This is a genomic window from Nonomuraea sp. CA-141351, from assembly GCF_050944675.1.
Taxonomy (GTDB): domain Bacteria; phylum Actinomycetota; class Actinomycetes; order Streptosporangiales; family Streptosporangiaceae; genus Nonomuraea.
The window spans coordinates 2,181,205-2,407,275 of sequence record NZ_CP191982.1 but is presented as its reverse complement, the minus strand read 5'-3'; the positions used below and the strand labels follow the sequence as shown (position 1 = coordinate 2,407,275).

The 226,071-nt window shown below is 69.6% G+C and carries 216 protein-coding genes, 1 tRNA gene and 1 riboswitch (2 of these 218 cut by a window edge); of the genes, 99 read left to right on the top strand and 118 right to left on the bottom strand.

Annotated features, from left to right (window positions below; translation table 11 throughout):
• Positions 1-2,211, bottom strand: partial view of a BTAD domain-containing putative transcriptional regulator gene (locus ACQPWU_RS11865; RefSeq protein WP_433439126.1) — the 5' portion only. It extends 855 nt beyond the left edge of the window; 2,211 of the gene's 3,066 nt are visible here — the first part of the coding sequence; it begins with the start codon at positions 2,209-2,211; its stop codon lies off the left edge, out of view.
• Between the two features lie 351 nt (positions 2,212-2,562).
• Between ACQPWU_RS11865 and leuE the strand changes: the two genes are divergently transcribed.
• Positions 2,563-3,213, top strand: coding sequence for a leucine efflux protein LeuE (gene leuE, locus ACQPWU_RS11860; RefSeq protein ID WP_433439124.1), 651 nt, complete (start codon positions 2,563-2,565; stop codon positions 3,211-3,213).
• Between the two features lie 214 nt (positions 3,214-3,427).
• Positions 3,428-4,069: a VC0807 family protein gene (locus ACQPWU_RS11855; RefSeq protein ID WP_360710502.1), complete on the top strand. Its 642-nt coding sequence runs from the start codon at positions 3,428-3,430 to the stop codon at positions 4,067-4,069.
• Here ACQPWU_RS11855 and ACQPWU_RS11850 read toward each other — a convergent pair.
• Together ACQPWU_RS11850 and ACQPWU_RS11845 are read right to left on the bottom strand one after the other, a co-directional pair.
• Positions 3,977-4,930: a hypothetical protein gene (locus ACQPWU_RS11850; protein ID WP_433439121.1), complete on the bottom strand. Its 954-nt coding sequence runs from the start codon at positions 4,928-4,930 to the stop codon at positions 3,977-3,979. The two genes, ACQPWU_RS11855 and ACQPWU_RS11850, sit on opposite strands and share 93 nt — an antisense overlap.
• On the bottom strand, positions 4,923-6,122 hold the full coding sequence (locus ACQPWU_RS11845; protein ID WP_433439119.1) for a sensor histidine kinase: 1,200 nt from the start codon (positions 6,120-6,122) through the stop codon (positions 4,923-4,925). Before ACQPWU_RS11845 ends, ACQPWU_RS11850 begins: the two co-directional genes overlap by 8 nt.
• Before the next feature lie 390 nt (positions 6,123-6,512).
• Here ACQPWU_RS11845 and ACQPWU_RS11840 point away from each other — a divergent pair, with 390 nt between their 5' ends.
• Genes ACQPWU_RS11840 through ACQPWU_RS11805 form a run of 8 tightly spaced genes read left to right on the top strand, consistent with a single transcriptional unit; the run spans position 6,513 to position 15,762 of the window.
• Positions 6,513-7,130 carry a DedA family protein gene (locus tag ACQPWU_RS11840; RefSeq protein ID WP_433439116.1) on the top strand — a complete coding sequence of 206 codons (618 nt, stop codon included), beginning with the start codon at positions 6,513-6,515 and terminating at the stop codon, positions 7,128-7,130.
• 36 nt (positions 7,131-7,166) lie between these two features.
• Positions 7,167-7,988, top strand: a complete 822-nt coding sequence (locus ACQPWU_RS11835; protein ID WP_433439114.1) for a DMT family transporter — start codon at positions 7,167-7,169, stop codon at positions 7,986-7,988.
• A gap of 18 nt (positions 7,989-8,006) precedes the next feature.
• Positions 8,007-9,209, top strand: coding sequence for a glycosyltransferase (locus tag ACQPWU_RS11830; protein ID WP_433439111.1), 1,203 nt, complete (start codon positions 8,007-8,009; stop codon positions 9,207-9,209).
• Positions 9,206-9,871, top strand: coding sequence for a DUF998 domain-containing protein (locus ACQPWU_RS11825; RefSeq protein WP_433439108.1), 666 nt, complete (start codon positions 9,206-9,208; stop codon positions 9,869-9,871). The genes ACQPWU_RS11830 and ACQPWU_RS11825 overlap by 4 nt, the downstream gene beginning before the upstream one ends.
• 51 nt (positions 9,872-9,922) lie before the next feature.
• Positions 9,923-10,654, top strand: coding sequence for a hypothetical protein (locus ACQPWU_RS11820; RefSeq protein WP_433439106.1), 732 nt, complete (start codon positions 9,923-9,925; stop codon positions 10,652-10,654).
• On the top strand, positions 10,651-11,400 hold the full coding sequence (locus ACQPWU_RS11815; RefSeq protein ID WP_433439103.1) for an isocitrate lyase/PEP mutase family protein: 750 nt from the start codon (positions 10,651-10,653) through the stop codon (positions 11,398-11,400). The genes ACQPWU_RS11820 and ACQPWU_RS11815 overlap by 4 nt, the downstream gene beginning before the upstream one ends.
• Before the next feature lie 7 nt (positions 11,401-11,407).
• On the top strand, positions 11,408-14,227 hold the full coding sequence (locus ACQPWU_RS11810) for a BTAD domain-containing putative transcriptional regulator (RefSeq protein ID WP_433439101.1): 2,820 nt from the start codon (positions 11,408-11,410) through the stop codon (positions 14,225-14,227).
• 35 nt (positions 14,228-14,262) lie between these two features.
• Entirely contained in the window at positions 14,263-15,762 is a 1,500-nt protein-coding gene (locus ACQPWU_RS11805) for an MFS transporter (RefSeq protein WP_433439099.1), read from the top strand.
• A 12-nt stretch (positions 15,763-15,774) separates the two neighbouring features.
• Here ACQPWU_RS11805 and ACQPWU_RS11800 read toward each other — a convergent pair whose 3' ends face one another.
• The 7 genes from ACQPWU_RS11800 to ACQPWU_RS11770 are packed head-to-tail and all read right to left on the bottom strand — an operon-like array spanning position 15,775 to position 23,448.
• A complete protein-coding gene (locus ACQPWU_RS11800) occupies positions 15,775-16,659 on the bottom strand; it encodes an alpha/beta hydrolase (RefSeq protein ID WP_433439096.1) in 885 nt (294 codons plus the stop codon).
• Positions 16,656-18,050, bottom strand: coding sequence for an NAD(P)/FAD-dependent oxidoreductase (locus ACQPWU_RS11795; protein ID WP_433439094.1), 1,395 nt, complete (start codon positions 18,048-18,050; stop codon positions 16,656-16,658). Before ACQPWU_RS11795 ends, ACQPWU_RS11800 begins: the two co-directional genes overlap by 4 nt.
• A 36-nt stretch (positions 18,051-18,086) precedes the next feature.
• Positions 18,087-18,872, bottom strand: a complete 786-nt coding sequence (locus tag ACQPWU_RS11790) for an ABC transporter permease (protein ID WP_433439091.1) — start codon at positions 18,870-18,872, stop codon at positions 18,087-18,089.
• Positions 18,869-19,720, bottom strand: coding sequence for an ABC transporter permease (locus ACQPWU_RS11785; protein ID WP_360693283.1), 852 nt, complete (start codon positions 19,718-19,720; stop codon positions 18,869-18,871). The genes ACQPWU_RS11790 and ACQPWU_RS11785 overlap by 4 nt, the downstream gene beginning before the upstream one ends.
• Before the next feature lie 3 nt (positions 19,721-19,723).
• Positions 19,724-20,911, bottom strand: coding sequence for a polyamine ABC transporter substrate-binding protein (locus ACQPWU_RS11780; RefSeq protein WP_433439088.1), 1,188 nt, complete (start codon positions 20,909-20,911; stop codon positions 19,724-19,726).
• A 21-nt stretch (positions 20,912-20,932) separates the two neighbouring features.
• Complete coding sequence (locus ACQPWU_RS11775) at positions 20,933-22,000, bottom strand: ABC transporter ATP-binding protein (RefSeq protein ID WP_433439086.1); 1,068 nt, start codon at positions 21,998-22,000, stop codon at positions 20,933-20,935.
• Positions 22,001-22,014: 14 nt separating this feature from the next.
• Complete coding sequence (locus ACQPWU_RS11770) at positions 22,015-23,448, bottom strand: gamma-aminobutyraldehyde dehydrogenase (RefSeq protein WP_433439084.1); 1,434 nt, start codon at positions 23,446-23,448, stop codon at positions 22,015-22,017.
• Positions 23,449-23,642: 194 nt separating this feature from the next.
• Here ACQPWU_RS11770 and ACQPWU_RS11765 point away from each other — a divergent pair, with 194 nt between their 5' ends.
• On the top strand, positions 23,643-24,134 hold the full coding sequence (locus ACQPWU_RS11765) for an Lrp/AsnC family transcriptional regulator (protein WP_433439081.1): 492 nt from the start codon (positions 23,643-23,645) through the stop codon (positions 24,132-24,134).
• Here the strand turns inward: ACQPWU_RS11765 and ACQPWU_RS11760 are convergent.
• Genes ACQPWU_RS11760 through speB form a run of 3 tightly spaced genes read right to left on the bottom strand, consistent with a single transcriptional unit; the run spans position 24,131 to position 27,212 of the window.
• Positions 24,131-24,769 (bottom strand): cyclase family protein, encoded by a 639-nt coding sequence (locus ACQPWU_RS11760; protein WP_433439078.1) that lies wholly within the window; start codon positions 24,767-24,769, stop codon positions 24,131-24,133. The genes ACQPWU_RS11765 and ACQPWU_RS11760 overlap by 4 nt on opposite strands.
• Positions 24,769-26,280 carry a purine-cytosine permease family protein gene (locus tag ACQPWU_RS11755; protein WP_433439075.1) on the bottom strand — a complete coding sequence of 504 codons (1,512 nt, stop codon included), beginning with the start codon at positions 26,278-26,280 and terminating at the stop codon, positions 24,769-24,771. The genes ACQPWU_RS11760 and ACQPWU_RS11755 overlap by 1 nt, the downstream gene beginning before the upstream one ends.
• Positions 26,277-27,212 (bottom strand): agmatinase, encoded by a 936-nt coding sequence (gene speB, locus ACQPWU_RS11750; protein ID WP_433439073.1) that lies wholly within the window; start codon positions 27,210-27,212, stop codon positions 26,277-26,279. Before speB ends, ACQPWU_RS11755 begins: the two co-directional genes overlap by 4 nt.
• Positions 27,213-27,282: 70 nt before the next feature.
• Between speB and ACQPWU_RS11745 the strand changes: the two genes are divergently transcribed.
• A complete protein-coding gene (locus ACQPWU_RS11745; protein WP_433439071.1) occupies positions 27,283-28,749 on the top strand; it encodes a PucR family transcriptional regulator in 1,467 nt (488 codons plus the stop codon).
• Here ACQPWU_RS11745 and ACQPWU_RS11740 read toward each other — a convergent pair.
• The 10 genes from ACQPWU_RS11740 to ACQPWU_RS11695 all read right to left on the bottom strand — a co-directional run bounded on the left by ACQPWU_RS11740 (position 28,699) and on the right by ACQPWU_RS11695 (position 40,165).
• Positions 28,699-29,028 (bottom strand): hypothetical protein, encoded by a 330-nt coding sequence (locus tag ACQPWU_RS11740; RefSeq protein ID WP_433439069.1) that lies wholly within the window; start codon positions 29,026-29,028, stop codon positions 28,699-28,701. The two genes, ACQPWU_RS11745 and ACQPWU_RS11740, sit on opposite strands and share 51 nt — an antisense overlap.
• Complete coding sequence (locus ACQPWU_RS11735; protein WP_433439067.1) at positions 29,021-29,887, bottom strand: hypothetical protein; 867 nt, start codon at positions 29,885-29,887, stop codon at positions 29,021-29,023. The genes ACQPWU_RS11740 and ACQPWU_RS11735 overlap by 8 nt, the downstream gene beginning before the upstream one ends.
• 34 nt (positions 29,888-29,921) lie before the next feature.
• On the bottom strand, positions 29,922-32,654 hold the full coding sequence (locus ACQPWU_RS11730) for a glycoside hydrolase family 38 C-terminal domain-containing protein (protein ID WP_433439065.1): 2,733 nt from the start codon (positions 32,652-32,654) through the stop codon (positions 29,922-29,924).
• On the bottom strand, positions 32,651-33,730 hold the full coding sequence (locus ACQPWU_RS11725) for a Gfo/Idh/MocA family protein (protein ID WP_433439062.1): 1,080 nt from the start codon (positions 33,728-33,730) through the stop codon (positions 32,651-32,653). The genes ACQPWU_RS11730 and ACQPWU_RS11725 overlap by 4 nt, the downstream gene beginning before the upstream one ends.
• The gene (locus tag ACQPWU_RS11720) at positions 33,727-34,629 is read right to left on the bottom strand and encodes a TIM barrel protein (protein WP_433439060.1); all 903 of its coding nucleotides are present in this window, start codon (positions 34,627-34,629) and stop codon (positions 33,727-33,729) included. Before ACQPWU_RS11720 ends, ACQPWU_RS11725 begins: the two co-directional genes overlap by 4 nt.
• Positions 34,630-34,729: 100 nt before the next feature.
• Entirely contained in the window at positions 34,730-35,926 is a 1,197-nt protein-coding gene (locus tag ACQPWU_RS11715; protein WP_433439058.1) for a CehA/McbA family metallohydrolase, read from the bottom strand.
• Between the two features lie 70 nt (positions 35,927-35,996).
• On the bottom strand, positions 35,997-37,061 hold the full coding sequence (locus ACQPWU_RS11710) for an ABC transporter ATP-binding protein (protein ID WP_433439056.1): 1,065 nt from the start codon (positions 37,059-37,061) through the stop codon (positions 35,997-35,999).
• A complete protein-coding gene (locus ACQPWU_RS11705) occupies positions 37,061-37,879 on the bottom strand; it encodes a carbohydrate ABC transporter permease (protein WP_433439053.1) in 819 nt (272 codons plus the stop codon). Before ACQPWU_RS11705 ends, ACQPWU_RS11710 begins: the two co-directional genes overlap by 1 nt.
• Complete coding sequence (locus ACQPWU_RS11700) at positions 37,876-38,802, bottom strand: carbohydrate ABC transporter permease (RefSeq protein ID WP_433439051.1); 927 nt, start codon at positions 38,800-38,802, stop codon at positions 37,876-37,878. Before ACQPWU_RS11700 ends, ACQPWU_RS11705 begins: the two co-directional genes overlap by 4 nt.
• Entirely contained in the window at positions 38,777-40,165 is a 1,389-nt protein-coding gene (locus tag ACQPWU_RS11695) for an extracellular solute-binding protein (RefSeq protein WP_433439049.1), read from the bottom strand. The genes ACQPWU_RS11700 and ACQPWU_RS11695 overlap by 26 nt, the downstream gene beginning before the upstream one ends.
• Before the next feature lie 266 nt (positions 40,166-40,431).
• Between ACQPWU_RS11695 and iolC the strand changes: the two genes are divergently transcribed.
• The 5 genes from iolC (at position 40,432) to ACQPWU_RS11670 (ending at position 46,114) form a co-directional block, all read left to right on the top strand.
• Positions 40,432-41,415, top strand: a complete 984-nt coding sequence (gene iolC / locus ACQPWU_RS11690; RefSeq protein ID WP_433439047.1) for a 5-dehydro-2-deoxygluconokinase — start codon at positions 40,432-40,434, stop codon at positions 41,413-41,415.
• Positions 41,412-42,317, top strand: coding sequence for a Cgl0159 family (beta/alpha)8-fold protein (locus ACQPWU_RS11685; protein WP_433439045.1), 906 nt, complete (start codon positions 41,412-41,414; stop codon positions 42,315-42,317). Before iolC ends, ACQPWU_RS11685 begins: the two co-directional genes overlap by 4 nt.
• Complete coding sequence (iolB, locus tag ACQPWU_RS11680) at positions 42,314-43,153, top strand: 5-deoxy-glucuronate isomerase (RefSeq protein WP_433439043.1); 840 nt, start codon at positions 42,314-42,316, stop codon at positions 43,151-43,153. Before ACQPWU_RS11685 ends, iolB begins: the two co-directional genes overlap by 4 nt.
• Positions 43,150-45,000, top strand: a complete 1,851-nt coding sequence (iolD, locus tag ACQPWU_RS11675) for a 3D-(3,5/4)-trihydroxycyclohexane-1,2-dione acylhydrolase (decyclizing) (protein ID WP_433439041.1) — start codon at positions 43,150-43,152, stop codon at positions 44,998-45,000. The genes iolB and iolD overlap by 4 nt, the downstream gene beginning before the upstream one ends.
• 61 nt (positions 45,001-45,061) lie before the next feature.
• Entirely contained in the window at positions 45,062-46,114 is a 1,053-nt protein-coding gene (locus tag ACQPWU_RS11670) for an AI-2E family transporter (RefSeq protein ID WP_433439039.1), read from the top strand.
• Here the strand turns inward: ACQPWU_RS11670 and ACQPWU_RS11665 are convergent.
• Positions 46,059-46,661 (bottom strand): PadR family transcriptional regulator, encoded by a 603-nt coding sequence (locus ACQPWU_RS11665; RefSeq protein ID WP_433439037.1) that lies wholly within the window; start codon positions 46,659-46,661, stop codon positions 46,059-46,061. The genes ACQPWU_RS11670 and ACQPWU_RS11665 overlap by 56 nt on opposite strands.
• Before the next feature lie 64 nt (positions 46,662-46,725).
• Here ACQPWU_RS11665 and ACQPWU_RS11660 point away from each other — a divergent pair, with 64 nt between their 5' ends.
• The gene (locus ACQPWU_RS11660) at positions 46,726-47,202 is read left to right on the top strand and encodes a hypothetical protein (RefSeq protein ID WP_433439034.1); all 477 of its coding nucleotides are present in this window, start codon (positions 46,726-46,728) and stop codon (positions 47,200-47,202) included.
• Positions 47,181-48,725: an FAD-dependent monooxygenase gene (locus ACQPWU_RS11655; protein ID WP_433439032.1), complete on the top strand. Its 1,545-nt coding sequence runs from the start codon at positions 47,181-47,183 to the stop codon at positions 48,723-48,725. The genes ACQPWU_RS11660 and ACQPWU_RS11655 overlap by 22 nt, the downstream gene beginning before the upstream one ends.
• A gap of 63 nt (positions 48,726-48,788) precedes the next feature.
• On the opposite strand, the gene ACQPWU_RS11650 is transcribed toward ACQPWU_RS11655, so the two are convergent.
• Positions 48,789-49,271 (bottom strand): GNAT family N-acetyltransferase, encoded by a 483-nt coding sequence (locus ACQPWU_RS11650; protein WP_433439030.1) that lies wholly within the window; start codon positions 49,269-49,271, stop codon positions 48,789-48,791.
• Positions 49,272-49,290: 19 nt separating this feature from the next.
• Between ACQPWU_RS11650 and ACQPWU_RS11645 the strand changes: the two genes are divergently transcribed.
• Entirely contained in the window at positions 49,291-49,938 is a 648-nt protein-coding gene (locus ACQPWU_RS11645; RefSeq protein ID WP_433439028.1) for an HAD-IA family hydrolase, read from the top strand.
• A gap of 40 nt (positions 49,939-49,978) precedes the next feature.
• On the opposite strand, the gene ACQPWU_RS11640 is transcribed toward ACQPWU_RS11645, so the two are convergent.
• The 4 genes from ACQPWU_RS11640 to ACQPWU_RS11625 form a co-directional block, all read right to left on the bottom strand.
• Entirely contained in the window at positions 49,979-50,521 is a 543-nt protein-coding gene (locus ACQPWU_RS11640; protein ID WP_433439026.1) for a MerR family transcriptional regulator, read from the bottom strand.
• A 10-nt stretch (positions 50,522-50,531) separates the two neighbouring features.
• Positions 50,532-51,392: an SDR family NAD(P)-dependent oxidoreductase gene (locus tag ACQPWU_RS11635; protein WP_433439024.1), complete on the bottom strand. Its 861-nt coding sequence runs from the start codon at positions 51,390-51,392 to the stop codon at positions 50,532-50,534.
• Between the two features lie 76 nt (positions 51,393-51,468).
• Positions 51,469-52,749, bottom strand: a complete 1,281-nt coding sequence (locus ACQPWU_RS11630; protein ID WP_433439022.1) for a flavin-dependent oxidoreductase — start codon at positions 52,747-52,749, stop codon at positions 51,469-51,471.
• 183 nt (positions 52,750-52,932) lie between these two features.
• Positions 52,933-53,481 carry a DivIVA domain-containing protein gene (locus tag ACQPWU_RS11625; protein WP_433439020.1) on the bottom strand — a complete coding sequence of 183 codons (549 nt, stop codon included), beginning with the start codon at positions 53,479-53,481 and terminating at the stop codon, positions 52,933-52,935.
• An 89-nt stretch (positions 53,482-53,570) separates the two neighbouring features.
• Between ACQPWU_RS11625 and ACQPWU_RS11620 the strand changes: the two genes are divergently transcribed.
• From ACQPWU_RS11620 to ACQPWU_RS11610, 3 genes are read left to right on the top strand one after another with little or no spacing between them, the layout of a single operon-like run.
• Positions 53,571-54,326: an ABC transporter ATP-binding protein gene (locus ACQPWU_RS11620; RefSeq protein WP_433439017.1), complete on the top strand. Its 756-nt coding sequence runs from the start codon at positions 53,571-53,573 to the stop codon at positions 54,324-54,326.
• Positions 54,323-54,994, top strand: a complete 672-nt coding sequence (locus ACQPWU_RS11615; protein ID WP_433439015.1) for a hypothetical protein — start codon at positions 54,323-54,325, stop codon at positions 54,992-54,994. Before ACQPWU_RS11620 ends, ACQPWU_RS11615 begins: the two co-directional genes overlap by 4 nt.
• A 46-nt stretch (positions 54,995-55,040) precedes the next feature.
• On the top strand, positions 55,041-55,739 hold the full coding sequence (locus ACQPWU_RS11610; RefSeq protein WP_433439012.1) for an SGNH/GDSL hydrolase family protein: 699 nt from the start codon (positions 55,041-55,043) through the stop codon (positions 55,737-55,739).
• A gap of 236 nt (positions 55,740-55,975) precedes the next feature.
• Here the strand turns inward: ACQPWU_RS11610 and rlmN are convergent, their stop codons facing one another.
• Entirely contained in the window at positions 55,976-57,076 is a 1,101-nt protein-coding gene (gene rlmN, locus ACQPWU_RS11605; protein WP_433439010.1) for a 23S rRNA (adenine(2503)-C(2))-methyltransferase RlmN, read from the bottom strand.
• Between the two features lie 107 nt (positions 57,077-57,183).
• Between rlmN and ACQPWU_RS11600 the strand changes: the two genes are divergently transcribed.
• Positions 57,184-58,206: a suppressor of fused domain protein gene (locus tag ACQPWU_RS11600; protein WP_433439007.1), complete on the top strand. Its 1,023-nt coding sequence runs from the start codon at positions 57,184-57,186 to the stop codon at positions 58,204-58,206.
• On the opposite strand, the gene ACQPWU_RS11595 is transcribed toward ACQPWU_RS11600, so the two are convergent.
• From ACQPWU_RS11595 to ACQPWU_RS11570, 6 genes are all read right to left on the bottom strand, one after another.
• On the bottom strand, positions 58,207-59,046 hold the full coding sequence (locus ACQPWU_RS11595) for a phosphatidate cytidylyltransferase (protein ID WP_433439005.1): 840 nt from the start codon (positions 59,044-59,046) through the stop codon (positions 58,207-58,209).
• A gap of 204 nt (positions 59,047-59,250) precedes the next feature.
• On the bottom strand, positions 59,251-59,808 hold the full coding sequence (gene frr / locus ACQPWU_RS11590; protein ID WP_360693974.1) for a ribosome recycling factor: 558 nt from the start codon (positions 59,806-59,808) through the stop codon (positions 59,251-59,253).
• A 43-nt stretch (positions 59,809-59,851) separates the two neighbouring features.
• Complete coding sequence (pyrH, locus tag ACQPWU_RS11585) at positions 59,852-60,550, bottom strand: UMP kinase (RefSeq protein WP_360693998.1); 699 nt, start codon at positions 60,548-60,550, stop codon at positions 59,852-59,854.
• A 224-nt stretch (positions 60,551-60,774) separates the two neighbouring features.
• Positions 60,775-61,608, bottom strand: a complete 834-nt coding sequence (tsf, locus tag ACQPWU_RS11580) for a translation elongation factor Ts (RefSeq protein WP_433439003.1) — start codon at positions 61,606-61,608, stop codon at positions 60,775-60,777.
• A gap of 665 nt (positions 61,609-62,273) precedes the next feature.
• On the bottom strand, positions 62,274-63,194 hold the full coding sequence (gene rpsB, locus ACQPWU_RS11575) for a 30S ribosomal protein S2 (RefSeq protein ID WP_433439001.1): 921 nt from the start codon (positions 63,192-63,194) through the stop codon (positions 62,274-62,276).
• An 884-nt stretch (positions 63,195-64,078) separates the two neighbouring features.
• Positions 64,079-64,687, bottom strand: a complete 609-nt coding sequence (locus ACQPWU_RS11570; RefSeq protein ID WP_433438999.1) for an ArsR/SmtB family transcription factor — start codon at positions 64,685-64,687, stop codon at positions 64,079-64,081.
• A 71-nt stretch (positions 64,688-64,758) separates the two neighbouring features.
• On the opposite strand from ACQPWU_RS11570, the gene ACQPWU_RS11565 reads away from it, so the two are divergent.
• Positions 64,759-66,318: an MFS transporter gene (locus tag ACQPWU_RS11565; protein WP_433438996.1), complete on the top strand. Its 1,560-nt coding sequence runs from the start codon at positions 64,759-64,761 to the stop codon at positions 66,316-66,318.
• Between the two features lie 217 nt (positions 66,319-66,535).
• Positions 66,536-67,849 carry a peptidoglycan DD-metalloendopeptidase family protein gene (locus ACQPWU_RS11560; RefSeq protein WP_433438993.1) on the top strand — a complete coding sequence of 438 codons (1,314 nt, stop codon included), beginning with the start codon at positions 66,536-66,538 and terminating at the stop codon, positions 67,847-67,849.
• 261 nt (positions 67,850-68,110) lie between these two features.
• Here ACQPWU_RS11560 and ACQPWU_RS11555 read toward each other — a convergent pair whose 3' ends face one another.
• From ACQPWU_RS11555 to ACQPWU_RS11540, 4 genes are all read right to left on the bottom strand, one after another.
• Positions 68,111-68,977, bottom strand: coding sequence for a tyrosine recombinase XerC (locus tag ACQPWU_RS11555; protein WP_433445190.1), 867 nt, complete (start codon positions 68,975-68,977; stop codon positions 68,111-68,113).
• 914 nt (positions 68,978-69,891) lie between these two features.
• Positions 69,892-71,796 (bottom strand): DNA-processing protein DprA, encoded by a 1,905-nt coding sequence (gene dprA, locus ACQPWU_RS11550; protein WP_433438990.1) that lies wholly within the window; start codon positions 71,794-71,796, stop codon positions 69,892-69,894.
• A gap of 420 nt (positions 71,797-72,216) precedes the next feature.
• The gene (locus ACQPWU_RS11545) at positions 72,217-73,752 is read right to left on the bottom strand and encodes a YifB family Mg chelatase-like AAA ATPase (protein ID WP_433438988.1); all 1,536 of its coding nucleotides are present in this window, start codon (positions 73,750-73,752) and stop codon (positions 72,217-72,219) included.
• Positions 73,753-74,112: a YraN family protein gene (locus tag ACQPWU_RS11540; RefSeq protein ID WP_433438985.1), complete on the bottom strand. Its 360-nt coding sequence runs from the start codon at positions 74,110-74,112 to the stop codon at positions 73,753-73,755.
• Positions 74,113-74,631: 519 nt separating this feature from the next.
• Here ACQPWU_RS11540 and ACQPWU_RS11535 point away from each other — a divergent pair.
• On the top strand, positions 74,632-74,916 hold the full coding sequence (locus tag ACQPWU_RS11535) for a hypothetical protein (protein ID WP_433438982.1): 285 nt from the start codon (positions 74,632-74,634) through the stop codon (positions 74,914-74,916).
• Between the two features lie 108 nt (positions 74,917-75,024).
• Here ACQPWU_RS11535 and ACQPWU_RS11530 read toward each other — a convergent pair whose 3' ends face one another.
• From ACQPWU_RS11530 to ACQPWU_RS11465, 14 genes are all read right to left on the bottom strand, one after another.
• Positions 75,025-75,348 carry a DUF2469 domain-containing protein gene (locus tag ACQPWU_RS11530; RefSeq protein WP_026215037.1) on the bottom strand — a complete coding sequence of 108 codons (324 nt, stop codon included), beginning with the start codon at positions 75,346-75,348 and terminating at the stop codon, positions 75,025-75,027.
• Between the two features lie 39 nt (positions 75,349-75,387).
• Positions 75,388-76,056, bottom strand: a complete 669-nt coding sequence (locus ACQPWU_RS11525; protein WP_433438979.1) for a ribonuclease HII — start codon at positions 76,054-76,056, stop codon at positions 75,388-75,390.
• Between the two features lie 52 nt (positions 76,057-76,108).
• On the bottom strand, positions 76,109-76,705 hold the full coding sequence (gene lepB, locus ACQPWU_RS11520; protein WP_360693942.1) for a signal peptidase I: 597 nt from the start codon (positions 76,703-76,705) through the stop codon (positions 76,109-76,111).
• Positions 76,705-77,565 (bottom strand): signal peptidase I, encoded by an 861-nt coding sequence (gene lepB, locus ACQPWU_RS11515; protein WP_433438977.1) that lies wholly within the window; start codon positions 77,563-77,565, stop codon positions 76,705-76,707. The genes lepB (ACQPWU_RS11520) and lepB (ACQPWU_RS11515) overlap by 1 nt, the downstream gene beginning before the upstream one ends.
• A gap of 139 nt (positions 77,566-77,704) precedes the next feature.
• The gene (rplS, locus tag ACQPWU_RS11510) at positions 77,705-78,067 is read right to left on the bottom strand and encodes a 50S ribosomal protein L19 (protein ID WP_360693937.1); all 363 of its coding nucleotides are present in this window, start codon (positions 78,065-78,067) and stop codon (positions 77,705-77,707) included.
• Between the two features lie 137 nt (positions 78,068-78,204).
• Complete coding sequence (gene trmD / locus ACQPWU_RS11505) at positions 78,205-78,984, bottom strand: tRNA (guanosine(37)-N1)-methyltransferase TrmD (protein ID WP_433438974.1); 780 nt, start codon at positions 78,982-78,984, stop codon at positions 78,205-78,207.
• Positions 78,984-79,484, bottom strand: coding sequence for a ribosome maturation factor RimM (gene rimM, locus ACQPWU_RS11500; RefSeq protein ID WP_433445188.1), 501 nt, complete (start codon positions 79,482-79,484; stop codon positions 78,984-78,986). Before rimM ends, trmD begins: the two co-directional genes overlap by 1 nt.
• A gap of 65 nt (positions 79,485-79,549) precedes the next feature.
• The gene (locus ACQPWU_RS11495) at positions 79,550-79,795 is read right to left on the bottom strand and encodes an RNA-binding protein (RefSeq protein ID WP_113699978.1); all 246 of its coding nucleotides are present in this window, start codon (positions 79,793-79,795) and stop codon (positions 79,550-79,552) included.
• 1 nt (position 79,796) lies between these two features.
• A complete protein-coding gene (gene rpsP / locus ACQPWU_RS11490; RefSeq protein ID WP_433438971.1) occupies positions 79,797-80,237 on the bottom strand; it encodes a 30S ribosomal protein S16 in 441 nt (146 codons plus the stop codon).
• Positions 80,238-81,240: 1,003 nt separating this feature from the next.
• Positions 81,241-82,794, bottom strand: a complete 1,554-nt coding sequence (gene ffh, locus ACQPWU_RS11485; RefSeq protein WP_433438969.1) for a signal recognition particle protein — start codon at positions 82,792-82,794, stop codon at positions 81,241-81,243.
• Positions 82,795-82,851: 57 nt separating this feature from the next.
• A complete protein-coding gene (locus tag ACQPWU_RS11480) occupies positions 82,852-83,412 on the bottom strand; it encodes a GTP-binding protein (protein WP_357622311.1) in 561 nt (186 codons plus the stop codon).
• A 7-nt stretch (positions 83,413-83,419) separates the two neighbouring features.
• Positions 83,420-83,890, bottom strand: a complete 471-nt coding sequence (locus ACQPWU_RS11475) for a DUF742 domain-containing protein (protein ID WP_433438967.1) — start codon at positions 83,888-83,890, stop codon at positions 83,420-83,422.
• A gap of 5 nt (positions 83,891-83,895) precedes the next feature.
• On the bottom strand, positions 83,896-84,318 hold the full coding sequence (locus tag ACQPWU_RS11470; protein WP_020546542.1) for a roadblock/LC7 domain-containing protein: 423 nt from the start codon (positions 84,316-84,318) through the stop codon (positions 83,896-83,898).
• Positions 84,315-87,056 (bottom strand): nitrate- and nitrite sensing domain-containing protein, encoded by a 2,742-nt coding sequence (locus ACQPWU_RS11465; protein ID WP_433438965.1) that lies wholly within the window; start codon positions 87,054-87,056, stop codon positions 84,315-84,317. Before ACQPWU_RS11465 ends, ACQPWU_RS11470 begins: the two co-directional genes overlap by 4 nt.
• A 471-nt stretch (positions 87,057-87,527) precedes the next feature.
• Here ACQPWU_RS11465 and ACQPWU_RS11460 point away from each other — a divergent pair, with 471 nt between their 5' ends.
• The 7 genes from ACQPWU_RS11460 to ACQPWU_RS11430 all read left to right on the top strand — a co-directional run bounded on the left by ACQPWU_RS11460 (position 87,528) and on the right by ACQPWU_RS11430 (position 93,895).
• The gene (locus ACQPWU_RS11460; protein ID WP_433438963.1) at positions 87,528-88,514 is read left to right on the top strand and encodes an ABC transporter substrate-binding protein; all 987 of its coding nucleotides are present in this window, start codon (positions 87,528-87,530) and stop codon (positions 88,512-88,514) included.
• The gene (locus ACQPWU_RS11455) at positions 88,514-89,287 is read left to right on the top strand and encodes an ABC transporter permease (RefSeq protein WP_433438961.1); all 774 of its coding nucleotides are present in this window, start codon (positions 88,514-88,516) and stop codon (positions 89,285-89,287) included. Before ACQPWU_RS11460 ends, ACQPWU_RS11455 begins: the two co-directional genes overlap by 1 nt.
• On the top strand, positions 89,284-90,063 hold the full coding sequence (locus ACQPWU_RS11450) for an ABC transporter permease (protein WP_433438959.1): 780 nt from the start codon (positions 89,284-89,286) through the stop codon (positions 90,061-90,063). Before ACQPWU_RS11455 ends, ACQPWU_RS11450 begins: the two co-directional genes overlap by 4 nt.
• A 15-nt stretch (positions 90,064-90,078) precedes the next feature.
• Positions 90,079-91,083, top strand: a complete 1,005-nt coding sequence (locus tag ACQPWU_RS11445; RefSeq protein WP_433438957.1) for a methyltransferase — start codon at positions 90,079-90,081, stop codon at positions 91,081-91,083.
• A 49-nt stretch (positions 91,084-91,132) separates the two neighbouring features.
• Positions 91,133-92,116 carry an ABC transporter substrate-binding protein gene (locus ACQPWU_RS11440; RefSeq protein WP_433438954.1) on the top strand — a complete coding sequence of 328 codons (984 nt, stop codon included), beginning with the start codon at positions 91,133-91,135 and terminating at the stop codon, positions 92,114-92,116.
• Positions 92,113-92,892, top strand: a complete 780-nt coding sequence (locus ACQPWU_RS11435) for an ABC transporter permease (protein ID WP_433438952.1) — start codon at positions 92,113-92,115, stop codon at positions 92,890-92,892. The genes ACQPWU_RS11440 and ACQPWU_RS11435 overlap by 4 nt, the downstream gene beginning before the upstream one ends.
• A gap of 133 nt (positions 92,893-93,025) precedes the next feature.
• Positions 93,026-93,895 (top strand): ABC transporter permease, encoded by an 870-nt coding sequence (locus ACQPWU_RS11430; RefSeq protein ID WP_433438951.1) that lies wholly within the window; start codon positions 93,026-93,028, stop codon positions 93,893-93,895.
• 1 nt (position 93,896) lies between these two features.
• Here the strand turns inward: ACQPWU_RS11430 and ACQPWU_RS11425 are convergent, their stop codons facing one another.
• The 6 genes from ACQPWU_RS11425 to ACQPWU_RS11400 form a co-directional block, all read right to left on the bottom strand.
• Complete coding sequence (locus ACQPWU_RS11425) at positions 93,897-94,340, bottom strand: DUF3598 family protein (RefSeq protein ID WP_433438949.1); 444 nt, start codon at positions 94,338-94,340, stop codon at positions 93,897-93,899.
• 6 nt (positions 94,341-94,346) lie between these two features.
• Positions 94,347-95,711: an aldehyde dehydrogenase family protein gene (locus ACQPWU_RS11420; RefSeq protein WP_433438947.1), complete on the bottom strand. Its 1,365-nt coding sequence runs from the start codon at positions 95,709-95,711 to the stop codon at positions 94,347-94,349.
• A gap of 104 nt (positions 95,712-95,815) precedes the next feature.
• Entirely contained in the window at positions 95,816-96,403 is a 588-nt protein-coding gene (locus ACQPWU_RS11415) for a GTP-binding protein (RefSeq protein WP_360694655.1), read from the bottom strand.
• On the bottom strand, positions 96,384-96,797 hold the full coding sequence (locus ACQPWU_RS11410; RefSeq protein WP_433438945.1) for a DUF742 domain-containing protein: 414 nt from the start codon (positions 96,795-96,797) through the stop codon (positions 96,384-96,386). The genes ACQPWU_RS11415 and ACQPWU_RS11410 overlap by 20 nt, the downstream gene beginning before the upstream one ends.
• A 5-nt stretch (positions 96,798-96,802) precedes the next feature.
• Entirely contained in the window at positions 96,803-97,225 is a 423-nt protein-coding gene (locus ACQPWU_RS11405; RefSeq protein WP_360694652.1) for a roadblock/LC7 domain-containing protein, read from the bottom strand.
• Positions 97,222-99,972: a sensor histidine kinase gene (locus ACQPWU_RS11400; RefSeq protein WP_433438943.1), complete on the bottom strand. Its 2,751-nt coding sequence runs from the start codon at positions 99,970-99,972 to the stop codon at positions 97,222-97,224. The genes ACQPWU_RS11405 and ACQPWU_RS11400 overlap by 4 nt, the downstream gene beginning before the upstream one ends.
• 623 nt (positions 99,973-100,595) lie before the next feature.
• Here ACQPWU_RS11400 and ACQPWU_RS11395 point away from each other — a divergent pair.
• The 5 genes from ACQPWU_RS11395 (at position 100,596) to ACQPWU_RS11375 (ending at position 105,465) form a co-directional block, all read left to right on the top strand.
• Positions 100,596-101,594: an ABC transporter substrate-binding protein gene (locus ACQPWU_RS11395; RefSeq protein WP_360694647.1), complete on the top strand. Its 999-nt coding sequence runs from the start codon at positions 100,596-100,598 to the stop codon at positions 101,592-101,594.
• On the top strand, positions 101,591-102,406 hold the full coding sequence (locus ACQPWU_RS11390; RefSeq protein WP_433438940.1) for an ABC transporter permease: 816 nt from the start codon (positions 101,591-101,593) through the stop codon (positions 102,404-102,406). The genes ACQPWU_RS11395 and ACQPWU_RS11390 overlap by 4 nt, the downstream gene beginning before the upstream one ends.
• Complete coding sequence (locus ACQPWU_RS11385) at positions 102,403-103,209, top strand: ABC transporter permease (protein WP_433438938.1); 807 nt, start codon at positions 102,403-102,405, stop codon at positions 103,207-103,209. The genes ACQPWU_RS11390 and ACQPWU_RS11385 overlap by 4 nt, the downstream gene beginning before the upstream one ends.
• Before the next feature lie 100 nt (positions 103,210-103,309).
• A complete protein-coding gene (locus ACQPWU_RS11380) occupies positions 103,310-104,080 on the top strand; it encodes an ABC transporter ATP-binding protein (protein ID WP_433438936.1) in 771 nt (256 codons plus the stop codon).
• A 320-nt stretch (positions 104,081-104,400) separates the two neighbouring features.
• Entirely contained in the window at positions 104,401-105,465 is a 1,065-nt protein-coding gene (locus ACQPWU_RS11375) for an IS110 family transposase (RefSeq protein ID WP_433445178.1), read from the top strand.
• Between the two features lie 434 nt (positions 105,466-105,899).
• On the opposite strand, the gene ACQPWU_RS11370 is transcribed toward ACQPWU_RS11375, so the two are convergent.
• The 3 genes from ACQPWU_RS11370 to ACQPWU_RS11360 all read right to left on the bottom strand — a co-directional run bounded on the left by ACQPWU_RS11370 (position 105,900) and on the right by ACQPWU_RS11360 (position 108,356).
• Positions 105,900-106,478 (bottom strand): TetR/AcrR family transcriptional regulator, encoded by a 579-nt coding sequence (locus ACQPWU_RS11370; RefSeq protein ID WP_433438934.1) that lies wholly within the window; start codon positions 106,476-106,478, stop codon positions 105,900-105,902.
• A gap of 132 nt (positions 106,479-106,610) precedes the next feature.
• A complete protein-coding gene (locus tag ACQPWU_RS11365) occupies positions 106,611-107,675 on the bottom strand; it encodes an IS110 family transposase (RefSeq protein ID WP_433445178.1) in 1,065 nt (354 codons plus the stop codon).
• Between the two features lie 237 nt (positions 107,676-107,912).
• Positions 107,913-108,356: a MarR family winged helix-turn-helix transcriptional regulator gene (locus ACQPWU_RS11360; protein ID WP_433438932.1), complete on the bottom strand. Its 444-nt coding sequence runs from the start codon at positions 108,354-108,356 to the stop codon at positions 107,913-107,915.
• A gap of 146 nt (positions 108,357-108,502) precedes the next feature.
• Between ACQPWU_RS11360 and ACQPWU_RS11355 the strand changes: the two genes are divergently transcribed.
• Together ACQPWU_RS11355 and ACQPWU_RS11350 are read left to right on the top strand one after the other, a co-directional pair.
• A complete protein-coding gene (locus ACQPWU_RS11355) occupies positions 108,503-108,952 on the top strand; it encodes a MarR family winged helix-turn-helix transcriptional regulator (protein ID WP_433438930.1) in 450 nt (149 codons plus the stop codon).
• 99 nt (positions 108,953-109,051) lie between these two features.
• Positions 109,052-109,972, top strand: coding sequence for a hypothetical protein (locus ACQPWU_RS11350; protein ID WP_433438929.1), 921 nt, complete (start codon positions 109,052-109,054; stop codon positions 109,970-109,972).
• Between the two features lie 268 nt (positions 109,973-110,240).
• Here the strand turns inward: ACQPWU_RS11350 and ACQPWU_RS11345 are convergent, their stop codons facing one another.
• Positions 110,241-111,155: an NADP-dependent oxidoreductase gene (locus tag ACQPWU_RS11345; protein ID WP_433438927.1), complete on the bottom strand. Its 915-nt coding sequence runs from the start codon at positions 111,153-111,155 to the stop codon at positions 110,241-110,243.
• 193 nt (positions 111,156-111,348) lie between these two features.
• On the opposite strand from ACQPWU_RS11345, the gene ACQPWU_RS11340 reads away from it, so the two are divergent.
• Both ACQPWU_RS11340 and ACQPWU_RS11335 read left to right on the top strand, forming a co-directional pair.
• Complete coding sequence (locus tag ACQPWU_RS11340; RefSeq protein ID WP_433438925.1) at positions 111,349-111,732, top strand: winged helix-turn-helix transcriptional regulator; 384 nt, start codon at positions 111,349-111,351, stop codon at positions 111,730-111,732.
• A gap of 126 nt (positions 111,733-111,858) precedes the next feature.
• Positions 111,859-113,274 carry a glycoside hydrolase family 6 protein gene (locus ACQPWU_RS11335; protein ID WP_433438923.1) on the top strand — a complete coding sequence of 472 codons (1,416 nt, stop codon included), beginning with the start codon at positions 111,859-111,861 and terminating at the stop codon, positions 113,272-113,274.
• 46 nt (positions 113,275-113,320) lie between these two features.
• Here ACQPWU_RS11335 and ACQPWU_RS11330 read toward each other — a convergent pair whose 3' ends face one another.
• The 4 genes from ACQPWU_RS11330 to ACQPWU_RS11315 all read right to left on the bottom strand — a co-directional run bounded on the left by ACQPWU_RS11330 (position 113,321) and on the right by ACQPWU_RS11315 (position 117,311).
• Entirely contained in the window at positions 113,321-114,049 is a 729-nt protein-coding gene (locus tag ACQPWU_RS11330; protein ID WP_433438922.1) for an SAM-dependent methyltransferase, read from the bottom strand.
• Positions 114,012-114,959: an HpcH/HpaI aldolase/citrate lyase family protein gene (locus ACQPWU_RS11325; RefSeq protein ID WP_433438920.1), complete on the bottom strand. Its 948-nt coding sequence runs from the start codon at positions 114,957-114,959 to the stop codon at positions 114,012-114,014. Before ACQPWU_RS11325 ends, ACQPWU_RS11330 begins: the two co-directional genes overlap by 38 nt.
• Entirely contained in the window at positions 114,949-116,172 is a 1,224-nt protein-coding gene (locus ACQPWU_RS11320) for a CaiB/BaiF CoA transferase family protein (RefSeq protein ID WP_433438918.1), read from the bottom strand. Before ACQPWU_RS11320 ends, ACQPWU_RS11325 begins: the two co-directional genes overlap by 11 nt.
• 209 nt (positions 116,173-116,381) lie before the next feature.
• The gene (locus ACQPWU_RS11315) at positions 116,382-117,311 is read right to left on the bottom strand and encodes a LysR family transcriptional regulator (protein WP_433438916.1); all 930 of its coding nucleotides are present in this window, start codon (positions 117,309-117,311) and stop codon (positions 116,382-116,384) included.
• Positions 117,312-117,460: 149 nt separating this feature from the next.
• Between ACQPWU_RS11315 and ACQPWU_RS11310 the strand changes: the two genes are divergently transcribed.
• The 4 genes from ACQPWU_RS11310 (at position 117,461) to ACQPWU_RS11295 (ending at position 122,229) form a co-directional block, all read left to right on the top strand.
• The gene (locus ACQPWU_RS11310; protein ID WP_433438914.1) at positions 117,461-118,765 is read left to right on the top strand and encodes a CitMHS family transporter; all 1,305 of its coding nucleotides are present in this window, start codon (positions 117,461-117,463) and stop codon (positions 118,763-118,765) included.
• Positions 118,766-118,808: 43 nt separating this feature from the next.
• On the top strand, positions 118,809-120,320 hold the full coding sequence (locus tag ACQPWU_RS11305; protein ID WP_433438912.1) for a CocE/NonD family hydrolase: 1,512 nt from the start codon (positions 118,809-118,811) through the stop codon (positions 120,318-120,320).
• Between the two features lie 246 nt (positions 120,321-120,566).
• Positions 120,567-121,286 carry an SDR family oxidoreductase gene (locus ACQPWU_RS11300; protein ID WP_433438910.1) on the top strand — a complete coding sequence of 240 codons (720 nt, stop codon included), beginning with the start codon at positions 120,567-120,569 and terminating at the stop codon, positions 121,284-121,286.
• A gap of 160 nt (positions 121,287-121,446) precedes the next feature.
• Positions 121,447-122,229 (top strand): oxidoreductase, encoded by a 783-nt coding sequence (locus tag ACQPWU_RS11295; protein ID WP_433438908.1) that lies wholly within the window; start codon positions 121,447-121,449, stop codon positions 122,227-122,229.
• Positions 122,230-122,289: 60 nt separating this feature from the next.
• Here ACQPWU_RS11295 and ACQPWU_RS11290 read toward each other — a convergent pair whose 3' ends face one another.
• From ACQPWU_RS11290 to ACQPWU_RS11265, 6 genes are all read right to left on the bottom strand, one after another.
• Positions 122,290-122,868 (bottom strand): GTP-binding protein, encoded by a 579-nt coding sequence (locus tag ACQPWU_RS11290; protein WP_433438906.1) that lies wholly within the window; start codon positions 122,866-122,868, stop codon positions 122,290-122,292.
• Positions 122,849-123,253, bottom strand: a complete 405-nt coding sequence (locus ACQPWU_RS11285; RefSeq protein ID WP_055507219.1) for a DUF742 domain-containing protein — start codon at positions 123,251-123,253, stop codon at positions 122,849-122,851. The genes ACQPWU_RS11290 and ACQPWU_RS11285 overlap by 20 nt, the downstream gene beginning before the upstream one ends.
• Positions 123,254-123,273: 20 nt before the next feature.
• On the bottom strand, positions 123,274-123,696 hold the full coding sequence (locus ACQPWU_RS11280) for a roadblock/LC7 domain-containing protein (RefSeq protein WP_090935862.1): 423 nt from the start codon (positions 123,694-123,696) through the stop codon (positions 123,274-123,276).
• Entirely contained in the window at positions 123,693-126,899 is a 3,207-nt protein-coding gene (locus ACQPWU_RS11275) for a nitrate- and nitrite sensing domain-containing protein (protein WP_433438903.1), read from the bottom strand. The genes ACQPWU_RS11280 and ACQPWU_RS11275 overlap by 4 nt, the downstream gene beginning before the upstream one ends.
• A gap of 249 nt (positions 126,900-127,148) precedes the next feature.
• Positions 127,149-128,546 (bottom strand): aminobutyraldehyde dehydrogenase, encoded by a 1,398-nt coding sequence (locus ACQPWU_RS11270; RefSeq protein ID WP_433438901.1) that lies wholly within the window; start codon positions 128,544-128,546, stop codon positions 127,149-127,151.
• A 1-nt stretch (position 128,547) separates the two neighbouring features.
• Positions 128,548-129,819, bottom strand: coding sequence for a glycosyltransferase (locus ACQPWU_RS11265; protein ID WP_433438899.1), 1,272 nt, complete (start codon positions 129,817-129,819; stop codon positions 128,548-128,550).
• Positions 129,820-129,944: 125 nt separating this feature from the next.
• Between ACQPWU_RS11265 and ACQPWU_RS11260 the strand changes: the two genes are divergently transcribed.
• A complete protein-coding gene (locus tag ACQPWU_RS11260; RefSeq protein ID WP_433438897.1) occupies positions 129,945-130,550 on the top strand; it encodes a TetR/AcrR family transcriptional regulator in 606 nt (201 codons plus the stop codon).
• Positions 130,551-130,552: 2 nt separating this feature from the next.
• Here the strand turns inward: ACQPWU_RS11260 and ACQPWU_RS11255 are convergent, their stop codons facing one another.
• The 4 genes from ACQPWU_RS11255 to ACQPWU_RS11240 are packed head-to-tail and all read right to left on the bottom strand — an operon-like array spanning position 130,553 to position 134,345.
• Entirely contained in the window at positions 130,553-131,602 is a 1,050-nt protein-coding gene (locus ACQPWU_RS11255; RefSeq protein ID WP_433438895.1) for an ABC transporter ATP-binding protein, read from the bottom strand.
• A complete protein-coding gene (locus ACQPWU_RS11250; protein ID WP_433438893.1) occupies positions 131,589-132,368 on the bottom strand; it encodes an ABC transporter permease in 780 nt (259 codons plus the stop codon). The genes ACQPWU_RS11255 and ACQPWU_RS11250 overlap by 14 nt, the downstream gene beginning before the upstream one ends.
• The gene (locus ACQPWU_RS11245; RefSeq protein ID WP_433438891.1) at positions 132,361-133,215 is read right to left on the bottom strand and encodes an ABC transporter permease; all 855 of its coding nucleotides are present in this window, start codon (positions 133,213-133,215) and stop codon (positions 132,361-132,363) included. Before ACQPWU_RS11245 ends, ACQPWU_RS11250 begins: the two co-directional genes overlap by 8 nt.
• A 5-nt stretch (positions 133,216-133,220) precedes the next feature.
• Positions 133,221-134,345: a polyamine ABC transporter substrate-binding protein gene (locus ACQPWU_RS11240; protein WP_433438889.1), complete on the bottom strand. Its 1,125-nt coding sequence runs from the start codon at positions 134,343-134,345 to the stop codon at positions 133,221-133,223.
• A gap of 361 nt (positions 134,346-134,706) precedes the next feature.
• On the opposite strand from ACQPWU_RS11240, the gene ACQPWU_RS11235 reads away from it, so the two are divergent.
• Both ACQPWU_RS11235 and ACQPWU_RS11230 read left to right on the top strand, forming a co-directional pair.
• Entirely contained in the window at positions 134,707-135,621 is a 915-nt protein-coding gene (locus ACQPWU_RS11235) for a hypothetical protein (protein WP_433438887.1), read from the top strand.
• Positions 135,618-136,577: an SIS domain-containing protein gene (locus ACQPWU_RS11230; RefSeq protein ID WP_433438885.1), complete on the top strand. Its 960-nt coding sequence runs from the start codon at positions 135,618-135,620 to the stop codon at positions 136,575-136,577. Before ACQPWU_RS11235 ends, ACQPWU_RS11230 begins: the two co-directional genes overlap by 4 nt.
• On the opposite strand, the gene ACQPWU_RS11225 is transcribed toward ACQPWU_RS11230, so the two are convergent.
• The 3 genes from ACQPWU_RS11225 to ACQPWU_RS11215 form a co-directional block, all read right to left on the bottom strand.
• Entirely contained in the window at positions 136,574-137,137 is a 564-nt protein-coding gene (locus tag ACQPWU_RS11225; RefSeq protein WP_360689213.1) for a GTP-binding protein, read from the bottom strand. The two genes, ACQPWU_RS11230 and ACQPWU_RS11225, sit on opposite strands and share 4 nt — an antisense overlap.
• Positions 137,118-137,432 carry a DUF742 domain-containing protein gene (locus ACQPWU_RS11220; RefSeq protein WP_433445186.1) on the bottom strand — a complete coding sequence of 105 codons (315 nt, stop codon included), beginning with the start codon at positions 137,430-137,432 and terminating at the stop codon, positions 137,118-137,120. Before ACQPWU_RS11220 ends, ACQPWU_RS11225 begins: the two co-directional genes overlap by 20 nt.
• A 170-nt stretch (positions 137,433-137,602) precedes the next feature.
• Positions 137,603-140,215 (bottom strand): nitrate- and nitrite sensing domain-containing protein, encoded by a 2,613-nt coding sequence (locus ACQPWU_RS11215; RefSeq protein WP_433438883.1) that lies wholly within the window; start codon positions 140,213-140,215, stop codon positions 137,603-137,605.
• Between the two features lie 334 nt (positions 140,216-140,549).
• Between ACQPWU_RS11215 and ACQPWU_RS11210 the strand changes: the two genes are divergently transcribed.
• From ACQPWU_RS11210 to ACQPWU_RS11185, 6 genes are all read left to right on the top strand, one after another.
• The gene (locus ACQPWU_RS11210; protein WP_433445185.1) at positions 140,550-141,608 is read left to right on the top strand and encodes a quaternary amine ABC transporter ATP-binding protein; all 1,059 of its coding nucleotides are present in this window, start codon (positions 140,550-140,552) and stop codon (positions 141,606-141,608) included.
• Between the two features lie 64 nt (positions 141,609-141,672).
• A complete protein-coding gene (locus tag ACQPWU_RS11205) occupies positions 141,673-143,586 on the top strand; it encodes an ABC transporter permease (protein ID WP_433438881.1) in 1,914 nt (637 codons plus the stop codon).
• The gene (locus tag ACQPWU_RS11200; RefSeq protein WP_433438879.1) at positions 143,583-144,554 is read left to right on the top strand and encodes an ABC transporter substrate-binding protein; all 972 of its coding nucleotides are present in this window, start codon (positions 143,583-143,585) and stop codon (positions 144,552-144,554) included. Before ACQPWU_RS11205 ends, ACQPWU_RS11200 begins: the two co-directional genes overlap by 4 nt.
• Positions 144,555-144,607: 53 nt before the next feature.
• Positions 144,608-145,549: an ABC transporter substrate-binding protein gene (locus tag ACQPWU_RS11195; RefSeq protein ID WP_433438877.1), complete on the top strand. Its 942-nt coding sequence runs from the start codon at positions 144,608-144,610 to the stop codon at positions 145,547-145,549.
• Positions 145,525-147,171, top strand: a complete 1,647-nt coding sequence (betA, locus tag ACQPWU_RS11190) for a choline dehydrogenase (RefSeq protein ID WP_433438875.1) — start codon at positions 145,525-145,527, stop codon at positions 147,169-147,171. Before ACQPWU_RS11195 ends, betA begins: the two co-directional genes overlap by 25 nt.
• Before the next feature lie 27 nt (positions 147,172-147,198).
• A complete protein-coding gene (locus tag ACQPWU_RS11185; RefSeq protein ID WP_433438873.1) occupies positions 147,199-147,648 on the top strand; it encodes a GbsR/MarR family transcriptional regulator in 450 nt (149 codons plus the stop codon).
• Positions 147,649-147,651: 3 nt separating this feature from the next.
• Here ACQPWU_RS11185 and ACQPWU_RS11180 read toward each other — a convergent pair whose 3' ends face one another.
• Positions 147,652-148,416, bottom strand: coding sequence for a TetR/AcrR family transcriptional regulator (locus ACQPWU_RS11180; protein WP_433438871.1), 765 nt, complete (start codon positions 148,414-148,416; stop codon positions 147,652-147,654).
• 83 nt (positions 148,417-148,499) lie between these two features.
• On the opposite strand from ACQPWU_RS11180, the gene ACQPWU_RS11175 reads away from it, so the two are divergent.
• A complete protein-coding gene (locus ACQPWU_RS11175; RefSeq protein ID WP_433438869.1) occupies positions 148,500-149,438 on the top strand; it encodes an ATP-binding cassette domain-containing protein in 939 nt (312 codons plus the stop codon).
• A complete protein-coding gene (locus ACQPWU_RS11170; RefSeq protein WP_433438867.1) occupies positions 149,435-150,214 on the top strand; it encodes an ABC transporter permease in 780 nt (259 codons plus the stop codon). The genes ACQPWU_RS11175 and ACQPWU_RS11170 overlap by 4 nt, the downstream gene beginning before the upstream one ends.
• Before the next feature lie 147 nt (positions 150,215-150,361).
• On the opposite strand, the gene ACQPWU_RS11165 is transcribed toward ACQPWU_RS11170, so the two are convergent.
• Positions 150,362-150,814, bottom strand: coding sequence for a MarR family transcriptional regulator (locus tag ACQPWU_RS11165; protein WP_433438865.1), 453 nt, complete (start codon positions 150,812-150,814; stop codon positions 150,362-150,364).
• A 71-nt stretch (positions 150,815-150,885) separates the two neighbouring features.
• Here ACQPWU_RS11165 and ACQPWU_RS11160 point away from each other — a divergent pair, with 71 nt between their 5' ends.
• Positions 150,886-151,680, top strand: coding sequence for a nitroreductase/quinone reductase family protein (locus ACQPWU_RS11160; protein WP_433438863.1), 795 nt, complete (start codon positions 150,886-150,888; stop codon positions 151,678-151,680).
• On the opposite strand, the gene ACQPWU_RS11155 is transcribed toward ACQPWU_RS11160, so the two are convergent.
• The 7 genes from ACQPWU_RS11155 to ACQPWU_RS11125 form a co-directional block, all read right to left on the bottom strand.
• On the bottom strand, positions 151,677-152,255 hold the full coding sequence (locus ACQPWU_RS11155) for a GTP-binding protein (RefSeq protein ID WP_360689239.1): 579 nt from the start codon (positions 152,253-152,255) through the stop codon (positions 151,677-151,679). The genes ACQPWU_RS11160 and ACQPWU_RS11155 overlap by 4 nt on opposite strands.
• Positions 152,236-152,598, bottom strand: coding sequence for a DUF742 domain-containing protein (locus ACQPWU_RS11150; RefSeq protein ID WP_360689240.1), 363 nt, complete (start codon positions 152,596-152,598; stop codon positions 152,236-152,238). The genes ACQPWU_RS11155 and ACQPWU_RS11150 overlap by 20 nt, the downstream gene beginning before the upstream one ends.
• A gap of 26 nt (positions 152,599-152,624) precedes the next feature.
• Positions 152,625-153,047, bottom strand: coding sequence for a roadblock/LC7 domain-containing protein (locus ACQPWU_RS11145; protein ID WP_344986924.1), 423 nt, complete (start codon positions 153,045-153,047; stop codon positions 152,625-152,627).
• A gap of 21 nt (positions 153,048-153,068) precedes the next feature.
• Positions 153,069-155,828 carry a nitrate- and nitrite sensing domain-containing protein gene (locus tag ACQPWU_RS11140; RefSeq protein ID WP_433438860.1) on the bottom strand — a complete coding sequence of 920 codons (2,760 nt, stop codon included), beginning with the start codon at positions 155,826-155,828 and terminating at the stop codon, positions 153,069-153,071.
• Positions 155,829-156,052: 224 nt separating this feature from the next.
• Complete coding sequence (locus ACQPWU_RS11135) at positions 156,053-158,278, bottom strand: [protein-PII] uridylyltransferase (protein WP_433438858.1); 2,226 nt, start codon at positions 158,276-158,278, stop codon at positions 156,053-156,055.
• Positions 158,279-158,399: 121 nt separating this feature from the next.
• Entirely contained in the window at positions 158,400-158,738 is a 339-nt protein-coding gene (locus tag ACQPWU_RS11130) for a P-II family nitrogen regulator (protein ID WP_043616024.1), read from the bottom strand.
• Positions 158,735-160,042 (bottom strand): ammonium transporter, encoded by a 1,308-nt coding sequence (locus ACQPWU_RS11125; RefSeq protein WP_433438855.1) that lies wholly within the window; start codon positions 160,040-160,042, stop codon positions 158,735-158,737. Before ACQPWU_RS11125 ends, ACQPWU_RS11130 begins: the two co-directional genes overlap by 4 nt.
• Positions 160,043-160,248: 206 nt before the next feature.
• Here ACQPWU_RS11125 and ACQPWU_RS11120 point away from each other — a divergent pair, with 206 nt between their 5' ends.
• Positions 160,249-161,175, top strand: a complete 927-nt coding sequence (locus ACQPWU_RS11120; protein WP_433438854.1) for an ABC transporter substrate-binding protein — start codon at positions 160,249-160,251, stop codon at positions 161,173-161,175.
• Positions 161,176-161,179: 4 nt separating this feature from the next.
• Here the strand turns inward: ACQPWU_RS11120 and ACQPWU_RS11115 are convergent, their stop codons facing one another.
• On the bottom strand, positions 161,180-161,956 hold the full coding sequence (locus ACQPWU_RS11115; protein WP_433438852.1) for an MOSC domain-containing protein: 777 nt from the start codon (positions 161,954-161,956) through the stop codon (positions 161,180-161,182).
• A gap of 29 nt (positions 161,957-161,985) precedes the next feature.
• Positions 161,986-162,789: an alpha/beta fold hydrolase gene (locus ACQPWU_RS11110; protein WP_433438850.1), complete on the bottom strand. Its 804-nt coding sequence runs from the start codon at positions 162,787-162,789 to the stop codon at positions 161,986-161,988.
• A gap of 79 nt (positions 162,790-162,868) precedes the next feature.
• On the opposite strand from ACQPWU_RS11110, the gene ACQPWU_RS11105 reads away from it, so the two are divergent.
• Positions 162,869-163,435 carry a TetR/AcrR family transcriptional regulator gene (locus ACQPWU_RS11105; RefSeq protein ID WP_433438848.1) on the top strand — a complete coding sequence of 189 codons (567 nt, stop codon included), beginning with the start codon at positions 162,869-162,871 and terminating at the stop codon, positions 163,433-163,435.
• Between the two features lie 20 nt (positions 163,436-163,455).
• Here ACQPWU_RS11105 and ACQPWU_RS11100 read toward each other — a convergent pair whose 3' ends face one another.
• The 3 genes from ACQPWU_RS11100 to ACQPWU_RS11090 form a co-directional block, all read right to left on the bottom strand.
• Positions 163,456-164,352, bottom strand: coding sequence for a transposase (locus ACQPWU_RS11100; protein WP_433429273.1), 897 nt, complete (start codon positions 164,350-164,352; stop codon positions 163,456-163,458).
• Positions 164,353-164,441: 89 nt separating this feature from the next.
• A complete protein-coding gene (locus ACQPWU_RS11095) occupies positions 164,442-165,503 on the bottom strand; it encodes a glycosyltransferase family 2 protein (protein WP_433438846.1) in 1,062 nt (353 codons plus the stop codon).
• 25 nt (positions 165,504-165,528) lie between these two features.
• Complete coding sequence (locus tag ACQPWU_RS11090) at positions 165,529-166,248, bottom strand: CPBP family intramembrane glutamic endopeptidase (RefSeq protein ID WP_433438844.1); 720 nt, start codon at positions 166,246-166,248, stop codon at positions 165,529-165,531.
• A gap of 384 nt (positions 166,249-166,632) precedes the next feature.
• Here ACQPWU_RS11090 and ACQPWU_RS11085 point away from each other — a divergent pair, with 384 nt between their 5' ends.
• From ACQPWU_RS11085 to ACQPWU_RS11025, 13 genes are all read left to right on the top strand, one after another.
• Positions 166,633-167,526, top strand: a complete 894-nt coding sequence (locus ACQPWU_RS11085) for an LLM class flavin-dependent oxidoreductase (protein WP_433438842.1) — start codon at positions 166,633-166,635, stop codon at positions 167,524-167,526.
• Between the two features lie 10 nt (positions 167,527-167,536).
• The gene (gene mpaB / locus ACQPWU_RS11080) at positions 167,537-168,577 is read left to right on the top strand and encodes a daptide biosynthesis RiPP recognition protein (protein WP_433438840.1); all 1,041 of its coding nucleotides are present in this window, start codon (positions 167,537-167,539) and stop codon (positions 168,575-168,577) included.
• A complete protein-coding gene (gene mpaM / locus ACQPWU_RS11075) occupies positions 168,574-169,377 on the top strand; it encodes a daptide-type RiPP biosynthesis methyltransferase (protein ID WP_433438838.1) in 804 nt (267 codons plus the stop codon). The genes mpaB and mpaM overlap by 4 nt, the downstream gene beginning before the upstream one ends.
• Positions 169,374-170,642 (top strand): daptide-type RiPP biosynthesis aminotransferase, encoded by a 1,269-nt coding sequence (gene mpaD / locus ACQPWU_RS11070; RefSeq protein WP_433438836.1) that lies wholly within the window; start codon positions 169,374-169,376, stop codon positions 170,640-170,642. The genes mpaM and mpaD overlap by 4 nt, the downstream gene beginning before the upstream one ends.
• A complete protein-coding gene (gene mpaC, locus ACQPWU_RS11065) occupies positions 170,639-171,847 on the top strand; it encodes a daptide-type RiPP biosynthesis dehydogenase (protein ID WP_433438834.1) in 1,209 nt (402 codons plus the stop codon). The genes mpaD and mpaC overlap by 4 nt, the downstream gene beginning before the upstream one ends.
• Before the next feature lie 16 nt (positions 171,848-171,863).
• Positions 171,864-172,064: a daptide-type RiPP gene (locus ACQPWU_RS11060; protein ID WP_433438832.1), complete on the top strand. Its 201-nt coding sequence runs from the start codon at positions 171,864-171,866 to the stop codon at positions 172,062-172,064.
• 49 nt (positions 172,065-172,113) lie between these two features.
• Positions 172,114-172,281, top strand: coding sequence for a daptide-type RiPP (locus tag ACQPWU_RS11055; protein WP_433438830.1), 168 nt, complete (start codon positions 172,114-172,116; stop codon positions 172,279-172,281).
• Positions 172,282-172,390: 109 nt separating this feature from the next.
• Positions 172,391-172,576, top strand: a complete 186-nt coding sequence (locus ACQPWU_RS11050; RefSeq protein ID WP_433438828.1) for a hypothetical protein — start codon at positions 172,391-172,393, stop codon at positions 172,574-172,576.
• 7 nt (positions 172,577-172,583) lie between these two features.
• A complete protein-coding gene (gene mpaP, locus ACQPWU_RS11045; protein WP_433438826.1) occupies positions 172,584-174,218 on the top strand; it encodes a daptide biosynthesis intramembrane metalloprotease in 1,635 nt (544 codons plus the stop codon).
• An 18-nt stretch (positions 174,219-174,236) separates the two neighbouring features.
• Positions 174,237-176,771: a class III lanthionine synthetase LanKC gene (lanKC, locus tag ACQPWU_RS11040; protein WP_433438824.1), complete on the top strand. Its 2,535-nt coding sequence runs from the start codon at positions 174,237-174,239 to the stop codon at positions 176,769-176,771.
• A gap of 14 nt (positions 176,772-176,785) precedes the next feature.
• Positions 176,786-177,703 (top strand): ABC transporter ATP-binding protein, encoded by a 918-nt coding sequence (locus ACQPWU_RS11035; RefSeq protein WP_433438822.1) that lies wholly within the window; start codon positions 176,786-176,788, stop codon positions 177,701-177,703.
• Positions 177,704-177,706: 3 nt separating this feature from the next.
• Complete coding sequence (locus tag ACQPWU_RS11030; RefSeq protein WP_433438820.1) at positions 177,707-178,441, top strand: hypothetical protein; 735 nt, start codon at positions 177,707-177,709, stop codon at positions 178,439-178,441.
• Positions 178,442-178,464: 23 nt separating this feature from the next.
• The gene (locus ACQPWU_RS11025; RefSeq protein WP_433438818.1) at positions 178,465-179,559 is read left to right on the top strand and encodes a DegT/DnrJ/EryC1/StrS family aminotransferase; all 1,095 of its coding nucleotides are present in this window, start codon (positions 178,465-178,467) and stop codon (positions 179,557-179,559) included.
• On the opposite strand, the gene ACQPWU_RS11020 is transcribed toward ACQPWU_RS11025, so the two are convergent.
• Positions 179,554-180,132 carry a dTDP-4-dehydrorhamnose 3,5-epimerase family protein gene (locus ACQPWU_RS11020; RefSeq protein ID WP_433438816.1) on the bottom strand — a complete coding sequence of 193 codons (579 nt, stop codon included), beginning with the start codon at positions 180,130-180,132 and terminating at the stop codon, positions 179,554-179,556. The genes ACQPWU_RS11025 and ACQPWU_RS11020 overlap by 6 nt on opposite strands.
• A gap of 13 nt (positions 180,133-180,145) precedes the next feature.
• Positions 180,146-181,351: a methyltransferase domain-containing protein gene (locus ACQPWU_RS11015; protein WP_433445184.1), complete on the bottom strand. Its 1,206-nt coding sequence runs from the start codon at positions 181,349-181,351 to the stop codon at positions 180,146-180,148.
• 93 nt (positions 181,352-181,444) lie between these two features.
• Between ACQPWU_RS11015 and ACQPWU_RS11010 the strand changes: the two genes are divergently transcribed.
• Entirely contained in the window at positions 181,445-182,683 is a 1,239-nt protein-coding gene (locus tag ACQPWU_RS11010; protein ID WP_433438814.1) for an NDP-hexose 2,3-dehydratase family protein, read from the top strand.
• Here the strand turns inward: ACQPWU_RS11010 and ACQPWU_RS11005 are convergent.
• The 8 genes from ACQPWU_RS11005 to ACQPWU_RS10970 all read right to left on the bottom strand — a co-directional run bounded on the left by ACQPWU_RS11005 (position 182,634) and on the right by ACQPWU_RS10970 (position 191,524).
• Positions 182,634-183,620 (bottom strand): NAD-dependent epimerase/dehydratase family protein, encoded by a 987-nt coding sequence (locus tag ACQPWU_RS11005; protein WP_433438812.1) that lies wholly within the window; start codon positions 183,618-183,620, stop codon positions 182,634-182,636. The genes ACQPWU_RS11010 and ACQPWU_RS11005 overlap by 50 nt on opposite strands.
• Positions 183,617-184,426 carry a DivIVA domain-containing protein gene (locus ACQPWU_RS11000; protein WP_433438810.1) on the bottom strand — a complete coding sequence of 270 codons (810 nt, stop codon included), beginning with the start codon at positions 184,424-184,426 and terminating at the stop codon, positions 183,617-183,619. The genes ACQPWU_RS11005 and ACQPWU_RS11000 overlap by 4 nt, the downstream gene beginning before the upstream one ends.
• Before the next feature lie 8 nt (positions 184,427-184,434).
• A complete protein-coding gene (locus ACQPWU_RS10995) occupies positions 184,435-185,553 on the bottom strand; it encodes a globin domain-containing protein (RefSeq protein WP_433438808.1) in 1,119 nt (372 codons plus the stop codon).
• Between the two features lie 585 nt (positions 185,554-186,138).
• On the bottom strand, positions 186,139-187,080 hold the full coding sequence (locus ACQPWU_RS10990; RefSeq protein WP_360711623.1) for a sigma-70 family RNA polymerase sigma factor: 942 nt from the start codon (positions 187,078-187,080) through the stop codon (positions 186,139-186,141).
• A gap of 103 nt (positions 187,081-187,183) precedes the next feature.
• Complete coding sequence (gene hutI, locus ACQPWU_RS10985) at positions 187,184-188,332, bottom strand: imidazolonepropionase (protein ID WP_433438805.1); 1,149 nt, start codon at positions 188,330-188,332, stop codon at positions 187,184-187,186.
• Positions 188,329-189,651 carry a formimidoylglutamate deiminase gene (locus ACQPWU_RS10980; protein WP_433438803.1) on the bottom strand — a complete coding sequence of 441 codons (1,323 nt, stop codon included), beginning with the start codon at positions 189,649-189,651 and terminating at the stop codon, positions 188,329-188,331. The genes hutI and ACQPWU_RS10980 overlap by 4 nt, the downstream gene beginning before the upstream one ends.
• Complete coding sequence (locus ACQPWU_RS10975) at positions 189,642-190,811, bottom strand: allantoate amidohydrolase (protein ID WP_433438801.1); 1,170 nt, start codon at positions 190,809-190,811, stop codon at positions 189,642-189,644. The genes ACQPWU_RS10980 and ACQPWU_RS10975 overlap by 10 nt, the downstream gene beginning before the upstream one ends.
• Before the next feature lie 26 nt (positions 190,812-190,837).
• The gene (locus tag ACQPWU_RS10970; protein WP_433438800.1) at positions 190,838-191,524 is read right to left on the bottom strand and encodes an SDR family oxidoreductase; all 687 of its coding nucleotides are present in this window, start codon (positions 191,522-191,524) and stop codon (positions 190,838-190,840) included.
• 56 nt (positions 191,525-191,580) lie between these two features.
• On the opposite strand from ACQPWU_RS10970, the gene ACQPWU_RS10965 reads away from it, so the two are divergent.
• Genes ACQPWU_RS10965 through ACQPWU_RS10955 form a run of 3 tightly spaced genes read left to right on the top strand, consistent with a single transcriptional unit; the run spans position 191,581 to position 193,827 of the window.
• On the top strand, positions 191,581-192,111 hold the full coding sequence (locus ACQPWU_RS10965; protein WP_433438798.1) for a PadR family transcriptional regulator: 531 nt from the start codon (positions 191,581-191,583) through the stop codon (positions 192,109-192,111).
• Between the two features lie 16 nt (positions 192,112-192,127).
• Entirely contained in the window at positions 192,128-193,081 is a 954-nt protein-coding gene (locus tag ACQPWU_RS10960; protein WP_433438796.1) for an ATP-binding cassette domain-containing protein, read from the top strand.
• Entirely contained in the window at positions 193,078-193,827 is a 750-nt protein-coding gene (locus tag ACQPWU_RS10955) for an ABC transporter permease (RefSeq protein WP_433438794.1), read from the top strand. Before ACQPWU_RS10960 ends, ACQPWU_RS10955 begins: the two co-directional genes overlap by 4 nt.
• Here ACQPWU_RS10955 and ACQPWU_RS10950 read toward each other — a convergent pair.
• From ACQPWU_RS10950 to ACQPWU_RS10940, 3 genes are all read right to left on the bottom strand, one after another.
• On the bottom strand, positions 193,807-194,583 hold the full coding sequence (locus ACQPWU_RS10950; RefSeq protein ID WP_433438792.1) for a MurR/RpiR family transcriptional regulator: 777 nt from the start codon (positions 194,581-194,583) through the stop codon (positions 193,807-193,809). The two genes, ACQPWU_RS10955 and ACQPWU_RS10950, sit on opposite strands and share 21 nt — an antisense overlap.
• A 565-nt stretch (positions 194,584-195,148) precedes the next feature.
• Positions 195,149-196,798 (bottom strand): urocanate hydratase, encoded by a 1,650-nt coding sequence (gene hutU, locus ACQPWU_RS10945; RefSeq protein WP_433438790.1) that lies wholly within the window; start codon positions 196,796-196,798, stop codon positions 195,149-195,151.
• 59 nt (positions 196,799-196,857) lie between these two features.
• A complete protein-coding gene (locus ACQPWU_RS10940; RefSeq protein WP_433438788.1) occupies positions 196,858-198,468 on the bottom strand; it encodes an ABC transporter ATP-binding protein in 1,611 nt (536 codons plus the stop codon).
• A 323-nt stretch (positions 198,469-198,791) separates the two neighbouring features.
• On the opposite strand from ACQPWU_RS10940, the gene ACQPWU_RS10935 reads away from it, so the two are divergent.
• The 5 genes from ACQPWU_RS10935 to ACQPWU_RS10915 all read left to right on the top strand — a co-directional run bounded on the left by ACQPWU_RS10935 (position 198,792) and on the right by ACQPWU_RS10915 (position 204,463).
• Positions 198,792-200,168: a DUF4331 domain-containing protein gene (locus tag ACQPWU_RS10935; protein ID WP_433438786.1), complete on the top strand. Its 1,377-nt coding sequence runs from the start codon at positions 198,792-198,794 to the stop codon at positions 200,166-200,168.
• A 164-nt stretch (positions 200,169-200,332) separates the two neighbouring features.
• Positions 200,333-201,535, top strand: coding sequence for a tetratricopeptide repeat protein (locus ACQPWU_RS10930; protein WP_433438784.1), 1,203 nt, complete (start codon positions 200,333-200,335; stop codon positions 201,533-201,535).
• Positions 201,532-203,028: a nickel/cobalt transporter gene (locus ACQPWU_RS10925; protein WP_433438782.1), complete on the top strand. Its 1,497-nt coding sequence runs from the start codon at positions 201,532-201,534 to the stop codon at positions 203,026-203,028. Before ACQPWU_RS10930 ends, ACQPWU_RS10925 begins: the two co-directional genes overlap by 4 nt.
• A 59-nt stretch (positions 203,029-203,087) precedes the next feature.
• The gene (locus ACQPWU_RS10920; RefSeq protein WP_433438780.1) at positions 203,088-203,663 is read left to right on the top strand and encodes a PadR family transcriptional regulator; all 576 of its coding nucleotides are present in this window, start codon (positions 203,088-203,090) and stop codon (positions 203,661-203,663) included.
• Complete coding sequence (locus ACQPWU_RS10915; protein ID WP_433438778.1) at positions 203,660-204,463, top strand: SGNH/GDSL hydrolase family protein; 804 nt, start codon at positions 203,660-203,662, stop codon at positions 204,461-204,463. The genes ACQPWU_RS10920 and ACQPWU_RS10915 overlap by 4 nt, the downstream gene beginning before the upstream one ends.
• On the opposite strand, the gene ACQPWU_RS10910 is transcribed toward ACQPWU_RS10915, so the two are convergent.
• Genes ACQPWU_RS10910 through ACQPWU_RS10900 form a run of 3 tightly spaced genes read right to left on the bottom strand, consistent with a single transcriptional unit; the run spans position 204,430 to position 206,106 of the window.
• A complete protein-coding gene (locus ACQPWU_RS10910) occupies positions 204,430-204,594 on the bottom strand; it encodes a hypothetical protein (protein WP_433438776.1) in 165 nt (54 codons plus the stop codon). The two genes, ACQPWU_RS10915 and ACQPWU_RS10910, sit on opposite strands and share 34 nt — an antisense overlap.
• A 7-nt stretch (positions 204,595-204,601) precedes the next feature.
• On the bottom strand, positions 204,602-205,357 hold the full coding sequence (locus ACQPWU_RS10905; protein ID WP_433438774.1) for a hypothetical protein: 756 nt from the start codon (positions 205,355-205,357) through the stop codon (positions 204,602-204,604).
• 44 nt (positions 205,358-205,401) lie between these two features.
• Positions 205,402-206,106 carry a FadR/GntR family transcriptional regulator gene (locus ACQPWU_RS10900; protein ID WP_433438772.1) on the bottom strand — a complete coding sequence of 235 codons (705 nt, stop codon included), beginning with the start codon at positions 206,104-206,106 and terminating at the stop codon, positions 205,402-205,404.
• A 124-nt stretch (positions 206,107-206,230) separates the two neighbouring features.
• Between ACQPWU_RS10900 and ACQPWU_RS10895 the strand changes: the two genes are divergently transcribed.
• The 9 genes from ACQPWU_RS10895 (at position 206,231) to ACQPWU_RS10855 (ending at position 214,841) form a co-directional block, all read left to right on the top strand.
• Positions 206,231-207,601 carry a glutamine synthetase family protein gene (locus ACQPWU_RS10895; protein WP_433438770.1) on the top strand — a complete coding sequence of 457 codons (1,371 nt, stop codon included), beginning with the start codon at positions 206,231-206,233 and terminating at the stop codon, positions 207,599-207,601.
• Between the two features lie 9 nt (positions 207,602-207,610).
• On the top strand, positions 207,611-208,954 hold the full coding sequence (locus ACQPWU_RS10890; RefSeq protein ID WP_433438768.1) for an aldehyde dehydrogenase family protein: 1,344 nt from the start codon (positions 207,611-207,613) through the stop codon (positions 208,952-208,954).
• Between the two features lie 5 nt (positions 208,955-208,959).
• Positions 208,960-209,724, top strand: coding sequence for a 3-oxoacyl-ACP reductase (locus tag ACQPWU_RS10885; protein ID WP_433438766.1), 765 nt, complete (start codon positions 208,960-208,962; stop codon positions 209,722-209,724).
• Between the two features lie 14 nt (positions 209,725-209,738).
• Positions 209,739-210,431 carry a gamma-glutamyl-gamma-aminobutyrate hydrolase family protein gene (locus ACQPWU_RS10880; protein WP_433438764.1) on the top strand — a complete coding sequence of 231 codons (693 nt, stop codon included), beginning with the start codon at positions 209,739-209,741 and terminating at the stop codon, positions 210,429-210,431.
• A 187-nt stretch (positions 210,432-210,618) separates the two neighbouring features.
• A riboswitch (glycine riboswitch) is annotated at positions 210,619-210,716 on the top strand.
• 132 nt (positions 210,717-210,848) lie between these two features.
• Positions 210,849-211,934, top strand: a complete 1,086-nt coding sequence (gene gcvT, locus ACQPWU_RS10875) for a glycine cleavage system aminomethyltransferase GcvT (protein WP_433438762.1) — start codon at positions 210,849-210,851, stop codon at positions 211,932-211,934.
• Complete coding sequence (gene gcvH, locus ACQPWU_RS10870) at positions 211,931-212,320, top strand: glycine cleavage system protein GcvH (protein ID WP_433438760.1); 390 nt, start codon at positions 211,931-211,933, stop codon at positions 212,318-212,320. The genes gcvT and gcvH overlap by 4 nt, the downstream gene beginning before the upstream one ends.
• Positions 212,321-212,374: 54 nt before the next feature.
• Entirely contained in the window at positions 212,375-213,751 is a 1,377-nt protein-coding gene (locus tag ACQPWU_RS10865; RefSeq protein WP_433438758.1) for an L-serine ammonia-lyase, read from the top strand.
• A 90-nt stretch (positions 213,752-213,841) separates the two neighbouring features.
• A complete protein-coding gene (locus tag ACQPWU_RS10860; protein ID WP_433438756.1) occupies positions 213,842-214,159 on the top strand; it encodes a hypothetical protein in 318 nt (105 codons plus the stop codon).
• Complete coding sequence (locus ACQPWU_RS10855; RefSeq protein ID WP_433438754.1) at positions 214,110-214,841, top strand: HNH endonuclease signature motif containing protein; 732 nt, start codon at positions 214,110-214,112, stop codon at positions 214,839-214,841. The genes ACQPWU_RS10860 and ACQPWU_RS10855 overlap by 50 nt, the downstream gene beginning before the upstream one ends.
• Positions 214,842-214,844: 3 nt before the next feature.
• Here ACQPWU_RS10855 and ACQPWU_RS10850 read toward each other — a convergent pair.
• Positions 214,845-214,927, bottom strand: a tRNA-Leu gene (locus tag ACQPWU_RS10850).
• 120 nt (positions 214,928-215,047) lie between these two features.
• On the bottom strand, positions 215,048-215,521 hold the full coding sequence (gene bcp, locus ACQPWU_RS10845) for a thioredoxin-dependent thiol peroxidase (protein WP_433438752.1): 474 nt from the start codon (positions 215,519-215,521) through the stop codon (positions 215,048-215,050).
• Positions 215,522-215,672: 151 nt separating this feature from the next.
• On the opposite strand from bcp, the gene ACQPWU_RS10840 reads away from it, so the two are divergent.
• A complete protein-coding gene (locus ACQPWU_RS10840; protein WP_433438750.1) occupies positions 215,673-216,002 on the top strand; it encodes a DUF3618 domain-containing protein in 330 nt (109 codons plus the stop codon).
• Positions 216,003-216,021: 19 nt separating this feature from the next.
• Here the strand turns inward: ACQPWU_RS10840 and ACQPWU_RS10835 are convergent, their stop codons facing one another.
• Positions 216,022-217,215 carry an amino acid deaminase/aldolase gene (locus tag ACQPWU_RS10835; protein WP_433438748.1) on the bottom strand — a complete coding sequence of 398 codons (1,194 nt, stop codon included), beginning with the start codon at positions 217,213-217,215 and terminating at the stop codon, positions 216,022-216,024.
• A gap of 137 nt (positions 217,216-217,352) precedes the next feature.
• On the opposite strand from ACQPWU_RS10835, the gene ACQPWU_RS10830 reads away from it, so the two are divergent.
• Positions 217,353-217,952: a DUF6286 domain-containing protein gene (locus ACQPWU_RS10830; RefSeq protein WP_433438746.1), complete on the top strand. Its 600-nt coding sequence runs from the start codon at positions 217,353-217,355 to the stop codon at positions 217,950-217,952.
• Entirely contained in the window at positions 217,953-218,444 is a 492-nt protein-coding gene (locus ACQPWU_RS10825) for a hypothetical protein (protein WP_433438744.1), read from the top strand.
• Between the two features lie 5 nt (positions 218,445-218,449).
• Here ACQPWU_RS10825 and ACQPWU_RS10820 read toward each other — a convergent pair whose 3' ends face one another.
• Complete coding sequence (locus tag ACQPWU_RS10820; RefSeq protein WP_433438742.1) at positions 218,450-218,968, bottom strand: hypothetical protein; 519 nt, start codon at positions 218,966-218,968, stop codon at positions 218,450-218,452.
• A gap of 176 nt (positions 218,969-219,144) precedes the next feature.
• Between ACQPWU_RS10820 and ACQPWU_RS10815 the strand changes: the two genes are divergently transcribed.
• The 4 genes from ACQPWU_RS10815 to ACQPWU_RS10800 all read left to right on the top strand — a co-directional run bounded on the left by ACQPWU_RS10815 (position 219,145) and on the right by ACQPWU_RS10800 (position 224,284).
• Entirely contained in the window at positions 219,145-220,314 is a 1,170-nt protein-coding gene (locus tag ACQPWU_RS10815; protein WP_433438741.1) for a sensor histidine kinase, read from the top strand.
• Positions 220,315-220,327: 13 nt separating this feature from the next.
• Positions 220,328-220,978 (top strand): response regulator transcription factor, encoded by a 651-nt coding sequence (locus ACQPWU_RS10810; RefSeq protein WP_433438739.1) that lies wholly within the window; start codon positions 220,328-220,330, stop codon positions 220,976-220,978.
• Positions 220,979-221,058: 80 nt separating this feature from the next.
• The gene (locus tag ACQPWU_RS10805) at positions 221,059-221,805 is read left to right on the top strand and encodes an ABC transporter ATP-binding protein (RefSeq protein WP_433438737.1); all 747 of its coding nucleotides are present in this window, start codon (positions 221,059-221,061) and stop codon (positions 221,803-221,805) included.
• 1 nt (position 221,806) lies between these two features.
• Positions 221,807-224,284: an ABC transporter permease gene (locus ACQPWU_RS10800; RefSeq protein WP_433438735.1), complete on the top strand. Its 2,478-nt coding sequence runs from the start codon at positions 221,807-221,809 to the stop codon at positions 224,282-224,284.
• Positions 224,285-224,443: 159 nt separating this feature from the next.
• Here ACQPWU_RS10800 and ACQPWU_RS10795 read toward each other — a convergent pair whose 3' ends face one another.
• The 3 genes from ACQPWU_RS10795 to ACQPWU_RS10785 form a co-directional block, all read right to left on the bottom strand.
• Positions 224,444-224,713 carry a hypothetical protein gene (locus ACQPWU_RS10795; RefSeq protein WP_433438733.1) on the bottom strand — a complete coding sequence of 90 codons (270 nt, stop codon included), beginning with the start codon at positions 224,711-224,713 and terminating at the stop codon, positions 224,444-224,446.
• The gene (locus ACQPWU_RS10790; protein WP_433438731.1) at positions 224,710-225,549 is read right to left on the bottom strand and encodes a toxin glutamine deamidase domain-containing protein; all 840 of its coding nucleotides are present in this window, start codon (positions 225,547-225,549) and stop codon (positions 224,710-224,712) included. The genes ACQPWU_RS10795 and ACQPWU_RS10790 overlap by 4 nt, the downstream gene beginning before the upstream one ends.
• 123 nt (positions 225,550-225,672) lie before the next feature.
• Positions 225,673-226,071, bottom strand: the 3' portion of a protein-coding gene (locus ACQPWU_RS10785; protein WP_433438729.1) for a molybdopterin-dependent oxidoreductase. It continues 1,224 nt past the right edge of the window; only the last 399 of its 1,623 coding nucleotides appear in the window; the start codon falls outside the window, past its right edge; its stop codon occupies positions 225,673-225,675.

The window sequence follows — 226,071 nt, the reverse complement described above, 5'->3', positions numbered from 1 at the left end:
TTCGACGGCGTATTCGTCGCGTCCCGCGGCGGCGGCCATGACGGCCCTGCTGATCTTGAGCATCGGGTGCAGCGGCCCCTCCCGCTCGGCCACATCGGATATCCGGTCCATCCGGTGCGAGAGCGCCAGCATGGCGGGCCGGTCGTTGATGATCGTGCCGAACAAGTTCACGCCGTACGCGAACATGCAGGCCATGTACGGCCTGGTCAGCCCGGGAGGCGGCTCGTCGCCCGCCAGCTCGATCGCCTGCGTGGCCCAGGCCGCGCTCTCCTGCCGATAGCCGCACATCCACCAGTACCAGTTCAGCGCCCCGCACAACCGCAGCGCCGACTCGACGTCCCGCTCGTCGATCACCCAGCGCAGCGCGGCGGCGAAGTCGTCGCGCTCGGAAGACAGGCGCTCGAGCCAGACCGTCTGCGCGGCCGTCCGCAGCTGCGGCTCCGCCCGTTCGGCCAGATCCAGCAGGTACGCCGCGTGCCGCCGCCGGTACTCGCCGACCTCCCCCGCCTCCGCCAGCCGTTCGAGCGCGTAGGCTCGGATGGTCTCCAGCATCGAGTAGCGGCCCTCGGGCGAGACCTGGACCAGCGACTTGTCGGCCAGCGCGCCCAGCACGTCCACCGCTCCCCCGCAGACCGCCTCGACCGTCTCGAGCCTCGCGCCGCCCGCGAACACGCCGAGCCTCCTGGCCAGCACCCGCTCCTCCTCGCCCAGCAGGTCCCAGCTCCACTCCACCACCGCTCTGAGCGTCTGCTGGCGCGGCAGCGCGGTCCTGCTGCCGCCGGTGAGCAGCTTGAACCGGTCGTCGATGCGGTCGACGAGTTGCTGCGGCGTCATCGTGCGCAGGCGGGCCGCGGCCAGCTCGATGGCCAGCGGCATGCCGTCCAGCCTGCGGCAGAGCGCCACGACGGCGGCCACGTTCTCGTCGTCGATCGCGAACCCGGGCCGGGCGGCGGTGGCCCGGTCCAGCAGCAGCCGGACCGACGGGTACGCCTCCGCCTGCTCGGGGCCCGCGCCGACGGGCGGCGGCGCGAGTGGCGGGATGGGCGCCAGGTGCTCGCCCGGCACGTTGAGCGGCTCCCGGCTCGTGGCCAGCATCCTCAGCTCGGGGCATTCGGTGAGCAGCCGCTCGGCCAGCTCGGCGGCCACGTCGATGAGGTGCTCGCAGTTGTCCAGGACGAGCAGCGCGGGCCGGCCGGCGACGGCCTCGGCCACCTGCGCCACCGGGTCGCCCCCTTCCGCGGGCATGCGGTACGGCGGGCGGTCCTGGCGCAGCCCCAGTGCGTCCAGCACGGTGCCCAGGACCTCTTTCGGGTCGCTGACCGGGGCCAGCTCGACCATCCAGGACGATTCGGCGGAGCGCAGCGCCACCTCGGTGGCCAGCCTGGTCTTGCCCGCGCCGCCGGGGCCGACGAGCGTGACGATCCTGGCCTGGCCGAGCAGGGCGGCGAGCTGGTCCAGCTCGGCCTCGCGCCCGATGAAGCTGGTTCTCGGTGCCCGTACGTTGCCCCTCTGCCGGGCCTGGACCTGTGGCGCCGGCGGACGTACCTCTCCCGAGACGACCGCCAGATGGGCGGCACGCAGCTCGGGCCCGGGATCGACGCCGAGCTCGTCGGCGAGCGTACGGCGGGTGCGCTCGAACAGCTCCAGCGCCTCGGCCTGCCGCCCCTCGGCGGCGAGCGCCCGCATGGCCAGGGCGGCCAGCCGCTCCCGCAGCGGGTGCGCGACCACCTCCGCGGTCAGGTCGACCGGCACCCCGGTCTCCAGCCGCGCCTCGGCGCGGGCCTCGACCGCGGCGAGGCGCTCCTGTTCGAGGGCGGCGGCCGCGTTCGCCAGGAGCGGCACCGAGGTGAGATCGGCCAGCGCGGGGCCCCGCCAGAGCTCCAGTCCCTCCCCGTTCCTGGCCGTTCGCCTGAACCGCAGGGCGTCCACGTCGTCGGGCTCCACGGTGAGCGCGTAGCCGCCCGGCCTGCTCTCCACCACCTCGTACGGGCGCAGCGCCACCCGCAGCCGCTTGACCAGCGTCTGGAGAGCGTTGGCCGCGTTGGCGGGCGGCTCGTCCGGCCACAGGGCGTCGATCAGCCGCTCGGCCGTGACGGTACGGCCGGCTTCCAGCGCCAGCACGGCGAGCAGCGCCCGCAGCCTGAACCCGCCGACCGCTACCGGTCCCCCGTCGCCCTCGACCTCCAACGGCCCAAGGATCGATATCCGCACATCTCATATCCTGCCCTGCCCCTCCCCGCCGGCGAGCACCCCAACCGGCCCGCCCGGCTTGCGGCGCGAAGGGCGTCACTCGTTCATTAGGAAACCCGACAGTCAAAGGGCGCGATCCACGCGACCACCCCTAGCCGCGCGGACCGCGCCCATCTCGAACGGCGAACCCACAGGACAGCAGCGCCGCCAGCCACAGCGCCACAGCGAGCCCGCTGCGGATTCTATGGTAAACAAATAGGTATTACAGGTAAAGCTCCAATTCGCGGCAAGGCGTGGCGGGTACGGCGGGATACGGGCCGCGCCGGGCGAGATATCGTGATGTGCAGTCAAGCCTTCCCCTGGAGCAGACGCATGTTCTTCGGCATCACGAATTTCTGGACCTACGTCATCGGCGCCTTCCTGATCATTCTTCTCCCCGGCCCGAACTCCCTGTACGTGCTGAGCTTCGCCGCCCAGCACGGCGTCCGCCAGGGCTACCGGGCCGCGGCGGGCGTCTTCCTCGGCGACACCGTGCTGATGTTCCTGGCCGCCGCCGGCGCCGCCTCCCTGCTCCGCTCCAACCCGCTGCTCTTCACGATCGTCAAGTACGCGGGCGCCGGCTATCTGGCGTGGATCGGCTTCCAGATGATCAGGGGTGCGTGGAGATCCAGGAAGGCCGCGCAGACCGAGGAGAAGCCGCAGGTCAAGGCGGAGCGCCAGCCGCGCCCGTTCCGGAAGGCCCTGATGATCAGCCTGCTGAACCCGAAGGCCATCCTCTTCTTCATCTCGTTCTTCATCCAGTTCGTGGACCCGTCGTACGCCACGCCCGGGCTGTCGTTCCTGATCCTGGGCGCGGTCATCCAGGTGTTCAGCTTTCTCTACCTGACAGCGCTGATCTTCGGCGGCACCTTCCTGGCCGGCCAGTTCCGCCGGCACAGGAAGCTCAGCGCCGGTCTGACCTCGGGCGTCGGCGCGCTCTTCCTCGGTTTTGGGGCGAAGCTCGCCACCACGTCACTCAGCTGAAAGTCCGCCGAAAGGCCCTGCTGTTTTCGTGGGAACCAGATGGAACGAGTCAAAAGAGGCAGTCGCACCACCGCTCCTCGGGTACGGTAAGCCACCGGCGTGCTTCCCGGGACGCGGGTGATGCCGTTCTGGTTATGGCGAGCGGTCCATCTGGCAAGCCTTGTCCCCCGAAACCCGGGTAGACGCTGATCGTCGGCCTATCTGCGGAGCAGCCTTGAACCATCCCCCAGTCACCCTTCCACGCCTCACCGCACTCGCCCGGCAGGCGGCTCCGAAGCTGCTCGAAGGGGTTGTGGCGCCGCTGGCGGTGTTCTACCTGGCCATGATGGTCCTCGGATTCAAGTGGGCGCTCGTCGCCACCGTCGCCTGGGTCTATTTCGGAGTGGCCTGGCGGCTGGTGAGGCGGGTGAGGGTCCCCGCGACGATGTTCCTGGCCGCGATCGCGATCACGGTCCGAGCCCTCGTCGCGTTCTGGACCGGCACGTGGATGTGGTTCTTCATCCAGCCGGAGATGGGCACGATCTGCATCAGCATGGCCTTCCTCGCCTCCGTCCGGCTCAACAAGCCGCTCGTGCAGAAGCTCACGCTCGACTACATCCACCTGCCCTCGGCGGTGCTCAAGCACGAGCGGGTACGCAGGTTCTTCGCCAGGATCACGCTGCTGTGGGCCTTCGTGCTGCTGATGAACTCGACGTTGAGCATCGTCCTCGCGGTCTATGAGTCGCTGGCGGGCTCGCTCGGCGCGTTCATGGTGCTGAGGACGTCAGCGGTGGCCGTCATCAGCGGCCTGGCGATCGCGTTCTCGCTCTACGCCTTCAAGCGCGTGCTCCACCGGCTGCACGTCGCGCACACCTGAGCCCGCAGCCCACCGCTCGGCGAGCAGGAACGCCCCGCACATCCCCATGACCAGCCCGGTCAGCATGCCGAACAGCTCGGCCAGGTCGGACCCGGGTGTGCCGAGCGGCGCTCGTACGGAGGCGATGATCATCGCGTAGAGCCCGCCGCTGAACAGCGAGCCCGAGCCGAGCCAGGCCACCACCAGCGGCAGCCAGAACGGGCCGCGCCCGCGGCGCCTGACCATCAGCACGAGCGCGACGGCCCCGGCGATGGCGAGCATGCCCTCGACGCACTCCTGGATGCCCCCGGGCAGCTTGACCACGCCGATCGGCACGGCCACCAGCAGCGCGCCCCAGGCCACGACGGTCTGGAACTCCCTGGTCGGGCCGGCGAACGCGTGGTCGATCCGGGTGGTGAAGACGGCCGGCCACCGGTCGCGCGAGTAGAGGACGAAGGCCGTCATGAGCCCGGCACCCTGCACGATGAACCCGCTGTAGACCATCATGTAGATCCACGGTTCGATGGGCCCACCGGTCTCGAACACCGACAGCCCGCCGGCCAGCAGCATGATCGGCACCGTGACGATCACCACCGAGAGCAGACCGGTGCCCACCCACAGCGGGAGCAGCACGAGCCAGGCGGGCAGCCGCAGCCCCCACCGCGTGGTGAAGGCCAGCGCCAGCATCAGCCCGACGGCTTCCATGCCGAACGTCATCGCGTTGAGCCCGATCATCGCCGAGTCGTTCAGGAGGCGGGGATCGGTGGTCCCGATCGAGCTTCCCGTCAGCCAGAGCACCTTCAGCGTGAGGTACGGCAGCATCGCGGCGACCGCGACGATCGCGGCAGTGACACGCCCTATGCTCGCTCTCTGTTCACTCATGCTCCGAGCGTCGCCCGCCGGGCCGCGGATTCCCTCCCGAGCCGCGGGGAACCTCATCCCCCTCGTGGGGGATGGTCACGTCCAGCTCGAAGCCGTCGCCCGCCGGTCCGGCGGACAGCGTGCCGCCCGCGAGCCGTACGCGCTCGCGCAGGCCGGCCAGCCCCAGCCCGCCCGGCAGCGCGGTCGGACGGGCCCGCGGCCGGGTGTTGCGTACGGTGACGCGGTCCGGCGCGACCCGGACCGCGACGGCGGCTCCCGGCGCGTGCTTGGCCACGTTCGTGAGCCCCTCCTGCACCACCGCGTGCGCCAGGCCGGGCACCGGCCCGGGCACCAGGTCCAGGGTGATCGGCATGCCGGAGTCCCTGGCCCGCCGCACCAGCTCGGCCACGTCCTCGTCCACGGGTGAGAGCGGCGCCACCTCGGAGTCCTCACGCAGCAGCCCGATGATCTGACGCAGCCGCTCCGTGGCGTCCGCCGCCGCCAGGCGCAGCTCCCCCGCCGCCCTGACGTGCGCCTGGTCCAGCCCTGCGGCCAGCTCGAGGCCCGCGGCCCTGACCGCGATCAGTGCCAGGTCGTGGCCGAGCGAGTCGTGCATGTCCCGCGCGATCCTGGCCCGCTCGCGCAGCCTCGCCTGCGCCTCCGCCGACAGCCTGGCCTGCGTGCGCTGCTGCAGCAGCCTCCGCCTGAGCAGCCCCAGCAGGTACGGCACCACGTACGTGCCGAGCAGCCCCGTCACCATGGACACCCACAGGGCCAGATCGCCGCCCCTGGCCAGCACCACGCCCACGCCGACGACCGAGATCAGGAAGAAGGCCACCAACGCCGGCCAGATCGCGGCCAGGCGCCGCCCGGTGAGGTAGGCGTACCACATGATGAACGGCGACGTCGCCAGCAGCGGGAGGATCTTCACGTCGCGCCTGGGCAGCAGCCAGCTCAGGTCCACGGTCGCGAACCCCTCGCTGAACCGCCACGGCCCCAGCGGCAGCAGCAGCACCAGCGCGGCCAGCGGCCAGCGGCGGCCGACCAGCACAGCGACGGAGGCGAGCCCGATCCTGGGCACGGTCACCATGGCGAACCCGGCCGGGTCCTTGAACGGGTCAGGTCCCATGGCCGCGACGAAGATGCCGAGCACGGCCCAGAGCAGCAGGTCGTAGACCACCTGGCGGCGGCTCTCCCGGCGAAGACGTCTCACCGCTCCGACGTTATCCGCCTCCCGGACGCGGGGGACCTGCCCGAAGTCGGCAGGCGACCCTGACGAAAGTCAGGGTGGGGCCTCGTCCCCTGTCGCGGTAGGGCTAACCCCACCCCGAAAGCGCCTACCTCCACTCCTGTTTCCGCCTGTGGAAACCGGTTTGATCGAAAGTGCCCGCCGGAGGTCGGAACGGGGCCCCTGACGAAAGTAGGGGGTGGCGCGTGCCGATCGTCCGATGTGCCGTGACCTGCGGAGTTTCTACCTTCATGGGGTACCGGCCCTGAACTGCATAAGGGATGGGTCCGCGTTCGACCCGGGGCATCCCCGATGTCCCCGGCAGTCCCACGCCGACACGCTGTGTGGGTGCCCTAACGATCGGAGTACACGCTCATGTCGCACGCCATCCTCGACCTGGTCCAGCAGGCGATGTCATCGCCCTGGTTGTACGCGGCGCTGTTCGCCCTGGCACTGCTCGACGGGTTCTTCCCCATCGTGCCGGCCGAGACCTCAGTGATCACCGCCGCGGTGTTCGCCGCCTCCGGCGAGACGAACCTGGCCCTGGTCATCGTGGCGGCGGCGCTGGGCGCGTTCGCCGGTGACCACATCTCGTACCTGATCGGCAACAAGTCGGCGCGCAGACTGCGGGAGAAGAAGGCGTTCGTCTGGGCACGCGACACGCTGGCCGAGCGGGGCGGTCTCGTCCTGGTCGTGGCCAGGTACATCCCCGGCGGGCGCACCGCGACCACGCTGACCATGGGCGCCGTACGGCATCCGCTGCGCTCGTTCACGTTCTTCGACGCGATCGCGGCGAGCTCGTGGGCGGTGTACTCGGGGCTGATCGGCTTCTTCGGCGGGATGGCGTTCGAGAACGACCCGATCAAGGGCCTGCTCCTCGGCCTGGGCATCGCGGTGTCCATCACCGCGGTCGTCGAGGCCGTGAGATGGCTCAAGAAGCGACGCGCCATCCAGCCTTCCCCGGAACGACTTCCTGCGGACACGTCCGTTTGACCCTACCTGGCAACTATCCGTCTGAGAGGAGTGCGCATGACTGTGCTGGCCGCGGCGATCGCCCTGGTCGGTTCGCTGTTCTTCGCGCTCGGAGCCGCGCTTCAGCAGTTCGAGGCAGTGGAGTCGGCGAAGCCAGGCCTCCTGACCCTGCTACGCAGGCCACGCTGGCTGTTCGGCGGCGTCTCCATCCTGGCGGGTGGTGGCCTGCACATCGTCGCGCTCGGCCTCGGCCCGTTGACAATCGTCCAGCCCATGGGGGTGGCCAGCCTGCTGTTCGCCCTGCCCATCGCCGCCGCGCTGCACGGCCGCAAGCCCTCACACAAGGAGCTGGCGGCCGCGGGCGTGGTGGCGGCCGGGCTGATCGGGCTCGTGCTCCTGGTCCCCGAGTCCGACGGTCCCACCCACCTCAGCCCCAGCGGGGTGCTCACGCTGCTCGGCGTGGCCGGCGTCGCGGCGGTCCTGCTGTGGGCCGGCTCGAGGGCGGTCTCGCCCGCGGGCCGGGCCGCGCTGCTGGCCACCAGCTCCGGCGTGCTGTACGGCGCCACCGCCACGCTCATGCGCGTGCTGGTGGACGGCGCCTGGAACTGGTGGTACCTGCTCGCGCTGCCGGTGCCCCTGCTGCTGGCGCTGATGATGCTCCAGCGGGCCTACGCCGTCGGGCACTTCGGCGTCTCGTTCGCCTCACTCCAGATCGCCGACCCCCTGACGGCGGTGGCGTTCGGCGCGCTGCTGCTCGGCGAGCCACTGCCGACCGGGATCGCGCCGGTCCTGGCCGCGGCCCTCACCGCGGCCGGCACCATCGCGCTGGCCCGGACCAGCCCACTGGAAGCACACAACAATCCCCCCACCCCTGCGTGAAAACGGAGTCTCACTGACATGGCCATGCCCCTGCGTTCACTCCCCGAGCCCGTCCCCGCCCCCGAGCGCCCCCGCCGCATCCTGATCTCGACCGACACCTACCCGCCGGACGTGAACGGCGCCGCCTACTTCACCCACCGCCTGGCCACCGGCCTGGCCGAGCGCGGCAACGAGGTGCACGTGGTCTGCCAGTCGGACGCGGGCCCGCCCACCGCGGACGTGGTGGACGGCGTGATCGTGCACCGGCTGCGCTCCGCCCCGATACCGGTCCACCCCACCATGCGCTTCACCGTGCCGACCAGGCTCGACCGGCTGATCGCGGGTATCAAGCCCGACGTCCTGCACACCCAGGGCCACTTCGTGGTCGGCAGGGCGGCCATCGCCGCCGCCCGCCGCGCCGGGGTGCCCGTCGTGGCCACCAACCACTTCATGCCCGACAACCTCTTCCAGTTCTGCCACATCCCCGACCGGCTGCGGGCCAAGGCCGGCCGGCTGGCCTGGCGCGACTTCAGCCGGATCTTCAACCGGGCCGACCACATCACCACCCCGACGCCGCTCGCCGCCAAGCTGCTGGCCGACCAGGGCTTCACCCGCGAGGTGGAGTCGGTCTCCTGCGGGATCGACCTGACCAGGTTCTACCCGCGTGCCGAGCCCAAGGCGTGGGCGCGCAAGCTGTACGACCTGCCCGACCGGCCCACCATCCTGTTCGTCGGCCGGCTGGACGAGGAGAAGCGCCTGGACGAGCTCGTACGCGCGCTGCCGCTCGTGCTGAACGAGACCGACGCGCAGCTGGTCCTCGTCGGCCGGGGCAACCAGCGGGCGGAGCTGGAGAGGCTGGCCAAGCGCATCGGCGTGGGCGAGCGGGTGTCCTTCCTGGGCTTCGTGCCCGACGAGATCATGCCCCAGGCGTTCGCCGCCGCCGACGTGTTCGCCATGCCGGGCATCGCCGAGCTGCAGAGCATCGCCACGCTGGAGGCGATGGCCACCGGACTGCCCGTGGTGGCCGCCGACGCGATGGCGCTGCCGCACCTGGTGGACGACAACGGGTTCCTGTTCCAGCCGGGCGACGTGGTCGGGCTGGCCAAGCACCTCACGGCCGTCCTCACGGACGACGGCCTGCGGGCCAGGTTCGGCAAGACCAGCAGGGAGCTGGCGCTCACCCACGACCACCAGTCGTCGCTCGCCCGGTTTGAGCAAATCTACGATGAGGTGACCCGATGATCCCACGCCAGAGCGCCTGGGGCGCCATCGCCGGCACGGCGGTCTCCGCGGGCGCGCTGGCGTACGCGCAGATCGCCCTGCCCACGCAGACGTTGCTCAGCGACTACGCGCTGGTCTCCGGCGGGCTCGTGCCCGTGCTGATCGGGATGCTGGCGTTGGCGGGGGCATGCCTGTCTCTCGCGTACGGGCTGGCGGCCGGGGACCCGCGACGTACCGCGGCCACCAGGGTGCTGCTGCTGGCCGGGGCGGCGGGGCTGATGATGAGCGCGATCTTCCCCACGGACCCCACGCCGATCGGGTCGATGACCGGCGAGATCCACCGGTGGGCGGCGGCCGTCGTGTTCACCTCGCTGCCGGTCGCCGGCTGGGTCCTGGCCAGGGGCCGGGCCGCGGCGCCCCGATGGAACGCGGTCCGGGCCATGAGCGTGACCTCCGCGGCCACGCTGGCCGTCTACCTGGCGGCGCACCCCGCCTCCATCACCTCGACGCTGATCAGCGGCTCGGCCTACTACGGGCTGCTGGAGCGGGGCGTGGTCCTGGCCGAGATGGTGCTGCTGGCGGCCATGGCTCTGGCGCCCATCGAGCGGCGGCCCACCGTCCAGACCTCGGCACCCCCGGTCGAGCCCCAGCACTCCGAGCGCTCCGAACGGCTGGCGGCCTGACGCTTCCACACTTCGACGAACGACGAAACTATGCCGTCCTAGCGTGGAGCCATGCTCATCACACGCCAAGCGGAGGCCGAGGCGGTCCTCTCCGACACGAGGTACGTGCCGCCTCCCGTACGCCAGGACGCCGAGGAGGGGACGCTGGCCTGGCTGCGCGCGCAGGTGTCGCGCTTCAGCACAGGCCGGACGCATGCCGAGCGGCGCCGGCTGCTGGTCGAGCGGCTCAACGCCGTCGACCCCACCGAGCTGAGACCGGCGGCCAAGGCCATGACATTGGAGCGGGACGGGGACTGGCGAGGCGTGCCCACGGCCGTGCTCGGCGCCGCCCTGGGCGTCAAGGACACGAGCGCCGTGGCGGCCGCCGCGACCGGCTACCTGTCCGGCGAGGAGAGCCCGGAGGCCGACGCCGCCGTTGCCGAACTGCTCGAGCTGGCCGGCATCCCCGAGATCACGCTGCTGCTGCAGGGCCACGCCGCCACGGAGGCGCTCATCGAGAACGCGTTCAGGCATGCCCACCCCGGAGACGACATCGAGACGCTGCTGAACGAGACGCTCAAGCAGGACCCGCCGCTCAAGGCCACCCGCAGGCTCGACACGCGAACCGGTGAAGAGGTGACGATCGACCTGGTGACGGCCAACCGCGACCCCTCAGGGGGCCGGGTACCCCACCTGACCTTCGGCTACGGCGTACGCCCCTGTCCCGCGCCCGCCCACGCGATCGCGCTCGCCTCGGGCGTGCTCGAAGCCCTGCTCCACGGGAATGCCAGGAGGCCCGAATGAACTTCCGCGACCTGCACCGCCCAGGCGACCCGCTGCTGCTGCCGAACGCCTGGGACTACGGCTCCGCCGCCGTCCTGGCGGCGCACGGCTTCGCGGCGATCGGGACGACCAGCCTCGGCGTGGCCGCCGCGTACGGCAAGCCCGACGGGGCCGGCGCGACCAAGGCGGAGACGATCGAGCTGGTCGAAGCCGTCAAGGACCTGGGCATCATGGTCACCGTGGACATCGAGGGCGGGTTCAGCGACGACCCCGCCGAGGTCTCCGACCTGGTCGCGAGCCTGGCCGCGCTCGGAGCCGTCGGCGTCAATCTGGAGGACGGCCGCCCCGACGGCACGCTGCGCCCGATCGAGCTGCACCAGCGGATCATCGAGGCGGCCAAGGGGCACGGCGTGTTCGTCAACGCCCGCACGGACACGTACTGGCTGAAGACCGGGGACGACACGCTGGAAAGGGTGGCCGCCTACGGCAACGCCGACGGGATCTTCGTGCCCGGCATGAGCGACCTGAAGGAGATCGCCGAGGTGGCAGCCGGCACGCCGCTGCCGCTCAACGTCCTCTACCAGCGCGGCGGCCCCACGCTGGACCAGCTCGCCGAGGCCGGCGTGGCGAGGGTGAGCACCGGGTCGCTGCTGTACCGGGCCGCGCTCGGCGAGGCGGTCGCGACGGCGCTCGCCGCCCAGGGGGAGCAGGCGCCGCCGATGCCGACATACGCGGAGATCTCCGCTCTGCTGCCGCGGCCCCGATAATCGAGGCATGCGCTTCCAGATCCTCGGGCCCACGACCGCGCTGGGCGAGGACGGCGAGCCGGTCGCGCTCGGCGGTCCCCGGGTGCGGGCGCTGCTGACCCTGCTCGCCCTGCACGCCGGCCGCATCGTCGGCGCCGAGCAGCTCGTGGACGGCATGTACGGCCCCAAACCTCCGGAGGGCGTGGCCAACGCGCTGCAGTCGCAGGTGTCCAGGCTGCGCAGGGCGCTGGGCAGGGACCTGGTGGAGTTCCACCCGGCGGGATACCGGCTGGTGGCCGACCCGCAGGAGGTGGACGCACGCAGGTTCGAGCTGCTCGCGCAGGCGGGCAGGCAGGCCATCGCCGGCGGCGACCCGGGCCGGGCGGCCACGCTCCTGCGGGAGGCGCTCGACCTGTGGCGGGGGGCTCCGCTCGCCGACGCCCCGCACGCCGGGGCCGCCGCGGCGGCGCTGGAGGAGCTGCGGCTGGCCGCCACGGAAGACCGCGTGCAGGCGGACCTGGACCTGGGCAGGCACCGCGAGCTGGTCGCCGAGCTGCGCCAGCTCACCGCCGCCCAGCCGCTGCGCGAGCGGCTGCGGGCCCAGCTCATGCGGGCGCTCTACGGCAGCGGACGCCAGGCGGAGGCGCTGACCGTCTACGACGAGGCCAGGAAGATCCTGGACGAGGAGCTGGGCGTCGAGCCGGGAGCCGAGCTGGCCGCCGCCCACCTGGCCGTGCTGAGGGCCGACCCGGCGCTCGGCGCCCCCGCGGCTCAGGCGCCCAGGCGGCGGCGGGGGCTGCGCGCCCAGCTCACCAGCTTCGTCGGCAGGGACGAGGAGATCGAGCAGGTGGGCGCCAGGCTTCGGGCGAACCGGCTGGTCACGCTGATCGGCCCGGGCGGCGCGGGCAAGACGCGGCTCGCGACCGAGGCGGCGGAACGGGCCGCCGGCGATGTGTGCTTCGTGCCGCTCGCGCCGGTCTCCGACGGCGGCGACGTGCCGAGAGCCGTGCTGGCCGCGCTCGACATCCGCGACACCCTGATGCACGGTCCCGAGCGGCCCGCCGTGGACCCGGTCACGAGGCTGGTCACCGCGCTGGCCGGCCGCACGCTGCTGCTGATCCTGGACAACTGCGAGCACCTCGTCGCGGCCACGGCCGAGCTGGCGGACGCGCTGCTGGCCTCCTGCCCCGGGCTGCGCGTGCTGGTGACCGGGCGCGAGGCGCTCGGCATCATCGGCGAGTCGATCCTGCCCGTGGCGCCGCTGCGGCTGCCGCCGCCGGAGGCGGGCAACCCCTTGGACTATCCGGCGGTCCGGCTGTTCGCCGACCGCGCCGCCGCCGTACGGCCGGGCTTCGCCGTGGACACGGGCAACGCCGCCCAGGTCGTGCGCATCTGCCGGGCGCTCGACGGGCTGCCGCTGGCCATCGAGCTGGCCGCGGCGCGGCTGCGTACCCTGCCGGTGTCCGACGTGGCGGCGCGGCTCGACGACCGGTTCAGGCTGCTGACCCGCGGCAGCCGTACGGCACTGCCCCGGCACCAGACGCTGCACGCGGTGGTCGCGTGGAGCTGGGACCTGCTCGACGAGAGCGAGCAGCGGCTGGCGAGGAGGCTCTCGGTCTTCGTTCGCGGTGCGCGGCCCGAGGCGGCCGAGCGGGTGTGCGGGCTGCCGGAGGAGGTGCTGTTCTCGCTGGCGGAGAAGTCGCTGGTGGAGTTCGTGGACGGGCGTTTCCGGATGCTGGAGACGATCAGGGCGTTCTGCGCGGAACGGCTGGCGGAGTCGGGCGAGGTCGATCCGGTCTGCGAGGCGCACGCCGGCTACTACCTCGACCTGGTCATGAAGGCCGACCCGTTGCTGCGCACCGGCGAGCAGCTGGAGTGGCTGGCCCTGCTCGACGAGGAGAGCGACGACCTCAACGCCGCGGCGCGCTGGGCGACCGAGTCGGGACGGCTGGAGACGGGGCTGCGGCTGCTGGCCCACAGCGCCTGCTACTGGTGGATGCGCGGCCACCGCGTGACCAGCGGAAGCCTGGCGGCCGCGCTGCTGGCCGAGCTCCGCCCCGGTTGCCCGCCGGGCTTGGAGGAGGAGTACATCATGTGTGTGCTCATCACGGCCTGGACGGGCGGCGTCGACGAGGGGGTGCGCCCGCGGCTGGCGGAGGCGCGGCAGCTGATGCCGGTGGAGTTCCTGCCGTCGCGGGTGGAGTTCCTGATGATGCTGCTGTCGGCGTTCACCGGGCCTCCTGGCGACTTCGATGAGATCTACCCGCTGCTCATGGAGGGCATCGACCTGCTCCCGCCCTGGCAGCGGGCCCTGTCCTACGGTGGCGCGGCGTTCGTGCTGCAGACGGTCGGCCGCATCGAGGAGGCGCTGGCCCACTTCGAGCTGGCCCTGGCCGCGTTCAAGGCGATCGGGGAGCGGTGGGGCACCGTGCTGGTGCTGTCCGGGCTGTGCGCCCTGTACCAGGAGCAGCGCGACTTCACGACCGCGTACGCGCTGGCCGACGAGGCGCTGGCGGTGGCCACGGAGCTGGACGCCAGGTCGGAGATCGCCGAGGGCCTGTGCCGGCGGGGCGACGTCCTGCTCGGCCTGGCAGACGCGGCGGGCGCACGGGCCGACTACACGCGCGCGGCCGAGATGGCACGCAGGAACGGCTCGATGGAGAACCTCGCGTGGGCGCACCTCGGCCTGGGTGAGGTGGCGCTGTTCCAAGGAGACCTGGAAGAGGCCCGCGCCCTCCTCACCCAGGCGCGCGACGAGGTCCCGGCCGACTGGTACAGCGCCGAGGACACCCGCGCCCGCATCGCCGCCGCGCTGGCGAAAGTCAGCCGGCCGGTCAGCGAGCGGTAGGCGGACCGTCAGCCGCCCTCCCGACAGTGGGCGACATGAACAACAAATGGTCCTGCCTGGCCATCGCCTGCCTGGCCACCCTGCTGCTCTCGCTCGACTTCACGGTCCTGCACCTGGCCCTGCCCCGGCTGGTGACCGACCTCGGCGCGAACTCCACGCAACTGCTCTGGATCGGCGACATGTACGGCTTCGCGCTGGCCGGCCTGCTCGTCACCATGGGCAACCTCGGCGACCGCATCGGCCGCAAGCGCCTGCTGCTGATCGGCGCGGCCGCGTTCGGCGTCGCCTCGGCGGTGACCGCGTACGCGCCCAACGCCGAGCTGCTGATCGCGGCCAGGGCGCTGCTCGGCGTGGCCGGGGCGACGATCATGCCGTCCACCCTGTCGATCGTCCGGAACGTGTTCACCGAGCCGGGCGAGCGGACCGCGGCCATCGGCATCTGGAGCGGGATGAGCGCCGCCGGCTTCGCCGTCGGCCCGGTCGTCGGCGGGCTGCTGCTCGACCACTTCTGGTGGGGCTCGGTCTTCCTGATCAACGTGCCGATCATGCTGCTGGTGCTGGCCGGCGGGATCCTGGTGCTGCCCGAGTCGCGCAACCCCCATGCGGGCAGGATCGACCTGGTCAGCGTCGCGCTGTCGTTCGCCGGTGTGGTGACGGCCGTCTACGCTCTCAAGGAGGGGGCGCACAAGGGCGCGGGGCACGCCGATGTGCTGGTGGCGGGCGTGGCCGGGGTGCTGCTGCTGGGCCTGTTCGTGTGGCGGCAGGCACGGCTGGCCGAGCCGCTGATCGACGTGCGGCTCTTCACGCGCCGGGCGTTCAGCGCGTCCATCGTCACTAACCTGCTGGCGATCTTCACGATGTCGGCCATGATGCTGATGTTCGGCTGGTATCTGCAGCTCGTGCTGGGCTGGACGCCGCTCCAGGCGGGGCTCGCGCAGCTGCCCGGCGGGCTCAGCGGCGCCGTGGGCGGCATCCTGGCCGCCAGGCTCATCGGCCGCCTCGGCAGGAACGGCGTGGTCGCGCTGGGGCTGGCCATGAACGCGGGCGCGTTCCTGTACTACTCCACGCTCGGCCTTTCGCTGAACTACCTCGCGCTGCTGCCCGTCATGGTCGTCGGCGGTCTCGGGGTCGGGTTCGCGCTCACCGTCAACAACGACAACGTGCTGGCCACCGCGCCCAGGGAAAGGGCCGGGGCGGCGGCCGCGGTGTCGGAGACGGCGTTCGAGCTGGGCGGGGCGCTCGGCATCGCGATCCTGGGCACGGTGCTGAACACCGCGTACCGGGCCGGCCTGGACGGCACCGTGGTGCAGGGCGCGGCGCGGGAGTCGATCGCCGGGGCGATGCGCGCGGCCGAGGCGCTGCCCGCCGAGGAGGCGGGCAGGCTCGTCCGCGCGGCGCAGGCGGCCTTCATCGAGGGGCTGCACGTGACCTCGCTGGTCACGTCGGGACTGCTGGTCGTGGTGGCGCTGCTGGCGTTCGTCGGGCTCCGTGGCGTGCCGAAAGTCATCCCGGAGGAGGTGCTCAGCCGGGCGTGAGCCTCCACGGCCTCAGAGGTGCTCGCCGAGGAAGCCGTCCGTCGCGTCGACGGCCTGGGTGACGTACGGCTCGCGGTCGTAGAGGTCGATGTGCTGCTTGGCGTCCACCCAGACGAGCTTCTTCGGCTGGTCGAGCCGCCTGAACACCTCCTCGGCCCCCTCGGGCGGGCAGAAGCGGTCGACGACCCCGTGCACGATCAGCGCCGGCTTCGGCGACAGGAAGTCCGCTCCCATCATGTTGTCCATCGTCACCAGCTCCCGGACGCTGGCCCTGGTCACCGAGTTGGACCAGTGCGGCGAGGCGCCCCGCGACGTGCCGTAGTACGCGTACGGCTCGTCGCCCGGCATGGCGGCTTCCCCCTCCTCGGCGACCGCGGGCATGTACTCGGCGGCGCCGCCCAGGTCCTGCCGCTCCAGGACGTCCGTGAGTCCCGCCAGCGTCGGCTGGTAGTCCATCCCGGCCCGCATGGAGTAGGGGTTGTTGTACGCACCCGCAATACCGGTAAATGTCCGAACGCGAGGATCAAAAGCAGCAAATTTCAGGGCATATCCTCCGCCAAGGCATACCCCCACCACTCCGATCCGGTCCCGGTCCACCTCGTCCCGCGACCGCAGGAACGACACGGCGGCCCGCAGGTCGCGCAGCTTGCCCTGGGGATCCTCGTCCCGGCGCGGAAGCCCCTCGGACTCGCCCCAGTTCCGATGGTCGAAGGCCAGCGTCACGTACCCCCGCTCGGCCAGCCGCTCCGCGTACAGCCCCGTGACCTGGGAGCGCACCCCGGTGAGCGGCCCCGTGAACACCAGCCCCGGCCGCGGCCCCACGCCGCCGGGCACCCGCAGGTCCCCGACCAGCGTGAGGCCGTCCACGACAAACTCGACTCTCGTGGTCAGAGTCACGAGTCGAACCCCAGTCCCATCCGGTCGAGCGCGCGCAGCCACAGGTTGCGCTTGCCCTCGTGCTGGTCGGCCTGCGCGATCGACCACCGGGTGACCTGGATCACGCCGGACCGCACCGGCTCGGGCGGGAACGGGATCGGCTTCTCCTTGACCATCCGCAGCTCGGTCCGCTCGGTAGGCTCACCCGACAGCAGGTCGAGCATGACGTTCGCCCCGAACCGGGTGGCCCCCACGCCCATCCCGGTGTAGCCGGTCGCGTAGGCCAGCCGCCCGCCGTGCGCCTGCCCGTAGAAGGCGCTGAACCGGCTGCAGGTGTCGATCACCCCGCCCCACCTGTGCGTGAACCGCACGTGGTCGAGCTGCGGGAACGTTTCGTAGAAGTGCTCGGCGAGCTTGACGAACGTCTCGTCGCGCTGCTCGTACTCGGGCCTGACCAGGCCCCCGTTGTAGTAGACGGCGTCGTAGCCGCCCCACAGGATCCGGTTGTCATCGGTCAGCCGGTAGTAGTGGAACTGGTTGCCGGAGTCGCCGACGCCCTGCCGGTTGCGCCAGCCCACCTCGGCGAGCTGGGCGTCGGACAGCGGCTCGGTCATCACCGCATAGTCGTACACGGGGACCACGAAGTGCTTGAGCCGTCGCAGCAGCGGCGGGAACACCCCGGTGCCCAGCGCCACCTGGCGCGCGCCGACCGTGCCGTGCGGCGTGCGCAGCGTGATGGTCGTGCCGTCGTCACGCAGCGAGCGGACCGGGCTGCGCTCATAGACCCGCACGCCGAGGCTCAGGCACGCGTCCCGCAGCCCCCACGCCAGCCGCGCCGGGTCGAGCATGGCGCACCCGCCGCGGTCCCAGAGCCCGCCCAGGTAGGTGGGCGAGTTCACCTCGGCCCGCACCTGCTCCTGGTCGAGTGGCAGGTAGTCGAACCCGTGCTCCGAGATCAGGTCCAGGTGCTCGTGGAGGTCGTCGAGCTGCCACTGCTCGGTGGCCACGTAGAGCTCTCCGGTGCGCTCGAACGAGCAGTCGACGCCGTAGCGCTCCAGCGTGCGCTCGATCTCGTCGAGGTTGGCCACCCCCATGCGCTCGAGGCGGTCTATCTCGTCCGGCCACCGCTCCAGGCCGTTGGCCAGGCCATGGGTGAGGGTCGCCAGGCAGAACCCGCCGTTGCGGCCGGTGGCCGCCCATCCGATCCTGCGCCCTTCGAGCAGGACGACGTCCAGCGAGGGGTCTCGTTCCTTGGCCATCAGGGCTGTCCACAGCCCCGAGAAGCCTCCGCCGACGACGACCAGGTCGGCACTCGTGTTCTCGTCGAGCCGCGGTCGCGGCTCGGGTCTGGCCGGACTGTCCAGCCAGTACGGCTTGCGCTCCGCATCAGCAAGCGCCTTCAGCGGATCCACAAATCCCACTTCCCTACGAAGTTCGTGGAGGTCTGTTTAGGTACGGCGCCGTGCTGCCACCGCGTTCCCGATCGCGATCAGCACCCCGATGCCGAAGATCAGCGTACCCATGACGTTGACCTGCGGTGGGATACCCGTCTTAACCGCACCCACGATCCACAGGGGGAAGGTGACGGTCGAGCCGTTGACGAAGCTGGTGACCACGTAGTCGTCGATGGACAGCGCGAACGACAACATCGCGCCGGCCATCACGCCCGGCATGATCGACGGCAGCGTCACCTGCCTGAACGTCCCCCACGCCGTCGCCCCCAGGTCCCTGGCCGCCTCCTCCAGCGAGGGGTCGAGCGTGACCACCCGCGCGCGCACCGTCACCACCACGAAGGACACCGAGAACAGCACGTGGGAGACGATGATCGTGTTCGCGTCGCGCGGCACGTTCCCCGAGACGAACAGCGACAGCAGTGACGCGCCCATGACCAGTTCGGGCGTGGAGATGGCGGCGAAGACCAGGAAGTTCGTGAGCCCCTTGCCGCGGAAGCGGTGCCGCCCGAGCGCCAGCCCCAGCATGGTGCCGATCAGGACCGTGATGACGGTGCTGACCGCGGCGATCACCAGCGAGTTGCGCAGCGCCACGGTCAGGTCGGAGATGTCGAACAGCTCGGTGTACCAGCGGAGCGTGAAGCCCTGCCAGGAGGTGTTCGACTTGCTCTTCTTGTCGTTGAAGCCGAAGAGGATCATCACGGCGATCGGCGACGACAACCAGACGATGATGATCCAGGTGTAGATGTGGAGGAGGCGGTCCCCGAGCCGCGTGCCCCTCATCGGGCCGCCGCCTCGAGGACGTTCTCGGTCCCGAGCGCCCTGGCGTAGACGAAGATCCCCACGAGCAGCACCGCCATCAGCGTGAACGACAGCGCCGAGGCGGTCGGGTAGTTCAGGTTCGTCAGGTACTCGGTCTGGATGATGTTGCCGATCATCGTGTTGGACGTGCCGCCGAGGATCTGCGCGTTGATCGGGTCGGCCGTGGCGGGCACGAACGTCATCAGCACCCCGGCGAACACCCCCGGTAGCGACAGCGGCAGCACCACCCGCCGGAAGGCCGCCGTCCGCGTCGCGTACAGGTCCTGAGCCGCCTCGATCACCCGCGGGTCCACCCGCTCCAGCGACACGTAGATCGGCAGGATCATGAACGGCAGGAAGTTGTAGGTCAGCCCGCCCACCACGGCGACCGTCGTGGCCAGCACGTGGAAGTCCTCGGGCAGCAGCCCCCAGCCCTTCAGCGTGCCGAACAGGATGCCGTTGTCCGACAGCAGGAAGTTCCACGAGATCGTCCGCAGCACGAACGACACGAAGAACGGCAGCAACAGCAGGAACAGGTACACGGACTTGCGCGCGCCGCCCTTGAACGCGATCCAGTACGCCACCGGATAGCCGATCACCAGCATGGCCACCGTGGCGAGCCCGCCGTAGGCCAGCGACCGCACCAGCTGGGTGCTGTACCTGCCGAGCGCGTCGCTGTAGTTGGAGAAGCTGAACGTCATCGCGAAGCCGTCGATGGCGTTTCCGGTCTGCAGGGAGACCGACGCCATCGCGGCCATGGGCACGACCAGGAAGATCGCCAGCCACATCCAGCTCGGCAGCGCCAGCAGGTAGGGGGTGAGCCGCCTCATCTGCTAGGCCTGGGTGATGGACTGGAAGATCGGGTTGAAGACCTGCTCCTGCTGGGTGGTCAGCGGGGTGTAGCTGTGCAGCTTGGCGTAGTCGGCTTCGCTCGGGAACATGAGCGGGCTGTTCACCATGTCCTCAAGGGACTTCTTGTCCTTGCCCTTGGCCGTCTTGGCCTTCTCCCTGAGCAGGTCCTGTACGGCCGGGACCGGCGTGACGTACTGGATGAACTCGTCCAGCTCGGCGGCCACGGGCGGCTGGTAGAGGTAGTCCATGAGCATGAGCGCGTCCACCGGGTTGGCCGCGCCCTTGGGGATGAGCATGTTGTCGGTCCAGATCGTGCCGCCCTCCTCGGGCACCACGAACTTGACGGGCTCGCCGGCGAGCTGGCGCTGGAAGATGTCACCCGACCAGGCCATGCTCAGCCAGACGTCGCCCTTGGACACGGCGTCAATGTAGCTCTGGTCGTAATATTTCCGGACAATTCCGGCGTCGCGCTGCGCCTTGAGCTTCTCCCCGGCCTTCTTCCAGTCGGCCTCGGTCGACTTCTCGGGGTCGATCCCCAGCGCGAACATGCCGAAGTTCCCGATCTCCTGGGCGTCGGCCATCATGCCGACCCGGCCCTTGTACTTGGGATCGAAGAGCGACTCGATGCTGGTGATGTCCTCGTTGACGTACTTGGTGTTGTACGCGATCCCGGTCACACCCGACGTGTACGGCACCGTGTACTTGTTGCCGGGATCGTAGGCCCGCTCCTTGTACTTCTGACCGGCGTTGGCCTCGAAGTTCGGCAGCTGGGAGTGGTCGAGCGGCGTGGCGTACCCCAGGTCGATCATGTGCTGGAGCTGCACGCCGTTGGTCATGACGACGATGTCGTAGCCCAGGGGCTGCCCGGCGCGCAGCACCGGGTCGGCCTTGCCGAAGAACTCGGCGTTCTCCTGGATGACCTCTTTGTACTCGTACGAGATGCCGGTGGCCTGCTTGAACTTCTCCAGCGGGGCCTTGTCCTCCGGCATGTACTCAGGCCAGTTGGCGAAGACGACCTTGCCGTGCTTGGTCTGCTTGGCCCAGAAGTCCTTGACCGCGTCGGCCTTCGGGGGCGCGGCCTTCTGTCCTTGAACGCCGCAGGCGGCCAGAGCGAGCCCTGCGGCGGAGTACCCGGCGATCCGGAAGAGGTCGCGACGGGAGCGGGGCATGGGGTGGTTCATGAGGTGCTATCAACTTCCAATCACATACGAGTGCTGCGCCTGCCACGACAGCCACACGGAGTCGCCCCGCTCCGCCGTGGCCGTGGCGTCATTCGCGTTCTGCTGGAACACGGTGATCTCGGCCCCGTCAGCGAGGCTCACCGCGTAACTGTTGTAGGTGCCCAGGTAGACCACCTCGGCGACGGTCCCGCGCACGGCGCTCAGCCCTTGGGCGGGCTCGTCGGTGCCGACGGTGATCTTCTCGGGCCGCACGGTCACCGTCACGTCGCCGTCGTGCCCGGGCACCAGCACCCGGCCGCCGCCGATCTTCAGCACGCCGCCGTTCGCCGCGCCGGCGAGCAGGTTGGAGGTGCCGATGAAGCCCGCCACGAACGCGGTCGCGGGCCGCTCGTAGATCTCACGCGGCCCGGCCAGCTGCTCGACCAGGCCGTCGTTCATGACCGCGATGCGGTCGCTCATGGTCAGTGCCTCGTTCTGGTCGTGCGTCACGTACACGAACGTGATGCCGACCTCGCGCTGGATGCGCTTGAGCTCGATCTGCATCGCCTGACGCAGCTTGAGGTCGAGCGCGCCGAGCGGCTCGTCGAGCAGGAGCGCCCGCGGCCGGTTGACCAGTGCGCGGGCCAGCGCCACGCGCTGCTGCTGGCCCCCGGACATCTCGCGCGGCCTGCGCTTCTCCCTGCCGGTGAGGTCGACGATCTCCAGCATCTCGCCGACCCGCCGCTTGATCTCCTCCTGCGGCGTCTTGCGCTGCTTCAGCCCGAACGCCACGTTGTCCCAGACGCTCATGTGCGGGAAGAGCGCGTAGGACTGGAAGACCATGTTGATGTCGCGCTTGTTGGGCGGGACGTTCGTCACGTCCTTGCCGTGCAGCCTCACCAAGCCCTTCGAGGGCGGCTCGAACCCGGCGACCATTCTCATGGTCGTGGTCTTGCCGCACCCGGACGGGCCGAGGAGGGAGAAGAACTCCCCCTCGGCGATGCCCAGCGTGACGCCCTTGACCGCCTGGACGACCTCGCCATGCGAAAGGTATTCCTTGACGACGTCCTCAAGCTCTATCGCATTCAGCTCAGCCATCCCAGGTACTGTCCCTATTCGCCGATGTAGTGCATGACGTGCTTGACCCGGGTGTAGTCGTGCAGGCCGAACACCGACAGGTCCTTGCCGTACCCGGAGTGCTTGAAGCCGCCGTGCGGCATCTCCGAGACGAACGGGATGTGCGTGTTGACCCAGACCACGCCGAAGTCGAGGCGGTTGGACATCCGCATGGCACGGCCGTGGTCGGAGGTCCAGACCGAGCCGCTCAGGCCGTACCTCACGTCGTTGGCCTTGGCCAGCGCGTCGGCCTCGTCGGCGAACGTCTGGACGGTGATCACGGGGCCGAAGACCTCGTTCTGCACCATCTCATCGTCCTGCTTGAGACCGTCGACGATCGTCGGCGCGAAGAAGTAGCCCTTCTCGCCGACCCTGGCGCCGCCGGTGAGGACCTTGGCGTGCGCCGGGGCCCGGTCGATGAAGCCCTGGACCCTGGCGAGCTGGTTCTCGTTGTTGAGCGGCCCGTAGAGGGCGTCCTCGTTGTCCAGGTCGCCGGTCACGGTGCCGGCGGCGGCCTCGGTCAGCGCGGCCACGAACTCGTCGTGCACGCTCTCCTGCACCAGCACCCGGCAGGCGGCGGTGCAGTCCTGGCCGGCGTTGTAGAGGCCGGCGACGGCGATGTCCGCGGCGGCCTTGCGCAGGTCCTTGACGTCCTCGAACACCACGACCGGGGCCTTGCCGCCGAGCTCGAGGTGCACGCGCTTGAGGTCGTCGGCGGCGCTCTTGGCGACCGACATGCCCGCGCCGACCGAGCCCGTGATGGCGACCATGGAGGCCGTCGGGTGGCCGACGACGAGCGCGCCGGTCTCGCGGTCGCCGGTGACGACGTTGAAGACTCCGGCGGGCAGCACCTCGCCGAGGATCTCGGCCAGCTTGAGCGTGGAGGCCGGGGTGGTGTCGGACGGCTTGAGCACGACCGTGTTGCCGGCCGCCAGGGCCGGGGCGATCTTCCAGACCGCCATCATCATCGGGTAGTTCCACGGCGTGACCTGGCCGATCACGCCGATCGGCTCGTGCCTGATGACGCTGGTGTGCTCGGCGAGGAACTCACCGGCCGTGGGACCCTCCAGCGTGCGCGCCGCGCCCGCGAAGAACCGGAAGTGGTCGCCGGCGACCGGGGTCTCGTCCTCGGCCATGCGGGCGCGCGGCTTGCCGGTGTTGAGGCACTCCGCCTCGTTGATCTCGTCGGCTCGCGCGTCGATCGCGTCGGCGACCTTGAGCAGCAGATTGGCCCGCTCACCCGGGGTGGTCCTGCCCCAAGACTCGAAGGCGGCGGCCGCGGCGGCGAAGGCGGCGTCGACGTCCTCGGCACCCGAGACGGGGGCCTGCAGGTAGGCCTCACCCGTGCACGGGTCGATGATGTCGGAGAATCGGCCGCTCTTCGCGTCAACGAACTCACCGTTGATGAAGTTCTGGAGACGGGTGGTCAAGGTGCCTCCTCGTGGCTGAGATGCCGCGACTCTTACAGAGCACGTTGCATCTGGACAAGGGATTTCGTGGTGAAGATACCAAATTGCTACGAATTCGCTTGACAGACCGCTAGGAACTGACAACATGTCGCACCGGGACGGCAACTGGACGGGAACGCGCCCGTAACGCCGGACCGCTAGGAGGATTGCTGTCGATGACGACGCCGCCGCGCGTACGCCGCACCAACGCCAATGCCGGGACGGTGGTGCTCGACGACCTGTCCAAGCAGATCATCGAACAGCTCCAGGCCGACGGGCGCATGCCGTACGCGGCGATCGGTAAAGCGGTGGGCCTGTCTGAGGCCGCCGTGCGCCAGCGCGTCCAGCGGCTCCAGGACGCCGGCGTGATGCAGATCGTCGCTGTCACCGACCCTCTGACGCTCGGGTTCCCGCGCCAGGCGATGATCGGCATCAACTGCGAGGGCGACCTGGAGGCGGTGGCCGACGAGCTGGCGGCCATCGACGAGATCGACTACGTGGTGCTCACGGCGGGCTCCTTCGATGTGATCGTCGAGGTGGTCTGCGAGGGCGACGGGCACCTATTGGAAATTCTCAGCAAAATTCGCGCCATCCCCGCCGTGCGGGCCACGGAATCGTTCGTGTACCTGAAGCTGCGCAAGCAGACCTACTCCTGGGGCACCCGCTAACCGACCCTCGCGACCGCGCGCACAGGCGCGCCGTCCGCTCCCGGGAGCCGGATCGGGAACAGGGACACCTCGATCGGCCTGCCCCGCGCCTGGGCGTCCAGGAGCCGGTCGAGGCCGGTCAGGTTCTCGGCGATGACGGCGTGCGCGCCGCACAACACCCGGTGTGCCGGGAAGTCCTCAGTCGGCGTGGGGTCCACGCTCAGCGCGTCGATCCCGACCGTCCGCACTCCGCGCTCCACGAGCAGCGCCGCGGCCTCCTCGGTCAGGTACGGGTGCGCCTGATAGGCATCCGTTTCCCAGTTCGCCGACCATCCAGTGGCGAGGAGCACGATTGGAGCGGTGACGTCCTGGAAGGGCGCCGCCGCGATCGGCGAGCGCGGCGCCAGACCCCGGACGTCCACCACGACGGCGGGCCCGCAGAAGCGGGACAGCGGCAGCTCGTCCAGCGTCGGCAGCGAGTCGTCGATGTGGAACGGCGCGTCCACGTGGGTGCCCGACTGGGAGCCGAGGTGCAGCCCCAGCACGTTGACGCCGTCCCGCGCCACGGTGAGCGCCGGGCCGACCGAGACCTCGGGATCGCCCGGATACACCGGCATCCCGGTCTCGATCGGCACCGACAGGTCGACGAGCTCCATCACGTGACCGGCTCGGCCGCCGCGTCCACGATGGGCAGCACCGGGGTGTCGGCGGCTCGGGCCAGTCGCGGCCCCTCGGGTCCGTAGACCTCGCGCGGCTCCGGGAAGGCGGCCAGCAGCGCCAGGTAGAGCAGCCCGGCCACGGCCAGCCCGACCGGCAGCGAGATGTCCACGCCGCCGGCGAGATCTCCGAGCGGCCCGACGAACTGCCCCGGCAGGTTGACGAACATCAGCGCCAGTCCCCCCGCCACCAGCCAGGCGCTCAGTCCACGCCAGTTCCAACCGTGCGTGAACCAGTAGCGCCCGCCGCGCTGGCGCCGGTTGAAGACCTGCAGGGCCTCCGGGTCGTACCAGCCGCGCCGGGTCACGTAACCCAGCATCATGATCACCATCCACGGCGCCGTGCACGTGATGATCAGCGTGGCGAACGTGGAGATGCTCTGCGTGAGGTTCGCGGCGAAGCGGCCGATGAAGATGAACACGATCGACAAAGTGCCGATGAAGACCGTGGCCTGCACGCGGGAGAAGCGGGTGAAGACGCTGGAGAAGTCGAGCCCGGTGCCGTAGAGCGAGGTCGTGCCCGTGGACATGCCGCCGATGAGGGCGATCAGGCAGACGGGCACGAAGTACCAGCCCGGCGAGATCGCCAGCAGCCCGCCGACGTAGTTGGGCGCGGCCGGGTCGACGTATTCGGCGGCCTTGGCCGCGATGATCGACGCGGTGGCCAGGCCGAAGCAGAACGGCAGGATGGTGGCGATCTGCGACAGGAACGCGGCGGCCATCACGCGCGAGCGCGGCGTGCTCGCCGGGATGTAGCGGGACCAGTCCCCGAGGAACGCTCCGAAAGACACCGGGTTCGACAGCACGATCAGTGCCGCGCCGATGAACGAAGGCCAGAACAGCGGGTCACCCGCCTGCAGCGTGCCCGGGTAGGAGGGGTCGAAGTCGCCGGCGAAGGCGAACACCCCCAGCACGAACAGCAGCGACGCCGCCGCCACCGCGATCTTGTTGACGAACAGCATGAACCGGAAGCCGTAGACGCACACGACCAGCACGAGCACCGCGAAGATCCCGTACGCGACGCCGTAGGACAGGTTGGTGTCCGGCAACCCCACCAACCGGTGCGCGCCGCCGACCAACGCGTCCCCCGACGACCACACCGAGATCGAGAAGAACGCGATCGCGGTGAGCAGCGACAGGAACGACCCCACGACCCGGCCGTGCACGCCCAGGTGGGCCGACGACGAGACGGCGTTGTTGGTGCCGTTGAGCGGTCCGAACAACGACAGCGGCGCCAGGATCAGTGCCCCGACCACCAGCCCGAGCACGGTGGCGGCCAGCCCCTGCCAGAACGACAGGCCGAACAGGATGGGGAAGGCGCCGAGCACGCAGGTGGCGAAGGTGTTCGCACCTCCGAACGCCACCCTGAACAAGTCGGCCGGACGCGCGGTGCGGTCGGCGTCGGGGATGCGCTCGACCCCGTAAGTCTCGATCTCGGTGATGCCGCTCATGTCTGCTTCTCCTGCATCGCCAGCAAGCTGACCAGGTCGTACGCCACGTGGGAGGCGGCGATCGAGGTGATCTCCGCGTGGTCGTAGGCCGGGGCCACCTCGACCACGTCGGCCCCGATCAGGTCGCAACCGGCCAGGCCGCGCAGGATCTCCAGCAGCTCCCGGCTGGTGAGCCCGCCCGCTTCCGGCGTCCCGGTGCCGGGCGCGTGCGCGGGGTCGAGCACGTCGATGTCGACGGACACGTAGAGCGGCCGGTCGCCGATGCGCTGACGCAGCACGTCGATCACCTCGTCGAGGCCGCGCCGCAGGACATCCGCCGCGGTCAGGATGCCGAATCCGAGCCGCCGGTCGTCCTCGAGGTCCTTCTTGCCGTACAGCGGTCCCCGGATCCCGACGTGGCTGACGGCCTCGGTGTCGAGCAGGCCCTCCTCGACCGCCCGCCGGAACGGGGTGCCGTGCGTGTACTCGGCGCCGAAGTACGTGTCCCAGGTGTCGAGGTGCGCGTCGAAGTGCAGCAGCGCCACGGGACCGTGCTTCCTGGCCACGGACCTCAGCAGCGGCAGCGCGATGGTGTGGTCGCCCCCGATCGCGACGAGCTTGGCGTCGATCGAGTCCGCCGCGCCCTCGATGCTCTCGATGGCCGCGCCGATGTCGAACGGGTTAGCCGCGATGTCGCCGGCGTCCACCACCTGCGCCCGCTCGAACGGGGAGACGTCCAGCCCCGGATGGTACGGCCGCAGCAGCCGGGAGGCCTCCCTGACCGCGGCCGGGCCGAACCTGGCGCCCGGCCGGTAGGACACCCCGGTGTCGAACGGCACGCCCACGACGGCGACGTCGGCCCGCTCGACCTGGTCGAGGCGGGGCAGGCGGGCAAAGGTGGCGAGCCCGGCGAAGCGCGGGACCTGGCTGGAGTCGACAGGGCCTTGGTTCATGCGGCCCAGTGTTCGTCATGCGTCTGACCTGCGGCAATTGTAGGTTTCACGAAGTATTACGGTATGTGTTGTGGCCGACCACAAGCTCAGCGTCGAAGACCTCCTCCGCTCCCCCGCCCTCCAGCTCCGCCTGCTGGCGGGCGAGGCCGGGCTGTCGCGTTCGGTGTCGTGGGCCCATGTGAGCGAGCTCGACGACCCGACGCCGTGGCTGCTCGGGGCCGAGCTCATCATGACGACGGGCCTCGGCGTCCCGCGTACGGCCGCCCGCCAGCGCGCCTACCTCGAGCGCCTGGACGACGCCGGGGTCTCCGCCCTAGCGCTCTCGGCCCAGCTCCACGTGCCGCCGCTGCACCCGGCGTTCTTCGAGGCCGCGGAGTCGCGTGGCATGCCGGTGCTGGAGGTGCCCCTGGCGGTGCCGTTCATCGCGATAGCGCAGGAGGTGGCGGCGGCTCTCCAGGAGGACGCGAGCCACCGCCTCGGCGCCCAGCTCCAGGTGTTCGGCGCGCTGCGCTGGATGGCCGCGGAGGGGCTGGACACCGCGACCCTGTTCAAACGCCTGGAGCGTCTGTCCGGATACGACGTCTACATGTGCACGCCTCAGGGCCGCGCCCTGCTGCCCGGCGTGCCCGTGCCCGCGCTCGACGTCCTGCCCACGGAGCCGGACGCGCCTCCGACGATCCCCGGCGGCTTCGTCCTGCCGGTGTCCGCGCCCGGCGGCCCCGCGGGCTTCCTGGTCGCCTTCGAACGCGAGGGCGCCCGCCCTGCGGGCCTGGCCGTGGTCCAGCACATAGCGACGGTGGCCGCGCTCCAGGTGGCGATGGCCAGGCACGAGCACGAGACCCTGCGCAGGGAGGGCGCCGAGACGCTGGCCGAGCTCCTCCAGGACGTGCTCGACCCTCCGGCCGCCCGCCGCCGGCTCGCCAGGCTGGGCCTGCCGCTGGAGGAGGACTCGGTCCTGCTGGTGGTCCGCGGCGCTCCCGACGACGCCCTGCGCCGGGCCCTGGACGAGCTCCCCCACCTCATGCTGCGCAGAGGAGACGACCACTACCTCCTGGGCCCACCGGAGCTCGGCTCCGCCATCACTGCCATACCGGGGGTGCGCGCGGGCATGAGCCGCCCGTTCCCGCCCGGCGAGTCGATGCGGCTGGTCCAGCGCGAGGCGCTCTGGGCGGTCGCGCACGCGGCGGAGTCGGGCAGGCCGCTGGCGCACTACGGCGACGACACGACGGGCCGCTGGCTGCCCGACGACCCGGCCACGCTGGCGGCCCTGGTGGACCACATGCTGGGCGAGGTGCTGGCCTACGACAAGGCCCACGACTCGCGTCTGCTGGCGTCCGTACGTGTGTGGATGGAGCGCAACCGCCACACCGACGACGCGGCAGCGGCGCTCCACATCCACCCCAACACCCTGGCCTACCGGCTGCGGCGCTTCGCCGCCCTCACGGGGCGGGATCTGTCATCGAGCTCGGCGTTCGCGGAGGTCTGGCTAGCTATCCGCGCCGCTCGTCAACTCGGCCTTCTGGGGTTTGGGCCGTGACGGACAGTCTTTCAGCCGGCAGGTCATGATGGGCTGGAAGAACTGCTCCTCGCACTCAGCCCAGGCAGCCCGCTCGAACCAGATGTCCAGGACATCGAGATGCCCCATGTTCCTGATGGCACGGTCCATCTTGTCCGAAAGCTTAATTCCCCGAACTTCGATGAGCATCAGGAGCGCTCTGATCATGCCTTCTTTCCGGCCGAAGACTTGAGGAAAGACCACATTGCTCTGATAATCACCGAATTCCGCTGCGGTGGGGATGCCGTCCCAGTCAGGCAAAGAGATCCTCCGCCGACTCGGCGGTGAACGCCCGCTGGAACCAGACTTCGAGAGTGGCCGTGTCCTCACAGCCCGCGATCCGCGCACGAACCTTCTCGGACACCGCGATGCCACGCATCTCCAGCAGCTTCAGCAGAAGCCTGGCTTCGCCTTCCGCCCTGCCTTCCGCCCGGCCCTCAGCCAGCAGGCTCTCGGCGTACTCGCCCTGGTAGGGATAGGTCTGCATAGCCATGAGTCTCCCCCATTCTTCCTGTGCCACGCCAGTGAGCGATGTGTTTATGTAGTACCCGTACCATCCGGCAAGCTTGGGATCGATCCTGCTCAGAGCCTGTTCCAAGGTGCCCAGGATGTCCTTGAACAGCGGGTCGCCACTCCTCGTGATGGCTGAGACGACGGCCAGCCCGATGTTGGCCTCAGCCTCGTCCACGTCGGTGATGACCGGGGTGTTGTCGGGGCCGATGACCAACGGGGTCAGGGTCAACCCAGGATGGCCGGTTTCTATGGGCTTGGCCGCCCAGCGGGCGATCTTTCGGTCAGGGCAGATGACCACCAGGCAGACCGGGCATCTCTCACGGGCCCGGAAGTTGGCGATGTACTCCAGCCACGAATAGAGCTTGTCCTTGTCCTCTCCGCGTTGCGTCTCCGTGATGACCCCGAACTTCTCCTTTCCCTTGCCGTAGAGCAGCGCGCCGTCAGCTCGGCACACAGCCGGCTTGGCGTCCGACAGATCCGGCGAGCCGAGCCGAGCGTCGCCTGATTCCGGTATCGGCAGGTCGAACAGTGACCGCAGCATCTGCGCGGTATGTCCGAAATCGAGGGTGGCGATTTTGGTGACCCCCTCGTGTTGCGACGTGACCATGCCGCAACATTACAACTGGCGTTCGACCCATTACTCAGAGTTGACGAATTTGGATGGTCGCGATTTCCCACGGCCCCATGGGCAGCCGCACCACACCATCGGTGACCTGCAGAGACTCACCGGGACGCCCTCGGAGGTCGGCGCGCCTGACCTGCCCAAAAGTGCCGGAAATGGTGGCTTCCGTGGCGTTGGCGGTCAGCGCCACCACCCGCAGCTCCTGCCAGTCGTCACGCATCCTGAGCGAGGTCATCACCACCCCGTCGCCCGTCACCGACAGCCCGGACGCGGGAGAAGGCAGCGGGAGCGCCCGGTCGCCCTGGCCAGGGACCACGAGGAGGTCGTGGCGGAAGGTCTCCGCCTGAGGGACCACCTCCTGCCAGGACTCCTGGTACGGCATCAGCGCCAGGCTCACCGAGCGGAGCCCCCGCGACTGGGCGGCCGGGGTCGGGAGCTGGGGACCGGCAGGTTCGGGGCGGAGGGCGTTGCGGTTGCGGGAAAGGTAGCCGACCGAGCGCAGCAGGGTGAGGGCCAGTTCGCCGTCCACCAGCTCGTACTCCGTCACGTGCTCCAGCAGCGCCGCCACGCCCCCGGCGGCCACCCACGATGAGGCGGGGAAGGTGGGCAGCGGGGTCTCGCCGCAGCCGCCCTCCGAGGTCAGCCCGCGCGTGACGACCGCGAACTGGCCCTCGGCGTGTGACTGCGACGCGGGAGCGGGCAGCGGCACGTGCAGCCGTACGCGATGGTCCTCGCACCGGTTGTCGAACTCGACGTGCAGACGCACATAAGGCTCGCCGGCCCGCAGCTCGACGCGGGTGGTGACGACGATCTCCTCAGTACGGAGGCTCCGCGAGGGGGCGGGGAGCTCGGGAGCGCCGTCGAGGCCGTCACCGGACGCCGGCCACCGGTACGTGCGCCGTATGTCCACCTGGGCCACCACCGGGCCCGAGCACATCAGCTCCGTCTCCACGGACATCGGCTGGGAGACGATCAGGTCCGTGAGCGGGGGCGCGTGGTTGTAGGTGTCGCCGACGTCGCCGCCGTCCACGATGCGGCCCGCGCCCGTGACCGTGGTGCCGTCCCGGCCCAGCAGCGTCAATGTGCCGTCGCCGGCGATCGTGACCCGCAGCAGGCCGTTGTCCAGCACCTGCTCGTCGCCGCGCACCGGCAGGGTCGCCGAGTCGGAGCCGAGCCAGCAGGACGGGTCGTGCTCCATGGGCCGGCGGTCGGGTGCGGACGTGCCGTACACCTGATCGTGCGGAGCGGGCCGCAGGCTCGTGTGGCCCAGCGGCGGGACCTCGACCAGGGCCGCGACCTTGCGTCTCGGCTCGGCGAGAATGCGGACGCGGGTCACCGCGTCCAGCGCCCCGCGCAGGTCCTCCGCGTCGAAGGCCAGCGACGTCTCCCGCGCCACCGTGAACGTCAGCGTCTCGCCCTCGATCGACCAGCCCGTGATCTGCTGTCCGTAGAGCTCGGTGCCGTGGATGAAGGTCAGAGCGAGTGCCGGGTCCATCTCCTCGTCGAGCAGCAGCGTCCCCGCGTACTCCAGCGTCTGCGACGGTACGGGCGCACCGGAGGCGTCCACGAGCGGGTCCGTCCCGGCCAGGTCCACGATGACCACGCCGCTGCGCACCTGGGGCGTCGGGTTGACGACGAGCGCCCCGTCGGAGGGCACCGACTCGGCCAGGCGGGCGGTCACCATGTCGCGTACGGCCTGCCCGAGGTGCTCGGCCTCCGCGATGCGCGCGGCCACCTGCTGGGCGGTGTCATCCACGCCGCAGCCGGTCACCGAGTCGTGCCCGCTGGCGTCCACCAGCCGCCACCACGCCATGTCGAGGAAGCGGCCGGGCCACTCCCCGCCCCAGAGGGTGGCGAGGGGCTCGGCGTAGCGCTCGACCATGCGCTCGGCGCGGCCCATGGCCTGCTTGACGTGGGCGCGGACCGAGATGACGCCGGGCAGGATGTTGGCCCTGGCGTGGGAGCGCAGCTCGCCGGCCATGCGCGGCAGCCCGTCCACATCGCCGGGATATTCACTGATGTATCCGGACAAGGTGTCCATCCGGGCGCCGATCGCGGCCACCATCTGCGGGAGCCCGCGCACGGGCGCCGAGTGGTCGGTGCCGTACATGGCCAGCAGCGGCCCCTTGGGCCCGTGCCACTCCCGCATGGTCGTCACGAACGCGTCCGCCCGCTCGGCCAGGCCGGACGGGTCCGAGAACAGGTGCGCCCCGTTGCCGTACCCGCCCGCGGGCAGGTACTGGGTGCGCAGCGCCGTCCCGTCGGGCGCGACCCAGGCGAAGGCGTCGGTGGTGACCGAGGACGGCACCCCGCGATAGACGCAGGCGTGCAGCAGCCCGGCCTTGCGCAGGATCTGCGGCATCTGCGCCGTGTGCCCGAACATGTCGGGCAGGTAACCGACCGGCATCGCCCCGCCGAGCTTGTCCGCCCGGGCCATGCCCAGCTCGAGGTTGCGCACGATGTTCTCGCCCGAGCACAGGAACTCGTCGAGCAGGATCTGCCACGGGCCCACCGCCAGCCGCCCCGACTCGACGAGCGCGGCGATGCGGTCGCGGTTCTCCGGCCGCACCTCCAGGTAGTCGTCCACGCAGGCCAGCTGCCCGTCGAGGGTGAAGTGGTAGGCGGGCTCGCGCTCCATCTGGTCGAGCACCTCGTCGAGCAGCGCCACCAGCCGCAGCCGGAAGCGCTGGAACGGCTCGTACCACTCCCTGTCCCAGTGCGTGTGCGGGACGACGACGATCTCAGCGCTCACGCTGCTTCCCCTCCAATGGGCAGATCATGCTGTACGGCGTAGCGGGCGGCGATCCGCTGGGCCGTCACGATGTCCTCCAGCCCGCCGCTCGCGTCGGTGAGCGGCGGCTTGCCATCGTTCACGAAAGCATGGAAGGCGGCCAGTTGTACTTCGAATGCCTCGGTGACATCGCGGTACTCCGTACGGCTCTCGGCGCCGGACACCATGGTGAGGGTCGTGGGGGCGTTCATCAGGTAGGGCGAGGGGAAGACCAGCTCCAGCGAGCCCTTGTCGTGGTGGATGGCCACGGTCTCGCGATAGGCCGGGTAGTCCTCCAGGTAGTGCCAGCGGATCGCGAACCGCCCCCCGACCGGCAGGGGGCCGCTGATCTCGATGGATCCGGGCGCGGGCCCCCACGTCTCAACGTACGAAATTTCCTTAGGAGAGCCGGTAAAGCGCCTCAAGAGCGACAAATCATGGCATATCGAGCCGAGCGCCACCCCGTACAATCCCCGCACCGACTCCGGCGCCGACTCCCCCAGCGCCTGCGAGACCAACCCGCGCTCGGCGGCACGCAGTGAGCCGAGCAGCCCGGGATCCACGTCCCGCGCCTGCGTCAGGTTGGCGAAGGCCAGCTGCGACTCCCCGCTGGGATGCAGCACTGTCACCTCGACCGACCTGATCACCTCGGGCCCGCCCAGCTCGGCCAGCAGCTCCTCGGCCCTGCGCACGGCCGGGTCGTACTGCTTCATGTAGCCCACCATCAGCCGCCCCTCGGGCAGCGCCGCCACCTCGGCCCTGGTCAGCGCGAGCGGCTTCTCGCACAGCACGGCGTACCCGGCGGCCAGCGCCCGGCCCACCGTCTCCCCGTGCGAGCCGGACGCGAGGACGAGCACGGCGTCGAAGCCCCCGGCGGAGAGCATCTCCTCCACCGCCGTGTAGCGCCCGGCCGCGCCCAGCCGGTCGCCGACGGCGTCGGCCAGCGTCCGCGACAGGTCGCAGACCGCGGCCACCTCGAACAGGTCGCGCCGCCTCGACAGCAGCGGCACGTACACCGCCTGCGTGACGGCGCCGCATCCCACCAGCGCGATTCTCAAATTCCCAAGTCCTTCAGCTTCTGGCGGTTGGCCGCCTGGTCGGCGATGTTCTGGGCGACGGTGCGGCGTCCGGGCAGGGTGTCCTGCTCGATGACGATCCACCCCGCGTAGTCGATCTCGTCGAGGGTGCGCAGGACGGCAGGCAGGTCCAGCTCGCCCTCGCCCAGCGGGGCGAACCCGCCGCGTCCCATGAGCTCGCGCAGGTCGGCGCCGTCGGCCAGGGTCTGGGCGAGGATCTTCGTGTCGCCGTCCTTGATGTGCACGTGCCCGACCCGGCTCGCCCAGTCGCGCAGCGCCGTCACCGGGTCGCCACCGGCCAGCAGCAGGTGGCCGGTGTCGAGGCAGAGCTGCACGTCGGTCAGCTCCAGCAGCCGCTCCACGTCGCCCGGGGTCTCGACGTAGGTGCCGAGGTGGTGGTGGAACGCGGGCTCCAACCCGCGCTCGCGGCATCGATCGGTCGCCTCCTGCACGCGGGCGGCGTACGCCGCCCACTCCGACGACGGCAATCCTGGAACGCTCCCGCCGGGGCGCGCGAACCGCTCCGGCGACCCCGAGCAGGCCAGCGTGGGCCGCGGCCCGAACCCCTCCGGCGCCGGCGGCGCGGCGGCGAACACGTCGAGCGCGGCCTCCAGCGCGGGCAGCCCGGCCTCGTACGCCTCCGCGTCGCTGTAGCGCAGGTCCACCCAGCCGCCCGCGAGCAGCAGCCCGTTGCCGGCCAGCCGGTCGGCGAGCTCGGATCCGGTGCCCAGGTAACCGATCGGCCCGGAGTCGATGCCCTCGTAGCCGGCCGCGGACAGCGCGCGGACCATCTCATCGGCGCTCAACGGCGGCGGCGCGGTGGCCAGCTCGAACACGCCGAAACTCACAGGCGCGTTGGCGACTTTCACTCTCGTTCTCATGGCCTCACTCCGTGAGGCGGCTCGCTCGCTCAAAGCCGCCGCCTTCCCTCGTCGCTCTGGTCGCTTCGCTCCCGCCGCTCCTCAGTCCAGGCGGCGGCGCTCACTCGCACAGTGCGATCACCTCGTTCTCGTAAGTTTCCAGGCGGTGTCGTCCGTCAGTGGCCTGCAGCAGCGCGCGGTCGCCGCGTACGACCTGGCGGGTGCCGTCGGGGCGTACCAGCACCAGGCCGTCGGCGTCCAGGGCGAGCAGCTCGTCGCCCAGCCTGAGCAGCAGCGGCCCGTCGGGGCCCGTGGAGACGGCGGTGCGGCCGGCGCGCACGCCGTCCAGCACCGTGCTCGTGTCCTCGGCCAGCACCCACGTCGTCGGCGCGCCCGGCAGGCCGTCGGAGCCGTCCCGGTGGAAGTCGCTGCCGCCGATCGCGATCACGTCGTCGCGCCAGGCGTCCGCCCAGGCCAGCGGCGCGCCCCAGCGGCGGTCCCACCAGCCGGAGCTCCAGACCTCGGCGACCCGGGGGCGGCGGGCGATGGGCAGCAGCCAGGCGCAGTCGCCGCCGAGCGGGTGGTTGATCGAGATCAGCCCGCCCTCGCGCTCGGCGTGCTCGACCCAGGAGTCGGCCGGCTGCCTGAAGTCGACCCAGCCGACGTCGCCGAACACGTTCGCGTGGCCCCGGTCGGTGGTGACCTCCTGGCCCGGGATGAGCGTGATGTCACGGTCGATCTTGGCCAGCCAGGGGTGGTGGCTGACGGTGTTGTGGTCGGTGACGGCCAGGAAGTCGAGGCCGCGGCCGTGAGCCGTCTCGGCCAGCTCGGCGATGGTCAGGCTGCCGTCGCTGTGCAGGGTGTGGGCGTGGAAGTCACCGGCGAACCACCGCAAGCCGTCGACGGAAGGGAGGTCCCGCCGTGGCGGACGCTCCCCGTGCGGCGGCTCCTCGGCGACCGGCTCGGCCGGGGCGACGGCCGAGGTGGTGATCTCCAGCGTGTAGTCGAGCCCCTGCGGCGGGATCCGGTGCAGCCGCAGCCACACGTGCCACGTCCCGGACTCCGGCTCGCCCGGCAGGTAGCCGGGAGTGGCCCAGTCGCGGGTGATCGTGTACGAGTCACGTGCGCCCCCGGACCAGCCGCGAAAGCCGTCCGGCGCGCCGCATCCGAGGTCGATCACCCCTTGCGACCTGTCGTACGACAGCTGTACGGAAACGGCGGCGGTCCCGGCGGGCACCTCGAACGGCACCTCCCGCAGGATCCGCTCCAGCCGGTCGTCCAGGCTCCAGTGACCCCGGCCAACAGAAGAACCGCCCATCAAACTGCCGCCCTCCGGCTCGTCCCGGTCAAGACCGCAGCGGCAGTCCGCTTCGCACCTTTTCTCTTGGTCAAATCAGCTCTCCGTCCCGGTAGACCAGGGCGCGGTCGCGCCGGGGCACCGCGTGGCCGTCGTCGCCGATGGCGGGCTCGCTGCCCTCGGGCACGACGGCCTGCACGGTCGCGTCGTTGACGTCGAGGGTCACCAGGTGGGACGCGCCGAGGTTCTCCACGATGGCCACTTTGCCGCCCAGCGCGCCCTCCGCGGGCTCGGGCGAGTAGGCCAGGTATTCGGGCCGCACGCCGTACACGATCTTCTCCCCGTCGGACAGCCGTCCTTCGGCCGAGGCCGGGACCGCCACCTTGCACCCTGCCACGTCCAGCGTGTCACCTCGTACGGTGCCGTCCAGCAGGTTCATGGGTGTCGAGCCGATGAATCCGGCCACGAACGTGTTGGCGGGCCGCTGGAACACCTCGGCCGGGGTGCCGATCTGCCGGATGTGCCCGGCCTCCATGACGGCCATCCTGTCGGCCATGGCCAGGGCCTCCGCCTGGTCGTGGGTGACGAAGACGGTGGTGACGCCCAGCTCGCGCTGGAGCTTCTTCAGGAACGTACGGGCCTCGAGCCGCAGCCGTGCGTCCAGGTTGGAGAGCGGCTCGTCGAAGAGGAACGCCTGCGCCTGCGTGGCCATCACCCTGGCCAGCGCCACGCGCTGCTGCTGCCCGCCGGAGAGCTGGCCCGGACGCCGGTCCATGAGATGGTCGAGGCCGAGCCGCGCCCCCACTTCGGCGGCCTTGTCGCGGCGCGCGGACCTGGCGACCTTCTTGATGCGCAGCGGGTAGGCGATGTTGTCCGTGACGTCCATGTGCGGGAAGAGCGCGTAGTCCTGGAAGACCATGGCGACGTCCCGGGCGCCCGGCTGCACGCTCGTCACGTCCCTGTCGCCGATGACGACGGCCCCGCCGGTCGCGGTCTCCAGCCCGGCGATCGTGCGCAGCAGCGTGGTCTTGCCGCAGCCGGAGGGCCCGAGCAGGGCGAAGAACTCGCCGTCGGGGATGGCCAGGTCGAGTGAGTCGAGCGCCTTCACCCCGCCGGGGTAGACCTTGGTCAGCCCGCGTAGTTCGATTCCGGCCATTAACGCTTGATCCCTCCGTGGAAGCGGAAGCCGTACTTCTTGCTGACGAACAGGTACATGAGGACCACGGGGATCGAGTAGAGCAGGCCGAACGTGGACAACATGCTGAGGTTGGCCTGGCCGCCCTCGGTGTACAGCGTGTACGTGATCACGGCGGCCGGCTGCTTCTCGACGTCGCTCAGCAACAGGTACGGCATCAGGAAATTTCCCCACACGTTGGCCACGGCCCAGACCGCGATCGTCGCCAGCCCAGGGCGTACGAGTGGCACCACCACGTGCCGCACGATCTGCAACGGCGTGGCCCCGAACACCCGCGCCGACTCCTCATACGACTTCGGCGTCGAGTCCATGAAGTCCTTGAGCATGAAGATCGCGGCCGGCAGCAGCCCGCCGGTCAAGATGAGGATCAGCCCGAGCTGCGAGTCGATGAGGTTCAGCTCCACCGCGAGCTGGAACAGCGGCACCATGGCCGCCGTCCCCGTGATGATCGACGACAGCAGCAGCAGGGCGTAGAGCAGCGCGTCCCGGCCAGGCAGCCGCACCCGGCTCAGCGCGTACGCGGCCAGCGCGGCCAGGATGACCACCAGGACGGCCGTGCCGACGGACAGCACCAGCGAGTTGTAGAGGGACGGCAGCGCGTACGGATGCTCGACGACCGCCTTGAAGTTGTCCAAGGTGAAGTCGGGCACCTTGACCTCGTACGTCGGGTCCGACGTGAAGGGCGCCGTCACCAGCCACAGCAGCGGGATCGTGAAGAAGGCCAGCAGCACCGCGATCAGCGTGTAGAAGCCGATCCGGCCCAGCACGAAACGCGTCATTTCTTGCTCCGGAGCAGCCGCAGGTAGAACACCGCCACGACCAGGTTGATGAGCAGGATGATCGTGGAGACCGCGGCGCCGTGGCCCAGCTCGCCGCTCTGCAGCGCGACCTTGTACACGTGCACGGCCAGCACCTCGGACTTACCGTCGGGGCCGCCCGCGGTGAGCAGGAAGGGGGTGAAGTCGTTGAACGTCCACAGGCTGATGAGCAGCAGGTTGGTCAGGATGTGCCCTCTGATGTGCGGGAACACCACGTCCCTGAGCTGCTGCCAGCCGGAGGCCCCGGCCAGGCGGGCACTCTCCAGGTGCGACGGGGGCACGTTCCCGAGCGCGGCGCCGTACAACATCATCGAGAACGCGGTGCCGCGCCAGGTGTTGAACACGATGATCGACAGCATGGGGTGGTCGAGCAGCCAGCCGAAGCCCTGGATGCCGAGCAGCGCGTTCAGCGTGCCCGCGTCGCGGTCGAGCAGCGCCACCCACAGGAACGACACGATCGCGCTCGGCAGGATCCAGGCCAGGATGACCAGGCCCTCGACCAGCCGCTTCAGCGGCCCGCGCCGGTCGCGCAGCAGCCAGGCGATGGCGAAGCCGAGCCCGACCTGCCCGATGACGGCCGAGCCCAGCACGAACTCGACGGTCAGCCAGGTGGAGTTCCAGAACTCCGGGTTGGACACCGCGTCGATGAGGTTGGCCGGCCCGACGAACTGGGGCTCCGCGGCGGCGGCGCCGGTCAGACGGTAGTTCGTGAGACCGAGATAGAGCACCCAGAGCGCCGGGAAGACGAGGAAGACCACGACGAGCAGCAGGGCGGGGGCCACGAAGACCCCTGCCCGCAGCCTGCCCAGGCCCGCCGCGTCCGAGCTGTACCGGGCCGGTTCGGCGGCCTCGGTCACCTCAGGAGGCGATGTTGCCAGCGCCACCGACGATTCCCTCAAGCTTCTTCTGGTAGTCGGCCGCCGCCTGGTCGGGCGCCGTGCCGCCCACCACCGCGGCCGTGGCCTCCTGCAGCGCCACCGACACCTGCGGGTAGACGGCGAGCGGCGGCCGGTAGGCCGTCAGCGGCAGCACCTTCTCCGAGATGTAGGCCAGCAGCGGCTCGTTCGCGAGGATCTCCTTGTTGACGTCCGTACGCGGAGTGATGCGTACGTTGCCGTCCTTGGTCTCCTCCTTCAGCGCATCCGGCGAGAGCGTGAAGGCCGCCAGCTCGAAGGCCTCCTTCGGGTGCTTGCTGTTGGGGTTCACGGTACGCAGCGCGCCGCCGGACATGCTGACGAAGTCCTGGCCGCGGATGCCCTTGCCGGGCTCCATCGCCGGGATCATGGCGTAGCCGACGACCTGGTCACGGTCGGGCATCTTGGCCACGCCGTCCTTGGGGTTGACGACGCCGCGCCAGAAGTAGTCGCCCTCCATCAGGATGCCGATCTTGCCCTCGGCGAACTGCTGGAACGACTTGTCGCGGCCCTTGGCCTCCTGCTGGAGCTTGGGATCGCCGAGGCCGCCGCCGTAGATCTTCTGGTAGAAGGCGAGCGCGTCCTTCATCGGCTGCGCGGCGCCGGTCCACTTGCCGTCCTTCTGCACCTCGCCGCCCGCGCCCGCGAGCAGCGGCAGCACGCCCTGCATGGAGGTGGCCTCGCCCATCGCGGTGCCGGCGTTGATCTGGATCGGCACGGGCACGCCCGCGGTCTTCAGCTTCGTGCCGGCATCGATGATCTCCTGCCAGCTCTTCGGCTGCCAGTCGGCCGGGAGCCCGGCCTTCTGGAAGAGGGTCTTGTTGAAGTAGAGCACCCGGCCGTCGGTGCCGACGGGCAGGGCGTACTTCTTGCCGTTGAACGTGGCCACGCCCTGGACGGCCTCGGGGATCTGCGCCCAGCCGTCCCAGTTGTCGGCGTCGGAGCCGACCAGGTCCGACAGCGGCTTGATGTAGCCGGCCTCGGCGAACTCGCCGGCCCAGATGCCGTCGATGTCCATCACGTCCGCGCCCTTGCCTGACTTGAGGTCAAGGGAGAGCTTGGTCTTGTACTGCTCGTCGTCGACGCCGCTGGGGACGAACTTGACCTTGACGTCCTTGCCCTTCGCCTTCTGGGCCGCTTCGAACTTGGGGATGACCCAGTTCATGATGAAGTTCGCGCCGGCGGCGTTCTTCCCGCCCGCGATGGCGTTCTGGGTGATCGTCAGCTCGATGGCGTCACCGCTTCCGCCGGACGACTGGCCGCAGGCGGCGAGCCCCAGACCGGCCGCGGCGATGACCGCGACCACACCCACCGATCGTTTCCGCAATGCCATGCATACCCTCCGACATGTCCGTAAAGGAGGTAAAGCCATCGGCCAATATGTCATGACATCCATATGACGTAAAGACCCGGCCATAGTTTGAGGATGTGCCCGCATGCTGCATCTTTGCCCGGACAAGGGGGAGCTAACAGTCCGACACTATGCGATGTGAGTCGCATGGTTTCGGTCGGGGCACACTAGGCAACATAGCGGACATCCGTATGTCATGACAATATGCCATAGTGTCGAAGGTAAGCTCCGTCCCTGGAGGTGCGTTGGTGCAGAATCCGCGACCTGCGGAAGGCCGCCCGCCGCGGCCCACCGTGTACGACCTGATCACGATCGGCCGCTGCGGCGTCGACGTCTACCCGCTGCAGACCGGCGTCGGACTGGCCGACGTCGAGACCTTCGGCAAGTTCCTCGGCGGCAGCCCGACCAACGTGGCCGTCGCCGCGGCGCGACACGGGCTGCGCTCTGCCGTGATCACCGGTGTGGGAGCGGACCCGTTCGGCGACTTCGTACGGCGGGCGATCCGCGGCTTCGGCGTGGACGACGCCTTCGTGAGCACCATCGAGGGCCCGCCGACGCCCGTCACGTTCTGCGAGATCTTCCCTCCAGACCACTTCCCGATCTACTTCTACCGCGGCGAGCACCCTCCTGACCTGCAGATCTCCCCGTCCCACCTGGACCTCGAGGCGATAGCGGACACGAGCCTGTTCTGGTTCTCGCTGACCGGGCTGAGCCAGGAGCCGAGCGCCGCCGCCCACGCCGCCGCCCTGGCGGTGCGCGAGTCGGGCTGGACGGTGTTCGACCTCGACTGGCGGCCGTCGCTGTGGAAGTCGCGGGAGGCCGCCCACGAGGCGGTACGGCGGACGCTCCCGTACGCGAACGTCGCCGTCGGCAACCTGGACGAGGTGGAGACCGCGGTCGGCGTGCGCGACCCGGAGGCCGCCGCTCAGGCGCTCCTGGATGCGGGCGTGAAAGTGGCGATTGTGAAAATGGGCCCTGAGGGGGTTCTCGCGCGTACCTCTGAGGAGAGCGCCGTGGTGGAGCCGGTGGAGGTGAAGGTGGTCAACGGCATCGGGGCGGGCGACGCTTTCGGCGGCGCCCTCTGCCTCGGGCTGCTGCGCGGCTGGCCGCTGGAGCGCACGGTGCGCTTCGCCAACGCGGCGGGCGCGTTCGTGGCCGCCCGCCTGGCCTGCGCCGATGCGATGCCGTCCACGGCGGAAGTGGAAGATCTGCTGAACGGGGTGGGCTCTTGAGCGACATCACACTGCCCAGGACCGCCGGGTACGAGCGGCTCACCCACATCAGGGCGACGCGCCCGGAGGAGATCGCCGAGGCCGCGGCCCGGCGGCAGCGGCGCGGCCTGCCGGGCGAGGGCGAGCGGCTGCTGATCATCGCCGCCGACCACCCGGCCCGCGGCTCCCTGGCCGTACGCGACCGGCCGCTGGCCATGGCCAGCCGCACGGACCTGCTCGACCGCCTCCAGGTGGCACTTGCCCGCCCCGGCGTGGACGGCATCCTGGCCTCGCCCGACGTGCTGGAGGACCTGCTCCTGCTGGGCGCGCTGGAGAACAAGCTGGCCTTCGGCTCCATGAACAGGGGCGGCCTGCAGGGCTCGGTCTTCGAGCTGGACGACCGCTTCACCGGCTTCGACGCGGCCTCGATCGACACGATGCGCCTGGACGGCGGCAAGATGCTGTGCCGCATCGACCCGAACGACCACGCGACCGTGTCCACTCTGGAGTCCTGCGCCCGCGCGGTCACGGACCTGGCCGGCCGCCGCCTGATGGCCATGGTGGAGCCCTTCTGGTCGATGCGCACGGAGTCGGGGGCCGTCCGCAACGACCTGTCTCCCGAGGCCGTGATCCGGGCGATCAGCGTCGCCCAGGCGCTCGGCGCGACCTCGGCGTACACCTGGCTCAAGATCCCGGCCGTGGCGGAGATGGAGCGCGTGATGGCCGCCACCACGCTCCCCGCCCTGCTGCTCGGCGGCGACCCGCCGGACATCGACGCCGCCTACGCCGACTGGCACCGCGCCCTCGCCCTTCCCGGGGTCCGGGGCCTCGTGGTGGGCCGCGCGCTGCTCTATCCGCCGGACGACGACGTGGCGACCGCGGTGGACGGCGCCGCGGCCCTGGTTCGGGAGGCTCGCAAATGACCTACATTCCGTACGGCAAGGCCGCCACCGGCCCCTGGTCGGTCGAGATCACTCCGGCCCTGGCCGGCTGGACGTACTCGGGCCTGCGCGTGGTGGACCTGACGGACGCCCCTGTCTCCTTCGACACGGGCGACGAGGAGATGCTGGTCCTCCCGCTCTCGGGCTCCTGCACGGTGACGATCCCGGCCGATACGTTCGTGCTGGCGGGCAGGCGTTCGGTGTTCGACGGGCCGAGCGACTTCGCCTACATCCCGATCGGCACCCACGTGACCCTTGAGGGCGCCGGACGGATCGCCCTGCCCTCGGCCCGCGCCACCCGCGCCCTCGAGCCGCGTTATGTGGCCTCGGCGGAAGTCTCGGTCGAGATCCGCGGCGCCGGCCAGGCCACCCGCCAGGTGAACAACTTCGCCTCCCCCGACGCCTTCGACTGCCACAAGCTCATGGCCGTGGAGGTCCTCACACCGGGCGGCAACTGGTCGTCGTACCCGCCGCACAAACACGACACCGACAACCCGGGCGAGGCGGTCCTGGAGGAGATCTACTACTTCGAGGTGAACGACCAGGGCATCGGCTACCAGCGCGTCTACTCCTCGGAGCGCGGCCACATCGACACCCTGGCCGAGGTCTCCTCCGGCGACGTCGTCCTGGTCCCGTACGGCTACCACGGCCCGTCCATGGCCGCCCCCGGCTACGACCTGTACTACCTGAACGTCCTGGCAGGCCCGGCGGAGCAGCGTTCGATGGCGTTCTGCGACGACCCGCGCCACGCCTGGATCCGCTCCTCCTGGGAAGCTCAGCCCACCGACCCCAGACTGCCGTTCGGGAGGACCTCATGACCCAGTTGACCGTCGCGCAGGCCGTCGTACGCTTCCTGGCCCAGCAATGGAGCGAGCGCGACGGAGTCGAGCACAGGTTCTTCGGCGGCGTCTGCGGCATCTTCGGCCACGGCAACGTCGCCGGGCTCGGCCAGGCGCTGGCCACCTCCACCGAGGACCTCCCCTACCACCTGAGCCGCAACGAGCAGGCCATGGTTCACACGGCCGCCGCCTACGCCCGGGCCTCCAACCGCCTGGCCACCCTGGCCTGCACCACCTCCATCGGTCCCGGCGCGACCAACATGATCACCGGCGCGGCCGGCGCGACGATCAACCGGCTGCCGGTGCTGCTGCTGCCCGGCGACATCTTCTCCACCCGCGTGGCCGGCCCGGTGCTGCAGGAGCTGGAGGATCAGCGCTCGTACGACATCTCCGTCAACGACTGCTTCAAGCCGGTCTCCCGCTACTGGGACCGGATCAACCGCCCCGAGCAGCTACCGTCCGCGCTGCTGGCCGCCATGCGCGTGCTCACCGATCCCGCCGAGACCGGCGCGGTGACGCTGGCGTTGCCGCAGGACGTGCAGGCGGAGGCGTACGACTGGCCGGACGAGCTGTTCGCGCGCCGCGTGTGGCACATCCCCAGGCCCGCCCCCGAGCGGGCCGCCGTGTTCAGGGCGGCCCGGCTGGTCAAGTCGGCCGAGCGTCCGCTGATCGTGGCGGGCGGCGGGGCGATCTACAGCGAGGCCACGGAGCAGCTGCGGATCTTCGCCGAGACGTACGGCATCCCGGTGGCCGAGACGCAGGCCGGCAAGGGCGCGCTCCCGTACGGGCACCCGCTCGCCATGGGGGCGATCGGCGCCACCGGCACCACGGCGGCCAACGCGCTGGCCCGCGAGGCCGACCTGATCATCGGCGTCGGCACCCGCTACAGCGACTTCACCACGGCCTCACGCACGATCTTCGCGCCCGAGGCCCGGTTCCTGAACCTCAACATCACCGCCTTCGACGCCGCCAAGCTGTCGGGCATGCAGCTCGTGGCCGACGCCCGCGAGGGGCTGGCGGACCTGGTCGAGGCTTTCGCGGGCTGGAGCGGCCCGCCGGACGCCTACCGCGTGCGGGCCGCCGAGCTGACCCGGTCGTGGGACGCGGCCGTGGACCACGCGTACGCGCTGGAGGGCTCCCCGCTGCCCCAGTCAGCGGTGATCGGCGCGGTCAACGCCGCGGCGGGCGACGACGGCGTGGTGGTGTGCGCGGCCGGTTCGATGCCCGGCGACCTGCACAAGCTCTGGCGTCCGAGCGGCCCGGGCAGCTACCACGTCGAGTACGGCTACTCCTGCATGGGCTACGAGATCGCCGGCGGCCTGGGCGTCAAGATGGCGGCGCCGGAGCGCGAGGTGTTCGTCATGGTGGGCGACGGCTCGTACCTGATGATGTCCCAGGAGCTCGTCACGGCGATCTCCGAGGGGATCAAGCTGATCGTCGTCCTGGTGGACAACTCCGGCTTCGCCTCCATCGGACGGCTGTCGGAGAGCGTCGGCGCGGAGCGGCTCGGCACCTCCTACCGGCACCTCGACGGCGGCCCGCTGCCGGTCGACCTCGCCGCCAACGCGGCCAGCCTCGGCGCGTCGGTCCTGCGTCCCGAGTCGGTCTCCGACCTGCGCAAGGCGCTCGACGCGGCGCGCTCGGCGAGCGAGACCACGGTGATCTACGTCCGCACCGACCCGATGGCGGACGACGCCCCCTCCTCTGAGGCGTGGTGGGACGTGCCCGTGGCGGCGGTCGGCACGACGGACGCGACCCAGGCGGCGCGGGAGACGTACGAGGTGAACAAGCTCTCCCAGCGTCCCCACATCACTCCGCCCGGCTGACCAGGATTGCCGCCGAGCCCACTGGGGAACGCCTCTGACCAGGCAGAACAGGGGGCAGGGGATGAGGCCGTGGCGGCTGCTCGGTTGGGTCGCGCTGATCGCGGTGGCCGGCTTCTGCCTTTATCACGTACGCACGGTGGTGGTCTCGATCGTCATCGGCGTGTTCATCACGGCGCTGCTCCTGCCCGCTGCCCGCTGGCTCAGGTCACGCGGGCTGAACCGCGCCCTGTCCACCGCGATCGTCTTCGTGGGCGGCATCCTGCTGGCGGCGGGCCTGTTCGCGCTGGTGGTGCCGCCCACCATTGACAGCGTGTCCGAGCTGCGGACCAGCTTCGGCAAGCTGCTCGACAACCTGCACCAGCTGACCGCCAGGTACGGCCTCGATCCGCGGCGGCTCGCGGCGCAGGCCAAGGACTACCTGACAGGCCAGGGCCGCCAGATCACCACCGGCGCGCTGGCCGGGGTCAGGACGGTGGGCGAGATCGTCGTCGGGGCGGTGCTCGCGGTCATCCTGTCGGTGTACTTCGTGCACGGCGGCGACCGGCTCTTCCACTGGGCCGTGGAACTCGCGCCCGCCTCGGCGAGGGCACGCCTCACCGAGGCCGGTCACCTGGTCATCACCGTGATCGGCCGCTACATCCGCGGGATCGCGATGGTGGGCGCGGTCGACGCGCTCTTCATCGGATCGGCCCTGTGGCTCCTGGGGGTGCCGATCGCGTTGCCGCTGGCGGTGCTGACGTTCGTCGGGGCGTACCTGCCTGTGGTGGGCGCGTTCACGGCGGGCCTGCTGGCCGCGGTGGTGGCGTTCGTGGCCAAGGGCTGGCTGGTGGCGCTCATCGTGGTCGGGGTGACCGTGGCGGTGCAGCAGATCGAGGGGCACGTCCTGGCCCCGCAGATCTACGGCAGGGCCCTGGACCTGCCCGGAGCGATCATCCTGCTCGCCATCGCGGTGGGCAGCCTGATCGCGGGCATCATAGGCGCGTTCCTGGCCGCCCCGGTGGCGGGAGTGATCGTGGCCCTGCTGCGAGACTCGAGAGGCCCGGCCGATCATGCGGAGGTCAAGACGCCTCCCACACGCCCGCAGCCCCCTCCAACGACTCCAGCGACCAGGTGAGCCGCCCGGCCCGCAGGTCCTCGATGACGGCACGGAGCCACCGGTCCTCCGCGGCCGTCATCTCACGCAGGTATTCGACCTCCAGCATGGTGACGCGCGGCAGGCCGGCCTCGGCGGCCAGGGCCGCGTCCAGTCCGGCCAGCGTCTGGGCGACCGCCTGCTCACGCCGCTCGAATATCTCCGCCAGCTCCTCCGGGGCGAGCAGGAGAGCGTTCGCCAGTGCCGCGGGGAACTGCGGGAACTCCTGCTTGGGCGTGCTGAGCATCTCGTCCAGCCACTTGCGCAACGCCGCCTCGCCCTCGGTGGTGAGCTCGTAGACCGTGCGCTCGGGGTACTGCTGGTCGCGCCCCGTCTCGCGGACCCTGATCAGGCCGCCCTCCAGCAGCCGGTCGATGGTCCGGTAGAGGCCGGCCCGCTGGCCGACGTTGACCACCAGGTCTTTGCCCCACTGCTTGAGCAGGCGCTGGATGCCGTACGGATGCAGCGGCTGGTAGCGCAGGAGGGCCAGCACGGTCAGGGAGAGCGGCGAGCCGCGGTCGAGAGCCATGCATTAATACTAGCCCCAAAGTTACTAGTTGACGAAGGACTAGTTTCAATGCAACTATCGAGCCATGAGCGATGTTGAGCGAATCCACACCGACCACGCAGACACCAAGCGTCTGGGCAACTGGACCACCGCCGGCCGCTTCGAGGTCCGCAACCGTTACGGCAAGAGCACCATCGACCTGCGCTCCCCCGGTCTGCCCGACGAGGTGGAGGTCCGGCTGGACCTCGACCACGGCGTGGTCAAGCTGCTGGTTCCCGATGACGCCACCGTCGACCATTGGGACCTGCAGTGGACCGGCAGGGGCAAGGTCAAGGACTATGAGGCGCCCACCGAGGGCTCCGGGCGGCGCATCCGCCTGGTCGGCACGGCCGCCACGAGCGAGGTCCGGGTCCAGCGCCGCGGTGTCGCGATCATCACCGCGATGATGTCCCGCGAGTACTTCCGCGACGTCCGCCAGGCCCAGAAGAACCGCACCCACCCCACGGTCGACGACCCCGCGCGCAACTTGGAGACCACATCGTGCAAGACGTCCCGGTCCTGATCGTCGGGGGCGGCTACGCGGGCCTTGCCTCGGCGCTCTTCCTCTCCCATCAGGGCGTGCCCTGCCTGCTGGTCGACCGCCACCCCGGCGCGTCGATCCTGGGCAGGGCCAGGGGGATCAACCCGCGCACCCTCGAGATCTACCGGCCGCTCGGCCTGGAGCAGCGCGTGATGGAGGCGGGCCGGCCCTTCGAGGAGGAGGCCGGCGTGGCCCGCTGCGCGACGCTGGTGGACGAGTGGCATTGGTTGTTCGGCGACGAGTTCCCGCGGGCGCTGCCCGAGCTGACCGCCGGCGAGTTCTGCATGGCCGACCAGAGCACGGTCGAGCCGATCCTCATCGAGGCCGCCCGCGCCCGGGGCGCGGAGCTGTGGTTCGGCACGCAGTGCCAGTCGATCGACCCCGACGACGACGGCGTGACGGCCGTGGTGGACAACCGCGCCACCGGCGAGCGGCGCACGATCAGGGCCCAGTACGTGATCGGCGCCGACGGCTACGGCGGCGCCATCCGGGAGCGGCTCGGCATCGCCCGCAGCGGCCTCGGCCCCCTGCGCCACTTCGTGACCTTCGTCTTCAAAGCAGACCTGTCTGACATCATCACCAAGCGGGCCCTGTTCTGGATGATCGGCGCACCCGGCAGCCCGGTCTCAGGAGGATTCGTCTCCCACGCGATGCGTGACCACTGGGGCCTGTCCCTGATGTACGACCCGCGCGAGGAATCGCCCGGCGACTTCACCGACGAGCGCTGCGTCACCGCCGCCAAGGCTCTCATCGGCCGCGACGTGCCGGTCGAGCTGGTCAGCAAGGCGACGTGGACGGAGGCGGTCGGCGTGGCCGACAGCTACCGTTCCGGCCGGGTCTTCCTCGCCGGGGACGCCGCGCACGTGTGGCCGCCGGCCCAGGCACTGGGCGCCAACTCGGCGGTCCAGGACGCGCACAACCTCGCCTGGAAGCTCGCAGCGGTGCTCGCCGGGCGGGCCTCGGACGCGCTGCTCGACACGTACGAGGCCGAGCGCCGGCCGGTGGCGCTGGAGCTGGCCGACCTGACCGTACGCAGCCAGAACGCCAGGTTCAGCCCCACTCCCGAAGAAGACCCGATGGACCCGATCACGGCCATCCTCGGCCAGCGGTACGCCTCCACGGCGATGATCGGGGCCGCGCCCGGCCCGGTGTTCGGCGACGGGGTGTCACAGCACGCGCGCCCCGGCACCCGGGCACCGCACCTCTGGCTGGACATGGACGGGCGGCGGATCGGCGTGCACGACCTGTTCCACGACTCGTTCGTGCTGCTGTGCGGGCCCGGTGGGGATTCGTGGGCGCGGGCGGCGGTCGAGGGGGTGCGGGCGTACCGGATCGGGCCGGACCTGATCGACGTGGAGGGCCACTGGCAGTCCCGCTACGGCTGCGACGCCGTCCTGGTCCGCCCGGACGGATACGTGGCCTGGCGCTCCGACACACCCGAGCCCGGGGACGGCGGCACGCCCGCGGCTCGCCTGGAGAGCGCCCTCCGCCGGATCCTCCACTGACACCGCCCCGGGCCCCCGGGTCGGCTGCTCTCCCCCAACGGCCCCCGGCCCGCACGCCGGAGGTCAGAGGGGGAGCTCCAGCTCCAGCTCGTGCCGGATCGGGATGCCGTCGGCCTCGGCGGGGATGCTGGGCTTGAGCTTCCGCGCGCGGTCCACGCCGTGCCTGTGCAGGCCGATCAGGTCGAAGCCGTAGCGCTGGTAGAAGCGCAGCGCGTGGGTGTTGTCATTGGTGGTGATCAGCCAGAGCCTGGCCGCCCCGCGCTCGGTGGCCACGGCGCGTACCGCGTCGAGCAGCGTGGCGCCGACCCCCTTGCCGGGGATCACGGCGTTGATCGTGATGATCTCCACGGAGTCGCCGCGCTGCGCGTAGGTGATGATCCCGGCCAACTCGCCATCGAGCTCGGCGACGAAACCGGGCTGGGCGGCGGCGTCGACCAGTTCGCCGCGGCCCATCGCGACCACCGTGGAGCCGCCCCAGCTCTCGGTCAACACCCGGGTCACGTCAGCGAGATCTTGTGGCTCGACAGCACGCACGGACATCGCCATGGGCCTCATTATGGGACCTATGCGATGGGCAACGTTCGACTGTTTCGGGACACTTGTCGACTGGCGGCACGGCATCCGCACCAGCGCCGACCTGATCGCGCCGGGCCAAGGGGCGCGGCTGCTGGAGGCGTACAACCGGCACGAGCACGTCGTGCAGGCCGAATCTCCGGCGCTCCGCTACCGCCACGTGATGGCCGAGGCGCTCCGCAGGGCCTGCGCCGACGAGAAGGTCGAGCTCAACGAGGACGACGCCTCGGTGCTGGGCACCACGCTCCCGTACTGGCCGGTCTTCCCTGAGGTCGGCGCCGAGCTGTCGGCGCTGCGCGCGGCGGGCTGGCGCCTGGCGCTGCTCACCAACTGCGACCGCGACCTCGTCGCCGAGACGCGGCGGCGGCTGCCCGTGCCGTTCGACGCGGTGGTGACGTCGGAGGACGTGGGCGCCTACAAGCCGTCCGACGCGCACTTCGAGGCGTTCAGGTGCTCGTACGAGCCGACGACATGGGTGCATGTGGCGCAGAGCTATTTCCACGACATGGTCCCCGCGCACCGGCTCGACATCCCGCGGGTGTGGATCAACCGTCACGGTGAGCGTCCCGAGCACGAGAAGATCATCCAGCAGGTCCTGCCCGACCTCGGCGGGCTGCTCGCGGCAGTCGAGAACGCCTAGGATCACCGCACGTCAGATCGCCTTCGCGCGTCGGCGCCCCTCACCCTGACGGTAGTGCCCGTCGCAGCGGCTCGTGCGGCAGCGCCGTGCGGTCGGTGGCGGTGCCGAGGGCCTGAACGTCGGGCCCGGTCGAGCCCCCGTACGTGGCGATCTTGTACTCGATCGCCGTGAGGGAAAGGGTCAGCTCACGGATCCGGCGGCGGGTGGTGTCGCGATGTTCGAGCAGCAGGTCGAGCCGCTCGGGCACTGTCTGCTCCCCGGCGTCGACGAGCGAGATGTAGTGCTGCAGATCGCGCATCGGCATGCCGGACAGCCGCATCCGGGTGATGAACACCAGGCGCCGCACCGCTTCGGCGTCGTAGACGCGATGACCGTTGTTGTCGCGGGCCACCTCGACCAGCCCGGCCCGCTCGTAGTAGCGCAGCGTGTGGGGCGAGATGTCGAGGAGGTCGGCGACCTCAGCGATCACCATCGACTCGGGCACGTCGGCCGGCTCGGTGAGGCGGTGGATCGCCTCGACCGAAGGCGGGCCGTCGTCCCCGAGGGTTTCGAGCGCCCTGGTCATCAGATCGTCGGTGGCCATGACAGCCAGCCTAGATCGGCCGGACCGACGACGGGACGCCCTCGAAGTCGGCGCTGCGGGCAGTCTCGGCCCACCGCTCGACCTCGTCCAGGCCACGCCGGTACGCACCCGAGATCCGCTCGACCGCCTCGCGCCCGAGCGGCAGCCGCAGCGGCACCTCGTCACTGTGCGCGAGGGACACGATGATCTCGGCTGCCCGCGCCGGGTCACCTTCCTGGAGGCCGTCGGCCCCGGCCATGTCCGCGCGGACGTGGGCGAGCAGGTCACGGTAGGTATCCGACGCCTCGGCGAACTCGAGCACGTCGCCCGCGTTGAAATCGGTCCGGAACCGGCTGGGCTCGACGATCATCACGCGGATCCCGAACGGCGCGACCTCCCCAGCCAGGGCCTCGGACCAGCCTTCGAGGGCGAACTTCGACGCTGAGTACGTCGACACGCCGGGGAACGACATCCGCCCGCCCTGGCTGCTCATCTGCACGATCGTCCCGGCGCCCCGCGCGCGCATCGCGGGCAGCGCCGCGCGGACGAGCGCGGCAGGGCCGAACAGGTGCAGATCCATCAGCTCACGCAACTGCGCGTCGCCGACCTCCTCGACCGCTCCGACCACGGCCCGGCCCGCGTTGTTCACGAGCACGTCGAGCTGACCGAAGCGGTCGAGGGTGTCCCGCACGAGGTCCGCGGCCGCGGCGACGTCCCGGGCGTCGAACTTCGCGATCAGGCAGGTGTCCGGGTACTTGGCCTCCAACTCGGCCACGCTCTCGGGCCGGCGCACCGCCGCCACCACGTGGTCGCCCGCCGCGAGCGCCGACTCCGCCAGTGCGCGCCCGAAACCGCGGGACGCGCCGGTGATGATCCAGGTCTGTGTCGTCATGGCGGGAACGCTATGGTTTCGAGCGCGCTCGAACGCAAACTGGCGCCTTCGCGAACCGGTCACGCACGGGACACCGTCACTGGGGCACGGTCCAAGACGGGCGTTCATTGAGCGTCTTGACGTCCATATCGGCGATTATCTTGTGGGCGTCCGCCATCCTGGACAGCTCCTGCGCCGTGATCACCTCCCTGATGTCAGAAAAACCGCCGGGCGCACGTTGTTCGACCAGCTTGACGGTTTCGTCCACCGGGAACCGCCGACTGGCCAGGACGAGGTCGGTAGTCGCCGTCCGGCGTCGGCTTTCGTATTCGGCCAAACCCTTGACCGGATCGCCGGCATACGCGAGCGCCATGGCCAAGAACCGCGCATCCAGAACCGCCTGCGAACCACCGTTGGAACCCACCGGATACATCGGATGCGCCGCATCTCCCACCAGCGTCACACGTCCGACACCCCAAAAAGGCAATGGATCCCTGTCCACCATCGGATATTCCAGGACTTGACCGGCCCCGGCGATCAGCGTCGGCACGTCCAGGAAAGGCAGACGCCACCCGGCGAAATGCGGGAGCACGTCATCAAGCCGCCCCTCACGCCGCCAGTCCGCCTTGGCCACCGCCGGCCCCGGCTCGGCCACCCGCACCTCGGCCACCCAGTTCACCAGCGCCCGCCCCCGCGCGCGGGTCTGCGCGCATATCGGATACGCCACGATCTTGGCCGCGTCGTCGGCCCCGGCGACCACCATGGAGGCCCCGTCGAGACATGACTCCAACTCCGTGATGCCCCGCCACATCGTGATTCCGCTCCATCGCAGCGGATCGCCGTCCGGATGCAGCCGTGCCCTGACCGTTGAGTGGAGGCCGTCAGCGCCGACCAGCACATCCGCCGTCCGCACCACCGTCCGGCCGGTGGCCACCTCGCGCAGCCGTACCCCCACCGGCTCCGCACCGGCTTCTCCCGCCCCGTACTCGAAGTCCTCAAAGGCCACGCCGAGGCTCACCGCGTCCGGGCCCAGCCGCTCCAGCACCGCATCCAGGAGGATCATCTGCAGACGGCCACGGTGAATGGAGTATTGCGGCCAGTGGTATCCCGCGTTCCGACCGCGCGGCAGTGTGAGAACCACGTCACCATGCCGGGTGGTGTAGATCAGGGCGTTCGTCGGTATCCCAGTCCCCTCCAGTGCTTCGCTGAAGCCCAGCTCCACCAGTTCCCGCACCGCGTGCGGCTGCAGGTTGATGCCGACCCCCAGCGGCCGCAGGTCCGGCACCGCCTCCACGATCGCGCAGTCGATCCCTGCGGCGTGCAGACTGAGCGCCGTCGAAAGCCCGCCGATGCCGGCACCGATGACCAGTGCATTCATGCCAGGTCAGTGCCCTGTGTCTCCCGGGAGACGCAGCCCGGCCATACCGGAGTACGAAAAGAGCACCAGGGTTTTGCGCCGGCGATGCAGTGAGCCGATGACCTTCCCGGTGACCGTGTCGAGAGCCGCGAACAGCGTGGTGGTACCCGAGCGCACGTTATGGTGGCTGCGACGCTCAGGACATTAGCTGCGCTGCTCCAGCACGTCCGCGATGCCCGCGAGGAAGGAGTCCACGTCCGAGATCAGGTAGCCGGACCTGAACAGCACGGTCGAGAACTTCGTCTCCCGCACGTCCTTGGCCGTCACGGGGAACTCGGTCGTCCCGCGCAGGGTGGCCACGATGCGGTCGAGGAAGGCGTCGATCTCGTCCTCGTTGTAGCCGGTGCCCATGCGACCCGGGCGGAAGGCCACCCGTTCGACGCGGGCCGCCTGGGTCTCGAACCACTCCTCGCGCAGCATCTCGCCGGTCGGCTCGGCCATGGCCAGCCGTACCGGCCGCTTGGCCTGGGTCTCCAGTGCCACCACGAACGCCTCCAAGGCGAAGTCGACCGCGGTCTCGTGATAGCCGCCGCGCTTGGCGCGGAACGTGGCCCGGCGCACTTCGTCGGCCGTGACGGGCGCCATGGCGTGCGGGCCCCTGCCGAGCGTCGACTCGATCCGCCCGATCAGGGCGTCGACCTCGGCGGGGTCATAGCCTGAACGCATACCCATGACGCGCGGAAAGCGATTCAAGCCCACTCCTTTGAGAACGTGCTGGGGGTGCCTCCATTGTGAGGCTCTTTATCACGACGATGCGACCCGACATATAGCGTTGCAGGATCATGCAGCTGTCCAAGGTCTCTTTCCGGTACCGAAGGCGTGGTCCTTTAGTCATCCAGGACGCCGACGCGCAGCTTGCCCCCGGCGACGTGATCGAGCTGACGGGCGTGAACGGGGCAGGCAAGTCGACCCTGCTCCGGCTCCTGTCCGGCCTCGCCCGGCCGACGACGGGCACGATCACCGGCCGCCCGGAGGTCGTCGGCTTCGCTCCCGACCGGTTCCCCACCGCCCAGCCGTTCACGGTGACCGCCTACCTGCGCCATATGGCCCGGGTACGGAGCGGCGCCCGCTGGGAGCCGTGGACCGAGCGCCTGCACATGGGCCACCTCCTCGACGTCCCTCTGGGCGAGCTGTCGAAGGGCAGCGCGCACAAGGTCGGCCTGGTCCAGGCGCTGATGGCTGAGCCGGGGCTGCTGATCCTGGACGAGCCGTTCGCCGGGCTCGACGCCGACACCCGCGAGGCGCTGCCCTCGGTCACCGCCGAGGTGGCGGGCCGCGGCGGCATCGTCATCGTCAGCGACCACCAGGGCGGCCTGCGCTCTCTTCCCGCCGTCCGGCACTGGTCGCTGGTGGACGGCCACCTCAAGGAGAGCACGGCGGCACCCCGCCCCGAACCGTCGGCGGGAATCGGCACCGTTCCCCAGGAGAGCCGGGACGCGGTGGTCGCCGTCACCGTACCCGCGGCCGAGCTTCACGACTTCCTCACCAGGATGCGCGGCGAGGGCTACCAGGCCCACGAGATCGAGGAGACCGGATGATCGCCCTGGCCGCGTTCCGCCTGGCCGCCTACGTCCGCTCGCACCGCGTGTACCAGGCACTCCTTCTGGCCCTGGCCCTGATGGCGATCGTCTACGGCAGCCGGGCGCCGAGGGGCGCGGAGGCCTCCGTGCTCACGGACGGCGCCGTACTGATCATTCCCGTCCTGGCCTGGGCCGCGAGGAGCCTCCTCGACACCGAGCCCGACCAGCAGCGCGAGATGTCCGCGATCCAGGCGGGCGGGCGGGGCAGGGAGGTGGCGGCGGGGCTGGTGGCGGCGTTCGCGACGTGTACGGTGCTCGCGGCGCTCAGCCTGGGCTGGGCCCTCCTTCTCGGCGTCAGCCAGGCCCCGACGGCCGGCGTGCTGACCGCCGTGCTCGTCCTGCACGCTCTGGCGACGCTGACCGGAACGGCGCTGGGCGCGCTCACCAGTCGCGCGGTCGTCAGCTCCCCCGCCGTCTCGATCATGGCGCTGCTGCTCGGGTTCCTGGCGATGCTGCTGCTCAGTGCCTCGTCCCTGCACTGGCTCACCGTGCCGCTCATCGCCTGGATGAAGGCGGCGAACGCAGGTCACCTCCTCGACCAGCTTCCCGAGCTCGCCTCCGTCTCCCTGATCTGGTGCCTGATCGGCCTCGGGGCGTACGTGTGGCTCCGCAGTAGGGTAGGTTAGTGAGCACTCACTCACCCTAGAGGAGGCAACGGTGAAGGTGATCTGCATGGGTGACAGCATCACCCGCGCACAGGTGAGCGCCGACTACGTGGCCATGCTCCGCGCGCGGCTGCCCGAGGCGACCGTGATCAATGCCGGGGTCAACTACGAGCCGTCCTCGGAAACGGTGAAGCGGCTCGACGACGTCGTCGGACAGGACCCGGACGTGGTGACCGTACTGATCGGCACCAACGACGCGAACTTCACGCTCAGCCCGAAGCTCGCCCAGACGCTACGCAAGCGTTGGAAGCTCTCGGCGGACCCGACCCCGGAGAGCTACGCCGCCAACCTCACCACCATCGCCAGGAGACTGCAGGACCAGACGATGGCCCGGGTGGCGCTGCTCTCCCTGCCGGTCATCGGCGAGGACCTCGGCTCGGTCCCGGTGCGGCGGACGGCCGAATACAGCGCGATCGTCCAGCAGGTCGCGGCGGACGAGGGCGTCACGTATCTGCCGCTCAACGAGCGGATGACCGCGTACCTGGAGGAGCAGGGCCGGACGCCCGGCACCCACTACCAGGAGCTGGGCCGGCTGCCGCAGACCGCCGCGATCCAGCACTTCCTGCTCCGCCGCAGCCTGGACGCCATCTCCAGGAGTCGCGGCCTCCGGCTCACCACCGACACCGTCCACCTGAACAGCCGGGGCGCCCGCATGGTCGCCGACCTGGTCGAGGGTTTCGTCACCCACTCGATAGCCCGCCGCTGACCGTCCCGGGGAAGCGCACCCCTGCGGCCCCATCCGTCTCGCGGCGGATCCGCGCGGACTCCCTGAGAAAGGGCCCACCCGACCGGCTTCACGCTGGGGGCTTGTCCGCTTGTCCATGCCTCCGAAGCCCTCCCAGGGCCTTAGCCACGCGCCCAGGAGCTCCGGAGCCCATCCCAGGGCCTCCACCACGCGCCCAGGAGCGGGGCCGTGGCGGGGTGGTCGGCGCGGGAGCGGGGTTACTCGGCGGCGGCGAGTTGGCCGCAGGCGCCGTCGATCTCGCGCCCGCGCGTGTCGCGCACCGTCACCGGCACGCCGTGGAACTCCAGCCGCCGCACGAACGCCCGCTCGTCCTCGGGCCGGGAAGCCGTCCACTTCGACCCGGGCGTCGGATTGAGCGGAATCAGGTTGACGTGCACGAGCTTGCCGCGGACCAGCTTGCCGAGCAGGTCGGCCCGCCACTCCTGGTCGTTGATGTCCTTGATCAGCGCGTACTCGATCGAGATGCGCCGCTTGGTCTTCGCCGCGTACGCCCAGGCGGCGTCGAGGACCTCGGACACCTTCCACCGCGTGTTGATCGGCACCAGCGTGTCACGCAGCTCGTCGTCGGGCGCGTGCAGCGACAGCGCCAGCGTGACGGGCAGCCCCTCGTCGGCGAGCTTGCCGATCGCGGGCACCAGACCGACCGTGGAGACGGTGACGCCGCGGGCCGAGATGCCGAGCCCGTGCGGCGCGGGCTCCACCATCCGGCGGACCGCCCCGATCACCGCCTTGTAGTTGGCCAGCGGCTCCCCCATGCCCATGAACACGACGTTGCTCACCCGCCCCGGCCCGCCGGGCACCTCTCCGGCCGCCAGCGCCCGGGCCCCGGCCACGACCTGCTCGACGATCTCGGCGGTGGACATGTTGCGGGTCAGCCCTGCCTGGCCGGTGGCACAGAACGGGCAGTTCATGCCACAACCGGCCTGCGACGACACGCACATCGTGACCCGGTCGGGATAGCGCATGAGCACCGACTCCACCAGCGCCCCATCGAACAGCCGCCACAGCGTCTTACGCGTCGTGCCCCTGTCGGTGGTCAGCTCCTTGACCGAGGTGAGCAGGTCCGGCAGCAGCTCGGCGAGCTTCTCGCGGGAGGCCGCGGGCAGGTCGGTCATCGCGCCGACGTCGGCGGTGAGGCGCTCGAAGTAGTGGCGGGAGAGCTGGTCGGCGCGGAACGCCTTCTCACCCAGCTCCGTGACCGCGGCCCGCCGGTCGGCCATCGACAGGTCGGCCAGGTGCCGTGCGGGCTTGGCCCGCCGGGGCGCGACGAAGGTGAGCTGGCCTGGAGGCTGGGACACGTTCCTGCCTTTGCTTGAGGGGCTGTCAATCAGGGTAATGAACGCTCGGATCGGAGGTGACATTCCTGCTCGCGTCATGGTCACCGCCCGATCTACAGTCATCTCGTATGGCGATTTTTCGGTCGGCATCTGGCGAGGGTGGCGCCGAGGTCGTGCTCGCCGTCGGCAACCCGTACGGTAGCCGGACGCTCGTGGTCGAGCGGGACGAGGACTCCTCGGTAGCTTACCTGTGCTCGCCGGACGGCACGGTTCATGGCGCCGTCTGGCTGGCCAACCATCGCCCCGCCCCCGCCCTGGTGGATCTGGCCAGGATCAACGCCGGCCTGCCGCCGCTGATGCCCAGGGCCAACACCGCCCATCCGGACGGCCGGAGGCCGCTCGGGCAGCTCACCGCGCTGTGGTTCGAGGAGGGGGACGGGGTCGCCCTGTACGAGGACGACGACCTGCTGGCGGTCATCCCCGGCTGGGCCGACATGAGCAGGGGCATGCCCGGTTACGCCCGTGACGCGGTGGGCGAATCGCCGTTCGCCTGGGCGCTCTCGGAGGCGCTCGAAGGGCTGCGGCCCCGCATCTCCAACGCCAGGTCCTACTGGCGCTGGCGGCACAGCGAGGGGTCGTGGCCGTCGTTCCAGCAGTTCGTGATGGGCCATCTGGACCGCGTGCTGGGGCCGGCGGGCAGGTACTGGGACGCCAGCGGCGAGCGGCTGCCGACCGTCGGGATCACCGAGCGTCCGCCGCGCCAGGGCCGCGACTTCACCGTGCTGTCCACGGTCGGGATGAGCTGCCAGCGCATGCCCACGGTCGAGCAGTGGATCGACAAGCCGGGCGCGTACGCCAGGATCGAGCTGGCCGTGGCGACCCGCGAGGACCCCCGGGACGCGGCGCTGCTGCTGGTGTGGCTGTCGCAGTATCCGTGGCACTCGGTCACGTGGCTGGGCCACGGGCACACGGCGAAGTGGTATCACGAGCCTTCGACGTTCCCGCTGGGGCCGCGGTATTCGGGCGTCCTGATGCTGGCCAACGCACCCCACATGCCCGACATGTCAGGATTCGCGTTCGGAGGGGAGGCCGTACGGTGGCTCTGGCTCTCGCCGGTCACCAGCGAGGCCCTGGAGGCCCAGCACCATTGACTAGAAGAACAGTGTCATCAGCAGCCAGACGGGCACCAGCGTCGTCACCAGCGAGTCGAGCCGGTCCATCAGGCCGCCGTGGCCGGGCAGGATGGTGCCCAGATCCTTGATCCCGAGATCCCGCTTGATCATCGACTCGACCAGGTCGCCCACGGTCGCCAGCAACGCCGCGAGCCCGCCGATCAGTGCCCCCTGCCAGATCGCGCCGTGCATCAGCCAGGTCACCAGCCAGGCCCCGACCGCCGTGCACGCGACCACCGACCCGGCGAACCCCTCCCAGGTCTTCTTCGGGCTGATCACCGTCATCTTGTGCCGGCCGAACAGCACCCCCGCGATGTAGCCGCCGATGTCGCTGGCCACGGTCACCGCGATGAAGATCAGCACCCGGTGGTCGCCGTCCGCGGTACGCAGCAACAGGGCCGCGAACGCCGCGAGCATCGACGGATAGAACAGCGTGAACACCGAGGCCGTCGCGTCGCGAACGTAGCCCTCGGTCCCTTCGCTGAACATGCGCCAGATCAGCAGCACGAACGCGAACATCGCGAACGTGGCCAGCAGCCACATCGGACCGCCCCAGTACGCCGCCGCCTGCATCGCCGCCATGCCCGCGACCACCGGCACGGCGGGCACCTTGATGTCGCGGGTCGCGAACGCCTTGGACAGCTCCAGCACGCCGACGCCCACGGCCCCGACGAGCACCAGGAGGAACAGCTCCTTGATCGTGTAGAGGGAGCCCAGGACGAGCGCGCCCAGCACCACACCGACCGCGATCGCGGCAGGCAGGTTCCTTCCGGTACGGCTGCCGCCGCTCGAGCTGGTGCCAGCCGTACGGTTATTCACAGAGTTCTCCAAGAGCCACGGCCCCCGCCCCTTGGGCGAGGGCCGTAGGTGCAAGAGCCGCTACCTGCGGCGGCCCACAGAACGCGGCCCACCATAGGTGCACAAACTGCCACCCGCGGCAGCCCGCTGAACACGACCCGCCGTAGGCGCAGGACTGCCACCCGCGGCGGCCCGCTCCACGCGGTCCACCCTGCGGCGTGCCGCTCAGACTTCGAGCAGCTCGGCTTCCTTGTGCTTGAGCAGCTCATCGATCTTCGCGACGTGCTTCTGGGTGAGGTCGTCGAGCTCCTTCTCGGCCCGCCTGACCTCGTCCTCCCCCGCCTCGCCATCCTTGATCATCTTGTCGAGGATCTCCTTGGCGGAGCGGCGGATGTTGCGTACCGACACCTTGGCGTGCTCGCCCTTGTTCCTGGCGACCTTGATGTACTCCTTGCGCCGCTCCTCGGACAACTCCGGGAACGTCACGCGGATCACCTGACCGTCGTCGGTGGGATTGACGCCGAGGTCGGAGTCGCGGATGGCCTTTTCGATGGCGCCCATCGAGCTCTTGTCGTAAGGCTGGATGAGGACCATGCGCGCCTCCGGCACATGGAACGACGCCAGCTGCTGGATGGGCGTCGGCGTGCCGTAGTACTCAGCGTTGATCTTGTTGAACATCGAGGGGGTGACGCGGCCCGTACGGATCGTCGCGAAGTCCTCCTTCGCGACCGAGACGGCCTTGTCCATTTTTTCCTCGGCTTCGAGGAGGGTTTCGTCGATCACAGCGGCTCCCTGTCTTCTAGCTGGCGGTGTCGGGCTCGCTCCCTCATTTGCCTGTGGGACTCACCAGCGTGCCGATTTTCTCACCGCGTACCGCTCGCAGGATGTTGCCCTCGCCCATGAGGTCGAAGACCACGATCGGCAGATCGTTGTCCTTGCACAGGCTGATCGCGGTGGCGTCCATGACCGCGAGGTCGCGGAGCAGCACCTCGCCGTAGTCAAGATGGTCGAACCTGACCGCGTCTGGATTCTTCCGTGGATCGGAGTCGTAGATCCCGTCCACCTGCGTCCCCTTGAGCAGCGCCTCGGCGCCGATCTCCAGGGCTCGCTGGGACGCCGCGGTGTCGGTGGAGAAGAACGGCGAGCCGAGCCCGGCGCCGAAGATGACCACGCGGCCCTTCTCGAGGTGCCTGATCGCGCGGCGCGGCAGGAACGGCTCGGCCACCTGCTGCATCGTGATGGCGGTCTGCACGCGCGTCTCGACGCCCCGCCGTTCGAGGAAGTCCTGGAGGGCGAGGCAGTTGATGACCGTGCCGAGCATGCCCATGTAGTCGGCTCTGGCGCGGTCTATGCCTCCTTGCGACAGGGTGGCGCCGCGGAACATGTTGCCCCCGCCGACCACGACCGCGACCTGCACGCCCTCCTTGACCGCCTCGGTGACCGAGTCGGCCAGATGATCGACTACCACCGGATCGATGCCCAGCGGCTCGCTCCCGGCGAACGCCTCTCCTGACAGCTTCAGCATCACCCGCTTCCACCTCAGCGGGCTGTTCGGGATTTGAGATGGGGAAGCCGCCGTCCGTGTGGATTCGTGGGCTGGCTCCCGGTGGTCCTGCACGGCGGCGGCCTCCTTCGTTCGGTGGGTCGGTAGAGCTGGTGGCTTCGTCACTTGCCTGCGCCGATGGCTTGCCTCAGCTGATGGGCTCTGCCCGGCTGACTGCTCGCCCTGGCTGGTGGGCTTGACTAAGCCTAAGCCTGACCGACCTTGAAGCGGACAAAGGCTTGCACCTCGACGCCGTTCTCCTCGGCGTACTTGCCCACGCTCTTCTTGTTGTCCTTGACGAAGGCCTGCTGGAGGAGCGTGAAGTCCTTGTACCAGCCGTTCACGCGGCCCTCGACGATCTTGCCGATGGCGGCCTCCGGCTTGCCCTCCTCGCGGGTCATCTCCTCGAAGAGCTTGCGCTCCTTGTCGACGACCTCGGCGGGCACGGCGGCGGGCTTGAGGTACTGCGGGGCCATCGCGGCGGCGTGCTGCGCGATGTCCTTGGCGACCTCGGAGTTCGGCTTGTCGAGCTGGACCAGCACGCCGACCGCCGGGGGCAGCGCCGGGTCGGTCTTGTGCATGTAAGCACCGATGTAGCCGCCCTCGAGCACCGCGAACCGGCGGATCTCGATCTTCTCACCGAGCGCGGCGTTGGCGACGTCGAGGTGCTCCTTGACGGTCTTGCCGTCGAAGGACGACTCGAGCAGCGTCGCCACGTCGGCGGGCTTGGTCTCGAGGATGTGCGCGACCACCTGGCCGGCGAGCTCCTGGAAGCGCTCGCCCTTGGCCACGAAGTCCGTCTCGCAGTTGAGCTCGAGCAGCGCGGCCGTGGAGTCGTCCTCCTGCTTGAGCGCGACGAGGCCGTTGGAGGCGGTGCGCTGCTCGCGCTTGCCCACGTCCTTGGCGCCCTTGAGGCGCAGCAGCTCGATCGCGCGGTCGAAGTCGCCCTCGGCCTCTTCCAGCGCCTTCTTGCAGTCCATCATGCCGGCAGCGGTGATCTCGCGAAGCCGCTTGACATCGGCCATGTTCACGGAAGCCATTGCTTTTCCTTGTGGGATTTCGTCGTCATCGTGGATCGGGTGGGCACCGGAGTCCGTTCGCCCACCCTGTGTCAGGTACGGCAGGCGCTTGCCGTACGGAAGCCTTTGTCTTGCGTCAGCCTTGGTCTTGCTCCTGGGGCCGGCTCGCCTGGCATACTGCCCAGCCTCACCCTGCCTTACCATCCTGGACCGACAGCGCCTAGCACCAACGCCACCCGGCCCAGCAGCCCGATCCAGGTCAGCGGCTCGACCCGAAGCCGGACCGCTGTGCCCCGATCCAGGCCCAGCTGCCCGACCAGGACCAACGCTCTCAGTCCGAGCCCAGCAGGTCCAACCCGACCGGAACCACCAGGCCCAATCTGAGCCCAGCAGCCCGACCCGTCCCGGCCAGCGCGCCCGATCCAGGCCCAGCAGCACGGGCCTTCGCCCGGCGAGCCTCCACTCAGCAGGACCACGGCCCTCGCCCGGCGAGTGTCCGCCTAGCAGGACCGTGGCCCCTTGCCTGGCAGTCGGAGCCGTCCCTTGCCCGACATCCGCCGAGTCAGGGAGACCCCTTGCCGTGCTGTACACCGGATCCGAGACCCGCGCCCTACCAGGCGTGGACACTCACCCCACCTGGCCGGCACGGGCCCGTACCCGGGTGCCTGCGGACCGGGACCTCGGCGTCAGGCCTGCTGCTCGGCGTCGCCCTCGGCAGCGGCGGCCTCGGGAGCAGCGACGCCCTCAGGAGCAGCCTCAGCCGTGGCCTCAGGAGCCTCAGGAGCCGCCTCCGCCGCGGGAGCGGGCGCTTCCGCCTCGGCCTGAGCCTCGCCGGTGCCCTGCTCGATGAGCTCGCGCTCCCACTCGGCCAGCGGCTCGGCGGCGGCCGGCTTCTCGTCACCGCGAGCGGCACCGGAGCGGGCCATCAGGCCGGCCGCGACACCGTCGGCGACGACCCTGGTCAGCAGGCCGACGGCGCGGATGGCGTCGTCGTTGCCCGGGATCGGGTAGTCGACCTCGTCGGGGTCGCAGTTGGTGTCGAGGATCGCGACGACAGGGATGCCAAGCTTCTTGGCCTCGCTGATCGCGATGTGCTCCTTCTTGGTGTCGACCACCCACACCGCGCTGGGCACGCGGCCCATGTCACGGATGCCGCCCAGCGTGCGCTCGAGCTTGTCCTTCTCGCGGCGCCGCATGAGGAGCTCCTTCTTGGTGAGCCCCGAGCCCGCGACGTTGTCGAAGTCGAGCTCCTCGAGCTCCTTCAGCCGCTGAAGCCTCTTGTGCACGGTGGAGAAGTTGGTGAGCATGCCACCCAGCCAACGCTGGTTGACGTACGGCATGCCGACCCGGGCGGCCTGCTCGGAGATGGCCTCCTGAGCCTGCTTCTTGGTGCCGATGAACAGAATGGTGCCGCCGTGGGCGACCGTCTCCTTGACGAAGTCGTAGGCGCGGTCGATGTACGAGAGCGACTTCTGCAGGTCGATGATGTAGATGCCGTTGCGCTCGGTGAAGATGAACCGCTTCATCTTCGGGTTCCAGCGCCGGGTCTGGTGACCGAAGTGAACGCCGCTCTCGAGCAGCTGTCGCATGGTGACGACGGGGGCCATGTGCTGGTCCTCCAGGTCTTGGCGCCCTGCGGAAGGGCGCGGTTCTCGGTTGTGCCGCGACAGCGCATAGTCTGCCGCCCTGATGCCCCGAAACCTCGCCAGCCGGGCACGTGGCCCGGACCGATGGCGCGGTCCGCGATGAGGCATGCGAAGTCGGCCTGTGGTCACAGGCCACCGAAAAGTCTACCTCCCACACCAGCCCAGCCTGACCGTCAGCCGTCAAACAGCCACCTCTCACCCCTCTGCCACCACACCGGCGCCATCACGATTACCCAGGCATCGCGCCAAGAGCCGCACGCCACCGCGCAAGCCGCCCATGGGGGCTTCGCCTGCCCCTCGGCGTACTCGACGAAGAGCACACCGACCCCCCGGGGGCGACCCTAAACCAACTCCGGGACCGCACTCGACACCCCTCAAGCCCCCACCCCTGAAGTCAGGGGGCGGCCGACACGCCCAACGCACCCACCTCCCCTGAAGTCGAGAGCGAACCCAAACGGCCGACGCGCTCGACACACCTTCATCCCCCCGCCACCCCGGAAGTCAGGGAGTGGCCGACGCACCCGACGCACCTTCACTCACCTCCCCTGAAGTCGAGAGAACCCAAACGACCGGCACGTTCAACGCACCTTCACCCCGCCAACGCCGAAGCCGGGGGGCCAACCCAGACACCAGCCCGGAACGCACTCGACACACCCTCAACCCACCCCCTGAAGTCGGGGAGCGGACCCGAACAGCCGACGCGCAAGACACACCCTCACCCCCGACACCAAAGGCGGGGAGCGGACCCGAAAGGCCTACTCCGGCGCCACGCTCGACGGCCCCCATCCCACCAAACGCGGTCAGCCGTCCGACCGACGGATCCAGCGAGCAGCGGGACAATCAGCTCAGCGCGCCGAGTCGTGATCCTCAGTAGGGAGCCCCTGCACGGGCCTCTTCGGCACGGGAAAGAGGTTGACCTGCACTTCGGCGACCCTGGCCCCGCTCGGCGCGTCCTTCTCATCACGGTGGCGAGCGAGGTACGGCGCGATCAGCTTCTCGATCGACTCGTTGAGCCGGGCCATCTCTTCGGCGTCGACCCTGATCCGCGTACGGCTGAACCGGGTGGCATCCCGCCACTCGGCGGAATCCCTTTCGACCTGGGCCAGCGCGCGATCCGCCTCTTCGTTGGCATCCCGGCGGAGCGCCAGCATCAACGACACCTTGGCATCCCGCACATCCGGTTGATCGCCGGGCAAGGACGCGACGCTGAGCTGCGCGTTCGCGGTCTTCCACAGCCGCTCCCTACCGTCCCCTCGCGGCGGCGCGTCCTCAACGAACCCGTATTTGGCCAGCATGCGCAGGTGGTAGCTGGCGGCGCTGGGCGTGATCCCCGCAATCTCGGCCACTTCGGTGGCGGTAGCGCTCCCCTCGACGCCCAGCCGGTTGAGGATCATCAGACGCGCCGGGTGGGCCAGCGCCCGCATCGCCTTGGGATCACTGAGCCCCTCACTCATGCGGCCAAGATTACCCCGCTCCGAGATCTGAAGCATTGCTTTCATAATCATGAAGGATTATCTTCACAGTTATGAAGCGTTCCCTTCACAACTCCGGCACACCCCCTCGCATCCCCCAGCACAGCCTCGCCACCCACGCCGGCAACCCAGAGCACGCCGTCGAGACACACCACTGCGAACCGGACCACGAGCTCACCACCCAGCTCCATCACCCCGGCCACAACCCGACCGCCCATGACCGCAGCTCGAACGATCACAACCCCGACGCGGACGGAAGCTACATAAGGGACGGAAGCGACGTAAGCGACACAGGCTCGACCGAACCACCCCCGCTCAGAAAGCAGCGCGACTACCGCCTCCTCTGGACGGCCCGCACCATCTCGGTCACCGGCTCAGAGGTGTCCAAGCTGGCCATCCCCCTGACCGCGGTGACCCTGCTGACCGCCTCCCCCTCCCAGATGGGACTGCTGACGGCCGCGGCCTCGGTGCCCGCTCTCCTGTTCGGCCTCCAGTCAGGTGCCATCGCTGACAGGCTCACCCGGCACCGCCCGCTGATGATCGTCTGCGAGCTCGTATCGTGCGCGGCCGCCGCCACGGTCCCCGTCGCCTGGCTTCTCGGCCTCCTCAACGTCGGCTGGTTGATCACTGTTGCCCTGGTGATCGGCTCGGCCGGAGTGCTCTTCAAAGCGGCGAACTTCCCCCATGTCGCAGCAGTGGTCGCGCCCTCCCAGCGAACCGAGGCGATGGCCGGCTTCCATGCCTCCTACTCGGTGGCCTCGGTCAGCGGGCCCAGCCTGGCGGGTCTCTTGGTGCAACTCCTCACGGCCCCGCTGGCCGTACTCGCTGAGGCGCTGTCCTTCCTGACCTCGGCCCTCTTACTCCGCGCCATCCGGACCCCGGAGAAGAACGAGCCGGCAACCTCCCGAGGCATGTGGCGCGACGTCATGGAAGGACTCCGGACCAGCGTCACCCACCCCGTCCTCCGCGCCCTCCTGGGCGCAGGCGTCACGATCAACTTCTTCGCGATGGCGTACACAGCCGTCTACATGCTCTACATGGTCAACACACTGAACATCCCCAAGGCCCTGATAGGCGTCCTCATCGCCTTGAGCGGCATCGGCGGCCTGGTGGGTGCCTGGGTCACGGCTCGTCTGTCCAAGCGTTACGGCGAGAACCGCATCATGCTCTTCTCGGTGCTCTTCTTCCCCATCGAAATCCTCGCGGTAGGACTGCTGACCGGCCCTCTGTGGTGGAAACTCTCACTGCTCGCGCTAGCCGGAACGATCACCGGCGGCATCGTCGTAGCCTTCGCCACCTGCATGGGCGCCATCGCCCTCCGCGAAACCACCCCAGAGCTCCGCGGCCGAGTGAACGCCACCATGACCTTCGCCGTGCAGGGCGTCCTGGCTCTCGGCGGCATAGCTGGAGGCGTCCTGGCCGATTTCCTCGGGCTACGCCCGGTGATCCTCATCTGCGCGGCAGGCATAGCCCTGAGCGCCATCTGGATCTGGACGTCTCCCCTACGCCCGCACCTCCGACGCCCCGCGCCCACAACAACACCGGGCACTGACCCTACGTCGCCTCAAGACGTGGATTCCTGGATCACTTCCAAGCGCCGTTCAATCCTCTGACCACACCAACCGCCCTGCCGCAGCCGCCCAAGGTCACTGTCACAACCGTCACCGACCTGTACGACCCAGCGTCCGGCAGCCCAATCATCGCAGCGCTTCACCCCGCCCAAGCCATCACCCGTCGAGTTATCCACAGCCCATCAACTGCGGCTTCGCTCCATCCACAGAATCCCGTTCGCCTTCCCGCCACCCCGGCGCGACCAACCACACTCGCGCCATGAACTCCCGCCGAAACCCCACCCCAACACCCCACCTGTCACCATCACCGACCCGCCACCCCTCAGCCACCCCCGTGCCTCCAAATGCCCATGGCCGGCCCCACCACCCCGCGGAGCGCGACACACACGCATCCACCCCGGACAACCACCCGCGCCTCCTCCGCCCCCGGGCGACAAGGCAGGAAGTCCACCCCCGCAGAACAAGACAGCCAGACCAACGCTCCCACCCCGAGCTGCCCGTCCACCGTCGCCTCAAGCCGACCAGAGAAGCCCTGACAGCACTAACCCTGCTCTTCGCCGCCGCGATGATCTTCTTCCCGGCTCTCCCGGCAAGGGCCTCTCCACCCACCTGGCGCTGGCCGTTGGACGGGCACCCCCGCATCCTGCGCCGCTTCACCCCACCACCCGAGCCATGGCTCGCCGGACACCGCGGCCTCGACCTGGCCGCCCCCGCAGCCACCCCGGTCCTGGCGGCGGGACCGGGCACGGTTCGCTTCGCCGGCCCCGTAGCCGGAAGGGGGGTGATCACCGTCGAGCACGAGGGCGGCCTCCGGACGACGTACCTCCCTGTCAAAGCGTCGGTACGCCGAGGCCAACCCGTCACCTCAGGATCCAGACTTGGCGTCCTAGAAGCCTCGACAGGTCACTGCCAGGAGTCCTGTCTGCATTGGGGCCTCCTCCGACGCGGCACCCACTACCTCGATCCCCTCCTGCTCCTGGGTCACGCCCCCATCCGCCTCCTCCCCTTCTGGCCCATGAATCAGAACGACTTCGGGCCGGTAGACGCGGACACTCTCGGGCAGCCGGCGGCCGGCAGCGAGAGCACGCCGCCCCTCAGCCAGCAACAATCAAGATCCCCAACCGCTCCCCGCCCTCTACCCCCAGGACATCCCACAGCCCTCGCCCTGACCCCAGCAAGGCCAACCCTGACCGCGAACACCGCCGGAAACGCACCACCACCACCCCCTCATCACTATCTGCCAAACCCACAACCACCACTCCCTCACGACGGCCTGCCAGTCCCACAGCAACCACCCCTGACGACCTCGAACGCCACCACGCCGACCGCCTCGAGGCAGCGACAGAGACCCGCCCCTCAGACCACGAACCTCGGTTTCCTGCCCCGCTCAGCCTCCACTCCCGCGACACCCGCCATCGCTCTGGGCGCACTGCTCGGGATAGCCCTCCTGATCACAGCCCTACGCCGCCACCGACGTACCCGAACAGCTCAGCACACGCAGAGAGGAGGCCAACACCGCAGGCACCGCCACAGAAGAAGGCCCCGAAAACACCGCCACCCGCCCTCGCAATGAGCGGAGGAGGACTCACCAGCGAGCAAGGCCATCAACCCAAAGCCCAATGCCAGGACAACCACTTCCGCCCCTAGAGACGGCCGGCCTTACCTGGAAGGAGTGCACCAATACCAAAACGCGAGCCAACGAGGTCGACCAGCACCAAGAAGGGACTGAAGAGAGCCAACAGCGAACTCGAAGATCGATCAGCGGCGCGCCCAGTCACCACCCCGGACCTCCCCAACCGCGGTAACGGTGCGACGTCTGCGCGAGTCCCAGCCATCAGGCCCTCGGATGCGCCTGCCGATACGCCGCCCTCAAACGCTCAATCGAGACATGCGTGTAGATCTGCGTGGTGTTCAGTGACGCGTGCCCGAGCAATTCCTGCACACTTCGCAGATCCGCACCGCCCTCGAGCAAGTGAGTCGCCGCGCTGTGCCGCAACCCATGCGGCCCCATGTCCGGCACCCCGTCCACCTGAGCCAGCCGCGCATGCACCACTCGCCGAACGGTCCCCGCATCGATGCGCCCACCCCGTACCCCAAGGAAGAGAGCAGCACCTGACCGAGCCCGCACCCACAACGGCCGCCCGTGAATGCACCACCTGTCCACCGCCCGGAGAGCAGGCAGCCCAAACGGCACAGATCGTTCCTTACGCCCCTTGCCCAGCACCCTGACGACGCGCCGATCCCGATCGACATCATCGACATCCAGCGCACACAGCTCACTCACCCGCACACCAGTGGCGTACAGCAGCTCGAGGATGGCCTGATCCCGCAGTTCCTTGGGCTCCACAGTCGAAGGCACCTCCAGGACCGCCTGCGCCTGCTCCTGATCGAGCACGGAAGGCAGCGGCCGTGTCGCCTTGGCGCTTCCCAGCAGCAATCCGGGATCCGCGGCCAGCCAACCGCGGCGATGGCAGTAAGCGGTAAAGGTACGAACGCAGGCGGTCCGCCGCGCCAAAGTGGCCCGAGCCTTCCCCGCGCGGTGCTGCTCAGCCAGCCACTCTCGCAGCACCCCGATGTCAAGCCCCTCGAGCCGCCCATCCACGTGATCAAGCAGCGAGTTCACGTCAGCCAGGTACGCCCGCACCGTATGCGGCGAAAGATCCCTCTCAAACCGCAGATGCCGACCAAACTCCGCCACCACTTCGTCCCACCCAACATTCGGATTCATCCCCAAACCGATATCTCCCTCCGCACCCGAGATTCCCACCCACAGCTCTCTCACCACCGCTCCTGACGACAGCCCCGTCAGCTGACTGCCTTCTCACAAGAAACACCCTCGCACCCTTACCAACGAAGTGCCCGACGCGCGCAGTGACTTCGAATCGCCGCCACCTCACGTGCCACCGGCACCACCACCTCACAGAACCCCACCCCAAGGACCGCCACACCGCTGCCCGCCGCCACCTCAAGGGACTCCCAAATCGCCGGCCGCCGCCGCGAGAGACCCCACATCGCCGCTCACCGCCACCTCAAGGGGCCCCAAGCCGCCACCCACCGCCACCAGCTGGGACCCAAGCCGCCGCCCGTCAGGCCAAGCTCCCGGACTTGGCCGAACCACCCCTCGTACGGGCGGAAACCCTCAGGGTCGGCCAGGCGTCGCCCCTCCGCCCCCCGCCGGACACCACCCCTCGAACGAGCCGAAACCCTCAAAACCAGCCAGGCGTCCTCTCGGACCCCGCCGAACACAACCCTCGTACGGGCGGAAACCCTCAGAGCCGGCCAGCCATCGCCCCTCCGGACCCCGCCGAACACACCCCTCGAACGAGCCGAAACCCTCAAAACCAGCCAGGCGTCCTCTCGGACCCCGCCGAACACAACCCTCGTACGGGCGGAAACCCTCAGAGCCGGCCAGCCATCGCCCCTCCGCCCCCCGCCGAACACCACCCCGCGAACGAGACGAGAGCCCCCGGGACCCGGCTGGTCATCCCTCGTCTGGCCGGGCGCGCCCATGCCCTAGCCAGCCCGAAGTCCTTCGGACCCACCCAGACGTCCTTCTCGGATGCGGACGTTCCTTGCTTGGCCTCAACGGCACCCCCCAGCTAAGACCGGCCGTATTTAGGGGCGGAAATCGTCGTCCGGAAATGGGGGGTCGTCGGTTGGGTCGGGCTCTGGCGTAGGTGGCGGTTCAAGGATCGCGGAGTCTGGGGCTTTGCGGTAGGAGGCCGTTTGCTTGTGCAGGCGCCAGCCGTTCGTGGTTCGTTCTATGTAGCCTGCGGCTGCTAGGCCGCCAAGAGCGCTCAAGGCGGTGTCCAGGCTTACGCCTGCGGCGACCGCAATGGATGCTGGGCCTGCACCGCCTCGGGAGGGGATCGCGTCCAGGACCTTACGGGTGGTCTCGTTGAGTTTGTCTCTGGGGACCGCCGGGGCCCGGGTCTGAGAGGCCAGGTCGTCGCCTATCACGCCAACGAGGTCGATCATTTCCTCCGGTGAGGTGACGCATACGGCTTTGCGTTCGCGGAGGAGTTTGTGGCAGCCCGCTGACATGTTCGACGTGATCGGGCCGGGGACTGCGCCCAGGTGCCTGTTGAGGGACAGGGCGTGGGCAACTGTGTTGAGAGCGCCGCTGCGCAGGGCTGCTTCCACCACTACCGTGCCCCTCGACAGGGCGGCTATCAGGCGGTTCCTGATCAGGAAACGGGCTCGGGTGGGGTGGACGCCGGGCGGGCACTCGCTGACCACAACGCCCTGGCCTCTGGCGGCGGCGAACAACGTGTCGTGGCCCGCCGGGTAGCAGACGTCCACGCCGCAGGCGAGGACGACCACCGTCGGCGAGTCGCCGGCCAGGGCGCCTCGGTGGGCCGCGCCGTCCACGCCGTAGGCGCCTCCGGACACCACGGTCCAGCCTGATTCGCTGAGGCCGACGCCGAACTCGGCAGCGATGTGGGTGCCGTACGACGTGGCGGCTCTGGCCCCGACCACCGCCACGGATTTGAGGCAGGAGAAGCGGAGGTCGGCCGTACCGTGGAGCCACAGGCCAAGGGGACGGCCGGCGCCCAGCTGGTCTAGTTGGGTGGGCCATTCGGGGCTGCCGGGAATGATCAATCTGGCTCCGGATTTCTCACCGGCTTCGAGGTCCGCTGCCGGGTTGGCGGCCACCAAGCGGGCGTGCCAGGCATTCAGGCGGGCAACCAGGTCGGGGGCGCGGCCTTGCTGGGCTTCCCGGGCTCGCTCGGCCTCTTGGGTTGCGAACTCGGGCGGCAGGGCGCGTGCGCGAATCGCCTCCACTGCAGTTGGAGCGCCGTACTGCATTACCAGGCGACCCATGATCGGGTCCCCGACGTCGGCGGCCCTCATGAGAGCGGCTCTGGCCTCAGCCTCGATCTGGGACTGGCTCTCGGTCTGGCTCTGGGTCTGGGCCTCGGTCCGTCTCTGGGTCTGGGCCTCGGTGTGGGTCTCGGTCTCGGTCTGAGCCTGAGACTGAGACCGGGTCTGGCTCTGGCGCTGGCGCTCTCGTTGGGTCTGGATCTCGGGTCGGGTCTGTGCGGGGTGGGGTTTGGCCTGTGCGGACTGGGGTTGGGTCCGCATGGCGGGGTCCGCGCCTATGCCAACGCCAGCGGCAGTAGCGGTGTCCACGCCGATGCCCATACCTGTGGGGGTGGCGGTGCCGTTGGGGGTGCCCATGCCGGTGGGGGTGCCCATGCCGGTGGGGGTGCCCATGCCGGTGGGGGTGGCGGTGCCGGTGGGGGTGGCGGTGCCGGTGGGGGTGGCGGTGCCCACGCCGATACCCATGCCCATGTCCATGCCGGTGGCAGTGGCGGAGGCGGAAGCGGTGCTGGTGTCTGCGCCGACGGCGGACGTGATGCCGGTGGCGGAGCTGGTGGAGGTGGACGCGTCAATGGAGATGCTGGTGGAAGCGTCTCTAGGGGTGACGGTGCTGTCAGTGGTGCCGGCGCTGCCCCGGGCCGAGGTGGCTTCTGGGGAGCCGCCGGCAACGGCTCCTTCCGCAAGGACCCCTGTCACGCTGCCGTCCGGTGCTGGGCTGGGCAGGGCCTCAGTCGAAGTCGTACCAGGGGCAGCGGCTGGTGAAGGCGCGGGATGCGCGTGTGCTTCTGAGGGCGGGGCGGACATGAGGCCTCCTATAGGGATGCAGGGCTGCTAGAGGTGGTGTGGGCCGTGACGCCAGCTGGACCAGCTGCCGGGGACTCGGAACCTGTGAGACCGCGCGATGTGTGCTGGGGGTGAAGGTCCAACCCGACGCCGCGATCCAGGACCGAGCGCGATCCTGGGCGGTGCGCGAAGCAGCGCCGAGCACAGCCCGGCCGCGCGTCAAGCACCACTGGGCACGACGCCGGGGCTGGAGCAGGAGCCGAAACTCGAGCCCCCGCAAGGGTTGCACCAGGCGCCGGGGCTTGATTGTTGGCGAGGGAGGGGGCGTTGGCATCACGGCTGCACCCCGAGCCAGAAGCCGAGGGCGGCGTTGGTTTCGTCCTGCTCCGGGGCGTCCTTGTCGGCCAGGTCGGCGAGAGTCCAGGCGACGCGTACGACACGGTCCAGGCCGCGGGCGGTGAGGGTGCCTGAGTCCAGGCAGGACGTCATGGGCTTCATGGCCTCGTTGGATGGGCGGTAGTCGGAATGGAGGAGAGACGAGGGGATCTCGGCGTTCGTACGCCAAGGGGTGCCGGTCAGGCGTTTGGCGGCTCGTTCGCGGGCCACGAGCACGCGTTCGGCCACTGTCTTGCTCGTCTCCACGAACTGGCGGTCAGCCAGGAGTTCGCGTCTGGACGAGCGGACCACGGTGACCTTCATGTCGATACGGTCGAGGAGCGGGCCGGAGAGCCGGCCCAGGTAGCGGCGCCTGATCGTTGGGGTGCACCTACAGGTCTCGCCCTGGTCTTCAGCCTGGGCGCAGGGGCAGGGGTTGGCGGCCAGCACCAGCATGAACCTCGCCGGGAACGTGACCGAGCCCGCCGATCTGGAGACCGTCACACGGCCGGACTCCAGCGGCTGCCGCAGCGCGTCGAGGACGTGGCGTGGGAACTCCGGGGCCTCGTCCAGGAAGAGGACACCCCTGTGGGCAAGGGAGACCGCCCCTGGGCGCACGATCGCGCTCCCGCCACCGATGATCGCCGCCGACGTCGCCGTGTGGTGCGGGGCGACGAACGGGGGTCTGCTCATCATGGGTGCGTTGGGTGGCAGGACGCCCGCGACCGAGTGGATGGCCGTGACCTCCAGGGCGTGGTCGAGCTCCAGGTCCGGCAGGAGGGTGGGCAGGCGCTCGGCCAGCATGGTCTTGCCGGTGCCTGGTGGGCCGAGCATCCAGAGGTTGTGGCCGCCTGCCGCACACACCTCAAGCGCCCGCCGGGCGACCGGCTGGCCCACCACGTCCGCCAGGTCCACTGTCGGGTCGGTGGCGCACCTGGACGGCTCCGCGAACTCCTCAACCCGAGGCTCCGGCGTGTCTTCGCCCTTGCGCAGCCATTCCACGAGCTGGCGCAGGTGCGCCACCGGGATCACCTTCACGTTGGGCACCAGGCCCGCCTCGGCTGAGTTCGCGGAGGGGACGACGACCGTGACGTCCCCATGTTTGGCCGCGCCGAGGATTGAGGGCAGCACGCCGCGTACGGGGCGTATACGGCCGTCGAGGCCGAGCTCGCCCAGGAAGAACAGCTCCGCGATGCGTTCGGCGGGGATCACTCCGGCGGCGCTCAGGATGGCCACTGCTACGGCCAGATCGAACTGGGACCCTCGTTTGGGGAGGCTGGCCGGGAAGAGGCTGACGATGATGCGGGCGTCGGGCCAGGGGTAGCTGCTGTTGACAGTGGCGGATCTGACCCGGTCGCGGGCTTCGCTGAGCGCTGTGTCGGGGAGGCCGATGAGGTGGATGCCTGCGAGGCCGTTGCCCACGTCGGCCTCGACCTCGACGGTGCGGCCCGTGACTCCGATCACGGCAACGCTGCGGGTGCGGGCCACGGCCATCTAGATCGCCCCCCGTACGTGGGTCAGGGCGAAATCGCCGGCGAAGCGCTCAAGGGCGATCACATCCACCCGTACGGCGTCGAACGTGCGCGGCTGCGTGGCCAGCCATTTGGCCGCGAGCATCCGAAGCCGGGCCAGCTTGGCCGGGCTCACGGACTCCAGGGCTGTGCCGTGGGATCTGCCGGATCGGGTTTTGACCTCGACGACGACCAGGTTGGGGCCGTCTTCGGCGATGATGTCGATCTCGCCGTGGCGGCAGCGCCAGTTACGGTCGATTATTTTCATCCCTTTGGCCTCCAGGTATGTCACGGCTACCTGTTCGCCTTGTTTGCCGAGCTCTAGGTCCTGCTTCGCGGCCATGTGCCACCTCCGTCGGTCCGCTCGTGATCCGGCACGACCTTCGCGGATGAGGGGTGGTGGAGGAGGGGCCGAACGGTGTTCTGGGGATGAAGGGCCTTGGTTACCGGTTGGTTGTGGATGATGTGTCGAGAGCCAGAGGACTTGCGCCAAGTCACAGGGGGCTCAGTCATGGTGCGGGCTCGTGGGGCGCCAGCTCTTGCGAATGTGGGCGCCGACGCGGCAGAGCGGCGTGCGAGCGCCGGCTCGCTGGCTCGTAGCTCTAGAACGTGGTGCGCCGCCTACAGGCCTCGGGCATGCGGATCGCGGCGTAGAGGGGCTCGGGCATGCGGTTCGCGGCGTAGGAGCTCGGGAATGCAATGCGTGCCGCTGGCTTGGTACGGCGCGGGGCCCGGCCCGGTGAAACCGGGTGCCGGAGTTGACGGCGGAAGCTCATGACGGCGCCTCCGGCGCGCACGCGAGGTCCTGAGCATGCGAAAGGGCCGGCGCCCATAGAGGGTGAAGGGCTGAAGAGGGCAAGGGATGCTCGAGGGGCTGGTGCTCGGCGCGGGGCCGGTGACCAGGGGCAGACTGCCCGTCGAGAGCCCAGGACGGCCGCTGCTCGACGCGGAACGAGTGCCCAGAGGCAGAGTGCCCGTCGAGAGCCCAGGACGGCCGCTGCTCGACGCGGAACGAGTGCCCAGAGGCAGAGTGCCCGTCGAGAGCCCGGTGCCCAGAGGGGCCGGTGCGCAGCGATGGGCGGGTGCCCAAGAGGTGCCGGTGCTCACCGAAAGGCTGATGCTCAGAGGGAGAATGGGCGCCCGATAACATCGGGTGCGCGTGAACGAACCAGCGCCCACGAGCAGAAGGCAAGGGGCACATGAAGGTCACGCTCCCCAGGGCGGAGAATTCCGAGGAGCCCCGGCACCTGGGCCGTTACCCCGAGAATCCCTCCTTGGGCATCTCCAGGTCCGCCTTGGCCAGCTCCTCCACGTTCACATCCTTAAACGTGACCACCCGCACGTTCTTCACGAACCGGGCCGGCCGATACATGTCCCACACCCAGGCGTCCTGCATCTTCACGTCGAAGAAGACGTCGCCGTTCTCCGCGGTACGGACGTCGAGATCGACCGAGTTGGTCAGATAGAACCGCCGCTCAGTCTCCACCACGTATGTGAACAAACCGACGACATCCCGGTATTCGCGGTAAAGCTGCAGCTCCATCTCGGTTTCGTACTTTTCGAGATCCTCTGCGCTCATCGCGGTCCTCCTGTCGTACCGGTCCCCCGGTTCGCCTGGTCAGGCAACCCCGGCCCCCATTTCATTTTCACCCATCTCCCTCGCCACCGTGACGAAGGAGTAACGGTGATCAGGACACGGGCCGTGCGTTTCCAGCGCCAGCCGGTGTCCTGGTGTGACATACCCTTTGTGCTCCGCGAAGCCGTACTGCGGGTAACGCCCGTCGAGCGCGACCATGAGACGGTCTCGAGTCACCTTGGCCACGATCGACGCGGCCGCCACGCAAGCGGCCACCTGGTCCCCCTTCCACACGGCCAGCGACGGCGCCGGCAGCCCCGGCACCGGGAAGCCGTCCGTCAAGATGTACTCCGGGTCACAAGGCAACTGTGCGACAGCTCGTCGCATTCCTGAAACGTTGCACTTGTGAAGACCTTTAGCGTCGATCTCCCCCGGCGGGATGATCACGAGACCGACGTGGGAGACGCGCACGATCTGGTCGTAGAGGCGTTCGCGCACCGCCGGGCTCAGCAGCTTGGAGTCGCCGAGGCCGTCGATCTGCCTGCGCAGGATCACGGCCGCGACGACGAGGGGCCCCGCACAGGCGCCGCGGCCGGCCTCGTCGACGCCCGCGACGGGGGTGAGGCCGCGGCGGGCGAGCGCCCGCTCATAGGCGTAGAGTCCGGAATCGCGCCGGACGACGCTCGGTCGAGGGCGGAACGCAACTGTCATGACAGAGGCAGCGTACGCCCCATACGCCGCCAACCGCGACCGAAAGCGACCGCTACTTGACCTTGTCGAAAGTGTCGGGACGCGAGAAGAGATAGCCCCGCGACAGCGGCCAGTAACGCACCACGGCCTTGCCGATCACGTCGTTCTCCGAGATGAACCCGCTTCCGGGCTCCTCCATGTGGGCGCGCGAGTCGGCCGAGGCGCTGCGGTGGTCGCCCATCAGCCAGAGTTTCCCGGCAGGCACGGTGACGTCGAACTTGTCGCCGGAAGGGTAATCACCGGGGTAGAGATAAGACGCCTCGTCCAGCGGCGTGCCGTTGACGGTGATGCGCTTCTTGGAGTCGCAGCACACCACCTTGTCGCCACCGACGCCGATGACCCGCTTGATGGTGTCCTCGCCGCTGGTCCAGCCCTTGAACACCACTATGTCGCCGCGCTCGGGCTTGCCCGCGAGCTTGTTGACGAAGACCCGGTCGTTGATCAGCAGAGTGTTCTCCATCGACACGGACGGGATGTAGAACGAGCCGACCACGAACGCCTGCAGCAACAGCGCGATGCCCACGCCCAGGACCAGCAGCAGGACGGTCTCGCGAAAACCGCCCTTCTTCTTCTCTTTCCCCACGCCCTCCGCCTTCTTGGTGACGGCCATCAACGCCTCCTACCGCGCCGGCGGCGACGAACCAGGACCAAGGGTACGGCCAGCCCGAACCCGGCGACCAGCGGCACGGAGTCGCCGAGCGCCTGGAGCGCGGGCTGCGCGAACGTGTCGGGGATGTCGATCGAGGTCGCCCGGTTGAACGGCCAGACGATCACGAAGGCGCGCCCGACAACCTGACTTACGGGGATGGAGCCGCCACCGGCATCACCGGTGTGGGAGCGGGAGTCGAGCGAGACCGACCGGTGGTCGCCCATCACCCACAGCCGCCCATCCGGCACCGTGATGTCGAAGAACCTGTCGGACGGCACGTTGCCCGGATAGAGATAGCTCTCTTCGTCGATGGCCGTGCCGTTGACCGTGATGCGTCCCTTGGAGTCGCAGCACTTGACGTGGTCGCCCCCGACGCCGATGACCCGCTTGATGTAGTCCTTCTCGCCGGGCACGAGGCCGAATGCCGTGCCGACCCACCGGAAGAACCCCGCCACAGGGTTGGACGGCTCCTCCATCTGGAACTCACCGTCCCAGGAGTCGACGCCCGAGAAAACCACCACGTCGCCGCGCTCGATGTCACGCGTGTGGTAGACGATCTTGTTGACCAGGACCCTGTCGTTTTTCAGCAGGGTGTTTTCCATCGACTCCGACGGAATGTAGAAGGCCTGGACCACAAACGTCTTGATGATCAGGGCCAGCACCAGTGCGACGACGACAAGAACGGGGAGCTCTTTCCAGAACGACCCCTTCTTCTCCTTTTTCCCGTCTGCTGCCGGCTTCTGAGTCTCTTCGGCGACCACGTCCACCTCGTCCTCGACAGGGCGGCGCGCAGCGCCGTGCTCCTGGCTCTCGCTAGTCATCGCTGACGAGCCTAGATGATGCGTCGGCTCGACAAGCCTCGACCGACGTTACACCCATGCACGAGTCGCTCCGCATAAAGGAAACGGCCTGTAAAGCCGAATGGCCCGCGGAAGGCGCGGGCCATCGGGAAAGACCAGGTTACTTCGCGGCCGTGGTCTCGCGCTTCTCGCGAATGCGGGCAGCCTTACCGCGGAGGTCACGCATGTAGTAGAGCTTGGCGCGACGCACGTCACCGCGGGTCAGGAGCACGATCTTCTCGATGACCGGGCTGTGCACGGGGAAGGTGCGCTCGACGCCGACGCCGTAGCTGACCTTGCGGACCGTGAAGGTCTCGCGGGCGCCGCTGCCCTGCCTGCGCAGCACGAAGCCCTTGAAGACCTGGACACGGGAGCGGTTGCCTTCGACGACTCGTACGTGAACCTCGAGCGTGTCACCGGGGCGGAAACCCGGCACGTCGCTGCGCAGGGTCGCCTTCTCGAGCTCCTGGATCTTCGTGTGCATGAGAGCTGTCCTCAAGTCCTCGTAAGCACGCGGAGGTCCACCCGGCCGTGGCTCGCGGCGGACGCGCCTGCTGATGTGGTGAACCCGGGACCGTTTCCCGGGCATGACAGACCAACCAAATGACGGTTGGCAGCGATTCAGTTTGCCATATCTTCTGGCCCGACGCGAAACGAGAGCTCATCGAGGAGCTTTCTGTCGTGCTTGTCGAGCGTGTCGGGGTCGAGCGCCGCCGCCAGCTCTGGCCTGTTCAGAACGGTACGGCGTAGCGCCTGATCCCGACGCCATCTGGCGATTTTCCCGTGATGCCCGGACAGGAGCACATCAGGCACCTCATGCCCCCGCCAGACAGGCGGCTTCGTGTAGACGGGACCTTCCACCAGATTCCTCATGGAACCGGGCGCGAAAGAGTCGTCCACGACCGACTGGGCGTTGCCGAGCACGCCGGGCAGCAGCCTGCCGAGGGCCTCGACCATGACCAGCACCGCCACCTCGCCACCGGCCAGCACGTAGTCGCCGATGCTGACCTCGTCCACGCGCAGCCGCGAGCCGTACTCGGCGATGACGCGCGAGTCGATGCCCTCGTACCGCCCGCACGCGAACAGCAGCCACGGCTCCCCCGCCAGCTCCTGAGCCAGCTCCTGCGTGAACGGCCGCCCGCTCGGCGTCGGCACGATCATCCGCGGCGTGCCGTCCCCGATCAGGGAGTCGATGGCCTCGCCCCAAACCTCGGGCTTCATGACCATGCCGGGCCCCCCGCCGTAGGGGGTGTCGTCCACGGTCTTGTGCACGTCGTGGGCCCAGTCCCGGAGCTGGTGTACGCGTACGTCGAGCGTCCCGCGCTCACGGGCTTTGCCGATCAGCGAGACGTCGAGCGGCGCGAAGTACTCCGGGAAAATCGTGATGACGTCGAGCCGCATCACAGCAGGCCCTCTGGCGGATCGACGACCAGCCGGCCCGCCTCCAGGTCGACCTCAGGCACCAGGGCCTTGACGAACGGGATGAGCGCCTCCTCCGCCCCGCTCCTCCGCACCACCAGGAGATCCTGGCCGTGGTGCAGGACGTCGGCGACCTCGCCCACGGGCTCACCCGAGGCTGTCTCCACCGCCAGGCCGATGAGCTCGTGATCGTGGAACTCGTCGGGGTCGTCCGACGGCGCCACGTCGGCCGAGTCGATGACCAGCATGGTGCCCCGCAACTCCTCCGCCGCGTCGCGGTCGTGAACGCCCTCGAGCGCCAGCAGCAGGATGTCCTTGTGCCAGCGGCGGCCCTCGATGACAAGCGGCCCCCTGTCGCCGGGATCCGTCGTGATCGACGCGCCCACGGCGAAGCGCAGCTCGGGATCGTCGGTGAGCACCTCGACGGTCACTTCACCGCGTACCCCATGCGGACGGCCTATCCGGCCGACGACCAGCTGCAACATGAACTCCTAACGCAAGCGCCCCCATCGGCCGGCAAAGCCGATGAGGGCGCAGAAACCTGACGCTAACGGACTGTTTCGTGCAGATCGAGTAGATCGACCCGTACGTACTTCCCGTCGGCCAGGGCGTTCACAACGGTGCGCAGCGCCTTGGCGGTGCGCCCGCCGCGTCCGATGACCTTGCCCAGGTCCTCGGGGTGCACCCGGACCTCCAGGACGCGCCCGCTGCGAATGCGGCGTGCGCGGACCCGGACATCGTCTGGATGTTCGACGATGCCCTTAACGAGGTGCTCGAGAGCCTCCTCGAGCACGTCAGGCCTCGCCCTCGGGCTGGGTCTCGGCGGGGGCCTCGGCCTCGTCCTTCTTCTTGGCCTTCTTCGGCGTGGTGGCCGCCGTGCCGGTGTCGCCACCGGACAGGGCCTCCTTGGCCGCGGCCTCGTAGAGGGCGTGACGGTCAGGCGCGGGCTCGGCCACCTTCAGCGGCGCCGGGGCGGGCTCGCCCTTGAACTTCTGCCAGTCTCCGGTGAGCTTGAGCAGCTTGAGTACGGGCTCGGTCGGCTGCGCGCCGACACCCAGCCAGTAGGCCGCGCGCTCAGCGTTGACCTCGATGCGCGAAGGGTCGTCCTTCGGGTGGTACAGGCCGATCTCTTCGATCGCCCGGCCGTCACGCTTGGTGCGGCTGTCGGCGACGACGATGCGGTATTGAGCGTTGCGGATCATGCCGAGCCGCTTGAGCTTGATCTTGACTGCCACGGGTGTGGTCTCTCCTGCATTCGAGCGTGGGTGAACGGCATCTCGCCGAGTGGGGCACGACGGGACGACGCTCCAGGGACAGGCGCGTCCGGCGGGAGGTGAGAGGGCACCCGCCTGGTCACGGTGTTCCAACATGCCATTGTGCCAGATCGACGGCACTGCCATCGACCTCCCTCCACGGCGCGGCGCGCCGCCCGTGCCCGAACGCCTCACGCCGGCTCGACACCGCCCGCGACCTGGCCGAACTCGCTGGTGAGGGTCTTCGTCCATGCTATCGAGGATGCGACCATCACAGTCCTCCGCACGAATACGCACTCGGACGAGGCCGCGCACGGGTGCGGAGACGCGACCGGTCGCAGCACGCGCACGGGCTTGGGCGCGCACGGATGCGGACGTGGCCGGACGCGGGCCCCATGGGACGCAGCCGCATCGGGACGGGCAGGCGCCATTGGGCGGCGGCGTGTCCGGTCCGGCTTCCGGGAAGTGGGCGGCCGGCAGGCTCAGAGGACGCGACGCACCCAGATGCAGGCGTGCCCCAGCCCACAACCCGCGCAACCGTCGCAAAGGCGCCCACCAAGGGACGGCCAACTCGCCAGGCGTCGAGGGTGTGGTGTCGTCGATGTGGGCAGCCTGGGCCAGAAGGCCGTAGCGGGCCGGACCGCCGGGAGCCGGAATCCACGCCGCGGCGGCGCCAGGGACCGGCGCCCGCGCTGCGGCGGGCCGCAGAGAGCCAGGACCCACGCAGCGGCGGACCGCCAGGGACCGGGGCCCTCGCAGCGCCGGGCCGCCAGGGACCGGGGCCCTCGCGGCGCCGGGCCGCCAGGAACCGGCGCCCTCGCAGCGCCGGGCCGCCAAGAACCGGGGCCCACGCGGCGGCGACGCCAGGGACGGGGCCCAAGCAGCGGCGGACCGCCAGGAAGCGGGACCCACGCGGCGCCGGGCCTCAGAGAGCCGGGACCCACGCGGCGGCGGTGGGCCGCCGGGAGGTGGGGCCCGGCGGCGGTTAGTTCTGGCCGGGCAGCCGGAGCTTGGAGGGGTCGAAGCCCGGAGGCAGCTCCATGCCAGGAGGCAGCTTGCCGCCCAGGTTGCCCAGCACGCCGCCGCCCTGCTTGGGCTCGGCCGCGGCGGGACCGTCGGCGGCGGACTTGCCGAGCGCGGCCTTGCGCGGGTCGCCGCTGACGCGCCGCCCCTTCTTGGCCTTCTTCTGCGCCTTGGACGCCTTGCCACGACCGCCCGGCATGCCGGGAATGCCCATGCCACCCGCCACCCGCTTCATCATCTTCTGTGCCTCGAAGAAGCGGGTGACGAGGTTGCTCACGGCGGTGACCGTGACACCGGAGCCGGCCGCGATGCGGGCGCGGCGCGAGCCGTTGAGGATCTTGGGGTCCTGGCGCTCCGCAGGCGTCATCGAGCGGATGATGGCGGCGATGCGGTCGAGGTCGCGGTCGTCGATGGAGTTGAGCTGGTCGCGCATCTGCCCCATGCCGGGCATCATGCCCAGCAGGTTTTTGATGGGCCCCATCTTCTGGACCATCATCATCTGCTCGAGGAAGTCCTCGAGCGTGAAGTTCTCGCCCGAGGTGAGCTTGCCCGCCATCTTGGCGGCCTGCTCCTCGTCGAACGTCTTCTGCGCCTGCTCGATCAGGGTGAGGATGTCACCCATGTCGAGGATGCGGGAGGCCATCCGGTCAGGGTGGAAGGCGTCGAAGTCTTCCAGCTTCTCGCCCGTGGAGGCGAACATGATCGGCCGGCCGGTGATGTGGCGCACCGAGAGGGCGGCGCCACCTCGGGCGTCGCCGTCGAGCTTGGTCAGCACGACCCCGTCGAAGCCGACGCCCTCCATGAAGGCCTGCGCCGTCGTGACGGCGTCCTGGCCGATCATGGCGTCGACCACGAACAGGACCTCGTCGGGCGAGACCGCGTCGCGGATGTCGGCGGCCTGCTTCATCATCTCCTGGTCGATGCCCAGGCGACCGGCGGTGTCGATGATGACGATGTCGTGCTGCAGGCGCTTGGCCTCGTCGACCGACTTGCGGGAGACCTCGATCGGGTCGCCCACGCCGTTGCCCGGCTCGGGGGCATAGACCGCGACCTGGGCGCGCTCGCCCACGACCTGGAGCTGCTGGACGGCGTTGGGCCGCTGCAGGTCGGCGGCGACCAGCAGCGGCACGTGGCCCTGCTCGCGCAGCCACTTGGCCAGCTTGCCCGCCAGCGTCGTCTTGCCCGAGCCCTGCAGACCCGCGAGCATGATGACGGTCGGCGGCGTCTTGCCGAAGCGGAGCCTGCGGGTCTCGCCGCCCAGGATCCCGATCAGCTCGTCATTGACGATCTTGACGACCTGCTGCGCCGGGTTGAGCGCCTGAGAGACCTCGGCGCCGCGGGCGCGCTCCTTGATCTGGGCGACGAACGCCTTGACCACCGGGAGCGCGACATCGGCCTCCAGCAGGGCGATGCGGATCTCGCGGGTGGTGGCGTCGATGTCGGCATCGGACAGCCGGCCTTTGGACCTGAGGGAGGAGAAGACCGATGTCAACCGGTCGGATAGCGTCTCGAACACGTGGTTGGCCAGTCCTCGAAGCGAATGAACGTCTAAGACTCCAGCCTATCCGCTCCGCTAGCCGCTCCAGCCTGGCACGGCCATGCGGACTGTGAGCGCGTGCTCGACCAGGTTGATCAGGGCGCTCTTGACCGAATCCTTGGAGCGGGCGTCCAGGCGCACCATCGGGATGTGCGGCGCCAGGGTGAGCGCGTCGCGCACCTCGGCGTCGCTGTGCGCGTAGACGCCGTCCCATCCGTTCACCCCCACGATGAACGGAAGCTGGGCCTCCTCGAAGTAGTCGATCGCCGGGAAGCTGTCGGCGAGACGGCGCGTGTCCACGAGCACGACCGCGCCGATCGCCCCGCGTACCAGGTCGTCCCACATGAACCAGAACCGGTGCTGCCCGGGCGTGCCGAACAGGTAAAGGATCAGGTCACGGTCGAGCGAGACCCGGCCGAAGTCCATGGCGACGGTCGTGGTCGACTTCAGCGGTGTCATGCCCAGGTCGTCGATGCCCTTGGAGGCGTCGGTCATGACGGCCTCCGTGGTCAACGGCATGATCTCCGACACCGCGCCGACGAACGTCGTCTTGCCCACCCCGAATCCGCCGGCGACGACGATCTTCGTCGAGGTCAAACCGGGGCTAGAGCCTGCGAAGTCCACTGAGCACCCTTTCCAGCAGGTTGACGTCCGGCCTACCCGCTTCCAGCTGCGGCTGATGCACCCGCACCAGGCCCTCGGCCGCCATATCCGCGATCAGAACACGCACCACACCGAGCGGGATCCGCAACAGCGCCGAGACCTCGGCCACCGACCTGACCTGCAGGCACAGCTGGCTGATCGCTTTGTATTCGGGAGTGATGTGCGAGAACTCCCGGTGCTCGGCGGTCGCCGAGGACACCAGTGCCTCCATCGCCAGCTTGACCTTGGGCGCGGTCCGCCCGCCCGTAACGGCGTAGGGCCGTACCGGCGAGGCGGGGTCAGAGCTGGATGGCGGTGTTGGAGGCGGCTGCCAGCTAGGTGGTGGGGGCTGCCAGCTCCCGCTGTTCTGGGAATCCCATGCGCCACTGTTGTGGGAATCCCAGCCGCCGCTGTTCCATCTGGGGTCTGCCACCTACATCACCTGGTCTGGCTGGCGCGCAGTTCGGCACGCACAGCCGGAGTAAGCACCTGACCGGCGCGATCGACCATCAGCGTCATCTGGTACGCCACCAGCCCCATGTCACAATCCGGAGCCGCCAGCACAGCCAAGCACGAGCCGTCACTGATCGACATGATCAGCATCAACCCACGCTGCATCTCCACAATCGTCTGATTGACCGCACCACCCTCGAACACCCTGGCCGCACCCTGCGTCAAGCTCACCAAACCCGACGCGATCGCAGCCAGCTGATCCGCCCGATCAGCCGGAAACCCCGACGAAGCCGCCAGCGGCAGCCCGTCGGACGAGACGACCACCGCGTGCGCGACCCCCGGCACGGTACTGACGAAGTCGGTGATTAACCAGTCCACCCCGCGTGCCGCGTGGCTAAGGTCGTTCACGCGCCCTCCTCCCTGCTGTCATTCCTGGGGCCGGACCCGTACGCCCTGCCCTCGCTGATGTCGTCGCGCGCGGCTCGGAAGCCTTGTTGGAAGCTGGAAAGCCGGCTGCGTACCCGATCGGGCGAGACCGCCGGCATGGGGGCGACCCCCTTCGGGGCCGACATGGTCTCGGCCGAGCCGGGCACCAGGTTCGCCTTGGGCACCCGCTTGGGCAGCCCGGCCGCCGTAGAGCCGTCGCGCACCGGCTCGACCACGGCCTCGGCGGCGCTCCAGCCCGCGTCGGCCTTGGCGGAGCCCCAGGTGGCGCCGTTGTCACCGTGCTCGAACCAGGCAGACTCGACCGAGGCGAAGATCGGCAGGTACTCGTCACCGGCGGAGGCGGGCTTGACGGCGGGCATCGGACCCGTCGCGGCCGACTCGGTCTCGGGGAAGTCGTAACGCTGCTGCGCCGCCATCGGCTCCTCGGCGGCCCTCGGCCAGGGCCGGGAGTCGTTGGGCAGGGCGCCGCGCTTGGGCAGCGCCTGCTCGCCGGTCGCCGGCCCTCGTGAGGAGACCCACACGTCGGCGGCGGAGTCGTTGGCGGGCATCCAGTTCGGCGGCTCGGAGGGCCACTGGGGGGCCGACGGCCAGGCGCCGTTCGACGCCGGCTCCGCCGACGGGTACGACGGATACGACGGGTGGCCGGGACCCATCTGGAAGCCCCCGGCCGGCCACGGGCTGGCGGCGGCGGGCTGTGGCGTGGGGTACGCCCCCTGGGCCGGGGGGTTCGCGGGCGCCGAGGCGGCGTACGAGGGAGCCTGCGCCCCCAGCAGCGACTCGGGGATGAGCACCATCGCGGTCAGGCCGCCCGTGCCGTGGGGACGCAGCTGCACTCTGATGCCGTGACGGTGCGCCAGCCTGGCGACCACGAACAGGCCCATGCGGCGGGAGACGGAGACGTCCACGGTGGGCGCGTCCGTGAGCCTGTCGTTGGCCTCGGCGAGCTCCTCCTGCGTCATGCCGATACCGGAGTCGCTGATGGAGAGCATCATGCCGCCGCCGTCGATCCTGCTGCCCGAGACGGGCACGCGGGTCTCTCGGGGCGAGAACGACAGAGCGTTTTCGATCAGCTCGGCGAGCAGGTGGATGACGTCGTTGACGGCCTGGCCGGCGATGGAGACACCCTCGGGTACCTCCAGGACGACCCGCTCGTAGTTCTCGACCTCTGACAGCGAGGCTCTGGCCACGTCCACCAGCTTGACCGGCTGGCTCCAGCGGCGAGGCGGATCCTGACCGGCGAGCACCAGCAGGTTCTCACTGTTACGCCGCATGCGAGTGGCCAGGTGATCCAGCTTGAACAGGTTCCCCAGACGCTGCTCGTCCTGCTCACCCTGCTCCAGCCCGTCGATCAACGTGATCTGCCGCTCCACCAGCGTCTGGCTGCGCCGCGACAGGTTCACGAACATCGCGTTCACATTGCTGCGCAGCCTGGACTCCTCGCCCGCGAGGCGGACCGCCTCGCGGTGCACCTCGTCGAACGCCCGCGCCACCTCACCGATCTCGTCCTTGGAGTTGATCTCGATGGGCGGCACCCGTAGCTGTTCGGGGCGCACGTCGCTGTTGCGGAGCTGGCGGACGAGGTCGGGCAGCGTCTGGCCGGCGATCTTCAGCGCGTCGCCGCGCAGGCGCCTGAGCGGGCGTACGAGCGAGCTCGCCATGAGGGCGGTGATCGCGAGGACGAGGACCAGCAGCACGACGACCAGACCGATGTTGAGCGCGGCCAGCTGCCTGTCGCCACTCGCGACGTCGGCGCTTCGGGTGGCCACCTGCTCTCCCAGTGTCTTCTGCACCTGGTGGAGCCGGTCGACGGTCTCGCTGATGGACTGGAACCAGCGGTCGGCGTCGTTCGTGGTGGAGCTGTCGAGCCTGCGCAGGGACTGCCGGTTGTTCGTCAGCAGCACGGCCCGGCTGATGTAGAACTCGGCGCGGCCGATCTTCACGCTGGCGACCGTGTTGTCGAACATCTGCCGCTGCGGCTGCGTGGCCACGGCGAGGAACGAGGCCCGCTCGCTCTCGCGCCGGGAGCGGGCGTCGAGGAAGGCGTTGAACTCCGGCTCCTCGAACGAGCCTCTGACCAGTGCGATCGTCAGGAGGGCGCGCTGCTTGGACGCCTGCTCCTCCGCACGGGCGATGGCGCGGAGCGCGGAGCTCGTGGCGATGAGCTCCTCGTCCGTCGCCCCTTGGCCGAGCTCGTCGTAGAGCTGCAGCATGTCGGAGATCGTCTCGGAGTACTTCTCCATCGTCGGCAGCGGCGGCAGCTGCGAGGAGGCGACGGTCGCGCGCAGCGAGGTCAACTGGCCCAGGCGGGTGCGGATGCGCTCGAGGTTCCTGCGGCCGATGTCGGACAGTGACGTCTCGGCGGTCTTCGCGACGTTCAGCGTGCGGCCGACGCTGGCGTCCACGATCTCCTGCTGGCTCTTGAGCCGGTCCCGATCGGTGGCGCTCCTGTTGGAGGCCACGAAGCGGCTGGCCACGTCGCGTTCGAGACCGAGGTCGCGGGACAACTCGCCGAGCTGCGTGACGAGCGCGCCCACCTCGCTGATCTGCTGGTACTGCTGGGCGCTGCTGATGGAGGTGGTGACGCGCAGCGCGCCCAGGATCACGCCCACGATCGTGGGGATGGCGATGAGGGCGATGAGACGGGTGCGCACCCGCCAGTTGCGCAGCGCGAACGGGCTACCCGACGTGTGCTGACGCACCTCTGGCACCTCGCCGCCCACAGACTCTTCTGGCAGGTCCGGAGCCCTGCCACGACCGGGTCCGGTCGTTGTTGTCGTCACTGTGGCAACCTCTCGCCATTGGCCTGCTCTAGGGGGTTTCAGCGGCTTCGTCACAGGGACGAGTGATCGCAGGCAAGTTCGAGGCCCAATTTGAGCACAAACCTCATAGTTCAGCCAACGTCTCGGGGGTTTTCAACCGTTCCAAGTCACACATTGTTCACGTGGCAAGCTCCCGTATACGGAGTGCAACCAGCCCATCAATCCGGACATACAGCCACAAACAGTGCTTTATACCAATATTTACACCTATAGCGTCTTACAGTCATATTTAGCAGATAAACTTCCGAATACGCGGCACAGATCTGCCGCACAGATCTCCCCTCGGGTACGCTTCACGCCCGGCATCTTGTGCCGATCTCCAGAAGCTTCCCCTGGTAGGAGAACCCCCCCATGACACGCAAACTGCGCTGTAACGCCATTGTTCTCGGCGTCACAGTCGCTCTCGCCCTGACCGGCTGCAGCGGGTCCGACACCCCCTCGGACTCCTCAGCCAACAGCAAGGGCTTGGAGAAAACCAGCATCAAAGTCGGCGCTCTCCCGATTCCTGACGCTGTATCCCTCTATATCGCCAACGCGAAGGGTTTCTTCAAGGAAGAGGGACTGACGGTGACGCCGGTCACCATCACCGGTGGCGCCGCGGCCCTGCCGCAGGTCAAGAGCGGCGCCCTGGACATCTCGCAGACCAACTACGTCTCGACGTTCCTGGCCGCCAGCCAGGGCGAGAAGATCAAGCTGGTCGGAGACGCGTACCAGGCCGGCCCCAACACGTTCAACATCATGATTCCGAAGGATTCGCCGATCAAGACGGTGGCGGACCTGAAGGGCAAGACCGTTCTGGTCAACAACCTGCACAACGTGGCCACGCTGGCGGTGGCGACGCAGCTCAAGGTCGCCGGCCTCAAGGAGACCGACGTCAAGTTCGCCGAGAAGCCGTTCCCCGAAATGGGACAGGCGATCATGAGCGGCCAGGCCGACGCGGGCTGGATCACCGAGCCGTTCATCACGGCCAACCAGAGCGCCAACGGCTTCCGCAAGCTCGTCGACACCATGACGGGCCAGACGGAGAACCTGTCCATCGCGGGTTGGATGGCCACCGAGGAGTGGTCCGCCAAGTACCCGAAGACGCTGGCCGCGTTCCAGCGCGCGATCTCCAAGGCGCAGCAGCTCGCCTCGAGCGACCGCAAGGAGATCGAGACCATGCTGCCGACGTACACGAAGATCGACGCCAAGACCGCGTCGGTGATCACGCTCGGCACCTACCCGAGTGAGCTGAACGCGAACCGCCTGCAGAAGGTGGCCGACCTGATGCTCGAATACGGGTACCTCAAGAGCGCGCTCGACGTGAAGACCGTCATCGCGGCGCCGTCGTCGAGCTGATGACCGGTGCCCGACTGCTCCGCGGCGCCGCCGGCGCCGCGGGGTTCCTTGTTCTCGGGGAGCTGGTCATCCGCTTCGGGCTGCAAGGCCTGGGCACTCCCCCACCGTCGATCATCCTGTACGAGGCCGCGCGCCTGCCGGCCGACACCGACTTCCTGGCAGGCGTCGGCGCCACGCTCACCAACTGGGCACTCGGCCTGCTCATAGCCACCGCGGTGGCCGTGCCCCTGGGCGTGGTGCTCGGGGCGCTGGCGCCGCTGGAACGGGCGATCAGGCCGGTGCTGGAGTTCATGCGCCCGATCCCCTCGGTGGCCATCATCCCGCTCGCGATCCTGCTGATTCCGGCGGACGAGCTGATGAAGGTCTCGGTCATCGTGTACGCGTCCATCTGGCCGATCCTGATCAACACCCTGTACGGCATGCACGACGTGGACCCGCAGGCCAAGGAGTCCCTGCGCAGCTTCGGATTCGGCAACCTGGCCGTGCTCACCAGGGTGAGCCTGCCCAGCGCGGCCCCGTTCGTCGCGACGGGGATCAGGATCGCCGCCGGGGTCGCGCTCGTCCTGGCCGTCAGCGCCGAACTGATCGCCGGCGGCGTCGCCGGCATCGGCGTCTACGTGAACGTCGCGGGCAGCGGCAACCGGATGGACCTCATGATGGCGGCGACGTTCTGGGCCGGCATCCTCGGCGTGATCGCCAACGTGGCCCTGCTGGCCGGCGAGCGGCGCCTCTTCCGCTGGCACCGCGTGCGGACGGGGGTGAGCGAGTCGTGAAAGTCCTCGCCAGACTCTGGGTGGTCCCCGCGGTGCTGGTCGTCTGGGAGCTCCTCGGGCGCGCCATCGGGGACACCGACTTCCCGCCACCCACGACGATCGTCGCCCGCATGTACGAGCTCTGGTTCTCCGGCCCGGCAGCCCGTGTCTTCCTCACCGACGACGCGATCGGCAACATCCTGCCGAGCCTCGGCCGCATGTTCGGCGGCTGGCTGCTGGCCGCGCTGATCGGGGTCGTGGCGGGCATGATCCTCGGACGCTCACGCTCGGCGACCGACTACGTGAACCCGCTGATCGAGTTCGGCCGGGCCGTGCCTCCCCCGCTGCTGCTGCCGGTGTTCCTCCCGCTGTTCAAGGCCGGGCTGGCCACGCAGCTGGCCACGATCGTGTTCGGCGTGATCTGGCCGACGCTGCTCAACTCGATCGAGGGCGCCAGGGCGGTGGACCGGACCTACACCGAGACAGCCGCAGTGTTCAACCTGTCAAAACTGCAGCGCCTGCGCGTGGTCGTGCTGCCCGCCGCCTCGCCCAAGATCTTCGCGGGACTGCGGCTCAGCCTGTCACTGGCGCTGATCCTCATGGTGCTCACCGAGTTCATCGGTGGCACCGACGGCATCGGCTACCAGCTGCTGTCGGCCCAGCGCAGCTTCGACGGCGCCGCGGTGTGGGCGACCATCGCCCTGCTCGGCATCCTCGGTTACGTCGTGAACTCCCTGTTCGTGCTGGCCGAACGCCGCGTGCTCGTCTGGCACCGGCAGGCCACCCGCAATCCGTGACCCTTGGAAGGACGTATGCCGCACTCTGATGACCTCCTTTGGGGGGCCGTAGGCGACATTTCCCGTTTCGCAGCCCTGCTCACCATGGCGGAGCTGGGCCTGGCCGATCACCTGGCGCAGGGTCCGCTGGACACCACCGAGCTGGCCGGACGCGCGGGGGCCCACGCTCCCGCGCTGCGCCGGGTCCTGCGTGAGCTGGCCAGTATGGACGTGGTCCGCGCCGTGGGTCCGGACACGTACGACCTGACGGAGAGGGGCACCGCGCTACGCTCGGACGTCCCCGACTCCGTGCGCTCCTCGATCCGCATGCTCGGCGAGGAGGGCTTCTGGTACGCCATGGGCATGCTGCCCACCACGGTCCGCGACGGCAGCTCCGCCTTCGTCAAGCGGTACGGCCACCTGTACGACCATCTCGCGAACAACCCGGCGTCGAGCCGGCTGTTCGACGACTACATGACGGCCAGGGCCATCCCGTTCACCGAGGGCCTGGCCAAGCGGTACGACTTCCCCCCGACGGCGACCATGGTCGACGTGGCCGGCGGCAAGGGCCACATCCTGGCCACGGTGCTGCACGCCAACCCGCAGATGCGCGGCATGCTGTTCGACCTGGAGCACGTGGTCGAGCACGCCAGGCGGACGCTGGCCGCGGAGGGCCTGGCCGAGCGGTCCGAAGTCGTCTCCGGCGACTTCTTCGCCGAGGTACCGGCCGGCGGGGACGTCTACCTGCTGGCCAGCGTCCTGCACAACTGGGACGACGAGGACTGCGTCAAGATCCTGCGCAACGTCCGCAAGGCCATGAACCCCGGCGGCCGCGTGCTGATCCTGGAGACGGTGCTCCCGGATGACGACAAGCCGCACCTGGGTAAGGACATCGACATGCGCATGCTGGCGATTTTCAACGGCGGCACCGAGCGCAGCCGCGACGAGTACGCGGCCCTGCTCTCCCAGGCCGAACTGGCGCTGACCGACGTCGTCGAGCTGGGCTCCGGCGCGAGCCTCGTCGAGGCCAGGCCGCGTTGACCCCCTCCCCCGGCCTCCACCTGATGACAAGACCGAGAAAGGCAGTTGCATGAAGCTGGCCAGGTTCGTAGTCGCGGGTATGGCGATCGCGCTGACGATCAGCGCGTGCGGCGGAGGAGGGGGGAGCCAGACGGGCACGGGCGGCACCGCGTCCTCCGGCGGGCTGGAGAAGACCCAGCTCCTGGTCGGCGTGGTGCCGGTGCCCTCATCGGCGCCGCTGTTCATCGCGGAGAAGCGCGGCTTCTTCAAGGAGGAGGGCCTGACCGTCAAGACGGAGATCATCCAGGCGCCGCAGGCGGTCATGCCGAAGATCCTCAACGGCAGCATGGACGCGTTCCTCACCAGCTACGTGTCGCTGATGGCGATCAACGACTCGGGCGCGGCCAAGCTCAAGCTCTTCCAGCACAGCCAGGAGGCGGCGCCCAACGTCGCCGGCGTCGTCGTGGCCAAGGGCTCGCCGATCAAGACGGCCGCCGACCTCAAGGGCAAGACCATCGCGGTCAACGTGCTCAAGGCGCTCGGCCAGACATTGACCAACGCCCACCTGCAGGAGGCCGGGCTCAAGCCGGAGGACGTCAAGTACGTCCCGGTGCAGTTCGCCGACCAGCTCGCGGCCCTGTCCTCGGGCAAGGTGGACGCGGCCTGGCTGGTGGAGCCGTTCCTGACCGCGGCCAAGAAGGCGGGCGGCACGCAGATCATCGACACCACGAGCGGCGTGACCGCCGGCGTGCCGATCGACGGGTGGGGCGTCACCGAGGACTGGCTGGCCAAGAACCCGAAGACGGCCGCCGCCTTCCACCGCGCCCTGGCCAAGGCCCAGCAGATCGCGGGCTCCGACAGGAAGGCCATCGACGAGGTGGTGCCGACGTACACGCAGATCCCGGCGGACGCGGCCGCGGCGATGACGCTCGGCACGTTCTCGATGGAGGCCGACAAGGCGAGCGTCCAGAAGCTGGCCGACCTGCTGCACGGCTACGGCTACCTCAAGTCCAAGGTGGACGCGGCGCAGCTGTTCGCGCCTGTGAACGGATGATCGAACACCGGCTCGGGCGGGCCGCGTTCGGAGCGCTCGGAATCGTCGCCTTCGTCGCCCTCGCCGAGCTGGCCGGGCGGATCGGGCTCGTACCGGACGTCATGCCGCGCATGTCGGCCGTGCTCGCCGCGGCGGCCGAGCTGCCGCTGGAGGCGCAGTTCAGGGCCGACGTGCTGGCCACGCTGACGGCGTGCGCGAGCGGGCTGGCGATCGCGGTGGCGGTCGCCGTGCCCGTGGGGCTGCTGCTCGGGACGGTGCCGTTCGTGGAGCGGTCGGTGCGGCCGCTGGTGGAGTTCCTGCGGCCGATCCCGTCGGTGTCGTTGATCCCCGTCGCGATGTTCCTGTTCACCCAGAGCCAGGACGCCAAGACCGCGCTGGTCGTCTACACCTGCTCATGGCCGGTGCTGATTAACACGTTGTACGGCCTGACCGACGTCGATCCGCTGGCCAAGGACACGCTGCGCAGCTTCGGCTTCGGACCGGTCGCCGTGGCGCTGCGGGTGAGCCTGCCGAGCGCGGCGCCGTTCATCGCGACCGGCATGCGGATCGCCGTGTCGGTCACCCTGATCGTGGCGGTGAGCGTGGAGCTGCTGGCGCCCGGCGACGGCGGGATCGGCGCGTTCCAGTCGCTGGCGGGCAGCGCGAACCGCCTCGACCGCATGCTGGCGGCGCCCCTGTGGGCCGGGCTCATCGGGCTGGCCGCCAACCTGCTGTTCACGGCCGCCGAGCGGCGCGTGTTCCGCTGGCACCGTGCGCGGAGCGGGGACGCCTCATGAGGCGGCTCTCTTGGGATCCGGGAACGCCGTCGCCGCACTTCCTGAGAGGTGAAGGGGGTGTGCGGTGCGGCGTCGGGAGGACCCCGCTCGGCGCGCTCCCCCGGCGCCGGACGGTGGGAGAGGGTGTGGCGGCATGAGCACTCGCGGTCCGGAAGGCGCGGCACCCCCTGTCCCCCAAGGGACCTCAGCCGGGACGGCGGGAGAGCGCCCACCCCGCCGGTCCTTCCCCGGCAGGCGGCTGGTGTGGTACTGGCTGCTGCCGGTGGCCGTCGTCTGCTGGGAGCTGGCCACACGCTCGGCGCAGGCCGCGTACTTCCCGCCGCCGTCGCTGATCGTGGCCAGGCTGCACGAGCTGTGGTTCTCGGGGCCGGTGACGCGGGCGTTCCTGACCGACGAGGCCGTGGCCGACCTGCTGCCCAGCCTGGGCAGGCTGTTCGCGGGGTGGGCGGCGGCGTGCGCGGCCGGGGTCGCGATCGGCGTCGCGCTCGGCCGCTCGCGCTGGCTGTCGGCCCTGGTGGAGCCGCTGCTGCACTTCGGCCGCTCGGTGCCGCCCACCACGCTGGTGCCGGTGTTCCTGGTGCTGTTCAAGATCGGCACCCCGATGCAGCTGGCCTCCATCGTGTACGGTGTCGTCTGGCCCGTACTGATCAACTCCATGGACGGCGCCCGTACGGTGGACCGGCAGTACATCGAGACGGGTGCCGTCTACCGGCTGGACCCGTGGCAGCGGCTCACCCGGATCATCCTGCCCGGCGCCTCCCCCAAGATCTTCGCCGGCCTGCGGCTGAGCGTCTCGCTGGCCCTGATCATGATGATCATCTCGGAGCTGGTCGGCAGCAGCGAGGGTATCGGGCACCGCATGCTGGAGGCGCAGAGCCAGTTCGACATCCCGGCCATGTGGGCGGGAATCGTGCTGCTCGGGCTGCTCGGTATCGTGCTGAACGCCGCGTTCCTGGGGTTCGAGCGCACCATGCTGTCGTGGCACCGGGGCGCGAGAAGCTGAGTCAGCTCACCCGGCGCTCGTTGATCAGGGTGCGCTTCACGCACACGCCGTCCTTGATCCACTGCCAGACGCGGCTGCGTGACTTGCCGTCCTCGCTCAGCACGATCATCTCGTGGAGCCGCAGGTCCTCGCCCTCGGCCTTGTACTGCCAGCTGAGGTAGATGGTGCCTGCGTCCAATTCCCAGAACTCGCCCTTGATCCGCTCGGTGTCGAACCCGCAGCGACCGCCGCCGAGGTAGGTCCCCGGGAACTCGTGCACCTCCGTGCGCCCGTCGTCCCAGGTGTAGCGGTTGGTCTGGAGGTAGACGGTGTCGTCCAGGATCGCGCAGGTCATCCGGACGCGGTGCCGGTCGATGAGGGTCCCGTCGCGGTCGAGGTGGACGTATTCGCCCTCCCATTCGCCCTCGTGGCGGGCCAGCAGCGGCATGTCCGCGCGAAGTCCCATCCGGAGCTACTCCTTCGTCGTGTGCCACCAGGGGTCGGCGGCCTCGGATCGGTTGACCAGGAAGGCCCTGCGGCGCAGGAACCTGCGGATGGAGGCGGCGCCCATGCGGGAGCCGCCGAGCCCCGACAGGCGGAAGGAGTGCTTCTCGCCCTCGTGCACCAGCGCGGTCAACGAGGCGTCGTTGACGCTGATGGCGCCCGCACGCAGCCGGGCCGCCACGGCCATGGCATCCTTCTCCGTGGCGGCGAAGACCGCGGCCGACAGCCCGTAGACCGAGTCGTTGGCCAGCGCGACGGCCTCGTCGGCCCCGTCCACAGCCATGACCGGCAGCACCGGGCCGAACGTCTCCTCCGTCATCACCAGCATGCCGTGGTCGACGCCGGACAGCACGGTCGGGCGGCACCAGTGACCGCCGCCGTGCCGCTCGATCTCGCCGCCCGTGTGCACGGTCGCGCCCTTGGCCACGGCGTCGGCCAGGTGCGCGGCGATCACGTCCTCCTGCCCCGGCCCGATGATCGGCCCGATGGGGCCGCCCTCGCAGGTCAGCCCGACCCGCGCGGCCTTGTCCGCGAGCAGCGCGAGGAACTCGTCGTGGACCTCGCGGGCCACGTAGACGCGCTCGATGGACTGACAGGACTGCCCGGCGTTGGCTGTGCCGCCCCACAGGATCGCCGACGCCGCCCGCTCCAGATCGGCCCCGGCCAGCACGATCGCCGGGTCCTTGCCGCCCAGCTCCAGGAACGCGGGCACGAACGCGCGCGCCGCCGACCGGGCGACCAGCCGCCCCGTCTCCACGCTGCCCGTGAAGACCACCGCGTCCACCAGGTCCACCAGCGCCGCGCCCGTCTCGCCGTCGCCCTCGACGACCTCGAGCGGCAGCTCGTCAGGGACGAGCCGCATCAGCGGCTCGATGAACCTGGGCGTCACCTCGCTGGGCTTGACCAGCACCGCGCACCCTGCGGCCAGCGCGGGGACGGCGTCGATGAGGCCGAGCAGCAGCGGGAAGTTCCACGGGCTGATCACCCCGACCAGCTCGTACGGCACCGCGTCGCCCCCCACGAAGACGCCGGGCAGGGAGGCCGGGGTCTCGGCCGGGGGCTCGAGGAGGGCGGGCGCCTGGCGTACCCATCGGCCGATGAGACCGGCGACGATCTGCCGCTCCAGCACCGACTCCCCCACCCTGCCGGTGTCGGCCACCAGGGCGGCGAGCAGGTCCTCGTCATCGGCCAGTGCGGCGCCGAACTTGGAGAGGGCCTCGCCGGCCGGTCGGCCTGAGGCCCGTTCGCGCAGGTCGGCCGCGACGGCGGCGAGCCGGTCGGGCGGGACAGGGGCGAGCTGCCTGTCGGCCTGCCCGGTCAGCGGGTTCCTCACGTTCATGTGGTGCGGCCAGGGGACATGATGCTCCTGCGATGATCGGCGGGAGCCATTGTGATCAGGAGAGTGCCGCGGCTGTCAACGCGCTCGCGAACCGGAAATTACCCGCCCCAGCCCGGCACGGCCATGCGCACCGAGAGGGCGTGCTCGACCAGATTGATCAGCGCGGCCTTGACGGAGTCCTTGGATCTGGCGTCGAGCCGCACGAGCGGGATGTGCGGGGCCAGGGTCAGGGCGTCGCGCACCTCGCCGTCGCTGTGCGGATACTCGCCGTCCCAGCCGTTGACGCCCACCACGAACGGCAGCTGGGCTTCCTCGAAGTAGTCGATCGCCGGGAAGCTGTCGGCGAGACGGCGCGTGTCCACGAGCACGACGGCCCCGATGGCGCCGCGTACCAGGTCGTCCCACATGAACCAGAACCGGTGCTGCCCGGGCGTGCCGAACAGGTAAAGGATCAGGTCACGGTCCAGGGAGACCCGGCCGAAGTCCATGGCGACGGTCGTGGTCGACTTCAACGGCGTCATCCCCAGATCATCGATCCCCACGGAGGCGTCGGTCATCACTGCCTCCGTGGTCAACGGCATGATCTCCGACACCGCGCCGACGAACGTCGTCTTGCCCACCCCGAAACCTCCAGCCACCACGATCTTCGTCGAGGTGAGGCCGGGGCTAGAGCCTGCGAAGTCCACTGAGCACCCTTTCGAGCAGATTGACGTCAGGCCTGCCCTCGTCCAGCTGTGGCTGATGCACGCGGACCAGACCTTCGGCAGCCATGTCAGCGATCAGTACGCGTACCACGCCGAGAGGGATCCGCAGCAGGGCCGACACCTCTGCCACGGACCGGACCTGCCGGCACAGTTGACTGATCGCCTGGTACTCCGGCGTGATATGCGAGAACTCCCGGTGCTCGGCGGTCGCCGAGGACACCAGGGCCTCCATCGCCAGCTTGACCCGCGGCGCCGTCCGTCCACCAGTCACCGCGTACGGGCGGACGGGCGAGGCGGGGTCGGGATTCAGCTGCGACTGGGGCTGGGGCACAGGCGGGGGCGCCCAACCGCCGCTGTTCCATCTGGGGTCTGTCACCTACATCACCTGGTCTGGCTGGCGCGCAGTTCGGCACGCACAGCCGGTGTCAGCACCTGACCGGCGCGATCGACCATCAGTGTCATCTGGTACGCCACCAGCCCCATGTCACAATCCGGAGCCGCCAGCACAGCCATGCACGAGCCGTCACTGATCGACATGATCAGCATCAACCCACGCTGCATCTCCACAATCGTCTGATTGACCGCGCCACCCTCGAACACCCTGGCCGCACCCTGCGTCAAGCTCACCAAACCCGACGCGATCGCAGCCAGCTGATCCGCCCGATCAGCCGGAAACCCCGACGAAGCCGCCAATGGCAGCCCGTCGGACGAGACGACCACCGCGTGCGCGACACCTGGGACCGTGCTGACGAAGTCGGTGATCAGCCAGTCGACTCCTCGTGCCGCGTTACTCAGGTCATTCATGCTCCCTCCTCCCTGTCGTTGTTCCTCGGGCCAGAGGGGAACGCCCTGCCCTCAGTGATGTCGTCGCGTGCCGCCCGGAAGCCCTGCTGGAAGCTCGAGAGCCGGTTGCGTATACGGTCCGGCGACACTGACGGCATCGGTGTCACGCCCTTCGGCGCCGCCGAGGAGTCGGCGGAGCCGGGCACCAGGTTCGCCTTCGGCACCCGCTTGGGCAGGCCGGCCGCCGTCTGGCCGTCACGTACTGGCTCCACAACCGCCTCCGCCGCGCTCCATCCCTCATCTGCCTTGCTCGAACCCCAGCTCGCCCCGTTGTTGCGGCCGAACCAGGCCGATTCCACGGCCGCGAAGATCGGCAGGTAGTCGTCCCCGGCCGAGGCGGGCGGGACCGCCGGGATCGGGCCGGTGGAGCCGGACTCGTTCTCCGGAAAGTCGAATCCCGGCCGCTGCGGCGGCATGGTGTCGCGGCCCCAGCCACCCGGCGGCGGCTCGGGCACGGGCCGCCTGGGCAGGGCGCGGTCGCCGTTCCATGCGGGCCCGCGGGGCGGCGTCCACACGTCGGCGCTGTCGTAGCCGCCGAGGCGGGGCTCCGCCGGCCACCCTCCGGGCTCTGGCTGCCACTGCTGCGTGGGCGGCGGCCAGTTGCTCTCCGCCGGGTTCGACGGGAACGACGGGTGGCCGGGACCCAGCTGGTACGGGGCCTGCGGCCAGTCCGTGGCGGGAGGGGCGGAGTGCGGCGCCTGCGGCCAGTCCGTGGCCGGAGGGGCGGGGTGCGGCCCCGAGTACGGCTCGTCCCTGGGCCCGCCGGCCACCGCGCCCGCGAAGGCGGGCGGCTGGTTGCCGGAGAAGGACGGGGTCCCCGAGAAGGTCGGGGCCTGGGAGCCGAGCATGTTCTCCGGGATGAGCACCATCGCGGTCAGGCCGCCCGAGCTGTGCGGGCGCAGCTGCACCCGGATGCCGTGCCGGTGTGCCAGCCTGGCCACCACGAACAGGCCCATCCGCCGCGACACCGACACGTCCACGATCGGCGCGTCCGTGAGCCTGTCGTTGGCCTGGGCCAGCTCCTCCTGCGTCATGCCGATGCCGGAGTCGGTGATCGACAACATCACGCCGCCGCCGTCGATCCTGCTGCCGGAGACCGTCACCCTGGTCTCACGGGGCGAGAACGACAGGGCGTTCTCCACCAGCTCGGCGAGCAGGTGGATGACGTCGTTGACGGCCTGCCCGGCCACCGAGACACCGTCGGGCACCTGGAGCACGACCCGCTCGTAGTTCTCCACCTCCGACAGCGAGGCGCGGGCCACGTCCACCAGCTTGACCGGCTGGCTCCAGCGGCGAGGCGGATCCTGACCGGCGAGCACCAGCAGGTTCTCACTGTTACGCCGCATGCGAGTGGCCAGGTGATCCAGCTTGAACAGGTTCCCCAGACGCTGCTCGTCCTGCTCACCCTGCTCCAGCCCGTCGATCAACGTGATCTGCCGCTCCACCAGCGTCTGACTGCGCCGCGACAGGTTCACGAACATCGCGTTCACATTGCTGCGCAGCCTGGACTCCTCGCCCGCCAGCCGCACGGCCTCGCGGTGGACCTCGTCGAACGCCCGCGCCACCTCGCCGATCTCGTCGTGGGTGTCCACGCCGATGGGGATGACCGGGCCGATCGAGCCCTCGCCGTTCTCGCGCAGCTGCTGCACGGTCTCCGGCAGCCGGTGGCCGGCGATGTCGAGCGCTTCGCCGCGCAGCTTGCGCAGCGGCCTGATGAGCGAGCGGGCGATGAGCGAGATGATCGCGACCACCACGAGCAGCAGGAGCAGGATGAGGCCGCCGGAGATCAGCGCCGAGCGGTTGGCGCCCTCCTCCAGGGCACGGGCGCGCAGGATGACGGAGGAGGCGAGCTCCTTCTCCACGCTGCGCAGCGCGTCGATCTTGCCGGTGCTCACGTCGAACCAGGTGGCCACGTCCCTGTCCGGCCGCACGCCGATGCTCAGCTCCTTGCCCTCGGCGGACTGCGCCATGGCCCGTAGCCTGAACAGGTCGGTCTGGTCGACGTCCCTGCCCACGACCGTGTTGCGGTAGAGCTCGAGCTGGTCGAGGTTGGCCAGGGTCGCGAACAGCGTCTCCTCGCTCTCCTCGCGCGACTTGGCGTCGGTGAGCGCGTCGAGCTCGCCGCTGTCGAAGCCCTTCTTGTCCAGCGCGCTGGCCAGGACACCACGCTGCTTGGAGGCCTCCTCCTTGGCGCGGGCGATGGCCGCCATCGAGCTGGCGCTGTGTGAGACCTCGTCGTCCACCGCGACCTGGCCGACCTGGTCGTGGAACTGCAGCAGGGCCGCGATGATCTGCGAGTACTTCTGGATCATCGGGAGGGGCTGGATCTTCCCCTTGACGGCCGTGTCACGCAGCGTCGGGATCTCCTCCAGGCGTCGCAGCACCGGTCGTACGGCGTCCGCGTGGGTGTCCGTGAGCAGCTCCGCTCGCCGCTTGGCCTCGTCGATGAGGCCGTTCACCCCGCTGTAGGTGGTGCGGAGCTGGGCCTCGCGGTTGTCCGGCCGGCCCTGGGCGATGTAGAGGGCGGTCTCGTCGCGCTCGAAGGCCAGCTCATGGGTGACAGCCCCGAGCTGCTCGCTGAGCTCGGCGACCTCCCTGAGGGTCTGATAGGTGTTGGCGTCACTGAGCGAGGTGATCACGTTCAGTCCGCCCAGCCCCACGGCCACGGCCGTGGGAACGACAATCAGCGCGATAAGGCGCGATCGCACGTGCCAGTTGCCCAGCCCGAACCTCCGGGAAGGAGGATTGGGCAACCGTCGCCTCTGATGCCCGTGCGGCTCGCGGTCAGCGGAAGCTTCATCGCTCTGCGTTCTCACTTGCCTTCGCTACCTCTCGCCCCTGGAGGGGAATTCTCGGGTGACCATGCAGGTAAATGCACGTGGGGCAATATGTACGTCCAGATAAGCGCCATTTGAGCACAGGGGTTGCCCAGGGCCAACCACTATCAGTGCCCTCTTGAGGTGTTCATCCCCGATTGTCCGGAAAATTTGATGAAATCGGCAAAACAGCTCCCGATCTGGGGAAACAGGCAACGCGAGACCGTTCCGCGAGTCACCTTTGACTGGCAGAAAAGATCAAATAGCATGCCCCATCAGCAACTGAAGTCCCGACTGACACCCCCTTTCCCAAACCGGACAAACGCCGGTTTCACACGTACTTCAATTTTTCACGATAGAGCCGCAATCGGACATTGCAACTACAAGTGTCATTTTCGCGATAATGACTACGGATTTGGTGTTACGGTCGATCCCTGTCGTGCGTCAGGCACACAGCCCCCGGGAGCAGAAGCCACCCGGTCCCCCCCTGGCTCCATCTGAAGGGAGTCCCTGACATGAGGCTTGGCCGTCCCGCCAGGGCCGCCATCATCGGGTTAGCTTTGACACTCGGCGCCGTTGCGTGCAGCACGGGCGGCTCCACGACCGCCAGCGCGCCGCCACCCGCATCCGCCGGCGGCCTGGAGAAGACGAAGATCAAGGTCGCCACCCTGCCCGCCATCGACAGCGCCGCCATCTACGTCGCCATCGACCAGAAGCTCTTCGAGAAAGAAGGGCTGGAGGTCACCCCGCAAGTGGTCCAGGCCGCGCCAGAGGCCATCCCCATGCTGGTCAAGGGCGAGATCGACGCCATGTTCGGCAATTACGTGTCGATGTTCCAGGCTCACGACAAGCAGGCGCTGAAGCTGCGCATCCTGGCCGAGGGCTCGCGCGCCGCCCCCGACTCGCTCAGCATCATGGCTCTGCCGAACTCGCCCATCAAGACGCCGAAGGACCTCGAAGGCAAGACGATCAACGTGAACGTCCTGCACAACTTCCAGGAACTGGCGCTGACACAGGTGCTCAAGGCCAACAACGTCGACCCCGCCAAGATCAAGTACGTCCAGGTGACGTTCCAGAACATCATGCCCTCGTGGAAGGGCGGCCAGATCGACGCCGCGTACCTGGGTGAGCCCATGGTCACGGCGGCCACCTCCGCCATGGGCGCCCGCAAGATCCTCGACCCGGCGTCCGGTCCCGCCGCCGAGTTCCCGATCTCGGGCTACGTCAGCACTCAGGAGTGGTACGACAAGAACCCCAAGACCGCTGCGGCGTTCCAGCGGGCCATCCACAACGCGGCCAAGCTCATGGAGAACAACCGTGAGGTGGTGGCCAAGGTGCTGCCGAACTTCACACAGATCGACGCGGCCACGGCCGCCACCGTCACGTTCCCGTACTTCTCCAGCAACGACAACCCGGTCCGGCTCCAGCGAGTGGCCGACTGGATGCTGGAGGCCAAATGGCTCTCGAAGGCGATCGACGTCAAGTCGCTGATGTCGCCCACCACCTCCGGGTGAGCGCTCAGACCCTGGCCCCCGCCCGTCCGGCGTCCGCCGCCACACGCTGGCGTCGCCGGGCGGCCGGGGCCCTCGCCTTCGCGGCCCTGATCGAGCTGGTCAGCCGTACGGGGCTCGCCGACCGCGAGTTCCTGCCGCCCGCGACGGAGATCCTCGGGCGGGCGGCGACGCTGATGACCGATCCGGCCTTCCGCGCGCACGCCCTGACGAGCCTGCTCGCCTGGGCCATCGGCCTCGGCCTCGCGGCGTTGATCGCGGTCCCCCTCGGCCTGCTGCTCGGCAGCGTGCCGATCGTCGACGCCGCCACCCGCTCGGTCGTGGAGTTCCTGCGGCCGATCCCCTCGGTGGCGCTGATCCCGCTGGTGTCCCTCCTCATCGGCACCGGGCTGCAGGTGCGCGTCACGCTGGTGGTCTACGCCTCGCTGTGGCCGATCCTCTACAACACGATGTACGGCCTGCGCGGCGTCGACCCCCTGGCCAAGGAGTCGTTGAGGTCGTACGGCTTCGGGCCGCTGTCGGTGCTGCTGCGCGTGTCGCTGCCGTCGTCGGCACCCTTCATCACCACCGGGTTCAGGCTGGCCGCCGGGGTGGCGCTCATCCTGACCGTCAGCACCGAGATCGTGGCCGGGCGGGGCGAGGGCATCGGCGTGTTCATCTTCTTCGCCGGCATCGCCGTACCCGCGCGGATGACCGACATCCTGGCCGCGGTGTTCTGGGTGGGGCTGTTCGGGGTGCTGGTGAACGCGCTGCTGGTGGCCGCCGAGCGGCGGGCGTTCCGCTGGCACCACGCCCGGTTTGGAGAGTCGGAATGAGAACCAGGGGCATGCGGACGGCGGCGTTCCGGTCGCTGGTGCTGGTCGTGCTGGTCCTGGCCTGGGAGGCGGCCACGCGGGTGGCGGGCAACACGTTCTTCCCGCCGCCCTCGCGGATCGTGACCAGGATGCACGAGATGTGGTTCTCGGGGCCGCTCCAGACCCTGTTCCTGACCGACGCCGCCATTGAGAACATCCTGCCGAGCATGGGCAGGATGGCCGCCGCGTTCGCGGGCGGCGCGCTGGCGGGGGTCGTGCTGGGACTGGTGGTGGGGCTGTCGGCGAGGGCGTTCGACTATCTCGACGGGGTGCTGCAGTTCCTGCGGGCCATCCCGCCGCCCGCGCTGGTCACCGTCTTCCTGGTGGTGTTCGGGTTCGGGCTGCGGATGCAACTGGCGTTCATGACGTTCAGCATCGTGTGGCCGGTGCTGCTCAACACCGCCGACGGCGCCCGCTCGGTCGAGCCGCTGCACCTGCAGACCAGCCAGGTGTTCCGGCTGTCCAGGGCCGAGCGGCTCCATCGGGTGATCCTGCCGTCGGCGCTGCCCAAGATGTTCGCGGGGCTGCGGCTGGCCCTTTCACTTTCCCTGATCGTCATGGTCTTCTCCGAACTGCTGCCCGGCACCGTGAACGGGATCGGGTTTCAGCTCACGTCCGCGTACCAGATGTTCGACCTGCCCCTCATGTGGGGTGGGATCGTCCTGCTCGGAGTATTGGGCTATGTGCTCAACGAGCTGTTCCTGATCGTGGAGCGGCGCGTGCTCGCCTGGCACCACGCCGCCCAGCAACTGACCGGCGAATGAGAGTACGATCACACAGGTTTACGGGACAGACATGTCTGGCAATTCCCGCTCCGATAGAGTGTTTTGCGTTGTCCCTGGTCTCGCCCCCCGAGGAATTCCATTGCTCGAGATAGACAACCTCTCCCACGTTTACGGCGGCGGTAGCCCCAACGCGCACCACGCCATCGAGGGCCTCAACCTCAGCGTCGCCGAGGGCGAGCTGCTGTGCATCGTCGGACCTTCCGGATGCGGCAAGTCGACGCTGCTGCGTTCGATCGCCGGACTCATCACGCCGACGGGCGGGCAGGTCAAGGTCGAGGGCAACGTGGTGCGCCAGACGCCGGACAACCTGGCCGTGGTCTTCCAGGACTACAGCCGTTCGCTGTTCCCCTGGATGTCGGTGGCCGACAACGTGGCGCTGCCGCTGCGCCGCAAGAACATGGACAAGCGCCAGCGCCGCGAGGCCGCCCAGGAGGCCCTGGAGTCGGTCGGGCTCGCGGACGCCGGGCGTAAGTACCCGTTCCAGCTGTCGGGGGGCATGCAGCAGCGGGTGGCGATCGCGCGGGCGCTGGCGTACCGGCCGACGCTGATGCTCATGGACGAGCCGTTCGGCTCGGTGGACGCCCAGACCCGCGAGGACCTGGAGGACCTCGTCCTCAAGGTCCGGGGCCATCACCAGATGACGATCGTGCTCATCACCCACGACATCGACGAGAGCGTCTACGTGGGCGACCGCGTGGTTGTGCTGTCCAAGGCCCCCGCTCACGTGGTCGGGGACCTCAAGGTGGACCTGCCCGAGCCACGGGACCAGATCACGACCCGCGAGCACCCCGACTTCGTGCACCTGCGCGCCGAGGTCGGCCGCCTGGTCCGCGGCCACGCCACCGTCTGACCCCTTTTCACTTTGTTACGGCGGAGCCAAGTGGGCGCCAACCGCCATACGGGGCTGAGGGCCTCCAGGGAGACGGCCTCTGACAGAGATGATGTAGGTGAGCACCTCCCGCCAGGGTCTGACCCAGCCTCTGACTGACTTCGAGTCTTCAACGGGATCTGTCGGCTTGGGGCGGGAGGTGCTCGCCGGCACTCACTGGACGTGGCGTTGTGACCTCATAGGAGCCTGGCCAGAGGCCCCTTCTCTGTCTTGTCCGCGTTGCCCGGCTGGTGCGTGCCGCCCTGCCCACCGGTCAAGAGCACAGGACGACGATGCCCTCCATTACACCCCAGGCCGTGACGAGTAGCGAAGTCGCCGGCGGCGTCGACACCCATCAAGACACCCACACCGCAGCCGTGATCGACATGGTCGGCCGGGTCCTGGGCAGCGAGCAGTTCCCCACCGGCACCGCCGGATACGCCGCGCTGCTGACCTGGCTGCAATCGTTCGGCACCGTGAAAATCATCGGAGTCGAGGGAACCGGCGCCTACGGTGCCGGACTGACCCGTTACCTGCGTGAGCAGGGGATGGAGCTGGCCGAAGTCGACCGGCCCGATCGCAAGACCCGCCGTTTCCAGGGCAAGTCCGACCCGATCGACGCGATCCAGGCGGCCAAGGCGGCGCTCGCCGCAGACCACACCGGCACCCCCAAACAGCGCGACGGCCGCGTAGAAGCCCTGCGCTGCCTGCGCATCGCCCGCCGCTCGGCCGTCGACCAGCGCGCCGACGCACAGCGCCAGATGAAGGCCCTGATCGTCACCGCCCCCGACGACCTGCGCGCCCAGCTCCGCGCCCTGCCCGTCAAGAAACTCATCACGACCTGCGCCGCCCTACGCCCCGACCACGCCCACGCCCACGACCCGGCCACCGCGACGACGATCGCGCTGCGTTCCCTGGCTCGCCGCCACCAGCAGCTCACCGCCGAGATCAACGACCTCGACGAACTCCTGCACCCCCTCGTGGCCGCCATCAACCCCGCCCTACTCGCCGTCCACGGCCTCGGACCCGACACCGCCGGCCAACTCCTGGTCACCGCCGGGGAAAACCACGACCGGCTCGGCTCCGAAGCCGCCTTCGCCATGCTCTGCGGGGTCGCCCCAATCCCCGCATCATCCGGCAAAACCCACCGGCACCGCCTCAACCGCGGCGGCGACCGCCAAGCCAACGCAGCCCTCTGGCGCATCGCCCTCGTCCGCCTGCGCTGGGACCCCCGCACCCGCGACTACATGGAACGACGCACCCAAGACGGCCTGTCCAAGAAAGAGATCATCCGCTGCCTCAAACGCTACATCGCCCGCGAGCTCTACCAGATCATCACCAAAAACGATCATGATCCCACCGCTTGACATCAATAGGAGCATCCCGCACGGGGCCAGGCACCGTTATGGCGCTCACTTGACCGGCGGTCCCCACCCGTTGGCCGTCTGGGTGGCGGGGCCTGCTGATGCCCACCCAATCTGGGCACGCCGATCTCCCCGACGGGTGGCACGCTGATGGAGTTGTGCCTCTACGGCCGGGTGACGACGGGTATGACGAGCATTCGTCCACCGCCGTTGAGGCGCAGAGTCTTGCTGGCGATCGTGCTCGGGACGAGGAACTGATCGGCAGCTGGGAAGCTTTGGACATCAAGATTTCAGCACCACGTAGTGCCTGACGCGACTGTCCGCGCTATCCGGCGAATCGTCTCGCCCACGGGCGTTGCAGGCCGCGGCGACGTAGCCTCCGGTGACCGAAGTGTCGCCCCTCACCGTCAGAGGTTTGACGGACGTGCACGCGCGGATCAGAGGGAGTCGACGAGCGCGTCGATCACTCTGGTGAGGCGGTCAGGACCGTCGGCGACGCGTGCCAGCAGGCGCATGCCGACGACGGTGTTCAGCAGCAGGCTTCCGGTCGCGAGGGCGTCCCGGTCTGCGGCGATCTCTCCGGCGCGCTGCCCCTCCTCGATCAGCGTGCGGAAGGCGTCCTCGGTGCGGTCGAGCATGCGCCGTACGAGTTGCGCCACGCTCTCGTCCGCCTGCCCCAACTCCGCCGCCGTGTTCACGGCCATACAGCCGCGCCGGTCGGGGTCGGCCAGGTCCATCTCGGCCAGGAAGCGCAGCGCCCTGCGCAGCCGGTCCTTGACGGGGCCCGGCTCCTCCAGCATCTCGATCAGCGCGACCGCCTGGCTGTCGCGGTAGCGGCCCAGCGCCGCCTCGAACAGGGCGTGCTTGCTGCCGAAGGTGTTGTAGAGGCTGCCCTTTCCGATGCCGAGCGCGTCGACCAGGTCCTGCGGCGTGGTGCCGCCGTAGCCCTTACGCCAGAACACGTCCATGGCCTGCTCGACGGCCACGTCCGGATCGAACTGCTTCGGCCTCCCCATGCCGGGAACCATAGCAGTTTCTTGACCTATGGGTCAAAATCCGCAGCGTCGAATCCTCCACTGAAGCGACAACGCCCTGGCCGATCGGAACCACGAGCGTGGGTCGGTGTTCGGATGATGCTCCTATTGATGTCAAGCGGTGGGATCATGATCGTTTTTGGTGATGATCTGGTAGAGCTCGCGGGCGATGTAGCGTTTGAGGCAGCGGATGATCTCTTTCTTGGACAGGCCGTCTTGGGTGCGTCGTTCCATGTAGTCGCGGGTGCGGGGGTCCCAGCGCAGGCGGACGAGGGCGATGCGCCAGAGGGCTGCGTTGGCTTGGCGGTCGCCGCCGCGGTTGAGGCGGTGCCGGTGGGTTTTGCCGGATGATGCGGGGATTGGGGCGACCCCGCAGAGCATGGCGAAGGCGGCTTCGGAGCCGAGCCGGTCGTGGTTTTCCCCGGCGGTGACCAGGAGTTGGCCGGCGGTGTCGGGTCCGAGGCCGTGGACGGCGAGTAGGGCGGGGTTGATGGCGGCCACGAGGGGGTGCAGGAGTTCGTCGAGGTCGTTGATCTCGGCGGTGAGCTGCTGGTGGCGGCGAGCCAGGGAACGCAGCGCGATCGTCGTCGCGGTGGCCGGGTCGTGGGCGTGGGCGTGGTCGGGGCGTAGGGCGGCGCAGGTCGTGATGAGTTTCTTGACGGGCAGGGCGCGGAGCTGGGCGCGCAGGTCGTCGGGGGCGGTGACGATCAGGGCCTTCATCTGGCGCTGTGCGTCGGCGCGCTGGTCGACGGCCGAGCGGCGGGCGATGCGCAGGCAGCGCAGGGCTTCTACGCGGCCGTCGCGCTGTTTGGGGGTGCCGGTGTGGTCTGCGGCGAGCGCCGCCTTGGCCGCCTGGATCGCGTCGATCGGGTCGGACTTGCCCTGGAAACGGCGGGTCTTGCGATCGGGCCGGTCGACTTCGGCCAGCTCCATCCCCTGCTCACGCAGGTAACGGGTCAGTCCGGCACCGTAGGCGCCGGTTCCCTCGACTCCGATGATTTTCACGGTGCCGAACGATTGCAGCCAGGTCAGCAGCGCGGCGTATCCGGCGGTGCCGGTGGGGAACTGCTCGCTGCCCAGGACCCGGCCGACCATGTCGATCACGGCTGCGGTGTGGGTGTCTTGATGGGTGTCGACGCCGCCGGCGACTTCGCTACTCGTCACGGCCTGGGGTGTAATGGAGGGCATCGTCGTCCTGTGCTCTTGACCGGTGGGCAGGGCGGCACGCACCAGCCGGGCAACGCGGACAAGACAGAGAAGGGGCCTCTGGCCAGGCTCCTATGAGGTCACAACGCCACGTCCAGTGAGTGCCGGCGAGCACCTCCCGCCCCAAGCCGACAGATCCCGTTGAAGACTCGAAGTCAGTCAGAGGCTGGGTCAGACCCTGGCGGGAGGTGCTCACCTACACCATCTCTGTCAGCGGCTGTCGAGGACTCGCCTGAGCAGGTCGACGATCGTTTTCGATTCCGCCGGGGAGAGGGCGTGCAGTAGTTCATTTTGGGCGTCGGCCAGGAGGGCGCTGAGACTCTCCAGATGGTCCTTCCCTGCGGGAGTGAGCATGACGAGATTGCGCCGGCCGTCGGCCGGGTCGGGACTCCGCTGGAGAAAGCCTCGCTCGACCATCGCGTTGACCGCCGTCGCGACGTCGCTGCGATCGATTGCGGTGCATCTGCCCAGATCGGCTTGGCTGGATGGGCCGAATTCGTCGAGGGCCGACAACATCGCGAAGTGGTACCGGCGGGAACCCGTGTCGGCCAGCGCCCGGTCGGCCAGCCGGTTGGCCGCGATCGCCGTCTGATTGATCAACCAGCTCGGGAGGGCGCGCAGCCGGGCAGGTGTCGGGTTCGCAGTGTTGTCCACCTCGCCAGGCTAACCGATTGTTGGCGCGACCATCAATCTCCTGTATCGTTGGTGTGGCCATCATTGGTCGGTCCATCAATCTCGCAGGGTGGGGGCGCTGTCGTCCGTCCCTTCCCGCTCGACCGACATGTCACAAGGAGACTCAGATGACCGTGAACCCCGCATCGCGCCCCAGCTTCGGGCGCGCGCTCGGCGAGACATCGCGCCTGATCGGCAAGCTGCACCATCGCGCCCTCGCGGACTTCGACTCAGATTTCCCGACCTGGATGCTCCTGACCCTGCTGGAGGAGAAGGGCGTTCCGTTGCCCGTCGACGAGGTGGCGAAGGAACTCAACCGGCGTTTGGACCTGGCCGAGCCGGACACCCTCCGGGTGCTCGAGCGCGCCGCGGCGGCGGGCCATGTCACGTACCAACCCGAAAACACCCCTGCTACAGCGAAGCTGACCGAAGCCGGCGCGGACCACTTCGCGGCCCTGTACGCGCATGCACGCAAGGTCACCGACGCCGCCTTCGAGGGCATCGATCCCGCCGAGCTCGACGCCGCTCTCACGGTGGTGCTGGCGGCCAAAGAACGCGCCGCCGCCGCACTCGGCTGACCAACGGACCACCCCACGCAAGGAGAAAACACGCTCATGTCACCCTTATCTCGATTCGCACGCGCATGCGCGATCGCCGCGCGAACCCCACTCGCCCTGTTGGCGGCCGTTGCCGCGTTCCTAGCCGTAGCGACGGCGCCGTTCGGGGCGACCGCGGCATCGGCCGACACCGACACGAACGCGGCGAAGTACTACGGCAAGTGGAATTACGACCAACCCGATGCCGCGACGCTGAACAACGTCGCTGTGCTGGCCTGCCCCGACGGCGGTGGCCAATGCGACCTGCAACTGCCGCTGCCGCTGAAGGTGCCCCAGGTCGGCTGGGTGGTGTTCTCCCCTGGTCCCAACGGGACGGTCAACGGGCACACCGATCAGGGCTGCACCTGGAACTTCCGCGTCCATCCCACTGGGTTGGAGTTGTCGTCCACCACCCAGGAATGCTTCAACCCGGCGATCGGTCACTCCAGCAACCTCACGAAATGGTCCGTCCAGGTCAAGGGCAACCGGGAGACCGAGCAGATCACGGCCCTCAGCCATCAGCCCAACGGGGCAGAGCTCATCGGCACCATGAAATCCGGCTCCCGTACCAAGGTGGTCGGCGGCCAGGACAACGGCAAGTTCGTCCAGCGGTTCCTCGGCGACTACCGCTACAACCCGGCGGACGTCCGCACCCTCACCAACGTCGTCTCCACCGACAAGGGGACGGGCTACCCGGAACAGGGCACGATCCGGTTCAGCGCCAAGCCTAAGAGTCGCGGCAAAATCAACGCGCACACGCCGGACGGCTGTGACTGGACGCTCTCCGTGCGCGGCAACACCGCCGAACTCGATCCCGCCACACAAACCTGCCACACCGCGAATGGCGACAGCTCACTGCACTACTGGGGGCTGGTCACCGACGACGGAAAGCACATGAACGGCTTGCGCGCCGGATCCACCACCGCACCGGGCCAACCCCCGACCAACACCTTTCTGTTCGTCGGCGCGCTGACCAGATCCGCCACCGGTCCAGCCGAATAACCACGCCGCCCCGGGTGGTTCACCACTACCCCAGCCCCCACCCCGCGACATTGGCGGGGCTGGGGGCTGGGTCACGCGTGCCACCCCACGGCCCCGGCGTCAGGCTGGCCGGTCGTGGAGGTCATCGACCGGAGCCGCGGCCGGAGGTAAAGTACCGAAACTCACCCGGTGCTACTTTTCATCTGATTCGACCGAGCGGAGGGCCGTGTTCGGCGTCCCGACGAAGGCGCGGGGCGAGCGTTTCGGCGGTGCTGGGCGCGGCGCCTGTTCAGATCGTGACGGCGAGCTTGCCGACGGTTCCGGCGGTGAAGTCGGCGATCGCGCGCGGTGCCTCGGCCAGCGGGTAGGAGCGGGCCACCGGCACCCGCAGGCGTCCTTCGGCCGCGTCGGCGGCGAGCCGGGCCAAGGTGTCGGGGTTCGGGTCGGCCATGACCGTTGTGGCCTTGATGTCCCGGCCGGGCTCGTCGGGCAGGTAGTGCAGGGTGGAGGCCAGCCGCCCGCCGTCGGCCAGCAGGGCGGCGACCGCTGGGCCGTCGCCCGCCAGGTGCAGCGCGGCATCCACCCCGCCCGGCGTGATCGCGCGTACCTGCGCCTGCAGATCCGTGTGGTCGACTACCCAGGTGGCGCCCAAGCCTGTGACGAAGGCGGCTTCGGCTCCGAGGCGGGCGGTGGCGATCACCCTGGCGCCGCGCGCGGCGGCCAGTTGGATGGCGAACGCGCCCACGCCGCCGGTCGCACCCGAGATCAGGACGGTCTCCCCCGGTGACGGGGCGACGGCGTCGACGGCGTTGAGCGCGGCGGTCCCGGCCAGTCCCAGCACGCCCGCGCGGGTGTGGCCGAGCCCTCCAGGGATCTTGGCCAGGCCGTACTGCTCGCTCACCACCACGTACTCGGCGAAGCCGCCCTGGCCCAGCGTCGGGCGCATGACCACGCCGAACACGTCCTCACCAGGCGTCAGGCCGGTCACCCCCTCACCGATGGCCGCCACGGTGCCGGCGAAGTCCTTGCCGAGCACGACCGGGAACTCGTAGTCGTACGCGCCCTTGAGATAGCCGCCCAGCACTCCGAGGTCGAAGCCGTTGACCGAGGAGGCCAGCACCCGGACCAGCACCTCGCCAGGACCGGGCTCCGGCACGGGAAGGTCGGCGGCCTCCAGGCCGGCGCCGAAGTCGGTGAAAGCCATGGCACGCATGATGAATTACTCCGTTTCCGTAGAAGATGCGGTGGCCTGCAACCAGGAGGCGCGGGCGAGGGTCGGATCGAGGTGGGGATCGGTCAAGTCGATGTTCATCGCAACAGCACTTTCTGTGCGCTGGTTACTTCTTGTGCGCGCATCGAGTCTGGTCCAGAATGCCGCCATGGCGGAAGAAGGCACTTTGACCCGCGCAAGGCACACCGATGTGCGCGAAACGATCGGCGAGAACCACCCGACCTGCCGGCTGCGCCACATTCTCGACCGCGTCGGGGACAAGTGGAGCGTGCTGGTGATGAGCCTGCTCGGCGGCGGGCCCAAGCGCTACTCCGAACTGCAGCGCGCCATCGAGGGCATATCCCAGCGGATGCTCACTCTCACCCTGCGCAGCCTGGAGCGCGACGGCCTGGTGGAGCGCACGGTCACTCCCACCTCGCCGCCCCGGGTGGACTACGCCCTGACCCCGGTCGGGCAGACGCTCTCTGCCCAGGTCTCCGGGCTCATCGCATGGGCCGAGGAGCATCGCGAGTACGTGGCCGCCTCCCGCCTGCGCTACGACGCGTCGTGACCGGCCATGCCTGTCTCTTAGCCGGGCCCGAGGCCTGGCGGCTCGGCATACGTTCACCCGAGATCTCTTGACCTTGTCAGGTGGGTCAGTAATGATCAACGGCGACTCCCGCCGAAAGGTGATCACGTGCGATTAATCGCAGGCAAGGCCACAGCCTTAGCCGCCGTCCTGGCAGCCCTCCTCCTCGTTCCCCAGCCCGCCTCAGCGGCCACCCAGCTCATCGGGAACGGCACCTTCAACAGCTCCACCTCCCCCTGGGCCGCGATCGGCCAGACCACGGTCGCGGCCGAGTCCGGTCGTCTGCGGGTGGACGTGAAGGCCATCGTCGCCAACGCCTGGGACGCCATGGTGGCCTCGCCCACCACTGCCGCACTGAACCCGGGCAAGAGCTACACGCTCTCCTTCGACGCCTACTCCACCGTCGCCTTCAAGGCCCGCGCGACGGTGCAGTACACGGCCACGCCCAGCAGCAACCAGTCGCTGGCCACGGACGTACAGCTGACCACGGCGAGCAAGCGCTACAGCATCCCCTTCACGGCGGCGACCGCGTCCAGCACGGCCGCCGAGGTGACGTTCCAGCTCGGCGGGTCCGGCGGCACTCCCGTGGTCCGGTTCGACAACGTGTCGCTGCTGGAGACGCAGACGACGCGGCCGACCGCCCTGTACGTGTCCAGCCAGTCGAACCCGGCCAAGTGGGCCGCCGCCAACCAGGGCACCACTGAGGCGCAGGCCATCCAGGCGAACATCGCCAACAAGCCGATCTTCGAGTGGTTCGGGAACTGGTTCGGCGACATCACGCAGGCCGTGGACAGCTATGTCGGCGCCGCGCAGGCTCAGGACAAGCTGCCGATGCTGGTGGCGTACAACATCCCCAACCGGGACGCGTGCGCCTTGCACTCGGGCGGCGGCGCGGGCGACGCCACCGGCTACCACAACTGGATCACCGACTTCGCCAAGGCGATCGGCACCAGGCACGCGGTCGTCGTGCTGGAGCCCGACGGGGTGGCCGCCGCCGGGTGCGTGACGAAGATCGGCAAGGATCCCGAGGACCAGTACCGGATGCTGCTGGACGCCACCCAGGTGCTGAAGGCCCAGGCGCCCAACACGTGGGTCTACCTGGACGCGGGCAACGCCACCTGGATCGCGGCCGACGCCATGGCGCCCCTGCTGGTCAAGTCGGGCATCGCCAACACCCGCGGCTTCTCCGTGAACGTGTCGAACTACATCACCACCGCCGACTCCCAGGCGTATGCCGTCGCGGTCAACGGCTATCTGTCGGGCTCGGTGGGCGCCAAGAAGTACGTGATCGACACCAGCCGCAACGGCAACGGTCCCTACTCGGACAGCACTCCGGAGGACAACTGGTGCAACCCGCCGGGGCGTAAGCTCGGCACCCCGCCGGCTCAGCAGCCGACCGGCGCCGAGTACGTCTTCTGGGTCAAGGTGCCCGGGGACTCCGACGGCCCGTGCGGCATCTCCGACGAGCCGGCCGGGACGTTCGATCCCGCGCTGGCGATGGCTCTGATCAACGGCACTTCCTGACGCGTGTTCCGGCGGCCGGGCCTGCTCAGAGGCCCGGCCTGCTCGGTCACACGCGCTGCAGCAGGAGGGTGACGAAGCCGAGCGCACCCCGGTAGCCGTTGAGCCACATCTCGCGGTGCTCACGCGCGACGGCGAGGGCCTGCTCGCCGTCCGGGCCTGGGTTGGCGGCGGCCCATCGGGCCAGCGTGCCGGTCCACGACCATTCGTACTCGTCCCACTCGGTCAGGGTGCTCACGTGGGCGTAGACGGTCAGCCAGCCTTCGGACTCGGCGGCGGCCACCGTACCCGCCAGGTCGGGGTACTCGCCGATCGCCTCCACGACCTCCGGAGCCGGAGTCCGCTCCCAGAACGCCTCCCCGATCAGCGCCAGCCCGCCGGGCCTGACGAACCTCGCGACCGTGTCCATCGTGCCCTTCAACCCCTGGAAGGCGTGGGTCGAGCCCACGCAGAGCACCAGGTCGTACGGCTCCGAGGCGGAGAACTCGGCGGCGGGCACCTGATGCAGCGACAGCCGGTCGGACAGGCCACGCGAGGCCGCCGACTGTTCCGCTGCCGACAGGGCCGTCGGCGAGATGTCCACCCCGTCCGCGACGGCCGACGGGACGAGCTCCAGCGCCCGGAGCGACCATTCGCCCTCGCCGCATCCCAGGTCGAGGATGCGTGCCCCCTCCGGCAGGGCCGCCCGGCGCAGCAGGCGGTCGAGGTTGCCGGCCGAGACGGGCGCGGCGATCGGATGGTCACGATGTGCGATGGTGCTGATCAGGTCTCTGTCCATGCCGTCCATCCTCGCCGCGCGCGCAACCGGTTTGTCGGCCGTGACGGACCAGGAGAGCACGGGCCGTGGCGGCCATGGCCTCGTCGACCATCTCACCCTCGAACGTCACCGCCCCCGCACCGGCGGCCTGGGCCGCCTCCACGGCCTCGATCAGCCGGGCGTAACGGGCCAGCTCATCGGGGGAAGGGGAGAACGCTTCGTTGATGACGGGGATGTGGGAGGGGTGGATGGCCATCATGCCCTCGTACCCGAGTGAGCGGTTCTGCTCGGCGAAGGCACGCAGCCCGTCCAGGTCGCCGATGTTGGTCCACAGGCCCGCGACCGGGTTGGGCGTCCCCGCCGCGCGTACGTCCAGGAGCACCCGGGAACGCAGGCACAGCGTGCTCTCCAGGCTCCATCGGTAGCCGACGGCGCGGGCCACGTCACCGCCCGGCGCGCTCACGGCGCCGAGGTAGGCGATGCGGGGTGTGGCCGCCCGCGCGATCTCGTACGCCTCGCGCAGTGCGGAGGCCGTCTCCAGCAGCGGCACCAGGGCGATGCGCCCCGGCGGCAGGCCGTGCTCGCGTTCGCACCAGCCGAGCAGCCGGTCCGCTACCCGCACGTCCTCGGGACCGGTCACCTTGGGCAGCACGATCCCGGCGAGCCTTTCGTGCGCGACAGCACGCAACTCCTCGGCACCCGCCCAGCCGTCCAGCGGGTTGACCCGGACGAACAGCGCCATTCGGCCGTCGAACGCGGCCACCGCCGCGGCCACCCGGCGCCGTGCCTCGGCCTTGCCGTCTGCCGGGACCGCGTCCTCGAGGTCGAGTATCGCCGCGTCGGCCCCCGCCGCCTCCGCCTTGGCCAGCCAGTCCGTCCTCGTGCCCGGGACGAAGAGCAGGGAACGGAGGGGGAGCCGCTCAGATGACACCTTGCTTCTCCAGGTCGGCCAGCTCGTCCTCGCCGAGCCCGAGCCAGTCGTGGTAGACGAGGTGGTTGTCCTGCCCGAGCTTGGGGCCGGTGCGCCAGACCTTCCCCGGGCGGCGGTGGAAGTGAGGGATCACGCCCTGCATGCGTACGGGGCCGAGGTCGGCGTCGTCGACGGTGATGATGTCGCCGCGCTCGGCGTAGACCGGATCGGCGACGATGTCGGCGGCGGTGAACACCCGTGAGGCCACCACCTCGGCGCGGCCGAACGCCTCCAGGCACTCGCCGGTGGTCCGCGCGGCCACCCATTCCCGCAGGCCCTTGTCCAGGGTCTCCCGGCCTGCGTACTGCTGTGCCGAGGTGGCGAAGTCCTCCTCGGGCAGGCCGAGCAGGCGGGCCACGTTCCGTACGGAACGGAGGGTCGCGGACGTCACCGTGATCCATTCGCCGTCCCGTGACCGGTAGGTGTTGATCACCGCGGCCGGCGCGACGGCGAGCTGGTTGCCCGCCCGTTCGGGCACGGTGCCCAGTTGGTCGTACGTGATGATCTGCCACTCGATCAGCCGGTACAGCGGCTCGAAGAGGGCCAGGTCGACCCACTCGCCGTCGAAATCGGGGTCGGCGGCCCGGCGGTGGAGCGCGGCGAGCACGGCGTACGCGCCCATGAGCCCCGTGACCGCGTCCCCGTGGGAGAACCCGGTGTGCGTGGGAGGCCCGTCGGGGAACCCGGTGAGGTGCACCACCCCGCTCCTGGCCTCGCCCATCTTGCCGAAGCCCGGCTCGTTCGCGCGTGAGGAGGTCGCCCCGAAACCGGAGATCTGCAGCAGGATCGCCGAGGGGTTGATCCGGTGCACGGACTCCCAGTCCAGCTCCCAGTCGCGCAGCCGCCCGGCCCGCAAGGTGACGATCACGACGTCCGCCCAGGCGACGAGCCGGTGGGCGATCTCCCGTCCGGCCGCGTGGTGCAGGTCGAGGGTGACGGAACGCTTGTTCCGGCCGGCGACCTTGAACCACAGGGGTACGCCGTCCCGTACGGGACCCATCGCGCGGGCGGCGTCACCGGCGCCGGGGGCCTCCACGTGCACCACGTCCGCACCCTGGTCGGCGAGCATGGAACCGGCCATCGGCCCGGCCACCACGTGCGCGAACTCCACCACCTTCAGCCCGCGCAGCTGCCCCTGACCGCCCCCGCCCGTGTCCTGCCCTGTGCCTGCCACCCACGCGCTCCTTCGCCTGCCGATCGCGACTGCGGTCGTTTCATCCTGCCGAGGCGGTGAAATGCGTGTCCAGCACAAGAAAACCATCATTCAATGCGGTTTCCGCATGAATCCCGCGCCCGACTCCCGCTCGGCGCCGACGCGCGCCGAGGTCTCTTGAACGCGGTGCGTGAGACTGACGTCCAAGCACCCGGTCACCAAGGGGGCCGTCAGTCGCGGCTCCAGGAGACGCCCGTGGGTAGGTCACGCAGTTCGCGGCGGAACACCTCAAGCAGGTCGAGGAACGCGCTCGTCGCCAGCGGCAGTGTGCGGCGGGCGCGGACGACGACGTCCAGGCGGCGGTCCACGACGGGGTCGGCGAGTGGCCGGTACACCAGAGGCCCGGACCCCATCAGCGGCAGCACCAGGGCGGGCATCGCCGAGACGCCGAGCCCCGCTGTGACGAGCCCGCCCACCGTCGCCACGCTCCCCGCCTCCGCCGCGAGCGTCACGGACGCCCCCGCCTGGGCGAAGGCCGCGTCCGTGAGACGCCGCACGCTCGAGTCCGGCCCGACCGCGAGGAACGGCTCCCGCGCCAGCTCCTCCCACGTGACGTACTCCTGCGCGGCGAGCGGGTGGCCCTCGGGCAGCACGGCGTGGAAGCGGTCCCTGATCAGCGGGCGGTGTTCGAGCTGCTCGGGCGCCGCGCCGACCGTGGAGATCGCGAAGTCCGCGTCCCCCGAGAGGACCCGGCCGAGCACCACCTGCTCCAGGCCGTCCATGATCCGCAACGCCACCATGGGCCGCCGGCGCCGGAAGTCGGAGATCACCTGGGGCAGCAGCACCGCGGCGACCGACGGCAGCGTGGCCACCGCCACCACGCCGGATTCGCCGAGCAGGTAGCGCTCCAGCTCCTTCATGCCCGACCGGTGGGCGGCCACGATCTGCTCGGCCACCCGCAACGTCTCCACCCCGGCCGCCGTCAACTGCACGTTGCGGGTGTCGCGCTCCAGCAACTGCGCGCCGAGCAGCCGCTCCAGCTCCGCCACCGCGCGGCTGAGCGACGACTGCGACACGTGCATCTCGGCCGCCGCCGCGGTGAAGCTCGCCGCCCTGGCCACGGCGGCGTACGCGGCCAGGAGCCGCAGGTTCGCCTCCATGGCGGTGAGCATAGACGGAACTGTTGCGCAGAACGCATGGATAAATGTTGCTTTGATGCTGGACCTGCGTTTTCGTCACTCGGAAACTCTTCCGTAACACTCCGGCACGTCACCCCCAGCGAGCCGGGCTAGGAAGAAGGCGAACATCGATGCTGGCAGCTCTGGGATTCACCACGATCGTTCTGTTCCTGCTGCTCACCATGACCAAGCGCGTGTCGGTCCTGATCGCTCTGGTGCTGATCCCGGTGCTGGCCGCGCTGGCCGGGGGCTTCGGCGGCGAGCTGGGCAAGATGATCCTCGACGGACTCGGCAAGGTCGCGCCGACCGGCATCATGATCGCGTTCGCGGTCCTGTACTTCAGCCTGATGATCGACGCCGGCCTCTTCGACCCGCTCATCCGCGGCATCCTGCGCCTGGCCAAGGGCGATCCGCTGCGCATCGCGGTCGGCACCGCCGTGCTCACCATGTGCGTGGCCCTGGACGGAGACGGCGCGTCGACGTTCCTCATCACGATCTCGGCGCTGCTGCCGGTCTACCGGCGGCTCGGCATGAGCCCGCTGGTGCTGTCGGGCGTGGTCTGCCTGGGCGCCGGGGTCATGAACCTCATCCCCTGGGGCGGCCCCACCGCCAGGGCGATGGCGGCGCTGAAGCTGGACAGCTCCCAGGTGTTTACGCCGGTGCTGCCCGCCATGGCGGCGGGCATCGTGTGGGTCCTGGTCGCGTCGTACCTGATCGGGCTCAGGGAACGCCGCCGCCTCGGCACGCTGCCGTCCGCCGACGTGCCCCAGGAGCACCTGGTCGGCGAGGGGCCCGGCACCCAGCGGGCGCCCGTTCACCCGGCCCTGACCGTCTTCAACCTGGTGCTCACCGTCGCCCTGCTGGCCGGGCTCGTGCTCCAGGTGATGCCGCTGCCGGTGCTGTTCGTGCTCGGGTTCGCGATCGCGCTGCTGGTCAACCACCCGACCTGGGAACGCCAGCAGGAGCTCCTGGAGCGGCACGGCAAGAGCGTCGTCCTGGTCACCACGATGATCTTCGCGGCCGGGGTGTTCACGGGCGTCCTCACCGGCACCAAGATGATCAGCCAGATGGCGTCCGCGTTCGTCGGCGTCATCCCCGACTCGCTCGGCGGGCACCTGCCCGTGCTCGTGGCCATCACGGGCATGCCACTCAGCCTGGTGTTCACCCCCGACGCCTACTACTTCGGCGTCCTGCCGGTGCTCGCCGAGACCGTCACCGGCTTCGGCGGCGCTCCCGCCGAGGTCGCCAGGGCGGCCATCCTCGGCCAGATGACCACCGGGTTCCCGCTCAGTCCGCTCACGGCCTCCACGTTCATCCTGGTCGGGATGAGCGGCGTGCAGCTGGGAGAGCACCAGCGCTTCATCTTCAAGTGGGCCTTCGCCACCACGCTCGTCATGACCGTGGTCGCGCTGCTCACCGGCGCCTTCTCACTCTGAACCCCCGGCGTAGCGCCTCCCTTCCGTCCGCAGAGGATCGCACGTGAAACCCGTCAAGATCATGGCCGCGCTGTCGGCCGCCTTCGCCCTGACCTGCAGCCCCGCCCTCGCCACGACCGACGCACCGCTCCCGCCTGACCCCTTCTTCTCGTACGACCGCCCCGCCGAGTACGGCGTCCACAAGGAGCGCGTCACCGTACCCCTGCGCGACGGCAGCCACCTGGCCTGCGACCTGCACCGCCCCGCCGCCTCCGACGGCACGCCCGCCCCCGGCCGCTTCCCCGGCATCGTCTACGACTACAACGCCTACAACCAGCTGGAGGCCCAGGGCCGGGCCGCCGCGTACTTCGTGACCAGGGGCTACGTCGCGGCCATCTGCAACGTCCGAGGGTCGGGCGACTCGCCCGGCCACCTCGACCCGTTCAGCCCTCAGGAGCAGCGCGACAACTACGACCTCATCGAGTGGCTGGCCGCCCAGCCCTGGTCCACGGGCCGGATCGGGCAGACGGGCGTCAGCTACGGCGGCCACTCGTCCCTCCTGGTCGCCGTCAACAAGCCGCCGCACCTGGCCGCCATCATCCCCGTGGACGGCATCAGCGACTGGTACGAGAACACGATCTACCGGGGCGGCATCTACTCGGCCAGGATCCGCGACTGGCAGCGCACCGTCGCCCCCGACACCCTCGTGACCTACGCCCAGCACCCGCTCTATGACGACTTCTGGCGCGAGCGCAGCGTCAAGTCGCGCTGGAAGGACCTCGACGTCCCCGTGCTGGAGATCGCCGGCTGGTACGACCGGTACCGGCAGGGCATGGTGGACAACTTCCGGGCGCGCGAGCGCAACGTCTGGCTGGTGTCCGGCCCGTGGGTGCACGGCTGGCCGGCGGGGCAGCCCGCCGACATCGGCAACGGCGCCTACCTCGCCTGGTGGGACCGCTGGCTGGCCCGCCGCCCCGGCGCGCCGCTGCCCGCGGCCAAGGTGACCTCCTATGAGGTGCCGGGCAGGGGCTGGCGGCAGTTCGCCGGCTGGCCGCCCGCCGGGACGCGGCAGCTGGAGCTCGCCCTCGCCGCCGACGGCACTCTGGCCTCCCGCCCGGGCGTCGCGGGAACCCGTACGTTCGAGGTCAACACCGAGCCGGCCGCGGGCGGGCCGGGCCAGCGGCTGGAGTTCGCCACGGGGCCGTTCCCGCGCGATCTCGTCCTCGCCGGTGAGGTCGAGGCCAAGGTACGGGCCTCGTTCACCGCGGCCGACGGCAACGTCGCGGTCGTGGTGCAGGACGTCGCCCCCGACGGCACGGCGGCCCGCATCACCCAGGGCTGGCTGAAGGCGAGCCACCGCTTCGGCCACGACCGCGCCGTCCCGGTACGCCCGGGCAAGACGTACGACCTGGACATCCGCACCTGGCCCACGCACTACCGCGTCGCGGCCGGACACAGCCTCCGCGTCACGGTGTCCAGCGACGACTACCCGGAGATCGACTCCGACGCCCCGGCGGGCCAGGTGTCGCTGAGGCTCGGCCACGGCGGCTCGAACATCCGGCTGACCACGCTCTGACCTGCGCCGGCCGTCCCAGGAGGGCCGGAACGGCAGCACGACCCCGACCCGGATATGATCCCCCTCACGGCCCCGCGCTCCAGGACACCCTCACCTATCTCCGCTCACGGACGTCGCTCGATCGCATCCGATCGCAGAGCGCCACCGTGGACGCGCCGCTTCAGCAGGCCTTCGACGCGGTCGTGTGCACGCCCACCGCGACGGCCGACCCCACCGTGGACTTCTGACAACCAGCAAGGAAAGCAGATGAACATCTCCAGCGCCGTCGTCACCGGCGCCGCCGGCGGGATCGGCAGAGCCCTTGCCGCCCGGCTCCGCTCGACCGGGGCACGGGTCGTACTCGCCGACATCGAGGAAGCGGCGCTCGCCGGCGCCGCGGCCGAGCTGGGAGCCGACGCCGTCCGGACCGACGTCTCCGACGCCGCACAGATGGAGGCCCTCGCCGCCGCCGTGCCGGACGCCGACCTGGTGTGCCTGAACGCGGGCATCGTCGGCCGGGACCTGGGCGCGCCCTGGGAGGTGAGCCCCGAGGATTGGGACAGGGTGTTCGCGGTGAACGTCGGCGGCGTGGTCAACGGGTTGCGGGCGTTCGTCCCGCGCCTGCTCGCCGCCGAGCGCCCCGCGCACATCCTGATCACCGCGTCTCTGGCGGGGCTCGTCACGTTCCCCGCCGGTGGCGCGTACGCGGCCTCCAAGCACGCCGTCATCGCGCTCGCCGAACAGGCCGCGCTCGCGCTGGCGGGCACGCCGATCGGCGTGACAGTGCTGTGCCCGGCCCTGGTCCGCACCGGCATGTCCGCCGAGGGCGAGGACCCCGCGGCCATCGCCGAACAGGCGCTCTCGGCTGTGCGGGCGGGGACCTTCGCCGTGGTGCCGGACGGCTGGGCGGACGCGATCACGCGGCGCGCCCAGTGGCTGGCGACCGGCACACAGCCGGAGGTCCCGGCGCCTGCGTCGGGCGACTAGAGCCGGCGGGTTCGACGCCGCCGTCACGGTGTGGGCGGCGGTGTCAGCCACGAAGTGGGACGATTTTGACCTCCAGGTCAAGAAACTGCTAGGGTCCCGAACATGGGAAGCAGCCGCTGCACCCATATTTTGTACCTGCAGTTAAAGAACTGGAGAAACCATGGAGCTCAACCTCGACTCCAAGACGGCCGTCGTCACCGGTGCAAGCCGGGGCATCGGACTGGCCACCGTGCAGACCCTGATCGAGGAGGGGGTACGTGTCGTCGGCGCCGCCCGCACCATCACCCCGGAGTTGGAGAAGTCGGGAGCCGTCGCGGTGCCGGCCGACCTGAGCACCGCAGAGGGCGTCACCACCTTCATGGACACGGCGCTCGCACAGCTGGGCGGCATCGACCTGCTGGTGAACAACGTTGGCGGCGGCGACGCCATCGAGCCCGTCGGATTCCTCGAGACCGGCGACGCCGACTGGGCGGCCGTCTTCGACATCAACCTGCTCAGCGCCGTCCGCGTCACCCGGGCCGCCCTGCCCAGCCTGATCGAGCGGCGCGGATCGGTGGTCAACGTCTCGTCGATCAACTCGAGGCTCCCCGCCGCGGGCCCCGTCGCCTACAGCGCCGCCAAGGCCGCCCTGGCCGCGCTCGGCAAGTCGCTCGCCGAGGAGTTCGGCCCGCAGGGCGTCCGGGTCAACACCGTCTCGCCCGGCGTCGTCCGTACCGCCATCTGGGAGGATCCGGACGGCTTCGGCGGCAAGGTCGCCGCACTCGCCGGAGCCGAGCACGCCGCGTTCCTCGAGCAGATCCCGGCGGCCTTCAGCATCACCACCGGCCGGATCACCGAGCCCAAGGAGGTGGCCGCGCTGATCGCGTTCCTCCTGTCGGACGTCGCCGGCAACATCACGGGCGCCGACCACGTCATCGACGGCGGCACCGTCAAAACCCTCTGAACTTCGCCGGCAAATGAAAGCGGCCCACCACGCGCACGTGGGGGCCGCCAGGAAAGAAACCTACACAGGGCTGTGCATGTGGCGGGTCAGGGCGTGTTCCACCAAGGTGATCAAGGTGGACTTCACCGACTCCCGCTGCCTGGCGTCCAGGCGGACGATCGGGATGTGGCCGCCGATCGACAATGCCTCGCGGAGCTCCTCCTCCGCGTGCGCGAACTGCCCGTCCCATCCGTTGATGCCGATGACGAACGGCAGTTTCGCCTCTTCGAAGTAGTCGATCGCCGGGAAGCTGTCGGCGAGGCGGCGCGTGTCCACGAGCACGACCGCGCCGATGGCGCCCCGCACCAGGTCGTCCCACATGAACCAGAACCGGTGCTGCCCGGGCGTGCCGAACAGGTAAAGGATCAGGTCACGATCGAGGGAGACCCGGCCGAAGTCCATGGCCACGGTCGTGGTGGTCTTGTTCGGCGTGAGGGAGACGTCGTCCACGTGTGCCGAAGCGTCCGTCATGACGGCTTCGGTGGTGAGTGGCAGGATCTCCGAGACCGCACCCACAAATGTCGTCTTCCCCACGCCGAAGCCCCCGGCCACGACGATCTTCGTCGAGGTTAGGCCGGGGCTAGAGCCTGCGAAGTCCACTGAGCACCCTTTCGAGCAAGTTGAGGTCCGGCTTTCCGGCGTCCAGCGCAGGCTGGTGCACGCGGATCAGGCCCTCCGACGCCATGTCGGCGATCAGCACCCGGACCACCCCGAGGGGCTGGCGTAAAAGGGCGGAGATCTCGGCAACCGACCGGACGTTCCGGGTCAGCTGAATGATCGCCTGATACTCCGGACTTAGTAGGGAAATGTCTTGGTATTCCGACGTCACGGAGGACACCAATGCCTCCATGGCGAACTTCATCCGCGGCGCGGTGCGCCCCCCGGTCACGGCATAGGGCCGTACCAAGGAGCTCGGCTTCTGCGGACGGGGAGCCGCCGGATGCGGCGGAGTGCTATCACCAGCCCAACCCTGACCTGACACCATGATCTCCTGTCACCGCCCCGCTAACGGGGGCGGGCCGCTTGCAGCTCGGCGCGTACGGCCGGCGTCAGCACCTGACCGGCCCGCTCGACCAGCAAGGTCATCTGGTACGCCACCAACCCCATGTCACAGTCGGGAGCGGCCAGGACGGCCAAGCAGGACCCATCGCTGATGGACATGATCATCAAAAGCCCACGCTGCATTTCGATAACGGTCTGCGTCACCATCCCGCCCTCGAAAACCCGCGCGGCTCCTTGGGTCAAGCTGATCACACCCGAGGCCACCGCGGCGAGCTGGTCGGCCCGGTCCTTGGGAAAACCCTCGGAGAAGGCCAGCGGCAAGCCGTCGGACGAGACCACGACCGTGTGCGCGACACCCGGCACGTTGTTCACGAAGTCTGTGATCAACCAGCTTATGCCGCGCGCTCCCTGGCTCATCTCTCTCATTTGTCCTCCTCATTCTCTTCTCCGCGGGTGAAGGCTCGGCCCTGCCGGACACCCTGCTGGAAGCTGGAGAGCCGGCTGCGCAGCCGCTCAGGCGAGATCTGCGGCGCCGGCGACGCAGCCTGGGGCTCGGCGAGGCTGGCCGTACCGGGCACCAAGTTGGCCTTGGGGACGCGACGGGGCAGGCCCGAGGGTGTGGTGCCGCCCTGCGCGGGCTGCGCGGCGGCCTGCGCGGCCTGGAAGCCGGAGTCCGCGGGCGAGGACCACGTCGCGCCCGCCCCGGAAGCACCAGGCGTGCGCCGAGGCAGCCCGCCGGACGACGCGGGAGAGGGCGCCTCCGTGGGCACGGCTGGGTGCACGGCCGTGATCTCGGGCGCCTCCTCATGAAGGGGAGCCGCAGGCTCGGTACGCGGGCGCAGCATCTCGGGATCGGGCCGGCGGAACCAGTCGGACCCGACCGACGAGAAGATCGGCAGGAACTCGTCGCCCTGGTCCTCCATGGGCGAGTTGCGCACCACGGGGAGCGGCCCGGTCATGTCCTGCGAGGAGTAGGCGCCGGGGCCGAACCTGTCGAACTCCGAGCGCCCGTTCTGCTCGAACTGGTCGGCGGGCTTGGGCTCCTCCGCGAACGGCGAGCGGTACTCGTCACCGTGTTGCGCCCGCGGCCGCTCCTCCGCATCGAACAGTGACCTGCGCGGCAGCGGGTCGGCGAACGACGACCACCGCGACTCATCCTGCGACTGCTGCTGCGGCGGCTCGGTGGAGAACGACGGCCAGCGGGGCTCGTCGTCCTGCATGGGCGGCGGCTGCTCCGCGAAGGACGGCCACCGGTTCTCCGCGAACGACTGCTGCGCGGGCGGCGGCGTCTCCTCGGCGAACGACGGCCAGCGGGGCTCCCCGAACGACTGCTGGGCCGGCGGCGGCGTCTCCTCGGCGAACGACGGCCAGCGCGGCTGGTCGCCGTCCTCCGCCGCCTGCGACTGCTCGGCGTAAGGCGACTGCCGCTCACCGAATGCAGGTTGCTCACCGAAAGACGGCTGCTCGCCGAAGGACGGCTGCTCACCGTAGGGCTGCTCGAACGGGCGATCCCCGGCCGACTGCTCGTTGAACGCGGCGGACTGCTCGCCGAACGCGCCCCAGCTCCCGCTCCCGGGCGCCGGCAGCGACCCCGGCCACTGCGTGTCCACCACCTGCTCGGGCCCGTCGGCGCCGCGACCGGACGGGTAGGACCCGGACCCGTTCTGCGACGGCTCCGCGAACATGCTCGGGTCGAACGTCGTGAAGGCCTCGTACTGCCCGCCCTGCTGCGGCACGCCGACCCCGCTGCTGATCAGCATGTCGGGCAGCATGACCAGCGCACTCAACCCGCCGGTCTCCCGCTGGCTGAGCTGCACGCGGACGCCGTGCCGCAGGGCCAGCCGGCCGACCACGAACAGGCCCATGCGCCGCGACACCGCCACGTCCACGACGGGCGGGTTCGCCAGGCGCCAGTTGGCCTCCGACAGTTCCTCGGGGCTCATCCCGATGCCCAGGTCGTTGATCGACACCAGCACGCCGCCCTCGGCGGGCGTGCTGGTGACCGTGACCTTGCTCTCGCGGGGAGAGAACGAGATGGCGTTCTCGATCAGCTCCGCGAGCAGGTGGACGGCGTCGGTGACGGCCGGGCCGACGATCAGCGTGCCGGACGGGATCTGGATCTGGACCCGCTCGTAGTTCTCGACCTCGGACAGCGAGGCGCGGGCGATGTCGACCAGCGGCACCGGCTCGCTCCACTTGCGCGCGGCCTCCTGGCCGGCGAGGACCAGGAGGTTCTCGCTGTTGCGGCGCATGCGGGTGGCCAGGTGGTCGAGCCTGAACAGGTTCGCGAGCCGCTGCTCGTCCTCCTCGCCCTGCTCCAGGCCCTCGATGAGCTGCAGCTGCCGCTCGACCAGCGTCTGGCTGCGGCGGGAGAGGTTGACGAACATCGAGTTGACGTTCGTGCGCAGCTTGGCCTCGTCGCCGGCCAGCCGAATCGCCTCGCGGTGGACCTCGTCGAACGCCCGCGCGACTTCACCGATCTCGTCGCGGGTGTTGACGCCGACCGACGGCACCTCGGGCACGTGCGCGCCCTCGCCGGACTCGCGCAGCACGCGGACGGTCTCGGGCAGCCGGGTCGTGGCGACCTGGAGCGCCTCGGCGCGCAACCGGCGCAGCGGGCGGACCAGCGAGCCGGCCACGCGGGTGGTGAAGATCAGGACGAGGAGCAGCAGGACGAGGATCATCGCACCGGAGATGATCGCGTTGCGCTGCTCGGTGTCGCTCAGGTCCCGGGTCCTGGCCACGATCTTGGTGGCCAGGCCGTCCTCGACCTTGCGCATGGCGTTACCGGCCAGGGTCGTGCTGTCGTACCAGTCGCTCAGGTCACGGTGGGTGGTGACGTCGAGGTCCTTGATCCGGTTGTACTCACGCACCTGGGCGAGCGCGCGCTGGCGCATGGCGTCGGCGAGGTCGATGTCGAGGCCCCGGACGAGCTGCTGGTACGTCTTCAGGTCCTTGGGGTCCGCCTCCTGCTCGAAGTTGGACAGTTCGGCCTGCTGCTTGTTCCAGGAGCCCAGGAAGTCGGACCAGTCGTCGCTGTCCAGTTTCCGCTGGACCAGCGCCAGGATCAGGATGATCTGCTGGCGCGAGATCTCCTCCTTGACCCGTTGGAGCGAGCCGAGCGCGGACACCTCACGCTGGAGGGTGTCGTCGCTGACACCGTCACCCAGGTCGCCCTGGATCGCGGAGAAGGTGTCGATCATCGTGGTGTACGTGCTGACGGCGGCGCGCGGCGGCACGTTCGAGACCATGGAACCGCGCAGGCTGTCGAGGCCGTCGAGCCAGCGGCGCATGTTCACCACGCCCTCGCGGACGCGGGACGAGTGGGTGGCGTCGATGGACGTGGCCGCGCTGAGCACCTGCTTCTTGGCCGCGTCAGTTGCCTGCCGCTGCGTCTTGAGCTGCACGAGGCGCTGGCCTCTGCTGCGGTCGGCGACGTACCACGCGGTGAGCGTACGTTCCTTGCCGAGCTCGTGGTTGAGCGCTCCGATGCGCTGCACCAGCTCGGCGACCTGGGTGAGCCGGCGGTAATCGGCGCTCGTGCCGATGGCGTTGGCCAGCTGCACACCGGCGAGCAGCACGCCCACAACGGTGGGGATGAGGATCAGCGCGACCAGCCTCGAGCGCACACGCCAGTTCCCCAGCCGGAAACGTCCGCCTGTGTACTCCCCTGACCTCGTGTGCCTGGGGTCTTTCGTCCTCACTGACTCTCGCTACCTCTCGCCGGTACGTGCTCGAAAAATCAGACACGCGTGTGGCGCATGGGATTCTGTCCAGCCGGGTAATTGGAACACAACCCGTACCAGATCGGCGAACAGAACATATCCCATCACACGCGCCCAAAAGGTCACTTTGGGCAACATGGCGCCGTACACGTTTTAGGCGGGCCGGAACGAATCACGCTCGGCCGGCGCCGCGTGCTTCACCATCAGGTGCCGCGTCACCGAGTACTCCTGCACCGCCTCCTGGCTCATGTCCTTGCCGAACCCGCTGCCCTTCACCCCACCGTGCGGGGCCTCGCTGGCGATGGGCAGATGGTCGTTCACCCAGGTCACGCCCACATCGAGCCGATGCGAAACGCGCATGGCCCTGGCGACGTCACGCGACCACACCGACGAGGCCAGTCCGTACCGGGTGTCGTTGGCCAGCCTGACGGCCTCGTCCTCGCCGTCGAACGGTAGCGCCACGAGCACCGGTCCGAAAAGCTCCCCTTGCACGATCTCGCTGTCCTGAGCGACGTCGGCCACGAGGGTGGGCGGGTAAAAAAAGCCGGAGCCCCCGATCGGGGCGCCGCCGTGCAGCACGCGCCCGGCGGCCCTGGAGACGAACCCGTGCACCCGCTCCCGATGCTCGGCGGAGATCAGCGGGCCGATGTCCGTGGCCGGGTCCCAGGGGTCACCGACGGTGATTTTGGCAAGAGTTGCCCGCAGTGCCTCCACCGCGTCCGCGTAGACCTCGCGGGCGACGTACACGCGGGTGGCGGCCGTGCAGTCCTGCCCAGTGTTGTACGTCGCCCCCATGGCCACGCCGTGGGCCATCTCCGCCAGGTCGGCGTCCTCGAAGACCAGGGCGGGCGCCTTGCCGCCGAGCTCGAGGTGCACCCGCTTGAGGGTGGCCGCGGCTCCGGTCATCACCGCCCGGCCCGTCTCCGTGGAGCCGGTGACGCTGACCATGTCCACGCCCGGGTCGGTGACCAGCGCCTGGCCGACCTCCGCGTCCCCGGTGACCGCCTGCACGAGCCCGTCGGGCGCGCCCGCCTTGGCGAACAGCTCGGCCAGCCGCAGCGTCGTGCGTGGTGTCTGCGGCGCCGGCTTGATCACCACGGCGTTGCCGGCGGCCACCGCCGGGCCGATCTTCCAGACGGCCATGACGAACGGGAAGTTCCACGGCGCGATCGAGCCCACCACCCCGACCGGGCGGCGCAGCAGGACCGAGGTGTAACCGGGGCTGAACACCCCGGCACCCGAGCCCTCGAGCGAACGGGCGGCCCCGGCGAAGAAGCGCAGGTTGTCGACGGCGAACGGCAGCTCGCCGTCCCTGAACACCGCCGCGGGCTTGCCCGTCTCCTCCACCTCAAGCCTGGTCAGCTCCTCGGCGTCGGCCTCCACCAGGTCGGCCACCCGCAGCAGCAGCCGCGCGCGGTCGGCCGGAGTGGCCTGCGACCACTCCTCGAACGCCGCCCGAGCCGTGCGTACGGCCGCCGCCACACCCGCCACCGGCGTGTCCGGAATTTCGGCACACGGGAGCCCGGTGGCGGGGTTGATCAATTCACGCATGTCACTCGCCAAGTTGCTCGATCAGGTCGGCCGCCTTGCGCAGGCCGTCGCGACGCCGGATCTCCTCGCCCGCGGCGGCGAGCCGGGCGCGCAGCTCGGGGTCACCGAGCAGCCGCTCGACCGCCCCCTTCAGTTCCTCGTCCGTGAAGGTGTAGGTGGAGAGCCTGACACCATAGCCAAGTTCATCGACCCTCTGGGCGTTGTCGTACTGGTCCCAGAAGAGCGGCAGCAGGATCATCGGCTTGCCGAAGTGCAGCGCCTCCGTGGTCGTGTTGTTGCCGCCGTGGGTGATGACCAAGTCACACAGTGGGATGATCTTAGTCTGCGGGAGGAACTCCGCGCCCCACATGTTGTCGGGCAGCTTGATCTCCTCGTGGAGCGGCCCCTTGGAGACGATGTACTGGTGCGGCGTCGTGGCCAGCACGTCGATCACGCGCTGCATCAGCTCCACGTCGGAAGAGCCGAGCGAGCCGAGCGAGAAGTAGACCAGCGAGCCTTCGTTGCGCTCGAAGGGCAGCGTGAACTCCTCGTCCGTCTCGCGTACTGAAGAGTCGAGCCGGTGCCAGGACTCGCCGAGCGGGCGGGCGTCGGTGTAGTCGAGGAGCTCCGGATAGACGTAGAGGTTCAGGTCGCCCTCGTGGATGAAGTCGAGGTCGGGCAGCGACGCGGTGCCCTGCTCGACGGACCACTCGTTGAAGGCGCTCCAGACCTCGCGGTGGGTGCGGTCGTACTCGGCGCGGAAGGCGTCCCACTCGGAGCGGTCGTCGGCGGGCAGGCCGGAGAAGACCGGCGCGATGTTCTCGCCGCGCACCTCGAGCGGGTTGCAGGAGACGATGCGGACGAACTTCTTGCCCGCGGTGAGCAGCGCCGGGAACGTGATCACGTTGTCCTCGACGATGACGTCGGGGTTGACGCGCTCGATGATGGCCTTGAGCTGCGGCTCACAGTACTTCACGCCGTCGATCAGCTCGGCCCAGATGGGCTTGGTGACCGTCTCGAGCTGCTCCTGCGTGCTCTTGCGGTACTCGGGCGCGGTCTCCCGGATGAAGTCCTTCCAGAACTGGCCGGGGTCCTGCTCCTCGGCGTTCTCGGGCGGCGGCGCGAGGTCGACGAGGTCCTCCTCGAAGCCGAGCGCTTCGAGCTTGCCCTTCCACGACGCCTCGGCCGCGAAGACGACGCGGTGGCCGCGGCGGCGGAGGATGTCGCCGATGCCGATGCAGTTGTTGGTGGGACCGTACGCGCTTTCAGGCATGAACAGGATGGTGAGAGACATGGAGACTCCGGGGGAACTCATCAATTTGAAGAGGAATTCAAGAACTCATCTAGCGTGAAGGTCAAGTAACGGGCACTATGGTCACGGCTAACTGAACAGCAGCCAAACGAGTGGGGGCGGTGGGAGTGGCTCAGCGTAAAAGCCGTACCGACCGGCGCATCGACTTGATCGAGGCCGCGCGCAGGGCCATCATCCGCCACGGCGTCGACGGCGTGCAGCTTTCGCACGTCGCCGAGGAGGCCGGGCTCACCTCCGGCGCGGTGCTCTACCACTACCCCGACCTCAGCGAACTGCTGGTCGAGGCGCAGCACGCGGGCATGGAGCGCTTCTACGAGCAGCGCGTGCGGCAGCTCGCCACACTCACCGAACCGGTCGAGAAGCTGGTCGTCACGATCAAGTCGGGGCTGCCGACCGGACCGCTCGACCCCGACGTGCGCCTGCTCAACGAGCTGGGCGGGGCCGCGGGCCGCAACCGGGTCTACGGCGTGCTGCTCACCTCTCTCTACGATCGCCAGGTGTCGATGTACCAGGCGATCCTGGACACCGGCGCGGCGCTCGGGGTGTTCAGGCTGAGCGCCGACTCGCTGACGATCGCGCGCAACCTGGTGGCCCTGGAGGACGCGTACGGCTACCGCATCACGGCCAGGCACCCGGTCATCGGCCCGGACGAGGCGGCCGAGCTGATCCTGTCGTACGCGCGCGCGGCCACGGGCAACGACCTGACCTACTGACCTCATGGATCGACCGCCATGATGACCGCGTCCTCGGCGCTCCAGCGCACCTTGACCTTGGCGCCCACCTCCACCGAGCTCGCCCCCTGCACGGCGACGAGCAGCGGCTTGACACGGCCCGGCACGTCCACGGAGATGTGCGACACACCGCCGTAGAAGCTGACGTCCAGGACGCTGCCCTGGAGGCCGCGCATGGCGTTCTCGTCGGCCAGCTCGATCTTCTCCGGCCGGACCGCAAGCAGCGCCTTGGAGCCGGCCTCCAGCTCCTCCAGCGGGGTGCCGGCCAGCATGCCGAACTCGTCGGTCTCGATCCCCTCGAGCCCGCCGGCCGTGCCGTGGAAGAGGTTGTTGGCGCCGACGAAGTCGGCCACGAACGGCGTGCGGGGCCTCTCGTAGAGCGCGACCGGCTTGTCCACCTGGCGCACGCTGCCGCTGTCGAAGACCGCGATGCGGTCGGCCAGCGACATGGCCTCCTCCTGGTCGTGCGTGACGACCACGAACGTGATGCCGACCTCGTGCTGCAGCCGCTTGAGCTCCAGCTGCATGTCGGCGCGGACCTTCTTGTCCAGGGCAGAGAGCGGCTCGTCGAGCAGCAGCAGGCGGGGCCGCTTGACGATGGAGCGGGCCAGCGCGACCCGCTGCCGCTGGCCGCCGGAGAGCTGGGCGGGCTTGCGGTTGGCGTGCGCCGACAGCCCGACGGTCTCCAGCACCTCGCCGACGCGCTGCTTGACCTCCTGGCGGGGCAGCCGCTCGCGCTCCAGGCCGTAGGCCACGTTCTTGGACACGGTCATGTGGGGGAACAGCGCGTACGACTGGAACATGAGACTGATCGGCCGCCGGTTCGGCTGCTTGGACAGCAGGTCGACCCCGTCGAGCGTCACCGAGCCCCCGTCGGGCGTCTCGAACCCCGCGATGATGCGCAGCAGCGTGGTCTTGCCGCAGCCGGACGGGCCGAGCAGGGCGAAGAACTCCCCCTGCTCGATCTCCAGCGACACGCCGTCGAGCGCGGTTACGTCCCCGAACCTGCGGGTGATGCCATCAATCTTGAGCACGTGACTCCCCGATCTTGGTCATGCGCTGCCCGGCGATCACCGCCGTGAAGCTCACCAGGAGCAGGATCGCGGCCAGCGCGTTGATCTTCGGGGTCACCCCGAAACGAATCATTGAGTAGATGACGATCGGCAGCGTCTGCTCGCTGTTGCCGATCGTGAAGAACGCGATCACGAACTCGTCCAGCGACAGCGTGAACGCCAGCAGCGCGCCCGCGACGATGCCCGGCGCGAGCTGCGGCAGCGTGATCCGCACGAACGTCTCCACCGGCCCGGCCCCCAGGTCGCGCGAGGCCTCCTCCAGCGAGGTGTCGGAGTTGGCCAGCCTGGTGCGCACCACCGCGGCCACGAACGCCATCGCGAACAGGCCATGGGCGAGGATCACCGAGTACAGGCCGAGCGTGAGCTGGATCAGGCCGTAGAACAGCAGCAGGCCGATCGCGAGCACCAGGTCGGGCAGCACGGCCGGCATGAGCGCGACGGCGTCCAGCGTCTTGGACCTGCTGTGCCTGGCCAGCCCGACGGCCAGCAGCGTGCCGAGCACGGTGGCGATCACCGTGGAGCCCGTGGCCACGATCAGCGTGTTGACCAGGCCGTCCCTGACCCGCTCGTCGTGGACCAGCTCGCCGTACCACTTGAGGCTGAAGCCCTCGTACGTGTACGCCGACTTGCCGGAGTTGAACGACATGACGACCAGCACGACGATCGGCAGGTAGAGGAAGACGTACGTGGCCCAGAACGGCACATACAGGAGCTTGGACCTACGCACGGCGAGCCACCCATGCCTGCGCGAGGAGCAGCACGATCAGCACCGCGATGAGCGCCAGCGCGAGCGTGGAGCCGAACGGCCAGTCGCGCGCCTTCAGGAACTGGTCGCGGATGAGATTGCCCACCATGATCGACTTGCTGCCGCCGAGGATCTCGGGGATGACGAAGTTGCCGAAGCTCGGCACGAACACGAACAGGCACCCCGACATCACGCCGGGGATCGTGAGCGGGAGCGTGACCTTCCGGAACGTGGTGAACCCCGAGGCGCCCAGATTGGCCGAGGCCTCCCTGAGCTGCGGGTCGAGCCGCTCGATCGCCGCGTACAGCGGCAGCACCATCAGCGGCAGGTACGAGTACAGCAGCCCGGCGACGATCGTGCCCTGCTTGTACAGCAGCTCCATGTGCGTGCCCAGCAGTGAGTTGATCAGGCCGGGGCCGCTGAGCAGGATGATCCACGCGTACACGCGGATGATGAAGTTCGTCCAGAACGGCAGGACGATCGCGACCAGCGCCACCGTCTTCCACTTCTGCGGGAGCTGCGCGATCAGGTACGCCGTCGGGTAGCCGATCAGCAGCGCGATCAGCGTCGTGAGCGCCGCGATCTTCAGCGAGTTTACCGCCACGCCCAGGTAGAGCGGGTCGACCAGGCGCTCGAAGTTCTCGGTGGTGAACTCGTAGACCACGCCGCCGAAGCGACCCCGCTGGAACACCGTGTTGCTGAGCACCAGCGCCAAAGGCACCAGCAGCAGCACGATCAGGTAAGTGACACCGGGGGACAGGAAAACGAACGCGCCCAGCCGGCGCCCCCGCGAACGGGACACCGGCCGGGCCTTGACCTCAGACTCCACCGCTCTTACTGCTGTGCCGTGACTTCGGTCGACAGGCGCGTGTACTTGGTCGACGCCTGACCCAGGTCGACGATCGACTCACCGTTGAGCAGCTCGGCGGGCTTGATGCCGAGCAGCGAACCCTTGGGGATCGAGACCTTCTCCATGGCGGCCTTGTTCGGGACCTTGTAGTTGATGTTCTCGGCGGCCCAGCTGTGGATCTCGGGGTCGAGGATGTAGTTGATCAGGGCGTGCGCGGCCTCCTTGTTCTTGGAGGACTTCATGATCACCATGGTGTCCACCCAGAGGTCGCTGCCCTCCTTCGGCACCACGAACTTGATGTTGCCCTTGGGGTCCGTGGTCGGGCACCAGCCGTCCCACGCCTCGACCATCATGGCCTCGCCGGACTTCAGCTTGTCGCCGAACGTGGTGTCGTCGTAGGTGAGCAGGTGGGGCTTCTGCGCGAGGAGGGCGTCCTTGACCTTCGCGATCTCCTCGTCCTTGTCGGTGTTGACCGAGTAGCCGAGCGCCTTGAGCGCGGGCAGGGCCAGCCAGCGCTCGGTGGTCATCATGGTGACCTTCTTGTCGGCCCAGGCCGGGGGCTTGAGGAGATCGTTCCAACTGGTCGGCGGAGTCTTCACCAGGTCGCTGCGGTAGCAGATGCCGGTCGTGCCCCAGGTGTAGGGCACCGAGTACTTGTTGCCCTTGTCGTAGGAGAGCTGCGTGGCCTCCGGGTAGAGGTTGGCCAGGTTGGGGATCAGCTCGGGGTGGATCGGCTCCAGCAGGCCCGCCGCGTTGAGCGCCTGGGCGTACTGGCCCGACACGAACGCCACGTCGATGCCACTGTCACCGGGGGCGGTGAGCTTGGTCATCGCGATCTCGTTGGTGTCGTGCAGCGCGACCTTCATGTCCTTGACATGGAGCTTCGCCTTGACCTTCTCCGGCAGCTCCTCGGGCGTGTACCCGTCCCAGACCGTGATTTGGAGGGTCTGCTGCGACAGGTCCGCGTTGGGCTTGAGCTGGTCCGCCGCCGCCGCGGTCGTGCCTTCTGGGCTGGTCGACGACTCACCGCCGCACGCCGCGACGGCGAGCGCGAGGCCGGCCACCGCCACGGCGGCCGGGAGACGACGGGTGAACCGGGTACGGGACACGGCCGCTACTCCTTCTGAAATTTGTGCTGTTTGAGGGGTCGCGCGACCTTACCGGACACAGCAGACCAGAGCAGGAGTGTTGCAGGGTAAATCAACATGAGCAAGACTTTTGCTGACATTGCTACCTGGAAGTTTGGTCCGCAAGTTGAATTGGGATTCAATAGCCGCCCGGCTGCTCTCTGTCGGTGAGTCTCCACTCACGGCCCGAGACCGCGGCCTCACGGCGGCCCTCCTCCTGCTGTTGGAGGGCGATGTGCCGCCGCCGTTCGCGGTGCGCCGGTTTGTGCCGTTGCCAACCCTCTCGTACAGGCTTGGAGATCTCCACACTGGGGCTCCAGGTGAGCGCGACTTCGGCCCTCACGTGGACCAGACGAACTACTCGGTGGTGGTGGACGAGCAGGTCGTCGTCAAGTGGATCACCCCACCTGTCCCCCTGCCCCATCCCACTCCGGAGATCTTCGCCCATCTCGTTGAGGCGGGCTTCAACGACACGGCCCCGCCTTACGCTGCCCTGACACGTGCAGTGGACGGGCACGAGGAGCTCCTGGCCTTGGTCACGGGCTACCTGCCGGAGGCCCGCGACGGCTGGGAGTGGTGCGTCGACGAGGCGGAGACCGGCACCACCGGGTTCGCCTCCGCCATCGGCCGCCTCGCCGCCGACCTCCACCTCGCCCTCGCCACCTTTCCCGCCGCCGGTACGGCGAGCACCCCCGCGGCGGCCAGGGCGGAGGCCGCGCTGGTGGAGGCGCTCGAGCTCACCGACGGCGAGGACGGCGCGTGGCTGGCCACCAGAGCGGCCCGCATGAGGCACGAGCTGGCGCCCCTGCACGCGGGCATCGCGACCCCCCGCATCCGGATCCACGGCGACCTCCATGTGGGCCAGATCCTCCAATGGCGTGACGGTTACGCGGTGATCGACTTCGACGGCAACCCGACGGTGACCGACGCGGACCCGTGCCAACCGGCCGCGAGAGACGTGGCCCAGCTCACCACGAGCCTGGAGCACGTGGCCCAAGTGGCGGTCAGGCGCAGGAACACCCCACCGGCCCAGGCCGCGCGATGGGCGGCCGAGGCCCGCGAAGAGTTGCTCGCCGCTTACAAGGCCCGTCTGACGGAGAAGGGCAGGCCGGATCTCCTCGACGAGAAGCTGGTCCGCCCGTTCGAGGTGGAGCAGGAGTGCCGTGAGCTGATCTACGCCGCCCGCCACCTCCCCCGCTGGCGCTACGCCCCCATGGGCGTCCTGCGCACCTGGTACCAAGAGGAGAACATCACGTGAATTCCGAGCTCTACCTGTCCGACCTGGAGGCCAAGCCGGCGGCCCTCCGGAGCCTGGCGGGCGCGCTCCGGGCGGAGAGCCCCTTCGAGCGGCTCCCGCACGGCCTCACCAGGGTGCTCTTCCTGGGCATGGGCAGCTCCAGGTACGCCGCGGGAGTGGCCGCCCTGCGCCTGCGCGCCGCGGGCATCGACGCGTACGCCGACTACGCCTCGGCCGCCGCCACCTATCCGGCCGCCGAGGACACCCTGGTCGTCCCGATCTCGGCCACCGGCTCGAGCAGGGAGACCCTCGACGCCCTGGAACGGTACACGAACGGCCCGTCCTTCCTCGCGGCGCTCACCAACAACCCCGGCTCGCCCCTCGCCCAGGCGGCCGGCCTGGTTGTCGACATGCGGGCGGGCGAGGAGCGCGGCGGCGTGGCCTGCCGTACGTTCCAGCACACCCTGGCCCTCCTCCTGGCCCTGGAGACCCACCTCACTGAGACCGACCGCGACGTTCCGGGACTGCTCGAGCGGGCCGCCGAGGCCACCGAGGACCTCCTGGACCGCAGGGACGAGTGGCTCCCTCTGACGATGGAGCTGCTGGACGGCGACCGCGGCGTCTACACCATCGCCCCGGCCGAGCGCCTGTCGTCGGCCGAGCAGTCGGCGCTGATGTTCCGCGAGGGCCCGCGCCGCCCCGCCGACGCCTGCGAGAGCGGCGACTGGTCCCACGTGGACGTCTACCTCACCAAGACCCTCGACTACCGGGCACTGCTCTTCCCCGGTTCCCGCTACGACGCCCAGGCCATGGAGTGGGTACGCGAGCGCGGGTCCACGGTGGTCACCGTGGGCGCGGAGGTGAAGGACGCCACGGCCGCCGTCAGGTACGTCCACGACACCGACCCGGACGTCGCCCTCCTCACCGAGACGCTCGTGGCCGAGCTGGTGGCCGCCTACTGGTGGTCGGCGGGCTAGGACCGGACGGTCAGCGCGTGCTCGACGAGCGTGATGAGGGTGTTCTTGACCGCCTGCCGCTCCCGCGCGTCGGTGCGCACGATCGGCACGTGCGGCGACAGGGTGAGCGCCTCCCGCACCTCGCTCTCGACGTGCGGGAACTCTCCGTTCCACCCGTTCAGTCCGACGACGAACGGCATCCCGGACTGCTCGAAGTAGTCCACGGCAGGGAAGCTGTCGGCCAGCCGCCGCGAGTCCACCAGCACCACGGCCCCGATGGCTCCGCGCACGATGTCGTCCCACATGAACCAGAACCGGTGCTGCCCGGGCGTGCCGAAGAGATAGAGGATCAGGTCGTGCTCGAGTGAGAGCCGCCCGAAGTCCATGGCCACGGTGGTGGTGGTCTTGCCGGGCGTGTGCGCGAGGTCGTCGATGTCCGCGGACGCGTCCGTCATCACCGCCTCCGTGGTGAGCGGCATGATCTCGGACACGGAGCCCACGAACGTGGTCTTCCCGACGCCGAACCCGCCCGCCACGACGATTTTCGTGGAGGTGAGCCGGCTAGAGCCTGCGAAGTCCACTCAATACCCTTTCGAGCAGGCCCCTGTCGGGGAGGCCCGCGTCCAGCTGCGGCTGGTAAACCCTGACCAGACCGTCCGCCTCCATGTCGGCCACCAGCACCCGCGCCACCCCGAGCGGCACACCCAGCAGCGCCGAGATCTCCGCCACGGACCGCACCTGCCGGCACAGCTCGCTGATCGCGCGGTATTCACGGGTGTACGTCGGACCGAGTTGTGCAGAGGTGGCCGACGATACCAGGGCCTCCATGGCGAGCTCCATACGCGGAGCGGTCCTGCCGCCGGTGACGGCGTACATCCGGACAAGGGAGCTGCGCTCCTGCTCCGGCTCATCGTTGTGCCACGATGCCAACGTCTGCTCCCATCACCCTGTCTGTCTGCCGCAGCCGGGCGCGGCCGGCACCGCGAGCCCGGCCGCGAGGGCGGCGAGCCGGCCGGCGCGGTCTTCGGGGAAGCGCAGCTCCTTCATCACTCCTCCTCGAGCTCGGCGCGGCCCTTGCGCACGCCCTGCTGGTAGCTGGCCAGCCTGTTGCGCAGCCGGTCAGGCGACACCGGAAGAGCGGGAGCGGGAGCGGGTTTCGGATGCGCGGTACCCGGTACCAGATTCGCTCTCGGGGTCCGCTTCGGCAAGCCGGAGTTGGTGGTGCCGCTCTGCGCGGGCTCCGCGGCCGCGCCGGCGGCCTGCCAGCCCTGGTCGGCGGGGGTCGCCCAGTCCGGGGCGCGGTGGTCCGCCGTGGGCGCCGACTTGGTGAACCAGCCGCTCTCTTCGACGGCGGCGTAGATGGGCAGGAAGTCGTCCTTGCCCGACGCCGGGCTCGGGGTGGCGAATGAAGGGTACGAATCGCGCGGCGCGGCGAGGTCCGGCGGCGGCGACTCGACCGAGGGGGCGCGGGAGGAGGTGAACCAGGACGAGGACGCGGGCGCCGGGGGCATGCTGTCCAGCGACGGATGCCCGGGTAAGGGCCCCGGAGGCGGCAGGGTGGAGAAGGACGGGTGCCCAGAGGTCGGTGCGGAGAACGGCGCGGAGAACGGCTCGGAAAACGACGCGGAGAAGGGTGCGGAAGGCGCCGGTGAGGTCGCCTGCGGGGGCACCTGGACGCGCTGCGGCGCGGGCACCGAACCCGGCACCGCCGTGAGCAGCACGGGCGGGATGAGCACCATGGCGGTCAGCCCGCCGATGTCCTGCATGCGCAGCTGGACCTTGATGGTGTGCCGCAGGGCCAGCCGGCCGACCACGAACAGGCCCATGCGCCGCGACACCGACACGTCCACGACGGGCGGGTTCGCCAGGCGCCAGTTGGCCTCCGACAGCTCCTCGGGGCTCATCCCGATCCCGTGGTCGGTGACCGACAACATCAGGGAGCCGCCGTCGATGCGGCTGCTGGAGATGATGACCTTGGTGTCCCGCGAGGAGAACGAGACGGCGTTCTCGATCAGCTCGGCGAGCAGGTGCACCGCGTCCGTGACGGCCTGGCCGGCGATGGCGACGTCCGACTGGACCTGGATGCTGACCCGGTCATAGCTCTCGACCTCGCCGAGCGCGGCGCGCACGATGTCCATCAGCTCGACCGGCTCGCTCCACTTGCGCGCCGCCTCCTGACCGGCCAGGACGAGGAGGTTCTCACTGTTGCGGCGCATGCGGGTGGCCAGGTGGTCGAGCTTGAACAGGTCGCCGAGCCGGGTGTCGTCGCGCTCGCCGCGCTCCAGCTTCTCGATCAGCGTGAGCTGCCGCTCGACCAGCGTCTGGCTGCGCCTGGACAGGTTGACGAACATGGCGTTGACGTTCGCGCGCAGTTTGGCCTCGTCGCCGGCCAGGCGTACCGCCTCGCGGTGCACCTCGTCGAACGCGCGGGCGACCTCGCCCACCTCGTCCTTGGAGAAGATCCCGATGGGCGGAACCTCTGTCTGGACCACGCCGTCGCGCGACTCGCGCAGGTGCTGGACGAAGTCGGGCAGCCGTTTGCCCGCGATCTGCAGCGCCTCGCCCCGCAGGCGGCGCAGCGGGCGTACGAGTGACCTGGCGACCCCGGTGGTGACCAGCAGGACGGCGACGAGCAGCACCAGCACGGCGCCCGCGGCCACGAGCGCCTGTTGCCGCTCGTCGGCGCTGAGCGCCTCGCTGCGGGCCACGATGCCCTGGGCCTGGCGCTCCTCGACCTTGCGCATGGAGTCGACGACCACGCCGGCCGCGTCGAACCACTCCTTGGCGTCGTCGCGCCTGCTCAGGTCGAGGCCGCGCAGAGGCAGCCCCTTCGTGCCCCTGATCAGCACGAGCTCACGCAGGAACAGCATGCGGTCGGCGGATCTGCCGTTGACGGTCTCGTCGAAGAAGCGCCGCTCGTCCGCGGTGGCCTCGACGGCGTAGGCCCTGCGCTCGTTGAGCTCCTTGGACTGCTCGCCGAGGAAACGCTTGAGCTGGTCCTGGTCGAACGTCCCTTCGACCAGGGCGACGGTGACCAGCGCCTGCTGGTAGGAGACGCTCTCCTTCGCCCTGGCCAGGGCGTTGAGCATGCTGGTCCGGCGGAACAGCTCGTCGTCCACGCTGTCCTTGACCAGCTCGTTGTGGACCGAGAGCAGGTCGCCTATCACGGTCGAGTAGAGCTCGACGGCGGGGCCCGGCAGCAGGGTGGCGTCGAGCGCCTGTTTACGCAGGCCGGCCAGGTCGTCCAGCCGGCTGAGCAGGTTCTCGAGCTGGTCGGCGGTGCGGCCGCTCGCGTCGTTCAGCAGCTGCTGGACGGTGCCGCGTACCTGCTTGGCGGCCCTGTCCACCTCGTCCATCTGGTCCCGCACCGTGGACAGCCCGTCCGCCGGGCGGTTGCGCGCGATGTACCAGGCGGTCCTGGCCCGCTCGGCGGCCACCTGCTGGGTGAGGTCGCCCAGCTGGGCGGAGAGCTGGGCGAACTGGTTGGTACGGGCGTAGTCGCTGGCCGCGGCCGTCCGCGCGAGCACCTGGATGCCGCCCAGCAGTACGGCGGCGGCCGTCGGGATCAGGATGAGAGCGACGAGACGTGCGCGGACGCGCCAATTGCTCAGGCGCCAGTTGCCCCTACTGGCCTGCCTCTCACCCAGCTCTGTACTCACAGAACGCACCTCGCCCGAATCGGCGTTTTTGAGGGGGCTGTGCCCCGTGGGAAAGCAGCGAGTGCCGGTAATTAGAACACATCCCACGGCAGGGTAGCCCACACGAAGATAACGCTACAAAAAACAAGTTCTGTGACTCATGAGGCAAAACCTGGGGCTCCACCATAAATGATCAGGAGAGAGAAATAATCCTTTAAAGCCCTACATGTCCGATAGTGGGGCTTTCGCACGTTCCAACTCCATAACGCGAGAGGAGCGCGCTGATCTCTGGAAGGTCACGACGTTGAGATTCCCGTTATTCGGGACATATGTTGAGCCCGTCAAGAAGGAGGCGATGGTGGGGGATTCTCCCGACAGCGCGGCCATCACCGTTGAGGGCCTTTGGAAGATCTTCGGTTCCCGGGCACAGAAAGTGCTGGACAGCGAGGACAGGCATCTCGATCAGGCCGCTCTGAGAGAGAAGACCGGCTGCACCGCCGCCGTCAGGGACGTGAGCTTCGAGGTGCGCCCGGGCGAGGTCTTCGTGGTCATGGGCCTGTCGGGCAGCGGCAAGTCCACCCTCGTACGGTGCCTCACCCGGCTGATCGAGCCCAGCGCGGGCGAGATCAGGATCGGCGGCGAGGACATCGGCAGCGCCTCACCCGCCCGCCTCCGCGAGATCCGCCGCCACCAGGTCAGCATGGTCTTCCAGCACTTCGGCCTGTTGCCGCACCGCAGGGTGATCGACAACGTCGCGTACGGGCTGGAGATCCAGGGCACCGCCAAGGCGGCCAGGCACGCGCGGGCCGCGGAGATCCTCTCCCTCGTGGGCCTCGACGGCTATGCCGACGCCTACCCCGACCAGCTGTCCGGCGGCATGCAGCAGCGCGTCGGCCTGGCCCGCGCGCTGGCCGTGGACCCGCAGGTGATGCTGTTCGACGAGCCGTTCAGCGCGCTCGACCCGCTGATCAGGCGCGACATGCAGGCAGAGGTGATCCGCCTGCACCGGGAAGTCGGCAAGACGATGCTGTTCATCACCCATGACCTGTCCGAGGCGCTCAAGCTGGGCGAGCGGATCGCGATCATGCGGGCGGGCTCGATCGTGCAGCTCGGCACCGCGGAGGAGCTGGTGGGCGCGCCCGCCGACGACTACGTGGCCGACTTCGTCCGTGACGTGCCCAGGAGCCACGTGCTGACGCTGCGCTGGATCTGCCGTGAGCCGGAGTCCGGTGAGCCGCTGGACGGGCCGGCGTTACCGGTCACCACGCTCATCAAGGACGCCATCGGCGCCTCTTCGGCCTCCTCCCGCCCGATCAGGGTCGTGGACGGCGACGATCTCGTGGGCGTCGTGGACCGTGTCGACCTGCTGAGCTTCCTGTCGGGGCAGGACCTCGCCGTGAAGGCGGGGGCATGAGGGAGCGCAGCGAGCGAATCATCGGACACAGTGCTTTGCTCATGCGGCCGACGAAGGAGGCCGCATGAGCTCGACGGCCGTCAGCACGCCGGGCGGGCTCCGGTTGCCGAGGTGGGCGGCCCCGGCCGGCGTGGCGGTCCTGTTCGTGGTCGCGTACCTCGTCTTCCGCGGCACGGCGACGCTGCCGCACGACAAGGAGGCGCCGCAGTTCCTGGCCGTCACCGACCTGCGTGAGTGGATCGACGACCACCGCAACGACAACCCGATCTTCCTGTACTTCCTCAACTACATCCGGCTCTTCGTGGGCTGGCTCTACGACCTCTTCCAGGTCACCCTGTACGCGCTCGGCTGGCCCGGCATCACCGGCATCCTCGGCGCGCTGGCCTGGCTGGCGGGCGGCTGGCGGATCGCGCTGTTCGCGGTCGCGGGCGTGAGCGCGTTCGGATACCTCGGGCTCTGGCAGTCGAGCGTCGACACGCTGGCCCTGGTCGCGGTCTCCGTGCTGCTGTCGCTGGCGATCGGGATCCCGCTGGGCGTCTGGGCCGGGCTCTCGCGCCGCGCGCGACGGGCGATCACGCCGGTGCTGGACGTCATGCAGATCATGCCGACGTTCGCGTACCTGGCGCCGCTCGCGCTGTTCTTCCACATCGGCGCGCCGGCCGGGGCCATCGCGACCATGATCTACTCGATCCCGCCGGCGATCCGCATCACCGCGCTGGCCGTCTCGGAGGTCTCCCCCACCGCCGTCGAGGCGTCCACCTCGCTGGGCGCCACGCGCGCGCAGACGCTGTTCAAGGTCTACCTGCCGCTGGCCAGGTCCACGATGGCGCTGGCGGTCAACCAGACGATCATGATGGCCCTGTCCATGGTCGTCATCGCGAACCTCATCTCGGCCCCGGGGCTGGGCGGCGACATCATCCGCGGCCTGTCGCGGGCGCAGGTCGGCATCATGCTCCCCGCGGGCGTCGCCATCGTGGTCATCGCGGTGCTGCTGGACAGGATGACCATGGCGGTCTCCCGCCGCGGACCGCACTCCAAGCTGAGCCGGGCCGACCTCGTAGGCGCCGGCGTCCTCGCGGTGGGCGGGCTCGCGCTCATCCCCGTGCTCCCCAGGACGTGGCCGGACGGGCTCACGGTGAACTTCGTCGCGGAGGTCAACGACGCCGTCCACTGGGCCGAGACGACCTGGTACCCGGTGACCACGTTCGTCAAGGACCTCACCACCTTCGCCCTGCTCAACCCGCTGGAGTCGCTGCTCACCTCGGCCCCGTGGTGGCTCATGGCGCTCGCGGTGCTGACCGTCGCCTGGTGGGTGAGCGGGCTGCGCCCCGCCTTGACGGCGCTGGGCTGCCTGCTGGCCATCGCGCTGCTCGGCGTCTGGGAGCACACCATGCAGACGCTGACCACGGTCGCCGTCGCGGTGCTCGTCACGCTGGTCATCGGCCTGCTGCTCGGGGTGGCCGCGGCCCGCTCGCCGCGCTACTCGGCCGTGCAGCGGCCCATACTCGACGCCGCACAGACCATGCCGGCGTTCGTCTACCTGCTGCCGGCGCTGGCGCTGTTCGAGACCACCAGGTTCACCGCCATCTTCGCCTCCGTCATCTACGCGGTGCCGCCGGTGGTGCGCCTGGTCGAGGACGGCATCAAGGGCGTGCCCGCCACGGTCGTCGAGGCGGCCGCCTCGGCGGGCTCGACCCCCGGCCAGCTCCTGTGGAAGGTGCAGCTGCCCATGGCCAGACGGGCGATCCTGCTCGCGGCCAACCAGGGCATCGTGATGACGCTGGCCATGGTGGTCGTCGGCGGCCTGGTCGGGGCGGGGGCCCTCGGCTACGACGTGGTCGTCGGGTTCTCCCAGCGGACCGACTTCGGCATGGGCTTCGTGGCCGGCATCGCGACCGTGCTGCTCGGAGTCATGCTCGACCGCATCACGCAGGGCGCCGACAGGCGCCCCTCCCCCCGAAAAAGGAAGTTCACATGAAGATTCGCCTGCTCGCAGGCCTCCTCGCCCTTGGGCTCGGCGCCGCGGGCTGCGGCGGAGCAAAGGTCGAGACCTCTCCCAGCTCCTCCGCCGCCGCCCCGCAGGCCGGCTCCAGCGCCCCCGCCGGGACCGTGAAGATCGCCATCAACCCGTGGGTGGGCTACGAGGCCAGCGCGAACGTCGTCGCGTACCTGCTGAAGAACGAGCTCCACTACAACGTCGAGCTGCCCGAGATCAAGGAGCAGGTCGCCTGGGAGGGCTTCGAGACCGGCGACGTCGACGTCATCATCGAGAACTGGGGTCATCCGGACCTGAAGAAGAAGTTCATCGAGGAGAAGAAGGTCGCGGTCGAGGCCGGCTCCACCGGCAACAAGGGCATCATCGGCTGGTACGTGCCGAAGTGGATGGCCGACAAGTACCCGGACATCACCGACTACAAGAACCTCAACAAGTACGCCGGCCTGTTCAAGACCTCCGAGTCCGGCGGCAAGGGCCAGCTCCTCGACGGCGACCCCAGCTACGTCACCAACGACGAGGCCCTGGTCAAGAACCTGAAGCTGAACTACAAGGTCGTCACAGGCGGCAGCGAGGCGGCCCTGCTCAAGTCCGCCACGCAGGCGCAGGAGCAGCAGAAGGCGCTGCTGTTCTACTTCTGGACGCCGCACTGGCTCTTCGACAAGGTGGACCTGGTCCGCGTCAACCTGCCGGCCTGGACCGAGGGCTGCGACGCGGACGCCAAGAAGGTCGCCTGCGACTACCCGGAGATGGACCTCGACAAGATCGTCAGCACGAAGTTCGCCGGCTCCGGGGGCAAGGCGTACGAGCTGGTCAAGAACTTCAGCTGGACCAACGAGGACCAGAACGCGGTCGCCAACGACATGACCAACAACGGCATGACCGGCGAGCAGGCCGCGAAGAAGTGGATCGAGGCCAACACCGCCAAGTGGCAGGCCTGGATCCCCAAGTGACGCCCTCTTGACCGCAGCCCCCGCACGGGGCTGCGGTCTCCCGGAGACCTCTCATGTTGCGAACGAAGAAGCTCGTCGGGCCGCTGGTCGCGGCCCTGCTCCTGGCGGCCGCCTGCTCCGGCGAGGGGCCTGCCGCCACCGCCGGGTCCAAGGGCACCGTCAACATCGACATCCACGGCTGGGTCGGCTACGAGGCCCAGGCCGCCGTGCTGGCGTACCTGCTCGAGCACGAGCTGGGCTACACGGTGCACAAGCGGACCATGAAGGAGAGCGATTCCTGGGACGATTTCGAGTCCGGCAAGGTCGATGTGATCGTCGAGAGCTGGGGTCACAACGACCTGAAAAAGAAGTACATCGAGCAGAAGAAGGTCGCCCTGTCGGCCGGGCTCACCGGGAACAAAGGTGTGATCGGGTGGTACGTCCCCGAGTGGATGGTCAAGAAATATCCCGATATTACGGACTACCGAAACCTCAATAAGTACGCACACCTCTTCCGGACCGATAAAACCGGAAATCTCGGACAGGTCCTCGACGGAGATCCGAGCTTCGTGACGAACGACGAGGCACTCGTCAAGAACCTCGGGCTCAATTACAAGGTCGTCTACTCGGGCAGCGAGACCGCGTTGATCAAGGCGGCCGAGTTCGCGACCAAGAATCGGACAGCGCTGCTGATGTATTTCTACGAGCCGCAATGGGTCTTCACCAAGGTCAAGCTGGTCAAGGTCGCGCTGCCGCCGTATGCCGTGGGCTGCGACGACGACCCGAAGAAGGTCGCCTGCGACTACCCGCCGTACCTGCTCGACAAGATCGTCAGTAAGAGGTTCGCGGAGACCGGCGGCAAGGCGTACGAGCTGGTCCGCAACTTCAGCTGGACCAACGACGACCAGAACGCGGTGGCCAGCGACATGATCAACGAGAAGATGACCGCCGAGCAGGCGGCGCAGCAGTGGGTGCAGGAGAACAAGATCGTGTGGAAGGACTGGATCCCCCGTTGAGGTTCGACTACGTCATCGTCGGCGGGGGCAGCGCGGGCTGCGCGCTGGCCAACCGGCTGAGCGCCGACCCCTCGGTGTCGGTCCTGGTGCTGGAGGCCGGCCGGCCCGACTACCTGTGGGACGTGTTCATCCACATGCCCGCCGCGCTGATGTTCCCCATCGGCAGCCGCTTCTACGACTGGAAGTACGAGTCGGAGCCGGAGCCGCACATGGGCGGCCGCCGGATCTACCACGCCCGGGGCAAGGTGCTGGGCGGCTCCAGCAGCATCAACGGCATGATCTTCCAGCGCGGCAACCCGCTCGACTACGAGCGCTGGGCGGCCGATCCCGGCATGAAGCACTGGGACTACGCGCACTGCCTGCCGTACTTCAAGAAGATGGAGAACTGCCTGGCCGACCCCGGCACGGCCTTCCGCGGCGGCGACGGCCCGCTGAAGCTCGAACGCGGCCCGGCGCGAGGGCCGCTGTTCGAGGCGTTCTTCGAGGCGGTCCAGCAGGCGGGCCACCCGCTGACCGACGACGTGAACGGCCACCGCCAGGAGGGCTTCGCGGCCTTCGACCGCAACATCCACCGAGGCCGCCGGCTCAGCGCCGCCCGCGCGTACCTGCATCCGGTACGCGGCCGGCGCAACCTCACGGTCAGGACCCGCGCCTTCGTCGAGAAGATCCTCTTCGAGGGCACGCGAGCCGTCGGCGTGGTCTGCGACGGGCGGCGCGTGGAGGCCGGCGAGATCATCCTGTGCGGCGGCGCGATCAACACCCCCCAGCTCCTGCAGCTGTCGGGTGTGGGTCCCAGGGCGCTCCTGGAGGAAGTGGGCGTCAAGGTGGTCCACGACCTCCCGGGCGTCGGGGAGAACCTGCAGGACCACCTCGAGGTGTACGTCCAGCACGCCTGCAAGCAGCCGGTCTCCCAGCAGCCGTCCCTGGCCCTGTGGCGCAGGCCCTTCATCGGCGCCAACTGGCTCTTCCTCCGGGGTGGTCCCGGGGCCACGAACCACTTCGAGGCGGGCGGCTTCATCCGGTCGAACGACGACGTGGCGTACCCGAACCTGATGTTCCACTTCCTGCCGATCGCGGTCCGCTACGACGGCTCGGCCCCAGCCGGCGGCCACGGCTACCAGGTGCACATCGGCCCGATGTACTCGGACGCCCGGGGCTCGGTCCGCGTCAAGTCGGCCGACCCCCGCGAGAAGCCCGCCCTGCGCTTCAACTACCTGTCCACGGCCCAGGACCGCCGCGAGTGGGTGGAGGCCATCAGGCACGCCCGGGCCATCCTCGCCCAGCCCGCCTGGTCGGACCTGGACGCCGGGGAGATCTCCCCGGGACCCGGCGTGCGGACGGACGAGGAGATCCTCGCCTGGGTGGCCAGGGACGGCGAGACCGCCCTCCATCCCTCCTGCACCTGCAGGATGGGCACGGACGACATGTCCGTCGTGGACCCTGACACCATGCGCGTCCACGGCCTGGACGGACTGCGGGTCGTGGACGCCTCGGCGATGCCGTACGTCACGAACGGCAACATCTACGCCCCGGTCATGATGCTCGCCGAGAAGTCGGCCGACCTCATCCTGGGCAACACGCCCCTGCCCCCGGAGCCCGTGGAGTTCCATCGGCACAGGTGACAGTTGTTTCAAACTAAACTGAACACCATGGCTCCTGACGATGACCGCGAGCGCACGCTCGACTGGGTCGAGCGCGTGGCGATGTTCTGCGGCGACGCCTGGGGCCTGGCGCCCATCACCGGACGCATTCTCGGCTGGCTGCTGATCTGCAGCCCCGCCGAGCAGTCCGCGGGCGAGATCGCCGACGCGATCGGGGCCAGCCGGGCGTCCATGACGTCCAACATGCGCCTGCTGACCTCCGTCGGCCTCGTGCGCCGCCGCACCCGGCCGGGTGAGCGCACCACGTACTACCGGATCGAGGACGACGCGTTCGAGAAGGTCGTGCGGCAGCGGCTGGCCTCGTTCGCCGCGTTCGGGGAGATCGCCGAGGAGGGGCTGAAGCTGGGTGGGACGGACGCGGAGCGCACCCGCCGCATCCGCTCGGCCCAGCAGTCCATCGCCCTCCTCATCGATCCCGAGAAGCAACCCGGGAAGTAGCCCTCACGTCGCCCGGCTGTTCACCAGGGCCTCGATGCCGTCGAGGACGCGCTGCAGGCCGAACTCGAAGGCGTGCTCCGGGCTGTAGGCCGCGTTGAGCTCCTCGCCCGCGGCCTGCCCCACGCGCGAGGCCGTGGGAAAGCGCCCGGGGTCCGCGATCCGGCTCAAGAAGGGCGCGTGCGCGGCCCACCACTGCTCGTCGGTCATGCCCGTCTGGCTCTCGGCCTGCGCCGCCTCCACCGCGCCCCGCGCCGCCCCGTGCACGAACCCGGTGACCAGCGTGATCACCGAGTCCATCTCCAGGTCCGTCAGCCCGATGCCGTCCACGGCACGCAGCTCGTAGTCGTACTTGGCTGTGACGTTCGGCCCGAGCACCGGGCGGTTCGCCGCTACCTGCAACAGCCATGGGTGGCGCAGGTAGAGCGCCCAGTTCTCCCTGGCGATCTGCTCCAGCCCGCCTCGCCAGCCGCCGGGCACGTCCTCCGGCCTGGCCGTCTCGCCGTAGACGGTGTCGAGCATGACGTCGAACAGCTCGGGCTTGCCCGGCACGTACGTGTAGAGCGACATCGTCCCGACGCCGAGCCGCTCCGCCACGCGGCGCATGGACAGCGCCTGCAGCCCTTCGGCGTCGGCCACCTCGATGGCGGCGCGCACGATGCGGTCGACGCTCAGCTCGGGCTTGCCCTTGCGGCTGGCACGCTCGCTGGTCCGCCAGAGCAGCGCCAGGCTGCGCGCGGGGTCGCCCTTTCCCGAGTACTCAACGGTCACATCCGTACGGTACACCGTACGGTTGCATGGTCTCAACCGTATGATGTACGGTACGGCGTACGAAGACAGGAGAAGGGGCACGTATGTCAGCGGTGCTCGCGCAGGACCTGCGCAAGACGTACGGCGAGAAGGCGGCGCTGGACGGGATCGATCTCGACGTGGGCCGGGGCACGGTCTGCGGCCTGCTCGGCCCCAACGGCGCGGGCAAGACCACGGCCGTCCGCATCCTCACCACGCTCCTGCGGGCCTCGGGCGGCCGCGCTGAGGTGGCGGGATTCGACGTGGCGACCCACCCCCGCCAGGTACGCCGCAGCATCGGCCTGGTCGGCCAGCACGCGGCGGTGGACGAGATCCTGACCGGCCGGCAGAACCTCGAGCTGTTCGGCCGCCTCTACCACCTCAGCGCGCCGAAGGCCCGGGCCAGGGCGGACGAGCTGCTCGAACGGTTCGGGCTGGACCACAAGGGCCCGGCCAAGGAGTATTCGGGCGGTATGCGGCGCAGGCTCGACCTCGCGGCCAGCATGATCCTCGCGCCGCCCGTGCTGTTCCTCGACGAGCCGACGACAGGGCTGGACCCGCGCAGCCGCGCGGAGATCTGGCGCGCGGTGCGCGAACTCGTGGCGGGCGGCACGACCGTGCTGCTGACCACCCAGTACCTCGAGGAGGCCGACCAGCTCGCGGACCGGATCTCGGTGATCGACTCCGGGCGGGTGGTGGCCGAGGGGACGCCGGACGAGCTCAAGGCCAAGCTCGGCGGCGACCGGCTCGACGTGGTGATCCACGACCCGGCGCGGCTCGACGAGGCCGCCGGGATCATCGGAAGGATCGCGTCCGGGCCGGCCGAGGTCGACCGGGACACGAGGCACGTGAGCGCGCCGGTGAGCGAGCGGGTGCGGGCCCTCACGGAGGTGCTCGCGGCCCTGGCCGCGGCGGCGATCGAGGTCGAGGACGTCGCGCTGCGCCGCCCCACGCTGGACGAAGTCTTCCTGAACCTCACTGACGCCGGAGGTGGCGCGAAATGAGATGGGCTCTGGCCGACGGATGGACGGTCGCCCGCCGCGACCTGATCCATTGGGCCAACCAGCCGATGACGGTGGTGTTCGGGGTCCTCTTCCCCGTGATGATCACGCTGGCCTTCGGCTATCTGTTCGGCGGCGCGGTCGAGGTGCCCTCGGGGGCCGGCTACTTCGCCTTCCTCATGCCGGGCATGTACGGCATGACGATGCTCTTCGGGCTGAGTGCCACCATGATCGCCGTCACCACCGACGCGTCCAAGGGCGTCACCGACCGCTTCCGCTCCATGCCCATGGCTCCCTCGGCGGTCCTGATCGGCCGGGCCGTCGCGGACCTGCTCAACTCGGTCCTGGTGCTGGCCGGGCTCCTGGTCTGCGGCCTGGCGGTGGGCTGGCGTCCCTCCTCGTTCTCCGGCGCGCTCGGCGCGGTGGGCCTGCTGCTGCTCCTGCGCTTCTCGCTGCTGTGGGCCGGCATGTACCTCGGGCTGCTGACGAAGGATCCGGGCGGGGTCGTGGCGATCCAGACGCTGGAGTTCCCGATCGGCTTCCTGTCGAACGCCTTCGTGGCCCCTGACACGATGCCCGGCTGGCTGGGGGCGATCTCGGAGTGGAATCCGCTGTCGTCCACCGTGGCGGCGGCCCGTGAGCTCTTCGGGAACCCTGGGTGGGGCGGGGACTCATGGGTGGCCCAGCACGCCGTCCTGATGGCGGTGATCTGGCCGGTGGCGATCACCGCCGTCTTCTTCGTCCTGTCGGTACGCCTCTACCAGCGGCTCGACCGCTAGCCCCATTGTCCGCCCGTCACCGCGACTCACCCACGCCACCCCACCCGCCGCCGTGACGGAAACCACCACCGGCACACGGTCCCCGGGGACGTCAGTCCACGTCGGTGGGGAGCCCGTGCGAGTCACGGTGACGCGCGGAAGGCGCGGCTAACTGCCGGAAAGCGCCTGTTCGTAGGCCTTGAGGGTGTCCACGAACATCCGGCGCTGCTCGGGCGTGAGCGGCCCCAGGGCCTGGCGCCAGGCCGTGGCGCCGTAGCCCAGCCACTCGTTGATCGACTTCGTGTGCCGGTCGGCGATGCTCACGATCGTGCGGCGCCGGTCGGCATCGTCCTCGCGCCGGTCGAGGACACCCTTCCGGTTCAGATCCCCCACCATCAGGCTGACCGTCGCGGGCGCCACCTCCAGCCGCGACGCCAGCTCGTTCACCGTCATCGGGCCGTCGAACAGCAGGTACGCCAGCAGCGACAGGTGCCTGGGCGCCAGCGACAGCGACTCCAGCTCCGGAGGCACCCCGAGGCGCTTGGCCCGCCCCACCATGCGCGGCATCAGCAGCAGCAGCGTCCTGATCCCGTCGTCCACGCTCAAGCCGTCTGTTGACATCCCCAATACCTTGCTGTCTAAATTAGCTTTGGTTGCAAAGCAAATATGAAGCCTCGTCTAAGGATAGTGACGTGACCGATTTCAACCAGCAGGTGATCGAGGAGTTCCGGGCGAACGGCGGCAAGGTCGGCGGCATGTTCGAGGGCGCGCCTCTCGTCCTGCTCACCACCACCGGCGCCAAGTCGGGCCGGCGGCGTACCAACCCGGCCGTCTACCTGCGGGACGGCGAGCGGGTCCTGGTGTTCGCCTCCAACGCGGGCGCCGACGCCCACCCGGCCTGGTACCACAATGTGCTGGCCAACCCCAGGGTCATCGTCGAGCTGGGGGAAGAGCGGTTCGCGGCCAGGGCGGCGCCGCTCGAGGGCGAGGAGCGCGACCGCATGTACGCCAGGCAGAGCTCCATCGACCCGGCCTTCGCCGCCTACCAGGAGGGCACCGGCCGGGTCATCCCGGTCATCGCGCTCTACCCCGAGACCGAGCGGCTGCAGGCGTTCGGGGACGAGCTGGCCAGGATCCACGACTATCTGAGAGGCGAGCTGGCCAAGGTGCGCGAAGGGGCGCCGGCTCGCACCCTCGACCTGCGGGCCCGGTGCCTGGCGTTCTGCGACGCGATGACCTTCCACCACAACGGCGAGGACCGGGTGGCGTTCCCGCACCTGGAGAAGCTCTTCCCCGAGTTGAAGGAGCCCCTCGACCGGCTGCGCGCCGAGCACACGGTGATCGCGGGGCTCGTCGAGGAGCTGCGGGAGACCGCAGAACCCGAGACGCTCGACCGCGTCGCGAACGAGCTGGAGGCCCACTTCGCCTACGAGGAGGAGCAGCTGGTCCCCGTGCTCAACTCGCTGGAGAGCGTCCCGTGGGCCTAGCGGACGGGTGCCGCGCGCAGCCGTACGACGTGCTCGACCAGCGAGATTAGCGTCGCCTTGACCGACTCGCGGTGGCGGGCGTCCGTACGCACGATCGGCACGTGCGGCGACAGCGCGAGCGCCTCCCTGACCTCCTGGTCGGTGTGCGGGAACTGCCCGTCCCAGCCGTTGATGCCGATCACGAACGGCAGCTTGGCCTCTTCGAAGTAGTCGATCGCGGGGAAGCTGTCGGCCAGCCGGCGCGTGTCGAGCAGCACCACCGCCCCGATAGCACCCCGCACCAGGTCGTCCCACATGAACCAGAACCGGTGCTGTCCCGGCGTCCCGAACAGGTACAGGATCAGGTCGCGGTCGAGCGACAGGCGGCCGAAGTCCATGGCCACGGTCGTGGTCTGCTTGTTCGGGGTGAGACCGAGGTCGTCGATGCCCGCGGACGCGTCGGTCATCACCGCTTCTGTGGTGAGCGGAAGGATCTCGGACACCGCCCCCACGAACGTCGTCTTGCCGACGCCGAACCCACCGGCGACGACGATCTTCGTCGACGTCAGCCCTGGGCTAGAGCCTGCGTAGTCCACTGAGCACCCTTTCGAGCATGTTGAGGTCTGGCTGTCCCTGGCTGAGGCGTGGCTGGTGCAGGCGGACAAGCCCTTCGTCGGACATGTCCGCCACTAGCACTCTGGCCACGCCCAGCGGGACGCGGAGCAGGGCCGAGATCTCGGCGACCGACCGGAACGACCTGCACAACTGCATGATGGCCTCCTGCTCGGGGGTGAGCAGTGCCATCTCGTCGTCCGGGATCGACATGGACGAGATCAACGTCTCCATCGCTAGGTGATAGCGCGGCTCGGATCGGCCGCCGGTCACCGCGTAAGGACGGAACAGGGGTTCGTCGTCCCCGGCTCCGTCAACGCCGTACACGGCCCGCTCCCATCAGTTCCATCACATCACCGGGTCCTGGCGGCCTGGAGTTCAGCCCGGAGGGCCGGCGTGAGTGCCTGTCCGGCCCTGTCCACCAGCAGCGTCATCTGGTACGCCACCAGACCCATGTCACAGTCCGGACCCGCCAGCACCGTGAGCACTGAACCGTCGCTGATCGCCATGACCAGGAGCAGGCCACGCTGCATCTCGACGACCGTCTGCGTCACCGCGCCGCCCTCGAACACCCTGGAGGCTCCCACGGTCAGGCTCAGCAGGCCCGCCGAAACGGCGGCGAGCTGGTCGGCCCGGTCCGGCGGGAAGCCTTCAGAGGCGGCCAGGCACAGGCCGTCGGCCGAGACCACGACCGCGTGCGCGACTCCGGGCGTGTTACGCACGAAGTCGGTGATCAGCCAGTCGAACCTGTTCGCCTCATGACTAAGGGTTGTCACGCATCCTCCCCGGCGGGACGCTTACTCACTCTGTTCCTCCTGTCCACGAACTTCCTGGCGGCCCCGTCGCACGCCCTGCTGGTAACTGGCCATCCGGCTACGCATCCGGTCCGCCGAGATCGGCGGCGTCGGAGCGGGCCGCTGCGGCTGCTGCGGCTGCGCCGGCTGGTTCGCCGTACCGGGAACCAGATTGGCCTTGGGGGTGCGCTTCGGTAGCCCGGCGGCGGTGATGCCGCCGAGGCTGGGCTCGGCGGCAGCGGCCGCCGCGCGCCAACCGGCGTCGGCCGCCGTTCGCCACGCTTCCTCCCCAGAGGGTACGGCTTGCGAGGGCTTGTCCTCACCCCCGCCTACCGACTGCGGCGCCACCTCGCCCGTCTCATTGGGCGGCCTGCGGAACCAGGCGGACTCCACCGACGCGAAGATCGGCAGGTATTCCTCCCGGTCGGCCTCCATCGGCGACACGTCGACCGAGGGCGTCGGGTCCGGCCTGCGCACGTCGTTCGTGGGGTACGACGGGGCCGGCGGAGGCGTCTGGAACGCGCCATTACCAGATGGGTAAGAGCCTGCGCTCGGGAACGAGGGGTAGGCGCTCGAGTCGAACGAGGCCGACTGCCTGCGGTACGAGCCGCCGTCGGTGTCGGCGGTGAAGCCGTTCACGCCTGTCCTGCCGGGGTCCGACTGGAACGGCGCGCTGTCGTACGAACGCGGCTCCGGCGTGCTCTGAGGAGGCCGGTAGCCGTGCCGGGGAGAGGGGCCGCTGGGCCGCCCGCCGCCGTCGAAGGAGTCGAAACTGCCGAACGACCTGAACGTCCCGTTCTGCACAGGCGGGGCCGCCGGGGCCGGCACGGTGCCGCCGCCGAAAGCGGGCCGCTGCGGCAGCGGCTGCTGCTGCGTGCCGTCGCTGATCAGCGAGGGCGGCAGCAGGACCATGGCGATCAGCCCGGCGCCCTCGCCCTTCCTGAGCTGCACCCGGATGCCGTGGCGCAGTGCCAGGCGGCCGACCACGAACAGACCCATGCGCCGCGAGACCGACACGTCCACGACGGGCGGCTCGGCCAGGCGGCGGTTGGCCTCGGCCAGCTCGTCCTCGGTCATGCTGATGCCGGTGTCGCTCACCGACAGCAGCGCGCCGCCGCCCTCGATGAGGCTGCTGGTGACCATGACCTGGGAGTTGCTCGGGGAGAACTGGATGGCATTCTCGACCAGCTCGGCGACCAGGTGGACCAGGTCGTTCGCGGCGCTGCCGAGCACGGAGGTGCCCCGGTGGACCTTGACCTGGACGCGCTCGTAGCCCTCGACCTCCGACAGGGCGGCGCGTACGACGTCGACCAGCTTGGCGGGCTGGCTGCGCCGGCGGGTGGCCTCGTGACCGGCGAGGACCAGGAGGTTCTCGGAGTTGCGGCGCATGCGGGTGGCCAGGTGGTCGAGCTTGAACAGGTCGGACAGCCGGCCGCCGTCCTGCTCGCCCTTCTCCAGGCCGTCGATGAGCGAGATCTGCCGTTCGACCAGCGTCTGGGTGCGGCGCGAGAGGTTGACGAACATCGAGCTGATGTTGCTGCGCAGCTCGGCCTCCTCGCCCGCCAGGCGCACGGCCTGCCGGTGCACCTGGTCGAAGGCCCTGGCCACCTCACCGATCTCGTCGTTGCCCTCGACCTCGATCGGCCGCACGTCGCCCACGGACGCGTCCCCGCTGGCCCGCAGCTGGTGCACCACGTCGGGCAGCCGGAAGCCGGCCACCTCCAGCGCCTCCGTACGCAGCCTGCGCAGCGGGCCGACCATGGAGCGGGCGATGGCCACGGTGAGCAGCAGGACGAGCAGCAGCAGCGCCAGGATCAGGGCGCCCGCGATGATCGCGTTGCGGATCTCGGACTCGCGCAGCTCCTTGCTGCGCAGGCCCACCTCGCCGGCCAGCTGCTTCTCGATCCCGCTCAGCACCTTGACGCTGGCCGTGTTGTCGTTGAACCACTGGTCGCGGCTGCCGTCGGCGGAGATCAGGTTGTCGTTGATCCGCGCGCCCGGCGCCCGGCCGCTGGCCAGCGTGATCGCGCGGGACTTGGTGAGCTGGACGTTCACGTACTGGGTGTTGGAGGTGAGCGCCCTGGACAGCTTGAGCCCGACGTCGGCGCCGGCCTCCGCCCCGACGTCGGAGATGTCGCGCAGCTGGCGGGCGTTGGAGGCGATGAACTGCTCGACCTCCTTGGCGTCCACGCGCTCGGGGTTGTAGGAGGCCTGGAGCAGCTGGATGCGCTGCCTGGAGATCTCCTCCTTGGCCGCCGCGAGCGCGTTCAGGGCGCGGAACTGGCCGATGATCTCCGAGTCGTCCGACAGCAGGCTCAGCTCGTCGTGCAGCTTGAGCAGGGTGTCGGTGAGGAAGTCGTACCGGATGGTGTCGGCCTGGCCCTCGGTTCTGATCTTCGGCAGCCGGCTCAGGTCGTACTTGGCCTGCTGGGCGGCCTTGACGATGCGGGGGCCGTACGAGTCGTCCATCGTGTCGAGGTCGGCGTTCACGGTCTTGACCAGCGTGTCCACCGCCGCCTTGCGCTGGTCGAGCAGCGGGGTGAGCTTCTTGCGCACCGCGCGGCTGGCACCGATCCAGCCGCCCGTGTCACGCTCCAGGCCCAGCGCCTGTACGAGGTCGCGGATGTGGCCCGCCTGGTCGGCTCCGGTCGCCGTGCGGTCGTAGTCGGCGATGCTCTGGACCGACCCCACCACGCGCGCTCCCCCGAGCACGACGCCGGCGATCGTGGGCACCAGGATGAGCGCGGTGAGCCGCCACCTCACGCGCCAGTTCCGCAGGCCGAGGCGTGGCAGTGACCGCTTCCCGCGGTCCCGCTTCGCGGCGAAGCCGCTGTCGGAGTTCCCCGTAGTCACTGCTTCCCGTACCCCTCAATTCGTCCCGCCCACGACGGGCCTTCAAGCCGTCCACAAGGTATCCGCAGCTTCTGACTTAACCGGCATTTCGGACACAATTGTTACAAATGCGACCGGTAGTCGTGTGCTGTTGGTTATCGCAGTGCGGCAAGGACCTGATCGTGGACTTGTGCCCTCTGCGCGGCGTCGCTGAGGGGGCGACCTGCACGATCCACGACATAGAAGACGTCCACCGCCTCCGCGCCGAGAGTCTCTACGCGAGCGGCCCTCACGTCAAGACCACACTCACCGAACGCCCGTCCTATACGCCACAGAAGTCCCGGCTTGTCATGGGCCCTGACTTCCACCACAGTGGCGGTCGCGGAGGCGTCATCGACCAGTGTTACGCGAGGTGGAGCCACAGGCACCCGGGGCGGCCTCATGGAGCGGGCGCGGCGGGCCAATCTCTGTTCGATGTCAAGACGGCCAGCAAGGACGAGACGGAGATCGGACTCCAGTGTCGCAGGGTCGGGCGGAGAGCCGTACTCGGGGATGACCGAGAACTCGATCACCGCCGTGGAGCCCGCGGAGGCGGACGAGGCCGAGCGCACGATGAGCCGGTGCGCGGAGAGCACGCCTGCGGCGCTCCACAGCAGCCCCACGCGGTCGGGTGCGACGACCGTGACCGCTCCCCCGTTGACGCGCACGGCGCCGCCGCCGTGCCTGGCGAGCGCGGCCTGCTCGGCCGACAGGGTCGGCGGCTTGGGCGGCGGCGAGCCGGCCAGCACGGACCTGACGCGGCGCACGAGGTCGGCGACGAGCCCCGCCTTCCAGCTGTTCCAGGCGGCGGGACCGGTCGCGTGCCCGTCCGCGACGGCCAGCGCGGCCAGGAGGTCGAGGACCTCCCGCGTGCCGACGGTGGCGGCGACCTTCTCGATCGTGACGGGGTCGTCGAGGTCCCTGCGGGTCGCGGTCTCGGGCAGCAGCAGGTGGTGGCGTACGACGGTGGCGAGGGTCTCGACGTCCTGCGGGGGCAGGCCGATGCGCGTGGCGATGTCGCGGACCACGACCTCGCCCGTGGCGGAATGATCCCCCGGCCAGCCCTTGCCGACGTCGTGCAGGAGCGCCGCGATCAGCAGGAGGTCGGGACGTGAGACCTCGCGGGTGTGGCTGGCGGCGTTCGCGGCGGCCTCGATCAGGTGCCTGTCGACCGTGAAGCGATGGATCGGGTTGCGCTGGGGACGATGGCGTACGCGTTCCCAGTCAGGAAGCAGTTTGACAAGAATGCCCGCCTGGTCCAGCTCCTCCCACACGGGCACGGCGGCGCGGCCCGCACCGAGGATCGACACCAGGCAGTCGCGCGCCTCCTCCGGCCATGGCACCGGCATGGGAGGCGACTGAGCTGCGAGCACGGACATCGTGGCGGGAGCGAGCGGCAGCCCGGAGTCGGCGGCCGCGGCGGCGGCACGCAGCACCAGCACAGGGTCCTTGCGCGGATTGACACCCCTGGCGAGCACCACCTCGCCGCCGTGCTCGACCACGCTGTCCGCCAGCGGGCGGCGGCCTCGGGGAGCGGGACCTGACACCAGCCTGTCAACGGTCCGCCAGGTGCCGTCGAAGGCGTGGGAGATCGTACGGCCCGCCTCGGCGAGCCTGCGCATGAGCGCCTCGGCGTCGAGCAGGCCGAGCAGCCCGGCCACGGCGTCCTGCTCCTGCAGCACCAGGCGGTCGGTGCCGCGGGCGGTGACGATGTGCAGCGCGTGCCGCACGTCCAGGATGAACTCGTACGCCTCACGCGCCCTGGGGCCCGGGGCCGAGGCGACCCAGGCGGCGGCCACCGCCTGCATGGCCTGGACGTCGCGGAGCCCGCCGCGGCCGTCCTTGAGATCGGGTTCGAGCAGGAAGGCCAGCTCGCCGCTGACCTGGGCCCGCTTGTCGGCGGCGTCGCGAAGCTCGCCGAGCCTGCGCCGGGAGTCGGCCCGCCACTCGGCCAGCACCGCCTCCCTGGCCTTCCTGGTCAGCTCCGGGTCGCCCGCCACGTGCCTGGCCTGGATGAGACCGAGCACGGCCTTCAGGTCCTGCCTGGCGACGCTCACCGCCTCATCGACCGTCCGCACGGAGTGGTCGAGGTTGACCGCGGAATCCCAGATCGGATACCAGATCCGGTCGGCGATCCTCGCCACGTCGGCCCGGCCGTTGTGCAGCAGGACCAGGTCGAGGTCGCTGCCCGGGGCCAGCTCGCCCCTTCCCAGGCTGCCGACGGCGACCAGTGAGACGTGGTCGCCGTCGCTCGCCGTTCTGAAGAGATCCTTGAGCCAGCGGTCGGTGTCCGCGGCCCGCTCCTTGCGGGCCGCGGCGTACGAACGGGCCTCTCCCCTCACTACTGTGCCCCCTTGCCGAGCTCCGCCCGGACGCCGTCGTCCGGGCGTCGCCGCGGATCCATCGTGGATACCCTGTCGTGCTCCGCCCTGACGTCCTTGTCCCGGCTTCGCGCTGTCCAGGTCACAGGGCTTCAGGACCCCGTTCTCCCGTGCGTACACGGATGACGGTGTCCACCGGGACGGACCAGACCTTGCCGTCGCCGATCTTGCCGGTGTGCGCTGCCTTGACGATGACGTCGATCACGTCCTCGGCGTCATCCTCTTCGGCGAGGACCTCCAGGCGGACCTTCGGCACCAGGTCGACCTGGTACTCGGCGCCGCGGTAGACCTCGGTGTGGCCGCGCTGACGGCCGTAGCCGCTCGCTTCGCTGACCGTCATTCCCTTGATGCCGAACTGTTCCAGTGCCGCCTTCACGTCATCCAGCTTGAAGGGCTTGATGATCGCCGTGATGAGCCTCATGCGTCCACCTTCTTGACTGCCGGGGCGGGCCCGTTGGAGGAGGTCACGCCGGAGGCGTAGACCGTGCCGAGGTCGTACCCCGTCTCGGCGTGCGTGGTGACGTCGATGCCGGTGAGCTCTTCCTCGGTGGAGATCCGGAAGCCCATCGTCTTGTCGATGATCTTCCCGAGGACCCAGGTGATGACGAAGGAGTAGCCGCCGACCGCGACCGGGCCGAGAACCTGCAGGCCCAGCTGGCCGACGCCGCCGCCGTAGAACAGGCCCTTGCTCTGCTGGTCCAGGAAGGGGTAGGCGGCCAGGAAGCCGAGCGAGACGGCGCCGATGACGCCACCCACCAGGTGCACGCCGACCACGTCGAGCGAGTCGTCGAAGCCGAGCTTGTACTTCAGGCCCACGGCGTAGGCGCAGATGACGCCGGCGAGCAGGCCGATGAGGATCGCGGCCCACGGGTCCACGAAACCACAGGCGGGGGTGATGGCGACCAGGCCGGCGACCGCGCCGGAGGCGACGCCGAGGCTGGTGGCGTGCCCGTCGCGCATCTTCTCCACGACGAGCCAGGCACCGGCGGCGACCGCGGTGGCGATCTGGGTGTTCATGAACGCCAGGCCGGCCGTGCCGTCGACGGCCAGCTCGGAGCCGGCGTTGAAGCCGAACCAGCCGAACCACAGCAGGCCCGCGCCGAGCAGGACGAAGGGAAGGTTGTGGGGCCGCATCGGCTCCTTGCGCCAGCCCGAGCGCTTGCCGAGCACGAAGCACAATGCCAGGCCGGCGGCACCGGCGTTGATGTGGACGACCGTGCCTCCCGCGAAGTCCTCGATGCCCATCGTGTTGAGCCAGCCGGTGCCCCACACCCAGTGCGCGACGGGGAAGTAGACGATCGTCGCCCACAGGATGCTGAAGAGGATCCACGCGCCGAACTTCGCCCTGTCCGCGATCGCGCCGCTGATCAGAGCGACGGTGATGATGGCGAACGTCAGCTGGAAGGCGGAGAAGACCAGGCTCGGCATGCCGGTGCCGTCGTCCTTGGTGGCGGTGTCCACCAGGCTCTGCAGGCCGAGGGCGTCGAAACCGCCGATCACGTTGTTGATCGCCGAGCTGGCGTTGTCGGTGAACGCCAGCGAGTGTCCGAACAGCACCCAGGCGATGGTCACCGTGATGATGGCGCCGAACGACATCATCATCATGTTCAGGACGCTCTTGGCCCTGGTCATGCCCCCGTAGAAGAAAGCGAGGCCCGGAGTCATCAGCAACACCAACGCGGTGGCCGCGAGCATCCAGGCTGTGGTGCCGCTATCGATCTTCACGACGCGACCCTCCTTACATGTGACGTGTGGCCACAGCGTGTTCGCCCGGGGTTTCGTGGCTCGACCAGGCGTGTTTCACATTCGTGAATCTCGCCGGGGCGGTGTTTCGGCGAAGTTTCGGATTACTCACTGATGCGATTTCGGTTCAGCTATATCGGTCATGCGATACTTAGGGTTGGCTAACCTAAACCGATCAAGGAATACTCATGCGCCTTCGCCTGGCCGTCGCCGCCATGCTCCCCGTCCTCGCCCTCGCCGCCTGCGGGACGTCGACCTCCTCCCAGGACGCGGGCCCGACCCGGACCGTCAAGCACGCCATGGGAGAGACGAAGGTGCCGATGACCCCCAAGCGGGTCGTGGTGCTCGACACGGACAAACTCGACACGATGGTCTCGCTCGGCATGGCGCCCATCGGCGCGGCGCAGGCTCAGGAGAACCAGAAGTGGCCCGCGTATCTCGGCTCGGCCCTGTCGGCCACCAAGGCGGTCGGCACCCTTCAGGCCCCGAACATCGAGGCCATCATGGCGCTCAAGCCGGACCTCATCCTGGGCACCAAGTTCCGCCAGGCCGCCTTCTACGACAAGCTCAGCAAGATCGCGCCGACCGTGTTCACCGAGAAGGTGGGCATCACCTGGAAGGAGAACTTCCTGCTCGACGCCGAGGCGCTGGGCAAGAAGGACCAGGCCCAGCAGTTGCTGTCGGGGTATGAGAAGCGGGCCGAGGAGGTGGGGGGCAAGTTCTCGAAACTGCAGGTGAGCATCGTGCGGTTCATGCCCACCGAGATCCGCATGTACGGACCCGAGTCGTTCAGCGGCATCGTGGTGGGCGACGCCGGCATCCCCCGGCCCGAGGCGCAGCAGCTGGCCGACCAGCAGGACAAGCGCTTCGGCAAGCTGAGCCAGGAGAACATCGCCAAGGCCGACGCCGACGTGATCTTCTACACGGCCTACGGGGACGCCGCCGCCAAGTCACAGGCAGCGGTGACCGGCGGGCCGCTGTGGAAGAACCTGAAGGCGGTCAAGTCGGGCAACGCGCACAACGTGGACGACGAGGTCTGGATGACCGGGATCGGCGTCACGGCCGCAGGCAAGATCCTCGACGACCTGGACAAGTACCTGACGCCCCTGGCCTGAGCCGTCACGGGTGGCGAGGAGCGTCGAGCCGCACCCGGTCGCCCTTCTTGATCCGGCCGGGCCGCAGCACTCGCGCGTACACCCCCGCGCACGGCTGCGGCCCCATGTCGAACACCCGCACCCGGTTGTGCCTGGCCACTGTGCGCAGCGCCTCGGCGTCGCGCTCCAGCGGCCCGTGCGCCAGGGTCGGCACGGCGCAGCGCGGGCTCGCCACGATGACCTCCAGCACCACCTCGTCACCCACGTGCAGCTCCCGGCCCACCCAGTCGTTCTCGGGGAAGCCCTCCTCCTCCGTCCCGATGACCAGGTTGGGCCGGTAGCGGAGGGCTTCGACGTGCCCGCGCGGGCTGAGCGCCCCGATCCGCCCGACGGCGGAGGTGGTGATCAGGTGGATCGGCGCGAAGTCGAAGAACGTGCCTTCGGGGGCCGCGCCGCCGAGCCGGCCGACGGTGTGGGGGACCTCCGCGTCGATCCCCTCGGCCAGCACCCGCTCCGGCACTGAGCGCTCGAACTCGGCGCCCTCCGGCGGCACGTCGATCAGCCGCACCTCTCGCCCCAGCAGCTCCGACAGCTCCTCGTCCGCCGGGACCCGGGCACCTTCGATCATCAGCAGGCCGCGCCAGAGCCGCGGGTTCTTGGCGCTGGCGATCTTCCCGGTCGCGACGTCCAGCACCGCCCGCGCCCGGTCCCCGGCGAGCCCGCGCCCGGTGACCTCGCTCTCGGGGATCTCCTCCCCCAGCATCGACTTGACGGGGTAGCGGCGCAGTGTCTCCAGGTGCATGCCGCCGATCTTACGGCTGGGGCGGGTGCTCAGGACTGGGCCCAGAACCGGCGCAGATGCGGCACCAGCTCGTCCGCCCGCTCGTCGGGGAAGAACAGCCTCCCGCCCTCGATCTCGACGACCTCCTTGACGCCGGGGATCGTGTCACGCAGCCAGCGGGCCCAGCTCACGTCGAAGAACACGTCCCCCGTGCCCCAGACCACCAGCGTCGGCACGGTCAGCACGGTGAGCTGCGGCTCGATGGCGACCAGGTCCTTGGCGTCGATGGAGGTCAGCATCCGCTCGAAGGCGCGGCCGCCGTCGGGCTTGGCGAAGATCGGCCGCAGGAACGCGTCCACCAGCTCCGCCGGGTCGTCGATCCGCTCATAGCCCTCGCCGAAGGCGGTCTGGGCCAGCAGCTCCGGCTGGTCCAGCACGACCGCGGTCAGCGGGGCCAGCTCGCCCCTGGCGGCCAGCTCGACCGTGGGGATGAACGCCTCGGGCGGGGCGTTGGTGTGCACGTCGCAGTTGGTGAGGGTGAGCGTACGCAGGCGCTCGCGGTGGCGTACGGCGAAGACCTGGGCCACGGCGCCGCCGGTGTCGTTGGCGACGAGATCCACCTCGGTGAGCCCGAGACCGTCGCACAGCTCCTCGACGGCCTCGGCCAGTGCAGGGATCGACAGGTCGTCGCGCGGGGCGCTCCCGCCGTGCAGCGGCAGGTCGATGGCCACGCAGCGGCGCTCGTCACGGAACGCCTCGATGACGTGGCGCCACAGGTACGAGCTGGTGCCCACGCCGTGCACGAACAGGCTGACCGGCCCCTCGCCCACGTCGACGTAGCTGATGCCGTCCATTGGTACTCCTTGGATTTTACAGACCGACTGTCGGTCTATGAAATTACCGACGGACAGTCGGTTTGTCTAGAGTGGTCACATGAACCTCAAGGCGGAGCGCGGAGCGGCCACCCGCGACAGGGTCCTGGCGATCGCCACGCGGCTGTTCGCCGAGCGGGGCTACGACGACACCTCGATCGAGGCGGTGCTGCAGGAGTCGGGGCTGAGCAGGGGTGCCCTGTACCACCATTACGCGGGCAAGGACGCCCTGTTCGAGGCGGTGCTGGAGGCCACGGAGTCGGCCATCGGCCGCAAGATCGTCGAGGCGGTCCGCGGCATCGCCGACCCGGCGGCCGCCCTCCGGGCCGGCGTCCTGGCCTGGATCTCGCTCGCCGGCGATCCGGTCATCAAGCGCCTCGTCCTCATCGACGCGCCGTCGGTGATGGGGTGGGAGCGGTGGCGTGCCATGGAGGAGCGCTACTCGTTCGGGATGCTCAAGGCCGCGCTGGAGGCCACGGGGGCGGTGCCCGCGGAGTTCCTCGACCTGCACGCGCACATGCTGCTGGCGGCCGTCAATGAGAGCGCGCTGCTGGTGGCCAGGGGCGGCGACCACGACACGGCCGTGGCCGCCGTCGAGGAGTTCCTCCGCCGCGTCCTCGAAGGCTAGATCGCTGATGTGAATTTGGGTTAGTGGTCGTAGGCGGTCAGGGACCGTTTCACGGGTGCGTCGGTGTTCCAGTTGTGCCAGATTGCGGCGTTGAGGGCGAGGATGCGCTGGCTGATACGGGCCCAGAGGCCGTCGGGGTGGCGGGCGTTGTGGCGTTCGAGGCCGAGCTGGTTCTTCAGTGTCCAGATGATCGCCTCGATGCGCTGGCGCAGCCAGCCGGGAAAGGGCAGGGCGCGTGCAGGCTCGTCTTCGCGGGTCGGCCGGATCAGGAGATGACCCAGATCGGCGGCGGCCTTCTCGATGCCGGCTCCGGCGAATCCCTTGTCGCACACGATCGGGCATGGCCCGTCGGCTATCTGGTGGACGTGCAGCAGGTGCAGGGCCTGCTTGCGTTCATCGAGCTCTTTGGGGTGGGCCAGGCTGAAGCCGGTCACCGCGCCATCAGCGGTAGTGATCAGCATCAGCTTGGCGCCCCAGTAGAAGGCGTGGTGGGACTTGTCCATGCCGTATCCGGCGATCTCACCCAGGTGTGATCTGTTGACCGTCACTCGCGAGGCGCCGCAGCGGATCGGGGTGCCGTCCATCAGCCGCAAAGGCTCGTGCCAGGTCGGGACCTGGCGGGCCAGCCACAACGCCGCCGCCGACATGGCCGGCCCCAGATCACGCAGTTGCCGGTTGTACTGCGACTGGGACGGCAGCCTGGGGAACAGGTGCCCGATCCGGCTGGCCGCCATCCGCATCCAGCGGCGTTCGTCATCACACCGCAGCAGCACCTGCGCCACTGCCACGACCACCGCCTCGGCCGGGGTCAGCACCGGCGGCCGGCCCCGTCCGCGAGGCCGTCCCCGCGAAGGCATCACGTGATCGTCCAGATGCACATAGAGTGCGGTCAGGAGGGCGTCTAAGTCAGTCTTCACACACCGACAATGGACGCCCTTCGTCACGCCCGCGGCCGATCACCAAAATTTCACATCAGCGATCTAGGAGCCGGCCTCCAGGCCGGCGATCACTGCGCGGTGGCGCGCCGGCTTTCGAGCACGTCGGCGTAGAGCGCCATCTGGTGACGCATGACCTTCCGCGTCAGGTCACCGATGCGCTCCGCGTGCTCCGCGGTCATGCTCGACACGAGGTGCACCAGAGCGACGTACCCGTCCCTCTGCACGATCGCGATGTCGGGCCACAGCTCCTTGCTGGTGATCTGCGTACGGGAAACGGTGTCGACCAGCGCCTTGTCGATCTCCGCCCAGTCGGTGTGCCAGCCGATCGGCACGGCCAGCTCTCCCCTGGCCGCCATCGAGCCGTACCAGGCCCGTACGTCCTTCAGCATCGCCTCACGGGCCGCCTCGACGCGGCGCAGATCCTTCAGCGCCCGGTAGGCGGCCCTCGCGGCCAGCATGCTCTCGAAGCGGGCGATCTCCCAGCCGTGCTCCGTGACCACCATCGACTGACGCGTGCCCGGGTCGACGAGTTCCAGCACCGTGGGCTCCGCGACCGTCTGGCAGCGCGCGCCCGCGTCCGCCATCCGGAGCCACAGGTCCCAGTCCTCCAGGCCGGTCATGGACACCCGCCAACCGCCGACCTCTTCGGCCAGCCCGGCGACATGAGCTGCCTGCGTCGGCTCGAACACCGCGTGCGTCACCTGGATCTCGGGGTGCCAGCACAGGAGGAGCGGCGGCGTGACGTCCAGCACCGCACCTGACGCGTTCACCTTGGTCGCGGCCGTCGCCGCGAGCTGGGCGCCGCCGGCCAGCGCCCCGGTCAGGAGCTTGAGATGGCGCGGCAGCCAGCGGTCGTCGTGGTCGATGTAGGCGATGATCTCACCCTTGGACTCGGCCAGGCCGATGTTGCGCGGCTCCGAGGGATGACCGTGATGGCGGGTGCGCAGCAGGCGGATCCGTTCGTCCCGCTCGGCCAGCCTACGCACCACCTCGTCGGTGTCGTCGTCGCTGCCGTCCGAGACGACGATCAGTTCCCAGTCACGCAGCGTCTGCGCCTGCACCGACGCGATGGTGCCGGCGATGGCGGCGCCGCGGTTGTAGGCAGGACAGATCACCGAGACACGAGGCACGAAGGCTCCTCTCCACTGAGGCCCGTCAAGCCTTGGCCGGCGCGGGCATCTTCACGCGACCGGGATGAGGTATCAGGACGAGCGCGATGATGTCGATCATGATATGGACGCCGATGGGCGTTACGAGACTGCCGGTACGCAGGTACATCAAGGTGAGTCCGGCACCGCTCACGACTGCCATCAGCGTGCCCACCGGTCCCTGGTAAATGTGACCGATCGCGAACACCGCGACCGAGACCGCGGCTGCGACCGGCAGATACAGACCCAGCTCACGCCCGAGCCCGATGAGCAGCCCGCGGAAGACCACCTCCTCGCAGACTCCGGCGGAGACGGCGAGCATGACGGCCGGCCCGCGCTCTCGGGGGGTGCGCGCCATCAGCCCGGAGACGCCGCTGTGCCAGGGCAGCATGACGCCCTGATTCCCTAGCCAGCGCAACAGCAGCACGACCGGCAGCATCCCCAGAGGAAGTCCCAGCAGCGCGCCGTACGCCACCCCGGGGTCGGCCGGCTCCTTGATGCCGATGTCGGCCGCACCGATCGCCGGCGACAGGGCCACGATGAGGATCGCCACCGCTGCCCACACCCACATTTCCGCCGACAGGGCGGTGTAGTAACGCGGGCGGGAAACCTCGCCGCCCATAAGGCGTGGATAGGCGCGCCGGCCGAGGAAGGGGGCGATGACGGCGAGGTAGAGGAATAGAGCGGCGGCGAGCACCCAGGCCAGTAGTGCGGACTCGAATGGCATGGCTCCCTCTCAGAGCTCCGCAGAGCACGACCGGCGCGGGACGATGCAGGAAGCCACGCGCCAAGTCAGAAGTACGTGGTAGATGGCACGACCACTCCCCCTGGAGCGGCTCTCCCGCCAGTGTGTGCCGACGCGAGGGCACCGACCAGACGCCGAAATCATCGGCACCGTATGACATCTGTCATCCATATCCGCGGACCTGCGTGAATGCCGGCGAGGAAGCGGCGGGGAACTCAGCCCAGCGTATAAGTGCGAAGTAAGCAAACACCTCGACAAACGCCGGAACATCGCACGATGGACTGACTAATGACGAAATACTCGGTACTCATCCCGGTTGTTCCACGACGGCCGGAGCAAATCCTTCCTTTTGCCGCGCTGGTGGGCATGACCCCTGCTCATGCTCTGTGGCAGGGGCAGGCGACGCTCGTCGAGCCGCACCAGAGTTTCGCCTACGCGGCCGGCGCCGGATTCCGCTTCCCCGTGGGCTTCGGTGTCACCCTCATGCCGCTGCGGCACCCGTACGAGGCCGCTCTGCAGGCGCGGTCGGTGGCCATGCACACGGGTCACCCCGTCGTGGCCGGTTTCGGCCCCGGTCCGAAGGGTTTCCAAGAAGCCTTGCTCGGCAAGCCGTACCCGAGCCAGCTCACCGCGGTCAGAGAGTACGTAACCGTGGTGCGTGGCCTGCTCGGCGGCATGGTCGACTTCCACGGCGAATACTTTTCGTACAGGGGCATGCTGCCGCCCGCCGTGACACCCAAGATTGAGATCGGGCTCGGGGTGCTCAGGCGCGGCATGGCCAGACTCGCCGGCGAGGTCGCCGACGTCGCGGTGACGTGGCTGACCCCGCCGGCGTGGCTGGGTGACTCGATCGTGCCCGCACTACGTGAAGGTGCGAAGGCGGCGGGACGGGACATGCCCCGGGTGGCCGCGATGGTGCCCGTGGCGCTGCGCCGTCCCGACCGCACCCCGGCGGAGCAGGCCCTGGCCAGCAACTCGATGCACCTGCAGGCGCCGCACTACATCGACATGCTGCGGAAGGCCGGCGTGGGGGTGACGGGGAGGAACACCGCCGCCGACGCGGCGGCTCTCGTCGAGGGTGGCGCGTTCGTGAGCGGCGACCTCGAACAGGTCCTGACGAGGCTGAAGGAGTTCGAGCACGCGGGTGCCGACGAGATCATCCTCAACCTGACGGGTGTCTACAACCTGCAGGGGCCCGAAGAGACGACGAACGAGCTCAAGTCCCTGCTGGGGGCGCTGACCGGTCAGAAACTGCGCTGAAGGGGAAACCGTGACCTCGACAAAGCGAAACCTCATGCACTGGGCCACCGGCCAGGCCCCGGCCCCCGGCGAGCCTCACCACGTCTCTACCGTCGTGCTGGAAGACCCCGGTTACCTGCACTCGCTCCGGAGATCCGGGATCGTGGGGCCCACAACCGTGGTCTTCCTGCCCGGCGGCCCCAGCGACGCGTCAGGCCCGGTGATCGTGGGGTACGCCGGTTCGCTGCTCGAGGCCGGGAGCGAGATATCGATCAGCGAGTCGTTCTTCCTGCAGACGCAGGACTACGCCACCAGTGAGTTCATGTCGGTGCTCGGCCCCACCGCCATCAGGATCTTCAACCAGGCCGACTTCGAGCTGTTCCTCGACGACGCCGACCGGGCGAAGGCCGAAGGGGCGTTCCGCGAGTTCCTGATGCATCCCGCGGTACGGCTTGCGGACCTGCCGGCGCTGGGCGCGGGCACCGACCGTGACGGCCCGCAGCACCGCCTGTTCGTCAGCGCCGACGGCACGATATCCACCTCACCCACTGGGCGCCCGATCGGCCACGCGGGCGACGACCTTCCCTCTCTCCGCAAGGAGTGGGCCCGGCTCAACGCCGAGAGCGACCAGCCGTGCGCGGTCTGCCTGGCGGCGGCGGTACCGGAGGAGCAGCGGGCAGCCGAGCTCGCGTCTCGCCCCTGGTTGGGCCGCTACCACAGCGCGATCGCGGCCACCCAGGACCTGCTGGCCCGCGGCGAGAGCGACATCCGCGTCTCCGGGTTCGGCGGCCGGCTGGTGCGCGGCCTCGAGGAGGTCGACGACCCGGCCGACATGGCGGCGCCGGACCTGCCGCAGCTGCTGTGGAGCGAGTCGTCCGCATACGTGTACTCGCCGGGGGCGGCGCGGACCTTCAAGGTGGAGCACCGGGCAGGCCAGCTCGTCGAGGCGCTGCTGGTGCACGGATCAGCGGAGGCGGCCGCCGAGCACGACGATCCCGCGGGCCTGGCACGCGTCACGGCGTTCTTCGAGAAGGCAGGCGTGCGCTTGACCTCGGGGAGGGTGGCCTCGTGACATCGTCGGACGCTCCCCCGCTGCCCCGCCGCGTTCGCGCCCTGCTGGCCGAGCTCAGAGACCGCGCGATGGTGTGCGACCTGTACAGCCAGGCGGGCTCCGGCGTCTATCACGACCTGTCCCTCACCGACACCCAGGAGGTGCGTGAGCTTGTCGGGCTGGTACGCGGCCTGCCTGGTCCCGTGCTCGACCTCGCCGCCGGGTCGGGCCGGCTGACCCTGCCCATGCTGGCGCTCGGCAGGGAGGTGACCGCGCTGGACCTGTCGGAGGGCCTGCTGGTCTTGCTGAAGGAGCGGCTGGCGCAGGCGCACAGAAGGTTCGCCGAGCGTTGCTCCGTGGTCCATGCCGACATGCGCGATTTCTCGCTCGGGCAACGATTCGGCGTGGTCGTCCTGGGCACCTCGTCGATCTCACTGCTCGACGAAAAGGGCCGCGACGCGCTCTACTGCGCGGTCCGCACTCATCTGCTTCCGCAGGGCCGCTTCCTGCTGTCCACTCTCGATCTGCACGCCCCGCCCGAGCAGGAGGAGGCCGAGTTCGTCTTCACCGGTGGAAGCGGCCGGACCTATCGCTTCTTTGAGCGTCGGGCTCCCGGCGAAGGGCGTCGCGTGGTCGCCATCCTTCCCGAGGAGACGGAGGAGCCGCTGACCGTCTTCACGACCACGGTCGCCGTGCTCCCGGCCGATCAGCTGGAGACGGAGCTGGCTGCGCACGGCTTCGCGCTGCGCTCCCGCACCCCGCTCGGCGACCAGAAGGGCAGGCATCAGGAGGTTCTCCTCGAAGCCGAGGTGGCCACATGACGGCCACGACCTCGCCGCTCTGGCCCGCATTGCTGCCGCCGGACTCCCACGGCTCCGACGAGCTCTGCACCGTCTCCGCGAAGGGGGTCAGAGTCCGCTTCGCCGACGGCCGAGAACTCTTGTGCGGCACCAGCGGCCTGTGGAACAGCCACCTCGGGTACGGCAACGCCGCCATCGCCGAGGCGTCGGCGAACGCGCTGCGCGAGGCGTCTTACCTGAACGTCTTCCGCTACGAGAACGTCTATGCCCGTGAAGCGGCGGCGGCCCTGGTGAAGCTGTGCGGCTCCGAGCACTACGGCCGGGTGATCTTCTCCACCTCCGGCGGCGCGGCCAACGATGCCATGACGAAGGTGACCAGGCAGTATCACGCGCTGTCCGGCGCCCCCCAACGCAAAATCGTCATCGGGCTGCAGGGCAGCTATCACGGTCTCACCTTCGGCGGCTTCGCCCTCACCGGCGAGGACCTCGGGCAGCGGATGTATGGGGTCGACCAGCGGCTGACGCGGCACGTGCCGCCGAACGAGCCAGAGGAGCTGGAACGACTGCTGTCCAGACTGGGCGGCCAGGTCGCGGCGATTGTGGTGGAGCCGGTGCTGGGTAGCGGCGCGATCCCGTTGACCGAGGACTACGTCGCCGCACTGCTCCGGCTGCGGCGCGAGCACGGTTTCCTGCTGGTCGCGGATGAGGTCGCCACCGGTTTCTGCCGTACCGGGCCTTTCTTCGCCACCGAGGAGTGGCCGGAGCCGCCCGACCTGCTGATCACCTCCAAGGGCCTGACGAACGGCACGTGCGCCGCCGCCGCCGTGGTGGTCTCACACCAGGTTGCCTCGGCCTTCACCACTGCGGGTTCCGTGCTGGCGCATGGCGAGACCCAGGCGGGCACCCCCGTGATGTGCGCTGCGATCCTGGCCACGATCGAGGAGATGAGACGGCTCGACGCCGAGGGCATGAGCAGGCGGCTGTCCGCACTCCTCGACACCGAGCTGGCCGCGCTGGAGTCCGATCACCCGCTGGTGACGGAGACGACGGGCAAAGGATGCTTCCGTGCGATCCGCCTGCGCACTCCCGAAGGCATCTCTCTCCCACCGGCCGAAGTGCCCGCGGTGGTCACGGCGATCCGCAGGGCCGGCGCGATCGTGCATCCCGGGCTCAACGGCGTCCAGCTCTTTCCCGCGCTGACCTACACGGAAGCCAACCTGCGCGAGCTCATGGAGTGCGTGCGCAAGGGGCTGTCGGCGCACGCCGCCCAGGCGGTGGGCGCATGACACATGTCCTGTACGGCACCGCGGGCCTGGCCTCCTGGCTGGCCACGGCCACGGATCACGGGGTGACCCTGCTCGTGGACGCCGTCGTCGCCCAGAACCCGATCATGGACCGCATCCGCCGTGAGATCGGGAAGGCACGGCGCCACGAGACGCTCATCGAGCTGGACGGGCCCGGCGACGTGGACAGCGTGCACAGGCTGGCCGCCCAACTGACCGGCACGGGACTGGTCCTGGCCGTCGGCGGCGGCTCGCTGCTCGACCAGGCCAAGCTGGCGTCGCTGCTGTGCGGTGACCGGGACGCGCACCGCCGCCTCACGGTACGCCAGCGCAGCGGCATGCTGATGCTGCCGCCTTCCGCCGAGCGCGCCTTGCCGCTGTTCGCCGTGCCGACGACGCTGGGCACCGGGACAGAGGTCAGCATGGTCGCGTGCCTGGCCTACCCGGAGGGCAAGCGGCTGATCACCGGCGACTGCCTGCGACCGGACCTGGCCGTGCTCGACCCGGTGGCCACCGCGACGCTGCCGGCGGAGCTGGTCTCCGAAGGCGTGCTGGAGGTGCTCTTCAGAATCACCAGCGGATACCTCGGTGACCACGAGGACCGGCCCACGGAAGACGCGCTGGTCGAAACACTGGCCGCGCTCGTGGTCCGGGAAGGTTACGCGGCGGCCCGCGCCCTCGCGGCGGGCGGCCGGCTGGGCGACGCGCTCCTGCTGGAGATCGCCAAGCTCAGCGGTCTCACCCACAACGAGATCCTGCACGTCGGCAGGCCCGCCTACGCCAACAAAGGCTGGATGATCGCCAACGAGCTGTCCACCGGGCTCGGGACGAGGAAGATGTCCGCCATCGCCGTCGTGATGCCGGAGCTGTGGCGGCGCATCGCCGGGGGCGATGACCGCCTGGGCTCGGCCCGGCGGCTGGCCAGGCTCTGGACACGGCTACGCGCGGCGGCCCCCGCCGAGCTCCCCGCCCACCCGTGGCAGGGCATCATCACCGTCATCGACGCGTGGGGCGTGAACAGATCGCTCCGCGCCGACACTGCCACGCTCGACGCGATCGCCGGCCGCACCGTCCGTGCCTGGGGCACGGGGCTGCCCATGCTCGGCGCCCTCACCAGGGACGACATCAACGACTTCCTGACGTGCGCGGTCCTTCCTGCCGCGCCTCACGACTCCCGCGTCACAGGGGCGCGGGTGATCACCACATGAGAAAGGAGGTGTGCTCATGAGCGCGACGCTCTCCCCCGAACTGGACCTGCTCCCCCTTGAGCTGGGGATGCAAGAGCTGGAGCCGATGGATGCTCCGGGCTTCTGGTCCGGCTTCAAGATCGGCGTCACCATCTCGGTTGGCACTGCGCTGTTCGGAAGCGCCGTCTTCGGCGCCACCGTGGCCGCTGCTGTCGGCTCGGTCGTCATCTCGACGTGAAACACCTGACACCACGTCAGCCACAACACAGCCAGAAAGGAGGAAGGCCATGGATTCGATGACGGACCTGCCCCTCGAGCTGGGCATGCAGGAGCTCGAGTCGATGGAGGCGCCCTTCTGGGGGACCTTCTTCGGCGTCGGAACCGGAATCACTGTGGTGACCGCGGTCGGGACAGTGATCTCCTACAGCGTCGCCACCGTCCTGACCATCACCTGACGGTGTCGCACTCGAGCTTGATGCAGGAGCTCGAGGAACGGTGACTGGCGGTGCGGTGGCGACGGACACGCCGCCACCGCACCGCCCATATCTCTCACGAAGGTGAGGCATGATGAACTCCGCTTTGGCGTGGCAGATCGCCGCGGGCCTGGCGTGTGCCGCGGCGCTCCTCGTGATCGTCAACATCGATATGCCGGAGCCACTGCGCATCGCCCTGATGATCATCGATGTCGTCGCGTCCATGGTCGTCTTCGGCCTCTTGGTCGCCACAGCCCTCCGCCAGCGCAATGGTTGAGCAGGACATGACCACCATGCGGCGGAAAGAGCCGGACCTGGCCGTTCCCGCCAGACCCAGACTCGCCGAGGACGTGCGAGTGCACCCTCCGTCAGCGGCCGGCACCCCGTGGATCGTCGAACGGCCCGGCGCCTACCTGAGGGTGGGAGCCGACCTGGCCAAGCTGGCCGGCGCCCTCGACGGCGCTCGCGACCACGAGGAGCTCCGCGCCTATCTGGGCCCGCAGTGGACCGGCGAGTCGCTGGCCTACGCGCTTGGCCGGCTCAAGCAGGCCGAGCTCCTCCACGACGGGCTGCACAGGAAGCCCGGCGTCAGGTGGCTGAAGTTCGTGCCGCCCCTGACGGTCCAGATCACGCTGCTGCGCCCCGCGCGCCTGCTCGCCGCCTGTGCGCCGCTGTTCGCCGCACTGGCCAGGCGCGGCTGGGGAGTGGTCGCGGCGATGCTGGCGCTCGGCGGTCTTGCCGGGCTGGCACTCATGAGCGGGACACTGGCCGACACGCTGAGCCGCCCGCTCCCGCTGCCGGTGTACGCGAGCGTGGCGGGCGCGACCTACGCCGTCATCATGCTCCACGAGCTCGCCCACGGTGCGGTGCTCACCTATTACGGCGGGCGACCGAACCGCATGGGGTTCATGCTGCTGTACCTGCTGCCCGCGTTCTTCTGCGACGTCTCGGACGGCTGGCGGCTGGCTGAGGGGCGACAGCGCGTCAGGGTGGCGCTGGCGGGCGCCGCCACTCAATTCGTGACCGCCGGGTCGGCGTCGCTGGCCGCCCTGTTCACGCCGGACTCCGACCTCCGGACCGGCCTGGTGCTCTTCTCCGCGCTCAACTACACCAGCGGACTGCTCAACCTGCTGCCCTTCATCAAGCTCGACGGCTACCTGGCGCTGATGAGCCACCTGGACATCTCCGACCTGCGCAAGCGAGCGATGATCGACGCCCGGCGGTACACCGCCAAGCTGCTGTTCGGTGGGCGATACGAGCGGGAGCTGCCGCAGGTGCGATGGGCGGTGCCGTACGGGCTGGCCTGTCAGCTCTTTCCGATCTACCTCGTCGGCTGGATGGCACTCTCTCTCTGGGGCGACCTGCTGCGGAGCTTCGGAGTCGTCGGGACCGTCGCGCTGCTCGTCATCGTCGCCGTGCTCCTCGGCCGTCTCTGCCACGGCCTCCTGCTGCGCATGCGTGAGGCGAGGCAGGTGGGCGCGCCGGCGTGGCGGGCCGCCCTCGTGACAGTGGCCGTCGCCGGCGCAGCCGCCGCGCTGCTGACGCTGGTGCAGGTGCCGTATTCGGTGACCGGCGGCTACCGCTACCAGTCGGGCCGGGCCGAGTTGGTGCTCAACGCCGACGCCGGCCCCGACGTGCTCAGGTCAGGTGCGACAGTCCAGCTGCTGAGCAACGGAGTGGTGTTCAAGGAGCGCATCGGCACGGCCAGGATCGCCGGCACGCAGGCGCGCCAGACCTCCGTACCCGTCTCCGTCATGTTGCCGGTCCGCACCGACCTCGAACTGCCCGGCACCGTCGACAGCTACCCACTGGAGGTGACGGTCGCGCCGTCTGAGAGCCAGGGCGCGGCCCGGATCGAGGCAGGCCACCGGCCGCTCGGCGTCTGGCTCTACCTCACCTATGTCTCTGCTGCCTGGTGACGAACGGAAGTAACAGTCATGGAGTTCTTGCGATACATGGAGCACTCCCCTCCGGGGGTGCCTTTCTACGACGTCGTCGAGCGGAGCCCCGACCAGGGGTTCGCACTCACCCGCCAGCCGGCGCCACAGGGCTGGCAGCGCGCAGAGAACTCGGAATGGGCCGTTTACCGTGCCCCCGCCGAGAACCCGCTGAAGCAGGGCTGGAAAATACACGCGTCGGCCACGCCGGAAAACGCGGAGAAGATCCTCGAGACGGTGTGGGACTATTGCATACCGCGGGAGTTCAGTTTCAAATTCCTGAAATCCCCGAGCGTGCTCGCCGCGAGAAATGGCAAATACGGCGAGCGCGGTAACACGGGCAAGTTCATCACCATCTATCCCGCCGACGACCAGCAGCTCGAACAGATCCTTCGCGAACTCGGCGACCTGCTGGAGGGCGAGCGCGGACCGTACATCCTCAGCGACCTGCGCTGGCGCTCTGGGCCGCTCTATGTGCGCTACGGCGCGTTCGTCGAGCGCACCGTCAAGGGCGAGAACGGCGAGACCGTGTATTGCGTCGAGGACCCGGACGGGCGGCTCGTGCCGGACGTCAGAGGACCGTCGTTCCGCCCGCCGGAATGGGCGCCCCTGCCCGCCTGCCTGAACGAAGCGGTGACGGCCAGGAACGCGGGCACACTGCGCGACTTCCCCTTCCGCGCGACCAAGGCCTTCCACTTCTCCAACGGCGGCGGCGTCTACTACGCCACCGACACCAGGACAGGTGAGGCCGTCGTGATGAAGGAGGCCAGGCCGCTGGCGGGGATCGACTCGCAGGGCCGCGACGCGGTCGCACGCCTGGAGCAGGAGCACTGGGCGATGCGGAAGCTGGAAGGGCTGCCCTGGATCCCGAAGGTCATCGACTACCGCATGGGGCACGAGCACTACTTCCTGGTCCGCGAATACGTGGAGGGCCGGCCGCTCGCCAAGGAGATCAACCGCCGCAACCCGCTGATGCGGGAGAAGCGAGGTGCCGGGGACTTCGCCACCTACACCGAGTGGGCGATGAAGATCATCGCAACGGTCGAGGAGGCCGTCGAGGCCATGCACGAGCGGGGCGTGGTCTTCGGTGACCTGCATCCGGCGAACATCCTGGTCCGCGACGACGACACGATCGCCTTCATCGACCTGGAGGCTACGACGGAGGCGAGCGACGACGCCTCGCAACCGATGGCCGCGCCGGGTTTCGTCGCCCCGCCCCCCTACCGGGGCACGGCGGTCGACCGCTACTGCCTGGCCTGCCTGAAGATCTCGGTCTTCCTGCCGATGACCGCGTTGCTGCCCTGGGGAGCCGACAAGGGCGACCGCCTGCTCCAGGCCATCACCGACCATTTCCCGGTGCCCGGCGACTTCGTCGAGCGGGTCCGCGGCGACCTCGGGCCGGACGCCCACTGGGCCCCGCTCGCCGGCCTGACCGCCGCGCCACCGCCGCTGAGCTGGCCGGAGCCCGGTCCTGGCGCGTGGGCGGAGCTCAGCGCGCGCATCGTCGGCGGCATCCTGGCCGAGGCCACTCCCGAGCGGGTGGGCCGCCTCTACCCCGGCGACATCGGCCAGTTCGCCGGGCTCTTCGGCGGGGTCAACTTCGCCCACGGCGCGGCGGGCGTCCTGTGGGCGCTGCGGCAGGCCGGAGCCGACATCCCTGAGGAGCACCGGCGGTGGTTCGCTGACCGCGCAGGTTCCCTCAAAGAAGCACCGCCTGGTTTCTACGACGGCTGGTGCGGCATCGCCTACGCGCTGGACGAGCTGGGACTTCCCGGCGAGGCCCGCCAAGCCCTCGATCGGCTGCGTGGCATGGAGCCGGAGCAGGCGCCTGTCGGCGGGCTGTACTCGGGGCTACCCGGAATAGGGCTGACGCTGCTGCACTTCGCCGCCAAGACCGGCGACAGCGAGCTTCTCGAGAAGGCGCAGGCCCTGGCCGAGTGGCTGATCGAGCATCCACTACCCCTGCGGGGTCCGGTCCTGCCCGGCCTGATGCACGGCGGAGCGGGCATCGCCCTGTTCCTGCTGCGCCTGCACGAGACCCGTCCCGATCCCCGGCTGCTCCAGCATGCGGAGACGGCGTTGCGACGCGACCTGAAGGTGGCGGGCGTGGGCGGGCCGCCCCCGCCGATGGAGGCGCCGTGGCGTGCGCCGGTGCTCGGCTCGGGTGGCGCGGGCCTGGCCCTGGTGGCGGACCTGCTGATCGGGCACTACCCCGATCCCGAGCTGATCGAGCTACGCGACGAACTGCGCCGCGCGGTGGACAACCACGTCGTGACAGGCGCTGGGCTGTTCACCGGCCGGGCGGGGGTCCTGCTGACGCTGGCGAACCTGACCGGAACCGTACGCGCGCGCCACCTGAACGACCTGGCCTGGCACGCCGTGGCACGTGACGGGCACATCGCGTTCATCGGCGAGCAGTCGCTGCGGCTGTCGGCCGACCTGGCCACCGGCGCCGCCGGCGTGCTCTTCGCGCTCCACTGCGCGCTCAACGACGACCGCGCGGGACTCCCGTTCCTGCGCCCGCAGAACCGGTAAAGAAGGGACAGACAATGAAACCGATGTTGCAGGCGGACGGCCTGACCAAGCGGTACGGGCCGGTACTCGCGCTGAGCAACGCCACATTCGCCGCCCGAGCGGGCGCGATCACCGGCTTCCTGGGCCCCAACGGTGCGGGCAAGTCGACCACGATGCGGCTGTTCCTGGGGCTCGACAAGCCCACCAGCGGGGCGGCGCTCATCGACGGCAAGCCCATCCACGAGTGGCCGGTCCCGGCGCGGAAGATCGGCGCGGTGCTCGACACGCAGTGCGCTCACCCGAGCCGCACCGCCGTCGACAGCGTACGGTGGGCGGCCAAGCTGGCCGGAGCCGACCAGGGACAGGCCGAGGGGCTCCTCAACCGGGTGGGGCTGAGCGAGGTGGCGGGCCAGCGGGTCGGCCGGTTCTCGCTCGGCATGCGCCAGCGCCTGGCCCTGTCCATCGCCCTCGTGGGCAATCCCGAGATCGTCGTGCTGGACGAGCCGATGAACGGGCTCGATCCCGACGGCATCGCCTGGCTGAAGTCGCTCCTGCGGCAGTTCAGGGATCAGGGCAGGACGGTTTTCCTCTCCAGCCACCTGCTGGCGGAGATGGAGGACCTGGTCGACGACCTGGTGGTGATCGCGCAGAGCAAGATTGTCGGCGCGGGCTCCGCCGAGTCGTTCATCCAGCGCTTCCAGAGCCACACGGTCAGCGTCGAGTGTGACAACCCGGAGGCGCTGAGCGCCGCCGTCTCCAAGGCCGGCGGCCGGGTGCTCGGCGTCGTCGGCACGCAGCGGTTGCAGGTCACCGGGGTCACCGCCGTCATGGTCGGACAGATCGCCAGGGACAGCCGCATCGCGATATTCGAGTTGCGGGAAGAGCGCAACCTGCAGAGGGCTTTCGCCCAGGCGACCGCCGACAAGACCGGCATCAGAGGAGAGGTGGGCTAGGCCATGTCATTCGCCAGTCTCTGGTCCGCGGAGTTCATAAAGTTCCGCACGCTCAAGAGCTACCTGATCACGGTGGTCGCGGCGATCGTCCTCGCCGGCGTCATCGCCGCCCTGATCGGCACGGGAGTCGACGCGAAGGGCAACATACCCGCGCTCGGCACGTCGATCCAGGCCGTCACCTTTCCCATGGAAGTGGTCCTCTACGCGATGGTGGTGCTCGGCGTGCTCATCGCCACAGGCGATCTGCGCAGCGGTACCTTCCGCATCACCTCGATCATGGCGCCATGGCGCCGGCAGGTGCTGGTGGCCAAGTTCACCGCGGCCGCGCTGATCGCGTTCGCGGTCGCCGTGGTGTCGACGGTCCTGGCCTACGTGGGCGGGCTGCTGACGGGTGGCAGCGGATACTCACCGTTGAGCGGTGACGGGGCGCTCGTCATGCTCACGACCCTGGTCGCGGTGCCGCTGGCCACCATCCTCGGCACGGCTGTCGGGCTGTTGCTCCGCAACACCGCCGGCGCGATCTCCCTGCTGCTGGTGTGGGGACTCGGGATCGAGGCGATCTTCGCCTACCTGGTCCCGCCCGAGGTCCTGGCGTTCATGCCGTTCAAGACGGTCGGGGCGGCGGTCGCGAACCTGCCGCTCGGCCCCCTGCCCGGGCTGGGGATGTTCACGCTGTACGTCGCGATCGCCACCGGTCTGGCGATCTTCGTGTACGAGCGACGCGATCTCGGTACGTGACGACACCTCGGGAGGAGACGCTCATGCACGTATGGGATTATCTGGCCGAATACCACGCCGAGCGCGAGGACATCCTCGACGCGGTCGAGCAGGTCTTCTCGTCAGGCAGACTCATCCTCGGCCCGAGCGTGCAGGGCTTCGAGTCCGAGTTCGCCGCGTACCACGGCGTGCGCCACTGCGCGGGCGTCGACAACGGCACCAACGCGATCAAACTCGCCCTGCAGGCGCTCGGCGTGGGCAAGGGTGACGAGGTCATCACGGTGTCCAACACCGCGGCGCCGACCGTCGTGGCCATCGACGCGGTCGGCGCCGTCCCGGTCTTCGCCGACGTGCACCCCGGCACCTACCTCATGGACGTGGATCAGGTGGAGGCCGCCATCACGCCCAGGACCCGCTGCCTGCTGCCCGTGCACCTGTACGGGCAGTGCGTGGACATGGCGCCGCTGCGGCGCCTGGCCGACCGGCACGGCCTGGTGATCCTGGAGGATTGCGCGCAGGCGCACGGGGCGCGCCGGCACGGCTTGATCGCCGGATCCATGGGCGACGCCGCCGCCTTCTCCTTCTATCCGACCAAGGTCCTGGGCGCCTACGGTGACGGGGGCGCGGTCGTCACCGACGACGACGCCGTGGACCGTGCTCTGCGCCGGCTGCGTTACTACGGCATGGAGGAGCGTTACTACGTCGTCGAGACGCCCGGCCACAACTGCCGGCTGGACGAGCTCCAGGCGGAGATACTCCGCCGCAAGCTGCGCAGGCTCGGTGACTACATCGCCGGACGCAGGGCCGTGGCCGCGCGCTACGCCGACGCCCTGGGCGACACCGACCTGGTGCTGCCCGCCACCGACCCGGGCAACGACCACGTGTACTACGTCTACGTCGTACGGCACCCGCGCCGCGACCAGATCATCAAGGCACTCAAGGACGAGGGCGTCAACCTCAACATCAGCTACCCATGGCCTGTGCACACGATGACGGGCTTCGCCCATCTGGGCTACCGGCCGGGCAGCCTGCCTGTGACCGAGCGCCTGGCCGGGGAGATCTTCTCGCTGCCGATGTATCCCTCGCTGTCGCAGGAATCGCAGGAACGCGTGATCTCAGTGTTGCGGAAGGTGCTATGACCAGGTGTGCCGTACCGCCTCGCACGCGGCGTGATCGGGCAGCAGGCCACGCTCCGCGGCCTGCGCGAGCGTGGGCGCGGCACGGTCGCGCTCGGACAGTATGGGCTCGAGGCCCCGTGGCAGCGGCAGGCCGAGCTCGGGGTCCAGCACCGACAGGGCCAGCTCGTTGCGCGGCTCGTACTCCTCCGACAGCAGGTAGGAGATGACCGTGTCGTCCTCCAGTGCCACGAAGGCGTGCCCGACGCCGGGCGGCAGGTAGAGGGCGCAGTGGTCGCTCCCGCTGAGCTCCACCTGGTCGACCCGGCGAAAGGTGGGCGAACCGAGCCGCAGGTCAACCACCAGATCGAGCGCTCTGCCGCGAACACATCGCACATATTTGGCGGTTCCCGGCGGCGCCGGCGTGTAGTGGACGCCGCGCACCACGCCCCGTCTGGAGGTGCTCTGGCTTGCCTGCGCGACGGGGAAGAGCGGGTGCCCGAGCGCGGCCACGAAGTCGGCGCGCTGGTACGTGGTGACGAACTCGCCGCGCTCGTCGGGGTAGGCCACCGGCTGGAAGGCGTAGGCGCCACGCACCTCGAGCTCCCGGCTAAACAACGTGGACCTCCGGCACGTACAGGATCCACTGGCCGCCCGCCTCGCGGAACTCGCGTTCCTTGGTCATGATCTCCGCGGCGTGGTTCCAGGCGAAGAGCAGCGCGTAGTCGGGATAGGGATCGCGGAAGGCCTCGGGTCCCCTGATCGGAATGTGTGAGCCAGGGGTGAGCCTGCCCTGTTTGGCCGGGGTGGTGTCGACGATGAACGGGATCAGCTCGGGTCCGATCCCGCAGTAGTTGAGCACGGTGGCGCTCTTGGCGGTGGCGCCGTACCCGGCGACGCTCGCGCCGCGCTCGCGCACCTCGGTGAGCAGCGCGACCAGGCGGTCACGGGTGTCCGCCGTACGGCCGGCGAAGGCACGTAACGCCGCCGCGTCCGCGATGCCCTGGGCGGTCTCATCGGCGAGCAGGTCGCGCACCGCGGCGCTCTGCTTTCTGGCCCCTTTCCTGGCCAGCGTGTATCGCACCTCTCCCCCGTGGACGGCCAGCCGCTCGACATCGACCAGCTCCAGCCCGTACGGCGCGGCCATCCGCTGCACCGAACCGGCGGAAAAGAGGAAGAAGTGCTCATCGTAGATCTGGTCGAAGGAGGTCAGGCGGATGATGTCGCCCAGATAGGGGTCCTCGAACACGAAGACGCCATCGGGGCCGAGCAGCGTGGCCACGCCGCGCAGGATCGAGCCGACATAGGGGATGTGGCACAGCGTGTTGGCCGCGTAGATCACATCGGCGGGTCCGTCGGTGGCGCGGATCCGCTCGGCGACGCCGGACTCGAAGAACTCCTTGCAGACCCGTACCCCCTGGGCCGCGGCGCGGTCGGCGACGCCTCCCGACGGCTCCACGCCCAGGTGCCTGACGCCCGCGCGGGCGAGGTTGCCGAGCATGACGCCGTCGTTGCAGCCCAGCTCGACCACGAACGGATCGCTCCATTCGCTCATGACCCGCTGCGCGAAGCCCGCGAAGTGCTCGCGCATCACCGACGAACCCGAGGACAGATAGGGATAGCCGTCGTGGAACATGCGTTCGCGCGGCACTTCCTCCAGGAGTTGCACCATGGAGCACGAGCCGCATACGCCGACGGCGAGCTGGAAAAAGAACTCCTCCCGTTGTTCCCCGGGCGCTCTAAACGCATCGGACAAAGGCTGCCGCCCGAAGTCGGCGACCTCTTCCAGCCGCCCCGAACAGATCCGGCACTTCACATCTATTTCCACGACGCCACTATATTAGGCATTTTTCGGTATAGGGTAGGGCTGAATATGAATGTCCTTCGCTGGCTTTCCTCGCACGGCGCGATGAAAGCCGAAAGAATTCCACTGGAGGAACTCACCGGCTGGCGCCGTGACCGCGGCACCGGCAACCTGGTGCACGCGAGCGGGAAATTCTTCAGCGTCGAGGGGCTGGACGTCCACTACCCCGAGGGGCCCGTGTCACGGTGGGCGCAGCCCATCATCAACCAGCCGGAAGTGGGCGTGCTCGGCATCCTCATGAGACGTCTCGACGGCGTCCCCCACCTGCTGCTCCAGGCCAAGCACGAGCCCGGCAACGTCAACGGGGCCCAGCTCTCTCCGACCGTGCAGGCCACCAGGAGCAACTACACACGCGTGCACGGCGGGCGGCCGGTGCCGTACCTGGACAGGTTTCGCTCCCCGGACGGCCGGGTGCTGAGCGACGTGCGCCAGTCGGAGCAGGGCAGCTGGTTCTACCGCAAACGCAACAGGAACATGGTCGTCGAGATCACCGACGACGTCGCGCCGTCGGCGGGCTTCCGCTGGCTGGCCCTGCCCGACGTGCTCGACCTGCTGTCGGTGCCCGACGTGGTGAACATGGACACCAGGACCGTGCTGTCCTGCCTGCCGCCGTCCGTATGGGGGGACGAGTACGCCGTGCCCGGCCGTTCCCGGCACGACATGGGCGAGATCCTGAGCTGGATCACCCAGCGGCGCTCGACGGTCGAGATCCACGTCGAACGGATACCGCTCGACCGGGTAAGCGACTGGCGGACGGCACGCGGCGCGATCTCCCACGAGACGGGCAGGTATTTCGCCGTGATGGGGGTGAGCGTGACCGCCAGCGACCGTGAGGTGGGCGCCTGGACACAGCCCATGATCGAGCCGACCGCGCCCGGCGTCGTGGCGTTCCTGCTCAACTGGTTCGACGGCGTGCCACATGTGCTGGTCAGGGCGCGGGTCGAGCCTGGATATGCCGATGTCGCCGAGCTGGGGCCGACCGTGCAATGCGCTCCCGCCAACCACGACACGCCGCCGCCGTACCTGGAGGAGGTGCTCGGCACGCCGTCCGGCCGGGTGCTCTTCGACACCATGTTGTCGGAGGAGGGCGGGCGCTTCTATCACGCGCGCAACCGCTACCTCATCGCCGAGACCGACGCCGACCACGCGCATCCGGACTTCCGCTGGGTTTCCCTGCCGCAGCTCACCGAGCTGCTGCGGCACAGTCACTACCTCAACGTGCAGGCCAGGACGCTCATCGCGTGCTTGTACAGCGTGGTGCGCGAGATGGCGGCAGCGCGTTAGCCACGGTTTCGCTGAGCCCCTCGCCCAGCTCGACACGCGGGCTCCAGCCGGTCACGGCCATGAAGCGCGACGCGTCGATCTCGACGTCCAGCAAGTCGCCGGACGCGGCATGCGCGGGCGGCGGCACCGACTCCAGCGGCACGGGCGGCCGGCCCGTGCGCTCACCGACCGCCGCCGCGACCAGCCCGAACAGGGTGGCGACCGGCACCGGGCGTCCCGTGCCCACCACCCAGTGCCGTCCCGCCAGCGCGTCGGCGTGGTCGAGCGCGGAGACCAGGGCGCGTGCCGCGTCGCGCGCGTGCAGCAGGTCGCGTTTCATGCGCCCGTCACCCCACATCTGCAGCGGCTCGCCGGCCAGGGCCCGGCGGATCATGGCGGACACCACGCCGCGTTCGGCGCCGTCGGGGCGGCAGCCGTACACGGTGGGCAGCCGCACGGAGACGCCGCGCACGAGCCCGTCCGAGGTCGCGCGCATGAGCGCGGTCTCGGCGGCGAGCTTCTGCCGGTCGTAGAGGCTCGCCGGGCGGTCCCGTTCGGTGCCGTCGATGCGGCCCGCCACGCCCGACTGCGACGTCGAGCCGGCGAACACCACGACAGGTCTCGCGCGCCGGGTCGCGGCGAGCACGTCGCCCAGGATGCCGACGTTGATCCGCTCGCCCGCGTCGTCGTTCTCGGCGACGCGCCAGGCCCGTGCGCCATCGTGGCGTGCGACGAGGTGGAAGACCGCGTCGGCATCCGCTGCCGCCGACTCGACCTGGCCCGGCGCGGTGAGGTCCGCCGCGACGGTCTCCGTCTCCGCCCCGCCCGCGGGGGGCGGCGGCTCATGCGAGGCGACCAGGCGCAGCCTGATGTCCCTGTTCGCGAGCATGGCTGCGACCTGCGAGCCGATCAGCCCCGTGGCCCCGAGGACCACGACGAGGCGTCGGTACGAGGTCACGCCGGGCCGCCGCCGATTCCTTCCGCTGTCTCCCACTCGTCGAGGTTCATCAGCATCAGCTCGAAGTGGTCGCGCAGCTTGCCGCGATACGCCTGGTTGGCCGCGCGCAACCGCGCGATCTCCCGTCCGATCGTCTCGTCATTGACGGTGCCCTGCTCGTCGGCCGCCTTGGCCAGCATCGTGCCCCGCCTGAGCAGGGCGTCCTCGATCAGCTCGCGGCTGTAGCGCTGGGCGTCCTGGATGTACTGGTCGGCGGTCTGCTGGGCCTGCGAGAGCAGGCTGGCGGCGTACACGTGCGCCTCCTGGACGCGGCTGGCCACCGTGCGCGACGCGGCCTGCTCGGCCGGGTCGACGCGGGCCAGCCCGGTCTCCCTGACCTTGGCCTGCGGCTGCTCCTTGGGCGGTTCGGCGGGCTCCGGCTGCCGCGCCGCGTTGTCGCGCAGCAGCTTGACCTCGGCCTCCAGCGCCTTCTTCTCCTGCGTCAGCCGTACCAGCTCAGCCTCGACCCGATCGAGGAGGTGGTTGACCTGGTGCTCGTCCAGGCCGCGCTTGCCCAGCGGGGCACGGCGGAACACCATCGAACGCAGCGCCGCCGGACTCAGCCGCTCAGCGGGGAGGTCGTCGCCCCGCGCTTGGGGCTCGTCCCACTGCGGCTCCTCCCAGGCGTCCTCCTGCCATCCGCTGTTGCTCTGCTCGCCGGCCTGCTCCTCGGCCCACGGCAGCAGATCCTGCGCGCCGCCGTGCCCGTTGCCGTTGCTGTTGCTGTTGCCGTTGAGCGACCGGCCCGGCGGGGGAAACGGTTCCATCGAATCATTCATGTGGCAAACCTCCGGGAAGGCGTGACGGCGCTCGCGAATCTCTCCAGGCGGATGCGGTTGTCGCTGAAGCCGTTCGCCCGGAGCATCGCCACCGTGTTGTCGACCATGCTTGGCGGGCCGCACACGTAGGCGTCGTAGCCCTCCCACCGGCCATAGCGGCTGACGGCCTCGCCCACCGTGCCCGTCGTGGCGACGCTCTGGTCCTCCAGCTCCGACAGCGCCGCGCGGACGGTGAGCCAGGGGAACTTCTCCTCCCAGCCACGCAGCGCGTCGAGGTCGTACAGCCCATCGGGCTCACGGGCACCGGTGAACACCGACACCCACGGCGGCACCGGCAGCCTGGTCACGTGCTCGAGAATGGCTTTGATGGGCGCGAACCCAGTGCCGCCCGCGATGAGCAGGATGTTGCGCCCCGTGTTGGGGTTGAGCGTGAGGGTGCCGACTGGTGCGCCCAGCTTGACGACCTCACCTTCGCGCACGTCGCGGACCAGCGTGCGGCTCACCGCGCCGTCCGCCTTGACGTGCAGCTCTATGGTGTTGTCGCGGCGCGGCAGGTTGGCCATCGAGTAGTAGCGCCACATGTTGGGCCACTGCTTGACCTCCACGGGCGCCGATTGGCCCGGGACGTACTTGAAGGGCCGGTCGACCAGCAGCCGCAGGACCGCCACGTCCACGCTTCTCCGCTCGTGACTGATCACCTCGGCTGTCCAGTGCGCGGGGCGGAGGCCGGTGTCCTGCCGCGCCCCTTCCGCGAGCGTCCGGGTCAGCAGGGACAAGAAGTCCCGCCACTCCTCCTCAATCACCTCACTCCACACATTTCCTGAAAAGCGCTGCATGGTGTGGATAAGGCTGACGCTCCACTGCTCGTAGTGCTCACTCAGGACGCCGAACTTCCGGTGACTGCGCGCGAGCTGGTGCAGGTACGGCGTGATCTCCGACAGGTTCTGCGCATGCTCCACGGCGTAGGACAGCGCCGTCATCAGCCGCTCGCGCTGGCGACGCATCTGGACGGGGAACATCTCGCGCAGCGCGGGCGCGCGGAGGAACAGGTCGGAGAACAGGTAGAGCGGCACGTTGTCGCCATATTTGGCAACGAGCTCGAAATTAGCTTTCACGTGGGTGAACGCGGGGGCGCCTGCGCCATGGGGCGACAGCTCAACGCTCGTGCCCGGCATTAGGCCTCCAGCCTCTGTCAACGCTCGACTTGCCCCCAGTCTCGCGCCGGCCTGGACGGGCTTGTAGTCGCCTGAGTCATGGGCCCCATATGACATCTGTCACCCGCCCTGGTCACGGCACCATGGAGGGCAGCTGACGCGTCCGCCATGTCGCGCACCTGCGCCCTGACGCACCAGCGGGCTGAGCACCGTTCAAGGCGCCGAACACCACCACACACCGACTCGTCAGGTCACGCCGCGCCACGCACGGGCCGCGCCACGCCACGCCACGCACGGGCCGCGCCACGCCATGCAGGCGCCCCACGCCGCGTCGTCCCTGGTGCACGCCCCGAGCGGGCTGGCCGCTACCTGAAGCGCCACACACCCGCCACTCCAAAGCGCCGCATCGGCGAGACGCGGTACGGCGGAGCCAGGCGCCCCTCACGACGCCCAGCCCAAAGACGCCACACCCTCCGGGCAGTACGGGCGCACGCGAGGAGCGGGCCGCCCGCCACGTGCGCGCCGCAGGCAAGGGCCCGGGCAGGATCAGGCGGCCGCTGTGGCCATCTTGCGCAGCCGGGCGAGCGCGTCGCGCTCGATGCGGCGGGCGCGGTCGCGGCCGATGCCGTAGCGTTCGCCCACCTCGGTGAGCGTGTGCTCGCGCCCGTCCACCAGCCCGTACCGCCACCGCAGCATCTCGCTGGTGTGCCCCTCGAGCCCGGTCAGCCACTGATCCAGTCGCTCCCGCTCCAGGATGTCGATGGCCTGCTGCTCGGGATCGGCCCACGTCTCGTCGGCGATCATGTCGCCGAGCTCCGTCTCGTCCTCGTCACCCACCCCGAGCTGGAGCGAGACCGGGTCGGAGGCCCACCGGCGCAGCTCGCGCACGCGCTCGATCGGCAGGTCGAGGATCTCGGCGAGGTCGTCATCGGTCGGCTCGGCGTCGAACTCGGCCAGCATGTCGCGCCGGACCCGCATCAGCCGGGTCATCTGCTCCCCCGCGTGCGTGGGCAGGCGTACCGGGCGGGCCTGCTCGTGGATGGCGCGCCCCACGGACTGCCGGATCCACCAGGTCGCGTACGTGGAGAACTTGTACCCCCGCCGGTAGTCGAACTTCTCGACCGCCCGCACCAGCCCCAGATTGCCCTCCTGCACCAAGTCGATCAGGGGCATGCCTCGCCCCGAGTATTTCCTGGCCACCGCCACCACCAGGCGCAGGTTGGCCTGGATGAACTCGTCCTTCGCCCGCTGGCCCGAGATGGCCAGGCGCTCCAGCTCCTCGTCGGCCGCGTCCCCGATGCGCGGCTCCGAGCCCCCGCTGTCGAGCAGCTGCTCGGCGAAGAGACCCGCCTCTATCCGCTTGGCGAGCTCAACCTCTTCCTCCGCCGTCAGCAGCGGGACCCGGCCGATCTCGGCCAGGTATGTCCCCAGCAGATCGCGTTCGGCGACGTGCTGCTCCTGCGTGCGACTCCCCGTAGGCCTTGCCATCCCCTGGCACCTCGTTCCGCAGATGCGTTCTATACCCGGCCAACGTCCGGCCAGAAGCAAAGATTCCCTAAAGCACTACGTCGGAGGGATGGTTCTGGATGTCCTACTCAAGGAGGAGACCGTCGTGAAACACCTGGTGAACGAGGGGGACGCCGGGCCGGTAAGCCAGGTGTACATAGGAGGGGGCATCGAGCACGACCACGTCGGCCCGGGCTCCGGGCCGCAACCAGCCTACGTCCGTGCGCCGCAGCGCGCGTGCCCCGCCGTACGTCGCCGCCCTGACCGCCTCCAGCGGCGTCATCCGCATCTCGCGTACCGCCAGCGCCACGCAGAACGCCATCGACGACGTGAACGACGAGCCCGGGTTGCAGTCGGTCGCCAGCGCCACGGTGGCCCCGGCGTCGATCAGCCGCCGCGCGTCGGGGTACGGCGACCGCGTCGAGAACTCGGCCCCAGGCAGCAGCGTCGCCACCGTGTCCGACGAGGCCAGCGCGTCGACGTCGTCCGAAGACAGATGGGTGCAGTGGTCGGCCGAGGCAGCGCCAAGCTCACAGGCGATCCGCACGCCGGGCCCCTCGCCGAGCTGGTTGGCGTGCACCCGGGCGCCAAGGCCCGCCTTCAGCCCGGCGCCGAGGATCTCGCGCGTCTGGTCGCCGTCGAACGCCCCCCGCTCGCAGAAGACGTCCACCCATTTCGCGTACGGCGCGCACGCGTCGAGCATCTCCCCCGCCACGAGCCGTACGTATGAGTCGGCGTCCATGTCAGCGGGCACGACGTGCGCCCCCAGGAACGTGGTCTCGTCGGTCAGCCTGGCGGCGATCTTCAGCGAACGCCGCTCGTCCTCGACGGTCAGGCCGTACCCGCTCTTGATCTCCACTGTGGTCGTGCCCTGGGCGAGCATCTCGTTGACCAGGACCAGCGTGCGGGCGGCCAGCTCGGCGTGGCCGGCCCGCCGGGTGGCGGCGACCGTGGTCCTGATGCCGCCTCCCGTGTACGGCTCGCCGGACATGCGGGCCTGGAACTCGGCCGTCCGGTCGCCGGCGAAGACCAGGTGGGCGTGGCTGTCCACGAAGCCGGGGATGACGGCCCGGCCCTCGACGTCCACCCGTTCGTCGGCATCGGGGGCCCGGGAGGCGGGCCCGGCCCAGGCGACCAGCTCGTCGTCCAGGACGAGCGCCGCGTCCTCGATCTCCTCGTGGTCGGGGTCGCCGGTGTAGAGCAGCCCGATCCCGTCGATCAGCGTCGTGGTCATCGCACGCTCCCAATCGCCTCTGCCAGCAGGGATCCGACGTCGCCGAGCTCGTGCCGGCCGTCCTTGACGATCCGGCGGCCGCCGGAGACCACCGAGTGCACGTCCGCCGCCGTGGCCGCGAACACCACGGCCTCCAGCCCGCGCGCACCCGCCGTACGCACGGAGTCGAGCCGTACCGACACCAGGTCGGCCCAGGCGCCGGGCACGAGCAGGCCCGCGTCGGGGAATCCGAGCGAGGCGTGGCCCGCCCCCGTGGCCGCGGCGAGCAGCTCGGCGGCGGACCAGCTGCCGCGCTTCCCGCTCTTCAGCCGCTCGTCCAGCTCCACGGCCCTGGCCTCCTCGAACAGGTCGATCACGGCGTGGCTGTCCGAGCCGAGCGTGATCTGCGCGCCCCGGTCGGCCGCCGCCCTGGCCGGGCCGATGCCGTCGGCGAGGTCGCGTTCGGTGGTGGGGCACATGCAGATGTACGTGCCGGACTGCGAGATCAGCTCGATGTCCACGTCGGTAAGGTGGGTGGCGTGCACCGCGGTCGAGCGCGGGCCGAGGGCGCCCCGCTCGTGCAGCACCTGGACCGGCGTGGCCGCGTACATCTCGACGCACGCGGTGTTCTCGGCCGGCTGCTCGGACACGTGCATGTGGAGCGGCGCGGCGAACCGGTGGGAGAACTCGACCACCATCGGCATCTGCTCGGGCTGCACCGCGCGTACCGAGTGGATGGCCGCGCCGATCTCCACGTCGAGCTGCCCCTCGTACGCGGCCCCCAGCTCCTCGGCCCTGGCGGCCCACCCCTCCGCGGACCCGTCGCTGAAGCGCAGCTGCGCGCCCGAGAGCGGGGCGCCGATGCCGCCGGACAGGTAGCACGTGTCGAGCAGCGCGATGCGCAGACCCGCGTCGCGGGCCGCCTGGATGAGGGCGTGGCCCATCGCGTTGGGGTCGTCGTACGGGCGGCCGTCCGGCGCGTGGTGCAGGTAGTGGAACTCGCCCACGCAGGTCACCCCGGCCAGCGCCATCTCGGCGTAGACGGCCGTGGCCAGCCGGAGGTACGAGTCGGGGTCGAGCGCCGCCGCCACCTCGTACATCTGGTCACGCCAGGTCCAGAAGTCGCCCTTGCCCTCCTGGGCGGTGCCGCGAAGGGCCCGGTGGAACGCGTGGGAATGGGCGTTGGCCAGCCCGGGAACGGTGAGCCCCGGCAGGCGCTCGGCCGGACCCGGCGGGCCCTGGCCGACGCTCGCGATCCTGGCGCCCTCGACCTCGATGAGCACGCCTTCCGCGACGCCGTCGGGCAGCCACGCCTGCTCGCACCAGTAGGTCAGCGACACAGATCCTCCAGCACGTCCGCGAGTGCGATGACCCCCGCCTCGCAGTCTGCCTGCTCGGCGTGCTCTGCGGGAGAGTGGGACACGCCGGTGGGGTTCCTGACGAACAACATCGCGCTCGGAACGCCCGCCGTGGCCAGGATTCCCGCGTCATGGCCCGCGCCCGTGGGCAGGATCGGCGCGGGCGTGTCGCCCCCCGCGACCCGCGCCAGCCGCTCCCTGAGCGCCACGTCGAAGTCGACCACCGGCGTCCACGACTCCTCCCGGACCTCGACGCCCGCCTGCGCCAGGTCGGTGACGAGGTCGCGTACGGCGCGCTCGTCCGCCCCGCGGGCGTCGAGCCAGGCCGAGACGAGGCCGGGGATCGCGTTGGCGTTGCCGGGCGAGACGCGTACCTTGCCCACCGTGGCCACCACCCCGCGAGCCTCCGCGGCCGTGCGGGCGGCCAGCACCATGCGGGCGAACGGCAGCATCGGGTCGTCCCGGTCGGCCAGCCGCGTGGAGCCCGCGTGGTCGGCCCGGCCGTGGAAGTCGAAGCGCCACCGCCCGTGGGGCCAGATCGCCCGGCCCACCCCGACCGGCCGTCCCTCGTCGACGAGCCCGCGGCCCTGCTCGACGTGGAGCTCCACGAACGTGCCGACCATGGCGAGCGTCTCGTCGTCCCGCCCGATCTCGTACGGCGCCCGCCCCGCCTTCGTCAGGACGCCGGCCAGCGTGTCGCCGGAGTCATCCGTGAGCGCGAGCGCCCTTTCGGGCTCCAGCACGCCCGTGAGCAGCCGCGACCCCATGCACGGCACCCCGAACCTGGCGCCCTCCTCGTCGGTGAAGCACGCGACCCCGAGCGGCACGGACGGCTTCGTCCCCCGTCGCCGGAGGATGTCCAGTGCCGCGAAGGCCGACACGACCCCGAGCGGCCCGTCGTACGCGCCGCCCTGCCGTACGGAGTCGAGATGGCTGCCCGTCACCACCCCCGGACGGTCGCGCGAGGCGGAGCCCCACCACGCCCAGAGGTTGCCGTTGCGGTCTTCGCGCAGGTCGAGCCCCCTGCGCTCGGCCTCGCCCGCGAACCACTCGCGTAGCTCCATGTCAGCGTCCGACCAGCCGTCCCTGACGTAGCCCCCGGTCGCCGGATCCCGTCCTATGTGTGCGAGTGGTTCAAGCATGGCCCCACTCTAGTGAATGGATCCATTCAGTTGACCGGGCCGCCCCTGGGTCGCAGGGTCAGCTCGGTGAGGTGGGCGTCGGGGCCCGCGGTGACGGCGGCGAGCACGGCCCGCGCCACGGTCTCCGGCTTGAGGTACTTCTCGGGCTCGAACTCGCCGCCCTCGTACCGGCGCAGCTCGCGCTGCATGTCGGTGGCGGTCCGGCCGGGGTAGACGGTGGTGACCCTGAGCTCGGGCTCCTCCAGCCGCAGCGCGTCGGCGAACGCCTTCAGCGCGAACTTGCTGGCCGCGTACGCACCCCACTCGGGGTTGGCCCGCTGCCCCGAGCCAGAGTTGACGCATATGACGTGCCCGCCGGCCCGCCTGAGCGCGGGCAGGAGCAGCCTGGTCAGCTCGGCGACGGCGACGACGTTCACCTCCAGCGTCTCGCGCCAGGCGTCGGCGGTCAGGTCGGCGATCCTGCCCATGCGGTTGATCCCGGCGCAGTGCACCAGCACGTCGAGCCGGTCGATCCCGGCGACGTCCTGCTCCGCGACCTTCGTCAGCTCCACCGGCCAGGGCCGCGCGTCGGGCAGCCCGGCCGCCACGGCGGCCAGCGACTCCTCGTCCCGGCCGTTGAGTATGACGTGATGCGTGGGGCCCAGGGCCGCGGCCACGGCCGCGCCGATCCCTCGTGAAGCGCCTGTGACCAGCGCCGTCGGTCGTTCACTCATGGAGATCAGCTTATTGAGGTTGACTGGTACTCAAATTTGAATACAAACTTGTACCCATGTCTTCGACACGCATCCTCATCCTCGGCGCCCTGCTCGACGGCCCCATGAACGGTTACGGGGTCCGGCGTCGGCTGGAGGTGATGGGCGCCGATCGCTGGGCGAACGTCGCCTTCGGGTCGATCTACCACGGGCTGAGCAAGATGGCCGACGAGGGCCTTCTGGAGATCGTCGAGGCGGGCAAGGGCGGCAAGGTCGTCTACGCACTGACCGAGCACGGCCGCCTGGAGTTCCACCGGCTGCTGCTGACCGCCTGGCACGAGGTCAAACCGATCGTGGACCCGTTCCAGGTGGCGGTGACGTTCATGGATCGGCTGGAAAAGCAGGAGATTCTGGACGCTCTGCATGGCAGGATGCAGCAACTCAGGATGAGCGTCGAAACGATCGGACACATCTTCGGCGCCAAGCAGCGATATGGCGCCCCCCAGCACGTGGACGAGAACCTCCGCCTGAACAGAGCCATGATCCAGGCCCAGCTCGACTGGGTGGAGAAGGCCATCGGACAGGTAGAGGCGGACGAATTGCCCTAAGGAGCTGAACCCCCCAATGATCATTGAGGCACACGGCTTAAGAAAGACCTTCACCACCAGGAGCAGGAAGGGCACGCAGACCGTCGAGGCCGTCCGCGGTGTCGACCTCGAGGTGGAGAAGGGCGAGATCTTCGGCGTGCTCGGGCCCAACGGCGCGGGCAAGACCACCACGATCAGAATGCTCGCGACGCTGATCACCCCCGACGCGGGCACGGCCACCGTCGCGGGTCACGACCTGCTCAATGAGCCCGCCGCGGTGCGGAGCAAGCTCGGGTACGTGAGCCAGGCCGGCGGCGTGGAGGACACCACGAGCGCCCGGGCCCAGATCATGATGGCCGCCAAGATCCACGCCATGGCCGATCCGAAGCGGGCGACCGCCGAGGTGCTCGAGCGCTTCGACCTGACCGAGATGGCCGACCGCCCCGGCCGTACCTTGTCGGGCGGCCAGAAGCGGCGCGTCGCCATCGCGCTCGGGCTGGTCCACAACCCGCCGTTGCTCTTCCTCGACGAGCCCACCACCGGCCTCGACCCGCAGAACCGCGCGAACCTCTGGGACCGCATCAGGCAGCTGCGCGAGTCCGGCACCAGCGTGCTGCTCAGCACCCACTACCTCGACGAGGCCGACGCGCTGTGCGACCGGCTCGTGATCGTCGACCACGGCCAGATCGTGGCCGAGGGCACCCCCGGCGAGCTCAAGCGGGAGGTCTCCGGCGACGTGATCACGCTCAGGGTGGACGACCCGGAGCGGGCCGCCGAGACGCTCAAGCCGCTCGCCCGCGAGACCCGCGTCGACGAGGACCTCCTGCGCGTCTACGTCGACGACGGCGAGCACACGCTGCCCGCGCTGCTGCGGGCCCTCGAGGAGCAGGGACTGAGCCTGAGCTCGATCGCGCTCGACCGGTCCACGCTCGACGACGTCTTCCTGGCCAAGACGGGCCGTACCCTCCGTGACGCTGGAGCCGCCGCATGATCCGCCACGTCGCCCTGTTCACGGGCTACGAGCTGAAGAAGTCGTTCAGCAACCCGATCTGGCCGCTGTTCGGCATCATGCAGCCGGTGCTGTACCTGCTGATGTTCGCACCGCTGCTGAAGTCGCTGACGCCGGGCGGCACGACGACGGACGCGCTGCGGATGTTCACGCCAGCGTCGATGATGATGATCGCGGTCTTCGGGTCGCTGTTCTCCGGGTTCGGGCTGATCGCCGAACTGCGTAACGGCTCGCTCGAGCGCTACGCCGTCAGCCCCGCGTGGCGGCCCGCCATCGTGCTCGGGCGAGTGGCCAAGGACATGGTCGTGCTGGTGTGCCAGGCGATCCTGGTGCTGATCGTGGCGATCGCGATGGGGGTGCGCATCGGGGCCGTCGAGCTGCTGCTGGTGCTGCTGCTCATGGCCGCGACCGGGCTGTTCGCCTCGGGGCTGTCGCAGGGGCTCGCGCTGACGGTACGCGACGAGAACGGCATGTCACAGACGCTCAACCTCTTCATGCTGCCGATCATGCTGCTGGCCGGGCTGTTCATCCCGATCTCGTTCGCGCCCGGCTGGATGCAGGCCGTCGCTCCGATCAACCCGCTCTACCACGCGGTCGAGGCGGGGCGGGCGTTGTTCGCCGGGCGGCTGTCGGACTCGTCGATCCCGATCGCGTTCGCGGTGTTCATCGTGCTGGCGGTGCTCACCACGATCTGGTCGATGCGGTCGCTACGCAGGATCGCCGGGTAGGAACGTACCGGTCTCGTCGGTCATCCGCTCGTACTCCTCGAGCCGCGCCTGGGTGCGCAGCGGCGCCGCGTCGGCCATGGCCTCGACCAGGGCCATGGCCAGGGCCAGCGGCGCCGCGTGCGAATCGAACACGAGCCGGTCGCCGACGGGAGCGTCCAGCACGACCTCCGCCGGGAAATCGGATTTATCCGTTATGGCTGCGACGCGCAGCCCCATTTTCTCCGCATATTCCAACGCCTGCACTGCTTCGGCGGGATATCTCGGCAGCACCACGGCCACCACCCACTCCGCGCCCGCCCTGCGCGCGGCGTGCAGCCCGTCCACCAGCTCCGACCCGCCGTGCGTGAGCAGCCGCACGTCGGGGTGGATGCGGCGGGCGTAGTAGGCGAAGGTGGTGGCCAGCCCGCACGAGACCCGCAGCCCCACCACGGGGAGCGGCTCGGTGGCGGCCAGCTGCTCGCCCAGCTCTTTGAGCGGGAACGTCGACAGGCGCTCCCTGATGAGCGCGAGATTGCGGATCTCGCAGTCGATGGCCCCGCGCAGCAGGCTCTCTTGCGGGCCCTCCACCCCGCCGCCGCCCAGCACCAGCGGGCGCAGCGCCTGGCGCAGCTCGGGATATCCGGCGAACCCCAGCACCATGGCGAACCGGGTCACGGACGGCTGGCTCACCCCTGCCCGCTCGGCCAGCTCCACGCTGGACAGGAAGATCGCCTCGTCAAGATGCTCGCTCAGGTAGTGCGCGATCCTCCGTTGCACGGGCGACAGTCTCCGGCCATCCAGCAGCACGCCCAATCCACCGTGATATCCGTCCGCCACGCCCATCTCCAACGTTTCCCACCCCGCATTCTCATCCCACCCGACGCCACAACCACCCCACTGCCCCCACCTGAGACCTCGCACCACGCACCCGCCACCGCCCTGAACGTCCGCGCCGCGCATCAGCCGCACCGTACCCGCCACACGCCCACACACCACGCCATTCGCCACAGAGCCGCGGGCAGTTGCGTCGGTGGAACGACGTGCGGAAGGGTCCGGCGCAACGCGCGCGGCGGCCGGCCGCCGAAGCCCGACCGCGCCCACACACCGGTCCCTTCGGCACGCCGCCCAGCACGGGGCGCGCATGGAGAGGCGGAGGCGGCGTCTCCCGCCGGCCACCCTCCGATCGCCGCGTCAGTGGGACGACGTACGGAGGTGACTCGGCGCAACACGAGCGACGGCCGCCCTCCGAGCGCCGGGTCGGCGAGGCGACGTACGGGGGAGCCCGGCGCAACGCGCGCGGCGCCCAGCCCGCGAGCCAGGCCACAAGTCCGCGACCCCGGGGTCAGGACTCGCGCATCGGGATGCGGACGCCGCGCGTGGCGGCCACTTCGGCGGCCTCCTCGTAGCCCGCGTCCACGTGCCGCATGACCCCGGTCCCAGGGTCGTTGGTCAGCACCCGGTTCAGCTTCTCGCCCGCCAGAGCGGTCCCGTCGGCCACCGTCACCTGGCCGGCGTGGATGGACCGCCCGATGCCGACCCCGCCACCATGGTGGATGGACACCCAGGCAGCCCCCGACGCCGTGTTCAGCATGGCGTTGAGCAGCGGCCAGTCGGCGATCGCGTCCGACCCGTCCGCCATGGCCTCGGTCTCGCGGTACGGCGAGGCCACGGAGCCGCTGTCGAGGTGGTCGCGCCCGATCACGATGGGCGCCCGCAGCTCACCCGACGCCACCATGTCGTTGAAGCGCTCCCCGGCGACGTTGCGCTCCCCGTACCCGAGCCAGCAGATCCGCGCGGGCAGCCCCTGGAAGTGCACCTTCTCCCCGGCCTTCCTGATCCACCGCGCGAGCGCCTCGTTCTCGGGGAAGAGCTCCAGGATGGCCCGGTCGGTAGCGGCGATGTCGGCGGGATCCCCGCTCAGAGCGGCCCACCGGAACGGCCCCTTCCCTTCGCAGAACAGCGGCCTGATGTACGCGGGCACGAACCCGGGGAAGTCGAAGGCCCGCTCGTATCCGGCAAGCCGCGCCTCGCCCCGGATGGAGTTGCCGTAGTCGAAGACCTCCGCCCCCGCGTCCTTGAACCCCACCATCGCCTCCACGTGCCGCGCCATCGAGTCCCGCGCACGCTCCGTGAACCCCGCGGGATCCTTGTCACGCTCCGAGGCCATGTCCTCGAAGGCGACCCCCAGCGGCAGGTACATCAGGGGATCGTGCGCCGAGGTCTGGTCGGTGACGATGTCGATCTCGGCCCCGCGCGCGAGCAGGGCGGGAACGGCCTCAGCGGCGTTCGCCACGACCCCGATGGACAGGGCCTCGCGGGCGTCGCGCGCCGCGTACGCCAGCCGCAGCGCCTCATCCAGCGACGCGGCCTCGACGTCGAGGTAGCGGTGCTCGATCCGCCGGGTGACCGAGCGCGGGTCGCAGTCGATGCAGATGACCACCCCGCCGTTCATGGTGACGGCCAGGGGCTGGGCGCCGCCCATCCCGCCGAGCCCGGCCGTCAACGTGATCGTCCCGGCCAGCGTCCCGCCGAAGCGCTTGGCGGCCACGGCGGCGAACGTCTCGTACGTCCCCTGCAGGATGCCCTGCGTGCCGATGTAGATCCACGAACCGGCCGTCATCTGCCCGTACATGGTGAGCCCGGCCGCCTCCAGCCGCCGGAACTCCTCCCAGTTGGCCCAGTCGGGCACCAGGTTGGAGTTGGCGATGAGCACCCGGGGCGCCCACTCGTGGGTGCGGAACACCCCCACGGGGCGCCCTGACTGCACCAGGAGGGTCTCGTCGCCCTCGAGCGTCGTCAGCGTCCTGACCAGCGCGTCGAACGACGCCCAGTCACGCGCCGCCTTCCCCGAGCCGCCATAGACGACCAGTTGCTCGGGGTGCTCGGCGACCTCCGGATCCAGGTTGTTCTGGAGCATGCGGAGCGCCGCCTCCTGCGGCCACCCCTTGGCGGTGATCGTCGTGCCTCGCGGCGCGCGCACGCTGCGGCTCATCGTGACCCTCCTGAATGAAAACATTCATCTTTGTCACCGCAGAGTACAACGGCTAGAAGCTAGGCGACCAAGAACTGGGTGGCGGCCAGCTCCCGGTAGAGCTCGTCCTCACCGACCAGCGAGTCGTGCGTCCCGACCGCCCGTACGCCGCCGCCTTCCATGACCACGATCCGGTCCGCGTTCGTCACGGTGGACAGCCGGTGGGCGATCACCAGCACGGTGGTCTCGGTGGCCACCTCGGCGATGACCTCGCGCAGCCGCAGCTCGTTGACCGCGTCGAGCTGCGAGGTGGCCTCGTCGAGCAGCAGCAGCCTGGGCTTGCGCAGCAGCGCCCTGGCGATGGCCACGCGCTGCCGCTCACCGCCCGACAGGAGCACGCCACGGTGCCCGACCGGCGTCTCCAGCCCCTCGGGAAGCCTGGCGACCAGGTCGTCGAGCCTGGTACGTGCGACGGCCCGGCGCAGCTCCTCCTCGGTGGCGTCCTGGGCGGCGAAGAGCAGGTTCTCCCGGAGCGTTCCAGCCAGCACGGGCGCGTCCTGCTCGACGTACCCCAGCGCGGCCCGCAGCTCGCCCAGCGGCCAGTCGCGGATGTCCCGCCCACCGATCCCGATGGTCCCGCCCTGGTGGTCGTAGAAGCGTTCGAGCAGCGCGAACACCGTCGACTTGCCCGCCCCCGACGGCCCCACCAGCGCGGTCAGCCCGCCGGGCGGCACCTCGAAGCTGACCCCGTCGTGCACGACCGGCCGGTCCTCGCCGTACCTGAAGACGACGTTCTCGAACGTCACCCCGACCGGCTCGGCGGCCCCCGCGACGGCGGCGCTGACCGGCTCGGCGGGCAGCTCCTCGATCTCCTTGATCCGCTTCATCGCGGCCAGCCCCTGCTGGAGCTGCACACCGCCCTGGACGAGCTGCCCGATCGGCGGCACGAGGTAGAACAGGTACAGCAGGAACGCGATCAGGGACGACACCTCGAGCACGCCCGAGGAGACCCTGGCCCCGCCGATGGCCAGCACGGCCAGAAACGCGATCTGCACCGACATCCACGTCGCCACTCCCGCGAGCGACGTCCACCCGGCCACCTGCAGCCCCCGGTCACGGGCTCGCGTCGCCGCGTCGCCCACCACCGCGATCTCCCGCTCCTCCGCGCCGCTGGCCTTCACGGTCCTGTACGCCTGCAGCGCCCGGTCCAGCACGGCGCCCATCTCGCCCACGGCCTCCTGGGCCTGGGTCTGCGCCCGCCGGATCCTCGGCATGATCAGCGCGACCAGCCCACCGATCACCACCACCACGAGCAGCGTGACCAGCAGCAGCACGCCGTCCATGGTCGCCATCATGACGATGGCCCCGACCAGCATGAACGCGGCGCTGACGGACTCGACGATCCCGTTGGTCAGCACGGCGCGCAGCAGCGTCGTGTCACCGGTCACCCGCGACAGCAGGTCGCCCGGCTTGAGCCGGTCCACGTCCGCGACCTTGAGCCGCAGCATCCGGTCGACGAGCCTGCGCCTGGCGCCGAGCACGATGCCCTCGCCCGTGCGCTCCATCAGGTAGCTTCCCCCGGCCGACACGACCGCGCCGATCAACACCGCCGCGGTGAGTCCTAACAGCGGCCCGGCCATCGATCCTGCCTCGCCGAACGCGTCCACGACGTACTTGGCCAGCAACGGCATCGCGAGGCCCCGCAACCGATCCGATCAATCCCAGCAGCCCGCCCAGGAAAAGGATCTTCCTGTGCGGGCGGATGTAGGCGAGCAACTCCTTGAGCACCGCATCTCCTCTCACGACATATCCCGACTTTCTCCAACGAACGGGGCGGCACGATCCGCACCACGTCGCAGGGTCAACCTAAATTGACGACCTAAGTATGTCAACTTTGGTTGACCCTCATTCTCGAGGAGGAGACGACATCCGGAGGCGGCCCACGGACGAATAGGGCGTCGAGGAACCCGGCCGGAACCTCGAGTAACCGATCAGCCCTCCGAAAGGACCGAAAATGGAGCTCCGGATCAACCGGCGCGCTCTAGTCGGACTTGGCCTCGCCGCAGCAGTCGCCGCGTCGTCGTTGGCCGTGCTCCGTACCGACTCCGGCATCGCTTCCTCGCACCGCGAGGCTCCCATGATCGCGGGCGACCCGCAGCACGACAACACGGACGTGTACGCGTTCGTGAGCCCTGACAAGGCCGACACGGTGACCTTGCTGGCGAACTGGATCCCGTTCGAGGAGCCCCACGGCGGCCCGAACTTCTACCCGTTCGCCACGAAGTCCCGTTACAACATAAAGATCGACAACGACGGTGACGCCAAGCCCGACATCACCTACGAGTGGACGTTCCGCAACGAGGACAAGCGCGGCACCACCACGTTCCTCTACAACAACGGCCCGGTGACCTCGCTCGACGACCCGAACCTGCTCTTCCGCCAGCGCTACACGCTCAAGAGGATCACTCCCGGCGGCACCAGGACGCTGGTCGGCGACGGCATCGTCGCGCCGAGCAACACCGGCCCGGCCTCCATGCCCGACTACGGCACCCTGCGCGCCCAGTCGCTCAAGAACCTGCCCGGCGGCGGCAAGGTGTTCGCCGGCCAGTCGGACGAGGCGTTCTTCGTGGACCTGCGCGTGTTCGACCTGCTCTACGGCGGCAACCTGTCCGAGGTCGGCCAGGACACCACCAAGGGCTACAACGTCAACACCGTGGCCATCCAGGTGCCCGCCAAGGAGCTGGCGCTCAAGGGCGACGTCAAGCGCAACCCCGTGATCGGCATCTGCTCGACGACCGACAAGTTCAACGGCAGCAGGTACGTCCAGGTCTCGCGCCTGTGCAACCCGCTGGTGAACGAGGTCGTCTCACCCGCCGGGCTCAAGGACGCCTTCAACGCCCTGCCCCCGGAGCAGGACGCCGACGTGGCGCCGCTCGTCAAGCGGGTCACCGACCCCGAGGTGGCCAGGCTGCTCGAGACAATCTACGGCATCAAGGCCCCGGCGACCCCGCGCGCCGACCTGGTCGAGATCTTCCTGACCGGCATCGCCAAGCAGAACGGCCCGATCAAGGCCGACCTGAACTCGCAGGTGCTCAACAAGGACGCGGGCAAGCTGCGCCCCTCCGAGATGCTGCGGCTGAACATGGCGATCCCGCCCGCGAAGGACCCGAACCGCCTCGGCGTGCTGGCCGGTGACCTTCAGGGGTTCCCGAACGGCCGCCGTCTCTCCGACGACGTCGTGGACATCGAGCTGCAGGCCGTGGCCGGCGCCGCGCTGACCGGCAAGCTCGTGCCCGGGCTGACGGACAAGGTGGACAGGAACGACAAGCCCTTCCTCCAGTCGTTCCCGTACATCCCGTTGCCCAGCAACGTCGCGGTGAACCAGCGCTAACTCCCTGACCGGCCTGCTCCCTCTCCAAGCAGGCCGGTCCGCCCACCGGCGGCAGACTCCCGTCTCCCACCGTCTGCCGCCGATATGAGGCCGGCCGGCCGTGATCCCCGTCACGGCCGGCCGGCCGTCACCCCTCGAGGTCGCTCAGCACTGGAGCCTTGGACATGCGTTCCCTCGCCGTATTCGCCGGACTGGCCCTCCTCGGGGCCATGGCCTTCACGATCTTCTCGTTCTCGGCGTCGCCCTCGCGGCAGCCGGTGGCGCAGGCCAAGCCGTTCACCGAGACGCTGCAGGAGCGGCTCAAGCGCCTGCCGGGCGACTACCGCGGCTGGGCCCAGCTCTCCTCCCAGTACGTCGACCAGGCCAGGATCACCGGCGACCCGTCGTACTACACCAAGGCGGAAGGCGCGATCGCCACGGCCGCCAAGCTGAAGTCCGGCGACGACGCGGTGCTCACCGGCCAGGCGGCGCTCGCCGCGGGCCGCCACGAGTTCGCCGACGCGGTACGGCTGGCCGAGCGTGCCCTCGACGCCAACCCGTACGGCGCCGCGGCCTACGGCGTGCTGGCCGACGCGAAGACGCAGCTCGGGGACCTGCGCGGGGCGCAGCGGGCCGTGGACGAGATGATGGGCCTGCGCCCCGGAGTGGCGGCGTTCGCCCGCGCCTCGTACGCGGCCGAGCTGCGCGGCGACCTGGGCGGGGCCCGCAAATACCTCGAAATGGCAGAGAGCGACGCCTGGTCGCCCGCCGACGTCGCCTACGCCCGCTACTACCTGGGTGAGCTGGCGCTCCACTCCGGCGACGTCGCCACGGCGGCCGGCTGGTACGCCAAGGCCCTGCAGGCCTACCCCGCCTACACGCCTGCGCTCGCGGGCCAGGCGAGAACCGCCGCGCTGAGCGGCCGCCTGACGGAGGCGCTGACCCTGTACGACACGGTCGTCGAACGCCTGCCCCTCCCCCAGTACCTGATGGAGCAGGGCGAGACCAGGCTCAAGGCCGGCCAGACGGCCGACTGGACGCTGCTCAAGGCGCAGCGCGAGCTGTTCCGGGCCGCGGGCGTGCGCGACGACCTGACGTGGGCCGAGTTCGAGGCCGACCACGGGGACCCGGCGACGGCCGTCAAGCACGCCAGGGCCGAGTACGCGCGCAACCCGAACCTCGTCGCCGCCGACGCCCTGGCCTGGGCCCTGTTCAAGGCCGGCAAGCCGGCCGAGGCGCTGCCGTACGCGAAGAAGGCCACCGCCACGGGCTGGCGGAACCCGCTGCTGAAATACCACCGCGCCAAGATCGAGCAGGCGCTCGGCCGGTCCGTCAAGGTGGACGCCGGCTTCGACCCGACGCTTCCCGCATTGGCGAGGTTCTCATGAGACCGGTCCGGCTCGTCGTGCTGTCCCTCTGTGTGAGCCTCCTGCTCGGCGCCCTGCTCGGCCCTGGGGCCGCCCAGGCCGCTCCTGTGACGATGCACCCGCTGGGCAACTTCACCGTCAACCACTACAACGGCCTGCGCGTCTCGCCCTCCGAGGTACGCAGCCTCGCCGTCGTGGATCTGGCCGAGCTGCCGTCGCTGCAGGCCAGGCCGCAGGTGGACGGCTCGTACGCGGCCCGCCGCTGCGCCGCGCTGGCCGCCGCCCAGCGGCTCACGGTGGCGGGCACGGCGGTGCCGTGGCGCGTGGCCGGCTCCTCCTTCGCGTACGCCCCCGGCCAAGGGGGCCTCCAGACCAGCCGCCTGACCTGCCGGCTCGTCGCCGAAGTCCGCGCCGCGGGGGCGGTGGAGTTCGCGGACGGGTTCGAGCAGGACAGGATCGGCTGGCGCGAGATCACCGCCGTGGGCGACGGGGTGCGGCTGGTCCGCTCCTCGGTGCCTTCCGTGAGCGTGAGCAGGGAGTTGCACGCGTACCCCGACGACCTGCTGGCGAACCCGCTCGACCAGCGCACCGCCGCGCTGACCGTCGCCCCCGGCGCGAACCTGCCCGCCTCCGGCGCTCCCGGCGGCGGCACGGTGCCGGGAGGGATGGGGATCGGCGGGCCGATCGGGGACGCCCTGGCCGCCCTGGACCGGACGTTCACGGGGTTGATCGGCTCCGACTCGCTGACGGTCCCGCTCGGGCTGCTGGCGGTCGGGCTGGCCGTGGTGCTGGGGGCCGGGCACGCGCTGATCCCCGGTCACGGCAAGACCATCATGGCCGCGTACCTGGCCGGGCGGCGCGGGCGCCCGCGCGACGCGCTCGTGGTGGGCGCTACGGTGACGGCCACGCACACGGTCGGGGTGCTGGTGGTGGGGCTGCTGCTGAGCGTGTTCACGGCGCTGGCGGGCGAGTCGGTGCTGGCCTGGCTGGGCGTGGCCAGCGGCGCCCTGATCGCAGCCATCGGCCTCCGCCTCCTCCTGAACGCCCGCCGCGGCACCTCACCGCACGACCACGGCCACGGTCACGGGCACGGGCACGGGCACGGGCACGGTCACGGGCACGGGCACGGTCACGGGCACGGGCACGGTCACGGGCACGGGCATGAGAGCGAGGCCGGGGGCGAGCGGGCGACAAAACGGGCAGGCCTGGTGGGCCTCGGCATCGCGGGCGGGCTCGTCCCCAGCCCCTCGGCCCTCGTCGTCCTCCTCGGGGCCATCGCGCTCGGCCGCACGTGGTTCGGTGTGGCGCTGGTGACCGCCTACGGCCTCGGCATGGCCGCCACCCTCACCGTCACCGGCCTGCTCCTGGTCAAGCTCGTGGACCGCCTGGAACGACGTGCCACGGCGGGCCGCCGCCTGGCCGCCAGGCTCTCGAGCCTGGCCCCGGTGGGCACGGCCGCGATGGTGGTGCTGCTCGGCGCGGGCCTGGCCCTCCGCTCGGTTGCCACCCTCTAGCACCGGTACGCCCCACGGCCTATAGTCATGTCCATGACCATTCATGGACATGACTATCCATGGCCCTGAAACACGCGGTGCTGGCGGCGCTGCTCGGCGGCGAGTACAGCGGCTACCAGCTCACCAAGATCTTCGACGTCGGCGTCTCCAACTTCTGGTACGCCGCCCCTCAGCAGCTCTACGCCGAGCTGACCAAGCTGGAGGCCGACGGGCTGATCGCGGGTCGGGAGGTCGTCCAGACGGGCCGTCCCAACAAGCGGATGTTCACCGTCACGGAGGCCGGGGCCGCAGAGCTCGCCACCTTCGCGGCCACTCCGTCCAAGCCGCTGCTCATCCGCGACGACCTCGCCGTCAAGGTGCACGCCGTGGACCACGTCGATCCGGGGCCCGTGATCGAGCAGCTCCGCGAGCGGGCCGAGGAGGCAGCCGCCAAGCTCGCCCTGTTCGAGCAGATCCTCCAGCGCATGCGCGGCGACCAGGACGAGGCGACGTTCCTGCGCCAGGGCGAGCACGTGGGCCCGTACCTCTCCGGTCTCGCGGGGTGCCGCCTGGAGCGGGAGATGCGCGACTGGTGCCTGGAGACCGCCCGAGCGCTGACCGGGCGAGCAGCCCACACACGAAGGACGAACTCATGACGTATGCCCGTTACGTCGCGATTGGCGACAGCCAGACCGAGGGGCTCGGGGACGGCGACGACACCGTCGGCCATCGCGGCTGGGCCGACCGGCTCGCCGAGCACCTGGCCGCCGCCAACCCGGACCTCCTCTACGCCAACCTCGCGGTCCGCGGCCGTCAGGCGGCCCAGATCCGGGCAGAGCAACTGCCCGCCGCCCTGGCACTGCGCCCCGACCTGGTCACGGTCATGGCCGGCATGAACGACATCATCCGCTCCGGCTTCGACGCCGCCACGGTGGCGGACATCGTGGCGGACATGATCGCCCAGCTGACCGCCGCGGGCGCGCACGTGGTCACCATGACCTTCCCCGACATCGCCAGGATCGCGCCGCTGGCCCGCCCGCTCCGGCCCAGGCTGATCGACTTCAACGCCCGCGTCCGCGAGGCCGCCGCCCGCCCCGGGGTCACGCTGGTGGACACGTTCTCGCTCGACTTCGCCACGGATGCCCGGATGTGGAGCGTCGACCGGCTGCACGCGAACCCGAGCGGCCACGCCCGCTTCGCCGCCGCCGTCGCCCACGCCCTGGACCTTCCCGGCGCCGACGACACGTGGATGGCGCCGCTCCCGCCGCTGCCCACCCTGGGCGCCTGGCGCGCGGCCTCGGCTGAAATGCGGTGGTTCGCCACATTCGCCGGCCCCTGGATCGGCCGCCGCCTCCTCGGCCGCTCCTCCGGCGACGGCCGCACCGCCAAACGCCCGCTGCTCACGCCGCTGATCGACGGAAATCAGTCGATGTTGGGCAAATCCGGGTCGTCATAGTCCACGTCGCCGTCGACTTCACCGCGCCCGAACCCCCTCCGCAGCAGCGGCCAGTCGGCGACGAGGTGATCGGCGTTCAGGTGCGTCCCGTAATCGGCCCGCCGACCGGTGGCGATCACGATCTTGTACACCGACACCTCAACCATGCCGACGGCCACGCCGCGTGGAAGGCAGATCGTGACGCCCGGAGAGGAACTCCTGGAAGGCGATCTTGACCTTGATCACCGGCCGCCGCCAGCGCTCCTCACGGCGTATGGCCGTGGCCATCTTGCGCGGTGACTTCTTGGCGTAGAGCCATCGGGCCCACGGGGAGTCTGGGCGGGCCAGCCGTACCGCGCCCACCAGCAGCATCGGCGGGACGAACAGGCCCGCCATCCCCGTCCAGATCTTGCCCTTGAGCAGGGTGATGACGGCAAGCAGGAGATTGGCCACGATCAGCGCGGCCGGGTTGACCGGCGTGCCGTAGTCCCAGGTCAGGGGACGCAGGCCGATGAGGAGCAGGCCGGTGACGGCGACCGCGATGAAGACCGCGTCCACCGAGGTGCGCCCCTCCTCCTCCCAGTACACGTCGTGCAGGTGCAGGATCAGCGCGAACTCGTCCAGCACCAGCGCGGACCCGATGCCGAAGATGCAGGCGGCGGCGGCGTAGCCGGCCTGCGAGGCGAAGGAGACGATGAGCCCGGAGACGCCGCCGACCAGCATCAGCACCACACCGAACACGACGTGGTGGATGTGCATCTCGCCCACGTTCACGTTGCGGAACCAGCCGAGCTTCGCCCTGATCAGGCGGACGTTGATACGGGTGGCGATGAACGCCACGATGAGCGTGACGAAGTAACAGAACAGCGGCAGCCGTCCTGTAGCGATGATGCTCTGCTGAAACCAGTGCTCCATAACCCTAGAAACAGATGGTACGAGCCGTCCGCCCCTTCCATGCCTCAGGACAGGAATGCCCGCAAAAGAGCTGCCGTGCCCTCCAGGTGTTCGCTCACCGCCCGCCGGGCCGCGTCGGCGTCGCCGGAGAGGATGGCGTCCACGATGGCCTGGTGCTGCACGGCGGCGTGGTCCAGGTTGACCTGGAGCATCGGGATCGCGTTCAGCAGGTCGCTGACCCGCGAGCGGGCGTCGGCGCACGCCGTGGCGAGCAGGGTCGAGCCGGTCAGCTCGGCGATGGACAGATGGAAGGCCGTGTCGAGGCGGCGGTAGTCCTCGATCGGGGCCTCGTTCAGATCCGACAGCCGGCGGCAGAGCACGGCCCGCTTCTCCTCCGTCAGACCGGACGTGGCCAGAACCTGCGCCGCCCCGCACTCCACGGCCAGGCGGAACGTGAGCGCGTCCGACAGGTCGTCCATGCCCATCTCTGCCACGACCTGCCGCAGATCGCCGGCGTCCGGCTTGGGCGGCACGTACGTGACGAACGCCCCGCCGTAGCGCCCCCGGCGCACGTCGAGATAGCCGGCGTCCGACAGCGCGCGGATGGCCTCACGCAGGGTGACCCTGCTGATGCCGAGCTGGACGGCCAGCTCGCGCTCAGGCGGCAGCTTGTCGCCGGGCGGGACCACGCCGAGCTTGATCACCTGGAGCAGCCGTTCCACGGTCTCCTCGAAGGCGTTGCCGGCCCGCACCGGCCGTAACACCGTCATCAAACGCGCCGACTCGTCCAACATGTCCTCAGGTCTTGACAAGAGATCCCGGCATACACATCAATGGTCTAAGACTAGCCCAATCAGCAGGAAAGCGCCTCAGCCCAGATCGGAGCGGGACAACGTGAGCGAGGGGTCGAGCACCGGATTCCTTTCCGTCAGCGAGCTGCGCGACGAGGTGGCGGCCGGGCGCATCGACACCGTCCTTCTCGCCATCGCGGACATGCAGGGCAGGTTGCAGGGCAAGAGACTGTCCGCACGCTATTTCCTCGACGAGGTGCTGCACCACGGCTCCGAGGGATGCAATTACCTGCTGGCCGTGGACGTCGACATGAACACCGTCTCCGGCTACGCGATGTCGTCCTGGGAGCGGGGCTACGGCGACTTCGTGATGAAGCCGGACCTCGCGACATTGCGCAGGGTGCCGTGGCACGAGGGGACGGCGATGCTGATGGCGGATCTGGCCTGGGAGAGCGGCGGCGACGTGACCGCCTCGCCCCGGCAGATCCTGCGCAGGCAGCTCGCCCGCCTCGCCGAACGCGGGCTGTCCGCGTACGTGGGCACCGAGCTGGAGTTCTGCGTCTACGAGGACAGCTACGAGGACGCGTGGAAGCGCGGCTACCGGGACATGTCGCCTTCCAACCTCTACAACGTGGACTACTCGCTCCTCGGCACCGCCCGCGTCGAGCCGCTGCTCAGGCGGATCCGCCGGAGCATGGAGGGCGCCGGTCTCTACGTCGAGTCCGCCAAGGGCGAATGCAACCTGGGCCAGCACGAGATCGCCTTCCGCTACGACGAGGCGCTCAAGACCTGCGACCATCACGTCATCTACAAGACCGGCGCCAAGGAGATCGCCGCCCAGGAGGGCAAGTCGATCACCTTCATGGCCAAGCCCAACCAGCGCGAGGGCAACTCCTGCCACATCCACATCTCGCTGCGGCTCAGCGAAGGCGATCCGGTGATGGCGGGCGAGGGGCCGTACGGGCTCTCCCCGCTCGGCGCCCGCTTCATCGCCGGACAGCTGGCCTGCCTGCGCGAGCTCACCCTCCTGTACGCGCCCAACATCAACTCCTACAAGCGCTACGTCCCCGGCAGCTTCGCCCCCACGGCCGTCAAGTGGGGCGTGGACAACCGCACCTGCTCGCTCAGGCTGGTGGGCCACGGCCTGTCGCTGCGCGTGGAGAACCGGGTGCCGGGCGGCGACGTCAACCCGTACCTCGCGGTGTCCGCGCTGATCGCGGCCGGGCTGCACGGCATCGACAACGAGCTGCCGCTGGAAAGCGCGTACGAGGGCAACGCCTACGACTCCGGCGCCGAGACCGTCCCCCACACGCTGCGTGACGCGCTGGCGCTGTTCGAGGGGTCGAAGCTGGCGCGCGAGACGTTCGGCGAGGACGTGGTCGAGCACTACGCGAACAACGCGCGGGTGGAGCTGGCCGCGTTCGACGCGGCAGTGACGGATTGGGAGCTGTTCCGTGGTTTCGAGCGGATGTGAATGGGGCGCATGAAGATCGTTAATCCGGCGACGGAGGACGTCGTCGCCGACGTCGAGCTGGCCGACGCCGCCGAGGTCGACCGGGCCGTGGAGCGTGCCAGGAAGGCGTACGAGAGCTGGCGCGAGGTCTCGCCAGGCGACCGGGCGCGGCTGCTGCGCAGGTTCGCGGACCTGGTGGACGAGCACGGCGAGGAGCTGGCGCGGCTGGAGCTGGCCAACGCCGGGCACCCGATCGGCAACGCCCGCTGGGCGGCCGGCAACGTGCGTGACGTGCTGCACTTCTACGCCGGCGCCCCCGAGCGCGACCACGGCAGGCAGATTCCGGTGCCCGGTGGCGTGGACATCACGTTCCAGGAGCCGCTGGGCGTCGTCGGTGTCATCGTGCCGTGGAACTTCCCTATGATGATCATGTCCTGGGGCATGGCCCCGGCGCTCGCGGCCGGCAACACGGTGATCGTCAAACCGGCCGAGTGGACCCCGCTGACCGCGCTGAGGCTGGCCGAGCTGGCCCTCGCCGCGGGCCTCCCCGAGGGGGTGCTCCAGGTCCTGCCTGGGGCAGGGGAGGTCGCGGGGGCCCGCCTGGTGGAGCATCCCGGCGTGGCGAAGATCGTGTTCACCGGCTCGACCGAGGTGGGCAAGGAGATAGCCGCCAAGGCGGCGCAGCATGTCAAGCGGGTCACGCTGGAGCTGGGCGGCAAGTCCGCGAATATCGTCTTCGCAGACGCGGATCTCGAAAAGGCGGCGAAAACCGCCCCCTATGCTGTCTTCGACAACTCCGGCCAGGACTGCTGCGCCCGGTCCCGGCTGCTCGTCCAGGCCGCGGTGTACGACGAGTTCATGGAGCGCCTCGCGACGGCCGTACGGGGCGTCAAGGTCGGCGACCCGCTCGACGAGAGCACCGAGATGGGCCCGCTGATCAGCGCCGAGCACCTCGACCGCGTGCGCGGCTTCGTCCAGGGCACCCCCTACCTGCAGGGGTCCTGCCCCGACGGCAAGGGCTACTGGTTCCCGCCGACCGTGCTGACGCCCGGCGTGACGGACCCGGCGTTCACCGAGGAGATCTTCGGGCCCGTCGTGTCCGTGGTGCGCTTCGAGGACGAGGCCGAGGCCGTACGGATCGCGAACGACACCCCCTATGGCCTGAGCGGCTCCATCTGGACCCGCGACGTCGGGCGGGCGCTACGCGTGGCCAGGGCGGTCGAGGCGGGCAACCTGTCGGTCAACTCGCACTCGTCGGTCCGCTACTGGACCCCGTTCGGCGGCTTCAAGCAGTCCGGACTCGGCAGGGAGCTCGGCCCGGACGCCCTGGCGGCCTTCACCGAGACCAAGAACGTCTTCATCTCATGGGAGTGAATCAAGTGCAGCGGTTGCAGGACAGGGTGGCCGTCATCACCGGCGCGGGCAGCGGCATCGGGCTTGCCACCGCGCGCAGGTTCGCCGAGGAGGGCGCCAAGGTCGTCTGCGTGGACATCGACGAGGAGGCGGGCGTCAAGGCGGCGAACGAGGTCGGCGGCCTCTTCGTCAAGGCCGACGTGACCAGCGAGGACGACGTCGTCGGGATGTTCCGGACCGCCTTCGACACCTACGGCAGCGTGGACATCGCCTTCAACAACGCGGGCATCTCGCCCCCCGACGACGACTCCATCCTGGAGACCGGCCTCGACGCCTGGCGCCGGGTCCAGGAGGTGAACCTGACCAGCGTCTACCTCTGCTGCAAGCACGTCATCCCGTACATGCGGCGCCAGGGCAAGGGCTCGATCATCAACACCGCGTCGTTCGTGGCCGTCATGGGCTCGGCGACCTCGCAGATCTCGTACACGGCGTCCAAGGGCGGGGTGCTGGCGATGACGCGCGAGCTGGGCGTGCAGTTCGCCAGGGAGGGCATCAGGGTCAACGCGCTGTGCCCGGGGCCGGTGAACACGCCGCTGCTGCAGGAGCTGTTCGCCAAGGACCCGGAGCGGGCGCAGCGGCGGCTGGTGCACATTCCCGTGGGGCGCTTCGCCGAGGCGTCGGAGATCGCGGCGGCGGTGGCGTTCCTGGCCAGCGACGACGCGTCGTTCATCACGGGCAGCGAGTTCCTGGTCGACGGGGGCATCTCCGGCGCCTACGTCACGCCGCTCTAGCTCTGGGGGTCATCGTGCAGCGTCCCGTCATCGGCATCACGTCGTACGTCGAGCCGGCGAAGTTCACGGTCTGGGAGGACATGACCGTGGCGCTTCTGCCGTACATGTACGTGGAGCAGGTCGTACGCGCCGGCGGGCAGCCGGTCGTGCTGCCGCCGGCCGGCGAGCCCGCGCGGATCGTGGGCCGCCTGGACGGGCTCATCCTGGCCGGTGGCGGGGACATCGACCCGGCGAGGTACGGCGAGTCGCCTAGGGCACAAACCGGCTATATCCGCAAATTTCGCGATGAGGCGGAGTTTGCCCTTCTCACTGCGGCCCTCGACGCGGGCCTGCCGTACCTGGGCATCTGCCGCGGGCTCCAGGTGCTCAACGTCGCCCTCGGGGGCAGCCTCCACCAGCACCTCCCCGACGTGGTCGGGCACGCGGGCCACTCCCCCGCGCCCGGCCGCTTCGGCCCGCTGCCCGTCACCGCCGTCCCCGGCACCCGCGTGGCCAAGGCGCTGGGCACCGACCCCGTGACGGTCCCCCACTATCACCACCAGGCCATCGACCGCCTCGCGCCCGGCCTCACCGTCACCGCCACCGCCGGCGACGGCACGATCGAGGCGGTCGAGCTGGACTCGGCCCCCTTCGCCGTGGCCGTGCAGTGGCACCCGGAGGCCGCCGAGGACTGCGCGCTCTTCGAGGCCCTCATCGCCGCCTGCTGACGGCCGGGCGGCCGCCGCGAGCGACGTGCGAGGTGCCACAGCTCGCGAGGGCCAGGGAGGCAACCAAGCCGAAAGCCGCTGTTCGCCGATTCATACCCTTTCGACGTCACGACCCCCGGAGCGGTTCATGAGGGGCCAGAACGCGACAACACCGCCATCACACCACTAGGCTTGCGGACATCACCGGCATAACCGTGCGGGAGAGCGCCCTGACAGCCGGTCAGGGTCCCTGAAGGAGCAAGCCCTCCCCGCAAACCTCTCAAGGCAAAGGACCGCACGGCCAATGGTGACCTCTGGAAAGCAGGCCTGTGGGGCCTCGCCGAAGGTGAAAGTCCGGCAAAACTCGGGCGAAGCTCTCAGGCATCGATGACAGAGGGGGAGGATGCTGGCATCCGATCCTGTCCAGAGGTGCGACAAATGTCCCGACCCACACCGCTACGAGACGTTCACGAGAGCCTCGGCGCCACGCTCACCGACTTCGCGGGGTGGCTCATGCCGCTCCGGTACGGGAGCGAGTCCGCGGAGCACAACGCCGTTCGCCAGTCGGCCGGGCTGTTCGACCTCTCGCACATGGGGGAGATCTTCCTGACCGGGCCGCAGGCCGGTGAGGCCCTCGACTACGCGCTGGTCGGCCACCTGTCGGCGCTGGTGCCCGGTCGGGCCAGGTACACCATGATCGTCAATGAGCGCGGCGGGGTGCTCGACGACCTCATCGTCTACCGGCTCGGCGACGCGGAGTTCATGGTCGTAGCAAACGCCTCGAACTACGAAAAAGTCGGGAATGAGCTGAAAGAGCGTGCGAAGGCGTACGACGTGGTGGTCGAGGACCGCTCGGACCAGTACGCACTCATCGCCGTGCAGGGACCCCGATCCCAGGAGATCCTCGCCACGCTCACCGACGCCGACCTCGCCGGGCTCAAGTACTACGCGGGCCTGCCCGGGCTGGTCGACGGGCGGCAGGCACTCATCGCCCGCACCGGCTACACCGGCGAGGACGGGTTCGAGCTGTTCGTCGCCAATCAGGACGCGGTGCCGCTCTGGCACGCGCTCATGGCGGCGGGCAAGCCGTACGGGCTCAAGCCCGCCGGCCTGTCCAGCCGCGACACCCTCCGGCTCGAGGCAGGCATGCCGCTGTACGGGAACGAACTCGGCGTCGAACTGACCCCATTCGACGCGGGGCTGGGCAGGGTGGTGAAATTCGACAAGCCGGGCGACTTCGTCGGCAGGTCGGCGCTCGAGGCGGTCAAGGACGACACGCCGCGGCGCCGTCTCGTCGGCCTGGTCGCGCGGGGACGCCGGGTGCCGCGCCACGGCTACCCGGTCACCAAGGACGGCGCCGTAGTCGGCGAGGTCACGAGCGGTGCGCCCTCCCAGACCCTGGGAAGGCCCATCGCGATGGCCTACGTGGACGCCGGCGTCGAATCAGGCCTGGCCGTGGACATCCGGGGCAGCCAAGAACCTATGGACCTGGTAGAGCTGCCCTTCTACAGGAGGAACAAGTGAGCAACATCCCTGACGACCTGAGCTACACCAAGGAGCACGAGTGGGTGGCGGGCCTCGACGACGGCATCACCGTGACCGTCGGCGTCACGGCCTTCGCCGCCGACTCACTTGGTGACGTCGTCTACGTGCAGCTCCCCGAGGTCGGCTCGACCGTCGAGGCGGGCGACTCCGTGGGCGAGGTGGAGTCCACCAAGTCGGTGAACGAGATCTACACCCCCGTCGGCGGTGAGATCGTCGAGGTGAACCAGGTCGTCGTGGACGACCCGAGCCTGGTCAACAGCGACCCGTACGGCGAGGGCTGGATGTTCAGGGTGCGCGTCGAAGGCGAGCCCGAAGACGTGCTCTCCGCCGAGGAGTACACGGCGCTCACCTCGGGCGAATCCTGATCCACCAGCCGGGGCCCCTCGCGGGCCCCGGCCCTGCATGAAGGGCGCACATCAATGGCGATCAGCGTCTTCGACCTCTTCAAGATCGGCATCGGCCCGTCGAGCTCCCACACGGGAGGCCCGATGGCGGCCGCGCACAAGTTCGCCCGCGGGCTGCACGACGACGGCCTGCTCTCGCAGGTCACGCGCGTCGAGGCCATCCTGTACGGCTCGCTCGGCCTGACCGGCAAGGGCCACGGCAGCGACAAGGCGGTCCTGCTCGGCCTCTCCGGCGAGAAGCCCGAGCTGGTGGACGTCGACTCCATCGACGCCCGGCTGGCCGGGATGCGCGAGTCGGGCACGGTCAAGCTGTACGGGACGCACGAGATCCCCTTCGTCGTGGGCGAGCACCTCGTCTTCGAACGCAAGATCTCGCTGCCCGAGCACCCGAACGGCATGCGCTTCACCGCGTACACGGCCGATGGCGAGAAGCTGAGGGAGAAGGTCTACTTCTCGGTCGGCGGCGGCTTCGTCGTGGACGAGAAGGCCACCGGCGCCGACCGCATCAAGCCGGACGACACCGTCCTGCCCTACCCCTTCACCACCGGGGAAGAGCTGCTCAAGCACTGCTCCAACACGGGCCTGTCCATCTCGGCGCTCATGCTCGAGAACGAGAAGGCGTTCGGCCGCACCGAAGAGGAGATCCGCTCGGGCCTGCTGCGGCTCTGGGAGGTCATGTCCGAGTGCGTGCGTCGCGGCATCACCAAGGAGGGCGTCCTGCCCGGCGGCCTCAAGGTCAAGCGCCGTGCCAACCAGCTCCACCGCCGCCTGCAGTCCGAGTCGGCCGAGAAGGACCCGCTGCAGGCCATCGACTGGGTGACGCTGTTCGCGCTGGCGGTCAACGAGGAGAACGCCGCGGGCGGCCGCATCGTCACCGCCCCCACCAACGGCGCAGCCGGCATCATCCCGGCGGTCCTGACGTACTACACCCGCTTCATCCCCCACGCGGACGAGGAGGGCGTGGTGCGCTTCCTGCTGACGGCGGGCGCCATCGGCGTGCTGTTCAAGGAGAACGCCTCGATCTCGGGCGCCGAGGTGGGCTGCCAGGGAGAGGTCGGCTCGGCCTGCTCGATGGCCTCGGCCGCCCTTACCGAGGTCCTCGGCGGCACGCCCGAGCAGGTGGAGAACGCGGCCGAGATCGGCATCGAGCACAACCTGGGCCTGACCTGCGACCCGATCGGCGGGCTGGTCCAGATCCCGTGCATCGAGCGGAACGCGGTGGCCTCCAACAAGGCCATCACGGCCGCCCGGATCGCCCTGCGCGGCGACGGCCGCCACTTCGTGGCCCTCGACAAGGCCATCAAGACCATGCGGGACACGGGCCGGGACATGCTGGACAAGTACAAGGAGACGTCGCGGGGCGGACTCGCCGTGAACGTGATCGAGTGCTGAATAATCGGCCATTTCGGGAAATAGCCGATTAGCGAGAACGGGCAGGACCGATTTCCCGAAAGTGTCGGTCCCCGGCCGTAGGCTACGTCCATGCCGAATATCGATCCCAGCCCCGAAGAACTGGCCCGATTCGTGCGTCAGGCTCGGTCGATGACCGAGGTCCTGTCCTTGCTGGGCCTGAGAAACTCCGGTGGCCGGCGGGCGAGCCTGGGCCGGAAAATAGCCGCACTCGGCATCGACACCAGCCATTTCCGTCGCACATCGCGAAGTAAATATTCCCTCGAGATCCTGTCCGCGGCAGCGGCGGCATCGACGAGCGTCTACGAAGTTCTCGACCACCTCAATATCACCCGTAGCGGTGGGGCACATTCGCATATCAGACCGCCGGATCCAAGCTCTTGGCATTGACATATCGCACTTCTCCCACGCTCCCGGGCGTCGATGGGGCGCGCTGCCCGAGCAGTTCGAGCGCGGCGCCCTTGAAGAGGCGGCCAAGGGCGCGAAGAGCATGCGGGAAATTCTGCGGCGTCTTGGCGTGGCCGAGAGCGGGAGGTCACGGGAAGAGGTCCGCCGTCAGCTCCGGTCTTTCGACATCGCCGAGCCCACCGGCTTCCGGCGTCTCCGCCTGGACGAGAACGAGGTCAGATCCGCGGCGAAAGAATCCCGATCGGTGGCGTCGATGATGCGCCGTCTCGGCCTGCCCGTCAGCGAAACGAATCGGCGGCGTCTCCTCCGGAGCATCGCGCGCTATGCCATCGACACGGCACACTTCGAACGCGAGATCACCAGTTCGGTAATGAGCAAGCCCCGCAGAGACCCCACCGCCGTTCTCGTGCAGCGCCCTCTTAGGGCGAGCCGCACTCCAGGCGCGGTGCTGCGACGAGCTCTGGACGAGATCGGCGTACCGGCGCGTTGCGTCAAGTGCGGAACCGGAGGCACGTGGCAAGGGAAACCACTGACACTGGAGGTGGACCACATCAACGGCAATCCACTCGACAATCGGCGAGAGAACCTGAGACTGCTGTGCCCGAACTGCCACTCGCAAACGGCGACTTTTGCCGGGCGAAACAGAGGCCGATCCAGTGCATAAGTGTGCGGGCGGGGGGACTCGAACCCCCACGGTGTCTCCACCAACAGGACCTAAACCTGCCGCGTATGCCATTTCGCCACGCCCGCGCAGCTCCCGCGGAAGCGGGCCGCACATAGTTTAGCGCTCCGAATGGGCGTGAGGCGCGAGTGTTAGCTGAGCCTGCGAAGACGGGCGCGGGCCCTTGATGTAGGGCCCGCGGTTGGAGGTCAGCTCAGGCCGAGCCTCTTCTTCAACGCCGCCACATGGCCCGTGGCCTTCACGTTGTAGAGCGCCTGCTCCACCTTCCCGTCCGCGTCGATGACGAACGTCGAGCGGATGACCCCCACGACCTCCTTGCCGTAGAGCTTCTTCGTGCCGTACGCCCCGTACGCCTGGTGGACGCCCAGGTCGGGGTCGGACAGCAGCGGGAAGGTCAGGGCGTCGCGCTCGGCGAACTTGACCAGCTTCGCCGGCTTGTCCTTCGACACGCCGAGGACGACGAAACCTTCGGCGGTCAACTGGTCGAGGCTGTCGCGGAAGTCGCAGGCCTGCTTGGTGCAGCCGGGCGTCATCGCGGCGGGGTAGAAATAGAGGATCACCCGCTTGCCGCGGTAAGCGTCAAGGGAGACGGGGGTGCCGTCGGCGGCGGGTAGCGTGAACTCGGGCGCGGCGTCGCCGGGCGCGAGCTTGGTTTCGGTCAATGTGCCCTCCTGAGTTCTTCCCGCCAACTTACCGGCCTGGCCGCCGTGCCGTACGGCGTGCCGACCTGACAGACTGATCACGACCACAACGGGCGGAGCTCGCACGGCACGCGGAGCGGGCGCGGCCACGCCTACGGTCGAGAGGAGAGACATGGCTGACACCGATCCCGACGAGCTGGAGCGGCGGATCGCGCGGACGCGAGCGGAGTTGGCGCAGACGGTTGACGCCATTGCCGACCGGGTGAGCCCCAAGCGGGTCGCCGAGCGCACGGTGGCCGACGTCAAGAGCCGGGCCACGAACTTCGTGACGTCCGTGGGCGACGCCCTGGGCGTGACGCCGCGGCCGGCCGCGTACAGCGACGATGCCGATGGGGTCTGGGAGGAGGAGCGGCCCGACCTGGCGCCGGTGCTGATCGGGGTCGGGGCCGTGCTGGTCGTGGGGGCGGCCATCATGCTCTGGCGCCGCCGCAAGCGCCGCTGACCCGGGGGCGGTCGGGCGTTCAGAGGAAGGTCCGGCCCTCGCCCCGGTACGTGGGCACCGACTCCACCAGGGTGTCGCCGTCGATGAGGTGGAGCGTGTCGAAGCGCTCGCACATCTCGCCCGCCTTGGCGTGCCTGAACCACACCCTGTCCCCGATCCGCAGGTCCTCGGCCGCCTGGCCGAGCAGCGGGGTCTGTACCTCGCCCGCCCCCTCGTCAGGGGCGTAGCTGAGCCCGGCGGGCAGATAAGGCTGGGGCAGGCGGCTCGGCCCGGGGGCGCCCGAGGCCAGGTAGCCGCCGCCGAGCACGGTCACCGTGTTGGGGGCCGGGCGGCGGACCACCGGCAGGGCGAACATCGCGGCCGGGTGCCCGGTGAAGCGGCGGTAGAAGTCGAACAGCCTCGGATGGAAGAAGCCGGATCCGGCCGCCACCTCCGTGACGGCCTTCTCGCGCACGGTCCGCTCGACCGACCCGGTGCCGCCGCCGTTGACGAACTCGAGGTCGGTGACCTGGCGGACGGCGTTCACGATGCGGCCGCGCCTGAGGACGAGGTCCCTGGCGGAGCGGGCCTGCATGATGCGGATGGCGCGGGTGTAGGCGGCGTTCGCGGGCGGGGCGTCGCCGACTCCGGCGATCTGCGCCTCGTACGCCATCAGCCCGGCCAGCCTGAACCCGGGGCGCTTGGCGATGGCGGCGGCCAGGTCGGCGGCCTCCTCCGGTTCGCGGATGGGCGAGCGGAGAGCTCCAGCCCGAAATTTCCCGCCGAAGGCGACATATCCGGCGTCAATGTCGATACATATCCTGATTTCGGCCCGAGAGTGGACCTCTGAGACGGCCGCCTCGGTGAAGTCCAGGTGGGCGAGCGAGTCAATGGTCACGGTGATGTGCCCGGCCGCGTCGGCGTTCCCGGCCAGCTCGGCCAGTGCGTGCCGATCGGCCGTCGGGTAGGCCACAAGGATGTCGGTGAAGCCATGGGAGGCCAGCCACAGGGCCTCGGGCAGGGTGAAGGCCATGATGCCCTGGAAGCCGTCCATGGCCAGGATGCGCTCGAGCACGGGGCGGCTGCGTACCGACTTGCTCGCCACCCGGATCGGCTTGCCCGCCGCCCGCCGTACCAGGTCCGCCGCGTTGGCCCGCATGGCCGCCAGGTCGAGGATCGCGAGCGGTGGTTCGAGCGTCGCTGTGGCCCGGTCGTAGCGCTGGCGATCGTCCATATGAGCAGCGTAACGGCATACAGGACAAATGAATATGAGCGCTGTTCGCATTAGTGCCTGGCGTCGTAATGTTCGGGCAAACGGGCGGCGAGGGCGCGGTTCTGGTCACGCGGCACCCGTGTACGTCTGTCGTTGTGATGACCACGCTTCAGCAGACAAGGCCCGTCGCCGCCGTCACGACGCGGCAAACCGGGCTGCGCAGAGCGAGAAGGGCGCTCAGGCCGGCGCGTACCCTCCCTGGAGCCTTCGTCGCGCTCGCACTGGCCGCCGGGTTGGGGGCGACAGCGGCCGAAGTGGTGTCGGGGCTGATCGGCCACCCGCTCGGCTGGATCTCCGTGAACAAGTTCATGGATCTCGCGGGCAAGACCACCTGGCCGGAGCTGTCCACCGCCGCCCTGGTCGCGGCGGGGGCCGGCACTCTGATGCTGCTCCTGGCACTCGTGCCGGGCCGCTCCGGGCTGGTGCCCGTGGAGACGTCCGACCCGCTGATCGTCATCGGCATCACCCGCGCGGGCCTGCGCCGCACGCTACGCGCGGCCGCCCAGCAGGTGGCGGGGGTGGACAAGGCCCGGGTACGGCTGCGCCGCCGCACCATCGAGGTCACGATCGTGACGCAGTCGGAGAGCTCGGGCGCCATGCTCAAGCAGATCGGCACGGCGGTGGGAGACCGGCTGGCGGGCGTGGGCACGCTGGGCACGGGCGAGGTCGTGGTCCGGCTACGCAGGAAGGGGCGGTAGATGCGGCAGTACACAGGCAACCGCATGGGCCTGGCCATCGTGGGCGGGACGCTGCTCAGCCTGGGCACCTACGCCTGGCTCCGCGGCCACGACCGCTTCTTCGACCTGCCGGCCACCGCGAAAGTCCTCTCTGCCCAGACCCGAAAGGCGCTCGACGAGCCCTGGACCCTGTGGGCACTGGCCCTGAGCCTGGTGCTGCTGGCCCTGCTCTCGCTCCGCTGGCTGCTGCTCAGCCTCGGCTGGGGCCGCCGCGGCGCGCAGAACGGCACGGGCACCGCCATGCTGTTCGTCGGGCTGAAGAACGTGGAGGGGCTGGGCAGGGCACAGGTACGGGTCGGCGAGCACAGCCTGCGCATCGGGCTCACCTGCCCGGCGGCCGCGGATGTGGGCGCGGTGGTGAGCAAGCTGGACCAGGAGATCGTCGGCAGGATCCGCCGGGAGATCCGCAACGACGACGCGGGCACCGTCGTCCGCCTGCACGTCCGCCGCTAGCTCGGCTAGCCGGTGCTGGTCGGCACGGGGGCGGGCGCCACGCTGAAGCTCGGGGCGACAGGAGCGGCAGGAGCAGCAGGTGCCGGGGGCGCCACGTTGCCGCACCGGACGCCGTCCGGCCCCCGGTCGCAGACCGCGCCGGGTGCGGGGACCAGGTAACGCTCGTGCCTGAAGCCCGGTTCCCAGAACATTTCCCCGCGCATCTCGTCCCGGTGCGTGAGGCCGCTGACCGCGGCCACGGCACCCCCGCCGAGCAGGCCGCCGAGCACGAGGCCGATCAGTCCGGCGCCGAGGACCTGGGCCTGCTTCTGCCGGAAGAAGTCCCGGTAGGACTCGGGACGCGAAGGCGACGCCAAGGGCATGGTGGGCGCGAAGCCGGGACCCGGTGGGGCCTCGCCGTACCTCAGCCTGCTCCGCCCCTCCGCTCCGGACTGGTGCAGATCCTCGGTCTCCTCCGCGGGGGCAGGGTCGCGCGGTGCTTCCTCTTCACCGCGCGACCCGGCTTCGCGATCATGATCCGCCATCACGATCTCCCTTTACTCGCCCGCAAGAGGGGCGCTCCCAGGAACTAGGATGCCCAAATCACCGTAAGCCCGGCGTAAGACCCGGGCCAGCGCCGCGCCGTGTAAGACCTGGGTCGTAGTCGCACTTCCACCTCCAGATGGAACAACGGTCAGCTGGAGGTACATATCGTGAGGATGTGTTCGGCAAGGTACGGGCGTGGTCGAGGCGCCATGACAAGCTGGCGGGCGCCCTCCGGGTGGCGCCGCTCGCCGCGCTGTGCGCCCTCCTGGCGGTCCCGTACGCCACCCTTCAGCCGTCGGCGGGCGGCACGTACCTCGGCGTGGCCGGATACCTGGGCCTGTCCGCGGCGCTGCTGCTGCCGCTGCTCTGGCGCGACCGGCCGGTCGCCTCGTTCGCCCTCGTCTCCCTGGTCAGCTTCGGCCAGTGGCTGGCGCACGCCGGTCCGCTGCCCGCCAACCTCGCGGTGCTGATCGCGCTCTGGGCGGTCGCCTACAGGTGCTCGTTCCGCTGGGCGCTGGCCGCGTGCCTGGTGGCCGAGCTGGGAGTGTTCCTGGCGCTGGTCAACTGGGACACGCCCACGTTCGGCATGTTCTTCGGCGGCTCGATCTTCGTGGTGACGATCTGGCTGACCGGCCTGTACGCCAACACGCGCAGGCGATACCTCGAAGGGCTGGAGGAGCGCGCCGAGCGGGCCGAGCGCGAGCGCGACCAGCAGGCCAGGATGGCGGCGGCGGCCGAGCGCGCCAGGATCGCGAGGGAGCTGCACGACGTCGTGGCACACAACGTCAGCGTGATGGTGGTGCAGGCCGACGGCGCGGGCTACGCCCTCGACACCGATCCCGAGCAGGCCCGCCTGGCCGTCAGGGCCATCTCCAAGACGGGCCGCGCGGCCCTGGCCGAGATGCGCAGGCTGGTCGGCGTTCTGCGCGAGGACGAGGCGACGATCATCGACTACACCCCGCAGCCCGGCCTCGGACAGCTCGGTGAGCTGGTGCGGGGCTCGGCCGTGCCCGCCCGGCTGGAGGTCGGCGGGGTCCCGCGCGAGCTGCCCGAGGGCCAGCAGCTCGCGGTCTACCGCATCGTCCAGGAGGCGCTGACGAACGCGCTCAAGCACGGCGGCCCCGGCGTGCAGGCGGTCGTGGAGATCGACTACAGCGGCCCGGAGCTGGTCGTACGCGTGACCGATGACGGCAGGGGCGCGGCCGCGCCCAGTAGCTCTGACGGCCACGGCCTGATCGGCATGCGCGAGCGGGCCGGCATGTACGGCGGCGCCGTCTCGGCGGGTCCCCGGCAGGGCGGCGGCTTCGAGGTGCTGGCCAGGCTGCCCATGGTCAACGCGGCGTAGAGGAGGCGACCGGGTGATTCGCGTGATGCTCGTCGACGACCAGCAGCTGTTGCGGGCCGGGTTCAGGATGGTGCTCTCGGCCCAGCCGGACATCGAGGTGGTGGCGGAGGCCGGAGACGGGCTCTCAGCGCTGGAGATGCTAGAGACCACCGAGGTGGATGTCGTGCTCATGGACGTGCGCATGCCGAACATGGACGGCGTCGAGGCCACCAAGCGCATCAACGGGCCGAAAGTGCTGATCCTGACCACGTTCGACCTCGACGAGTACGCGTTCGCGGCGGTCAAGGCGGGCGCGGCCGGGTTCCTGCTGAAGGACGTGCCCACGGCCGACCTGGTCAGCGCGATCAGGATCGTGCACGCGGGCGACGCGGTGGTCTCGCCGAGCACCTTACGGCGGATGCTGGACAGGTTCGCCACGCACCTGCCGACGGACGAGCCGGTGCCGGGGGCCGACCTGACGCCGCGCGAGCGCGAGGTGCTGCTCATGGTGGCGCGCGGCCTGTCCAACGCCGAGATCTCGGGCCGCCTTGAGGTGGCGGAGGCGACGGTGAAGACGCATCTCGGGCGGGTCCTGGCCAAGCTGGGGCTGCGGGACCGGGCGCAGGTGGTGGTGTACGCGTACGAGGCCGGGCTGATCGTGCCGTCACATCGGCCGAAAGTCTGACCGGGGTCATCTGGAGGCCTACACAAAGTCCATCCACAGGGCCCATAAATCCTGAACTTTCCACTCCTAGCGTGAAGCGCATGAATGTGACGCTCACCCAAGCCCCACCCGCGGTGGTGGCCAGAGATCTCACCAAGGTGTACGGCCAGGGCGACGCCCAAGTACACGCCCTTCGCGCGGTGGACGTGTCCTTCGCCACGGGGGCGTTCACCGCCATCATGGGCCCGTCGGGCTCGGGCAAGTCCACGCTGATGCACTGCCTGGCCGGGCTCGACGCCGCCACGTCGGGCACCGTGCACATCGGCGACGTGGAGCTGACCGGGCTGAGCGACCGGCAGCTCACGCTGCTGCGGCGCGAGCGGATCGGATTCGTCTTCCAGGCGTTCAACCTGCTGCCCACGCTCACCGCCGAGCAGAACATCCGCCTGCCGCTGGACATCGCCGCCCGCCAGGCGGACCAGCCGCTGTTCGACCGGGTCATCGAGACCGTGGGGCTGAAGGACCGCCTCTCGCACAAGCCGGCCGAGCTGTCCGGCGGCCAGCAGCAGCGTGTGGCCGTGGCCAGGGCGCTGATCAGCAAGCCTCAGGTGATCTTCGCCGACGAGCCGACGGGCAACCTCGACTCCCGCAGCGGCGCCGAGGTCCTGTCATTCCTGCGCACCTCCGTACGCGAGCTGGGCCAGACCATCGTCATGGTCACGCACGACCCGGTGGCCGCCTCGTACGCCGACCGCGTGGTGTTCCTGCGCGACGGCGAGCTGGTCACCGAGATCACTGCGCCGACGCCGCAGTCCGTGCTGGACATGCTCGTGAAGCTGGAGGCGTGAGGTGCTGAAGTCGGCACTGGCCGGGCTGCGCGCGCACAAGCTCAGGCTGCTGCTCACCTCGCTGGCGATCATGCTCGGCGTGGGGTTCATCGCGGGCACGTTCGTGCTGAACGACACCGTGCAGGCCGGGTTCGCGCAGCGGGTCACGGCCGACGCGGCCAAGGTGGACGTGGCCGTGCTGCCCAAGGGCCCGGACGCCGTGCTGCCCGAGCGGGTCCTTGAGCAGATACGCGCGCTGGACGGCGTGGCCGAGGCGCAGGGCCTGATCCGCGCCTCCGCGCCCGTGCTCGGCAAGGACGGCAAGACCGCCGGGAACGCCCCCACCACCGCCCTGTCCATCGTCCGGGGCCCGCTCGACCGCACCGACATCGTCTCGGGCACCGGTCCCGGAACCGACGACCAGGCCGCCGTGCTCGACAAGAACACCGCCAAGGCCCAGGGCTTCCAGGTCGGCGACACGATCACAGTGCTCGACGACCGGCAGCGCCGGCACCAGTTCAAGCTCGTCGGCCTGCTCGACCCCGGCGTGGACCAGGAGCTCTCCTACACCGGAGCGGTCGGCTTCACCGCGGCCACCGCGCAGCGGATGAGCGGCGCGAAGGGTTACCGCGAGATCGACGTCGCGGGCCCGGCTCCCGGGCTGAAGCAGGCCGTCGCGGCCGCGGTCGGCGGCGCGTACGTGGTCAAGACCGGCGGCGAGCTGGCCGACGACCTGGCCAGGGCGGCGGGGGTGGAGACCCGCACGCTCACGCTGGGCCTGCTGATGTTCGGCGTCGTGGCGATGATGGTGGCCGCGCTGGTCATCTACAACACCTTCAACATCCTCGTCGCCCAGCGCACCAGGGAGATGGCGCTGCTGCGGTGCATCGGCGCCACGCGCGGGCAGGTGTTCGGCTCGATCCTGCTGGAGTCCGCCCTGGTCGGCGCTCTCGCCTCCGCGTTCGGCCTGGCCATCGGGTACGGCCTGGCCTCGCTCACGCTGACCGTTCTGAGCGCGCTCGACGCTCCGCTGCCCACGGACGCGGCCGTCACGCTCACCCCTGCCACGATCGCGGCCGGCCTGGCCGTCGGCGTGGTGGTCACGGTGTGCGCGGCGCTGCTGCCCGCCAGGTCGGCCACCAGGGTCGCGCCGATCGCCGCGCTGCGCAGCCAGGTCGAGGAGCAGACGTTCCGTGCCGGTCTGCTGCGCGCCCTGTTCTCCACGCTCTTCCTGGTGGCGGGCCTCGCCACCACGTCTGTGGGCGCGTTCGTGCTCCAGCCCGGCGAGCAGGTCTCGCTCTTGGTCGTGATGGCCGGGGGCGCGCTGACGTTCCTCGGGGTGCTGATCCTGGGCCCGGTGCTGGTCAAGCCGATGAGCGCGCTGGTCGGATGGATCCCGGGCAAGCTGTTCGGGGTGCCGGGGCGGCTGGCGGTGGACAACTCGGGCCGCAACCCGAAGCGGGCCGCGACCACCACCATCGCGCTGACCATCGGCGTGACGCTCATGACGCTGATCTCCGTGGTCACCGCGTCCACCAGGCTGACGATGACGGCCAAGCTCGACGACCAGTTCCCGATCGACTACCTGCTGGCCAGTCAGGAACGCGACTCCGTCATCCCCAGGTCCGTGGCGTCGGAGTTGCGCGGCAGGCCCGAGCTGGCGTCCGTGGCGCAGATCCGGGAGGCCAAGGCCACGGTCGCGGGCAGGCGGCTCGACGTCGGCACATTCAGCGGCCCGATCGACCCGTATGTCACCACCGGCTCCATGAAGGCCTTCGGCCCCGGACAGGCGGCGGTGGCCGGCAACCTCGGTATACGGCTCGGCGAGTCGATATCGCTCAAGACGCGGAAGGCCGGGACCGTCTCCCTGAAGGTGGTCGCGCTGCTCGACGGGACCCAGTCGTCGCTGCCGCCGGTCACGGTCGCGGAGACGGCGTTCGACACGTACTTCGAGGCCGTGCCCGACTCCCGCGTCCTGATCAACGTCAGGGACGGCGTGCCGCCCGAGCAGGCCCGCAAGGTGGTCGACGCCGCCGTCGCGGCCTATCCAACGGTGCGGGTGACGAGCTCGACGGAGGTACGCGGCCAGTTCGACGAGACGCTGGACATGCTGCTCATGATCATCACTGGGCTGCTGGGGCTGGCGATCCTGATCTCGCTGCTGGGCATCGCGAACACGCTCTCCCTGTCGGTCCACGAACGGACCAGGGAGTCGGCGCTGCTGAGGGCGCTGGGCCTGACCAGGCCGCAGTTGCGGCGGATGTTGTCGATCGAGGCGCTGGTGCTCGGGCTGATCGGGGCATTGGTGGGCGTCGTGCTCGGGGGCGCCTTCGGGTGGGCCGCCATCAGGGCGATGCTGGACGGCGCCGTCTTCTCCGCACCTGTCGGTCAGATCGCACTCTTCGTGGTGCTGTCGGGGGTGGCCGGAATGCTGGCCGCCGTGCTCCCGGCCCGCCGTGCGGCCCGTGCTTCGATCGTCGGCTCCCTCGCCACCGGCTGATCCGGACGAAAAGCCCTGTAGCCGAATAAAAGCGAAAAACACGGAAAGAGGGAGCGAAGTTGGTCGGGCGTCTCATGGGGGCGGCGCCCGGCCTTCCCACGCGGGACATCAGCGGGCGGGCGGCCGGCCTTCCCCAGATGCGGCCGGCCTTCCAGGAGGTCAGCGGGGTGTGCGGCCGGGCCAGAGGTCGGCGACCGTCTCGGGGTCGAGGAGCGGCCGGACCACCACCTCGCCCGTGGCGCGGTCGATCACGATGCACCCGCCTCCGATCGTCTCCGGCAGGCTCGCCGGGTCGTCGAGATCGAGATCACGCATCCAGGCGACATAACCGTCATGGAACCCGTACACCCCCACCGGCACAGCCTCGTCGTACGGCCGCACCCCGTTGAAGTACTCCTCGGCTATCGCCCGGGCCTGATCCAGGTTCATCGCGGCCGCCCCCGCCGGTCGAGTATCACGCAGAAGACGCCGGTCACCGTCGTGTACGGCGGCTCGACGGACATGTGCCCCCGCTGAGCGTCGATCCAGATCACCTCGCCGTCGGCGTTGACCGCGTTCCAGGCGTGGGAGCCGCCGCCGGGCCAGCGCACCACGATGACGGCGCTCGCCCCGTGGCCGGCGTCGAGCAGCCGCCGCGCGATCATCGGGTAGGCGTGCCGCCCCTGCCCCGCGTACTGGAAGCGGTGGCCCACCCACCGTTCGATCCTGGCCAGGCTGCCCTGCTCGCCGGTCAGCAGCGGCCGGCCGATCCCGTCGTACTCGGGAAATCTGGGTGCCGCCGCCGCGGGCTCGCCGTGCCAGGTGGACAGCACGGCGAGCGCGCAGTCGGCGGCGTTGGAGGCCCTGAACGGGTCGTCGGCGGCCCCGCCGCCGTTGACCAGCCGCACCCAGGTGCCGCGCGGGTCGGGAAAGCGGTCGCCGGGCCGCAGCGCCTCGGCGAGGTCCCGCTCAACTTGCGGGTCGGGCCGCGCGAGCCCGCCCGGCACCCCGTACGGCCGGGAGTCGGCGAGCCTGGGCGGCCGGTACGGCCAGTCGAACCAGTCCCCCTGATCGGCGTCGAGGCGGTCGGCTGGGAGATCTCCGTCGAGCAGAGGACCGTCGGACAGAGGATCGCCGGCCTCTGAGGTGGCCGGGCCCTCCGGGTAGGAGTCGTCCGTGACGGCATCGGTCTCGGCGGCGCGCTCGTAGTCGAGCCACCGCGCCCCCTCCGCCACCAGGGGGTTGTACTGCCCGTCTCGGACGCCCGGCTTGCGCTCGCGGAACACGGCCTGCCTCCTGTCATGCTTGACGACCGATGGTAGAGGCGTCGCCGTGGCAGGGAGGGGAAGTCGGCAAGATTCTCCGCAAGAACCACCCGCCGTACCTGCGGAAACAGGGACAAGTGGGGCTTAGGCCACCTGCACCGTGATGGTGTGCCAGCCGGTCGCGCCGTCCGGCGCGGGCGGGGCCTCCTGCTCGGTCTGGGTGCGCCCGGCGGCGTCGGTCGCCCGCACCTCGATCGTGTGCCGCCCGGGAGCGGCGTCCCAGTCGATCGACCACTGCCGCCAGGTGTCGGGCCCGGGCACCTCGGCCAGCCTCGCCTGCCGCCACTCCCCGCGATCGACCCGCACCTCCACGGCGTCCACCCCGGTGTGCTGCGCCCACGCCACTCCGGCGATCGTGGTGCGCCCCGCCTTCAGGGAATCGCCCGAATTGGGCACGTCGATCCGCGACTGGGTCTTGATGGGCCCCTTGGCCGCCCAGCCACGCGGCGTCCAGTACGCCTCGTCCTGGTCGAACCTGGTCAC

Coding starts and splice junctions, on each gene's coding strand:
- ACQPWU_RS11405 (WP_360694652.1), bottom strand. CDS start 97,225: ATGAATGACCTGAGTAACGCGGCACGAGGAGTCGACTGGCTGATCACC.
- pyrH (WP_360693998.1), bottom strand. CDS start 60,550: ATGCTGAAGCTGTCAGGAGAGGCGTTCGCCGGGAGCGAGCCGCTGGGC.
- ACQPWU_RS10830 (WP_433438746.1), top strand. CDS start 217,353: ATGACCACGCTTCAGCAGACAAGGCCCGTCGCCGCCGTCACGACGCGG.
- ACQPWU_RS11775 (WP_433439086.1), bottom strand. CDS start 22,000: ATGGCTGAGCTGAATGCGATAGAGCTTGAGGACGTCGTCAAGGAATAC.
- ACQPWU_RS11120 (WP_433438854.1), top strand. CDS start 160,249: ATGCGCCTTCGCCTGGCCGTCGCCGCCATGCTCCCCGTCCTCGCCCTC.
- iolD (WP_433439041.1), top strand. CDS start 43,150: ATGACCCAGTTGACCGTCGCGCAGGCCGTCGTACGCTTCCTGGCCCAG.
- ACQPWU_RS11105 (WP_433438848.1), top strand. CDS start 162,869: ATGAACCTCAAGGCGGAGCGCGGAGCGGCCACCCGCGACAGGGTCCTG.
- ACQPWU_RS11170 (WP_433438867.1), top strand. CDS start 149,435: ATGAGATGGGCTCTGGCCGACGGATGGACGGTCGCCCGCCGCGACCTG.
- ACQPWU_RS11210 (WP_433445185.1), top strand. CDS start 140,550: ATGGTGGGGGATTCTCCCGACAGCGCGGCCATCACCGTTGAGGGCCTT.
- ACQPWU_RS11560 (WP_433438993.1), top strand. CDS start 66,536: ATGAACTCCCGCCGAAACCCCACCCCAACACCCCACCTGTCACCATCA.
- ACQPWU_RS11295 (WP_433438908.1), top strand. CDS start 121,447: ATGGAGCTCAACCTCGACTCCAAGACGGCCGTCGTCACCGGTGCAAGC.
- tsf (WP_433439003.1), bottom strand. CDS start 61,608: ATGGCTTCCGTGAACATGGCCGATGTCAAGCGGCTTCGCGAGATCACC.
- ACQPWU_RS10915 (WP_433438778.1), top strand. CDS start 203,660: ATGACGTATGCCCGTTACGTCGCGATTGGCGACAGCCAGACCGAGGGG.
- ACQPWU_RS11220 (WP_433445186.1), bottom strand. CDS start 137,432: ATGTACGCCGTCACCGGCGGCAGGACCGCTCCGCGTATGGAGCTCGCC.
- ACQPWU_RS11530 (WP_026215037.1), bottom strand. CDS start 75,348: ATGAGCGCAGAGGATCTCGAAAAGTACGAAACCGAGATGGAGCTGCAG.
- ACQPWU_RS11665 (WP_433439037.1), bottom strand. CDS start 46,661: ATGGCTCTCGACCGCGGCTCGCCGCTCTCCCTGACCGTGCTGGCCCTC.
- ACQPWU_RS11755 (WP_433439075.1), bottom strand. CDS start 26,280: ATGAGCGGCATCACCGAGATCGAGACTTACGGGGTCGAGCGCATCCCC.
- ACQPWU_RS11175 (WP_433438869.1), top strand. CDS start 148,500: ATGTCAGCGGTGCTCGCGCAGGACCTGCGCAAGACGTACGGCGAGAAG.
- ACQPWU_RS11715 (WP_433439058.1), bottom strand. CDS start 35,926: ATGGGCGGTTCTTCTGTTGGCCGGGGTCACTGGAGCCTGGACGACCGG.
- ACQPWU_RS10905 (WP_433438774.1), bottom strand. CDS start 205,357: ATGGAGCACTGGTTTCAGCAGAGCATCATCGCTACAGGACGGCTGCCG.
- leuE (WP_433439124.1), top strand. CDS start 2,563: ATGTTCTTCGGCATCACGAATTTCTGGACCTACGTCATCGGCGCCTTC.
- ACQPWU_RS11850 (WP_433439121.1), bottom strand. CDS start 4,930: ATGAGTGAACAGAGAGCGAGCATAGGGCGTGTCACTGCCGCGATCGTC.
- ACQPWU_RS11565 (WP_433438996.1), top strand. CDS start 64,759: ATGAAGCGTTCCCTTCACAACTCCGGCACACCCCCTCGCATCCCCCAG.
- ACQPWU_RS11010 (WP_433438814.1), top strand. CDS start 181,445: ATGAAAGCCGAAAGAATTCCACTGGAGGAACTCACCGGCTGGCGCCGT.
- ACQPWU_RS11110 (WP_433438850.1), bottom strand. CDS start 162,789: ATGGACGGCATCAGCTACGTCGACGTGGGCGAGGGGCCGGTCAGCCTG.
- mpaP (WP_433438826.1), top strand. CDS start 172,584: ATGACCACCATGCGGCGGAAAGAGCCGGACCTGGCCGTTCCCGCCAGA.
- ACQPWU_RS10970 (WP_433438800.1), bottom strand. CDS start 191,524: ATGAGTGAACGACCGACGGCGCTGGTCACAGGCGCTTCACGAGGGATC.
- ACQPWU_RS10965 (WP_433438798.1), top strand. CDS start 191,581: ATGTCTTCGACACGCATCCTCATCCTCGGCGCCCTGCTCGACGGCCCC.
- ACQPWU_RS11600 (WP_433439007.1), top strand. CDS start 57,184: ATGGCGATTTTTCGGTCGGCATCTGGCGAGGGTGGCGCCGAGGTCGTG.
- ACQPWU_RS11265 (WP_433438899.1), bottom strand. CDS start 129,819: ATGTCTCTCACCATCCTGTTCATGCCTGAAAGCGCGTACGGTCCCACC.
- ACQPWU_RS11270 (WP_433438901.1), bottom strand. CDS start 128,546: ATGCGTGAATTGATCAACCCCGCCACCGGGCTCCCGTGTGCCGAAATT.
- ACQPWU_RS11630 (WP_433439022.1), bottom strand. CDS start 52,749: ATGAATGCACTGGTCATCGGTGCCGGCATCGGCGGGCTTTCGACGGCG.
- ACQPWU_RS11115 (WP_433438852.1), bottom strand. CDS start 161,956: ATGCACCTGGAGACACTGCGCCGCTACCCCGTCAAGTCGATGCTGGGG.
- ACQPWU_RS11130 (WP_043616024.1), bottom strand. CDS start 158,738: ATGAGGCTCATCACGGCGATCATCAAGCCCTTCAAGCTGGATGACGTG.
- lepB (WP_360693942.1), bottom strand. CDS start 76,705: ATGGCCGTCACCAAGAAGGCGGAGGGCGTGGGGAAAGAGAAGAAGAAG.
- ACQPWU_RS10925 (WP_433438782.1), top strand. CDS start 201,532: ATGAGACCGGTCCGGCTCGTCGTGCTGTCCCTCTGTGTGAGCCTCCTG.
- ACQPWU_RS10840 (WP_433438750.1), top strand. CDS start 215,673: ATGGCTGACACCGATCCCGACGAGCTGGAGCGGCGGATCGCGCGGACG.
- ACQPWU_RS10825 (WP_433438744.1), top strand. CDS start 217,953: ATGCGGCAGTACACAGGCAACCGCATGGGCCTGGCCATCGTGGGCGGG.
- ACQPWU_RS11650 (WP_433439030.1), bottom strand. CDS start 49,271: ATGGCGATGTCCGTGCGTGCTGTCGAGCCACAAGATCTCGCTGACGTG.
- ACQPWU_RS11085 (WP_433438842.1), top strand. CDS start 166,633: ATGACCCCTGCTCATGCTCTGTGGCAGGGGCAGGCGACGCTCGTCGAG.
- ACQPWU_RS11640 (WP_433439026.1), bottom strand. CDS start 50,521: ATGGCCACCGACGATCTGATGACCAGGGCGCTCGAAACCCTCGGGGAC.
- ACQPWU_RS11435 (WP_433438952.1), top strand. CDS start 92,113: ATGATCGAACACCGGCTCGGGCGGGCCGCGTTCGGAGCGCTCGGAATC.
- ACQPWU_RS11165 (WP_433438865.1), bottom strand. CDS start 150,814: ATGTCAACAGACGGCTTGAGCGTGGACGACGGGATCAGGACGCTGCTG.
- ACQPWU_RS11815 (WP_433439103.1), top strand. CDS start 10,651: ATGAACTTCCGCGACCTGCACCGCCCAGGCGACCCGCTGCTGCTGCCG.
- ACQPWU_RS11765 (WP_433439081.1), top strand. CDS start 23,643: ATGACGACGCCGCCGCGCGTACGCCGCACCAACGCCAATGCCGGGACG.
- rpsB (WP_433439001.1), bottom strand. CDS start 63,194: ATGGCCCCCGTCGTCACCATGCGACAGCTGCTCGAGAGCGGCGTTCAC.
- ACQPWU_RS11810 (WP_433439101.1), top strand. CDS start 11,408: ATGCGCTTCCAGATCCTCGGGCCCACGACCGCGCTGGGCGAGGACGGC.
- ACQPWU_RS11570 (WP_433438999.1), bottom strand. CDS start 64,687: ATGAGTGAGGGGCTCAGTGATCCCAAGGCGATGCGGGCGCTGGCCCAC.
- ACQPWU_RS11430 (WP_433438951.1), top strand. CDS start 93,026: ATGAGCACTCGCGGTCCGGAAGGCGCGGCACCCCCTGTCCCCCAAGGG.
- ACQPWU_RS11280 (WP_090935862.1), bottom strand. CDS start 123,696: ATGAGAGAGATGAGCCAGGGAGCGCGCGGCATAAGCTGGTTGATCACA.
- ACQPWU_RS11000 (WP_433438810.1), bottom strand. CDS start 184,426: ATGGAACCGTTTCCCCCGCCGGGCCGGTCGCTCAACGGCAACAGCAAC.
- lanKC (WP_433438824.1), top strand. CDS start 174,237: ATGGAGTTCTTGCGATACATGGAGCACTCCCCTCCGGGGGTGCCTTTC.
- ACQPWU_RS11300 (WP_433438910.1), top strand. CDS start 120,567: ATGAACATCTCCAGCGCCGTCGTCACCGGCGCCGCCGGCGGGATCGGC.
- ACQPWU_RS10820 (WP_433438742.1), bottom strand. CDS start 218,968: ATGGCGGATCATGATCGCGAAGCCGGGTCGCGCGGTGAAGAGGAAGCA.
- gcvT (WP_433438762.1), top strand. CDS start 210,849: ATGTCCCGACCCACACCGCTACGAGACGTTCACGAGAGCCTCGGCGCC.
- ACQPWU_RS11840 (WP_433439116.1), top strand. CDS start 6,513: ATGTCGCACGCCATCCTCGACCTGGTCCAGCAGGCGATGTCATCGCCC.
- rplS (WP_360693937.1), bottom strand. CDS start 78,067: ATGCACACGAAGATCCAGGAGCTCGAGAAGGCGACCCTGCGCAGCGAC.
- ACQPWU_RS11330 (WP_433438922.1), bottom strand. CDS start 114,049: ATGGACAGAGACCTGATCAGCACCATCGCACATCGTGACCATCCGATC.
- ACQPWU_RS11535 (WP_433438982.1), top strand. CDS start 74,632: ATGCTCGAGGGGCTGGTGCTCGGCGCGGGGCCGGTGACCAGGGGCAGA.
- ACQPWU_RS11385 (WP_433438938.1), top strand. CDS start 102,403: ATGAGAACCAGGGGCATGCGGACGGCGGCGTTCCGGTCGCTGGTGCTG.
- ACQPWU_RS11200 (WP_433438879.1), top strand. CDS start 143,583: ATGAAGATTCGCCTGCTCGCAGGCCTCCTCGCCCTTGGGCTCGGCGCC.
- speB (WP_433439073.1), bottom strand. CDS start 27,212: ATGAACCAAGGCCCTGTCGACTCCAGCCAGGTCCCGCGCTTCGCCGGG.
- ACQPWU_RS11710 (WP_433439056.1), bottom strand. CDS start 37,061: ATGGCCGGAATCGAACTACGCGGGCTGACCAAGGTCTACCCCGGCGGG.
- ACQPWU_RS11780 (WP_433439088.1), bottom strand. CDS start 20,911: ATGCCCCGCTCCCGTCGCGACCTCTTCCGGATCGCCGGGTACTCCGCC.
- ACQPWU_RS11195 (WP_433438877.1), top strand. CDS start 144,608: ATGTTGCGAACGAAGAAGCTCGTCGGGCCGCTGGTCGCGGCCCTGCTC.
- ACQPWU_RS10975 (WP_433438801.1), bottom strand. CDS start 190,811: ATGCTTGAACCACTCGCACACATAGGACGGGATCCGGCGACCGGGGGC.
- ACQPWU_RS11370 (WP_433438934.1), bottom strand. CDS start 106,478: ATGGGGAGGCCGAAGCAGTTCGATCCGGACGTGGCCGTCGAGCAGGCC.
- ACQPWU_RS11610 (WP_433439012.1), top strand. CDS start 55,041: ATGGGTGACAGCATCACCCGCGCACAGGTGAGCGCCGACTACGTGGCC.
- ACQPWU_RS11720 (WP_433439060.1), bottom strand. CDS start 34,629: ATGAGAACGAGAGTGAAAGTCGCCAACGCGCCTGTGAGTTTCGGCGTG.
- ACQPWU_RS11355 (WP_433438930.1), top strand. CDS start 108,503: ATGACCGTGAACCCCGCATCGCGCCCCAGCTTCGGGCGCGCGCTCGGC.
- ACQPWU_RS11205 (WP_433438881.1), top strand. CDS start 141,673: ATGAGCTCGACGGCCGTCAGCACGCCGGGCGGGCTCCGGTTGCCGAGG.
- lepB (WP_433438977.1), bottom strand. CDS start 77,565: ATGACTAGCGAGAGCCAGGAGCACGGCGCTGCGCGCCGCCCTGTCGAG.
- ACQPWU_RS11540 (WP_433438985.1), bottom strand. CDS start 74,112: ATGGCCGCGAAGCAGGACCTAGAGCTCGGCAAACAAGGCGAACAGGTA.
- trmD (WP_433438974.1), bottom strand. CDS start 78,984: ATGCGGCTCGACGTCATCACGATTTTCCCGGAGTACTTCGCGCCGCTC.
- ACQPWU_RS11785 (WP_360693283.1), bottom strand. CDS start 19,720: ATGAGGCGGCTCACCCCCTACCTGCTGGCGCTGCCGAGCTGGATGTGG.
- ACQPWU_RS10795 (WP_433438733.1), bottom strand. CDS start 224,713: ATGAACCTGGATCAGGCCCGGGCGATAGCCGAGGAGTACTTCAACGGG.
- ACQPWU_RS11695 (WP_433439049.1), bottom strand. CDS start 40,165: ATGGCATTGCGGAAACGATCGGTGGGTGTGGTCGCGGTCATCGCCGCG.
- ACQPWU_RS10930 (WP_433438784.1), top strand. CDS start 200,333: ATGCGTTCCCTCGCCGTATTCGCCGGACTGGCCCTCCTCGGGGCCATG.
- ACQPWU_RS10935 (WP_433438786.1), top strand. CDS start 198,792: ATGGAGCTCCGGATCAACCGGCGCGCTCTAGTCGGACTTGGCCTCGCC.
- ACQPWU_RS11050 (WP_433438828.1), top strand. CDS start 172,391: ATGATGAACTCCGCTTTGGCGTGGCAGATCGCCGCGGGCCTGGCGTGT.
- ACQPWU_RS11525 (WP_433438979.1), bottom strand. CDS start 76,056: ATGACAGTTGCGTTCCGCCCTCGACCGAGCGTCGTCCGGCGCGATTCC.
- ACQPWU_RS10900 (WP_433438772.1), bottom strand. CDS start 206,106: ATGACGGTGTTACGGCCGGTGCGGGCCGGCAACGCCTTCGAGGAGACC.
- ACQPWU_RS11310 (WP_433438914.1), top strand. CDS start 117,461: ATGCTGGCAGCTCTGGGATTCACCACGATCGTTCTGTTCCTGCTGCTC.
- ACQPWU_RS11705 (WP_433439053.1), bottom strand. CDS start 37,879: ATGACGCGTTTCGTGCTGGGCCGGATCGGCTTCTACACGCTGATCGCG.
- ACQPWU_RS11315 (WP_433438916.1), bottom strand. CDS start 117,311: ATGGAGGCGAACCTGCGGCTCCTGGCCGCGTACGCCGCCGTGGCCAGG.
- ACQPWU_RS11185 (WP_433438873.1), top strand. CDS start 147,199: ATGGCTCCTGACGATGACCGCGAGCGCACGCTCGACTGGGTCGAGCGC.
- ACQPWU_RS11425 (WP_433438949.1), bottom strand. CDS start 94,340: ATGGGACTTCGCGCGGACATGCCGCTGCTGGCCCGCCACGAGGGCGAA.
- ACQPWU_RS11455 (WP_433438961.1), top strand. CDS start 88,514: ATGACCGGTGCCCGACTGCTCCGCGGCGCCGCCGGCGCCGCGGGGTTC.
- ACQPWU_RS11830 (WP_433439111.1), top strand. CDS start 8,007: ATGGCCATGCCCCTGCGTTCACTCCCCGAGCCCGTCCCCGCCCCCGAG.
- ACQPWU_RS11545 (WP_433438988.1), bottom strand. CDS start 73,752: ATGGCCGTGGCCCGCACCCGCAGCGTTGCCGTGATCGGAGTCACGGGC.
- mpaD (WP_433438836.1), top strand. CDS start 169,374: ATGACGGCCACGACCTCGCCGCTCTGGCCCGCATTGCTGCCGCCGGAC.
- ACQPWU_RS10835 (WP_433438748.1), bottom strand. CDS start 217,215: ATGGACGATCGCCAGCGCTACGACCGGGCCACAGCGACGCTCGAACCA.
- ACQPWU_RS11025 (WP_433438818.1), top strand. CDS start 178,465: ATGCACGTATGGGATTATCTGGCCGAATACCACGCCGAGCGCGAGGAC.
- ACQPWU_RS11635 (WP_433439024.1), bottom strand. CDS start 51,392: ATGACGACACAGACCTGGATCATCACCGGCGCGTCCCGCGGTTTCGGG.
- ACQPWU_RS11790 (WP_433439091.1), bottom strand. CDS start 18,872: ATGAGGGGCACGCGGCTCGGGGACCGCCTCCTCCACATCTACACCTGG.
- hutI (WP_433438805.1), bottom strand. CDS start 188,332: ATGACCACGACGCTGATCGACGGGATCGGGCTGCTCTACACCGGCGAC.
- ACQPWU_RS11090 (WP_433438844.1), bottom strand. CDS start 166,248: ATGCCATTCGAGTCCGCACTACTGGCCTGGGTGCTCGCCGCCGCTCTA.
- ACQPWU_RS11440 (WP_433438954.1), top strand. CDS start 91,133: ATGAAGCTGGCCAGGTTCGTAGTCGCGGGTATGGCGATCGCGCTGACG.
- ACQPWU_RS10960 (WP_433438796.1), top strand. CDS start 192,128: ATGATCATTGAGGCACACGGCTTAAGAAAGACCTTCACCACCAGGAGC.
- ACQPWU_RS10805 (WP_433438737.1), top strand. CDS start 221,059: ATGAATGTGACGCTCACCCAAGCCCCACCCGCGGTGGTGGCCAGAGAT.
- ACQPWU_RS11825 (WP_433439108.1), top strand. CDS start 9,206: ATGATCCCACGCCAGAGCGCCTGGGGCGCCATCGCCGGCACGGCGGTC.
- ACQPWU_RS10860 (WP_433438756.1), top strand. CDS start 213,842: ATGCCGAATATCGATCCCAGCCCCGAAGAACTGGCCCGATTCGTGCGT.
- ACQPWU_RS10990 (WP_360711623.1), bottom strand. CDS start 187,080: ATGGCAAGGCCTACGGGGAGTCGCACGCAGGAGCAGCACGTCGCCGAA.
- ACQPWU_RS11620 (WP_433439017.1), top strand. CDS start 53,571: ATGCAGCTGTCCAAGGTCTCTTTCCGGTACCGAAGGCGTGGTCCTTTA.
- ACQPWU_RS11735 (WP_433439067.1), bottom strand. CDS start 29,887: ATGGTCACGTCGCAACACGAGGGGGTCACCAAAATCGCCACCCTCGAT.
- ACQPWU_RS10890 (WP_433438768.1), top strand. CDS start 207,611: ATGAAGATCGTTAATCCGGCGACGGAGGACGTCGTCGCCGACGTCGAG.
- ACQPWU_RS11445 (WP_433438957.1), top strand. CDS start 90,079: ATGCCGCACTCTGATGACCTCCTTTGGGGGGCCGTAGGCGACATTTCC.
- ACQPWU_RS11060 (WP_433438832.1), top strand. CDS start 171,864: ATGAGCGCGACGCTCTCCCCCGAACTGGACCTGCTCCCCCTTGAGCTG.
- ACQPWU_RS10940 (WP_433438788.1), bottom strand. CDS start 198,468: ATGCCGTTGCTGGCCAAGTACGTCGTGGACGCGTTCGGCGAGGCAGGA.
- ACQPWU_RS10865 (WP_433438758.1), top strand. CDS start 212,375: ATGGCGATCAGCGTCTTCGACCTCTTCAAGATCGGCATCGGCCCGTCG.
- ACQPWU_RS11395 (WP_360694647.1), top strand. CDS start 100,596: ATGAGGCTTGGCCGTCCCGCCAGGGCCGCCATCATCGGGTTAGCTTTG.
- ACQPWU_RS10955 (WP_433438794.1), top strand. CDS start 193,078: ATGATCCGCCACGTCGCCCTGTTCACGGGCTACGAGCTGAAGAAGTCG.
- ACQPWU_RS11670 (WP_433439039.1), top strand. CDS start 45,062: ATGAGGCCGTGGCGGCTGCTCGGTTGGGTCGCGCTGATCGCGGTGGCC.
- ACQPWU_RS11805 (WP_433439099.1), top strand. CDS start 14,263: ATGAACAACAAATGGTCCTGCCTGGCCATCGCCTGCCTGGCCACCCTG.
- ACQPWU_RS11030 (WP_433438820.1), top strand. CDS start 177,707: ATGTCATTCGCCAGTCTCTGGTCCGCGGAGTTCATAAAGTTCCGCACG.
- hutU (WP_433438790.1), bottom strand. CDS start 196,798: ATGAGCCGCAGCGTGCGCGCGCCGCGAGGCACGACGATCACCGCCAAG.
- ACQPWU_RS11820 (WP_433439106.1), top strand. CDS start 9,923: ATGCTCATCACACGCCAAGCGGAGGCCGAGGCGGTCCTCTCCGACACG.
- ACQPWU_RS11460 (WP_433438963.1), top strand. CDS start 87,528: ATGACACGCAAACTGCGCTGTAACGCCATTGTTCTCGGCGTCACAGTC.
- ACQPWU_RS11035 (WP_433438822.1), top strand. CDS start 176,786: ATGAAACCGATGTTGCAGGCGGACGGCCTGACCAAGCGGTACGGGCCG.
- ACQPWU_RS11645 (WP_433439028.1), top strand. CDS start 49,291: ATGCGATGGGCAACGTTCGACTGTTTCGGGACACTTGTCGACTGGCGG.
- ACQPWU_RS11345 (WP_433438927.1), bottom strand. CDS start 111,155: ATGGCTTTCACCGACTTCGGCGCCGGCCTGGAGGCCGCCGACCTTCCC.
- iolB (WP_433439043.1), top strand. CDS start 42,314: ATGACCTACATTCCGTACGGCAAGGCCGCCACCGGCCCCTGGTCGGTC.
- ACQPWU_RS11285 (WP_055507219.1), bottom strand. CDS start 123,253: ATGGTGTCAGGTCAGGGTTGGGCTGGTGATAGCACTCCGCCGCATCCG.
- ACQPWU_RS11660 (WP_433439034.1), top strand. CDS start 46,726: ATGAGCGATGTTGAGCGAATCCACACCGACCACGCAGACACCAAGCGT.
- ACQPWU_RS11055 (WP_433438830.1), top strand. CDS start 172,114: ATGGATTCGATGACGGACCTGCCCCTCGAGCTGGGCATGCAGGAGCTC.
- ACQPWU_RS11835 (WP_433439114.1), top strand. CDS start 7,167: ATGACTGTGCTGGCCGCGGCGATCGCCCTGGTCGGTTCGCTGTTCTTC.
- ACQPWU_RS11615 (WP_433439015.1), top strand. CDS start 54,323: ATGATCGCCCTGGCCGCGTTCCGCCTGGCCGCCTACGTCCGCTCGCAC.
- ACQPWU_RS10920 (WP_433438780.1), top strand. CDS start 203,088: ATGGCCCTGAAACACGCGGTGCTGGCGGCGCTGCTCGGCGGCGAGTAC.
- ACQPWU_RS11760 (WP_433439078.1), bottom strand. CDS start 24,769: ATGGAGCTCGTCGACCTGTCGGTGCCGATCGAGACCGGGATGCCGGTG.
- mpaC (WP_433438834.1), top strand. CDS start 170,639: ATGACACATGTCCTGTACGGCACCGCGGGCCTGGCCTCCTGGCTGGCC.